Source organism: Sphingomonas cavernae (genome assembly GCF_003590775.1).
Taxonomy (GTDB): domain Bacteria; phylum Pseudomonadota; class Alphaproteobacteria; order Sphingomonadales; family Sphingomonadaceae; genus Sphingobium_A; species Sphingobium_A cavernae.
The window spans coordinates 169,310-394,978 of sequence record NZ_QYUM01000004.1 but is presented as its reverse complement, the minus strand read 5'-3'; the positions used below and the strand labels follow the sequence as shown (position 1 = coordinate 394,978).

Sequence of the window (225,669 nt, the reverse complement as noted above, 5' to 3'; positions counted from 1 at the left end):
GGAGCTTTTCCTCCGGCGTCATCGGCGATTCACCCTTGGGCGTGATCTTGCCGCACAGAATGTCGCCCGGCTCCACTTCGGCGCCGATATAGACGATGCCCGCCTCGTCGAGGTTGCGCAGCGCTTCCTCGCCGACGTTCGGGATGTCGCGCGTGATGTCCTCGGGCCCGAGCTTGGTGTCGCGGGCCATGACCTCGAACTCCTCGATATGGATCGAGGTGAAGACGTCGTCCTTCACGATGCGTTCGGAAATGAGGATCGAGTCCTCATAATTGTAGCCGTTCCACGGCATGAACGCGACGAGGCTGTTGCGGCCGAGCGCGAGCTCGCCCAGCTCGGTCGACGGACCGTCGGCGATGATGTCGCCCTCGTTCACCACGTCGCCCACCTTCACCAGCGGACGCTGGTTGATGCAGGTGTTCTGGTTCGAACGCTGGAACTTCATCAGCGTGTAGATGTCGACGCCCGATTTGCCGGCCTCGACCTCGCCCGTCGCGCGAACGACGATACGCGTCGCGTCGACCTGGTCGACGATGCCCGAACGGCGTGCACCGATCGCAGCGCCCGAATCGCGCGCCACCGTCTCTTCCATGCCGGTGCCGACGAAGGGCGCTTCCGCCTTCACCAGCGGCACGGCCTGACGCTGCATGTTCGAGCCCATGAGCGCGCGGTTCGCGTCGTCGTTCTCGAGGAACGGGATCAGCGAGGCCGCGACCGAAACGAGCTGCTTCGGAGACACGTCCATCAGCGTGATGTGATCGCGCGGCGCCATCAGGAATTCGCCCGCTTCACGCGCGGAGATCAGCTCTTCGGTGAAGCTGCCGTCCTTGTTGAGCTCGGCGTTGGCCTGCGCGATCGTGTGCTTGGCCTCTTCCATCGCCGACAGATAGACGACGTCGCTCGTCACCTTGTTGTCGATGACCTTGCGGTACGGCGTTTCGATGAAGCCATACTTGTTGACGCGGCTGAACGACGCGAGGCTGTTGATCAGACCGATGTTCGGGCCTTCGGGCGTTTCGATCGGGCAGATACGGCCATAGTGCGTCGGGTGGACGTCGCGGACCTCGAAGCCCGCGCGCTCGCGGGTGAGGCCGCCCGGCCCGAGCGCCGAAACGCGGCGCTTGTGGGTGACTTCCGACAGCGGGTTGGTCTGGTCCATGAACTGCGAGAGCTGCGACGAACCGAAGAACTCGCGCACCGCGGCGACCGCGGGCTTGGCGTTGATCAGGTCGTTGGGCATGACGGTCGACACGTCGACCGAGCTCATGCGCTCCTTCACCGCACGTTCCATGCGGAGCAGGCCGATACGGTACTGGTTCTCGAGCAGCTCGCCCACCGAACGGACGCGGCGGTTGCCGAGATTGTCGATGTCGTCGATCTCGCCCTTGCCGTCCTTCAGGTCGACCAGCGTCTTGACGACCGCGAGGATGTCCTCGGTGCGGAGCGTCGTGACGGTGTCCTCGGCGTCGAGGTCGAGGCGCATGTTCAATTTTACACGACCCACGGCCGAAAGGTCATAGCGCTCGGGATCGAAGAACAGGCCGGCGAACAGCGCTTCGGCGGTCTCGCGCGTCGGCGGTTCGCCGGGGCGCATGACGCGGTAGATGTCCGAAAGCGCGTGGTCGCGGTCCTCGGCCTTGTCGGCCTTGAGCGTGTTGCGGATCCAGGGGCCGGTGTTGACGTGATCGATGTCGAGCAGTTCGAGCTTCTCGATGCCCGCCTTGTCGAGCTTTTCGAGATTCTCGGGCGAAACTTCGTCGCCCGCCTCGATATAGATCTCGCCGGTGGCTTCGTTGATCAGGTCATAGGCGGAATAGCGGCCGAAAATCTCTTCGGTCGGGATCAGCAGTTGCTCGAGCCCGTCCTTGGCGGCCTTGTTGGCGGCGCGCGGCGAAATCTTCTGGCCGGCTGGGAAGATGACCTCGCCCGATTTCGCGTCGACGACATCGAACGCGGGCTTCTGGCCGCGCCATTGCTCGGGGTTGAAGGGGATGACCCAGCCGCCTTCGCCACGAACGAAGGTAACCTTGTTGTAGAAGTGGCTGAGGATGTCCTCGGAGTTGAGGCCGAGCGCAAAAAGCAGCGCCGTTACCGGCAGCTTGCGCTTGCGGTCGATGCGGACGTTGACGATGTCCTTGGCGTCGAACTCGAAGTCGAGCCACGAGCCGCGATACGGGATCACGCGCGCGGCGAAGAGATATTTGCCCGAGGCGTGGGTCTTGCCGCGGTCATGGTCGAACAGCACACCCGGCGAACGGTGCATCTGCGAGACGATGACGCGCTCGGTGCCGTTGATGAAGAAGGTGCCGTTCCCGGTCATGAGCGGCATGTCGCCCATGTAGACGTCCTGCTCCTTGATATCGAGGACCGAACGGGTGTCGGTATCCTGGTCCACCTCGAACACGATGAGGCGCAGCGTGACGCGCATCGGGGCGGCGTAGGTGATGCCGCGCTGGCGGCACTCTTCCACGTCGAACTTGGGCTCTTCGAGCTCGTAATGGACGAAGTCGAGTTCGGCGGTGCCCGCGAAATCGCGGATCGGGAACACCGAGCGGAGCGTCTTTTCAAGACCCGAGACATAGCCCGTCTTGGGGTCCGAACGAAGGAACTGTTCGTATGATTCGCGCTGAACCTCGATCAGATTCGGCATCTGCACGACTTCGTGGATGTTGCCGAAGACCTTCCGGATGCGCTTCTTGACGGTCGCCGGTGCTGCCTTGGTCGCCATGTGAATTTTCGCCTCGTATTCAAGAACATAGGCGCGCAAAAACGCCGAAAAGCCGCAGGCCTCCTTTTCGGAAAACCGCAGCTTTCAGCGTCATGTGGAACCCCGGCCGCCCAATTCGTCCGATGCGCTGCGCGACGGCGCATCATTTCCCGAACGGCTGTGGTGATGGGTTGGATATAGGAGTTGGAGCGGAGGGTGTCAAAGGGGGGCAGGCCCAAACGGGTTTCCCATGTGGGCCAGGCCCTCTTCCGTTGCTCGGAAGGGAGCCTGGCCGTGGCTCCGCCTATGTTATTGCCGCGCCATCGCCAGCTTGAGCTTGTCCTCCGCGGTTATCAGATGGTCGTGATCGTCGTCGCCGATGTCGATCTGCACCCAATTGATCTTGCCCGTGAACTTGTTGCCCGTGGGGCCATAATCAGGTGAGCAGGGCGATCCGGTGTCGCCGCCGACGTCGCAGGCCTCGTCGGACGAATAGCCCATGGGTTGGGTCTTATCGACGCGCCCTTTGCCTACCGGTTTGCCGTCATAAAAGAGCGTCAAGTCGCCGCCCTTGGCCAGCCCGCCGCCATCATATTTGAACTCGACCCGCACCTGGTGCGCGCCTGCGGGAATGGCTTGGTCGGCTTCGGCGAAATAATGCTCGATGCCGAAGAAGTTGTAGCAATATTTGAGTTTGCCGTCCTTGGCATAGAACGTCCACCCGCCCATGCTGCCGCCCTGGGTGATGATGACGCCTTCGGCTTTCACGCCTTCGGGCATGTCGATGTCCGCCGTCACCGAATAGGATTTGTTCTTCAGCGTGAGCACGCAGCCTTCGGCCACACGCATTCCGGGGAACAGCAATTGCGAATTGCCCTGGATGAGTTGCGGCCGTCCGGCGATGTCGGGGTTGATCCGCTCGAAGCCGCGATCGTCTATCGGCACGCAATTATATTTGGTCGCCTCGATCAGCCACAATCGCTGAAGCTCGGCGAGTTTCTCCGGGTTCTTCGCGGCGATATTGTTCGCCTGCGTCCAGTCGTCGGGGCCGTACAGTTCCCACACATCATCGTCGAGCGGACATGGCTGGTCCGCCTTCCACGGCGTGCGGTGCCTGGTCGCCGCTGTCCAACCGGCGTGATAGAGGCCGCGATTGCCCATGATTTCGAAATACTGGATGCTGTGCGTCTCTTCCGCCTTCGCATCCTCGAAGGTCGGCACCATACTGTATCCCTCTAGCGGCGCCTGGGCGATGCCGTTGACGGACACCGGCTCGGGCAGGCCGCACACATCCAGGATCGTCTTGGCGACGTCGATCACATGATGGAACTGGGTCCGCGTCTCGCCCCGGGCCTTGATGCCGTTCGGCCAGTGAACGACGGTGCCGTTGCGCGTGCCCCCCCAATGCGATGCAACCTGTTTGGTCCATTGGTAAGGCGCGCATAGCGCATGCGCCCAGCCAACGGCATAATGGTTAAAGGCGTTGGGCGTCCCGAAATCGTCGATCTTGCTCAGCAGGAACTCGGTCGTCTCGATTGCTGGCATGCCGTTCAACGTGGTCATTTCGTTGAAGCAGCCGTTGATCGTCCCTTCCGCCGACGCGCCATTGTCGCCGATGATCAGATAGATCAGCGTGTCGTCGAGGACGCCGAGATCCTCCAGTGAATCGAGCAGCCGGCCCACTTCGTGGTCGGTCTGCTCCATGAACCCGGCGTAGATTTCCATCTGGCGCCGAAGCACCGGCTTCAGATCCTCCGGCATGTCGTCCCACGCCGGTATCTCGTCATGCCGCTCGGTCAGCACCGCGTCCTGGGGGATGACGCCCAGCTTCTTCTGCCGCGCGATCGTTTCCTCACGCAGCTTGTCCCAGCCGCCGTCGAACTTGCCCTTATATTTGTCCGACCATTCCTTGGGCACATGGTGCGGCGCGTGCGTCGCGCCGGGCGCGTAATACATGAAGAAGGGCTTGTCCGGCATCAGCGCCTTTTGCTGGCTGACCCACCGGATCGCGCGATCGGCCAGATCCTCGTTCAGCGTATAGCCTTCTTCCGGCGTTTTCGGCGGCTCCACCGCGGTCGTGCCCTCGTAAAGCCCCGGATAATATTGGTTCGCCTCGCCGCCGACGAAGCCATAGAAATATTCAAAGCCCGATCCGGTCGGCCATTGGGTGAACGGTCCAACAGGGCCGATTTCCCAGATCGGCACTTCATGGCATTTACCGATTTGCGCGGTGGAATAGCCGTTATGCTTCATCGTCTCGGCCAGCGCCGCTTTCTCCTTGGGGCGGATGCTGCTGTTGCCGGGCGCCGAGGTCGCCATCTCGGCGATCGCGCCCATGCCGACGGAATGATGGTTGCGCCCGGTCAGCAGCGCCTGCCGCGTCGGCGAGCACAAGGCGGTGGTGTGGAAGCGGGTATATTTGATCCCGCCCTTCGCCAACTTCTCGAAATTGGGCGTGTGGCACGGCCCGCCGAACGCCGATGACGAGCCGAAACCGGCATCGTCGATCAGCACGATCAGAACGTTCGGCGCGCCCTTGGGTGGCCGCAACGGCTTGATCGGGGGATATTTGGTCGCCGGGTCGCGCGCGTCATAGGCGGTGATGCCGACATGCTTGGGATCGGGCATTGGAAGGATATGGCGAGGTAAATCGTCGCGGGTCACGGGCATGTCGAACGCTCCTGCAGCTCTGAAGGCGCGGTCAGGGTAAGCGTCATGCGGAGCGCGGGATATCGGGGTATGCGCCGAGGTCGTGGCGGGATTTTACCGAGATCAGAAATCGCTGGCGCGGATCACGCGCTCGATGTCGTCGGGCTCATAGACCACCTGCCCGTCGAGGATCAGCATCGCCAGCCCATGCACCAGCGACCAGGCGTGGAGCGCCGCCGCGCGCCGGTCCGCTTCGGGGAGGTGCGGGGGCATCAGCGCGGCGATGTCCTCGCGCAGGCCGCGCATTGCGAGGCCGACCTTGTCGGGTTCAGCGTCGAGCAGGCTGACCGGCGGGGCCGAGGCGAAGATCAGGCGGAACAGCGCGGGGTTCTCTACCGCGAAGCGGACATAGGTGGCGCCCGAGGCGCAGAAACCTTCCGGGCCACCGCCCGCTTTTTCGCTCGCCACGCGCTGGAGGCGGCCGAGTTCCTCCATCCCCTCGGCGGCGAGCGCCGAGAGCAGCGCCTGCTTGTCGGGGAAGTGGCGATAGACCGCGGTGGCGCTCACCCCGACACGCCGCGCTACTTCGCGCAACGAGAGGTCGTCGGCTGAGCGTTTCGCAAGCAATTCGAGCCCCGCCGCGATCAAAGCTGCGCGTAGGTCGCCGTGATGATAGCGCTTCGCCAATTCAATGTTGACACTGTTATCTTTGCTTGTCATGTTTCCACTGTAAACATTGTGAGTCGGATGTGAAGACCCGACTCCCTTAATAAGGAGAAGCCAGGTGGCGAGCAGCGTCGAAAAAGCAATCCGGTCGGCGGTGGGCAAGGGGCTCGATATGGTCGCGTCGCACAATCGCGCCCGGCTGCCCGAGCCCGAGGGTGGCAACCCCTATCTGACGGGCATCCACCGCCCGATGACGAGCGAGGAAACGATCGCCGACCTGGCGGTGACCGGCAGCATCCCCGAAGCGCTCGACGGCCGCTATCTGCGCATCGGACCCAATCCCGTGACCGCGCCCAATCCGGCAGATTATCACTGGTTCACCGGCGACGGCATGGCGCATGGTGTGCGGCTGAAGGGCGGCAAGGCGCTGTGGTATCGCAATCGCTGGATCCGCTCGAACGCGGTGAGCGACGCGCTGGGCGAGCCGCGCGCCCCCGGCAAACGCAGCACGCGTTCGGACAATGCCAATACCAACATCATCAGCCATGCCGGTCGGACCTGGGCGATCGTCGAGGCGGGCGGCAATCCCGTCGAGCTTTCCGAAGCGCTCGACACGATCGCGCACAACCCCTTTGACGGCTCGCTCAGCGTGCCCTTTTCGGCGCACCCGCATCTCGATCCCGCAACCGGTGAGTTGCATGCCATTTGCTATGACGCGCCGACGATGGATACCGTGTGGCACGTCGTCGTCGACAAGGCCGGCCGCGTGGTGCGGCAGGAACCGATTGCGGTGCAGCACGGCCCCAGCATCCATGACTGCGCGATCACCGCGAACTATGTGATCGTGCTCGACCTGCCCGTCACCTTCTCGATGAAGTCGCTGCTCGCCGGGCACCGCTTCCCCTATCAATGGAATCCCGAGCATCGCGCGCGCGTCGGGCTTTGCCCGCGGGGCGGCAGCGGCGCCGACACGATCTGGTGCGATGTCGATCCCTGCTATGTCTTCCATCCCGGCAACGCCTTCGAACTGCCCGACGGGCGCGTGGTGTTGGACGTCGTCGCGCATGAAACGATGTTCGCCGAAAGCGTGCAGGGGCCGGACTCGCGCGCATCACGGCTCGAGCGCTGGACGATCGATGAGGTGGCGCGCACGGTCGAGCGGCATGTGCTCCACGAGCACGGCCAGGAGTTCCCGCGCTATGACGAGCGACTGACGGCGCAGCCCTATCGCTGGCTCTACAGCATGGCGTTGCCGTCAGATGGCAAGGGGCTCTCGATCTCCGATACGCGGTTGTTCAAGCACGATCTGGAGACCGGCACCGTCGCGACCCACGACTTCGGCACCGGCCGCCATCCCGGCGAGTTCGTCTTCGTGCCCCGGCCTGGCGAACTTGCGGAGGATGCGGGCTGGCTGATCGGCCTCGTCGTCGACCTGCCAAATGAGACGACCGAGCTGCAAATTCTCAAGGCCGATGATTTCGGCGGAGATCCGCAGGCGGTGATCCACATTCCGCACCGCATCCCCCCGGGCTTTCACGGCAACTGGGTGGCTGCCGCGGGCTAAAGCCTCGAGCGTAAAATCAGAACCGCTCATCCTGAGGAGGGGCTGAGCCTGGCGAAGCATGTCCTGAGCGCCTGCCTTGGCAGGCAGTCGAAGGGACCCGTCTCGAAGGACCAACTCAGTGCGTCCTTCGAGACGCCGTTTCGCCAAGCTCAACGGCTCCTCAGGATGAGCGGCATAATGACGCACATTTTACGCTCGATGCCCTAATCCTGGCGTGCCGGCGCGTCGATCGTGATCCAGGTCGATAGCGCCGCCGCAAGGAGCGTACCCTGTTCGTCGTGGAGCGCGGTGCCCGCTACATGTTTGCGCCCCTCGCTCGTGATCGGCCAGCCGGTGACGATGAGGGGCGTTTCGCGTGTGATGTCGCGATAGAGGTTCGCACCGATCCGGCCGAGAACCGCGAGCCCAGCCTGCTCCTGCACCGCGAAATAGCCGGGGCAGTCGAGTGCCGCCCACACGAACTCGGGCAGCAGTAACCCTGCATCATCGAACAGGTCCGCATCAGGCATCCAGAGCGCGGCGACCTGCTGCGCGGTGTCGTCCAGCCTGCCGGGAAAAATGCGGAGACCGTCCCCGTCGCCGCGCTCGGGGCCGCAGACGAAACAGCCGGGGAAATTGTGCTGGCAGAATCCCGTGAAGCGCGTGCTGGCATGCCCGGCGGCATCATGTGTCGGCGGAGCTGGCACCGTGATGTCGATCGGCGCGGCGACGGCGGTGGCGATCGGCGCTTCGCCGTACAGAAGATTCGCCTCGGCCGTGCCTGCGTCCAGCCACAAGTCTTCGCCGAGCGGAGGAGGGGCCTTCAATGTGACGACACAGCCAGTCGCTCCCAGTGGTCTTGCGACCAGCCCGGCCACATAGCCGCCATTTCCGCTCGTCGGCGGTCCGCGGAAGCGCGGGTCGATGCGCAACAAGGTCGTGCTCATATCCCGCCGGTCGCACGAATGGCGGGCGTGGGCAATGACAAGTCCACGACAAACAGCTCCGATCAGCGCGCTGCCGAAGCGTTTGATCCGGCAGCGGCAGCGGCTGCCGCGCGGTCCCTCGCTGCCCTTCGCGCCCTCCGCTCGGCGACAAGTTTCGCGGCTTCTGCAGGGGCATAGGTCATCGCGGCGGTGCCCGTTGCGTCGGCTTCGACCAGCAGGCCGTCGGGCGCGATGCGGACGCTGCGGATCTGCGCGTCGCCCATGTCGCCCTTGAACACGAAACCCTCGAAAGGCTGGGCCTGGAGCCATTCGTCCGCCTTGCGCAGGCCATCCAAATAGTCATTGGTGAAATCATATCGGATCGCCTGCACCATGCGGTCGCGGATCGCGGTCTTGTTGATCGCCTCGAGCAACCGGTTGAAGATGCGGCTGTCGGTCTGGCCCGCCAGCTTCAGATTGCGGATGCTGACAATCTTGTTGGGAATGTCGACGACAGGCTCGGCGACAAACCAGACCTTGCCCTTGGCCGAGAGCGCGCCTTCCAGCGTCCTGAGCGATACGTCGAGGCCGACAGCCATGCGATCATCCTGCGCGCCATAGATACTGACATCGTGGAAGATCGCGTCGACGGTGCCGCCGTTCTTGAGCTTGAGCGATTTGTAATCTTTGGAGACCAGCACCGCGCGCGCGGCATCCTCCAGCATCGCATATCGGACCATGACGGGGACATGGACGTTGATGCCGCCGGGCGGCAGTGCACCCATCAGATTGGGCAGCGGGGTGACGGGCGGGTTCTCCGGTCGGCCGCCGACAAGCGTCTGGGTGCGTGCGCGTGCGGAAAAGCCGATGACAAGCTTGTCGCCCTCCACCTTGTAGCCCGAAAAGCCGACCTGTTCGGGGGTGAAGCGCACCCAGATCGGCGGATCGGTCTTGGCGCGCACAGAAGTGAAGCCCTTGGCCCAGATCGGCGCGATCTTTTCGCGGAGCTGAAGTCGCGAAAGGTGGCGGGGAAGGCTGTGTTCCAGCTTGGTCAGCAAGGCCCTGATCTGGGGATCGACCTTGGAGGCGAAGGTGATCCGCCGGCCAAGAAAATCGATGCCGACCTTGTTGGTCCAGGCATAGTCGGCCTCGACCCGTGCAGTCGGGTGCCAGTCCGGTGTCAGCCCGAGCCTGACTTTCGCCCTGACCGTGATAGCCCCGTTCGCGGTTTCCTGCTTGATGATCTTTCCGATGTTGCGCGCGCTGACCGTCGTCCTGATCGGAATGGTCAGCAATAGCGATTCACCCGAACCCGACATGTCGATCGGACCGCGCCGGACCGTGCCGACCAGCCGGCACGAGATATCGGGGAGCAGCTTGCTCTTGGTCTTTACGCATGTCTGTTGCGGCTCGTCGATCGTATAGAGCAGCGTTGGAACCTCGTCGTTGATCGCCTTTTCAAGGTCGCGCAGCGGGAAGCCGACGGGCAGCCGGATCGTCGATGCCTTGTCGCTGAAGCTGACCGGGGTTTCCAGACGCGGTGGCGCAGGATTGGACGCCTGCTCGCTGCACCCGGCAACCGCGAGGCCGGCAATGCCGATGAAAAGCTGTGCAGTGCTCCAGTGTCTCACCGGCCCTCCTTCGAGGCGTTACGGCGTCGAGCTAACACGTCGCCGCGGATCCTGGCAAAGGCAAAAGAAAAGGGCGACCCCTTGCGGAGCCGCCCCTTCCTTTGCTCTGGATCCCCGCCTGCGCGGGGATGATTTCCGCCCCGAAGGGCGAAAATCACTTGAGCTCGACGACCGCGCCGGCTTCCTCGAGCTGCTTCTTCACCTTCTCGGCTTCGTCCTTGTTGACGCCTTCCTTGACGGCCTTGGGAGCCGACTCGACGAGCGTCTTGGCTTCGGTCAGGCCGAGACCGGTGATGGCGCGGACTTCCTTGATGACGTTGATCTTCTTGCCACCGTCGTTGACGAGGACGACGTCGAACTCGGTCTTCTCTTCAGCGGCGGGCGCGCCAGCGCCGGCGCCGGCGGGAGCGGCAACCGCAACCGCAGCAGCGGCCGAAACGCCCCACTTCTCTTCGAGGAGCTTCGAGAGCTCAGCGGCCTCGAGAACGGTGAGCGCCGAAAGGTCTTCAACGATTTTGTTAAGGTCTGCCATGTGTAAATCTCCATTCGGGGCATGCGCCCCATAAAGTCAGGTTGATAATCAGGCGGCGTCCTTGGCCGCGTAAGCACCGAAGACGCGGGCGAGCTGGCCAGCCGGCGCCTGCGTGACGGCAGCGAGCTTCTGCGCGGGAGCCTGAATGAGGCCCACGAGCTTGGCGCGCAGTTCGTCGAGCGACGGCAGCGCAGCGAGCGCCTTCACCCCTTCCGCATCGAGGAGCGTTTCGCCCATCGCGCCGCCCACGATTTCCAACTTGTCGTTGGTCTTCGCGAATTCCACGGCTGCCTTGGCGGCGGCCACGGGGTCGGTCGATGTTGCGAGCGCCGTCGGCCCCGTCAGCAGGTCGCTGATGGGAGCGTAGGCGGTGCCCTCGAGTGCGATCTTGGCAATCCGGTTCTTCGCTACCTTGTAGCTGGCACCGACTTCGCGCATCTTGCCCCTCAGCGCCGTCGACTGGGCGACGGTGAGGCCGAGATTGCGGGTGATAACCACCACGCTGGTCTCGGAGAAGGTGCGGTTCAGTTCGGCGACCAGCTCAGACTTCTGAGCACGATCCATGCCATTCTCCACTTAGAGCGTGCCGAGGCACGCTCAACTTCGATTGCGCGTTTTCCGAGCCGCGAGGCTTGCGCCTCGCTGGAAAACGCTATTCCGGCTCCGCGACCATCGCGAAACCGGCAAACCCGCGGCCCGAACGCGCGCAAGAAACGCACGCGCGAAACGCGGGGCACTTAAGTCCGAGGGGAATGGGCCACCTGCCTGATCGGCAGACCCAAAAGGCAAATGCGCAGGTGCGCGGCCTTCGGGTTCTAAAACTCTTTCCCCGTCTAGGCTGGAAATTAAGAGGACCGAAATGCCCTCACCAACTGTCTCGGACGGCGACCGGACGGCAAGGCCAGCCGGTCAGGGGAGGGCGCATAGCAGATTCAGGGGCGGGGTCAAGCGATCGGCGCTTTTTACGACGACCGCGCCACCCCGCCCGGCGCCTTTCGGCGAGTGGAGCCGGTGGTGCGCGCCTAGTTGCGTTTGAATTTGTCGCCGCCGAGCTCCAGCGTGGCGATCTTTCCATCGGGGGCGAAAGTGAAGCCCACCGGGGTCTGACCGATAATGCTCGTCTGGCCCAGGCTCTTCCACCGCGCCTTGAACATGTCGTTGCGGTCATGGTCGAGCACCGCCGACGCCTCCGGACGCGCGAGTGCCAGCTTGCCGTCGGCCAGCGTGATAGTGACGTCGCCGAGCAGGTCGCTCGAATAGGTGCCGGTATAGCGGTCGAGCGGCAGCCTTGTGGGTGCCACCGTCGCCGGGGTCGGGGTCGCCGCCGCCTTTTCGCGCTTGATCCGGGCCGCGTCGTCGCTCGCCTTCTTCAGGATGGCGCTGTGATCGGTCACGGGGCCGCCAAGAAAGGCGTCCAGCACCCGCAGCTCGACGGCGGCGGTCAGCACGGATGGCATGCTGTTGGTCAGCACGACCACGCCCAGCTTCTTTTCGGGAATCATCGCGACGATGCTCTGCATCCCGTCGATCCCGCCGGAATGCTGGACGACCTTCTGCCCGCGATATTCCTGCACGCCCCAGCCCAGGCCGTATTCGCTGAACTTGAAGGTCGTGCCGGAGCCGCCGCGCGGGACGATCTGGCCGGTATGCATCTCTGCCAGGGTCGCGGCGGCGATCAGCGGCTTGCCCTCGAACGTGCCGCCGCCCAGTTGCAGGCGCACCCACTGCGCCATGTCGCGCGCGCTGGAATTGATCACGCCGGCGCCGCCGACATTGTCGATCATGCGATAATCGATCGGCACCATCTTTCCCTCGACCAGCGCGTGCGGGGTCGCGACATTGGTCAGCCCCTTGAGGTCGGTGATGCTGGTATTGGTGCGGCGCATGCCGAGCGGTTCGAAGATGCGGCTGGCGATGAACCGGTCATAGCTGGTGCCGGCAACCGCGGAGACCACCTCGCCCGCGACAATGAACATCTCGTTCTGATACTGGAACTGGTTGCGGAAGCCGAGCGACTCGGTCTGGAAGCGCAGCCGCCGGATGATTTCCTTGCGATCGAACCCCGACCCATACCAGAGTCCGCCATTGGTGACGACGCCGGTGCGGTGCGACAGCAGGTCGCGCACCGTCGCGTGGCGGGTGACATAGGGATCGTGAAGCTCGAACGACGGCATGTAGCCGTGTACTGCGCCGTCCCAGCCGATCTTCTTTTCATCGACCAGCATGCCGAGCGCCGCCGCCGTGAATGCCTTGGTCGCGGATCCGATCGCGAAGACCGTATCGGCGTCGACCTTGCCCGGCTTGCCTTCCTCGCGGACGCCAAAGCCCTTGGAATAGACGACCTTGTCATCCTTGACGATGACGACGGAGAGGCCCGGCATCTGCCACGTCTGCCGGGCGCTCTCGATATAGGCGTCGAGCCCTTCGAGCGCGGCCGCGGTCGCGGGCGACGCTGTGGGCGCCCGGGTGGGTGCCTCGGCGGCGGCCTGGGCGAAGGCCGGGCTGGCGAGCAGGGCCAATGCCGTGGCGGACAGGATGACATGCTTCATTCGCGCGATCGAGATCATGATTTGGCCCCCGTTTCTGGCGCAGACCATCGGCCAAGTCATGCGAGCTTGCAACCCATTAAGGACAAATTTGTCCTGATCAGGCAATTTTCTCCGTCGTTGTTCAGGTTCGAGTTCCAGAGCGCGTCAACCATCGCCGCGTCCGTTTCTCGCCCGCCAATGGCAGGTTCCGGTAGTCGGCCGTGAGCGTCAGACGCTTCGATCGGGCGCAAAAAAAGGCCGGAGCTTCCGCCCCGGCCTTCCTTGTCTCTAACCGCATCAAAGCATCGCTTTGATGCGAGCGTCCTCAGGCCGCCGCGATTTCCGCGGTGTCGACCTTGACGCCCGGGCCCATCGTCGAGCTCACGGCGATCTTCTTCAGATACTTGCCCTTGGCGCCCGACGGCTTGGCCTTGACGATCGCGTCAACCAGCGCGTCGAAGTTCGCGCGCAGGTCTTCGGCGGGGAACGAGGCCTTGCCGATGCCGGAGTGGATGATGCCGGCCTTTTCGACACGGTATTCCACCTGGCCGCCCTTGGCCGCCTTGACGGCTTCAGCGACGTTGGGGGTCACGGTGCCGAGCTTCGGGTTGGGCATCAGGCCCTTGGGGCCCAGCACCTTGCCGAGGCGGCCGACGAGGCCCATCATGTCCGGGGTCGCGATGCAGCGATCGAAATCCATCTTGCCGCCCTGCACGATCTCGAGCAGGTCTTCTGCGCCGACGATGTCTGCACCCGCAGCCTTAGCTTCCTCGGCCTTGTCGCCCTTGGCGAACACGGCGACGCGGACGTCCTTGCCGGTGCCCTTGGGCAGCGTGACGACGCCGCGGACCATCTGGTCAGCGTGACGCGGATCGACGCCCAGGTTGAGTGCGATTTCGATCGTCTCGTCGAACTTCGATGTCGCGTTGGCCTTCACCAGTGCGATCGCCTCGTCGACGCCGTGCAGCTTCTCGCGGTCGATGGTGGTGGCGAGGGTCTTCGCCTTCTTGCTCAGCTTTGCCATTGGATCAGCCCTCCACCACTTCGAGGCCCATCGCGCGGGCGCTGCCTTCGATGATCTTCGTCGCCGCTTCGATGTCGTTGGCGTTGAGATCGGCCATCTTGGTCTCAGCGATCTGTGCAAGCTGCGAGCGCTTGATCGTGCCGGCCGAGGTCTTGCCCGGCTCCTTCGAGCCCGACTTGATGCCAACGGCCTTCTTGATGAGGAAGGTCGCGGGCGGCGTCTTCGTCACGAACGAGAAGCTGCGATCCGCATAGACGGTGATGATCGTCGGGATCGGCATCGCCTTTTCAAGGTCGCCGGTCGCCGCGTTGAACGCCTTGCAGAATTCCATGATGTTCACGCCGCGCTGACCCAGTGCAGGGCCGATCGGCGGGGAGGGATTTGCGGCGCCCGCGGGCACCTGGAGCTTGATATAGCCCGTTATCTTCTTTGCCATGTTTCACTCTCTTTCAAGTTTAGCGGTTCATGCGGCCTAAAGGCCTCCCGCAATTTTGTGCCCCGGCCGAAGCCGGGGCACTCTGATCCCGGCCGTCGCCGGGACCAAATCCTTATTTCGCGCGCTCGACCTGCTCGAAGTCGAGCTCGACGGGCGTTGCGCGGCCGAAGATCGAGACCGCGACCTTGACCTTGTTCTTCTCGAAGTCGAGCTCCTCGACCAGCCCGTTGAAGCTGGCGAAGGGACCGTCGAGAACCTTGACCTGATCGCCGATCTCGTAATCGACCTTGATCTGATGCTTGGGCGCAGCGGCGGCTTCCTCCTTGGTGTTGAGGATGCGCGCGGCCTCGGCCTCGCTGATCGGCTGCGGCTTGCCGCTCGAACCGAGGAAGCCCGTCACCTTCGGCGTGTTCTTCACCAGGTGATAGACGTCGTCGTTCATCTCGAGCTTGGCGAGGACGTAGCCGGGGAAAAATTTCCGCTCCGACTGGACCTTCTTGCCGCGGCGGACCTCGGTCACCGTTTCGACAGGAACCTCGACCGATTCGACGAGCTGTTCGAGGCCCATGCGCGCGGCTTCCGCCATGATCGCGTCACGAACCTTGTTCTCGAAGCCCGAATAGGCGTGAATGATGTACCAGCGCGACATGTAAGTCCCTAAACCGTGATCAGCCGACGAAGCTGAGCAGAAGCTTCACGATGCGGCTGAACGCCGTATCGACCCCGAAGAAGAACAGCGCGAGGATCGTCGTCATGATGAGCACCATGACGGCGGTCATCATCGTTTCCTTGCTCGACGGCCAGACCACCTTTGCGGTCTCGGCACGCACCTGCCGGATGAACTCGCCCGGATTGACCTTTGCCACGTCTGTTCCGCCTTCAAAAATCATCAAACAACGAAAACGAGGCCCGCAGGCGTCCTTCCGGTCCTATCGACCGGAGCCGCCCAAAGACCTCGATTTCGTATCCCGCCCCCATAAACCGCGCTGCCTTTCAAAGCAAGCATGGCAGGGGCAGAGGGACTCGAACCCACGACCCTCGGTTTTGGAGACCGATGCTCTACCAACTGAGCTATACCCCTAAAGGCGGGAAGAGCGCGGCTATTAGCCCCGGTGGGAGCCGAGCGCAAGGGCGCTGTTGGCCTGAACTTCGGACAAAATTTCGGACACTCGCAGGACGCGGCAATATTCGCCTTCGAGATTGGCGAGGCTGAGCGCATGGACGTCTTCTGCGCTCCATATGCGCCCCGCAAGATCGCGTCTGGCAAAGGTAAAGCACGCATCCTCGGCAAGCAGCGTGTCGAAGCCCATATTGCCCGCCATGCGCACCGTCGCCTCGACCGAGTTGTTGGTGATGACGCCCGCCACCACCAGTCGCGTGATGCCCGCGCGGCGCAGCGCATTTTCGAGCCCTGTGCCGATGAAGGCGCTGTTGACGTGCTTGGGGATCACCGTCTCGTGCGCAAGCGGGATCGCCTCGGCGCGAAAGGCGTGCCCGGGCTGGCCGGGGCGATATGCCGAATCGGGCTCTGTCGAATCGTGGCGAACATGGATGACCGGCCAGTGACTGGCGCGCCAGTTTGCGAGCAGCTCTGCGACGCGCGCCTCGGCTTGCGGGTTATTGCGTGGCCCGGTCTCCGCCCAGCGCGGATCGTCGATCGCGCATTGCAGGTCGATGAGCAGAAGGGCGGTTTCACCGGTCACCGCGGCACCATAGCGCACGCCGCACCGTCGTGCGAGAATCAGGCGGCCGCGCGGCTGCGGCTGGCCTTGGCGAGCAGTTGGCGGGCTTCCTCGGCGGGCATGGGCTTGCCGAACAGATAGCCTTGGACCTTGCGGCAACCGAGCTGACGGATCATCTCGAATTCTTCCTCGGTCTCAGCGCCCTCGGCGGTCGTCGACATGCCGAGGCTGTCGGCCATCGCAACCACCGCGCGAATGATCGCGAGGCTTTCCGCGCTGTTCTTCGCGGCGCCCTGGACGAAGCTGCGGTCGATCTTGATCGTCGAGAACTGCGTCTTCCTGAGATAGCCGAGCGACGAATAGCCCGTGCCGAAATCGTCGAGCGCCAGCCGGACGCCGAGGCCCAGGATCTGGTCGAGCACGTTGATCGCGCCGGTCCCCTCGCGCAGGAAGATGCTTTCGGTGACTTCGAGCTCAAGCCGGTGGGGCGGCAGGCCACTGTGCGACAATGCCGAGATCACCGAGGTGACGAAATTGGGATCGTTGAGTTGCTCGGGCGAAACGTTGACCGCGACCCGCACCGTCGACGGCCAGTTGGCGGCTTCGGCGCAGGCCGCGCGCAGCACCCATTCGCCGATCGGGGCGATCAGGCGCGCATCCTCGGCAACGGGCACGAACTTGTAGGGCGGGATCGAGCCCAGTGTCGGATGCGTCCAGCGCAGCAGTGTCTCGAATGCCTCGATCGTCGTATCCTTGGCCGACACTACGGGCTGGAAGACGAGGTGGAGCTCGCCCTTTTCGAGCGCGCTTCTGAGCGCGATCTCGAGCGTCCGGCGTTCCTCGGCATCGGCATGGAATTGCGGTTCGTAACGATGGTGCGCACCGCCGCCCGCATCCTTGGAGCGATAGAGCGCAAGGTCCGCGCTGCGGATCAGCATCTCGGCGGTGCGCCCGTCCTTGGGACCGACCGCGGTGCCGACGCTTGCGCCGATGTAGAGCGTGTGCTGGTCGACCTCATAGGGGCGCGAGAGCGTTTCGATGATGTTGCGCGCCAACGCCTCGAGCCGGCTCGGATCGCTTGCGTCGCGCACCACGACCGCGAATTCGTCGCCGCCGAGCCGTCCGCAGAGCTCGTTGTCGCTCATCAGCGAGCGCAGTCGTTCTGCGACATGACTGAGCAGGCGGTCGCCCACGGGGTGTCCGAGCGTATCGTTGACGGCTTTGAAGCGGTCGAGATCGATCATCATGAAAGCGCAGCGGCTGCGCCATTGCTCGGCGTCCTGCATCGCGCGCGCGACCGTCTCATTGATCAGCATGCGGTTGGGTAGGCCGGTCAGCGTATCGTAGCGCGCCAGCCGGTTGATCTTGTCCGCCGAATCGCGCTGCTGGGTAACGTCGGATCCTACGCCGCGAAAGCCGAGGAAGGTGCCGCGATCGTCGAGGCGCGGCGATGCGGAAAGCTCCCACCAGCGCGTTTCTCCGTCGATCTTGACGGGCAGGATGAGGTCGGAAAAACTCTCGCGCCGTTTAAGCTTTTCGGCGAGTTCACGCAGCCCGGAAGCGAAATTCCCTGCTTCCCAACTGTCGCCGGCAAGTACCTGGAGGAAGGGTTTGCCTTCGAGCTCGGTAAGATCGAGGCCAAGTGCGGTGGCGAAACGCGGCGAAACATGCGTCAGGCAGCGCCCGGCATCGATTTGCCACAGCCAGTCGGCGCCGCTGTCCTCGAACTCGCGCAGCAACAGGCTGACGACTTCCTTCTTCTCGGCGAGCTGAAGCTCGGCGACGCGGCTGTTTGCAAATTGCCGGCCGTTCAGCGAGGCGGTGACCAGCAGCATCAGCGTGTTGAGCCCCGCGGCGACCGCCAGCACGGGAAGGTCGATCCGCCACATCCATGTGCCGAGCGCACCGCCTACGATCAGCAGAAAACTGACGGTTGCGAGCGGGATGGAGGTGAGCACGAAGGCCGCGCCCGCCATCAGCGCGGTGAGAACCGCCCAAAGTGCGAGCGTTTGCTCGAGCGCACCGGCGGTGGAGAACAGCAGCGCCGGAAAGCCCCAGAGCACGCCGGTCAGTGCGGCTGCAGCGGTTTCCTTGTGAAGTTCCGCGCGGGTTGCCGAACGATCGTTCCAACCGCGCAAACGCCATTTGCCGACCGCGGTGTGGGTCGCGAGCAGCAGCGTCGATATGCCCCAGCCGTATAGCAGCAGCAGGTCGGTGTGATTGCGCAGGACAAGCGTCAACAGCACCACGCCGACGACATTGGCAAGAAAACGGACGCCCGTAGATCCATGGAGCGCCGCGATCTGCGAGGCGCGGATCGCCCCCCCGTCGAGTCCCGCCGAATCGCGAAGACCGAGAATGGCTCCCCAGCTTAACCGCGGCGCGGCGTCGTCATTGTCATACTTCTGGTCCACGCCTCCGCGATTAACCGCAAGTGGTTAGCGATCGGTTAGGAGAGCGAAAGTTTCTGTACGAAAATCTAAAGAATCTGCACGAGCGCGAGCATGGCAACGCGCCGTTCCCGCAAATGCGGAGAACGGCACGTGCGGCGTTCAGGCGGCGAGATCGAAGGGCTGGATCTCGCCCGAGAGATAGAGGTTGCGCGCCTTGGCGCGGCTCAACTTGCCCGAGCTGGTGCGCGGCAGCGTGCGCGGCGGCACGAGTTCGACCACGCAGTGCATGCCCGTGATCGAACGCACCTTGTCGCGAATCTCGTCACGCAGCCGCAGCCGCTCTGCATTGTCCGACACCCGGCAATGGACGAGCACCGCGGGAGTTTCCTCGCCGCCCTGCGTGGTGATCGCAAAGGCCGCGATGTCGCCTTGTTTGAATCCGGGCAACTGCTCAACCGCCCATTCGATATCCTGTGGCCAATGGTTCTTGCCATTGATGATGATCATATCCTTGGCGCGGCCGACGATGTAGATGTAACCGTCTGATATGTAACCCATATCTCCGGTGTCGAGCCAGCCATCCTTCAGGCAGGCGTCGGTCGCGTCCTGGTCACGGAAATAGCCGACCATGACCGACGGGCCCTTGCACCAGACCTTGCCGATCTCCCTTTCGGGAAGCGGTGCGCCGTCCTCGTCGCGGATCTCGATCGCCATATCGCGGCAGGGTTTGCCGCAATTGACGATCGCGCGGTAGCGCTGCGGCCGATCTTCATTGCCTTCGCTGCCCGAAAGCTGGGTTTCCTCGACCAGCTCGACGACGATGCCTTCGCCCGGGGGCATGATCGATACCGCCAGCGTCGCCTCGGCCAGGCCATAGCTGGGCAGGAAGGCGCTCGCTTTGAAGCCCGCCTCGGCAAAGGCGTCGACGAAGCTCTGCATCACGTCGGGGCGGATCATGTCCGCGCCATTGCCCGCAAGCCGCCAGCGCGAGAGGTCGAAGCGCTCAGACGCGCGCGTCTGGCTCGACATGCGGCGCGCGCAGATGTCGTAGCCAAAGGTCGGCGAATAGCTGATCGAGGTGCCCGAATTGCGGCTGATCATGTCGAGCCAGGCGAGCGGACGCCGCGCGAAATCCTCGGTCTTCAGGTAGTCGGCCGAAACCTGATTGGCGATCGGCGAGAGGAGGCAGCCGACCAGCCCCATGTCATGGTACCAGGGCAGCCACGAAATGCAGCGGTCGCTGTCCTGCACTTCCATGCCATGCGAGTGCGCGGCGAGATTGTTCAGCAGCGCATGATGCGTGATGACGACGCCGTGCGGGAAGCGCGTCGATCCGCTTGAATATTGCAGATAAGCAATATCCTCGGGCCCTGCCTTGGGTAGAGCGACGGCGTCGGCGGGACGCTTGGTAAAGCTTTCCCAGTCCAGGCCCTCGACGTTCGACTGGCGCGCGGCTTCGCCCGCCATCGCCTCGAGCTCCTGCGGGAAGAACAGGATGCCGGGATCGGAACTGGCGAGCTGCACCTTCAACTGGTCGATATAGCTGTCCTTGCCGCCGAACGAGGTGGGCAGCGGCAGCGGCACCGGCCAGGCGCCCGCATAGATCGCACCGAAGAACAGCGCCGCGAACTCCGCGCCCGTCTCCGCGACCAACGCGATCCGGTCGCCCGGCTTCACGCCGTGCGCGATCAGGCGATAGGCATTGTCGAGCGCGTCGAGGCGCAACTCGGAAAACGGATAGGGCCGCGCCAGATTGCCGCGGGCATCGTGGAAGTTGAGCCCGCGCTGCCCGCGAGCGGCATAGTCGAGCGCTTCGCCCAGCGTCTCGAAATCGGAGAAGCGCCGCGGAAGTCTGTCCTCCGTCGGCGTGGCGTTCAGAATGTGCATATCGGCGACCTTCATGCCGGGCGCGGTGTCCCTTGCCAGATCGAGCATCGTGCCTGCGTCCCTTTTTGCCAGCTTTGCAGGGGCTTGATCCCAAAATGCCTGCCGGCGCGAATTGTTACAGTTTCGCTGTTTAGCGGTAAAGGCGCGTTCAAATTCCGGCCCGACTGTGGCACAAACGTGGCGGTGAGCACGAACCCCCGAAAATCCCCGCGTCCGCCGCTCGATTCCGCGGCTTTGGAACGTCTCGCGCTCCATTATGTCGAGCGATATGCGACGACGCGTGCAAAGCTGCGTGCGTATCTCGAACGTAAGCTGCGCGAGCGTGGCTGGGACGGGGAGGGCAGCCCGCCCCACGAGGCCCTTGTCGCCCGCTTTGCGGAGCGCGGCTATGTCAACGACCGGCTGTTCGCGGAGTCTCGCGCGGAAGCGCTCGCGCGCCGTGGCTATGGCGCGCGCCGAGTCGATTCGGCGCTGCGAATCGCGGGAATCGAGGACGCCGACGCCGCTGTGGCCCGCGCAGAGGCGCACGAAAGGGGGTGGGATGCCGCGCTCACCTATGCGCGGCGCAAGAAAATCGGTCCGTTTGCTCTCGAACCATCAGAGGAAAACCGGCGACAAAAGCAGCTTGCCGCGATGTTGCGTGCCGGCCATCCATTTGAATTTGCGAAGCTATTGGTAGCGGCATTACCCGGCGAATGCCCCGCCGACCCGAATTGATACACGCTTTATCGCTCGGTTTCGGATTCGAATCGACTGTGCTAAATTCGTTCAGGGCGCATAAATAAGGAGGGGACCGCTCGCGTGCATGAGTCTGGTCGCTTGGATGCTTTGAATCGCGACACTGATCTCCCTGAGACGGGGACCGAGTGCGCAGCCGTGATCGAAGCCGATCCCGAAATTCTGGAGCGTCACGAAGGCGCCATGAAATGGTTCGACGCCACGCGTGGCTTCGGCTTCATGGTCTCGGATGACGGCGCCGGCGACATCCTCGTTCATTTCTCGGTGCTGCGCGAGCATGATCGGCGCAGCCTGCCCGAAGGGACGCGGCTTGTCTGCATGGCGGCGCGACGCAATCGCGGGCTTCAGGCGCGCCAGGTCGTTTCGTTCGACCTGTCGACCGCCATCGGTCCCGATCTCGACAAACAGGCAGGCGATCGCGCGAATCGCATCGATCCCGTCGCGCTGCTCGAAAACGCGGGACCGCTCGAGCCGGTAACCGTCAAATGGTTCAACCGCGTGAAGGGCTATGGTTTTCTGGTGCGCGGCTCGGACGACAGCGATATATTCGTGCATATGGAAACGCTGCGTCGCGCGGGCCTTGCCGATATCGAACCCGGCCAGGCGCTTCAGGCGCGGTGTGTGGCGGGCAATAAGGGTTTGCTCGCCGTCTGTGTCGAAAGGCCCGAGTAACCACATGAAATCGAAAGACCTGCTGGCCGCGCTGGGCGCGGCGATGCTCGTTGCCGGCTGCGGGACCGCATCCAATGCGGTGGCCACCGCCAAGACCGAGGAACAGGCGCTGCTGCCGCTGCGCGTCAAGACCGCGAAGGGCATGGTCAATTTCCGCGTCGAGGTAGCACGGACCGAGGAGGAGCAGGCGCGGGGTTTGATGTATCGTACTTCGCTGCCCGCAGATGGCGGGATGATCTTTCCCTTCTCACCGCCGCGTCCCGCAAGCTTCTGGATGAAGAACACGCTGATCCCGCTCGACATGATCTTCATCCGCCCGGACGGCAGCATCGCGCGTATCGCCGAAGAGACGGTGCCGCAGTCGCTTGAGCCCGTGCAATCGGGTGAACCCGTGGCCGCGGTCTTCGAAATCGCGGGCGGGCGCGCGGCTGCGCTGGGCATCGCCGAGGGCGATCATGTCAGTTGGGAAGGTGGCCCGGCGCTGCCGCAATAGTCGTGTCAACCATCCGAATAGAGCCTGATTCACGCTCTCAGAGCCACCGCGAAGCGCTTCCACCTCAACCGATCAGGCTCTATGCCGAAAAGCGGTTTTCTCGCGCGTCCCTTTGCAGTAACGGAGCCCCCATGGGCGTTTTCAAGAATATCTTCACCTGGTGGGAAGGCGCGACCTTCGGCACCGCGCTGAACACGATGCGCAACGGGCGCAAGGTCGGCGAGGACGATCAGGGCAATCTCTATTATGAGGGCAAGAAGGCCCAGGCCGGCCTCACGCGCCGCTGGGTCATCTACAAGGGCCAGAACGATTCGAGCCGCGTCCCGCCCGAATGGCATAGCTGGCTTCATCATATGATCGACGCGGTGCCCGATCAGGCACTGCCGTCGCCAAGGACCTGGGAGCGCGAGCCGACGCCCAACCTGACGGGCACGGGCGAGGCATATCGTCCCGCGGGTGCGCTCGAAAAGGGCGGCCGGCGTGCGGCCGCCACCGGAGACTATGAGGCATGGACTCCGGGCGCGTGAAGAAAGGCTGGGCGTTCGCCGGAATTGCCGCCATCGGGCTTGGACTGGCGGGCTGGCAGGCGGCAGACGCGCTGCAGAACGAACAGCCTGCAGCGGGCAATGCCAGCGGCGCCGAAGCCAACTCGACGGCCGCCCCCCGTGGACCAGTGCGCGCGGCCGAAGAGACGCGCGGGCCCGCGCCGTCGCGCGGCACGACCACCCCGATGGCCGAGCGTGTCGCGGTGATCGGCGTGCTCAACAAGCGCAACGGTATCGAGCGTGATCTGACGATGAAGCCTGGACAGGCACTTCGCCTCGGCGACGTCATCGTCCGGCTGCGCGCGTGCGAGAAGACCGCGCCGTGGGAGCACGAGCAACTCACCGGCGCCTTTGTTCAGGTCGATGTGCGTTCACCGCAAGACAATTGGGGCCGCATCTTTTCGGGGTGGCTCTACAAGGAATCGCCGTCTCTCAACGTCGTCGAGCACCCGGTCTACGACGTCTGGCCCAAGAGCTGCGCGATGAGTTTCCCTGATATCGGACCGGAGACCGAGACAGTGTCGGGTGGCGAATCGTCTTCGACGCCCGCGGCGGCCAAACGGTCGAGCGCGCCGAAGTCGGGCGAGGCCGAGGCGCCGACGCCGCCCGCCAGCGCCGAATCGAGCAACGCCACATAGTCGTCTCGGTTGATCTCGATCGCGCCCAGCGAGGCGAGATGATCGGTGATGAACTGGCAATCGAGCAGGCTGAACCCGCCGATGCGGAGCCGCGCGACGAGATGCGCGAGCGCGACCTTTGAGGCGTCGGTCGCGCGACTGAACATGCTCTCCCCAAAGAACGCGCCGCCAAGTTTGATGCCATAGAGCCCGCCGACGAGCTGCCCGTCGCGCCAGGTCTCGACCGAATGTGCGTGACCGCGCGCGTGGAGCTGGAGGCAGGCCTGTTCGATCTGCGTGTTGATCCAGGTTCCGGGCCGGTCTGGGGTCGGTGCGGCGCAGCCTCTGATGACCTCCTCGAAGGCCGTATCGACTGTCACCGTGAAGCGGTCCGAGCGCAGTGTCTTCGCGAGCGAATGCGCGAGGTGAAAACCGTCGAGCGGCAGGATGCCGCGCTTTTTGGGTTCTACCCAGAACACCTTTTCAGCCTCGCGGTCGTCCGCCATCGGGAAGACGCCGCAGGCATAGGCGCGAAGCAGCATGGTGGTATCGAGCGGTTGCACCGCTTCAATATGTCGCTTTCAGCGTCTTCGATCAATCTGCGCCGGCATGAGTTGCCGCAGATCATTGCAGGCGTTAGGCCGCTACCGGATGGCGCTGGCGTATTCCAGAAATTCACCGTTCCCCAACCGCGCGCAGCTTAGCGGCCGCGCGATCGCGTTGGCGCTCGCCATCGCGATCCATGTCCTGATGATCGCGGTGCTGCTGTGGCAGTCCTTCACGCCGATGCGTCCGCGGCAGGGCGGCGGTTCGCTCGCCACATTCAACCTCGAGGCTGCACGCGATGCGAGCAAGGACAGTGTCCGGAAATCCGCGGAGCCGGAGTCGGTGCCTCAGCAGGCCGTCGAGCGGCAGAAGCCACCTGAAGTCGATGTGACCAAGGTAGACGACGTGCCCAAGCCGCCATCCTTCCTTGTGCTTACCCGGGAGGATTATGCGGCGGCGGACATCGGCCGGCTGCCCTCGCGCCGTGCGGTGCAGAGCGAGGGAGGCGGCGGCAGCGCGGGCGCTCCCGGCGATGCGCGGGCGGTTGGCGAAGGGCCGGGCGGGGAACGGCTCTATGAAGCCGACTGGTATCGACGGCCGACCCATGCGGAGCTTTCCACATATTTGCCCGCGTCGGCGCCACCGCTTGGATGGGGACTGGTCGCGTGCAGGACGGTGGACCGTTACAGGGTCGAGGATTGCCAGGAACTGGGCGAATCGCCCAGCGGTTCCGGATTGGCGCGCGCGGTGCGTCTGGCGGCATGGCAGTTCCGGGTGCTGCCGCCCCGCATCGGCGGCCGGCCCATGACCGGCACCTGGGTACGGATACGGATCGACTACACCGAAAGGGCAGCGCGATAGCACGCTGCCGGGGATCAGGCTCTGCTCAAACGATCAAGGTCTAGCTCATCGTCGCCAGCTTGCGTTCGACTCCCTGCCACAGCTTCGAGAAGGCCTGACCCGCCGGCGAGACATGCGCGAACTGCCCGAGGGGTGCGCGGCGGGTCGCCATTTGTTCGACCGCGCTCGCCATTGGAATGACGGGCCAGTCGGGGCGCCGATCGACCGCGGCCTTGTGCAGCGCGCGTCGTCTGTCGACCATGGAATAGATCGGCAGGATCGGCGCGTGGCGATTATTTTGCCGGTCGAGAAAGGTCACGACGTCGTCCAGCGCGCGTTCGGAAAGCGGCGAGGGGATGACGGGCGACAGGATCAGGTCGGCGGCGCGCATAACCTGCTCGCTTGTTTCAGTTAGGCCGGGCGGGCAGTCGAGGATGATCCGGTCATAATGTTTGCCGAGCGTTTCGAGCAGCTTCGCCAGCCGCTTCTTTTTGTCGAGCGTGAACAGGAAGCGGTCGAGACCCCGTAGAGATGTGTCGGCTGCGAGCAGGTCGACGCGGTCAACCGTGGAGGGGCGAATCAGTTTTTCGGGCGCGACATCCTTCGCAAATACGGCCTGCGCCGCATCCTTGGAATGCTGTCCGTCACCGATGAGGAAACTCGCGCCCCCTTGTGGGTCGAGATCCCAGAGCAGCGTGCGACGCGACGACAGCACCGCGGAGGACCAGGCGAGATTGACCGCGAGCGTCGTCTTCCCGACGCCGCCTTTCAGGCTGTAGACCGCGATCGTCGCCATTTCCTTGTCATTCCCCATGATTGCTCCATCCTGGGTGCTAGACTCGGTAAATGTGACATGGCTGTTGCAGTCCGGGCAACAGCATTGCGATCAGAGGATCTCGCGCACCTTTTCCTGAGGGCGGCACAGGCGGACGCCCTTCTCGGTCTCAACCAGCGGGCGTTCGATGATGATCGGATCGGCGATCATCGCCTTGAGCACGGCGGTGTCGCTGACATGATCAAGGTCAAGGTCCTGGACCAGCTTCTCCTTGCGACGCAGTCCCTGCTGCGGCGTCATGCCCGCGCGTTCGTAGAGTTCTGCGAGCTTTTCGCGGCTGGGCGGGGTCTTGAGATACTCGATTATCTCGACCTCCACACCCGGCTCGGCCTGGAGAATCTCCAGCGTCTTGCGCGATGTGCCGCATTTTGGGTTGTGCCAGATCGTCGCCTTCACGGGCTGCTCCTCTTGTGCTTCGCCTCAATCAATGCGCGGGACCGTGCCCGCGTTCCGCGTTCAGCCGCGTGCGGGGATCGTCAATCCGCGCTGCACCGCAGGCCGGGCGAGCCCACGCTCGAGCCAGGCGGGAACGTGGCGCAGCGCATCATAGCCGACGAGAGCGCCCGCGTCGTAGAAGCCGACCAGGTTGCGCACCCAGCCCAGCGTCGCGATGTCGGCGATCGTATAGTCCTCGCCCATGATCCAGTCGCGGCCGTTGAGCCGCGTCTCAAGCACGTCCAGCAGGCGCTTCGATTCGTCGACGTAACGCTGGAGCGGGCGCTTATCCTCATATTCGCGGCCTGCGAACTTGTGGAAGAAGCCGACCTGTCCGAACATCGGGCCGATCGCGGCCATCTGGAAAAAGACCCACTGGATCGTCTCATAGCGACGCGCGACATCAGTCGGCATCAGCTTGCCCGTCTTGTCCGCGAGATAGAGCAGGATGGCGCCCGATTCGAACAGCGCCAGCGGTTTGCCGCCGGGCCCGTCGGGATCGAGGATCGCGGGGATCTTCCCGTTGGGATTGAGCGACAGATATTCGGGCGTCTTCTGGTCGTCGGTCGCGAAGTCGATCAGGTGCACCTCATAGGGTAACCCGATCTCCTCCAGCATGATCGAGGCCTTCACGCCGTTGGGCGTGGGCAGCGAATAGAGCTGAAGGCGGTCGGGATGCCGTGCAGGCCAGCGCGACGTGACCGGAAAGTCTGAAAGATCGGACATCGACACGTCTCCCGTCGGCGGCGGCTTCAGCCTTCGTCCTGCCTGGCCAGCCACTCTTCCAGCCACTTGATCGTGTAGTCACCCGACTGGAATTCGGGATCGTCGAGCAGCGCCTGGTGGAGCGGGATCGTGGTCTTCATTCCCTCGATCACGAACTCCTCGAGCGCGCGGCGCAGGCGGCGCAGCGCGCCCTGCCGCGTGGTGCCGTAAACGATCAGCTTGGCGATCATGCTGTCGTAATAGGGTGGCACCTTGTAGCCGGCATAAAGCCCGCTATCGACGCGGACGTGCATGCCGCCCGGCGCGTGGAAGCTCTTTACCAGCCCCGGCGACGGCGCGAAGGTGCGCGGATCCTCGGCGTTGATGCGGCACTCGATGGCATGGCCGCGGAACTGCACGTCCTGCTGGCGCAGGGTGAGTGGATTGCCCTCCGCGATCTTGATCTGCTCGCGCACGAGGTCGAGCCCTGTGATCGCCTCGGTCACCGGATGCTCGACCTGAAGCCGCGTGTTCATCTCGATGAAGTAGAACTCGCCATTCTCGTAGAGAAACTCGATTGTGCCCGCGCCGCGATAGCCCATCTCGGCCATCGCCTTTGCACAGATCATCCCCATCTCGTCGCGCTGTGCATGCGTGATGACGGGGGAAGGCGCTTCCTCGAGCACCTTCTGGTGGCGGCGCTGAAGCGAGCAATCGCGTTCGCCCAGATGGATCGCGTTGCCCTCGCCGTCGCCGAATATCTGGAACTCGATATGGCGCGGATTGCCGAGATATTTTTCCATGTAGACGGTGTCGTCGCCGAACGCCGCCTTGGCCTCGCTCTTGGCCTGGCCCATCAGGCTTTCGAGGCTGTCCGCGTCGGGCACGACCTTCATACCGCGCCCGCCGCCGCCCGATGCGGCCTTGATGATCACCGGATAGCCGATCTTTTCGGCGATGATCTTCGCGCTCTCGATCCCTGTGATCGCGCCGTCAGAGCCCGGCACGAGCGGCAGGCCGAGCTTGCCAGCCGTGCGCTTAGCCTCGACCTTGTCGCCCATCGTGCGGATGTGCTCGGGCTTGGGGCCGACGAAGATGATGTTGTGCGATTCGACGATCTCGGCGAACTGCGCATTCTCCGAGAGGAAGCCGTAGCCCGGATGGATCGCGTCGGCATGGCTGATCTCGGCGGCCGAGATGATGTTGGGGATGTTGAGATAGCTCTCGCCCGCCGGCGGCGGGCCGATGCAGATCGCTTCATCTGCCAGGCGGACGTGCATCGCGTCGGCATCGGCGGTCGAGTGCACCGCGACCGTGCGAATCCCCATCTCGTGCGCCGCGCGGTGAATGCGCAGCGCGATCTCGCCACGATTGGCGATCAGCAGCTTCTCGATTTTCATGATGTGATTACTCGACGACGACGAGCGGCTGGTCGTATTCGACCGGCTGCCCATTGCCCACGAGGATCGCGGTCACCTTGCCTGCCGAAGGGGCGGTGATCGGGTTCATCACCTTCATCGCCTCGACGATCAGCAGCGTGTCGCCCGCCTTCACGGTGCTGCCCACGCTGATGAAGTCATTCGCGCCGGGCTCGGGCGCGAGATAGGCGGTGCCGACCATCGGCGATTTGATCGCGTTGACGTTGGCGGCGGCAGCCGGCGCAGCTTCGGCAGGCGCTGCCGCAGCAGGTGCCGCTGCAGCCATGGGGACAGCGGCAACGGGCGCCGCGGCCGCGACGGTCACATTCCGCGCGACGCGGATGCGCCGTTCGCCGTCCTGGACCTCGATTTCAGTAAGCTGGGTGTCGTCGAGCAGCTCGGCGAGCTGGCGGACCAGCGCGGGATCGACCTGCATGGTGTTGTTCGTTTTCGCAGTGGTCATGCGACCCTCTTATTACCCCTTGTTGCGGGCGCTATTGTCAGAGACGGGCGGCCGCGTCCAGCGCAAGGGCATAGGAGAGCGCGCCGAAGCCCGCAATGGTTCCCTTGGCCGCGCGGCCTACATAGCTGATATGGCGAAAGCTTTCGCGCGCATGCGGGTTGGAAAGATGCACCTCGATCACGGGCACCGTGATGGATTTGATCGCGTCGTGGAGCGCTACCGAAGTGTGCGTATAGCCGCCCGGATTGAGGATCACAGCCTTGACGCCGTCGGCATTGGCCTCGTGAAGCCAGTCGATCAGGTGGCCTTCATGGTTGGACTGGCGCATGTCGATCGACAGCCCCAGTTCCTGCGCCTGATCCTCCAGCCGATCGGCAATGTCGTCGAGCGTGTCGTGCCCGTAGATCTCGGGTTCGCGCAGGCCCAGCAGATTGAGATTGGGGCCGTTGAGCACGAACACGGTCTTTGCATCAGCCATGAAGAGCCTTTCGGTTGCGGCACTGCCAAGGCGCCCCCTATATGGCGCGCGAACGGAACACGCAAAGGTTTGGACTTGATGAGCAGCGACGGCACGATTTCGATCCGGGTGAATGGCGAGCATCGCAGGATCGCGGCCGGGCTGACCTTGGCCGGGCTGGCGGCGGAACTCGGGCTCGATCCCGCCAAGGTTGCGGTGGAGCGCAACCTCGAGGTCGTGCCGCGTTCGACGCTGGCCGCGGTGAAGGTCGAGGATGGCGACGAGCTCGAGATCGTGCATTTCGTCGGCGGCGGGCAGGATGACGACACCTGGACCGTCGCGGGCAGGACCTTTCGTTCGCGGCTGATCGTCGGCACGGGCAAGTATAAGGACTTCGCCGAGAATGCCGCCGCGGTCGAGGCTTCGGGCGCCGAAATCGTGACCGTCGCGGTGCGCCGGGTGAACATTGCCGACCCCAAGGCGCCGATGCTGACCGATTTCATTGACCCGAAGAAGATCACCTATCTCCCCAACACCGCGGGCTGCTTCACCGCCGACGAGGCGATCCGCACGCTTCGGCTGGCGCGCGAGGCGGGGGGCTGGGATCTCGTCAAGCTCGAGGTGTTGGGCGAAGCCAAGACGCTCTATCCCGATATGCGCGAAACGCTGCGCGCCACCGAGACGCTGGCCAATGAAGGCTTCAAGCCGATGGTCTACTGCGTCGACGATCCGATCGCGGCGAAGCAGCTCGAGGATGCGGGCGCGGTCGCGGTCATGCCGCTGGGCGCCCCGATCGGCTCGGGGCTGGGCATTCAGAACCGCGTCACGATCCGGCTGATCGTGGAGGGCGCCAAGGTGCCCGTGCTCGTCGACGCCGGCGTCGGCTCGGCGTCTGACGCGGCGATCGCGATGGAGCTGGGCTGCGACGGGGTGCTGATGAACACCGCCATCGCCGAGGCCAAGCAGCCGATCATGATGGCACGCGCGATGAAGGCCGCGGTCGAGGCCGGGCGCCTGTCCTACCTCGCGGGCCGTATGGGCAAGCGGCGCTACGCCGATCCTTCCAGCCCCTTGGCGGGACTGATCTAAAGGCGCATCCTCACGCATAAGGGCGGCTGAAGGGATGCCCGATGCGCGATTTTCAGGTTGATCGCGATCGCATGGTCGATCGGCAGATCGCGAGCCGCGGTATCACCGATCCGCGGCTGCTCGCCGCGCTGCGCATGGTCCCACGCGAACAATTTGTGTCGGCGGATATGGCCGACTACGCCTATTCTGATCACGCGCTCGCGATCGAGGCGGGACAGACGATCTCGCAGCCCTATATTGTCGCACTGATGATCGCTGAGGCGCGGATCGACGCGAATGCGCGCGTGCTCGAGGTAGGGGCGGGGTCGGGCTACGCAGCAGCGGTGATGAGCCGAATCGCGGACCATGTCTTCACGATCGAGCGCGTGCCGCTGCTCGCCGATCTCGCGGCCATGCGCATGGCAGAGCTCGGCTATGACAATGTCACGGTCCACGCCGGAGACGGGACGCTGGGTTGGCCCGAAGAGGCGCCGTTCGACGCGATCCTCGTCGCAGCGAGCGGGCGGATCATACCCGAGCCGCTCAAGCAGCAGCTCGCGATCGGCGGACGGCTGGTGATCCCGCTAGGCGGCCATGATGACATCCAGACGCTGGTTCGCGTGACGCGCACCGGCGCGGACAGCTTTGCGATTGCTGAACTGTGCGCGGTGCGCTTCGTCCCACTCATCGGAGCGTAGTTTCCCCCGACGATTCGGGCGCGACGCGGTGCTATTGTCCACGGCCATCGCACAGACGCCTGGGAGAGATGGAATGGCGACGATGGCTCCGGAAATCGACGGAACGAAACTCGAGCAACTGATCGGCAAGGTGATCGGCGACGTGGCGGGCGCTATGGGATTGCTGCTCGCCTATATCGGCGACCAGACAGGCACCTATCGCGCGCTCGAGAAGCTTGGGCCTTCGACCGCAGAGGATGTAGCGGGCGAAGCAGGGGTCGATCCGCGTTATGTGCGCGAGTGGCTGTCGGGCAACGCGGCCGCGGGCTATGTGGCCTGGGATCCGGCGAGCGAACGCTTCTCGCTTACGCCCGAACAGGCCGCGGTTTTCGCGCATGAAGGCGAACCTACCTGCATGCAGGGTTTCTTCCAGGCGGTTGTCTCGCAATATATGAGCAACGAGACCGCGATCGACGTGTTCAAGAGCGGGCGTGGGCGCGCCTGGGGCGAGCATAATAATTGCCTGTTCTGCGGCACCGATCGCTTCTTCCGCCCCGGCTATATGGTCAATCTCGTGTCGAGCTGGATCCCTGCGCTCGACGGGGTGGAGGCGACGCTCAAGTCCGGCGGAAAGGTCGCCGACATCGGCTGCGGTCACGGCTCCTCCACGATGCTGATGGCTGAGGCCTATCCGAAGTCGCAGATCCACGGCTATGACTTCCACCAGCCCTCGATCGACTTTGCGCGGCAAAAGGCGGCCGATGGGGGGCCCGCCAATACGCGTTTCGATGCGGTTGCCGCCAAGGAGATCGGCGAGGACGGTTACGACCTCGCCTGCATCTTCGATGCGCTTCACGACATGGGGGATCCGGTGGGCGCGGCGCGGCGCGTGCGCGAAATATTGAAGCCCGGCGGTACCTTCATGGTCGTCGAGCCGCTTGCAGGCGATCGGCTTGAGGACAATTGCCATCCGCTCGGCAACATCTTCTATGGATTCTCGACGGTGGTCTGCGTCCCCTGTTCGCGTGCGCAGGAGGTGGGGCTCGGGCTCGGCGCGCAAGCCGGCGAGAAGCGGCTGACCGACGTGCTCAAGGAAGCGGGCTTCAGCTCGGTGCGCCGCGCCGCCGAGACACCGACCAACATGGTGCTCGAAGCGCGGGTCTGACATCGCGGGGCTATACTGTCACCGTCTGGGCGATCTTCCAGATCGTCAACGCTGTGTTGTGCGCGCTTCAATCACTGATGGCCCGCATCGCGGCGAACAACACCGCCACGCATACAAAGCTCGATGCGCCCTGAGCAGCTCGGCTCAGGGCTGGGCAGGGCAGGCCGGGGTGTCGGGGCGCGACGCATAGATTTTGGAATCAAAGGGGCAGGCCAGCGCGCCCACGGCAATGCGATAAAAGGGCTCTTTTCCCGTGGGATTGATCGCGCCGTTGCCTTGCGCGCTCAGTCGGCAAAGGCATGGGCGTTCGGATATCGGGGTGCCGAGCAGATCCGCCTGAATCTGGCGCGTGATCAGCGGCGAATCCTCGAATCCCGAATGGTTGAGCCGCGACTGGCGTACCGGCCCCACGTCGATCGTGTGGAAGGTAGGCCCGGTGAAGGGCGCACCGTCAAAGTCGCCAAGGGCATAGCCGCCATTGACGCGGCGCGAGACCGACAGCGCTATGTCGTGCGTATTGGCATAAACCGATGTGCGTCTTGCGAACCTCGGCAGCGAATCCATGAAGATCCGCTGGAAGATGAGTGTGTCGAGATCGGGTGCATAGAGTACCAGCGCGGTCAGCGGCACGAAACGCTCCGATCGCTCCACCGACAATTCGCTCAGCGCCTGCAGCGTGATCCGTGTGCCCAAGCTGTGCGCGATAAGATAGAATTCGTCGGGCTTCACCTTGTCGACAATCCCCGCGATCAGTTCCTTGAGCAGTGGCCCCGCGCGCTCGGAATAGGTGCGGTCGCGCGTATATTCGACCAGTGACTGCTGCGTCGGCCAACTGAAGAATACGGGCGCGGCGCGGATTTCGAGGTCATAGGCGAGCTGCGCAGCGTTGCCGGCGGCCTCGTCAAAGGCGTCGTTGAAGCCGTGGACATAGAGGATCACGCGGCGCGCGGGGCGGGTGAGTGCGCCCGCCTCATGGCACGGCGCCGCGGGTGCGGTCGCCAGCCGGTCGACCTCGCGCTCGAGCGCTGAATAGAAATCCCCGCCCGCAAGCGGTGAGAGTGACCGCAGCGGAAAGCGCGGCTTGACTGCACCGGGCACGACCTCCTGCGGCCACCAACCGGGCTCACACGGCCCCAGCGAAGTGGCCCGCCGGGCGATCGTCCCCGTCGCGGCGCCGAAGGACAGCGTGTTGGCGCGATCGAAATAGACCTGCTTGCCATAGGGCTGTGCCAGATACTCGGGGCTGCCCGCAGGCGCGCTGCTGGCGACGCGGTCGGTCGCGAAGAAGACGCGCATTGCAGTGCGTGTTCCGGGCGCGGCGTCAGTGCTGCGCCATAGCGGTAGTCTGGCGGGCGTTACGCACGCCGTCAGCAGCAGAAGCGCCATGACTGCAAGCATTTGGGGACGAAACGTCATCTTGTGCCTCCGCAGGATGCGCCGCCTTGCAGCAATATCATGGCAAGATCGCGGCAGGGGCGATCAACGGATCATCACTTGCTTTGCCACCGCTTGTCGCAAAGCCCGGAACCCCGTTCGGCAAAGCTTGTTGGGCCTTCAACGTCGCCGGGCTCTCCCCTTGCCTGGTGACGCAAAAGGGGAGGCGCGTGCTGAGCGCACGAGAGTTTCCTCCCGGAAAACATGCGAGGCTTTTCGCAGGTCAGCGCTGATTTTCCGAATACCCCCAGAGGGTCGCGGGAGGCCCCGTTCCGCTTTGCCGGAGCGGGGCCTTTCGTTCGGCGTCTCGCCTTCAGCCTTCGCCGCGCGCCTTGCGTCCCGCCGCGCGCACCTTGTCGAGCGTGTTGCCGCCTGCGCCGATATGCTCGACATCGGTTTTCAGATGGAGCAGCCGCACGCCCTTGCGCTGCATCGCTTCGGCGAGCGCGGGCGCAAATTCGTCGGTCTTCTCGACCGTCGCTGCCCAGCAGCCATAGGCGCGCGCCAGCGCCGCGAAGTCAGGATTGACGAGTTCGGTTGCCGAGATCCGCTCAGGATATTCGCGTTCCTGATGCATCCGGATCGTCCCATAGGCGCCGTTGTCGATCACGAGCACGAGCAGATCGCAGCCATAGCGCACCGCGGTCGCCAGTTCCTGCCCGTTCATCAGGAAATCGCCGTCGCCCGCGAGCGCGATCACCTGCCGGTCCGGATTGCGCAAGCATGCGGCGACGGCAGCGGGGACGCCATATCCCATCGCGCCCGCGGTCGGCGCGAGCTGGCTCACGGGGCCGGTATAGCGCCAGTAGCGATGCCACCAGCCCGAAAAATTGCCTGCGCCGTTGCAGATGATCGAATCGGCCGGCAGTTTCTCGCGCATCTCCTTGACGCACATCCCAAGGTCGAGCGCCGCGCCATTGGGGGCGGGCGTGTTCCACGCCTCCCATTCGGCATGCGCTTGCTTTCCGGCGTCGAAATCGAGCAGGTCGTCTTCCCAGAGCGCCGCCTCTTCGGCGAATTCGCGCATGTCCGCACAGATCGCGAGATCCGCGCGATAGACGCGGTTCAGCTCATTCGGATCGGGATGGACGTGGATCAAAATCTGGTCGGGATGGTCGGGGGTGATCAGCGCATAGCCGTCGGTGGTCGCCTCGCCCAACCGCGCGCCGACGGCGAGGATCAGATCGGCGTTGCGCACGCGCTCGACCAGTTTGGGGTTGGGGCCATAGCCCAGATTGCCCGCATAAGCGGCGCTGTCATTGGGGATGGCGTCCTGGCGGCGAAAGCCGACCGCGACGGGAATACCCACGCGCTCCGCCCATTCGCGGAAATAATGCGACGCCCCCTGGCACCAGCCCGCGCCGCCCACGATCGCAACGGGCGCGCAGGCATCTTTCAGCAGGTCTACAAGCGCCATCATCGCCTCGGGATCGACGCTCTGTTCGGGCGGGACGATCTTGGGCCGATCGAGCGCCTCGACCGCGTCGCGCAACATATCCTCGGGCAGCGCGAGCACCACGGGCCCCGGCCGCCCCGACATCGCGGTCGCATAGGCGCGCGCGACATATTCGGGGATGCGCGCCGCGTCGTCGATCCGCGCCGCCCATTTGGCGAGCGGGGTGAACATCGCGGTGAAGTCGACTTCCTGAAATCCCTCGCGGTCCTTGTCGCCGCGTGCGAGGTCACCGATGAACAGGATCATCGGCGTTGAATCCTGCATCGCGACATGCACGCCGATCGAGGCATTGGTCGCACCCGGCCCGCGCGTCACAAAAGCGATCCCCGGCCGGCCGGTCATCGCGCCGTCGGCCTCCGCCATGAAGGTCACGCCGCCTTCCTGCCGGCACACCACCGTTTCGATCTCGGGGCTGTCGTGGAGCGCGTCGAGCACTGCCAGGAAGCTCTCGCCGGGTACGGTGAAAATGCGGTCGCATCCCTGGATCAGAAGCTGGTCTATGAGGATGCGGCCGCCGGTTCTGGCTGTCATTGGCGAAATCTCTCCTGAAAACGTGTCATTGCGTCATGGTCTAGGCTGGGTCGCGGCGTCTGCAAAGCTGGCCCCGGCGATCCTGCCTTTCCTTAACTTCGCAAACTTCGCACAAAACGCCATGTTGATTCGTCCCTGTCGCAACCGCAGCCGAATCGGCTCGCGTCAAAGATGACAGGAACAGAACGTGTAGGACAGGCGAGGAGGGGTGCGATGCAGGCGGTTCGAGAGATTGCGTTGGGACTGCGCTTCCCCGAGGGACCCGTGGCGATGCCTGACGGCTCGATCGTGCTGGTCGAGATTGCCGCCGGGCGCATCACGCGCGTCCGCCCCGACGGGACCAAGGAAACCGTGGCCGAGCCCGGCGGTGGTCCCAACGGCCTCGCGGTCGGGCCCGACGGCATGCTCTATGTCTGCAACAATGGCGGCTTCGGCTGGGTGGAGACGCAGGGGTTGCTCGTCCCTCATGGTACCGCGGCGGATTATGCGGGCGGGTCGATCCAGCGCGTCGACATGGCGACAGGTTCGGTCGAGACGCTCTACACCCATGCGGGCGACGTGGCGCTGCGCGGTCCCAACGATATCGTCTTCGATGCGCATGGCGGCTTCTGGTTCACCGATCACGGCAAGACCGGCGAACGAGCGCGCGACGTCGTCGGCGTGTTCTACGCGAAGGCCGATGGCAGCCATATTGAGGAAGTCATCTTTCCGCTCGAAAACCCGAACGGCATCGGCCTCTCGCCCGATGGCGAGACGCTCTATGTCGCCGAGACCTATACCTGCAAACTCTGGGCCTTCGATCTGACAGGACCGGGCAGTGTGGCCAGGGCGACGGGGCTTTCGGGCGGTGGCGGGCGCTTCCTCTACTCGCCCGCGGGCTACACCTATTTCGACAGCCTTGGTGTCGAGGAAGACGGCAATATCTGTGTTGCGACGATCGGCCAGAGCGGTATCTCCGTGATCTCGCCCGAGGGCCAACTTGTCGACTTTGTGCCCACCCACGATCCCTTCACCACCAATATCTGTTGGGGCGGAGCGGATCGGCGGACGGCATATATCACTCTGTCGGGGACGGGCCGGCTGGTGAGCATGGCGTGGCCGCGCCCGGGGCTCAGGCTCGTCGGTTGAGCCACTCCGCGAGCGCCGCGGCATTGTTGCGCGACACATTCTTCGCTGCATAGAGCAAGGTCACCGGCCCAGCCATCCGCGCCGCGTCGAGTTCGGCAAGCGCGGCCGTAATATCGGGGCCACCGATTTCGAGTTCGTCGACATAAGCCTTGCGGAATGCATCCCATGCAGCATCCGAATCCCCGGTTGCGCCGTGATAGAGTTTGCGTAGCAGGTCGCTCGGCGCCAGCGCGCGCAGCCAGCCGGTGAGCGCCGCCCTTTCCCTGGATATGCCGCGCGGCCAGAGCCGATCGACGAGGAATCGCGCGCCGTCACTCGACTCGGCGGGCTCATGGATGCGCTTGATCCGGAGTGTGGCTGTCACCGCAAGTCCTCGTCCATGACTTGTGCTGTCACGGTTATGCGTCATTCTGCCGCTTGAGCAAGGAGAGGATCTATGAGCGAAGCACGCTGGGCGGTCGACGTCGATCGCGATGAGATCGCAAAGGCTGGTATCGTTGACGAGGGTGCGCGGGAGTTGGGCGATGGCGAGATCGAGGTTCGGCTCGACGAATTCGCGATGACTGCCAACAATGTTACCTATGCCGCGCTCGGCCATCCGGTCGGACTGTTCGGCAACGGCAAGGGTTATTGGGACTTCTTCTCGGGCGATGGCGCGGGGCGGCTTCCCGTGTGGGGCTTTGCCACGGTGACGCGCTCCAGGGTCGAGGGTCTCGATCCCGGCGAACTGCTTTACGGCTATTTCCCGCTCGCCTCGCACGCGGTGCTCACCCCCGACCGCGTCGGGCCCGCCGGCTTTACCGATCAGACCGCGCACCGGCTCGACATGCCCGCGGTCTATAACCAATATCAGCGCGTTGCGGCGCTCGGCGATTATGCCGAAGCGGATCGTGAGTGGTGGCCCGTCTTTCGCCCGCTCTACCTCACCGGCTGGTTGATCGCCGATCAGTTCGAGGATGAGGGCGATTATGGCGCGGAACAGGTGATCGTCGCCAGCGCTTCGGCCAAGACCGCGATCTCCTTCGCGCATGCGATGCGCGAACGTGCGCAGCGGCCGCGCATGATCGGCCTCACGTCAGAGCGCGGCCGGGCGTTCCTCGAAGCCACGGGGCTGTACGACGAACTCGTGCTCTATGATACGATCAGCGACATCGACGCATCGGTGCCGTCCGCCTTTGTCGACGTCGCGGGCAACAGCACGGTGACGGGCGCGGTGCACGAGCATCTGGGCGACGCATTGCGCTTCAGCCTCGTGGTCGGCAAGGCGCACTGGGATGCGACGGGCGAAGGCGGCAAGCGCTGGCCCGCCGTAGGCTTCTTCGCTCCGGGCCGCATCCAGAAGCGCTCGCAGGACTGGGGGGCGGGCGGTTTTCGCGAGCGCGTCGCCGCTGCCTGGACCAACTTCCTCGGCGACGCCCGCAAGCTGTTTCACATCGACAAGCGCATGGGGCCCGACGCCGCGCTTGCCGCCTATCGCGAAGCGGTGGCGGGCAAGGCCGATCCGCGCGCGGGGGTGATTGTCGCGTTGTAGGGCTGGCGTTCAGCGGCTTTTGGCGGCTTTCGCAGTTTCTCACACCGCTGGGGCTGAGCCTGTCGAAGCCCCTTCCTTCTTCCTCCACCAAAAAGAAAAGGGAAGGGCTTCGACAGGCTCAGCCCCAACGGAACGAAGACATTTGCAGAAGTATCGACAATTGCATTTTCTGCAACTGCGATTGCAGCCGAGCCGCGATTGACCGCCCCCCGTGCGCGCGCCTATTCCGCGGCGGAAACTGGATCTCAGGAGGGGACCCGATGAAGAAGCTCTATCCCGATGCGGCAAGCGCGCTCGAGGGGCTGTTGTTCGATGGCATGACGATGTGCGCGGGCGGTTTCGGCCTGTGCGGAATCCCCGAAAGGCTGATCGACGCGATCCGCGATTCAGGGGTGAAGGGTCTCACGATCGCCTCGAACAATGCGGGCATCGACAATGAGGGGCTCGGCAAGCTGCTGCGCACGCGCCAGGTCGCCAAGATGATCTCCTCCTATGTCGGCGAGAACAAGGAGTTCGAGCGGCAATATCTTGCGGGCGAGCTCGAGGTCGAGTTCTGCCCCCAAGGCACGCTCGCCGAGCGCTGCCGCGCGGGCGGCGCGGGCATCCCGGGCTTCTACACCAAGACCGGCGTCGGCACGCTTGTCGCCGAGGGCAAGGAGCACAAGGAGTTCGACGGGGAAACCTATATCCTCGAACGCGGCATCTACGCCGATGTCGCGATCATCAAGGGCTGGAAGGCCGATGAGAGCGGCAACCTGATCTTCCGCAAGACCGCGCGCAACTTCAACCAGCCGATGGCGACCGCCGCGAAGATCTGCGTCGCCGAGGTCGAGGAAGTGGTGCCCGTGGGCTCGCTCGATCCCGACGCGATCCATCTGCCCGGCATCTATGTGAAGCGGATGATCGTGGGGGCGCCCTATGACAAGAAGATCGAATTCGTGACGACGCGCGAGCGGGAGGCGGCGTGAGATAGATTAAGCCCCTCCCTTTCAAGGGAGGGGTAAGGGGGTGGGTGCGAGCGTCTGCGAGCCAAAAGGACTCAAGGCGCTGCTACTTCACCCCAAAGCGAAGCCGGGGCGTCGAGCCCCGCCTTCGCTGACCCACCCCTTGCCCCTCCCTTGAAAGGGAGGGGGATAGATGGAGCAAGAGTGAATGGCTTGGGACAGGAACCAGATGGCCGCACGCGCTGCCAAGGAGCTGCGCGACGGCTATTACGTCAATCTCGGTATCGGCATTCCGACGCTGGTGGCGAACAACATCCCCGAGGGGATGACGGTCACGTTGCAGAGCGAGAACGGCATGCTCGGCATCGGGCCCTTTCCCTATCCCGATGAAGTCGACCCCGACCTGATCAACGCGGGCAAGCAGACGATCTCCGAGCTGCCGTCCTCGGTCTATTTCTCGTCGTCGGACAGCTTCGCGATGATCCGTGGCGGGCATATCGACCTGACCGTGCTTGGCGCGATGGAAGTCGCCGAGAATGGCGACATCGCCAACTGGATGATCCCGGGCAAGATGATCAAGGGCATGGGCGGCGCGATGGACCTCGTCGCGGGCGTAAAGAAGATCATCGTCGTGATGGAGCACAATTCCAAGGCCGGCGATCCCAAGTTCATCCCCGAATGCACGCTGCCGCTCACCGGCAAGAATGTCGTCGACATGATCATTACCGATCTCGCGGTGTTCCAGCGGCCTGATCACGCGAGCCCGTTCAGGCTGATCGAGCTGGCGCCGGGCGTGACCGCTGATGAGGTGGCGGCGAAGACGACGGCGAAATACGTGCAGTGATTCTCTTCGCACCTTCGTCGTCACCCTGAACTTGTTTCAGGGTCCACGCGATTTGTCCGGTTACGCGGGCGCTTCCGAATGGATGCTGAAACAAGTTCAGCATGACGATCGTGGGGTGGGCGGCGCGTGAGGGCGGCGGCCAAGGAGTGTCGAACGGCATGCGAATACTTCTGACAGGTTCTTCGGGCTGGCTCGGACGTCATCTGGCCCCCCGGCTGGGCACGGCGGGGCATCACGTCACCGGGCTGGACGTCGCACCGGGCGCGCACACGCAGATCATCGGGTCGGTCGCCGATCGCGCGACCGTCGATCGCGTCTTTGTCGATCATGGTATCGAGGCGGTGATCCACGCGGGCGCGCTGCACAAGCCCGATATCGCGCGCTATCCCGCGCAGGCCTTCATCGACGTCAACGTCACGGGCACGCTCAACCTGCTCGAGGCCGCGGTGGCGGCGGGCAATGACCGCTTCGTCTTCACCTCGACCACCTCGCTGATGATCTCGGCCGCGATCCGCGCGGGCAAGGCGGGCGGCGCGCGCGAGGCGGCGTGGATCACCGAGGAGCTCGCACCGCTCCAGCCGCGCAACATCTACGGCGTCACCAAGCTCGCCGCCGAGCAGCTCTGCCGCCTCGCGCATCTGGAGCAGGCGCTGCCCGTCACCGTGCTGCGCACCGGGCGTTTCTTCCCCGAGGATGACGACATGGCCGGCGAAATCGACCATGACGGCCCCAACACCAAGGCCAACGAGTTCCTGGGTCGCCGGCTGACCGTCGAGGATGCGGTGGAGGCGCATGTCGCGGCGCTCGATCGTGCGCCCGCGCTCGGTTTCGAGACCTTCATCCTGTCGGCGCCCACGCCCTTCACGCGCGAGGGCTGCGCCGCGCTGATCGAGGATGCGCCGCGCGTGATCGAACATTATTTCCCGGGCGCTGCTGCGCTCTACGCAAAGCGTGGCTGGACGCTGCCCGCGCATATCGATCGTGTGTATGTCGCCGAAAAGGCTGAACGGTTGCTGGGCTTTCGCTGCCGCACCGGATTTGCACAGATCCTCGAAGCGCTCGATCGCGGCGAGGAACCGCCGATCATCCATGATCCCGACTATCTCTCGCCCAAGGAGGTGGTGTGATCCCCTTGATAAGGCCAGCTTATCGATGGAGACGCATTCTTGTTTTGGCCGGAATCGATCGCGCGGCTAGGGGCTGGCGCGGGAGGAACATCGCATGACGTACACGCTGATCACCGCAAACCGGAACTATTCGAGCTGGTCCTTGAGGCCCTGGCTGCTGATGAAGGCGCTGGGCATCGCGTTCGAGGATCGGATCGAGCCCTTCACAACCCACGACAATTACGACGCTTTCCGCGCCTTCTCGCCCAACGGCCAGGTGCCCTGTCTGATCGACGGCGATCGCGCGATCTGGGATTCGCTCGGCATCACCGTCTATCTGGCCGAACGTCATCCTGGCGTCTGGCCCACCGACGAAGCCGCGCGTGCCTGGGCCTATTCGGCGGTTGCTGAAATGCACGGCGGCTTCGGTGCGCTCCGCAACGACTGCACGATGAATGTCGGCGTTCGCGTGAAGCCACGCACCCCGAGCGCCGCGCTCGAAAGAAATGTCGCGCGCATCGCCGAACTGTGGGCGGAGGGGCTCGATCGCTTTGGCGGGCCGTGGCTCGCTGGCGCCGATTTCAGCGCCGTCGATGCCTTTTACGCCCCGGTCGCGTTCCGGGTGCGCACCTACGGACTCGATGTCGGCGCGGCCGGGCAACGCTGGGTCGATCACGTCATCGCGCACCCCGCGATGCAGCAATGGGAAGCCGCCGCGCTGGCCGAGACGTGGCGCGAAGCGAGCCATGAGGCGGAACTGATCGCCGCGGGCGAGATCGTCGCGGATTATCGCAAGGCGGGCTGACGCCGGGGCGGCCGCGGCGTATATCGGCAGGCCATGGCTGTCCGCCCCCATATCGGCGCGCTTCGTCCGCAGGCGCGCGAGGCCGCGCTTGGCGCGCTCGAGGCCGAAGTGCTCAACGAGAAGGTGGAATCGCTCGCGCGCGCCGGTCGGCAGGTGGAGCGCGCGCTTGCGGTGCTACGCGGCTTCGATGGCGAGCGTGGCAGCGCCGCGCATGAGGCGCTGCTCGACGCGGCCGCCGCCAAGGTCTGGGGCTTCATCGTCCAGCGCGAGCTTTGCGGCTTTCGCAACAGCGCGATGATTGTAGAGGATTTCACGATACCGCGCGAGGTGATGGCGCGGCTGGGGATCGTCCGTAAGCGCTAACACCGTCCGACGAGCCTGCGCCGGGATGGAAGTTTCGGTTCCGACATGATATCAGCGGCCACGAAAGTCTCGGGAACTTGTGGGGAGTTCGGGCATGGCAACTGTGGCGGGGCGTCGTCGCCTTTCGGGCGAACGCATTTTCTTTACGAGCATGGCGCTGGCGATCCTCGCCATGGTCGTCATCGGCTTCGCGCCGACCTATTATCTGCGCGGGATCATCGATGCGGGACGGCCGCTGCCCGCGATGACGCCGCTCGTGCATCTGCACGGGCTCGTATTTTCATCCTGGATCCTGCTGTTCGTCACGCAAACCTCGCTGGTTGCGGCCGGGCGCACCGATCTCCATCGCCGGCTCGGCGCGGTGGGCATGGCGCTTGCGGTCGTCATGATCCTGCTCGGAACCGCGGTTGCCCTCTACGGCGTCCACCGGCCGACCAATCCGCCCGGAACGACGCCGCTTAGCTGGCTCGCAATCCCGCTGATCGATGTGCCCGTCTATGGCGGTCTGATCGTCATGGCGCTGCTCAATCGCAGGACGCCGCAGACGCACAAGCGGCTGATGTTGATCGCCATGATCGGGATGCTCTCGCCCGCGATCGGTCGCATGCCGTGGCCGCCGCCGATCGCAGGGCCGATCGCGATCTTCGGGCTGCCCGATCTTTTCCTCATCCCCTTGATCGTCTGGGACCTGAAGACGCTCGGCAAACTGCACCCGGCGACGATCTGGGGCGGGCTGTTCCTGATCGCATCACAGGTCTTCAGGATCGCGATCTGGGAAACCGATGGCTGGCTTGCCTTTGCATCATGGGCATCCGCGATCGTCGCGCGCTGACGTCGAACTCGCGTAAATTACGATGAAACCGCCTCGTTTCGGGACCGGTCGAATCCCTGGCGCTTGGCAACAAATATGAAACAGGCTTAGCCTCAACCCCACAGAAAGGCTTAACAGAGCCTTGGGGGTCGTGAGATAGATATGACATCAACCCGATCGCGTCGTTGGACGTTCGGCTTGCCTGCCGCAATGATGTGCGCTGCAGGGGCCGTTCTTTATGGTTTCGCACAAGCCGGCCCAAGCCAGGCGGCGGGCGACGGCCCGGATGGCTTCGAGCCTGCGAGCAGTGCACTCATCGCCGATCCGATTGCCTTCGATGGCCCCCAGCGGGTCGACTATGGCAGGCTCGACGCGCGCCTTCAGCACCTTATGCGGTCGAAGGATATGGTCGGGCTGGGCGTCGCGGTGATCGAGAACGGCCAGATCCGCTTCGTGAAGGGCTATGGGGTCACCGCCGCCGGCACCGGCGATCCGGTGACGACGGGCACCGTGTTCCGCTGGGCCTCGCTGTCCAAGGGCGTTGCGTCCGCGCTTGTCAACCGCCTTGCAGATGAGGGCAAGCTGTCCCTCGACGCACCCGTCACGCAGTATCAGACCTCGCTGCGGTTGCCGGGTGGAAATGAGGGGCGCGTCACGGTCGCTGACCTGCTCTCGCACCGTACCGGCATCGTCCGTAACGCCTATGACGACAAGCTTGAGGCCGGACAGGACCCGACGCTGATACGCGGCATGCTGGCAGGGCTGTCGCCCTATTGCGCGCCGTCGACCTGCTACACCTATCAAAACGTCGCCTTCGATACTTCGGCAGAGATCGTCCAGCGCGTGACGGGCAAGCCCTATGGTGTGCTGGTACGCGAGAAGATTTTCGGCCCGCTCGGCATGGCGAGCGCGAGCACCGATCGTGCGGGACTTCAGAGCGCGGTGAGCTGGGCGCGGCCGCATGTCGGCCAGCGCACGATCGAGGTCAACGACAACTATTATCGCGTGCCCGCCGCGGGCGGCGTCAACTCGTCGATCTTCGACCTTGCGAAATGGATGCGCGCGCAGATGGGCGGCGCGCCCGGCGTGCTCTCGGCAAAATTGCTCGACCGTGTCCATGCGCCCGTCGTCGCGACGCCGCACGGCGGCGGACGCGTCGATTATGCGCTCAAGAACGCGCATTATGCGATGGGTTGGCGCGATTATAGCTATGCCGGTCACCCGATTGTCGGACATCGCGGGGCGGTCAATGGCTATCGCTCGCTGATCCTGTTCGATCCTGTGAAAAAGGCGGGGATCGCGATGCTGTGGAATTCGCAGAGCAACAAGCCCGTCGGCATCCAGCTTGAGCTGATGGATATGCTTTACCAGCAGCCCTTCACCGATTGGGCGGATCTGGGCAATGTGCCGGCGTCGGGGGCCGGGGGAACGATGACTGCGAGCGCGCGATAGCCGTTCTGGCCGGATGCGCACGAAAATTGCAAACTTCCCGCTTTCCCGGCAATGAGGAATGGGTTTATGGGCGGTCGGGTTATGACTGGACCGCGCACGCTTTACGAAAAGATCTGGGATTCGCACGTTGTCGAGAAACGCGACGACGGCACCTGCCTTATTTATATCGACCGTCACCTCGTTCATGAAGTGACGAGCCCGCAGGCATTCGAGGGCCTCAGGGCGTCGGGCCGCAAGGTGCGTCGCCCCGACCTCACGCTTGCCGTGCCCGATCACAACCTGCCGACCACGCCGCGCGTCGACGCCGCGGGGCACAAGCTGCCGATCGCCGATCCGATGTCTGCGCAGCAACTGGCTGCGCTGGAGAAGAATGCACCCGAATTCGGCATACGCTATATCGGCGCCACCGATCGCGAGCAGGGCATCGTCCATGTCGTCGGCCCTGAACAGGGCTTCACCCTGCCGGGCTGCACGCTGGTGTGCGGAGACAGCCACACCGCGGCGCATGGCGCGCTCGGCGCGCTCGCCTTCGGTATCGGCACGAGCGAGGTCGAGCATGTGCTCGCCACGCAAACGCTGCTCTTGAAGCAATCCAGGACGATGGAAATCCGCGTCGATGGCGAACTCGGCGCGGGCGTCACGCCCAAGGACGTCATTCTGGCGATCATCGGTAAGATCGGCGCCGCAGGCGGCACCGGCTATGTCATCGAATATACCGGCTCGGTCTTCCGCGAGATGTCGGTCGAGGGGCGGCTCACGGTCTCCAACATGTCGATCGAGGGTGGCGCGCGCGCCGGCCTGATCGCGCCCGACGAGAAGACCTTTGCCTATCTCAAGGATCGCCCGATGGCGCCCAAGGGCGCGGAGTGGGACAAGGCCGTCGCCTGGTGGAAGTTGCTCGCGACCGACCCAGGCGCGCAATATGACCGTGTCGTCACGCTCGACGCCGCCGAGATCGTCCCCAATGTCACCTGGGGTACCAGCCCCGAAGACGTAGTGCCGATCACCGGTGTCGTGCCCGATCCGCAGAGCTTTGCCGACGCCTCCAAGCGCGAGGCGGCGCAGAAATCGCTCGACTATATGGGCCTCGCCGCAGGCCAGCGCATGGAAGATGTGACGATCGAGAATATCTTCATCGGGAGTTGCACCAACAGCCGGATCGAGGATCTGCGCGCCGCCGCGGAGATCGTGCGAGGGCGCCATGTCGCGCCGGGCATCAAGCAGGCGCTGGTCGTGCCGGGTTCGGGGCTGGTCAAGTTCCAGGCCGAGCAGGAAGGGCTCGACCGCGTCTTCACCGAGGCGGGCTTCGAATGGCGCGAGCCCGGCTGCTCGATGTGCCTGGGCATGAACCCGGACAAGGTGCCCGCGGGCGAACGCTGCGCCTCTACGTCCAATCGTAATTTCATGGGACGGCAGGGGCCGGGCTCGAGAACCCATCTGCTGTCCCCCGCCATGGCTGCCGCAGCGGCCGTGACGGGCAGGCTGACCGATGTGCGCGAATTGATGGGATAAGGGGGACGCCATGAAAAGGGTAATGGTGCTGCTGTTCGGTGGCGCGCTTCTGAGCGGGATCGCCGCCTGGGCCGCGATGGCGCAGGGCGAGGCGAAGATCACGCTGCAGGCGATTCAGTGCGGCCAGTTGAAGCAGGAGGATCTTGCCTGGTTCTCCGATACGATGCGCTTTAAGGGCGAGAAGCGTGAACTTGTCGCGGGCTGTTTCCTGATCCGTCATCCCAAGGGCGTGCTGCTCTGGGATACCGGGCTGACGGCACAACTTGTCGGCGCCACCAATGGCCCGCCGGGGCTGACCCTCGACAAGAGCCTGACCGACAAGCTCAAGGAAAGCGGCATCCAGCCGGGCGCGATCACTTATGTTGGCATCAGCCATTATCACCCCGATCATACCGGCGGCGCGGCTGAATTTCCGGGTGCCGAACTGCTGATGGGCGAAGGCGACTGGAATGCGGTCAAGGCGATGAAGCCCGAAGATCGCTCGGCGCAGCAGTTGACGCACTGGCTCTCGGGCAAGGGCAAGGTGCGGCCGGTCAAAGGCGATCTTGACGTCTTCGGTGATGGCACGGTCACGATGCTCACCATGCCCGGCCATACGCCGGGGCACAGTGCCTTGCTGGTACGGCTGCCCAAGAGCGGTGCCGTGCTGCTCTCGGGAGATCAGTATCATTTTCGCGAGAACCGCGCGGTGCGCGGCGTGCCCAGCTTCAACACCAACCGCGCCGACACGCTTGCCTCGCACGACCGGTTCGAGGAAATCGCAAAGAACCTGCAGGCGCGCGTGATCATCCAGCACGATCCGCGCGATATGGCGGAACTGCCCGCCTTTCCCGCAGCGCTCAATTGAGGATTTGATGGACAAGGTTTCCGTGATCGATGGCCGCGCCTATCCGCTGGGCCTGAAGAATGTCGATACCGATATGATCATCGCCGCCGACTGGTTGAAGACGATCAGTCGCGCGGGGCTTGGAGCGGGTGCGTTCGAGCGGTTGCGCAAGGATCCGGACAACGTCTTCGATAATCCCGCATATGCGGGCGCGCCGATCGTGATTGCGGGCGACAATTTCGGTTGCGGGTCGAGCCGTGAGCACGCCGCATGGGCGATGCTCGATATGGGCATCACCGCGGTGATCGCGCCGAGCTATTCGGATATTTTTTCGAGCAACGCATTCAAGAACGGCATATTGGCCGTCGTTCTTCCCCAGGAGGCGATCGACCGTTTGATGGAGGTGGCAAAGACCGATCCGATCCATATCGATCTCGAGCATCAAACCGTGACAACGCGGTTCCAGGACCGCTTCACCTTCGAGATCGACCCATTTCGCAAGCACTGCCTGATGGATGGACTGGACGAGATCGGCTTGACGCTCGCCATGGACGCTCAGATCGCGACATTCGAGAAAAAAGCCGCCGGCGAGCGGCCGTGGATGATGGGAGAAGGAAGCGCATGAAGGCATTGCTGTCCAAAGCCGTTGGTGGCCCCGAAACGCTGGTTGTCGACGAGATCGCCGATCCGACGCCCGGAGCCGGCCAGCTTCTCGTCGCGGTCAAGGCGTGTGCGGTCAACTATCCCGACGTGCTGATCATCGAGGACAAATACCAGTTCAAGCCGCCGCGCCCCTTCGCACCCGGCGGCGAGATCGCGGGTGTGGTCGAAGCGGTGGGCGAGGGCGTCACCGACTGGAAGCCCGGCGACCGCGTGATCGCGGTGCCCGGATCGGGCGGCATGGTTGAAAAGATCGTGATTCCTGCGGCTAGCGCGTTTCGCTTGCCCGAGGGACGAAGCTTCACTGAAGGATCGGCGCTGCTGCTGACCTATGCCACGACGATCCACGCGCTCGTCGACCGCGGTCATCTGAAGGAAGGCGAGACGCTGCTCGTCCTCGGCGCGGCGGGTGGCGTTGGCCTGGCGGCGGTCGAGCTTGGCAAGGCATTCGGCGCGCGCGTCGTTGCGGCGGTCTCTTCGGAGGAAAAGGCCGAGGCGGTGCGTGCGGCGGGCGCCGACGAGGTTGTCGTCTATGGGCGCGGGCCCTTTGACAAGGATCAATCCAAGGCGCTTGCAGACGAATTCAAGGCTGCGATCGGCCCCAATGGCGCTGATGTTATCTATGATCCCGTCGGCGGCGACTATTGCGAGCCGGCGCTACGCGCGATCGCCTGGGAGGGGCGTTATCTTGTCGTCGGCTTTCCCGCGGGTATCCCCAGGCTGCCGCTCAACCTGACGCTGCTCAAGAGCTGCGACGTCTGCGGCGTGTTCTGGGGCGCCTTCGCCGCACGCGATCCCAAGGCCAATCAGGCGCATGTCGCGCGGTTGTTCCGCCTTTGGGAAACGGGGCAGATCGCGCCCAAGGTGACCGGGACCTACCCGCTTGAGAAGGGCGGGGACGCGATCGCGCAGATGGCGGCGCGCAAGGTGATCGGCAAGGTGGTCGTCACGATCGGCGATTGATCGACACGGCCCCGTTGCGGAGTAGCGCGCGCGCTCCTATTTCAAGGGCGAAATGCAAAGCCAGCCAAGGGACTGCCATGACCACTTTCGACGACCGCGAGCGCGCCTTCGAGGCGAAATACGCGATGGATCAGGACACGCTCTTCAAGATCATCGCGCGGCGCAACCGGTTGTTCGGCCAGTGGGCGGCGGACAAGATGGGCCTGACCGCCGAAGAGACCGAAGCCTATGCCAAGGCGGTGGTCCAGGCCGATTTCGAGGAAGCCGGCGACGGCGATGTCATCCGCAAGGTGCTGGGTGATCTCACCTCGGCGGGCATCGACATCGACGAAGGCGAGGTGCGCACCGCGCTCGAGGAAAAGACCGTCGAGGCGCGTCGCCAGTTCATCGAGGCGCAGCCCTGATGCCGATGGCGGCAGAAGACATCGAGGCGATGATCGTGGCCGCGATTCCCGACGCGAAGGTGGAGATCACCGATCTGGCGGGCGATGGCGATCATTATGCCGCGCGCGTGGTGAGCGAGACTTTTCGGGGCATGTCCCGGGTGAACCAGCAACGCGCGGTCTATACCGCGCTGGGCGGCCGGATGGGCGGGGTGCTCCACGCGCTGCAACTCACCACCGCGACGCCCGACTAAAAGGAAGTGGAACGCATATGACCGACGATAGCCAGGCCCGTATCGGGCAGATCGTCACCGATAACGACGTGGTTCTGTTCATGAAGGGCACGCCACTCTTTCCCCAGTGCGGCTTTTCGAGTCGCGCAATTGCGATCCTCGACCATCTCGGCGTCGCCTATCAGGGCGTCGACGTGCTTCAGGATCAGTCGATCCGGCAGGGGATCAAGGAATTTTCGGACTGGCCGACCATCCCGCAGCTTTACGTGAAGGGCGAATTTGTCGGTGGTTCGGACATCATGATGGAAATGTACGAGGCGGGCGAGCTTCAGCAGCTTCTTGCCGACAAGGGACTGGTGCCGGCGGGCTGAACCCGAGAAACGAGCCTGTTGCAAAGTTCATTCCAGCCTCTCCGTTCGGGCTGAGTCTGTCGAAGCCCTTTTCTTCTCCTTGAACCGCACGGAAAGAAAAGGGGAGGGCTTCGACAGGCTCAGCCCGAACGGGCCTTTATGTCATGGTGTGGAGTGTGATTACCGCGCCATCGCCGTCGCGCGGCGCATGATCTTCACGCCATGACTTTCAAGCAACGCAAGCACCAGCACCGCGGCGGCCTGTGTGCCGACAAAGGCGGTGCCGATCGCTGTGAGCGTGTCCTGACGCGTCGTCATCACCGCGACGCTCTCTGCGACCCACAGGAAATTGCCGAGGATCGCGACGACGCTGAGCGCGAGCGGCGGTGCAACACGCGTTCCCAGCCAGAGAAAAAGCGCGGCGCAGGGCAGGAGCAGCAGTCCGGCCGTGCGTAGGAACAGCGCGTCCAGGCCGAACAACGGTGCAAGCGGTGTCGCGCCGACGGTGAGCAGTGCGAAACAGGCGAAGCAAGTCAGCGCATCGAGCTTGAAGATGCGGCGGAGGAAAAGGCTGTTGTCCATGGTCTGTCTCCGTTGATGCGATCCCGATGCCGGGAGCCGGATCCGGAAATAGAAGCGTGAGGTAATGACGTCGATTACCTGCCAGGTAATGGTGGCACCGCGCCATCGTGCTACACCGCCTGTCATGAAGCAGATCGATATCGGTTTAGAACTGCGCAAATGGCGCGCGCACCGGCGACAGAGCCAGATGGATCTCGCGCTCGATGCCGAGATTTCGCCGCGTCACCTGAGCTTCGTCGAGACAGGCCGTTCGCGCCCGAGCCGCGAACTGGTGCTAAAGCTCGCCGAATGCCTCGCAGTGCCGCCGCGCGAGCGCAATACCATGCTGGTTTCGGCGGGCTATGCGCCGATCTATCCCGAAAAGCGCTTCGACAGTGCTGACATGGCGTCCGCGCGCACCGCGATCGCGCATGTGCTTGCTGCCTACCAGCCCTATCCCGCGCTTGCGATCGACCGGCACTGGAATATGGTCGATGCCAATGCCACGTTGATGACCCTGATGACGGGGGTCGCGTCTCATCTGCTCGTGCCGCCGATCAATGCGCTCAGGGTCAGCCTTCATCCTGAGGGCGTCGCGGCGCGCATCGTGAATCTCCCCGAATGGCGCTCGGCGCTGTTCCAGCGGCTTCGTGAACAGATTGAGGCAAGCGCCGATCCAGCGCTGGTGGAACTGCTCGACGAATTGCGCGGCTATCCGGGCGGCGAGACCGCGGCGGCAGCGACGGCCTATCCGCTCGCGATCCCGATGATCCTCGAAACACCGCTCGGGCGGCTGTCGATGCTCAGCATGAGCGCGGTGTTCGGATCACCCGTCGACGTCACACTTTCGGAGCTCGCGATCGAATCCTTCCTGCCCGCCGACGCCGAAACGCTCGCGATCTTGCAGAAATTATGAGGAGCGGGGGACGGCGGGTGGTGCGAGACCAGGGAAGCACCAACCCGCCGCTATGAAGTGGAGCATGGCTGGAGACCATGCCCCATCGGGAACACCTCTAATATAGCACGCTATGTGCCAATTCGGTCGAATGGCGAAATTCCTGCGACTCGATGGTTCACAGATGTTAACCAGGCGGGACGTCTGTAAAGCCGACCGACGTTTGCGTCGTGATGCGCCAGATCAGATGCGCCGGCTGTCATAGGCCCACTGCAGCAAGGCTTGGCGCTGCCTGGGGCGACAGAAGGGATCGCCGGGCTCGCAATGCCGCCGCACCTGCGCGGTGTGACGGGCAAAAGCTTTCCATCGACCGATCTGACGCCGGTCTTCGTCGGGCAGCCTTCGCCCCATATAATAGCGACAATACCATTGAAACCAGCCACGGGGGTCGTCCGGATGGATCCAGCCCTTGGCGCGCCATACAGACAAAGCCGTGCTCGCGCTGACTCCGAAATAATTGAGCGCAGGATCGTGGCCCTGGGGTGACAGCTTGGCGTCGCGGAACCAGCTTTCAGGAAATTCGTCGCGGCAATCGGTCATATACTTTCCGCCGAATACGCCGAGCGCGAGCATTTCCTTCGGGGTCAGCTCTGGGCAAAAATCGGGATCGAAATTCCTGCCGGCGCCCGCGCTCAGTTGATAGCTATACCCCTGCTGCATGCGATCATTGACCACGATGCGCCGGCGGGAACTGTCGCTTTCGGTCATTTTCGCATTCATTGCACGTCGACCCGGCTTGTCAAAGCGCGTCGGCATGAATGCGCGTTCATTTGCCGTTCAGCCAATTGATGACTACACTTGTAATCGAAAATCGACTACGGTTGTAATCGGACAAGGGAGCAGGCGCCGATGAGCGAGCGTATCAGCGAAGCCGAACAGGTGGTGATGGATGTGCTGTGGGATGAAGCTCCACTCACCGCCACCGAGGTGCATGAGCGTATCGGTGCCGCGCGCGGCTGGAGCGACCGTACGGTCAAGACCATGTTGTCGCGGCTGCTCGCAAAGAATGTGCTTTCCTACGAGGAGGATGGCCGCCGCTATCTCTATCGGCCTGCCGTCGCGCGCGAGGATTATATCGCGGTTGAGTCGCGCCGACTCGTCGACCGGCTGTTCGGCGGGCGGGTCTCGCCGCTGGTGGCGCATCTCGCCGATCGCGACGAACTCAGCGATGAGGACATCGCCGAGATCGAAGCCCTTCTGAAGGCGCTCAAGTCATGACGGCCTGGATCGTGGAAACGTTCGTGGCGACGACCATCCTCATGGTCCTCGTCCTTCTCGTTCGCGGTCACGTCGCGCGCATGCTCGGCGCGCGCACTGCCTATCTGCTCTGGCTGCTGCCCGCGCTGCGCATGGTGCTGCCGCCGCTGCCCGAATCGGTCGGTCCCGCGCCGATCACGCAATTGCCGGTGATCGTCGACTTCTCGATGATCGAGGTGGTCGAGGCCGCGCCCGTCACGCCTGAAAGCGGCATTGCCTGGGGCACGCTGCTGCTCGCGATCTGGCTGACCGGCGCGATCAGCTATTTCGGATGGCACCTGATTGCCTATCGCCGTTTCGTGGGAACGGCGCTCGCGCGGGCGACGCAGCTTCCCGAATTCGATCGCGGCGGAATCGAGGTCTGCGCGAGCCAGGCGGTCGACGGTCCTTTTGCGACGGGTGTGTTCGTGCCGCGGATCGTGCTGCCTTATGACTATCGCTATCGCTACAGCGCGGATGAACTGCGTCTCGCGCTGACGCATGAATGGGCGCACCACCGGCGCGGCGACCTTTCCTTCAATTATTTCGCGCTGGCGATGCTGTCGCTGCATTGGTTCAATCCCATCGCATACCGTGCCTGGCGTGCGTTCCGCGCCGATCAGGAACTCGCCTGCGACGCGATCGTGCTCGCCGACGCGACACCCGACGAGCGTCATTCCTATGGCTCGGCGCTCGTGAAATCGGCTTGCGTCCGCACCCCCGTCGCGGCGTGCGCGCTCAACCCGCGCAACCAGATCAAGACGCGCCTGCTGATGATGCGCGACGCGCATGAGCGTATCTTGGCGGGCCGTGCGCTCGCCGTGACCATCGTCGTCGGCGGCCTTGCGCTCACCGCGTCGGGCGGGATCGCGGCCGAGACAACGCGTGAGGTCGAAAGCACAGTGCGTAGCGCAGTGGTCGAGAAGACAGCGTTGCTGCAGCCGTCGATCACGCCCATTCCACCCGCCGCACCGGCGGCAATCCCCGATGCGCCAGCGCCGCCGCTGGCCATCGCGCCGCCCATGGCTCCCGCTCCGCCGGCACCGATTGCACCCCTGAATTTGGGGGATTGGCATGAAGAGCTTGAAGCCGCGCAACGCGAGGCCGCGGAGGCTCGGAGTGAGGCATTGGCCGAAGCAGACGAAGCGCGTCGCGAAGCGTTGCGTGAGGCGGCGGAGGCACGCCGCGAGGCGCTGGTCGAAGCGGAGGAGGTTCGCCGCGAAGCGATGGCGGCCGCACGCGCAGCGCAGATCGTCGCCCGCCGCCACATGTCGATGGTTCGTGTCGTTCCCGGCAAGTGCGATGGCAAGAGTGAAATTGTGGAGTCGCGCACCGAGAGTCATGACGGGGTCAGAAAGCAGATCGTCCGCGTCTGTGTCGCGAAGATCGATCACAAGGTGCAAGTGCAGGCGCTTTCGTCGGCACGCGCAGGCATCGCTTCATCACAGGGGCTTTCCGCCGATCAGCGCAGAGATGCGCTCGCCTCGATCGACGGGGAAATCGAAAAGCTGCGCCGCGCGAACGACCAGTAATTACGCGGGAGGAGAATCGGCTATGACGAACAAAAAAGACTATTTGACAGTCGCGTTGACAGCATTGGCGCTGGCAGGGCTTCCGATAGCGGCGCTGGCCCATGAGGGACACGACACCGAGCCCAAAGTCGAAAAACGCGTGACGATCATCAAGCGCGGGGAAGGCGGCGTGGCGGTCGACGATGCGCACCTCAATGCGGCGATGGCAAAGTGCAAGGCTGAAGGGCAGGAGGTCGGCACCGACGTCGAAACCGAGACCGACGGCAAGAAGCAGCGCACGCGCATCATGATCTGCGGCAAGGCTGACGCCGACGCCGTCGCAGCGCTGGAAAAGGCGCGTGGCGAACTGGCGGCGGAAAAGGGGCTGAGCGATGAGCATCGCTCAAGCGCGCTTGCCACGCTGGACGCCGAAATCGCGCGGCTCAAGGCGGATCGCGCCACCAACAAATAAATCCTGCGGGACAATTTGATCGGGTGGAACATTTACAGGCTGTTCCGCCCGATCTTGTTTCTGGGCAGGGACGTGCCACATGTGCGGGATGAACGATTTCCCGACCGGTGAGGCGATGGTGCTGACCCCTTTGGTGCGCCGCGTGCTCGCGCCCAATCCCTCGCCTTATACCTATAGCGGAACCCAGACCTATATCGTGGGTCATGGAAGCGTTGTGGTGATCGACCCCGGTCCCGATGATCAACACCATATCGACGCGATTCTGCGTGCGACCGCTGGCGAGGAGATCGCATATATTTCGTGCACGCACACCCACCGCGACCACAGCCCCGCCACGCGACCGCTCAAGGAGGCTACGGCCGCCCGGATCGTCGGCTGTGCGCCCCTGGTGCTTGATGACAGCGGCCCGCGTGCCGATGAAGCATTCGACCGCGCCTATGCGCCCGATCATGTGCTCGGCGACGGCGAGAGCGTTTCGGGTCCGCGCTGGACGCTCCAGGCGGTTGCGACGCCTGGGCACACCTCCAATCATCTCTGCCTCGCGCTTCTCGAGGAAAAGGCGCTGTTCACGGGCGATCACGTGATGGCGTGGTCGACCAGCGTGGTTTCGCCCCCCGATGGCGACATGGCCGCCTATATGGCCAGCCTCGAGCTGTTGATGGGCCGCGACGACGTTATTTATTATCCGGCGCACGGCGATCCGATCGAGCGGCCGCAGCGTTTCGCGCGCGGGTTGCTCGGCCACCGTAAGCAGCGCGAGGGGCAGATATTGCGGCTGGTCGGGCGGGGTACAGGGGAAATCCCGGTCATGGTCTCGCACATGTACAAGGGGCTCGATCCGCGCCTCACCGGCGCTGCGGGGCGCTCGGTGCTTGCGCATCTGATCGACCTGCGCGACCGCGGTGTGGTCCGCGAACACCAGGATAGCTGGGAGCTGATCGAGACATGAAACCATTGGGCAAGTGGCTGATCGCGATTGCCTTCGCGATCGCGCTGGGGTTGGGCGCGCTGCTTTTGATGCAACGCACCTGGGAAAAGCGCTGGCAGGGGAACGTCGAGACGATCGCCGCGTCGAGCCTGCAGGGTCTGCGCGAGCAGAACCGTCTGTCGGCGTTCGCGGCGCGCTTTGTCGCGGTCGTCACCTCTGAGCAGGGGCGCTTCGGGCTGACCGCCAAAAAGACGCTCATCATGCCCGGGATGGTCCGTTACGAGGTCGACCTCTCGAAGCTGCAACAGCGTGACGTCGCCTGGGACGAGGTTTCCAGGACACTCACCGTCACGCTGCCGCCGATCGAGATTGCCGGGCCGCAAGTGGATATGCGCGCGATCCAGGAGTATGATGGCGGCGGAATCCTGCTGGCGCTGACCGACTCCGAAAAGGTGCTCGACGCCGCCAACCGCAAGGCGGGCCAGGACGAGCTGATGCGGCAGGCGCGCGAGGCGGTGCCGATGAAACTTGCGCGCGATGCCACGCGCCGCGCCATCGCCAACAGTTTTTCTATGCCTTTGAAGGCGGCGGGCGTAGAGGCCACCGTCGTGGCGCGCTTCGGCGATGAATCCGGGAGTTAGGTGAGATGGATGCACGAAATGGTATTGGCGGGAGCCTAACTGGGCTTGATCTCAGGGCTGAGATCGACCGGCTGCGCAAGGAACGCAATGCCGTGATCCTCGCGCATTATTACCAGAAGCCCGAGATTCAGGATCTGGCCGATTTCGTGGGTGACAGCCTCGATCTTTCGCGCAAGGCCGCCGAGACTTCGGCTGATGTCATCGCGTTCTGCGGCGTGCGCTTCATGGCCGAGACCGCGAAGATTCTCAGCCCGCAAAAGACCGTGGTGCTGCCCGACATGGATGCCGGCTGCAGCCTCGAGGATTCGTGCCCGCCCGACAAGTTCAAGGCGTTCCGCGAGGCGCATCCCGACCACATCGCGCTCACCTATATCAATTGCTCGGCTGAGGTGAAGGCGCTCTCCGACATCATCGTCACCAGCTCTTCGGCCGAGAAGATCCTGAGCCAGATCCCCAAGGATCAGAAGATCATCTTTGGCCCTGACAAGCATCTGGGTGGTTACCTTTCGCGCAAGTTTGGGCGCGAGATGCTGCTCTGGCCGGGCGTGTGCATCGTCCATGAGGCGTTCTCGGAAACCGAGCTGCTGAAATTGAAGGCGCAGCATCCCGGCGCTCCCGTTGCGGCGCATCCCGAATGCCCGCCGCATGTGCTCGATCACGCCGATATGGTCGGCTCGACCAGCGCGATCCTCGAATTCGCCAAGACGACCGACGCCGACACCGTGATCGTCGCGACCGAGCCGCATATCATCCACCAGATGGAAAAGGCGGTCCCCGAAAAGACCTTCATCGGCGCGCCCGGAGCGGACGGGAACTGCAACTGCAATATCTGCCCGTACATGGCGCTCAACACGATGGAGAAGCTCTACGTTGCGCTGCGCGATCTCGAACCGCGCATCGAGCTCGACGAAACCGTACGCCTCCAGGCGAAAAAGTCGCTCGACCGCATGCTGGCAATGGCGTCGTCGACCGTCGGCATGGGTGATCTCGGCGCTCGGGTGACGGGGGACTGAAGCTCCCGGCTTTACGAGGGATTTGGCACACTTGGCGCTCCGGGCTTGAACCGGAGCCAATGCCTGAAGCGATGGTGTGCCGACCGATATGGGCTCCTGCTTTCGCAGGAGCGCTGATTCTGACCATGCTCTAAGGGGGGAGGAGCCATGTCCTTCGCATTGCCCGATTTCGATCTCGACGCCTTCGTCGCCGCCACGCTGGCCGAGGACCTTGGCGCGGCGGGTGATATCACCTCCGAAGCCGTCATTCCGGCCGACTCCGTGTTCGATGGCGTGATGGACAGCCGCGAGGCCGTTATCGTAGCGGGCCTTCCGATCGCGGCGGCTTTTTTCCGACGGCTTGATCCCGCGGTCGAGATCGAACTGCTGGTGCAGGATGGCGACCGTGTTTCGGCGGGAAGCGACCTGATGCGATTGAAGGGCAATGCTCGTGCGATGCTTACCGCCGAACGATCGGCGCTCAACACCGTGCAGCATCTGACGGGCGTTGCGACGTTGGCGCGGCAATATGTCGACAAGATCGCTGGCACCGGCGCGACGCTGCTTGATACGCGCAAGACCATACCCGGCCTGCGCGTGCTCGAGAAATATGCGACGCGCATGGGCGGTGCGACCAACCATCGCATGGGCTTGTGGGATGCCGCGATGATCAAGGACAATCATGTCGCGGTCGCGGGCGATGTCGGCGAGGCCGTGCGCCGCGCCAAGGCTGCGGGAATTGCGCGGATCATCGTCGAGGTCGACCGGATCGACCAGATTGAGCCTGCCCTGACCGCGGGTGCGACGCACCTGCTGCTCGACAATATGGATCCAGCCACGCTGCGCGGTGCAGTGCGGCTGGTCGGCGGGCGCGTGCCTACCGAAGCCTCGGGCGGCGTGCGGCTCGATACCATTCGTGCGATCGCGGAGGCCGGCGTCACCTATATTTCGGTCGGGCGACTGACGCAGTCGGCGCCGGCGGCCGATATCGGGCTGGATTTCGCCAATGCGTAAGCCGCTGCTGGCGGTGGCCTCGCTGGCAGTGTTGCTTCCCGGCGTCGCAAGCGCGCAGGCGCTTTCCTGCGCGGTGCCGACCAACCCGCCGCGCCCGAAGCATGACGGCCCGACCGCCGATCAGCCGCAGCGCGACATTCCGATCGGCAGCTACACGCTCGCGCTTACCTGGTCCCCCGAATATTGCAGCGGCAAGCAATCGAGTGCACGCGACGGCTTCCAGTGCGGTAGCGCCAACCGCTTCGGCTTCACGCTGCATGGCCTGTGGCCCGATGGTCATGGCAAGCAATGGCCGCAATATTGCCGCCCTGCGCGGATCCTGTCGCCCAAGGTGATCCGCGACAATCTTTGTGCAACCCCCTCGGCGCAGCTCATCCAGCATGAATGGGCCAAGCACGGCACCTGCATGACGACGCGGCCCCAACGCTATTTCGCCGACGCACGCCGGCTCTATGCGGGCATACGCTATCCCGACATGGCGGTGCTCGCGCGCCGTCCCTCGATCACCGCCGGCCAGTTCGCCAGTGCCTTCGCAGCGGCCAATCGGGGTGTCAGTGCCGACATGATGCGGATCACGGCGACGCGTGGCGGCTATCTCGACGAAGTCTGGCTTTGCCTCGATCAGCGGATGAAGCCGCACGCCTGCCCCGCGCATCAGGGCGGTTTGCCTGCCGGTGCTAAGCTCAGAATCCGGGCAATCGGTTAACCCTCGATGGTCACCGTGCCGGGGTGATGCTTGTCGAGGTGCTTCCTGATGATCTTCAGGTTGCGCGTATTCGAACGGTAGAAGAAGTCGAAAGCGTCGCCGACGAGCGGGATCGCGCCGAGCAATGAGTCGATGCCGACATTGGCCGCCATGCGTGTAAGCTGGAACTTCGACATGCCGAGGTTGCGTGCTTCCCAGACCAGCCAGGCGCCCATCGCCGCCGTAACGACATCGCCCAACACGGGCACGAGACCGACTATGGCATCGAGCCCGATCGGGCGGTTCAGGCCGGGAATGATGAATGCGCGCTCAAGCAATGCTTCCATCATCTCGACACGCTTGCGCACCGATGCGGGGTCGCGGCCCATATCGGGCAACGCGCCGGTGATGTTCTCGAACTGATCGGGTGAAACGCGCATTCCTATCGAGGCTCCTATAGGTCCGGCCTCGAATATGGGGCGTGCTAATCCTTCAACAAGTGGTTGAGTGGATGCACGGCCCGCGCGTTGGGTTTGAACCCCTGCAGTCGCGAACGCACGAGTGACCAGCGCACAGGGCTGGCGATGGGGATGAAGGGCACGTTGACCGCATAGGCCGAATCGGCCTGGCTCAACTTGACTGACCGTTCGGCAAGGCTCGGAGCATCGCGTGACGCCGTGAGCGCCGCGTCGCCGGTCTCCCCGCAGGGTAGCCGACGGGCGCAGGACAGCCGGGTCAAATACCAGGTCGCACTGTCATGAGGCGCCACTTCGTCGATCAGGCGCAGGTCGGCCGCTGCATCGAAGGCGACACGCTCGGCGATTATGCCGATCTGGCCGAGGTCGATGGCGAGGCGCGCGAACAGGATCCTGGACCCTGCCCCTGCAGGTAGCGCGATGCGCAGCCGCGGAAACGCCGCGTTGTTGCCGCGCCACGCCGCAACGCGCGCGCGTGCTATCGCCACGCGCTGTTCGCGGTCGACGGGCAGCCATTCGGGTTGCGCTGGCTCAGCGGCAAGGTCTAGTCGCGCGGGCACGATCGCATTGACGGGGTTCCATCCCGGAATGTCGAATGCGCGGACGATTGCCTGACGGTCAATCGCCATGGACACGGCCTCGCGATTTTCTGCGGTCGCAAGGAATCCCTCCTGGTTGACCACTCCAAGCCCGAAAAGGCCCGGCACCGGGTCGAAGCGGAGCTGGGCGCCGGGTGGGTTGATCACGCGCGCATAGGGCAGGTCGGCATAGCCGCCGCCAAGCACCAGATCGGCCTGCCCACGATCATAGCGCACCACAGCGACCGCAGCGCGGCCCGCGCGCAATCGCACAGGATAGCGGGCCTGGGCGGTTGCCGGGCTTTCCGGATCGGTGATGGGGGCAAGCAGAAAAGCGGTGCCCTGCTGTTCGGCCATCCGGAAAGGACCGCCACCACGCATTGCCGAATGCAGCGTCAATTCAGGTTGCGCCAGCAGCGCCAGAAACTGCGGTCGAGGCTGTTTCAACCGAATTTCGAGGATATCATCGGTCACCGCGATGACCGCGTCGACGGCATGGAACGATCGCGCGAGCCGATGTCCGGCGTTTGGCGAGAGCTTGCGGCGCAGCAGCCGTGCGAGTTCGGCCGCCTTGATGGGGCGGCCTGGCCGCCATTCGGTGTCACGCAGGCGAAAGATGTAGCTCAGGCCGTCATCCGAGACGATCCAGCGTTCCGCCAGCCCCGGTTCGACCTGCCCGCTGGCGTCGAACGCCACCAGTCCCTGCGCAACCGAAAGATCCAGAATGGCCGATGGTGTTGAGGCAGCGTCTCCGTCGGATGCCGCGAGCTTGGGCTGGGGGCCGATCGCAACGACTTCGACAGGGCCGCCCGAATCCCCGCCGCCGCATGCGGTCAGCAGCAGCACGGCCAGAGCGGAGGGCAGGAAAGGGCGGATCGTCACGGCTTGGGTCCAAGTCTTTGGAACCGGTCTAGGTTGGCAGGCCGATCCTGCCAACCCCCGTGACGTTCTCGAAACGGAAGCCGGCTCAGCCGACGAAGGCGCGCTCGATCACATAATGGCCGGGATTGTTGTTCGAACCTTCGCTGAAGCCCCTGTCATCGAGCATCGCCGCGGTTTCCTTGATCATCGCCATGCTGCCGCACAGCATCACGCGGTCATGCTCGGGATCGAAATGCTTGGGACCGGCCAACGGACCTTCGAAGATCTTGCCGTTCTTGATCAGCGCCTCAATGCGGCCGCTGGTGCGGAACTCCTCGCGGGTCACGGTCGGCACATAGCTGAACTGAAGCAGCGCCTGATCCTGCACGAGCGGGTCGCCCGCGAGCTGCGCCTCGAGCTCCTCGCGGAAGGCAAGATCGGAAACGCGGCGGACGCTGTGGACGAGCACGATCTGGTTGAAGCGATCGTAGATTTCGGGATCGCGGATGATGCTGAGGAAGGGCGCAAGCCCCGTGCCCGTCGACAGCAGGAACAGCCGCTTGCCCGGCAACAGTGCATCGGCAACGAGCGTGCCCGTAGGCTTGCGTCCCAGGAAAAGCTGGTCGCCGGGCTGAATGAGCTGGAGCTTCGAGGTCAGCGGACCGTCGGGCACCTTGATCGAAAGGATTTCAAGCTCTTCGGCATAGGCGGGGCTCGCGATCGAATAGGCGCGCAGCAGCGGGCGGCCTTCGGCAGGAAGGCCGAGCATCACGAATTCGCCCGAACGGAAGCGGAAGCTCGCGGGCCGCGTCATCGTGAAACTGAACAGATGCTCGTTCCAGTGACGCACGCTCAGCACTTCCTCGACGGACAGGCTGGCCGAAGGGGCGATCAACTGGGCACCGGCGTTACGGTCGCTCATTCCTCTAACACTCTCAATTGCTCAAAACGTGGCAAAGCCCGGCGCGCCACTGTTTCGACGCCGGGCGGGGTGCCAATGGCGCCGTCGATACAGTCTCCCGGGCAGGGATCAACGTAAGAATTGTTTTGCGCCGCATAGCTTGATCTGCGGCTTCGCACAATCGCTAATGCGATCAATTATCAATAATGTCAATTTTCGTCGGCACGGCGGGCCATGCGCATGAAGCGCCATGCAGCCTCGCGCTCGGCTTGCGTCTTGAATGCTTCGTCGGGCATCGGTGCGACGCCCAGCATCTGCATGAGGGCCCAAAGCGCGAAGCGTCGACCGGGATCGCGCTCGGTGCCGAAATCGATGGAAAGCGCTTCGAGCCCCCGCGCGAGCCCGTCAGCGCCGAGATTCTCGATCTCGGTCGAACCGAAATAGTGCTGGAGCAGTATGTCGAAATCCATGACGGCTCCTAAAGCAACGAACCCATGTCCGCGCTGCCGCGCATCGGCGCCGGCGCGGGATGGTCGATTTCAGGAATGGCCGGCGCGGTGGTCCAGCCCAGATTGGGGAGCGTCAGGGTACGCTTGCCCGAGAGGTCTACGCGCGCGACGAGCAGCCCGCGCGATTCGATATAGCTGAGCATGCGCCGAACCCTTCCGGGCGAACGCGTGCCATAGACTTCGGCAAGCTCGGCGTCGGACGGGCAGGGCATGCCCTCCTTGGCGACGCGCGCGACCATCAGGAACGCGCCGAGCATGTCCTCGGGCAACTGGCCAGCCAGTTCGAGCGCCTCGGCCCAGCTCTCGTCACCCTCATCGAAGATCCCGGCGCGCGCCATGGCGAGCCGCTTGCGGAACTTGGGAAGATCGAGGCCGGGATCGCCCAACTGGCGCATGCGGCAGCGCAGGCCGAAATCCTGATAAAGCACCGCAGCCGTGCGATAGGTGGCGTCGGGATCCGCGACGATCTCGGCGAGCACCGCGGAAATGATTGCGGCGCGCTCGCTTTCTTCCATTTGCGGGCCGGCGGGCGCCGGTGTCGCGGGTTGCAGGATCGGGCGTGCGATGGAGCGGATCAGATCTTCGGAGGTCACGCGTGGCGGGGGAGGCGGCGGGGGCGGGGGAGGCGCTTCGACCGCCGCGAAGAGCAGGCTCTCCAGATCCTCGGGCGCGGCGGTCGGTAACGGGGTCAGCTTGGGCGTGCCGCCGCGTGCACCCGTCTTCACCTCGCCGATCCGGACCGCAATCGGTCGGCGTGAAACCGCAGGGCCAAGTGCGAGGAAGCGACCGCGCTCAAGATCGCGAATCTGCTCGGCCTGGCGACGTTCCATACCGAGCAGGTCGGCGGCGCGTGCCATGTCGATATCGAGGAAGGTGCGCCCCATCAGGAAGTTCGATGCTTCGGCCGCGACGTTCTTTGCAAGCTTGGCGAGGCGCTGAGTCGCGATCACGCCCGCGAGCCCGCGTTTGCGCCCGCGGCACATCAAATTGGTCATCGCGCCCAGCGAAGCGCGACGCGCCTCTTCCGAAAATTCGCCCGCGGCCACGGGGGCGAACATCTGCGCCTCGTCGACCACGACGAGCGCGGGGTACCAGTGATCGCGCGGCGCATCGAACAGCGCAGAGAGAAAGCCGCCCGCGCAGCGCATCTGCGCATCGATGTCGAGCCCTTCGAGACTGAGCACGACCGAGGCGCGATGCTCGCGGATCCGCGTGGCGATGCGATTGATCTCGTGCTCGCTATGCTCGCTCGCGTCGAGGACGACGTGGCCGAACGCCTCGGAAAGCGAGACGAAATCGCCCTCGGGGTCGATCACGACCTGTTGGACGAGCCCCGCACTGCCCTCGAGCAAGCGGCGCAACAGATGCGACTTGCCCGAACCCGAATTGCCCTGGACAAGCAGACGCGTCGCAAGGAGCTCTTCGAGATCCATGAGCACCGGATTGCCGGCGCCGTCCATTCCCATGTCGATTCTGGCGGTCACGAATAAGCCTTTGGACGATGGGCAGGGGGGCGGGCAAGCCCGGCATGGCGCGGGGCTCTCGAAAAAGGCGCGATTTATGCTATGGCATTGAATGAAGGAGATTCCATGCGCCGCTCGATCATAGCCCTGATGTTGCTCGTATTTCCTGCGACGCTGCAGGCGCAGGGTGCCAAGGTCTCGTCACCGGTCGAACTCACTCGTCTCGCGGACGAGCTCAAGCCTGGCCAATGGGTTTGGGCGCCGGAAATCGCGCCCGAAGGGCCGGTGACAATCTATGTCGACCTCTCGGCGCAGCGGGCCACGGTTTATCGCAACGGCGTGCGCATTGCAGTCACCACGATATCCTCAGGCAAACCGGGCCATGAGACGCCCACCGGGGTGTTCACGATCCTGCAGAAGGACGCGAAGCACCATTCGAGCAAATACAACAATGCTGCCATGCCCTATATGGAACGGCTCACCTGGGACGGCGTTGCGCTCCACGCAGGCGGCTTGCCGGGCTATCCCGAAAGCCATGGCTGCGTGCATCTTCCGCTGGACTTTTCGCGCGCACTGTTCGGCATCACGGCGCTTGGCGGAACGGTGGTAGTTGCGGGCTCCGCGGGCAAGCCGATGACGGCGGGCGCGGCCGGCGTGCTTGCGCCCGCGTCCGCAGCCGAGGCCTCGATGGGGCAACTCGCGGACAGCGGCGGCTTCATCTGGCAACCGCAGCGTGCGCCGACCGGCCCGCTCACCATCGTGATATCGCGTACCGATCAGGCTGCGGTGGTGCTGCGCAACGGCGTCGAGATCGGCCGCACGATTGTCCAGATCCCGCGCGACGTGCCCGATACCAGGGTGCTCACGCTCACGCACGAGAAGGACGGTAGCGAACACTGGATCTATATCGGCGTGCCGGGCCACGAGGGGCAGTCGGGCACGGCGCTCGACGCCGCCGTCGCGGCGCAGGTCCGCGTGCCGCGTGGCTTCTATACCGCTGTGAAAAGTTCACTGGTTCCCGGAACCACCATCCTCGTCACCCAGGCCAGTATTGGTCAGGGCTCTGTCGGCCAGAAGGTAACGATCATGGACAGCGTTCCCGCCGAGGTCGCCAAAACTGACTGACGGGACGGGCGGGTGCCGCTCGCGGCGTCTAGCATTTCTCGCCGCTGGTGCGGATGGCGGGACTTGAACCCGCACTCCCTAACGGGAAACGGATTTTAAGTCCGTCGCGTCTACCGATTTCGCCACATCCGCATGTGCGCGCGACAAAGGCGCATAAGGCCCGCCGGGTCAAGCGTCTTGCACGGGCGTTTGATCGCCGAGCCAGTAGCGTGCGCCGGGGCCGAGGCGCGCGGCGCGGTCGCCGGGGTTGGCGAGCGTACAGGATTCGACCGAGAGACAGCCGCAGCCGATGCATCCCGCAAGACCTTCTTTCAGCCGCTGGAGTTCGGCGATACGAGCGTCGATCCGTTCGGACCATGCGCTCGAAAGCCTCGCCCAGTCCTTGCCTTTGGGCGCATGATCGGACGGTAGCCTGGCCAGTTCACCGCCGATTTCCTCAAGGCTCAGCCCCACACGCTGCGCGAAGACGATGAAGGCGACGCGGCGCAGCACCACGCGCGGGTAGCGTCGATGCCCCGAATTGAGCCGTTCGGCCTCGATCAGTCCGCGATCCTCGTAATAGCGCAGCGCCGAAGGCGCGACGCCGCTGCGGCGTGAAACCTCGCCGATGGTCAGATAGTGGAACATGGTTGCAACAAAATCAGAAATTGTTCTTGATCTCAAGTGCGCTTGAACTTGTAGCGGCCCCGGTCGAGGCAGATATCTGCGCATCAATCGGCTAGGAGAGATATATGCGTGCCGCCGATAATCAGAGCACTGACAGCGCCCCGGGCGGGGGCTTTTCGGGGACCGCTCAGGTTCCCGTGATTTCGATTTCCGGGCTGTCCAAGACCTATCAGGGTGGCTTCCAGGCGCTGAAAAGCGTCGACCTCGAAATCCGCAAGGGCGAGATCTTCGCGCTGCTTGGCCCCAATGGCGCGGGCAAGACGACGATGATCAGCATCGTCTGCGGAATCGTGACCCCCAGCACCGGCAAGGTGATCGCCGACGGGCATGATATCCAGCGCGACTATCGCGCGGCGCGGACGAAGATCGGGCTGGTGCCGCAGGAATTGCACACCGACCAGTTCGAACGCGTCATCGACACGGTCAACTTCAGCCGCGGACTGTTCGGCAAGCCGCGCAACCCCGCCTATGTCGAAAAGATCCTGAGGGACCTGACGCTCTGGGAAAAGCGCAACAACAAGATCATGGAACTGTCGGGCGGCATGAAGCGCCGCGTCATGATTGCCAAGGCGCTGAGCCATGAGCCCGACATCCTCTTCCTCGACGAGCCTACCGCCGGGGTCGACGTGGAACTGAGGCGCGACATGTGGGCGCTCGTCCACCAGCTTCGGACAAGCGGCGTCACGATCATCCTGACGACGCATTATATCGAGGAAGCCGAGGAGATGGCCGATCGCGTCGGGGTGATCAACAAGGGCGAACTGATCCTTGTCGAGGAAAAGGCGACCCTGATGAAAAAGCTCGGCAGAAAAACGCTGACGCTGAATCTGGCAGAGCCAATGACCGCAATTCCCGATGGGCTTTCCGACTGGAAGCTCACGATCAAGGCCGATGGCAACGAACTCGAATATGAGTTCGACGCCAATGCGGAGCGCACGGGCGTTCCCTCATTGCTGCGGCGGACGAGCGACCTCGGCATCGCCTTCAAGGACCTGAACACCCGCCAGAGTTCGCTCGAGGAAATATTCGTCGGGCTGGTCAGCGACCGCAAGGGAGAGAAGTGATGGGCTTTAACGCGCGTGGCGTCTGGGCGATCTACAAGTTCGAGCTTCATCGCTTCCGGCGGACGCTCCTGACGGGCTTGCTCACGCCCGTCATCACGACCTCGCTGTATTTCATCGTCTTCGGCTCCGCGATCGGATCTCGCATGACCGAGATTGGCGGGGTGCCCTATGGCGCATTCATCGTGCCCGGGCTGATCATGCTTTCGATGTTCACCGAGAGCATCTTCAACGCCAGCTTCGGCATCTATATGCCCAAATGGTCGGGGACGATTTACGAACTGCTTTCAGCACCCATATCGGCCTTTGAGACGGTGCTCGCCTATGTCGGCGCCGCGGCGACGAAGTCGATGATCGTGGGGCTCGTGATCCTGGTGACCGCGAACTTCTTCGTCGACCTCCAGATTCTGCATCCGTTCTGGACCGCCGCCTTTTTCGTGCTCATCGCCACGACCTTCTGCCTGTTCGGCTTCATCATCGGGATCTGGGCCAAAAGTTTCGAGCAGCTTCAGGTGATCCCGATGCTGATCATCATGCCGCTCACCTTCCTCGGCGGCGCCTTCTACTCGATCGACATGCTGCCCGCCGCGTGGCGTACGGTGACGCTCTTCAATCCGATCGTCTATCTCATCAGCGGCTTCCGCTGGAGTTTTTATGGCAAGGGGGATGTCAGCGTGGAGATCAGCATGGCGGCGACGCTGGGCTTTTTCGGTCTGTGCCTTGCCGTGATCTGGTGGATATTCAGGACCGGATACCGGCTCAAGAGCTGAGCGTCCCGCTACCCACCGCACCGCTCCCGCCCGCTGGGCCGGCGCCGGGCGGTGGGCGCCTCGCAGCTACATGTTGAGACGTTCGCGCATTTCCTTGCCCGGCTTGAAATAGGGCACACGTTTTGCGTCGACTTCAACGGCGGCTCCGGTACGCGGATTCCGGCCCGTGCGGGCCGTCCTCGCACGCGTCGAGAATGCCCCGAAACCCCTGAGTTCGACCCGCCCCCCATTGGCAAGCCGTGCGCAGATTTCGTCGAAGAACACATCGACGATGTGTTCGACATCCTTGACGGAGAGACCCGAGTTTTCCGCAGCGAGCTTCTGGACGAGTTCGGAACGGATCATGGCTATTCCCCATATGGGCTACGTCGGTCCAACGGGACCGTCGAAACACCGGGTTGGGCCCGATTACGCAGGCTTTGTTTTTGATTGACCCAGGCTCCCACTTCCCGCGTCAATACAACGAATGTGTGCCGGATTTCGGTTTATTTGCAAGCCTTTGTCCGGAATTTTGACGGTGGGACGGTCCGTGTGCACGACGCATCCAGGCGCGGCCGTGTCTCAGGCCATTGTAAACACGAAAAAAAACCGCCGCCGACGCAGGGATGCGTCGACGGCGGCACGTAATTTTTCCGTAACTTACTTCTTCTCTTCGGAGCGCGCCTTCAGCGCTTCGCCGAGGATGTCGCCCAGCGACGCGCCCGAGTCGGACGAGCCGTACTGAGCAACCGCCTGCTTCTCTTCGGCGATCTGCATCGCCTTGACCGAGAAGGTGGGCTTTTTCGAACGATCGAAGCCAGTCACCATCGCATCCATCTTCTGGCCGACCTGGAAGCGCTCGGGGCGCTGCTCGTCGCGGTCGCGGCCAAGGTCGGTGCGCTTGACGAAGCCCGTGGCGCCATCCTCGCCGACCTGAACCTCGAGACCACCGTCGCGGACTTCGAGAATGGTGACGGTAACGACCTCGTTCTTGTTGAGACCCGAGGCAGCGGCCACGCCGCCGACGGCGGGCGCACCCTTTTCGAGCTGCTTCATGCCGAGCGAGATGCGCTCCTTCTCGACGTCGATGTCGAGAACAATCGCCTGAACGCTCTCACCCTTGCGGTGCAGGTTGAGCGCGTCCTCGCCCGAGATGCCCCATGCGATGTCCGACATGTGCACCATGCCGTCCACATCGCCGTCGAGGCCGATGAACAGGCCGAACTCGGTGGCATTCTTGACTTCGCCCTCGACGGTCGAGCCAACCGGATGCGAAGCCGCGAAGGCTTCCCACGGGTTGTTGATCGCCTGCTTGAGGCCGAGCGAGATGCGACGCTTGTCCTCGTCGACCTCGAGGATGACGACATCGACTTCCTGGCTGGTCGAAACGATCTTGCCGGGGTGAACGTTCTTCTTGGTCCAGCTCATTTCGGAGACGTGAACGAGGCCTTCGATGCCCGCTTCGAGCTCGACGAACGCACCATATTCGGTGATGTTGGTCACGCGGCCAGTGAGCTTCGCGCCCACGGGGTACTTGGCCGACGCGCCTTCCCACGGATCGCTCTCAAGCTGCTTCATGCCGAGGCTGATGCGCTGCGTCTCGCGGTTGATGCGGATGATCTGGACCTTCACCGTGTCGCCGATGTTGATCATCTCGGACGGGTGGTTGATCCGCTTGTAGCTGAGGTCGGTGACGTGCAGCAGGCCGTCGATGCCGCCCAGGTCGACGAACGCACCGTAATCGGTGATGTTCTTGACGACGCCCTCGATCACCTGGCCTTCGGTCAGGGTCTGGATCAGGCCCGAACGCTGCTCGGCGCGGGTTTCCTCGAGGATCGCACGGCGCGACACCACGATGTTGCCGCGGCGACGGTCCATCTTGAGGATCTGGAAGGGCTGGGGGATGTCCATGAGCGGCGTGACGTCGCGAACGGGACGGATATCGACCTGCGAGCCAGGGAGGAACGCCACGGCGCCGTTGAGGTCGACGGTGAAGCCGCCCTTGACGCGGCCGAAGATGACGCCTTCGACGCGTGCGCTCTCGCTGAACTCGGCTTCGAGCTTGTCCCAGGCGGCTTCGCGGCGCGCACGGTCGCGCGACAGCATGGCCTCGCCATGGACGTTCTCGACGCGGTCGACATAGACTTCGACTTCGTCGCCGACCTTCAGATCGGCCTTCTGGCCCGGCGCTGCGAATTCGCGCAGCGGCACGCGGCCTTCCGACTTCAGACCGACGTCGATGACGGCCATGTCGTTTTCAATTCCGGTAACGGTGCCCTTGACGACGCGGCCTTCGAAGCCTTCGCTCTCGCCACCGAGAGATTCGTTGAGCAGCGCGGCGAAATCGTCGCGCGATGGGTGTGCCGATGAGGCCATGGTTGGTTCCTGTCTTTCTTACATTTTCCGGCCAGCCGGTTGTATCCGGCGGTCTTGACCAGAAGTGCCGCAAGGGCCGCATGCCCAAACGGCATCCCTCGAACGAGAGCGTTGCAGACGTGCGCATCGCGAAAAGCGAAAAGGGCGCGTCAAGAGAACCGGCCTTTCGTGCCGGCACTCTTCGCGCCATGCGTTTCGCAGTCCAGGCTCAGCTCGCGAGCTTGGCCTTGATACGTCCGTCCACAAGCGCAATCGCGCGCTGGACGGCGGCGTCTATAGAGAGATAGCTCGTATCGAGCAAGTACGCATCGGCCGCCTGCGCCAGCGGCGCCGCCTCGCGCATCATGTCGCGTCGGTCGCGTGCCCGGATGTCGGTGAGCACGCGGTCGTAGCTCATCGTGCTGCCCGCCTTCTGCATCTCGGCATGGCGGCGGCGCGCGCGCGTCTGGGGCGTGGCGGTGATGAACAGTTTGGCGTCGGCTTCGGGCGCGATCACGGTGCCGATGTCTCGACCGTCGAGCACGGCCCCGCCCGGCTGCTGCGCAAAGTTTCGCTGGCGCTTGATCAGCGTCGCGCGGACGAGCGGGTGGGCCGAGACGATAGAGGCGACGCGACCGATCTCCTCACCCTTGAGCGCGGGCTCGTCGAGCAGCGAATCCTCAAAGGTGCATGCGGCGAGCGCGTCTGTCTCGCTTTCGGGATCATGGCCTTCCTGTAGCACGCCCCATGCGACCGCGCGGTACAGCAGGCCGGTGTCGAGGTGCGGAAGCTTGTAATGCCTGGCGAGCGCCCGCGCGACGGTGCCCTTGCCCGATGCCGCCGGGCCGTCGACCGCGATGATCATGAAATCTGTGCACCCAGCGAGGTCATCAGCGAGGCGAATTGGGGGAAGCTTGTGGCAACGGGTGTCATGTCGTCGACCATGACGTTCGCCGCTGAAACAAGTCCAGCCACCGCAAAGCTCATTGCGATACGATGATCGAGTTTTGCGGCGACCGGCGCGCCGCCGGGAAGCGGCTCTCCGCCGGTCCCATCGATGATCAGCCCGTCCTCGGCCTCGATGACACGTGCCCCGATAGCGGCAAGCCCCTGAGCCATCAACGCAATCCGGTCGGACTCCTTCACGCGCAACTCCTCGAGCCCGCGGGTGACCGTCCGGCCGTTCGCGAGCGCCGCTGCGACGAAGAGAATCGGGAACTCGTCGATCATCGAGGGCGCGATTGCGGGATCGACCTCGATTCCGTTCAACGGCGAATGGCGGACGTGAAGATCGGCGACGGGTTCACCGCCGACGACGCGCTCGTTAATCAGCGTGATGTCGCCGCCCATTGCCTGCAGCACCTCGATCAGTCCCGCGCGTGTCGGATTGATGCCGACATTTTCTATCACGACGTCAGAACCGGGCACGAGCAGCGCCGCGACCATCGGGAAGGCGGCCGAGGAGGGGTCGCCGGGTACAACGATATCCTGTGGCTTCAGCTCGGCCTCGCCGCGTATCGAGATCACGCGTGCGCCGTCACTGTCGATCTCGACGGTCAGATCGGCGCCGAAACCGGTCAGCATCCGCTCGCTATGGTCGCGTGTCGCGATTGGCTCGATGACGCGCGTGATGCCCGGCGTATTGAGTCCGGCGAGCAGCACCGCCGACTTCACCTGTGCGGAAGCCATCGGCAGCCGATACTCGATCGGCACCGCCGGGCACATCCCGCGCACCATCAGCGGCAGGCGACCTCCCGGACTCGATGTGATATCGGCGCCCATCAGTCCGAGCGGATCGATCACGCGGCCCATCGGCCGGCCCGAAAGCGAAGCGTCGCCCGTGAAGGTGGCGGTGATCGGGTGGCTTGCGACCAGTCCCATCAGCAGCCGTGTCGAGGTACCGCTATTGCCCATATCGAGTGCGGCCTGCGGCTGAAGAAGCCCGCCGACGCCGACGCCGTGGATCGTCCACACGCCATCATCGCCGCGTACGATCGTCGCGCCCATCGCGCGCATGGCGGCGGCGGTAGCCAGAACATCCTCGCCCTCGAGCAACCCCCGGACGGTGCTTCGCCCAACGGCAAGCGCCGACAGCATCAGCGAACGGTGCGAAATCGACTTGTCACCTGGAACGCGCACGCGACCCGTGAGCGGTCCCGATGCGGTGAAGGCGGCGGGCGAGGGTGTCGTTGAAATCATCGGGAAAGCGCGCATTCCGGCTGAGAAGTGGAGCCGGCTTTTGACAGCGGCGTTTCGCTATGGCAAGGCGCGCGGCGTTTGGCGGGGCATCGATCATCCGGTGACCGCTGTTTTCAATTATTCTGGAGGCTGAGGCAGCACATGGTGAAGCCTGAATGGGGCAGCAAGCGGACCTGTCCGAAATGCGGTACCCGCTTTTACGATCTTGCCAAGGACGAGCCCGTGACCTGCATCGAATGCGGGAACAACTGGTATCCTGAGCCCGTGCTGAAATCGAAGCAGCCGCTTCCCTATGATGCGCCCAAGCCGGAAGCCAAGCCCGTCGACGATGTGGCGCTGGCCGACGACGATCTGGATATCGATGTCGATTCCGACGATGCCGATTCGCCTGACGACGATGTCGACCTCGGCGGCGACGACGATCTGGGCGTCGATACGTCCGACGGCGAAGACGATTCGAATAATTGATCTGAACGTCTTGCCAAGCAGGCGCTGCCAGCATAAAGGGCAGCGCCTCAGCGCCGCACTACCCAGGGCGGCGAGGATGGTTTCGGGGCCGTAGCTCAGCTGGGAGAGCGCTACAATGGCATTGTAGAGGTCAGGGGTTCGATCCCCCTCGGCTCCACCATTCCTCCTACACACTTCGCGATTCGGACACAGCCGCAGACAGCGCTAGCTGCGCCCTGCCGCCGATCTACCAAGCCCCTGACATCATCGCGCTACATGATCCTCGTCGCCTGCATGCGCGGCAATGGTGAGATTCGGGTGGGCCTGACGAACATGGCTGCCTGCCGGCACGCTCTGGGTCAGCCATATATTGCCGCCGATCGTCGAACCGCGGCCAATGGTCACGCGGCCCAGTATCGTAGCGCCCGCATAGATCACCACATCGTCCTCCACGATCGGATGCCGTTCTGCACCGCGAGCGATCGCGCCTTCGTCATCCAGCGGGAAGTTGCGCGCGCCAAGCGTCACCGCCTGGTAGAGCTTTACCCTGTCGCCGATGATCGCGGTTTCTCCGATCACCACGCCCGTTCCGTGATCGATGAAAAAGCTGCGGCCGATTTGTGCGCCGGGATGAATGTCGATCCCCGTCCGTGAATGCGCGACCTCGGATATGATTCGCGCGACCAGCGGTGCGCCCAGTCGGTATAGCCGGTGCGCCAGCCGGTGATGGATGACCGCGATCGCGCAGGGGTAGCAGAGAAGCACTTCGTCGACGCTGCGTGCGGCGGGATCGCCCGCATAGGCGGCCTCGATATCGCTGTCGATCAGTCCACGCAGTTCGGGCAGCGCGAGCGAGAAATCGGCTATGATTTTCTGCACCTTGGACTCGATCCGATCCGCCGTGGCGGCAGGGTCGGAATAGTGCAGCTCCAGGCGGATTTGTGCCGCCAGTTGCGACAGTGCCGATTCAAGCGTGGCTTCGACAAAGGCGTCTTCATTGCCGGGATTCAGTTCGGGCGGGCCGAGCCGAAGCGGGAATAGTGCGGCGCACAGCACGCCCATGATCCGGTCGAGCGAGCGCCGTGCAGGGAAGCCGAAGGCGCCATGTTCTGCATGTCGCCAATGCGCGCCGCGCCACGTCTGCCGCGCTTCACGCAATCGCGCGACGACGTTGCCCAGATTGCCGGGGAAAGGTGCCTGGGCGCGTGCGTCAATGTCGTGGAGCATATCGGTCATGGTCTTTCCTGTTGTGTGCTTCTGATTTTGCGCCAAACACATGGAGACGCGCCACAGAGTATTTCTACTAATTGGATAGAAAATATATTGCGCGCGTCAGATCTTCTGCGTTTGCGCACAGAGGCTGGCGCGATAGCCAAAGCCGGCGAGCCATGCTCGCAGTCTTTATCCGTATAACCAGCGACCTGCCGTGACAAAGCGTGCCTTGATCATTCGACACGTTCCTTATGAAGGGATTGCGGGCTTTCGGGATCCGGTCGAAAGCGCGGGATATCGGATCGAGCGGCTGGACGTGTCCGATCCCGATTTCGCCGATGCGGACCTCGTTTCCCCCGATCTGGTGATTCTGATGGGCGGGCCGATGAGCGTGTATGATCGCGATAGCTATCCGTGGATCGCTCATGAGATCGAACGGCTGGGCGTGCGCCTCGCGGCGGATCGGCCGACGCTCGGCGTATGCCTCGGCGCGCAGATGATCGCTGCCGCACTTGGGGCGCGGGTCTATAAAGGCGCTGCCAAGGAAATCGGCTTCCACCGACTGACGCTGAACGCGACTGGTCTGGCGTCGCCACTCGCGCATCTGGCGAACCAACCCGTGCTGCAATGGCATGGCGATACGTTCGATCTGCCCGCGGGGGCCGAGTTGCTGGCCTCCACCCAACTTTATCCGCACCAGGCGTTCCGTCGCGGGCGGCAGGTGCTTGCCTTGCAATGCCATGCCGAAATGGGCGTCGATCCGCGGATAGAGGCTTGGATCGACCAGTCGAATGATTGCTTGGCGGAAGTGGGAATCCAGCCTGACACGCTACGCGCGCAATATGCCGCCATCGGGCCTTTAGCGGTCGCGGCCGGGCAGAAGATGATTCGTCAGTGGCTATGCGCCCTCGATTGAGCGGCGACGACGAGACTGCCCGGATCCATTGAAACTTTTCCCGTAATTGCTTGCGCTTAACGTCATTAGTTTGACATCAAAGCAACTAATCGATCACTGGCCGGTTTTTGACCGGATCGACGCCACTGAAATTGGGTGATCCGATGTCATTCAACATGATGGAAAGCAGGAACATGAAGGGTTCGCACATTCACCTGGCCGCGGTAACTTCGGTATCATTGGTAGCGCTCACGCTGCTTCCGAGCGCCGCCAATGCCGGAGGCTTCTATTTGCAGGAGCAGTCGGTGAAGGCCGCGGGACGCGCCTTTTCAGGCGAAGTGGCCGATGAGGGGGCCGATTCGCTGTGGTGGAACCCGGCCGCCGTTGCCAATATCGAGCAGAACGAGGTCTATATCGGCGTGAGCACGATCCTGCCGAGTGCGAAGGTTCGCGACAACGACACCGTGATCATACGCCCCGGCCAGCCCGCGGCAGCGGTGGGCGGCAATCCGCTCGCCAAGGATCCGATCGAGACCGGAATCCTGCCGAGCGGCGCGGTCGCCATGCGGCTGACCGATCGCCTCGTCGCGGGCCTTGCAGTCAGCGCGCCGTTCAGCTTCACCACCGACTATGATGCCGACAGTTGGGTCCGCTACACCGCCGACAAATCCAAACTGCGGACGATCGATATCCAACCGTCGCTCGCGATCGCGGCAACCGATTGGCTGCGTCTGGGTGTGGCCGCGAATATCGAATATAGCGACGCGACGCTGACCAATGCGCTCCCCAATCTCGCGGCGGCGCTGCCCGATGGCGAACAGCGGCTCGAGGGCAATGGCTGGGATCTCGGATGGAGCGCGGGCGCGCAGGTTCATACCGGCCCCGCGACCCTCGGCGTCAGCTACAAGTCGAGCGTCAAACACACGCTCGCTGGCCGCGTCGAAACAAGCGGCCTGCTCGGCCCGCTCGCGCCGGCGAACGGGACGATCGATGCCGATGCGAGCTTCCGCACGCCCTGGCAGCTCATCATGGGCGGACGCTTCAAGGCCAGCGACAGGCTGACGCTCAACGCACAGGCGGTACGCGTCGGCTGGAACGAGTTCGATGCCATCCGCCTCGGAGATCCGATCAATCAGGCGATCCCCGAAAACTACCGCAACACCTGGAGCTTCGCGGGCGGGCTCGACTATGTCGTCAACCCTGAGTGGACCGTCCGGGCAGGCGTGCAACATGATCAGACGCCGACGCGTGATGGCGAGCGCGATGCGCGCGTTCCCGATTCCGATCGGTGGAACTTCGCGGCGGGTACGTCCTATGACGTGAGCTCGCGTTTCACGATCGACGCGGCGATCAACTATATCAGTTTCGAGGACGCGCCGATCGACCGCGTGACCGCGGCCTATCCTGGCACAGCGGCGCAGACGCCGATCATCGTTGACGGAGTGATCGAGGACACAAGCGCCATAGTGCTCGCGATTGGGGGGCGCTTCCGGTTCTAGAGCCTGATCGTTTGAGGTGGAAGCGCTGTGCGCTTCCGCCGAGAGCGTGAATCAGGCTCTATTCCAATGGTGGAGACCTTGATTCACGTTTCAGGCTGATTCAGCCTGAAACGATCAAGGTCTAAGGCGGCCGGCCAACTGCAAGGCACCGTCCGCACCGCACATTCCGCCGCGTAAACCCGCGAGCGCGCTGGCTTTGCACGCGGGTCAGGCATAGCCAGTACGCATGCAACGCGCGCAATCGCTCAATTTGCGCGCGATAGAGCGGGGCGTAGAGGATCATGCTGAGCTATTCCTACTCGATTTCGGATCGTAGCGAGCACGCTGCGGCCGGCGTTTCCAGAACAGAGCTCGTCACGGGGATGCAGTTGCTGCGTGCGGTCAACATGCAGTCCGTCCGGCTCCAGCTTGCGGTGCTGCGGCGCGACCGCAGGCCCGCGATGGAGTCGCTCGATCACCTTGCGGACATGGACCGTGAGCTCGAACATTTCATCGAGGGCATCGGGCCTGCGGGTGCGGCTGCCCCCGAGCTTCGTGAGATCGCCGAGCTTGTCGCACTCCAGAAGCGCGCGCTCGCCGACGAGAAGATTGCGCTGATGGCGGGCATCTCGGGCGCGAAGCTGGGCGGTGAGACGATTGCCCAGCTTCCCGAGGCAGAGCCCGAAGCCATCACTGATACGCTTGAGCTGACGTCCGAATACCAGCCGTCATCCGCCGCAGCAAAATTGCTTGCGGCAACCGCGGTGTTGGCCGTGATCGGGGTGGCAGTTACGGGCTGGCTGTTCTCGGATGCGATCGCCGCTGCAATGCGATTCTAGAGCCTGATCGGTTAAGGTGGAAGCACTTCGTGCTTCCGCCGATGCCGTGAATCAGGCTCTATTCAAGCAGTTGAGACCTTGATTCACGTTTCAGGTTGATTCAACCTGAAACGATCAAGGTCTGACGCGCCGATATCGCGCGATCAGTCCTTGTCGGGGTAGACCGCGCCAATGTGCGCTTCACCGCGCGCCTCGGCGAGCTTTGTCTGGCGAGCACGCTCCGCATAACCTGCGCGCTGCGCCTCATCGCGTTCTTGATGGCAGGCTGGGCAGCTCACGCCGTCGACGTAGAGCGAAGAGGCTTTGTCCGCGGCGTTCACCGGGCGGCGGCACGCATGGCAGAGATCATGCGTACCCGGCGCCAGCCCATGCCTAACCGAGACGCGCTGGTCGAAGACGAAGCATTCGCCTTCCCACAAGCTTTGCTCGGCGGGGACGTCTTCCAGATATTTCAATATGCCACCCTGGAGGTGATAGACTTCATCCAGCCCCTCGGATTTCAGAAAAGCGGTCGATTTCTCGCAGCGTATCCCGCCGGTGCAGAACATCGCGACCTTGGGCGCCTTGCCTTGCCCGATCAGCGTGTCGCGCTGTTCGCGAAACCATCCGGGGAAATCGCGAAAACTGGGAGTTTTGGGATCGATCGCGCCCTTGAAGCTGCCGATCGCCACTTCATAGTCGTTGCGCGTGTCGATCACGATCGTATCAGGATCGGCGATCAGCGCGTTCCAGTCGGCGGGCGCGACATAGTGGCCGACGCCTTTCAGAGGGTCGATATCGGGTTGCCCCATCGTCACGATCTCGCGCTTCAGTCGCACCTTCATGCGGTGAAAGGGCATGGTTTCCGCACCTGAATATTTTACCTCGAGTGCGGCGCAGTCGGGCAGGGCGGTGCGGATATGGTTGATCACGCGCGCGATGGCCGCTTCCGATCCGGCGATCGTGCCGTTGATGCCTTCGGCGGCAAGCAGCAGCGTCCCCTTCACGCCGCCCTCGTTGCAGCCGGCGAGCAGGGGCTCGCGCAGAGCAGCGATGTCTTCAAGGCGCGTGAAGCGATAGAGCGCGGCGACACGGATGGGCTGGGTCATGCCAGCCGTCCCGCTATGTCGTCGAGCAAGCGCGAGGCGCCGAAGCGGAACAGTTCGGGCTTCAGCCACACGTTGCCCAGTTCCTGCCGGACAAGCGCGATCCACTGGAGCGCCTGATCTGCGGTGGCGATCCCGCCAGCGGGCTTGAAACCTACATGTCGGCCGGTTTGTGCGTGAAAACTGCGGATCGCGCGCATCATCACCGCTCCGGCCGGGAGGGTGGCGTTCACCTTTTCCTGACCCGTCGAGGTTTTGATGAAATCGGCGCCCGCCGCCATGCAGACATAAGAGGCGCGCGCGATCGTGGTGGCGTCGCCCAGCTCGCCCGTCGCCAGGATCGCCTTCATGTGCGCGGAACCGCAGGCAGTGCGAAACGCGGCGACCTCGTCATAAAGCGCCTGCCAATTGCCCTTCAGCGCATGGCCGCGGCGGATGACGATATCGATCTCCTGTGCTCCGGCCGCGACCGAAGCCTCGATCTCGGCAATGCGCGTGGAAAGCGGGGAAAGGCCATGGGGGAAGCCCGCGGAGACCGCAGCCACGGGAATGTCGGTGCCATTCAGAGCCTCGAGCGCGGTGGGCACCATCGCGTGATAGACGCAGACGGCTGCGGTCGTCAGAACGGGATCGTTCGCGAGCGGCGATCGTGCACGGGTGCAGAGCGCGCGGACGCGATCTTCGGTATCGTCGCCCTGCAACGTGGTCAGGTCCATGCAGGAAACGGCAAGCCGCAAATCTGCGTCGATATCTGCGCCGGGGACGATGGCGGCGACGGCATTCTCGATGGCCACCGCATCGACCTGGATCGCTTCGACGGCGTCCGGATCAAGGGGAATGGAGTTCATGCCCGTCCCCCTAGAGCCTGATCGGTTGAAGTGGAAGCGTTACGCGCTTCCACTGAAAGCGTGAATCAGGCTCTATTCGTATGGTTGGGCCTTGATTCACGTTTCAGGCTGAATCAGCCTGAAACGATCAAGGTCCAGATCAGTTTGCCGGGAAAGGGGAGGGACTCAGGGCGCGAGCAGAAGTCCCGCCAGCGCCGCACTCATCAGGTTGGAGAGCGAGCCGGCGATCAGCGCCTTGATGCCGAGCCGGGCGATCACCGGGCGCTGGTTGGGGGCAAGGTTCCCCGTCACCGCCATCTGGATCGCGATCGAGCTGAAATTCGCGAAGCCGCACAGCGCAAAGGTGACGATCGCGACCGTAACCGGCGACAGCGTGCCCTGCACCTTGCCAAGGTCGATGAAGGCCACGAATTCGTTGAGGACCATCTTGGTGCCGAACAGTCCGCCCGCGGTACCGGCCTCGTGCCACGGCACGTTGAGCATGAACATGATCGGCTGGAACAGCCAGCCAAGGATCATCTGGAACGACAGCTCGGGACGGCCGAACCAGCCGCCAATGCCGGCGAGCATGCCGTTGGCGAGCGCGACGAGCGCGACGAAGGCCAGCACCATTGCGCCGACCGCGACCGCCAGCTTCACCCCGGTCTGCGCGCCTTGTGCCGCCGCCATGATGATGTTGGCGGGCTTTTCCTCGTCATGGCTCGCCTCGGCGATCGCGATTGGCTCGATCTCGCCGATATTGGGATCGTCGGGCATCATGATCTTGGACATCAGGATCCCGCCGGGCGCGGACATGAAGCTCGCCGCGAGCAGATAGGGCAGGAGTTGCTCGCCGATCATGCTGGCATAGGCGCCGAGGATCGTCCCCGCGACGCCCGCCATGCCGACGGTCATGATCGTGAAGAGTTGGGAGGGCGTGAGGCTGGCCAGATAGGGGCGGATGACGAGCGGGCTTTCGGACTGGCCAACGAAGATGTTGGCCGCAGCCCCCAGCGACTCCACCTTGGTGATGCCCGTCACGAGCTGGATCGCGCCGCCCACCCATTTGATGATGAGCTGCATGATTCCGAGATAGTAAAGGATCGAGATCAGCGATGCGAAAAAGATGATAACGGGCAGCGCGGCGATCGCGAAGCTGTTGCCGCCAATCGCGGGGCCCGCGATAGGGCCGAAGATGAAGTCGGTGCCCGCCTTGGCATAGCCCAGCAAATTGGAAACGCCGCGCGACATCGCGCCAATGACGTTCTGTCCCCAAGGCGTGCCGAGCACGAGCACGGCCATGCCCGCCTGAAGCGCGAAGGCCGCGCCGACGACGCGCAGCCGGATCCAGCGGCGATTGGAAGACAGCGCGACGGCGATTGCCAGAATAATCACGATGCCGGCAACGCCGATAAGATATCTGTTCATTCGAAGATTATTTCCCCCCTGGACCGTGGGGCAGTTCGATCGCGTGGACCACCGCCCCCGGTGCCGGCTTTTCGGGCGCGACGATACACGCGCGCAGAAATTCTGCCAGCCCCCGTTTTGCGGCCGCTTCGTCCGCGGCATGGACGAATGCGAGGGGGCGATCCGGACCGATCTCGGCACCGATGGGCACGACGTTACTGAAACCCGTGCGCGGATCAATCAGATCGTCGGCCGCCCGCCGTCCGCCGCCCAGATTGATGATCGCATCGCCAATCGCGCGGACATCAACTTCGGCCAGATAGCCGGGCGATTGCACGAAGACGGAAAGAGACACGGGCGCGCTTGGGAGATGCGCATCGGGGCGCTCGATCAGGTCGGCGGGCCCACCAAGCCCCGCCACCATGCGCGCAAAGACCTCTGCAGCCTTTCCACTTGCCAGCGCCGCCCCGGCGCGCCTCTCTGCGTCGGCATGATCCTGCGCCAATCCGCCGATGACGAGCATTTCGGCGGCCAGCGCCATCGTAACCGCATGCAGCCTCCGCTCGCACGCCGCACCGGTCAGATAGTCGATTGCTTCGCGCACTTCGAGCGCATTGCCCGCAGTCGTGCCGAGCACCTGATTCATGTCGGTGATCAGTGCGTGGCAGGTGACGCCAAGCGCTTCGGCTGATCCAATCAGGCTGCGCGCGAGCGCATGGGCCTGTTCGGTGCGCGCCATGAACGCCCCCGAGCCCGTCTTGATGTCCATGACCAGCCCGCGCACCCCGGCCGCGACCTTCTTGGACAGGATCGAGGCGGTGATCAGAGGAAAGGATTCGATCGTCGCAGTGATGTCGCGGATAGCATACATCCGCCGGTCTGCAGGTGCGAGTTCGCCGGTCTGACCGATAATCGCGCAACCATTTTGTTGCACGATGTTCCTGAAGCGATCGAGGCCCGGAAAGGGGTCATAGCCCGGAATGCTCGCCATCTTGTCCAGCGTGCCGCCGGTGTGGCCGAGCCCGCGCCCGGAGATCATCGGCACATAGCCGCCGCAAGCCGCGACGATCGGCGCGAGCATCAGGCTCACCTTGTCGCCCACGCCGCCCGTCGAATGCTTGTCGAGCACCGGGCCGTCGATTGTCTCCCTCCAATCGATCACGCGTCCCGAGCCGACGAAGGCGCTGGTCAACGCGGCGGTTTCGGCGATGTCCATGCCATTCAGAAAGATCGCCATGGCCAGCGCCGCTGCCTGCTCGGCGGGAATTGACTGATCGGCCAGTCCGGTCGCGAAGTGGCTGATTTCCTGCGCGCAGAGTGCCTCGCCATCGCGTTTGCGGCGAATGATCTCGGCCATGTTCGGTGCTGTCGGCATCGCTCCCCTCATATACCGCGTCGCCGCGTGCCGCAGCGGCGGCAACCGTCCCAAAGCGGAACAGCCATAGTTAACCCATTTTAGCCATGGTCGATTTGGTCAACAAAACGTTAACTGATGATCATGCACCACGCTGTCCCCATCAGCGGCCCAGCTTCGCGGCCCGATTCGCCCTCAACGCGTCCGATTCTCGGAGACGATGCGCGACTGTTCCTGACGACCTTCGTCGCCGGCTTTGTCGGATTCTATGCGCTGATCGCCTGACGCGTCAGTCGCACGCAAGGTGCAGCTTCTGCGCCAGCCATGCCGAGACGAGGCACATTGCTGCAACCATCAGCAACTGGTCGACCGCGCTGACGCCTGCGGCGCTGAGCCCCATCGCAAACGCCGCACCAATCACCATCGCACCCGAATTGACGATGTTGTTCGCTGCCACCGTTCGCGCAGTCTCGCTCTTGTCGACGGTCGTGGTGAGGAAGGCATAGAGCGGCACGACGAACATGCCGCCCGAAATCGCGACGAACAGCAATGAGCCGAGGAGGAAGGGCGCGCCCGGGAGGCTGACAAAGCTCCAGAAATCATAGAGCCTGCCGTCGGGCAGCCCATGCCACCCCCGAACCGAGAACCAGAAGGCGATGACGAAGCCGCCCATCGCGATCACCGAAATGGGCGCGAATTTCGCCGACACATGACCCTTGAGCAAGCGGTTGATCGCGATCGAGCCGATCGCAACACCCACTGAGAAGATCGAGAGCAGCAGGCTCGTCACACCCTCGTCGGCGGTGAGTACATTCTTCACGATCGGCGGGAATTCGATGAACAGCACCGATCCGATGGTCCAGAAGAAGCTGATCGAGCAGATCGCGAGGAACAGCCGCGGGATGTGCATCGTGTTGGAAATCAGCCGCCATGACGAGCTGAAGACATTGAGGTCGATCGGATGACGGTCACCGATTGGCGGCGCTGACGGAACCTGTCGGCCCGACAGCCATCCCAGAATCGCAATTGCGAGCACCAGCACTGCAGCGACTTCCCCGGTGCCGCCGATCAGGCCGCCCGTCGCCGGCCCCGTGTAGTGGGCGAAATAGCCGAGTGCGCCGGCCGCGATCGTGCCCGCAAGAATCGCGATATAGGTGCCCGCCTCGACCAGCCCGGTCCCGCCAAGAACTTCGTCCGCCTGCAGATGCTGCGGCAGGATCGCGTATTTGATCGGACCGAAAAATGTCGAGTGAACGCCCATCGCGAGCACCGCCACCAGCATCAGTGGCACGGAAGGAAGCAGCAGACCCGCAGCGCCCACGACCATGATGAATATCTCTGCGGTCTTCACCCAGCGAATGATCTGCGCCTTGTCGCGTGCGTCGGCGAGTTGGCCCGAAAGCGCCGAAAGCAGGAAGAAGGGCAGGATGAACAGGCCGGTGGCGACCGCGTTGAACCATTGTTCCTGCAGCGGATCCGAATAGACCTGATAGGTCACGAACAGGATCATCGCCTGCTTGAACAGATTGTCGTTGAAGGCACCGAGGAGCTGCGTGACGAAAAGCGGCAGAAATCGGCGCCGCGCGAGAAGCCGGAGCGAAGTTTTCATGAGGAGGCGCGGACGCTCCGGTTGTGTATGTTGGCGGCGTCATAGCCGAGCACCTGCCCAAGTCCAATGAAACTCTCCACAGCGCCATTCAAGCGCGCTATGGGTGGGGCGATCATGCTGACGCTGCCCAACATATTGACGCTTTCGCGCATCTTCGCCGTTCCCCTCCTGGTCTTCCTGCTCTGGCCGAATCCGAAGCCCTTCGACTATCTGCTCGCCTTCGCGCTCTACTGTCTGATGGGCATAACCGACTATTTTGACGGTTATCTTGCGCGGGCGAAGGGCGCGGTTTCGCGGCTGGGCGTGTTCCTCGATCCGATCGCGGACAAGGTCATGGTCGCTTCGGTGGTCGTGATGCTGATCTTCATCGACGACATCCGCGGCTATCACATGATCGCCGCACTTATCATCCTGCTGCGCGAGATCATGGTTTCGGGCCTGCGCGAATTCCTGGCGGGACTCAGCGTCTCTGTCCCCGTCAGTCAGCTCGCCAAGTGGAAGACGACCTTTCAGCTCGTCTCGCTGGGCGCGCTGATCTTCGCGGGCGCGGTGCCTCAGTGGCCTTGGGTGATGTCGGTCGGATTGCTCACACTCTGGGGCGCCGCGATCCTCACCCTTGTGACGGGCTGGGACTATCTGCGCGTCGGCCTGAAGCACATGGACTGAGCATGGCCGTGCAACTCCTCTATTTCGCATGGGTGCGTGAGGCGATCGGGCGCGATGGCGAGAGCGTGGAACTGCCCGAAACGATCGTGACCGCCGCTGATCTCGTCGATTGGCTGGCCGCAAGGGGAGGCGGCTATGCACAGGCCTTTGCCAACCCCTCACGATTGCGCGCCGCCATCGACCAGTCCTTCGTCCAGCTCGATGCACCGGTCGCGGGCGCGCGCGAAATTGCGCTCTTTCCTCCGGTCACCGGCGGATGAGGCAAATCCTCGTCGGCGAGGCGGATTTCGATTCCGCTGCATTGCTGGGTGAGCTCGAGAGCCTCGGCGGCGGCGCGGTGGCCAGCTTTATGGGCGTCGTACGCGGCGGCGACGGGCTGACTGCGATGCGGCTCGATCACTATCCGGCAATGACCGAACGCGCGCTTGCCGACATCGCCGTGCGCGCAGAGGCGCGTTGGTCGCTGCTTGGCCTCGTCATCATCCACCGCGTCGGAGAATTGCGGCCGGGCGAACGGATCGTGTTCGTCGGCACCGCTTCCGCGCACCGCGCCGCGGCGCTCGACGCGTGCCATTTCCTGATCGACTGGCTCAAGACCGAGGCGCCATTCTGGAAGAAGGAAAGCTTTGCCGACGGCGAAAGCCGCTGGGTCGCTGCACGCTGCGAAGACGATCAGGCTACGGCGCGCTGGGGCGCGTGAACGGGGCTCACGTCGCGCAGGACGTCGGCAAGTAGCTGGAAGTCCTTTTCACGCGGGCTGCCCTTGCGCCACACGAGCGCGATACGCCGCGCCGGGTTATCGGCGTCGAGCGGCCGGGCCTCGATAGCGGTGCCGTCGAGGATGCCTGCTTTGAGCGCCATTTCGGGAAGCAAGGTTACCCCCAGCCCATTGTCGACCATCTGGACGAGCGTGTGGAGCGAGGTGCCGAGCATCGCCGCCTCGGCCCGCAGCTCCGGGCGATTGCAAGCGGCCAGCGCATGGTCCTTCAGGCAATGTCCGTCCTCGAGCAGCAGCAGGCGGCTCTCGTCGATCGCGTCGGCGCTGACCAGCTCGGGCAGGTCGGTGCGTTCGTTGTGCGGGAAGGCGACGAAGAGTCGGTCCTCGAACAACGCCGCTGCCTCGACGTCGCCGCATGCATAGGGCAGCGCGAGCAATACGCAATCGACCTGTCCATGGTGGAGCGATTCACAGGCCGAGCGGCTGGTCTCTTCACGAAGATAGAGCTTGAGCTCGGGCCAGTCGTTGCGGATGCGCGGCAGGATTCTGGGCAGCAGGAAAGGCGCGATCGTAGGAATAACACCCATGCGCAGCTCGCCCGACAAGGGCTTTCCAGCCGCGCGCGCCATGCCCGAAAGCTCTTCGGCCTCGCGCAGCACGCGGATCGCCTTGTCGGTGATCTTCTCGCCCAGGGGGGTAAAGCGCACGACCCGACGCGTACGCTCGACCAGGGTGATCCCGATGAGCGATTCGAGTTCGCGAAGCCCAGCGGAAAGTGTCGACTGAGTGACGAAGCACGCCTCGGCGGCGCGGCCGAAATGGCCGTACTCACGCAGGGCCACCAGATATTGGAGCTGTTTGAGGGTCGGCAGATAAGTCGACATTAATCACCCTTATCGATCAATAAGGGCGATATAAGCGATGCGGTCGATTTTTCCAGTGTTAGCTGAGCGCGCGATAGACGCTGTAAAGGCTGGTCAGGGTCAGCACGACGCCGACCATCGTCATCAAGGTACGCGCATTGACCCGCTTGGCCAGATAGGCGCCAAAGGGAGCCGCCAGCAGGCCGCCAACCAGTAGTCCTACCGTCACCGTCGTGAACGCGGCGAAGCCGAGCTGCGCTATGAAGGCGATCGAGACCACCGTGGTCAGAAAGAACTCGGCGGTATTGACGGTGCCGATCGTGGTGCGCGGCGAACTGCCTTGGATCAGCAGGTTGGACGTGACCACGGGTCCCCAGCCGCCACCGCCCGCCGCGTCAAGGAAGCCGCCAACCAGCCCCAGCGGCGCGATCACCTTGGGCTGCTTGTGCTCATGCGGCAGATCCCAGGCGCGCCAAAGAAGATACAGGCCGATGCAGGTGAGATAGGCCATGACATAGGGACGCGCGACGTCCGCGTGGATGTTGACCAGCACATAGCTGCCGAGCACGCCGCCGATCATCCCGGGAATCACCAGTTTCGCAAACAGTTTCCAGTCGACATTCTTGTGCAGCACATGGCTGATGCCTGACGCCGCCGTCGTGAAGGTCTCGACCAGATGCACGCCAGCCGACGCGCGCGCGGGCGGGATGCCCATCACACTAACCAACAATGTGTTCGAAATGACGCCAAACGCCATGCCAAGCGCCCCATCGACCATCTGGGCGGCGAAGCCGATCGCTATGAACGGAAGAACCGCATGCCAGTGTTCGCTGATAAGCTCGATCATTCCGCTCTCGTTGCTGCCCCTAGTTGGCGAGGTGCTGCACTAGCACGAATAACAGCACAAGACAGTTTCCCTATCATAAGGGTCGAGAATAGCTATCAGCAGCCCGGAAAACCCGGCAGGACGTTTATCTGGAAATTGTGCGTTACGACCATTAGATTGTCCTGATCGCAATGGAAAGGTCCGGCCGCATGCTGGCAACGCTCAAATCCTATCTCGATTCGATCAAGGCGCGCGACCCTGCGCCGCGGTCGCGATGGGAGATTCTGCTCTATCCCGGCGTGCTCGCGGTCGGCATGCACCGCGTCGCGCACTGGCTGTTCGAGGCGAACCTGTTTTTCCTTGCGCGCTTCGTAAATCACACCGCGCGCTTCCTCACCGCGATCGATATCCATCCCGGCGCGAAGATCGGCCGCAACCTGTTCATCGATCATGGCTTCACTGTCATCGGCGAAACCGCGGAGATTGGCGATAATGTGACCATCTATCAATGTGTCACGCTGGGCGGAACCAATCCCGCCAACGGAATCGCGGGCAAGCGCCACCCGACGCTGGAGGACGGTGTCATCCTGGGGTCGGGTGCACAGGTGCTGGGGCCGATCACTGTCGGCAAGCGCGCGCGCGTCGGCGCCAATGCAGTCGTCACCCGCGATGTACCTGAAGGCGCGGTCATGGTGGGGATCCCCGCCAAGCCGACGCTGGTCGACGTGACCGAATATCAGAAGGGCTTCGTGCCTTACGGCACACCCTGCAGCGACGTTTTTGACCCTGCGACACAGAAGCTCGAACTGATGAAATGCGAGATCGAGACGATGCAGAAGCGCATCGCCGAACTTATGGTCGAGCGCGATGCGGCGCGTGAAGACAGGGAACAGCGCGACCGCGCATGAGCGGGATCGTCACACCCTTTCCGATCGGGCAGCGCGCCGGCGCGCAGACAGGGTTCGAACGCGGGGAGTTGATGCGCATCCTCGATCTTTACGGACGCATGGTGGCCGCTGGCCACTGGCGCGACTATGCGATCGACTTGGGCCGCGATGCGGCCATTTTTTCGGCCTTTCGCCGTGCCGCGGAGCATCCCGAATTCCGGATCGAGAAACGCCCCGCGCTACGGCTGCGTCAGGGGATGTGGGCATTGGTCAACGAATCGGGCGCGACGCTCAAGCGCGGCCACGACCTCTGCTCCGTACTCGCACCCGTGGAGCGCAAGCTGATCAAGCTGGTCGCGGATTGATCGTCGAGTCGTGTGTTGACCGGCGACCTTGCCAGGCACTCAGCTAGGGCAGCACATAGGCCTGCCGCCACAGCGCCTCACAACCAAAGCCGCCCACCGGTCCATCAAAAGGGCCGATGAGTTGCGGCAGCGTGGCGGTATTCTTCGGAATGCCAGTGGCCGGATCGATCTTCCATTTGGCGGGGGACGCCATGGTTCGCTTGGCGTCCTCCGAACATACCCGAAGCGCGTTGACCCGGCGCTTTTCCGCATCGGGCCCGGATCCGTGCGGTTGCAAACCCCTTACATTCTGGATGAACCACGGCTTTCCCTTGAAATCGAAGGGCCCGGCCTGTTGGCATGTGAACCCCGCAATCGGCTGACCGGTGTCGTCCTTGTATTTTCCGTTGAAGTCGAAGAACGGATTGGTGGTTTTCAGCCGCGCACCTGCTGTGATCTGCGGAGATGCAGCCGGTGAGGAGGGTGTTGTCGAAGTAGGTTCCGCAATCGGGCAGGCCAGAACCGCCTTGTCGCGCCCATCCGAGATGGTGTTGAATGTCGTTGTGTCTTGAGCGACGGTTTGTGTTGTGCTCAGCAATGCTATGCAGATTGCTCCAAGGCGTTTCATCATCTGTTGCTCCGACGTTTGTGCCGTCGGCAAAGTATGATGTAGCCCGGAAGCGGTCCTTGATATTTTCGACTCCGCCAGAATGAGCGCGCTGAGCGTTCTTCTGAAGCACATTTGCAGGATGCATCGCGCCTCGCTTTTCGGGCTCCCGAGCACGATGCTGTTGGCATGAAAAAGGCCGCGCGCCTCTGGGAAGGACGCGCGGCCAGTCTGTGTCCGGTAGGTCTCAGGCGGGTCGGGCGAGAGGGGCCGGACGGTCCGATACGGGCAGCTTGTCGCGCCAGCCGCCGGGCAACGTGCCCACCACCATCCGGCGGACGGGGTGCCAGAAGGCGGAGAGCATCAGCAGCGCCGAGCCGATGATAAGCGCGGTGAAGGCAACGCCCAGGCTGACCGCGCCAAAACGTTCGAACAGCGCGCTCATTGCGTAGAGCACATAGGCGAGCGATGAGACGAGCAGCGCGCGACGGTCGACGGCCAGTGAGACGGCCGCGAAGAAGATATACAGCGCGATGACGATCGCGGCCTGCCCGGTGCCGACATAGCCGTCGAGCAAGCCCAGTTGATGGAAGATCGGGTGCGCGATCATCGGTGCGGCGGCGAGGTGGAGCCAGAAGGCGACGTCGGCGCGGCGCGTGTGTCGCGTCCGGTCCGACATATCCCACCACATGGCGGCCGCGAAGAGCGCGATGCCGCCGGCGAGCACGAACCACGGCACCTGATCCTGGAGTCCGGTGTCGATGGCGAGCACCAGCGAGACGAGAACGCCGACCAGTGCCACGGCTCCCGCTGCAACCGTGATCGGCACGTGGAAGCGCCGCCAATGCGCCCAGGCCGCGGTCGCGGTCACCACGCCGAAACCGGCAAGGAGCAGCGCGTTGGTGCGGTCGGAGAATTGCGGATCGAGGTCGACCATCGTACCGACCATCGCCGCTGCGACGCCGCCGGTGAAGGTCAGCAGCAGGACGATGCTGGGCAACGCCATCCGCCGCTTCTTCGTGAAATATTCGGCGAGCAGCCAGCTCGCGCCCGCGACGAGCGCGCCGCCAAGCCCGGGTGACGTATCGCCGCCGATCCACGCCAGCGCGGTCAGCAGCAACGCGATAGCGATCGCGACGAATATGTCGTTGAAGCCGGTGAGAAGGCGAAAGCTCTCCTCATCGACCAGCGACGTCGCGCGGCAGTTGGCGATATGGTTGCGAAAGGCGTCCGCCGCGGCCGGGGTTAGCGCCCCCGCCGCAACTGCGCCCTCAAGATCGGATTCGCTGTACATTGGGCATGATCCTCCTCTGTGGGACGATCATAACATTGGTGTATTAATACAGCAATACGCCTTTTGGTTCTTGAAACGCTTCGAATCAGGCGCCCTGGAGCTTGTTCATGATGATCATCGATTGTTCGGCACCCGATTGCGGGACGATTTCGCCGGCTCGGTCGGTGATCTGCGCCCATGCGGCGGCGACGCCTTCCGGGGTGCGCTGGTCTTCGGGCAGATAGGCGCCCTGCGTCAGCGTGACATAGGCCGCCTGGAACACCCCCGCGCCCGCGCCGACGATCGCGTTGGTCGGCGCATCTTCGGACACGAGGTAGAGAGCGGCGGGCGCCACGTTTTCAGGCGCGAAGGCCGCAAAGGCTTGTTCGGGGAAGATGTCTTCGGTCATCCGGGTGCCTGCGACGGGCGCGAGCGTGTTGACCTTGATGTTGTATTTGGCGCCTTCAAGGTAGAGCGTCTTGGTAAGGCCGGCGAGGCCGAGTTTTGCTGCGCCGTAATTTGCCTGGCCGAAATTGCCGTAAAGCCCGGTCGAAGACGCGGTCATCAGGATGCGGCCGTAATTCTGGTCGCGCATCGTGTCCCAAACCGCCTTGGTGCAGTTGGCCGATCCGAGCAGGTGGACCTTGACGACGAAGTCGAAGTCCTCGGGCTCCATCTTGGCGAAGCTCTTGTCGCGCAGCACGCCCGCATTGTTAATCAGGATGTGGACGCCGCCCCAGGCTTCCTTCGCCTTGGCCACCATCTCGACCATCTGCGCATATTCGGTGACGCTGCCGCCATTGGACATGGCGATGCCGCCCGCCGCCTTGATCTCCTCGACGACCTGAAGGGCCGCATCGGAATGGCCGGTGCCGTCGCGCGAGCCGCCCAGATCATTGACCACCACCTTCGCGCCGCGCTTCGCCAGTTCGAGCGCATAGGCACGGCCAAGGCCGCCGCCAGCGCCCGTCACAATGGCGATGCGATCCTTGAAGTCGATGGTCATGGCGGGAATCTCCTGTCGTTTACGTGAACGTCAGCTAGCGATGGGCGGCCTCCTTGGAAAGGGCAAAAAAGCCCCTCCCATGGGGAGGGGCTTGGATGGGCAGCAGGTTTACACCGGTTACTTGGGACTGCGGCGCTGCTTGCACCCGTCGGTCACGGTCTTCGAGCACCAGGGATATTCGGCCTTCGGTGCCGGAGCCGGGTACTTCTGCTCGACCGTGGGCGGCGTGCCAAACTGTTTGGCCTCTCCCGCGGGCGGTGCGGCGGTAGAAGAATCTGCCGGCGGTGGTGGCGGCATCGGCGTCTGCGTCGGATCAGGTACTGGCGGCGCTTCAGGCATTGGCGTCTGTGCCGCGTCGGGCGCCGGAGGCGGCATTTGCTCGGCCGGCGGCGTTTGCTGGGCAAGGGCGGCACCGCTCATCATGAGCGCCGCAGCGAATATGAGTTTCTTCATCGCAACCTCCACTTGGCGGCCTGACCCGGCCGCTTTGCGTCCACGAGCCGCTGCCGGTTCGCGAAGACACAGGTTCAGAACGATGAAACAACGAAACCGATCCATTTTTCGGTCGAGTCGCCTGGGCAGGTGCGCCCAGACGTCTCAAAACAGGGGCGATCAGGCTGTCGCGTCGGTATCCAGTGCATATCCCGCCGAGCGAACGGTGCGGATGATGTCGGCGCGGTCGCCCTGGTTGATTGCTTTGCGCAGCCGGCGGATATGCACGTCGACGGTGCGCGGCTCGATCTCGCTGTCGCGGCCCCAGACGCTGTCGAGTAGCCGCTCGCGCGAGAACACCCAGCCCGGATGCTCGAGAAAGTGCTTGAGAAGGCGGAATTCGGTCGGGCCCAGTGGCACGACGTCGCCCCCGCGCTTTACCTTGTGACCTACGGTGTCCATCTCGATATCTGCGTAGCTCAGCGTCTCGCCCGCCAGCGCCGGGCGCACGCGGCGTAGCACTGCGCCGACGCGTGCAACGAGCTCGCGGGGAGAGAACGGCTTGGTCACATAGTCGTCGGCGCCGGTTTCGAGTCCGCGGACACGATCCTCTTCTTCTCCGCGTGCCGTCAGCATGATGATCGGCACATTTGCGGTCTCGGGCGCGCGACGCAGGCGGCGGCAGACTTCGATGCCGGACAGGCTTTCGACCATCCAGTCGAGCAGAACGATGTCCGGCGTCGATTCTTGTGCGAGCAGCAGCGCTTCTTCGCCATCGGGTGTGTGGCGGACCGAAAAATCCTCGCGCTGGAAATTGTAGATGAGGAGTTCGGCAAGCGCCGCGTCATCCTCGACGAGCAGCATGTCCGCGCGCGCCATGGACTTAGTTTCCCTGCGGTGCGGCAGGATCTTCGCCGCGTTCGCGGTCGACGAGATATTCGCCTGTGGCAGCATAATAGACCATCTCCGCTACATTGGTGGCATGATCGCCAACGCGTTCGAGGTTCTTTGCAACAAAAAGCAGGTGCGCCGCCTCGCCGATGGTCTGGGGATTTTCCATCATGAAGGTGACAAGCGTCCGGAAGATGCTGTTGTAGAAATCATCGACGATATGGTCCGTATCGACCACCTTGACCGCCTTTGCGGCGTCGCGCGCGGCGTAGGCGTCGAGCACATCATGGACCATTTCGGTCGCGGTGCGCGCCATGGCGGGTATCAGCGACAGCGGTTCGATCTTGCGTTTGCTCTCGATCAACGGAACGCGCTTTGCGATGTTCTTTGCATAGTCGCCGATGCGCTCGATCACGCCGGCGATCTTGATCGCGGCGACGACTTCGCGAAGGTCGTCGGCCATCGGCGCGCGCAGCGCGATGATGCGTACCGCGGCCTTTTCGATCGCGCTTTCGAGTTCGTCGATCCTGCGGTCTTCGGCCACGATACGGCGGGCGGCCTCGTTGTCACGCTTGATGAGCGCATCCATCGCCGCGATGATCGCGCTTTCCGCGCGGCCGCCCATCTCGGAGATGAGCCCGCGCAGTTCGCCGATATCCTCGTCGAAGGCCTTGACGGTATGTTCGGTGCCAGTTCCCATAGTCTCGTCTTTCCTCAGCCGTACCGGCCCGTGATGTAGTCCTTGGTCCGCTCCTGACGCGGATTGGTGAAGATCTCTGACGTTTCACCATATTCCACCAGGTTGCCGAGGTGGAAAAAGGCAGTGCGCTGCGAGACGCGCGCCGCCTGCTGCATGTTATGCGTGACGATGACGATCGCGTACCGCCCGCGCAGCTCGTGGATCAACTCCTCGATCTTGGCGGTGGCGATGGGATCGAGCGCCGAGCAGGGCTCGTCCATCAGGATCACTTCGGGATCGACGGCGATGGCGCGCGCGATGCACAGGCGTTGCTGCTGCCCGCCCGAAAGCGCGGTGCCGCTGTCTGACAGCCGGTCCTTGACCTCGTCCCACAGGCCCGCCTTGCGCAGGCTCTGTTCGACGATGACGTCCATGTCCGCCTTGTTCGAGGCGAGCCCGTGAATGCGCGGGCCATAGGCTACGTTTTCATAGATCGATTTGGGGAACGGGTTGGGCTTCTGGAACACCATGCCGACGCGAGCACGCAGTTGCACAACGTCCATCGAGGATGCGTAGATGTCCTCGCCATCGAGTGTAATCTCGCCCTCGACGCGCGCGGACGCGACAGTGTCGTTCATGCGATTGAGCGTGCGCAGGAAGGTCGATTTGCCGCAGCCCGAGGGGCCGATGAATGCGGTAACATTCTCCATGTCGACGTCGATCGAGACATTGTCGATCGCACGCTTGTCGCCATAGAAGACGCTGACGTTTCGCGCCGTCATTTTCGATTTTTCGGTCATCTGTTCCATTACCAGCGCTGTTCGAATTTGTTGCGAAGATAGATTGCGAGCCCGTTCATCGTCAGCAGGAAGACCAGCAGCACGATGATCGCGGCAGACGTCTTCTCGACGAAGCCGCGGCTCACCTCGTCGGACCAGAGGAAGATCTGGACCGGCAATACGGTGGCGGGGTCTGCGATGCCGCCTGGCGGGGTTGCGATGAAGGCACGCATGCCGATCATCAGCAGCGGTGCGGTCTCGCCGAGCGCGCGCGCCATGCCGATGATCGTACCCGTGAGGATACCGGGCAGCGCAAGCGGCAGGACGTGATGGAATACCACCTGCACGGGGCTTGCGCCGATGCCGAGTGCGGCGTCGCGGATCGAGGGGGGCACCGACTTGATCGCGTTGCGTCCGGCGATGACGATGACGGGCATCGTCATCAGCGCGAGCGTTGTGCCGCCGACCAGTGCAGCCGAGCGGGGCAGGTGCATGAAGTTCAGGAACACCGCGAGCCCCAGCAGGCCGAAGATGATCGAGGGCACCGCTGCGAGATTGTTGATCGACACCTCGATCAGATCCGTCCAGCGATTGCGCGGCGCATATTCCTCGAGATAGATCGCAGCGAGCACGCCGACGGGGAAAGCGAGCAACAGAGTGACGAACATCGTCAGCAGCGAACCCTTGAGCGCCCCCCAGATGCCGACCCGGGTCGGATCGGTCGAATCTGCGGAGGTCAGGAAGGTGGCATTGAAGCCCGTGCTGACGCGACCTTCCACGTTCAGTCTTTTATAGATGGCCTCGGCGGGCGGTTCGCCTTTGCCCTTGGCTGCCAGATCGATGGCCGTCGCCGCCGGAACGTCGATCTCGACCTTCCTGGCGAGGACAGACGGGTCGTCCCTGATCGCGTCGCGCACCTTCAACCACGCGCTATCCGATATATAGTCCGCGCCGGCGGGGCCAAAGGCCGCCACCGCTGCGGCAGTAGTCGCTCCTTCGATATCTGCGGTCGCGAGGGCCACTTCAGCGTGCGGTCCCTTGAGAGCTGCAGGATCGAGGATCATCGCAGCCCGCGGAAAATCCACAGGCAGCCGGATTTCGGTCTGGGTAAAGCCGCGCGCGCCATTGCCGAGCATGGTGATCAGCAGAAAGGCAAGGAAAGCGACCGAAATCAGCACCGCTCCCAGCCCCATCAGCTTGAAGCGGCGTTCGGCGGCATAGCGCCGGGTGATCCGGCGCTGCATCGCGTCGGTCTTCCAGTCGGTTGGCTTGCGCGCAGCCCTGATGGTGGGGAGGGGGGCCTCGACAGTCATGGCCTTACTCATATGCTTCCCGATATTTTTTCACGACACGCAGCGCGACGATGTTGAGCAGCAGCGTGATGACGAACAGCACCAGGCCCAGCGCGAAGGCGGCGAGCGTCTTGGCGCTGTCGAATTCCTGGTCGCCCGTCAGCAACTGGACGATCTGCGTGGTCACGGTGGTCACCGAAGCGAAGGGGTTTGCGGTCATGTTGGCCGCAAGACCCGCGGCCATCACCACGATCATGGTTTCGCCGATCGCGCGGCTCACGGCCAGCAAGACGCCGCCGACGACGCCCGGCAGCGCCGCGGGAAGCAGCACCTTGCGAATCGTTTCCGAGGGTGTCGCGCCCATGGCGAGCGAGCCATCGCGCATAGCCTGCGGGACCGCCGCGATCGAATCATCGGCCATAGAGGATACAAAGGGGATGATCATCACGCCCATCACTATGCCGGCGGCGAGCGCGGATTCGGATGAAGCCCCGCTGATCCCGATCGAGACTGCGAAGTCGCGCAGTGCGGGTGCAACGGTAAGCGCGGCAAAATAGCCGTAGACCACGGTCGGCACGCCCGCGAGGATCTCGAGGATAGGCTTCATCCAGCTTCGCGTTGAGGGCTTGGCGTACTGCGTCAGATAGATCGCGCTCATCAGACCGAGCGGGATCGCGACGAGCATCGCGATGATCGCGCCGATGAAAATCGTACCCCAGAAGAGCGGGATCGCACCGAACGCGCCCGACGACGCCGGCATGTTGGATGCGGGCGGGCTCCATTTTGTGCCGAAGAGGAATTCCACGGGCGAGACCATCGAGAAGAAGCGCACGGATTCGAACAGCAGCGACGCCACGATGCCGACGGTCGTGAGGATCGCGACGAGCGAAGCGACCAGCAGCGCGGCCATCACCAACCGCTCGACGCGGGTGCGCGCCCGGAAATCGGGTTTGATGCGCGTGAACGCATAGGCACCGCCAGCAAAGGCAAGTACCAGCGCCAGGATGGTGCCGATGACGCCATATTTGGTGATCGCCTGCGCATAGGCGGGGGCGAGCGCATTGGCCTGCGGGTTAAACGCCGTCTGGATCGAGCCGTTGGCGAGTGCACGCGCCTCGGACAGAATGGCGGAACGCTCCATGCCGAATGCGGGAAGGTCTGCGGCCGCGGGCGTCGCGAGCACCGCTTGCGTGATCAGGCCCGGCGACACCGTTGCCCAAATCCCCAGGAAGATCAGGGCGGGCAGCGCGGTCCAGAGCCCGACATACCAGCCATGATAGGCGGGAAGCGAGTGCGCGCGGGCGGTTCCCGTGCCGCCAAAACGCGCGGCGCGCATCCGTGCGGTGACCCAGGCGATAAGCCCCAGGCCGAGCACGAGAAACAGGAGTGCAAGCATGGACACTATTGGTCTTGCGCCTTTCGTTGTGTCGCCGTCGAAGCAATATGGCCGGGCGGGGAGGCAAGCGAATGCCTCCTCCGTCCGGGTCATAGGCTTATTTCAGGTCGCTGCCGTTCATGAAGGTCAGCTTGGTTGCGACCTCGGCATTGGCCGCACGCACCGCGTCGGGCGACGCGATCAGACCGCGCTTGGCCAGATAGCCATCGGGGTTCCAGGCCGAAGCATATTCGCCAAGGAACTCCTTGAGGCCCGGAATTGCGTTGAGGTGCGCGCCCTTCACATAAATATAGAGCGCACGCGCGCCGGGATAGGAGAAGTCGGCGATCGTCGCATAGGTCGGCGCGACATTGTTGATCTTGACCCCTGTCACCGAGGCGAGATTTTCCTCGAGGAAGCTGTAGCCGAGCACGCCGATGGCGTTGGGATTGGCGGTCAGCTTCTGGACGATCAAATTGTCGTTCTCACCCGATTCGATATAGGCGCCGTCCTCGCGGACCTTCGTGCAGATATCCTTGTGCTTGTCGGCGTCCTGGCTCTTGAGCGCCTTCATCTCGGGGTTCGCATCACAGCCCTTTTCGAGAATCAGCTCGGCGAGTGAGTCGCGGGTCCCCGAGGTCGAGGGCGGGCCATAGACCTGGATCGCGACCGCGGGGAGCGCGGGGTTCACATCTTTCCAGGTCTTGGCGGTGTTGGGCTTGCCATAGGGATTGGCTGCGATCGCCTTATAGATATCCGCGGTCGTCAGCGCCATCTTGGGGCCATTCTTGGCCTCGATCAGCGCGAGCCCATCAATGCCGATCTGGATCTCGACGATGTCCTTGACGCCGTTCTTCTGACAGTCTTCGAACTCCGACTTTTTAATTCGGCGTGAAGCGTTCTCGATATCGGGATGGTTGGCGCCAACGCCCGCGCAGAACAGCTTCATTCCGGCGCCGGTGCCGGTCGATTCGACCACCGCGGCCTTGAAACGCGGGTTATTGGTCACGAACTTTTCCGCAACCGCCGTCGTGAACGGATAGAGCGTCGACGAACCGACCACCTTGATCTGGTCGCGCGCGCCCGACGCGCCGCTTCCGGCCTCATCGCCACAAGCAGCAAGCGCGAGCGCCGAAACGGCGACGAAAGCGAAATTCTTCAACATCTGGATCTCCCCTGCCGCATGGATCTTGCGGCTCGGCGCCGCCACTAGCAGTGTGTCTTTGGGCTTTTGTTGCAGTTGTGTGTCAGTTTGATGACAGTGCGCCCGGCGCGGTGGGCAGATTGACCGTTACGGTCGTGCCCTTGCCCTGAATGCTTGCGATATCAAGCCGTCCCCGGTGACGCTCGACGATGTGCTTGACGATCGAGAGGCCGAGCCCGGTTCCGCCCATCGCGCGGCTGCGCCCCGAATCGACACGGTAGAATCGCTCGGTGAGTCGCGGCAGATGCTCTGCGGAGATGCCTTCGCCTTCGTCCTCGACCGAAAGTCGCACCATCGAATCGCCGTTGCGCGTCATTGCGATGCGGATTGGCGTTCCGCTGCGCCCATATTTGATCGCGTTGCCGACGATATTGTGGAGGAGCTGCGAAAGCTGGGCTCGGTCTCCCGCCACAGGCGGCACGCCTTCATCGATCACGATCAACAGATCGCGGTCCTCGCCATCGGGGCTGTCCTTGACCACGCGGTTGACGTCGCCGATCAGCGACGCGAGATCGACCGCGTCGTCGGGCGCGCGGTGCTTCTCCGCCTCGATCCTGGAAAGCGAGATGAGGTCGTCGACGAGCGTCTGCATCCGCCGCGCCTCTTTCATCATTACGTCGAGGAAGCGATTGCGCGTACCTTCGTCGCCGCCCGCTTCGGGATCTCCCAGCGTTTCGATGAAGCCAAGGATCGCAGCGAGCGGGGTGCGCAGCTCGTGGCTCGCATTGGCGACGAAGTCGACGCGCATACGCTCGGCGGCATGCGCCAGACTGCGGTCGACGAGGTGTACCAGCCGGCGGCCGTCGCTCATCTCGGCAACGTGCATCAGCCAACGTTGCTCGCGCGCGCCAAGGCCCACCAGTTCGATCCCGCGATCGGTGCCGCCGCGGAAGCTGCGGGCCAGATGCTCGGCTGCTGCCGGATGGCGGATGGCGGTACGAATATCCTCGCCCGCGATATGTTTTCCCAGAAGCGCGATGGCGGCGTTATTGGCGTTGAGCACGCGTCCGTCGCGTACCAGCAGCACGGGATCGGTCAGCGCCTCGAGCACCGCTGTCATGGTGCCAGTTCCATCCTGGCCGGGAGGGTTCACGGGGCGCGACGCGTCGTGGACGTTGGACAGCGGATAGATCGCCAACAGCACTGCCCCGACGCCGCCGAGCAGGAAGACGAGTGTTGCTTCGAAACTTGCGCCGAGCGCGATCCCGACAAGCGCGGCGATGCCGACGATGACGATTGCGGCGACGGTCCACGCAGAATCAATGGCCTTCATGTCGCGCCTCATAACCGATTTCATGACAATGTGATGACAGAATTGCTGCGCGCGCGCCTTGGGGGGGCGGTCGACTGCGGATTGCGCGCGTCACACCGATAGGGGGATTTGTCCCGCCTTGCGCCTCGCAACGCGTTGAAGTTAAAGTCCCTCCCACAAATCGGAACGAGGGGCGCGGGCCTATGATCGATCCGCAGCAATCGCATGCATGGCTGGTCGGCGGCGGGATATCGTCCCTGGCCGCGGCGGTTTTCCTCATTCGCGATGCAGGCGTGCCGGGGCCACATGTGCATATCCTTGAAGAAAGCGAGATCACCGGCGGTGCGCTCGACGGAGCGCTTTCTCCGGCGCAGCGCGGCTATGTCACGCGCGGCGGCCGCATGTTCGAGGAAGAGGCCTATGATTCACTCTGGAATCTGCTCGAGACGATTCCTTCACTCGAAAGCCCTCCGCTCACCGTCCGCGAAGAGATCCTTGCTTTCAACGAACAGGTGAAAACCGAATCGCGCGCCCGGCTGATTTCGCGCGGACCGCATATTGTCCAGGCGCGGGAATATGGCTTCGACCTCCAGGATCGCGTTGCGATGATGCGGCTGATGACCACGCCCGAGCAATTGCTCGGTACGCGCCGGATAGACGAGATATTCTCGGAGCATTTCTTCTGCACCAATTTCTGGCAGATGTGGCGCACCACTTTCGCCTTTCAGAACTGGCACAGCGCAGTGGAACTGCGGCGCTATTTCCTCCGCTTCGCGCGCGAATTCTCACACCTGCACACGCTCTCGGGCGTGCGGCGGACGCGCTACAATCAATATGACTCGATCGTGCGTCCCATTCAGCGCTGGCTGGAGGCGCAGGGCGTGGACGTGCGCTTTGGCACATGCGTGATCGACATCGATTTCACTCAGGACGATACGACGCGCCGAAGGGCGACGCGTTTGCACGTCGAAACAGCACATCGCGCGGCGGTCATCGACGTCCAGGATCAGGATACTGTGTTCGTTACCATCGGCTCGATCATCGCGGATGCATGCTATGCCGGCAATGACAGCGTGCCCGAACTTGTTCGTGACCGGCGCGACGGCTCCTGGCGGCTCTGGGAGACGCTCGCGATGAAGGCGGAAGATTTCGGGCGCCCATCGGTGTTCTTCGGCAATATCGAGGAGAATAAATGGGAGTCATTCACGCTTACCATGCGCGGTGACGCGTTGTTGCGACGGATCGTTGAATTCTCGAACAATCAGCCTGGAACCGGCGCCTTGATGTCGTTCGTGAATTCCGCATGGCTCATGTCGATCGTTGTGCCGCACCAGCCGCATTTTCGCGACATGCCTCCCGATACGTTCACGCTCTGGGGATATGGACTCCACATCGACAAGCCCGGCGACTTCATCAAAAAGCCGATGTCGCAATGTACCGGGCACGAGATACTGGCCGAATTGGTACATCATCTCGGTTTCGAGGATGCGCTCGACGAGATCCGCGCCAGCACCGATGTGACGACCGCAATGCTGCCCTACGCTTCGTCGCTTTTTAGCTGCCGCGCGCTGGGCGATCGGCCGTTGATCGTCCCGCAGGGTGCGGCAAATTTTGCGTTCCTCGGTCAGTTTACCGAGATGCCAGTCGATGTCGTCTTCACCGTCGAATATTCGGTCCACGGTGCTATGCACGCGGTTTACACGCTTTATCGTCCGGGGGATTTGCCGCCGGTTCGGCACGCGCGGCTTGAGCCCGGCGTGGCCTGGAATGCGCTGGAAGCGTTGTTCCTCCGGCGGCAGCGCGCTGTTTGACGCAAGACGTTCCGGCCACATAAATAGTTAACCGCGTCGCTTCGCCCAAGGTTTACGAATATGTAAGCGCAATCGGGCAAAAAGGGCGGGCTATGAGCAAAATCGACAAGCAGGAACGCGATGCGCCAGGCGTCCCGACACGGCGGCAGGCGCTGATGCTGGGCGCAGTTGCCGCCTCCGCGGTTGTCTCGATCCGTCCCGCGCTCGCGCAGGCGACGGGTTCGGTGCTCAATTGCGATATTCCGGTGCCCGAAGCAGGGCGCGCAGGGCATCATATTGCTCCCGACGGGAGCCTCGTTCCGCGTGACACGCCCGGCGCCTTCGCGCCTGCGCCGCGGCCATTCACGGGCGAAGAGGTGAGGGCGGCGCTTGACGGGCGATCGCTTCCTGGCACGACGATGGAACAGAGCCAGGCCTATACCAATTATATCCGGCGCCTTCAGCACGGGATGAGCGGCTTTACCTGCTACGCCTCGCTCCAGAACCCGCGGGGCTGACGCCTTTGTCATGCCCGGTCCTGTATATCGCGCCGAACCCGCCGCGCACCGGCGCCACATCGCGCTCGACACGCTCGACCTGATCTACCATCGCACTTCGGGCATCACGCATGTCGTTGCAGAGCCCGTCCCGCAAATACTCGCCGCACTGGAGCAGGGGCAGGCTGACGTCACCGAAATCGTTCGGCGCCTTGCTGCCACCCACGAACTGAACCGGGGCGAGGCCGAACCTGTCATTGCGGCACGGCTGCTGGAGCTCGAGGTCGCCGGCCTCGTCGCGAGGGCATGAAGCATCATTTTGACGTTCGCATTGGCCCTGTGGGGTTTCGCATCGGTTCGGCCTGGCGCCGGCCCGTGACCGAACTGGCGACGCTCTATGCGGGTTATCCCGGGCCCGACGGCGGTATCGCCGATTTTACCGTGCGGCTCGAACCGGAACGGCCATGGCGGCGCTGGCTGCGCCCCTCGATCGCGATCCGTGGTGATTTCACGTTGCCCGACGCCGCGCCGCTGTCGCTTGCCCATGGGTTGCTCGCCGCAGAAATGGGGATGAACCTGCAAATGGCGCTCGGGCAGCGGCGCTTCCTGCTGCTGCATGCCTCGGCGGTCGAGCGTGACGGCCGAGCGTTGTTGATGACGGGGCATTCGGGCGCGGGCAAGTCGACGCTTGCGGCCTTGCTCGGCGAGCGCGGATGGCGTTTCATGGGGGACGAATTTGCGCTGCTCGAGCCGGATACTGGTCTGCTTCACGCCTTTCCAAGGCTTGTGAGTCTCAAGAACGGCGCAATCGCGCAGATGGAGAGTGAAGCCGCCGCCGAACGTTTCGGGCCGCGCCTCGGTGCGACGCCCAAGGGCGACATCCGGCACATGCGGCCCAATCCGCGCGCGATCGCCGAGATGGGGGTGCCTGCGCGGCCCGCACTGATCCTGTTTCCGCGTTACGGTTTCGAAGCCGCCGATCGCCCGATGGGCGCGAGCGAGGTCTTCGTCAGGCTGACCCAGGCATCGACCAACTATGTGGCGTTAGGGGAGGCCGGGTTCGACGCGCTTTCAACGCTTGTTCGCCGCGTGCCTGCGCGCGCGGTCGATTATCCGGATACCGCGACCGCGCTCGGCATGGTCGAGATGCTCTGGGCGGAGCTTGCCGGGTGAAAGATGCGCTGTCGCTCGCGCGCGCGCTATGCGATCCGGGATCGGTCGGGCGGCTCGACGCGCGCGGCTGGACCGCGCTGATTGCCGCCGCGCGCGCAGAGCAGTTGATCGGAACGCTTGCGTATCGACTGAAAGGACTTGCAATCCCGGACGCCGCGGAACGCGTGCTTGCCGACGCGCGGGCGTCGGCCGAACATTGGCGCCGCTCCGCACTCTGGGAGGCGGAGGCCGCTCGCCGTGCGCTCGGACCGCTCGACTGTTCGGTGATATTGCTCAAGGGCACCGCATTCGCCGCCGCCGGGCTCGACGCGGGCGCCGGGCGCGCCATCGGCGATCTAGACATATTGGTGCCACGCGATCGGCTCGACGATGTCGAACGGGCGCTGCTTGAAGCCGGCTGGGAATGGGTCAAGCCCGACCCCTATGATGATGCCTATTACCGGCGCTGGATGCACGAACTGCCGCCGCTCATCCACCGCGAGCGCGATCGCATGATCGACGTCCATCACACCATCCTGCCGCCGACCGCGCGGATCACGCCCGATGCCGCGGCGCTGATCGAAGACAGCGTGGCGCTTCAAAACGGCCTTCGCGTCCTCTCGCCGCCGGACATGATCTGCCATGCCGTGACCCACCTGTTCGCCGATGGCGACCTTTCGGGTGGTCTCAGGAACCTGTGGGATATCGATCGGTTGCTACGCGAATACCGGAATGATGCCGTAGTCTGGGAAGCATTGCCGCGCCGCGCGGAACGCCACGGCATCGCGCGCGAGTTCGCCCGCGCGATGCGGCTTACCGAAAGGCTGTTCGGTTCGCCGATACCGGTCGTTTCGAAGCGCGGGGCGCTCGATCCGTTTTATGTTCGTCGCCTTGCTGCGCGCGATGGCTGGGGGCGTGAAACGCGCAAGGGGCTGCGGCTCGCTTTCTACGCACGCTCACACTGGCTTCGCATGCCGCCGCTGATGTTGGCCGAGCATTTGTGGAGAAAGGCGCGACGCTGATCCGGGCTAGCGCCCGCGTTCGGACCAGTCGTGGTGCTGCGTCGTGGTCGCGATGCGCAGCGGCTCCGCCGGACTATTAACGCGGTATCCGTGCAGCCATGCGCGTCCCGCAGCGAAGCTCATCACCGGAAAATAATCGGGCACCAAGCTCGATTCACGGACTTCATTCGTCGTGCTGTCCAGCACGTGCAGCCTGCCCTCTGCGCGCACGGCGAGGATGGCGTGGTCGTCGCGCCGCGCTCCGTCGCGCACCAGCACCAGGAACAGGTCCTCCGCGCGAAATCCAAGGCTGGCGAGCAGCGCCATCTTGGCGATCGCATAGTCCTCGCAATCGCCGCGACCGCGCGCGAGCGTCGACGCTGCCGAAGACCAGAGGTCGGGCATGCCATTCAGCACCTGGTCGCTCGTATAGCCAAGGCGATCGTTCACCCAGCGGTTGATGTGCCGCAGTTGATCGAGCCGATCCAACCGCCGCGCCTGCGCGACGGCTGTGGACCATGGACCCATGCTCGTCAGACTTGCAGGCCGAACCTTGCGCAGGCGCGCGTCGAAGGGCGTGCGCTGAACAGGAACCGCAACCGAACCGAAGATCGCGGGTCCGCCTGACGGATCGAAAGCCGCTGCATCGTCATGGTGACGGATAGCAGCCTCGCGCTCACCAGTCGTGCTACAGGGAGGAGTGGCGCTCAGCGTGGCAGATTGCTGCTGCGCTACCATCTCAGTCATGCGACCGCCGCAAGGCGCAGCATTCTGCGGACCTTGCCGGGCAAGTGCCGGGACCAGTAGTGTTATGGCTCCAAGTGATCCGGCGACGAACCATTTGCACCAGCTTACAGCGCGGGCCTTCCCCAACGGATAGTCGGATCGAAAGTCCCTTGGGTTGATTTCGAAGTTGCCTTGTGAGCGGTCCTCGCATCCGGGCCCGTGCAAGCGCTTTTCAGGGGTGCTGTGGACATGCATCGGATGACACTTCCTATAAAATAGGCAGCCCCACCCCGAAAATGCATCAAATATGACTGTTAATCGAAAATCATTACTATTTGGTCACGAGTTGTGCAACAATAATTCTATAGTAATACTTTTAAGTAATTGTTGAAAAATGAATAATAACGTCGTAATGTTCCGGGGGAATGGTTGGCTGTGGCACCACTCTGCGCGGCGGACCTGTTCGGCGCGAGTATCAACCCAGCCGTTCAAGCGTTGCGATCAGCGCGTCATAGTGATCGATGATCGCATCGGCGCCGAGTTCTTCGACGGCCTGGTTGAGGAAGCCAAACGACACCGCGATCGAAGGAATTCCCGCGTTTTTTGCAGCCATCACATCATAGATTGAATCGCCGACAAAGGCTGCGCGGCCGCCGCCCGCACGCGTGATCATCTCGTGGATCGGCGCTGCGCTTGGTTTGGCATTGCCCTTGCCCATGGTGTCGCCGCCGATCACCGCGGCGAAGCGATCGCGAAGATCGAGTTCGGTGAGCAGCTTCTCGGCAAATCGTTCGAACTTGTTGGTGCAGATCGCCAGCTTTACGTTCATCGCGCTCAACCGGTCGAGCGCATCGATCATGCCCGGAAAAGCCACGGTGCCGTTGGACAGGTTCTCCTCGTAAAAGGCCAGTAGCAGACCGTAGAGCCGCTTCGTCTCTTCTTCCGAACAGCCGCCCGTCGCTTCCAGACTGCGTTCGAGCATTTTCTTGGCACCGCCGCCGATCATCGGCTTCACAACGTCGAGCGAGAGCAGCGGGCGGCCCGCCTCGGCGAGCGCGTGATTGACCGCGTCGGTCAGGTCGCGGCTGGTGTCGAGGAGGGTGCCGTCGAGGTCGAAGCCGATCACGGCAAAGGGGAAATCGTGCATCCGACGATCCATGCCGTCTGGGGGATGGCGTTGGCAAGCGGGACGTGGCAATGCGCGCACAGGTTCGACAAGGAGTAAGCATGAGCCAGCCGCCGATCGCCGCCATCATCCTCGCCGCTGGGCAGGGAACGCGGATGAAATCGGATCGGCACAAGGTGCTGCATCCGATCGCGGGCCATCCGATGCTGCACCATCTTTTGACGAGCGTCGATCGGCTGCATCCAGCGGAAAAGGTGGTCGTTGTCGGCGCGGGCCGGGAGCAGGTCGAAGCCTCGCTTGCCGGGCGTGGCGCCAGCATCGCGGTGCAGGCCGAACAACTTGGCACGGGTCATGCGGTGCAGCAGGCCGAGGAGGCCTTGCAGGAATTCTCGGGCGACGTGCTGATCCTTTATGGCGACGTGCCGCTCGTCACCGAGGCGACGATGCAGCGCATGCTCGATCGGCTGAATGCGCCCGACGCACCGGTGGCGGTCGTACTGGGTTTCCGTCCTGCCGATGCCGCCGCTTATGGCCGCATCGTTGCGGATGCGGACGGCGGCATCGCCAGGATGGTCGAGTTCAAGGACGCGACGCCCGAGGAGCGCGCGGTGACGCTGTGCAACTCAGGATTGCTTGCGGTACGTGCCGCCGATCTGTTTGCGCTGCTCGCACGCGTAGGCAACGACAATGCAGCGGGGGAATATTACCTGCCCGATATCATCATGCTCGCCGCTTCGGATGGTCGGAAGAGCGCGGTGATCGAGGCCGATGCCTCGGAAGTGGCGGGGGTTAACAGCCGCGCGGAGCTCGCCGCGGTCGAGGCCGAATGGCAGCGTCGCCGCCGCGCGGAAGCGATGGCCGCGGGTGTCACGCTTGCCGCGCCGGAGACCGTCTGGTTTGCGCATGATACGGTCCTGGGTCGCGACGTGACGATAGCCCCGCACGTGGTCTTCGGTCCGGGCGTGCATATCGCGGACAATGTGACGATCCATGCTTTCAGCCATATCGAGGGCGCGACGGTCGAAAGCGGCGCCGAGGTCGGGCCCTATGCGCGGCTGCGTCCGGGCGCGGTGCTCCGTGAAAAATCCAAGGTCGGCAATTTCGTCGAGGTGAAGAAATCAGAGCTCGGCGTGGGGGCAAAAGCCAATCACCTGACCTATCTGGGCGACGCGACGGTCGGCGCGGGGGCCAATATCGGAGCGGGAACAATCACCTGCAACTATGACGGCTATTTCAAATATCGGACCGAGATCGGCGAGGGGGCTTTTGTCGGCTCCAACAGCGCACTTGTGGCGCCGGTGAAGATCGGCAACGGCGCAATCGTGGGAGCTGGCTCGGTCATCACGCGCGATGTCGAGACGGATGCGCTCGCGCTCGGGCGTGGCGCGCAGGAAGCGAAATCGGGCTGGGCAAGGCGGTTTCGCGACATGATGAAATCAAAGAAGGCGGGTTGAGCGTATATGTGCGGCATTATCGGAATACTGGGGCAGGGCGACGTAGCGGACCGGCTGGTCGATGGCCTCAGGCGGCTCGAATATCGCGGCTATGACTCGGCGGGCGTCTGCACCATCCACGACGGCAAGCTCGATCGCCGCCGTGCCGAGGGCAAGCTCAACAATCTCGCGCGCGAACTCGCCGCGGCGCCGCTTCCCGGGGTGATCGGCATCGCACACACGCGCTGGGCGACGCATGGCGCGCCGACCACCAGCAACGCGCACCCGCACGCGACGGGCGAGGTGGCGCTGGTCCACAACGGGATCATCGAGAATTTCAAGCCGCTGCGTGAGGAGCTTCAGGCACGCGGCCGGACCTTCGCCAGCGACACCGACACCGAAGTCGTCGCGCATCTGGTGAGCGAACTCGTCGAGGCCGGTCAATCGCCCAAGGATGCGGTGCAGGCGGTGCTGCCGCGGCTGCATGGCGCCTTTGCGCTCGCCATCCTCTTCCGCCAGCATCCCGACATGCTGATCGGCGCGCGCCTCGGTTCGCCGCTGGTCGTCGGCTATGGCGAGGGCGAGACCTATCTGGGCTCGGACGCGCTTGCGCTCGCGCCGCTGACGCAGAAGATCGCCTATCTCGAAGAGGGCGACTGGGTCGTTATCACGCGCGAGCGCACGCAGATCTACGATCGCGAGAACAACCCCGTCGAGCGCCCCGTCACCATTTCGGGCGTCACCGGCGCGCTGATCGACAAGGGCAATCACCGCCATTTCATGCAGAAGGAGATCTTCGAGCAGCCGGTGGTGGTGGCGCAGACGCTGCAAAGCTATCTTCGCCCGCTCGAGGAGCAGGTCGCGTTGCCGCAGATGGACTTTGAGTTGGGCGACATCCGCCGGGTGACGATCGTTGCGTGCGGGACGAGCTTCTATGCCGGCATGGTCGCCAAATACTGGTTCGAACAGTTCGCGCGCATGCCCGTGGACCTCGATGTCGCTTCGGAATTCCGCTACCGACAGCCCGTGCTCGAAGAGGGCGGTCTGGCGCTGTTCATTTCGCAATCGGGGGAGACCGCGGACACGCTCGCGGCGCTCCGCCATGCGCGTGCCGAGGGGCAGAAGATCGCGGTCGTGGTCAATGTCCCGACCAGTTCGATGGCGCGCGAGGCCGATCTGCTGCTGCCCACGCACGCCGGGCCGGAGATCGGTGTTGCATCGACCAAGGCGTTCACTTGCCAGCTCGCCGTGCTTGCGGCGCTCGCGGCCAATCTCGCCCGCGCGCGCGGCAAGCTTTCGGCAGACGAAGAGCGCGATATCGTTGGCCATCTCGCCGAAGCGCCCGCCGCGCTCAATGCGGCGCTTGCGCATGACGAGGACATCGAGGCTATGGCGCATCTCGTCGCGCCCGCGCGCGATGTGCTTTATCTGGGCCGTGGCCCCGACTATCCGATGGCGCTGGAGGGTGCGCTCAAGCTGAAGGAAATCAGCTATATCCACGCCGAAGGCTATGCCGCGGGCGAGATGAAGCACGGTCCGATCGCGCTGATCGACGAGAATGTTCCCGTGATCGTGCTCGCGCCTTCGGGACCGCTGTTCGAAAAGACCGTCTCCAACATGCAGGAGGTGCAGGCGCGCGGGGGCAAAGTGATTCTGATCTCCGACGCCGAAGGCATCGCGCAGGCGGGCGAGGGCACGATTGCGACGATCGAGATGCCCAGGGTGCATCCGCTGATCGCGCCGCTGGTCTACGCGGTGCCCGTGCAGTTGCTCGCCTATCACGTCGCGGTCGCCAAGGGCACTGACGTCGATCAGCCGCGCAATCTGGCGAAATCCGTCACGGTCGAATGAGCTAGCCTTGTCATGCACATGAACCACGACGCGGCTGCGCCTGCCACGGATCCCATCACGTTCGATCAGTTTCTCGCCGTCGATATCCGCGTCGGCACCATCGTCGAAGCCGAGCCCTATCCCGAGGCGCGCAAGCCGTCGGTCAAGCTCGTCATCGATTTCGGACCGGCGATCGGACACAAGAAGTCCTCGGCGCAGATCGTTGCCAATTATGCGCTCGACGACCTGGCGGGACGTCAGGTGGCGGCGGTCGTCAACGTCCCGCCGCGCCAGATCGGCAAGTTCATGTCCGAAGTGTTGACGCTCGGCTTTCCGGATGACGCCGGCGAGGTGATGCTCTTCGCGCCTGACAGGCGCGTGCCCGACGGCGGCAGACTGTTCTGAAGCGGCGCGATTGAACACGCCGGCTTGCCGGCAAGCAGATTCCCCTTAATGCTGCGCGTCAAACAGAGATGGAGAGTGGGGGGACTATGGCGAGCGTTGCGGCAGGGCCGGTGCATGAGCCGAGCAAGAAGGAGATCCGGCTGGTTATCGCCGCGTCCTCGCTTGGGACGGTCTTCGAATGGTATGATTTTTTCATCTACGGCACGCTCGCCGCGATCATCGGGCGGACCTTCTTTCCCTCGGGAAACCCCACGCTTGAACTGATTCTTTCGCTGTTCGGTTTTGCGATCGGTTTCGGCTTCCGCCCGCTCGGCGCTGTGCTTTTCGGCTATCTGGGTGACAAGCTCGGCCGCAAATACACCTTCCTCGTCACGATCACGCTGATGGGGCTTGCGACCGCCGCGATCGGCTTCGTGCCGTCGGCGGCGACGATCGGGCTGGCCGCGCCGGTCATCATCCTGTTCCTGCGGGTGCTTCAGGGGCTGGCGCTCGGCGGCGAATATGGCGGCGCCGCGATCTATGTCGCCGAGCATGCCCCCGATGGAAAGCGCGGCTTTTACACCAGCTTCATCCAGGCGAGCGTTGCAGGCGGTTTCATCCTTTCGCTGGGGGTGGTGCTCACCACCCAGGCGATCATCGGGGATGCCGCATGGCAGGAATGGGGCTGGCGCATCCCCTTCATCTTCTCGCTGCTGCTGCTCGCGGTTTCACTGTGGATGCGACTCAAGCTCTCCGAAAGCCCGGTCTTCAAGGCGATGAAGGAAGCGGGCGAGCTCGCCAAGAACCCGCTCAAGGAAACCTTCACCTATCCGGGCAATGGCAAGCGGCTGTTCGTCGCGCTGTTCGGCGTCGCGGCGGGGCTGACCGTCATCTGGTACACCGCGATGTTCCAGGTGCTCTACTTTCTGCAGAATGCGCTCAAGGTCGAGGAATCGACCGCGCAACTGCTCGTTGGCCTCGGCGCGGCCTCGGGGCTTGTCTGGTTCGTGCTCTTCGGCTGGCTGTCGGACAAGGTGGGGCGCAAGAAGCCGATCGTGATCGGCTATGCGCTGACGCTGCTGCTGCTCTTCCCGATCTTCAAGATGATCGGCGGCGCGGCCAATCCTGAGCTGGCGAGCGCGGCGGCGCGCGCGCCCGTTGTCGTGGCGGGCCCTGATTGCGGCTATGATCCCTTCGCCAGGATGCAGGCCGGCGAATGCGGGAAGCTGCTCGACTATTTCTCGAAAAAGGGCGTCAGCTACACCAAGGTCGAGGCCTCCGCAGTTTCGGTCACAATCGGCGGCGAACGCGTGGCTGAGATCGCGCCTGCAGCGCTCGACGCGCGGCTGGCGGAGGCGGGCTATGATCTGGGCAAGGTAAAGCCAAGCAGCGGATCGGTGTTGATCATCCTGCTCGGCGTGCTAGCGCTGTCGGCGCTGTCGGGCATGACCTATGGTCCCGTCGCGGCCTTGCTTTCCGAACTGTTCCCGCCGCGCATCCGCTACAGTTCGATGTCGATCCCCTATCATATCGGCACCGGCTATTTCGGCGGCTTCCTCCCCGTGATCAGCCAGTACATCATCGCGCGCACCGGCGACCCCTATTCGGGACTGTGGTACACCTTTGCGGTGGTGGTGCTGGCGCTGGTGGTCGCGTTGTTCTGGCTGCCGGAGACCGTCGACAGCAAACTCGACGCCGCTGGCTGAGGCGGCTAGACCTTGATCGTTTCAGGTTGAATCAACTGAAACGTGAATCAAGGTCACAACCGCTTGAATAGAGCCTGATTCACGGCATCGGCGGAAGCACAAAGTGCTTCCACCTCAACCGATCAGGCTCTAGGCCGCAGGCGTGAACATCTGCGATTCCCCCCTTCGCCTGCGCCTCGACCGTTCGGCGCTCGTCCATAACTGGCAATGGCTCGATCAGCGCAGCGGTGCGGCGGCGTGCGGCGCGGCGATCAAGGCCGATGGCTACGGTCTGGGTGCAGGCGAGGTGATGCGCCACCTGAGCGGAGCAGGCTGTCGCGATTTCTTTGTAGCCACCTGGGCTGAGGCCAACGCGCTCGGATCCGTTGCCGAGGGACTGTCGCTTTCGGTGTTTCACGGTGTGCGCGCGGAGGACATGGCCGCAGCGCGTGCGGGGCGTGCGCGTCCCGTGCTTAACACGCGCGAACAGGTGCAGCGCTGGAAGGATGGAGGCGGAGGTCTTTGCGACGTCATGGTCGATACCGGCATGAACCGGCTCGGTGTCGCGCCCGTTGACATCGCCGCCGGGCTGCTCGACGGGCTGATGGTGGAGACGTTGCTGAGCCATCTGGCCTGCGCGGACGAGGACGTGCCCATGAACGCAGCGCAGTGCACGGACTTTGCCGCGCTCAAGGGGCGCACGGGCGCGCGGCGGATGAGCCTTGCGAACAGCGCGGGCATCTGCCTTGGCGGTGGATATGCCTTCGATCTGACGCGTCCGGGGCTTGCTCTCTATGGCGGCGTGCCGCGCATGGAGGCCGCGGGGCATATTCGTCAGGTGGCGACGCCCGAGGCGCAGATATTGCAGCGGCGGCGCGTCGGGGCGGGAGGCAAGGTGGGCTATAACGCTACCTTCATCGCTGAACGCGACATGGAACTCGCGATCCTCAACATCGGCTATGCCGACGGCTATCTGCGTGGTTTCTCAGGCAGCGGCCATGCGCTTGCAGGGCAGGTGAAGCTGCCCGTGCTTGGTCGGGTGTCGATGGATCTGCTGATCGTCAATGTCGACGCCGCGCCCGATCTCGGCGAGGGCGACTGGGTCTCGATCGGCTATGACCTGCCTGAGGCGGCGACCGCGTCGGGCCTGTCGCAATATGAGCTGCTGACGGGGCTTGGGCCGCGGTTCAATCGTTATTGGGGTTGATCGCGCTCAGCCGCGCAGACCCCATGGATCGAAGTCGCCTGCCCTGATCCAGCGCGTGCTGATCCATTTCTCGCCGCGCTCCACGGGCCGCCCCGCGTGCCGGCTCTTCTCTTCCACCTGGCCATTGCCGCGCACATTCGCGAAGACGATGGCATCGCCGGCCTTTCCCTTGAATTCGACACCGGTCTCGGGAAAGCATGTGGCGCCACCGGCATAGCCGTCGTTCAGATACACGATCGCCGTAATGATCCGCTGGTTGCGTTCGCCGGGCAGGCAGTCATGATGCAACCGGTATTGCTGACCAGGGCTGTACCGCAAGACCGTCAGGGGTTCGCCTTGCTCGGCCCGGGTTCCAGTCGCAGCAGCAATGCGCCGATTGAGCGCCTCAAGGACCAGATCCTGCTGAATGGGACCCAGAACCGCCCCATCGGAGGTGCGGATCGGGTGCAGCATCGATTTCCCGGTCGTGGAATCCACAACGATAGAGGGTGTCAGCAGGGGCTTGGCAAGTGCGGCCACATGCGCACATTCCGCTGCGGTGAACAGGCCGCGTAGCACGCCAATCCTGGGTTGCAAGGACAGCGGTTCGATTTTCGGCACGTGCGCCGGTGCGCCGACGTTATCCAGGGCCATTGCGTCGAGCAGTTTAGCCTGCTTCGCGGCAACGGGATCCTTCTCGGCGGCCGCGTGCAAAAGCCGAAGAGCTCCGCGCCAGTCGGGCTTCAGGCCGCCTGCCCCGAGCGCGACGAAAACGGCGTGGGTGATAGCGGCTCCGGCATGGCCTGCCTCTCCGGCCCGGCCGAACAAGGTTCGCGCGGCTCCGAAATCGCGGGGCAAGGGCTGGCCGTAGACATGCCAGAGCGCAAGCTGGTGAAGCGCATCGGGATCGCCGCGTTCGGCGGCGGCGGCCACGACCTGCACCGCTTGCTGCACGGCGCCCGCCGCAAGCAGTTTCGCCCCGCGATCTACAGCTTTGGAAGAATGGTCCACGCAACGGGCCTATCGAAAAACCGACGCAAAAAAAAGAGGACGAGGGTTGCCCCTCGTCCTCGCATTAGTAGCGATCGAAATCGATCAGAAGTTTGCCTTGAAGCCCACGTAGAGCTTCCGGCCGAACGCGTCGTAGATCGCCGCATTGCCCGTGCCACGGTCGCCCGCGGTTCCGGTCGTGCCCGTACCCGACATGCCGAACGGCGGATGGGTGTTCAGGACGTTGTCGACGCCGCCATAAAACTTGAACGTCTTGTTGACATCAACTTCCAGGCGCAGGTCGTGATAGAAGGTCGCCGGGAACTTCTCGACGCCAATCACGTCCAGGTTGTTCGGCGGACAGGTCGTCGCGGACGAGCAGGCCGAATCGAGCGCGTTGAAGTTCTCGTAGAGGCTCGTGTACATCTCGCCGATGTAGCGCATGCGATAGCCGAACGTCACCGGACCGGTGCTCAGATCGACGTCCCAACGGAACTCGTTCTCCGGATCGCCGAGCTCGCTGAGGATCCGGTTCTCGAACTTCGGCAGCGCCGGGTTCTCGAAGTTGCTGATCTTCAAGTTGTGCGTGTAGATCAGGTTGGTGCTCAGGATCACGTCGTCGGTCAGGTTGGTGCGATAGGCCATGTTGACGTCGATGCCGCGGCGCTGGCGCGCCGCGAAGTTGACGCCCGCCTGAAGCAGCGTGTTGCCGGCAATCTGACCCGTGACTTCACCGAGCGGTCCGGGGCCCGAGCCCAGGTAACGCTGGAACAGGGTACAGAACACGTTGTCGGTCGTCGGCTGATCGACGCAGTTGTTTGCGATCTGCTGCGCGGTCAGCGAGACGATCACGTTCTTCACCTTGATGTCATAATAATCGACACTCAAGGAAAGACCCGGAATGAAGCGCGGCTGGATCACCGTGCCGAAGGTCCAGGAATCCGAAGTTTCCTCCTTCAGGTCCGGATTGCTGCCCGAAATCACGGCCAGCGACTGCGTGACGTTCGGAATGCCCGCGAGGATCGCCGCGTTTCCGCCGACCTGCGCCAAGCAGTTTGCAGGGCGGTTCGGGTTGCCGGCGAGCGAGTTGGGCGAGCAGGGATCCACGAAGTTGGGCGCGAAGTTCGCGACGGGCGGGAAGAACAGTTCGGACAGGTTCGGAGCACGAACCGACCGGCCGTAGTTGGCGCGGAACCGGATGTCGCGGATCGGGGCCCAGTCGATGCCCGCATTGTAGGCATAGACGGTGCCCGTCGCACCGTTATAGTCCGAAATGCGACCGGCGCCGCTCAGGCTCAGCTCTTCGAAGAAGGGCGTGTCGCTCAAGATCGGGAGCCGCAGTTCGGCGTAGGCCTCCTTCACCGTGAACGCCCGCGGATCGAAGTTGCCGATGACAACGGCATTGGTGTTGGTCTGGGTGGGCACGGCAAGCGAGGGATTCCCCTCGAGGAGGAACGGATCGTCGAAATAGGTACCGTCTTCACGCCGATATTCCGCGCCGATCACGAAGCCGACCGGACCGCCGGGCAGCTCGAACAACTGGCTGGAATCGCCCGAGACGAAAGCGCTTGCAACGAACTGCTCGAGCGACGCCTCGGTATGGGCGTGGCGGGTGAAATAGTTCACCGCAGCCTTGTTGTCGCTGGCGCCGAACGGATTGTAGGGAACGCACGCGGCAATGTCTGCCGCCAGCCTGGCCTGCTGCTGCGCATTTCCGCGCGAACCGGTCGTGCCGGTCTGGAAGGCGCCCCGATCGTATCCGACCGCCGCGGTCGGGTCGAACTGCGCGCGGCACTGGATCTGGCCGGTTACCGGATTGCGGCCAGCGTCCATGGCGAGCATGAAGCGCTGCCGATCGACGAAGCCGTTGGTGTCCACGGTCTGTTTGAACTTGCCGTAGTTGAGCGAGACTTCGTAACTCCAGTCGTCGTTGAACGTGCCGCGCGCGCCGCCGACGATACGATAGGTATCACGCTGGAACACCTCGTCGCGGATGCCGACGTCTTCAAGCGAGCGGGCGATGACGAAGCGATAGGTGCCGGCGTTGATCGCCGCGATATCCGCTGCGTTGAGCGGGCCACTCGTGCCTTGGCCTGCGTTCGTACCTCGCACAGCGAGAGCGCCAGCGGGGGTCGCGCAAGCGAACTGGAGGCTTGTGTTGCACCCAGACGCGATGATGAGATTCGCGATTTCGGTGCGCTGCGCCGTCGTCAGGAACGGGTTGTCGATCCGGGTGCGTTCGCGGAAGTCGAACTGGCCGAACGTACCCTGGATGCCCGTGGGGCTGGCATTGTTGCCGACGGCATCGACGCGATTCCACTTGGCTTCGGCGAACAGTTCAAAGGCCGGGCTGAACTCATAGTGCGCCAGCAGGTTGAGATTGTAGCGCCTCACCTCCGGCTGGATCGAGAGCAGCTTACCCTCACGGCCGGTCTGGCCGTTCCCGCCCAGGATGCCGCCGATGATGCCCGCGTTATAGCGCGAGCCCGTCTGCGGGACGAACGTGCCGTTGGGTTGGAACAGGTAGGTGCAATTGTACGGCACGCCGTTGCCCGAGCCGTTCGCCGCCGCGCCGACCGGGGAGGTCGCGCCATTGCTCTGGCCCGCGCCGATGCCGCACCGCGCGCCGGCACCCGGCGGCTGGGTGATCGGAACCAGGCCGAAGCGGTTGATCGATGCGCTGCGGTTGTCGCGAAGGAAGATCGAATCGGGGAAGCCGTCGCTGCCATTGGGCAGGCCGGCCGGATCGACATCGACCACGCCGAACTGATCGACCGAGCGGAGCCACGGAAGCTCCGAACCGAACACGCGCTCCTGGTTGGAATATTCACCGTGCAGCGTGATGTTGCCGCGGCCGTCGGCGAAGTTCTTGCCGTACATCGCCGAGACATATTGGTTGCCGCCGAAGCCCTTGTCCGAGACGCTGGCCTGGCCGCGGATCTGGAAGCCGTCAAATTCGCGCTTCAGCACGAAGTTCACGACGCCGGCGATAGCGTCCGAACCATAGATGGCCGACTGGCCGCCGGTAACGATATCGACGCGCTCGATCAGGTCGTTCGGGATCGAGTTGATGTCGGGCGAAACAGCGTTGTTCAGAATGTCCGCGGCGACGTGGCGGCGGCCATTGACCAGCACGAGCGTGCGCGAGGTGCCGAGGCCACGAAGGTCGAGGAGGTTAAGGCCGGCGATGCCGATGCCAAGGCCCGGGTTCTGCTGCGCGAAGGTGCTGCGCATTTGCGGCAGCTCGTTCAGCACCTCGGCGATGTTGGAATCGCCCGACGCCAGCAATTGATCGCCCGAGATCGCGGTGATCGGAACGGTCGATTCGAGATCAGGGCGCTTAATGCGCGAGCCGGTGACGACGATGGCGTCGACGGGTGCTTCTTCAGCGGCTGCGGTGTCCGCCGCCTGATCGGGCGTTGCCTGGTCCTGTGCAAAAGCGGGTTGGGCCAGCGCGATGGCGAGGCCAAACGCCGCTGTGCTGGCAAACAAGTGCCGTGATTTCATCTTAATTATCTCCCAGATAGGCGGCCAACTGAGGGTCGCTTGGGGCGAGATGGACCACGAACGTGCACCCGAGAGCAATATTCATGAGGCGTTCAGGCAACTTTCGTCCGCCTGTGGTGCATTTTTGCAACATCATCGGAAAGATGGATTTCACACATCAGATACATGCGGTCGCACATATGATGCGGGCTGTGCACTTCGCATACGAAATTATTTCGGTCTGATTGGGGTCGCTGTAATATTATTGCAAAATTAGCGATCGGGGGCGAGCCGGGATTTGCGGGTCGCGCGATGAAGCCAGAGTTCGTACGCATGGTCTTGCTAGGGACGGTCGCGTGCGTCCGCCCAAGCGAATCACTACATTGTTAGAAAGTGTTGCGCCCTCAGCGCTCGACGCACATCGCGATGCCCATGCCACCGCCGATGCACAGTGTGGCAAGCCCCTTTCGGGCGCCGCGACGCTGCATCTCATAGAGCAGGGTGGTGAGCACGCGCGCGCCCGAGGCACCGATGGGATGACCGATCGCGATCGCCCCGCCATTGACGTTGACCTTGTCCGGATCGAAGCCCAGCTCGCGGCCGACGCATAGTGCCTGTGCCGCAAAAGCCTCATTGGCTTCGATCAGGTCGAGATCGCCGACGCTCCAGCCCGCCTTTTCGAGTGCGCGGCGTGTGGCGGGTACCGGGCCGATGCCCATGATCGAGGGATCCACCCCCGCCGACGCCCAACTGGCGATGCGCGCAAGCACGGGCGCGCCGCGGCGCGCGGCTTCATCCGCGGACATCACGACGAGCGCCGCGGCGCCGTCGTTGAGGCCGCTGGCGTTTGCGGCGGTGACGGTGCCATCCTTTTTGAAGGCGGGGCGGACGCCGGCGATGCTGTCGAGCGTTACGCCCGTCCGGATATATTCGTCCTGGTCGACGATCGTGTCGCCCTTGCGTCCCTTGATCGTGACGGGAATGATCTCGTCGACAAAACGCCCTGCGGCGCGCGCGGCTTCCGCCAGATTTTGCGAGCGGACCGCGAAGCCATCCTGATCCTCGCGCGTAACCTGGTATTGCTCGGCGAGATTCTCGGCAGTGATGCCCATATGGTAGCCGTTGAAGACGTCGGTCAGGCCGTCCTTGATCATCGTGTCGACCAGTTCGAGCGTGCCCATCTTCGTGCCGCTGCGCATCATCTGCGCGTGCGGGCTGAGCGACATGCTTTCCTGACCGCCAGCCACGACAATGGCGGCGTCCCCGGTGGCGATCGCCTGCGCTGCGAGCGCCACCGCGCGCAATCCCGATCCGCAGACCTGGTTGACGCCCCAGGCGGGCACTTCCTTGGGAATGCCCGCGGCCATCGACGCCTGGCGTGCGGGGTTCTGCCCCTGTGCGGCGGTCAGCACCTGGCCAAGGATGACCTCGGACACTTCCTCCCCCGCAACGCCCGCTTGTGCAAGCGCCGCCTCGATCGCGATGCGGCCAAGTTCATGCGCGGGTGTCGATCCGAAAGCGCCGAGAAAGCTGCCAACGGGTGTGCGCTTGGCGGCGGTGATGACGATATCGGACATGGGGCGACTCCGGCTGAAAAATCGGTGCGCGCGCTCTCTACCACTCGTGCTGCAATTGCGAAAGCCAACGGGCCAGAGGCTGCCAGAGCGTTTGTTGTGCGCTGCGGCCAATGACCATGCCAACATGCCCGGCGTCCAGCTCGATGCGATCGGCAAGTCCGGTAGCTGTCGCCGCCGGAACGATCTTGTCCCTCAGCGAGACGATGTCGAGCACGGGACAGGTGATCGTCTCGGGCAAAATCTGTTTGCCTCCCACCAACCATGCGCCCTGACCGGGCGTGTCGCTTCCGAAAAACGCCTCGAACGCCTCTCGTCCCGCGCCGAAGGTGAGCGGAGCGCCGCCATTGGCCCAGTCCTCGAGCGCGACGAAATTGCCCGCAGCATCGCTCGCGGAATCGAGCGCGGCGAATGCCTCATATTTGGCGATCGTGCGCGCAGGGTCGAGCCGCCAGAAGGCCGTCTGGAGCACCTCCATCGGCAGATACCCGATTGCTTCGCAGCCCGGCCTGGCCGTGGCCCAGAGCGCGAGCATGTCGGCGCGGGCTGCCGACGGAAAGCCATTGAAGTTCCATGGGGCCGCAATCAGCGCCAGCCCGGTGACGGGGCGCAGCGCTGCGGCGGCGATCGCCATCGTCCCCCCAAGGCAATAGCCGGCAAGCGCGGGGCGTTCGCCGACCGCGTCGATCAGCGGCAGCAGAAAGCGTTCGATATGTCCGGCGATGTCGAGATCGCGCTCCTCGTCAAGCGGCTCGCCCCAGTCGAGCAGCAGCGGCCGGACTCCCTGGTTGCGCATCCAGCGCAGCATCGAATTGGTTTCGGTCAGATCGAGAATGAAGGGCGGGTTGATGAGCGAGGGCACGAAAATGACCGGCCGGCCGTCACCGCCATAGTCGCGAAGGCACGCGCGGCCCGCGCTTGCCAGCACGGGCATTGGCGCGGGACGTGCCTGCCGTGCGGCGTCCTGATAGGCGCGCAGTCCCGCAAGTGCCATGGTCATGCGCTCGGGCGATGCTGCGGTTTCGCTGTGCAGCAAATCCAGAAACAGCGGGAGCGGACGGGGGCCGTGTTGCGGTGCGGCATCAAATGGTGCAGTGTCGGTCATATTCTTTTGCGGGGTATTCTCTATCATGAAGAAATCTTCGTCAGGGGACGGCACGGTCATCATCAAGAAATATGCGAACCGGCGCCTCTACAACACCGATACCTCAAGCTACATCACGCTCGACCACCTGGCCCAGATGACGCGCGAGGGACGCGAGTTCAAGGTGCTCGACGCCAAGACCGAGGAAGACATCACGCACAATGTGCTGACCCAGATCATCATGGAAGAGGAATCGCGGGGCCAGACGATGCTGCCCGTCAACTTCCTGCGCCAGTTGATCTCGATGTACGGCGATTCGATGCAGGCCGTCGTGCCCGGGTATCTCGAAGCGTCGATGGAAAGCTTCCGTCGCAACCAGGAACAGTTCCGCAGTGCGGTCGAGGGCGCGTTTTCGCACGGGCCCTTCGCCGAGATGGCGAAGCGCAACATGGCCATGTTCGAAGCGGCGACCAGCGCGTTCAAACCGGGCGCGGCCCCCAAGCCTGCCGAAGCCGAGAGCAAGGACGACGAAATAGAGGTGCTCAAAAAGCAGCTCGCCAGCCTTCAGGACAAGATCGACAAGCTAAGCAAATAGGCGGCGCGCGCCTGGCCGGCATAGCGGCCATCCGCTTCGCATCGGCCTTCGCTATTGATAGTCATTCGCGTGTTCATTAAGGGCACCCCTATTCCAGTCTGAATTTGGGGGTCCCGTGCGTCTTTCTGTTGTTTCGACCTTGCTTTCCGGTTTCGTGGCCATATCGGTGCCTGCGCCGCTTCTCGCGCAGGCTGAGAATGCTCCCGCAAACGTCGATGGCGTTCCGGCGGACGCGATCGTCGTCACTGCGGCACGTACGGTGCTGCCCGCGAGCGCGCTTCCCTTGACCGTCGACGTGATCGACGCGGAAAGCCTCGCGCAGCAGGTGTCGATCGCCGGCTCGGTGGTCGATGCGGTTTCGAACCTGTCGCCTTCCTTCTCACCGACGCGGCAGAAGCTGTCGGGGTCGGGCGAAACGCTGCGCGGTCGCTCACCGCTCTATGCAATCAACGGCGTTCCCCAATCGACGCCGATCCGTGACGGTTCGCGCGACGGCTATACGATCGATCCCTTCTTCATCGACCGTGTCGAACTGATCTACGGCTCCAACGCGCTGCAGGGCATTGGCGCGACGGGTGGCGTCGTCAACCAGGTGACGGTGGGACCACCGAGCAAGGACGGGATCAGCGGCCGCGTGCTACTGCAGGGCACCGCCGACAATGATTTTTCGGATGATGGACTTGGCGGCAAGATCGGCGGGTTTGTCAGTTGGCGTGGCGGCGCCTTCGACGCGACCGTGGGCGCTACCTATGAGGCGCGGGGCGCCTTTTACGATGGTGATGGGCGCCGGCTCGGCGTCGACGGCACGCAGGGTGAGGTGCAGGATTCGAAGAGCTGGTCGGTGTTTGGCCGTTTCGGTTGGCAAATCGGAGAGAGCGCGCGGCTCGACCTCATCGCCAATCATTTCGAACTCGAGGGCGATGGCGACTATGTGGTTGTGGCCGGCAACCGGACGACGGGGCTGCCTACGAGCAGCGTGCGCGGCACGCCGCCGGGCACGCCGCCGTCCAACACAGCCGACTCCGTGTCGCTGACGCTGACCGACGACGATCTCGTGGGCGGGCATCTTGTCGCGCAGGTCTTCTACAACAAGACGAACGATGTGTTCGGCGGCCCGGTGCCACGTCGCAACGATACGTTCCAGGATCCGACGATCGCGCCCAACGGAACATTGTTCGACCAGTCGGCGAACAAGTCGCGCAAGATCGGCGGCAAGATCAGCTATGAGCGCGCGATCATCGAAGGGCTGACAGGCACGATCGGCTTCGACGCTATGGTGGACAAGACCGAGCAAGCCCTGATCCAGACCGGGCGCGCATGGGTGCCGCCCACCGAGTTCGTGACGCTCGCACCGTTCGGCCAGCTCAACCTCGCGCTCCTCGACGACAAGGTGCACCTGGCGGGCGGTGTGCGCTGGGAGAATGACAAACTCAAGGTCGACGACTTCCACACGCTTGCCTCCACGACGCTTGCAACGACGGGTGCTTTTGGCGGTGTCGCGGTCTCGGGCGGTTCACGTTCCTTCCAGGATGCGTTGCTCAACGGCGGCGTCGTGATCGAGCCCATCGAGGGTGTGCGCGCGTATGCCTCCTATGCCGAAGGCTACACGATCGCCGATGTCGGCCGCATCCTGCGGGGCATCGGGCAACCCAATGTGGATGTCGACGATTACATCGACCTCGAGCCCGTTGTTTCGAACAACCGGGAGATCGGCGTCGAGCTGAAACGCGGCCCGCTCAACGCCAGCGCGGCCTATTTCTGGTCATCGAGCAAGAAGGGCAGCCTGCTCGTGCTGCAGAACGGCGTGTTCAACGTGCTGCGTCAGCGCATCGAGATCGAAGGGCTTGAACTCAATCTTGCTGTCCAGATGCCGATCCCCGGTCTCGATGTTTCGGCGGGCTACGCGCATCTGACAGGGCGCACAGACAGCAACCAGGACGGCAAGGTCGACATCGACCTGGACGGCGCGAACATATCGCCTGACCGCTTCAACCTCGCAGCCAATTATCGCAGCGGTCCGCTTACCGCTCGAGTGCAGGGCAATTTCTACCTGTCGCGGCGCTTCGATCTGTTCGCCAATGATCCGATGACGCCGGCGCAGATCGCCAACCAGAAGGAGAATGCGTTTGACGGCTATACCGTCGTGGATGCATCGGTCCGTTATGCGACGCGGTTTGGCGGGATTTCGCTCAGCGTGCAAAATCTCTTGAACGAGCAGTATATCACCTACAACAGCGACACCACGCGCGCGGGCGATAACCTGCTTTATTTCGCGGGCCGCGGTCGTACCTTCACCCTGGGCTGGGATTATCGCTTCTGATGATGCGCGCGCTTGACCTGATCCATCGCTGGACCGGCGGGCTGATTGGTCTGCTGCTGGCGGTGCTCGGGTTGAGCGGCGCGATGCTTGTCCACAAGGACGCGTTCCTGCGCGCGGTGGTGCCGCACGCGGCCGACGCCTATCGCGGTGATGCGGCGGCGATCGGCGGCGCTGCGGCGCGATTGTTCGATGCCCCCGATGGCCCGCGCTCGATCGTGCTCGCGACCGATGGCCGCGGGCTGCATCAGCTCAATTTTGGCAAGGGGGCGGGCGGCTATGCCGATCAGGCGGGCAATGTCGTCACGCGCTGGGATACGACCTGGGAGCGGCCCGAGGTCTGGCTGTTCGACCTGCATCATCACCTGCTGACGGGCGACACAGGCGAGACGATCGCGGGTATTGCCGGGTTGATCGGCATCGGTTTCGTCGTCACCGGCATCATCCTGTGGTGGCGCACGCGCAAGACTTTCGAGTTCCGCGTCTGGCCCAAGCGCATGTCGCGGCCCCCTATCGTACGACATCACCGCGATCTGGGTGTCGTCGTGGCACCGCTGCTTTTGCTTTCGATGCTGACTGGCGCGATGCTCGTGTTGAAACCGGTGCGGAACTTCGTGCTCAGCCCCTTTTCCTCGCCCGCCGAGATGCAGGCCGCGCTTGCGCCCCCAAAGGTGGAGGGTGGCGCGCTCGCGCTCAAGGGCCCGGACTGGGTGCGGCTGGTTGCGGTCGCCAAGGCACGCTTTCCGGACGCAGAGCCGCGCGTCATCGCACGCCCCGATGAACCCGGAGAACTCATATCCATGCGTCTGCGTCGTGCCGACGAGTGGCTTACCAATGGCCGTACCTATGTGTGGTTCGATCCGGCCGACGGGCATGTGGTCGACACGCGTGACGGGCTCGCGTTGCCGCTCGGTTCGCGGATCTTCAATCTCGCTTATCCCGTGCACGCGGCAAAAGTGGGTGGCCTGCTTTACCGGCTGGTGATGACCTTGTCCGGCTTGACGCTGGCGATGCTCGGTAGTTTCGCGGTCTTCACCTTCTGGTCGTCACGCGGGCAGCAGCGCACCGCGCGGCGCAAGCAGACGCCGGTTGCTGCGGAATAGTCCCGCGGTTGACAAGCAGCACTGACGCTTTAGCTCCTGTTCCATAACCAGAAACTACGGGGACGGGCATGCGGATTTGGGGTGGAATGACGGCTCTGGCGCTCGCGCTTGCGCCCATGGCGAGTGCGGCGCAGACGGCAGCACCCGCGCAATCGAGCGAAACCTGGGTCCATGCCGGACGATTATTGGATCGTCCGGGCAAGCCGGCGCGCGGTCCTTCGACCATTATCATACGCGGTGGCAGGGTTGCCGAAATTCGCGACGGTCACACCGCACCACCCGCAGGCGCAAAGCTTGTCGATCTGGCAGATCGCTTCGTTCTGCCCGGGCTGATCGACAGTCATGTCCATCTGGATTCGGATGCCGGCGGCGTGCAGGCGCTGGTCGAGAATATCGAATCCGAACCCGCGGTGATCGCTTATCGTACCGCGGTCAATGCGCGGAAAACGCTCGAAGCGGGCTTCACGACGGTGCGTAACCTGGGCGACGGCAGCGGCGCGACGCTGGCGTTGCGCGATGCGGTCGCGGCGGGGACAATGCCGGGACCGCGGATCATCGACGCCGGCCGTTCGATCTCGACGACGAGCGGGCACATGGACGCCACGCTGGGCGTGGCCGAGGAACTCCACAGCGCGATCGCGCAGGACAATTTGTGTGACGGGGTAGAGAGCTGTCGTCGGGCGATCCGCCTGCAGATCCGCCGCGGTGTTGATGTCATCAAGATCGCGACGACAGGCGGCGTCAACAGCCGCATCGGTGCGGGGCTCAATCGTCAGATCTTCGATGATGAAGTGAAGGCGCTGGTCGATACCGCGCATCTCTACAAGAAGAAGATCGCGGTCCATGCGCATGGCGCTGACGGCATCAATGCCGCGCTCGCCGCGGGGGCGGACTCGATCGAGCACGGCACGTTGCTCGACGATGAAAGCGTCAAGCTCTTCAAGCAGGCGGGTGCCTGGTATGTGCCCACGCTTTCGACGGTGAACGGCTATCTGGAGCGGCTTGCCGCCGATCCGAACGCCTATCCGCCCGCGGTTCTGGAAAAGGTGAAGTGGCGCATCGGCATCACCGGCAAGTCGCTCGAAAAGGCGGTGCCTGCGGGGGTGAAGATCGCTTTCGGCACCGATGCGGGCGTGTCCAAGCACGGCCGCAATGCCGATGAGTTCGCGCTGATGGTCAAGCACGGGATGACGGCGGCGCAGGCGATCGAGGCGGCAACGATGAATGCCGCCACGCTGCTGGGCGTCGAGAAGGGCGTCGGCAGCCTCGAACCCGGCAAGGCAGCGGATCTGATCGCGGTTTCGGGTGATCCGGTCGCGGACGTATCGGTACTGACGCGCGTGTCGTTCGTGATGAAGGACGGCCGCATCCATAAGGCGATCGACTGACTTCATCGGAACCCGCGTGCCGCCTCGCTCATTCTGACTCCGTAGCAAAGGAGCAGGAGCACATGGCGGCACGCGCTTACTGGCAGGGCCAGATCCGGCTGGCGCTGGTTTCGATCCCGGTGGAGATTTATTCGGCGACGAAGTCGGGTGCGTCGATTGCCTTTCGCCAGATCCACGAACCTTCGGGCAAGCCGATCCGCTACGAAAAGGTCGTGCCGGGGATTGGCCCCGTCGACAAGGACGAGATCCTCAAGGGTTTCGAATATGAAAAGGGCAGCTACGTGCTGCTCGAGCCCGACGAGATCGAGGCGGTGAAGCTGGAGAGCAAGAAGACGCTCGAACTCACCCAGTTCGTCGACATGCACGAGATCGACGTGCTCTACTACGAGAAACCCTATTATGTGGTGCCCGCGGACGATCTGGCTGAGGAAGCCTATGTCGTGCTGCGCGAGGCGCTGAAGAGGACGAAGAAGGTCGGGCTGGGCCAGCTCGCCATGAGGGGCCGCGAATATGTGGTGAGCCTGAAGCCCTGCGGCCGCGGCATGGTGATCGAGACGCTGCGCTACGCCGATGAGGTCAATCGCGCGGCCAATTATTTCCGCGACATCGGCGATGTGAAGCCCGATCCAGAACTGCTCGAATTGGCCGAGGCGCTGATCGAGAAAAAAGCCGCGCCGTTCAAGGCCAATGAATTTCATGATCGCTATGTCGACGCGCTCAAGAATCTCGTCGAGAAGAAGCGCAAGGCGAAGGGGCGCAAGATCATCGAGGACAAGGGGGAGGAGCGGCCGAGCGGTTCCAACGTTATCGACCTGATGGCCGCGCTCAAAAAGTCGATCGAGAAACCGGCTGCCAGGGCACCGGCAAAGAAGAAGGCGCCCGCAAAAGCGCCGGTCAGAAAAGCCGCGACGCGCAAAAGGGCGTGAGCCGTCATGCGCGCCGAGAATTCTCTAAGCACTTATAACAAAAAGCGTAATTTTGCGAAGACCAGTGAACCGCGCGGTGAGCGCGCGCGCGCCAAGGGCAACAGCTTCATCGTCCAGAAACATGACGCGACACGGCTGCATTATGATTTCCGGCTGGAGCTCGACGGTGTGCTCAAGAGCTGGGCCGTCACGCGGGGGCCGAGCCTCGATCCCGAGGACAAAAGGCTCGCGGTCAGGACCGAGGATCATCCGCTGAGCTATGGCGGCTTCGAAGGGTGCATTCCGAAGGGTGAATATGGCGGCGGCACGGTGATGCTGTGGGACAGCGGCACATGGACCCCCATATCCGGCAAGGACCCCCGCAAAACCTTGAAGGAAGGGCATCTGCACTTCACGCTCGATGGCGAGCGGATGAAGGGCGAATGGCTTCTGGTGCGGATGAAGCCGCGCCCCGGCGAGAAGCGCGAGAACTGGCTGCTCAGGAAGATAGAGGACGAGTATGCGGGCGGCAGCGAGGAACTCGTCGGGCGCGAGCTGACCAGCGTCAAGACGGGGCGGACGATGGCCGAGATCGCGGCGAACGCGCCCGCGACGTCGCTCAAGGGAAAGAGGGGCAAGGCGTTCGATGCCGTTATGGCGAAGGCCGAGCGCGCAGCACCCGCAAGAAAAGCTCCTTCAACGCCCAAGGGCAAGCTGCCGGCCTTCGCCAAGCCGCAACTGGCGACGCTGGTGGATCAGGTGCCCACGGGAAACGCCTGGCTGCACGAGATCAAATATGACGGCTATCGCTGCCTGCTCGCGGTCGGCGGCGGCAAGGCGAAGGTCTATACGCGCAGCGGGCTCGACTGGACCGACCGGTTCGCCGCGATCGCTGAGGCTGCGCTGGCGCTGGATATGCCGCCCGCGCTGATCGACGGCGAGATCGTCAAACTCGACGCGGCGGGCAATCCCGATTTCTCGGAGCTGCAGGCGGCGCTCAAGGCGGGGAAGGGGGGCCTGACGCTCTTTGCCTTCGACCTGCTTTCGCTCGATGGCAAGGACCTGACCGGGCTGCCCAATATCGCGCGCAAGGAGAGGCTCGCCGCGCTGCTTGAAGCGAGCGAGGGACCGATCCGCTATGCCGATCACATCCTGGGTTCAGGCGAAAAGCTGTTCGACGCGCTGTGCGGCGCCGGGCAGGAGGGTATCGTCTCCAAGCGCGCCGATGCGCCCTATCGGCATATCCGTTCGCACAACTGGCTCAAGGTGAAATGCACGTGGCGGCAGGAGTTCGTGATCCTGGGCTGGACGCCAAGCGGCGCCAGCGGTCGCAGCCTGCGTTCGCTGCTGCTGGGCACGCGCGACGATGGCAAGCTGCGCTACGCGGGCAAGGTGGGAACGGGGTTCAACGCGCGCAACACCGAGGAGCTGATGCGGAAGCTCAAGCGGATCGAACGCAAGACTGCGCCCGTCGAAGCGCCGCGCGCCGCAACGCGCGGCGCGCACTGGGTGTCTCCAGCGCTGGTCGCGGAGATCGCCTTTGCAGAGTTCACGGCGGAGGGCGTGGTGCGTCATGCGAGCTTCATTGGCTTGCGCGAGGACAAGGAGGCGGAGCGCGTGCGGATCGAGACCGAGAGCAAGGCGCCCGAACCATCGGACGTGAAGATCAGCAACCCCCACCGCGTCATCTTTCCCGAGGCGAAGGTGACCAAGGGCGAGCTTGCCGAATATTATGAAGCGGTGGGCCCGGTGATGGCCGAATGGACGCTGGCCCGGCCGATCAGCCTCGTCCGCTGCCCGCAGGGGCGCGCAAAGAAATGCTTCTTCCAGAAGCACGATGCGGGCAGCTTTGGCGAACATGTCCGCCATGTCGACATCCGCGAGAAGAACGGCGGGGTAGAACCCTATCTCTATGTCGACGACATCGACGGGATTCTGGCCTGCGTTCAGATGGGCACGATCGAGTTCCACGGCTGGGGATCTTCGGTTGCGGACGTCGAGAAGCCCGACCGGCTGATCTTCGATCTCGATCCTGATGAGGCAGTCACTTTCGAGGACGTCAAAAAGGCTGCGCGCGATCTGCGCACGACGCTCGACGATCTTGGGCTGACGAGCTTCCCGCTGCTTTCTGGCGGCAAGGGGCTGCATGTCGTCGTGCCGCTGATCACCGATGCCGAATGGCCCGAGGTCAAGGATTTCGCGCAGCGTTTCGCGCTGGCGCTTTCCGAGCGCGAGCCCGAGCGCTTCATCGCGACCATGTCCAAGGCGAAGCGCAAGGGACGGATTTTCATCGACTGGCTGCGCAACCAGCGCGGATCGACCGCGATCCTGCCCTATTCAGCGCGCGCGCGTCCCGGCGCGCCGGTGGCGGCGCCGGTTTCGTGGAGCGAGCTTGCGAAGATCGAGGTGCCCTCGCAATTCGGCGTGCGCGACGCGAAGACATTGCTGAAGCGCGCGACCTCCGCAGCCTTGAAAGGCTGGGGAGAAGCCGCGCAGCGGTTGCCGGAGTTTTAAGCGAGGCGTTGCTGGCGTTTGCGAGCTTTGCCTTAAGCCCTCTCCCGCGAAGGCGGGGGGGTATAGCGATAGTTGCGATTTTGTATGTTTGTGACCACAGCGGCAATATCGGCGATGGGTGCAAAGTGAACTCGAACTCAAGTTTACCGCAGTTGAAAGGCCGCAATCATCGGTGCATCGCAACTTTCCAAGCGTATTCTTCCAGATCTCCAAACTTTGCGGCTGCTGCTGAGCGCACTTGCTCGATGCTATATCCATAGGATCGCGCCGTTTCAGCAAGAGCCTGTTCAACCGTTGCTTGTATGACGAGCAGGCTCTCAAAATCGGCAAGCATCTGTGCTCTGTCAACAATCATATTCGCTCCTGTATATCCAAGAATACATCGTATTCTTCCGGCTCAGCATCTGGTTCCTCGCATGGGGTCAATATCGCTCTAGCATCGAATACAAGCTGCTTGTCCGTCCCAGCATCGACCGGCCAAACCAACACTACAGCCGCTTGAATACGTGCATTTGAACCCTCAAAAATGTCTTTGAAATAGCTAGTTGCCGCATCTTCTGGCGACGCGCAGCCGGTAATGATCGAGGGATCAACACCGGCATTTTCATCGAGAATATCGGCGAAAAAATCTCGGTGAGTGCCCACGATCGCAAGGTTTCTTTTGCCCATCAGCAATGCTCTCCCTGTGCAAAATCTCAGCAGCTTCGTCAAAGTGACCGCAACGCCATCGGGCATCGTGCTGTTCAAGCGCAAGGTCCACAAGTAGCTGCTTTCTGCCGATGACGATGCACTTACAGCTTGATAGTGTCTGGCAATGCGCTTCTGACGCGCCGGAGTAATTCGTCAGCCGGCGAACCCATTGCTTCAACAATGGCAATAAATTCCAGCACGTCCAGTCGGCGTTCAAGCTGCTCGATCTTGTTCACGAAGGAAGGTGGCTTGCCTAGCCTGCGGGCCAGTTCTCGTTGCGAAATTCCCGCACGCGTCCGGGCGTCTTTCACGGCGTTGATGACCGCTCGATAGTCGGGTGAAACCACCCATCCCCGCTGCATCAACAAATCCCCGATTCCTGAACCGGGGCTTTAAGTATATGTGAACTGCATCGTCCCCATAATGGGGACACTTGATCGAATTTTCCGGAGGGTGCGGTGTCTTACAGGAAGCTGGTTGTTTCATGCGTTGCCGTCGCCATGCTTGCGGCTTGCTCAAGCGGGTCCGAAAAGTTGGGGAGCTATATTGCATCCGATGATGACGCCGCTTTCATGGTCCAGATCACGACCATCGACGATGGTCGGGTCAATGGTTCGGTGTCGGTGGTGACGTCCGATGAAAATGGAAAGACCAAAGCAGTCACGCGCCCCATGTCGGGCACGATTGAAGGCAATGCCCTCAATCTGTCGGTGGAAAATGGAACCGGTCTGTCACTGGTGACGGGGGCCGTCGAAGGCGACAATTTGCGCCTGACGTTCTTCGCCAACGGGAACTCCACACAACTGAACTTCGCGAAACGAGATGCAGGCAAGTTCGAGGAATTGGCCAACGCCAAGCGCCATCGTGCAGCAGAGAAGCAGCAGGAAATCGAAACCGCCGCCGCCGTGCAGGATCGGGTCGAGCAGAGGGCCAAGATTCAGAAATCCATTGATCGGCTCGCCGACGCCGTTTTCACCAAGGCGCAAGAGGTGCAAGAGAAATCCAGAAAGATGGATGTTGTAATTGCTGGATACCGCACGGCCCATGATCGTGCCGGAAGAATGCAGACCGCGAAGCGGGACATGAATTTGGGATCACCGGAATCGCAATACCGTGTGAGCCAGATCGACTATCAGTTGGACAGCCTCTCCAATGACGTAAAGGGAATGCACGATCAGGTGCGGAACTACATGCAATCGCTGAATGGGTTTATGGCCGATGCCGCATCCCAATCGCCCCAGCTTTTTGCTGAATGTCAGGCCGACGAATTGCTCAATTGTTCTCGCCTGTCCGCAGGGCTGCAAACTCTTCGGACACGACACCAGCAGTTTCAGGCGGAATATCAGCGGGAGAATGCAGCGTTCAGCAGCAAACGATCATAACCAACTCGGCTATATGATGAGCGTTGCCACCATCCGCGCGAGTTGCGGCGAAAGCCTACACACGCCGTCCGGCCGGATCACAAAATCAGCACCTGAAAAGGACCGGCTCTGGATGAAGGCTAGAACGGCGGCATCGACCTTTGGGCGTTCGGGTTCGATCAAATCGAAGATGAAGGCTGGTTTGTCACGTCGTCCATGATGCAGAATGCCCAGAGTTGGGTCGTAGCCATCTGCAACGGCTTGTATCTGCATCTGCGCCAGCTTGACCGTGTAGGCATAATTCAAGATGGCGTTCACCGGGTGCGACGCATTGTAGTTCTTGGGCTTGAGCCCATTGGCAAGCGAGCTGCGGGAACTGAATGCCAGCCAATCGTCTGGGATCGGGTGCCGCGCCATCGCCTTCCAATTCATCGACAACCCCTGCCACGCGGCGAAGTAGGCAGCGGCGCATTCACCTTCCAATGCGCGAACCCCAGCGGCCTCCGTGATCTCCCCTGAGAACAATCGATCTATCGTTGCCTTGACCTTGCTGACTGCCCGTTCATGCGCAGGAGACGGAGCGATGTGCTGTTCCAGCGTCGATATGCTGGCGATCAGCTTTCGGTGAATTAGGTCGACGGCAAAGGCGAGCCGCTTGGCATCGTCCGCACGGGTCGCGTTCTGCCAATCGACCTTTTTGCGATCTGAAGCGAAACCCGCGCCGCTGGCGACGATGGCAACCTCGCCCGTCCATTTCACCCTCGCTAGAGCGACGCCTTGTTCCCCCAGCCATGACAGCACCTCGAAGGACAATGTGCCGCTGCCATCCAGTAACACGATGCGCGGTGGCAATGTGAGGTCGCCCCGAAAGAAGCGATGATTCACCCGTTCTTGGGGATAGTGGGTAAAGCCTTCGCGGATGACCAGCGCGCCATTTTCCACGCGCATTGATACGCCATTGCCGCACAATATAAGCGGATAGGAATTGCGCTCGCGACGCTTGCGCTTTTTTGCCAATTTGGCGACTTCGGAAATCCAATTTTCCGAGCGTTCAGCCCAATCTGATGCGTCGCTATTGCCGGGGTGAATTGGAGAGTGAAGCATTAAAAATACATACTGGAATCGTGGGCTCAATTCACCCGAAATCGCCCAAAATTGAGCGCATTAACCCCTGATTTTTATCGCTTATAGCCGCAGCATTTTTGAGCGTGTGCAGTATTGCCACGAAGGCGGATATTGCCCATTTTCCGGTAGTGATTTGCGGGGTTAATGGAATTAGCGCCGTGCTCAATTCCCGCAATTCTTCGGGCAATTGAGGAAATTGCGAAAATGAAGAATGTCCCCGCACAAATGCGGATCTTCGCTTCAATGCGATACGGGCAATTCTGAAATTGCGCTTTGGCGAATTGCGGATTGTCTCTTCACCTGAATTGGCAATTTCCTCATCGCTACCAAAAAGACCCGGTAGCGCTTGGGTTAATAATTCACTGATTTGAGGTGCTAGGTGGGTGGCATGGGTTGGCGCAATCTGTTGCGCGGCCTGTAAAACCAAAGCGGACATCTGCGAAGCATCACCTTCGCCCGTCCGTATCATATTGAGGGACGTTAGGTAGAGTTCGGGAGATTGCTCGAATTTCGTGCCGACAAAACGCTTATCCAATGGACCGGATTGATGCTGGAGCGCTTTCCGGCGCGTCGCACTGATTGCGGAAAAGTCATCGAAGCGCGTTTCTGAAGTGACCCCCTTCAATAGTTGAGCTGCGCTTCGTCGAAACTCTGCTGCAATTGCCCCGCGCACAAGCTCAAAATCCGAATGCCCCCATTCGAAATAGGCTTGCGCGATCACTGCATACCGGCCGCGCACCCCTAAGGTTCTTAGTTCCGCAAGCCGTCGCGCTCGACGAAGCGCCACAGCGTCGCGATTCCAATCGGGGCGCTTTCCAATGGCGCGCCCTTTAGCGCTGGCCTTTGGCAAAACATCCCAAAGCACCCACTGGCGAATGACATTCACAGTTATCGCTTGCGCCCCTGTCAGGCCCAGTTCGCGATTCAATAAAGCGGCAAGGTCGGCATTGGTCATCCGGTACAACCTAGCCGACGCGCACAGATGCGTCTCGTTTGATGAAATTGGACTCGGCTGCACGGGTCACATCTCGCCCCTGCTTTAACAGCGAGGGTGAGATGCGCCGGATTCGGGACCATAAAAAGGAATACGCCCGGCGCATTGCCAATGCTGCGAAGCGCGGACTTAGCCGTTCGCAAGCGCGGGGTCATGCCCGTTCGGGTGAAGCGTCCATCCGCTCCGCTTCTACGAAAGACGCCGAGCGGCTTGAAGCGGCATACAAAGCGCTCCGTCAGTCGGGCAATCAAAGCGCCGCCGCCAAATCGGCGGGCATAGCGCCGGAACGACTGCGGCGCTTTCTGCGCGAAAACGCGCTTGTCGAACGTCGCGGTCGATCATGGAAATTCACCGATGATCGATTGCGCCAGATGACCGTCATTTCGGAGGGCGAAAGGCGAAGCGTGTCACTTCGCGGCTTCGATCAAGCGTCATTGAACGGGCAGCATTTGGCGGCGGTGCAAGCGTTTCTGACATCAAACGATATCGGCCTGCTGCTCCCATTCGCGGGCCGAGCGGTCATCGACGCCAAGGGCGGCACCCATCCGCTCGAAACCGACCCCAATGCCCTTCATCGTCTCGCCGCTGCCGGAAGCGAGCAATTCCTTGAAATTTACCGGCTCATCCAGTGAAAGGAATGTACCAATGAACAAGGTTGAAATGGCACGCGAGGCGCGAAAGCAGCGCCGTCTGGAGGTGCTTGGCAGCAACGAGCCGTTCTGCGGAATGTGCGGCGAAAACGACTGGCGTTGTATCGAACTGCACCATGTTGCCGATCACGGCCGGGATGACACGACCGTGCGGATTTGCCGGAACTGCCATCGCAAGGTCAGCGACGATCAGAAGGACCATTCCGCGTTCGACCCGAATGCCGAACCAATGCTCGATAGCATCGGCCATTTCCTCATCGGCCTTGCCGACATGCTGCGCATCATTATCGAAAAACTCCATGCCTTCGGGTTGGCATTGATCGAACGTGCCGCGCCGAAAAGCGGAGGGTGCACGGCATGACCGGCTTTCCCATCCCGTCTATCAGCGATCATCTGCCGATCGCCCTTCGCGCCTTTGCGGGTCCGCAATTCAGAGAATTGCGCGATCCAGCGAAACCCAAATCGAAGCGCCAAAAGTCAACGCTTGGCGCGTCGCCTTGGACGCTCATTTTCGACACTGAAACAACAACCGACGCGGGACAGTCGCTGCGCTTCGGCACCTATCAGGTGCGGAATGCTGGCGAGTTGCATGAAGCGGGCATCTTTTTCGAGCCCGACGGTGTGACTGCGAATGAACTCGAAGCGCTGCGCCAACATGCTGACGCCAATGGACTGCGCCTGCGCACTCGTGAGGAATTCAACGACGAGATTTTCTTCGGCATCGGCTATCAGTTCCGGGCGACGATTATCGGCTTCAACCTGCCCTTCGATATTTCCCGCATCGCCATTGCGCATGGCTCAGCCCGAACTGAAATGCGTGGCGGTTTTTCCTTCACCCTGTCCCAGCAAAAGATTTATCCGCATGTGCAGGTGAAGCACCTTTCGCAGCGCATGGCCTTCATCCGCTTTGCCGCGACCATGCGCCAGCCCGAGGGGCGCGGCTTTCGCAAGCGCGGCCAGAAGGTGCCGCATCGCGCGGGCCATTTCGTCGATCTCAAGACCTTGGCCGGTGCGCTTTTCGCCCGCTCGTTCTCGCTCGCGAGCCTGTCCCGCTTCCTGAATATCGAAAATCCCAAGCTGGACTTCGACGATTTCGCCGGTCCCGTGACCGATGACATGGTGCGCTACGCCGTGCGCGACGTGCAAACGACATGGGAATGCTATGTCGAATTGATCGCCCGGTTGAACCGGCTCGGCCTGCCAAATTTGCTCCCTGAAAAGGTCTATAGCGAGGCGAGCATCGGCAAAGGCTATATTCGCGAAATGGGAATTCAGCCGTGGCAGAAAATGCAGCCCGATTTCCCACGCCAGATGCTCGCCAATATCATGGGAAGCTATTTCGGGGGGCGCTCCGAAGTTCATATTCGGCGCGAAATTTGGCAGGTCATCCTGTGCGATTTTCTGTCCATGTATCCCACTGTTTGCACATTGATGGGGCTCTGGCCGTTCATCATCGCCGATGGCATGACATGGCGAGATGCGACGGTTGAAACACGGGCATTGCTCGAAACTGTCGATATCGCAGCGCTTCAAGACCAAGCGCTTTGGAAGCGCTTGTCGGCTATCGTTCAGGTCTTGCCGGAGGGCGACATATTTCCGGTTCGCGCCGCCTATTCCGGCGAAGCACAAACAACCATCGGCGCAAACCATCTCACGTCGGATTGCCCATTGTGGTTCACACTTGCCGACTGCATCGCGGCGAAGCTGCTGACCGGAAAATCGCCCAAAGTGATCGAAGCGGTGGCGTTCGCGCCGGGCCCGGTGCAGCCGGATCTTCGCTCCGTCGATATTAGCGGCAATCCCGACTATCGCGTTGATCCTGCTACCGCCGATTATTTCAAACGCGTCATTGAATTGCGGCAATCGGTCAAGGTGAAGCGCGACGCAGCGACCGGAGATGAACGCGACGCGCTCGATATCGAGCAAAACGCGCTCAAAATTGCGGCAAATGCAACCAGCTATGGCATGTATGCCGAAGTGAATGTTGCAACGCTGGCGAAACGAGTTTCAACGACGGTTCACGGTTCGACATGCGCGCCATTCAGCTTCGCGAGCGACAAGGTGGAAGAGCCGGGGCCGTTCTTTCATCCCGTGGTGGCGGCGCTGATAACCGGCGCGGCCCGATTGATGCTTGCCATCGCTGAACGGCATGTGGTCGATCATGATCTGGAATGGGCGTTTTGCGACACAGATAGTATGGCGATTGCCAAGCCCGCTGAGATGGATTCCGAAGATTTCGCGCGTCACGTTACACACATTGTCGATTGGTTTGCGGCGCTCAATCCCTATGACTTTGGTGGTTCAATCCTGAAAATCGAGGATGAAAATGCGTGCTTGGATACGGGCCTGCCAGCACCGCTTTATTGCTTCGCGGTTTCGTCCAAGCGCTATGCCCTGTTCAATATTGCAGCCGATGGCGCGCCGATCATGCGCAAGGTATCTGCCCACGGGCTTGGGCATTTGTTGCCGCCCTATGGCGATGATGGCGCGCCTGCCTATATCCCGACGCCGCACAAGTCGGTGTTCACCAAGGGTATATTGCGCTGGCACAGTGATCTGTGGTGGCATGTCATTCGCGCCGCCCTTGCGGGCACGCCCGAAATCGTACCGCTCACCTATCACCCCGGACTAAGAGCGCCAGCGATCAGTCGCTACGGTGCCACGACACCCGAATTGCTGCGCTGGTTTTCAGCCTATAATCGCGACCGGAATTATCGCGATCAGGTCAAGCCGTTCGGCTTCCTGCTATCAATGTCGGCAAAGTGGTGCCTGTTTGGCGAGCGCATCGCCGATCGATCGGGTAAGTCGCGCCGTTCTAAAACCAAGGCGGTCAAGCCCATCGCACCGTTTGACCGTGATTTTGGCAAAGCCGTCGCAGTCGCGTTCGATAGAGAAAGCGGTGCCTCCGTGCCAAAAGCGGCGCTCAAATCCTATGCCGACGCGCTCGCACAATATCACCTTCAGCCCGAATCGAAGTTCCTCAATGCTGACTATTTCGACCGTGGCGTGACGCTTCGGCGACACATCAGGATGACTGCTACTCGGCACATCGGGAAGGAATCGAATGATTGGGAGCGGCAGGCAGTGCTGGGGTTTAGTGCCGATACGCAGCCGAACTATGGCATAGCGGAAAATGATCGGACGCAGCTCGTGTATGAATTGACGTCGCTTGTTGCGCAGATCGGCCTCGCGAAAGCAGAGAAGGCGCTTGGCATCACTTCAATGCGGTTGAAAAATATGAATGTAGAGAGCCTGCCGCAACTTGTTGCTGCACGATTGCCCGCTGCTATCCATCTATTTTCAAAGCTGGATCATGCTCGACAGGCCGAATTGTATCAGCTCAGAGCTGCCGTTGAACGTGATGGACTTCGCTTTACAGCACGTCGGCTGGGCGTCGATCCGTCGAATCTACGGAGAAAGATCGCTTATAAAATTTAGAATATTGCATTATATTTCCATAATTCATTTTAAAGCAAATAACGACCAACAATTTATGTATAATAATTTTCTGTTTTTAGTGAATTTTATTGGATACTATATATATTTAATATTTAACTACATTTGATAACATTATACGTTTTTGCTCTTGGCTATTGCTTGGCGTTTCAGCATTTCAAGAGCACCAATCGCCTTGGCGAGAGCTACTTCTGCCGCATGAATGTCTAGGGACAGCAACAATTCCTGTCGTTCGCTCATTCCCAGCATCGCTGCCAATACTGCGTCTGAGTGATGAGCAAGGGCGGCGAGATGATGGCCATTTGGGCCTGTTACGCCATTTATCCAGTTTCTCGCGGTATGATCAGAAGCCCCTGTCCATTTCATGATCGTCTTGGCAGCGGCCCGTGTTGCGCCAAGCTCATCTCGCAATGCTTGACTGATGCGGCCGATATATTCGGCTTCCGTCACATTGTTACGCCCATTTGGAAATACTCTGCCGTTTTCTGGAAGCATGTTTCCGCACCTTCCGATCTAAGGATTGCAACCATCCACTTCCGCCGATTTTCGCTGGGTAACAGCAATGGTAATCAACTGGAACCAATCCAATGGCGATGGAGAACGACCCTCGCCGGGCATACCGGCAGCGGAATATGTCCGCATGTCTACCGAGCACCAGCAATATTCGACCGATAATCAGACAGCCGCCATTCGCCAGTATGCCCAGCAGCACGGTTATGAAATCATTAAGACCTACGCAGACGAGGGAAAAAGCGGTCTAAATATCTCCGGTCGTCCCGGCCTGCGCCAAATTCTCGAAGATGTTGAATCAGGTAATGCACCGTTCGCAGCAATACTCGTTTATGATGTGAGCCGCTTTGGACGTTTTCAGGATGCAGACGAGGCGGCGACTTACGAATTGAGGCTACGGCGCGCGGGTGTTGTAGTTCAATATTGCATCGACCAGTTCGACAATGACGGCAGCGTTCAGTCATCAATCATCAAGAACGTGAAACGCGTAATGGCTGGTGCATACAGCCATGACCTTTCCATCAAGGTATTTGCTGGACAGGCCCATCTTATACGTCTCGGCTATCGCCAAGGAGGAGCTGCCGGCTACGGCCTGCGCCGCATGCTGATTGATCAAACGGGCCAGCCCAAGGGTGAGCTTTCCCGAGGGCAGCACAAAAGCATTGCAACGGACCGGGTTGTGCTGATCGCAGGGCCGGACGAAGAAATAGCCATCGTGCGCGAGGTCTACGATCTATTCGTTAATCAAGGGAAGATGGAGCCGGAAATCGCGGCTCAGCTTAATGGACAGGGTATTTTGACCGACCTTGGAAGACCGTGGACCCGCGGAACTGTGCACCAACTTCTTATCAACGAAAAGTATATCGGAAATAACGTATGGGGCCGCACTTCCTTCAAGCTCAAACAGCAGCATGTCAGAAACGATCCTGCCGAATGGATAAGAGCAGACAACGTTTTTCCAGGAATTGTAGACCGTGAAACATTCGATAAGGCACGTGCGACTATCGACGCGCGAAGTGAACGCCTAAGCGACGAAGAATTGCTCGAAAAACTGAGGACGGTGCTAGGCAGCGCGCACGCCATTTCCGGATTAATCATAGACGAATTCGAAGACGCGCCATCCAGTAGTGCTTATCGATACCGATTCGGCAGTTTGTTGCGTGCCTACTCATTGGTCGGTTTCGTGCCAAATCGCGACTACCGCTATCTTGAGATCAATCGCAAGCTGCGCGAGCTTCATCCTACTGTCGTCACCGAGGTGATAGGCGGTTTGAGATCGCGGGGTGGCATAGTAGATCAAAATCCGGGGACCGATCTGCTTACGATCAACGGAGAGTTCACCGCATCCATTGTTATAATGAGGTGCATCCTTACATCCGCCGGATCATCGCGCTGGAAATTGCGTCTGGATACCGCGTTGAAACCAGACTTCACGGTCGGCGTTCGCATGAACAGTGCAAACGCGAACGTCTATGACTATTATATTCTGCCCCGCCTCGACATGCAGAACGCGATATTACGTCTTTGCGAACACAATGGGCTGTCCTTGGATGCTTATCGCTTCGACACACTCGACACATTCTATGAGTTTGCTCGCCGCCGCGAATTGAGGAGAGTCGGATGACAGAGGCACGTCCCGCCCAGAAGGTCGAATGGATCCCGCTCGATCGCATAACGGTCGTCAATCCTCGCGTCAGAAACAAACGCGTATTCAAAGAGATAGTTGATAACATCGCGCAGATCGGATTGAAACGCCCAATCACTGTCACGCGCCGAATGGAAGCCGAAGGGCCATTCTATGATCTTGTTTGCGGCCAAGGGCGCTTGGAGGCCTATCAGGGGTTGGGACAAAAAGAGGTTCCCGCCTTGGTCGTTTCCGCTGATCCGGAGGATTGTTTAATCGCCAGCCTTGTTGAGAACTGCGCTCGAAGGCAACATAGTGCCATTGATCTTCTTCAGGATATCGGTGGCATGCGGCAGCGCGGCCATTCAATGGCCGATATCGCTCGCAAGACAGGGCTAACCGTTGAGTATGTGAGTGGCGTTGCCAATCTTCTTGAGAGGGGTGAAGATCGACTTTTGCGTTCCGTCGAAGCGCGGGTGATCCCACTAAGTGTGGCGGTTGAGATAGCGGAAGCCGAGGACCACGAGGTTCAGCAAGCGCTTCATGCCGCATATGAGTCCGGGCAGCTTCGAGGGAAGAAGCTGCTTGCAGCCAAACGCCTTGTGGAACTGCGTCGAAAACGACGCCGTGAGGTCACCCGCCCGGCCTACAGCGGCGAAAAAATGTCCTCAGCCACCTTACTTCGCGCCTATGAAGAAGATGTCAGCCGCAAGCGAGATATGATCCGCCGGGCAAATGCGACGAATAGCCGCCTTATGATCATTATCGAAGCGCTGCGCCAACTCAAACGGGACGAAGCCTTCCTCGCCCTGCTGGAACACGAAAATCTATCGACCTTGCCTGAAAAACTGGCGCACCGCATCGAATTGACAGGAGATGTGCAATGAGCATTCGCCGTCCATACATCCCAGTCAAAATCGGCTTTGAGGAAACCAGCCTCAGAATTCCAATTGATGCGATTGTCCCACTTCGACAGATATCGGAAACCACGAGAAAATCTGTGAAGTATGGTCAGATTGCCGCTTCAATTGCAGAAGTTGGCATTATCGAGCCACCTGCTGTCGCTCGGGATGCGGACCAGCGCGACAAATTTCACCTTCTGGACGGACATTTGCGGGTCGATATCCTGCGCGAACGCGGTGAGAATGAGGTGGTGTGTCTCGTAGCTATCGATGACGAGGCTTTCACATACAATAAGCGCATCAGCCGGATCGCCACGATTCAGGAACATAAGATGATTCTAAACGTCATTAAAAAAGGCGTGCCCGAGGAGCGTCTGGCTCGTGCGCTCAACGTCGATATCCAAAATATCAGGCTTAAGCGTAACCTACTGGTGGGCATTTGTCCGGAGGTCGCGGAATTGCTGCGGGACCGTCACGTCCCGGTGAATGCTTTCAGCGAACTGCGACGCCTTAAGCCCTTGCGACAAATAGCAGTGGCTCAAGCCATGATAACCATGAACCGTTACTCGGTCGGTTACGTAAGATCTATGGTGGCGGCAACGCCACAAGATGAATTCGTGGAAGGCCGGAAGCCCCGCAAGCGGGTTGGTGTCAGTAAGGAGCAAATAGAATTGATGGAGAGAGAGTCAGAAATTGTTGGCCGTGAGTTCAATGCAATTGTTAAAATTTATGGTGTCGACAATTTTGATCTTTCTATAGCGGTTGGCTATGTCGGAAATTTGCTCGAAAATGTAGCTGTTGTGCGCCATCTCGCTCAACATCACCGCGATATTTTGTCAGAGTTTCAAAAGATTACAGACTGGCAAAAGGCAGCTTAAATCCCTGCTATAGAGTGTGTCGCTCACAAAACCGTCGATCATCACATAGCTACCTTGCGGTATCCATCCGTGCAGTTGTGGTCATATGTGTGCATTCAAAGCGCTATCACTATACCCCCCCGCGAAGGCGGGAGAGGGCTAAGGGGAGTGCGCTATTTTGCGGGCTTGACGAACTTGAGCGTCATCCGGTCGCTTTCGCCGATCGCGACATAGGTTTCGCGATTGGCGTCGCCTTCGCCGAGCGTGGGAGGCAGCCGCCAGACCTTGCCGTCGGCCTTGTCCTTGGGATTGGCGTTGATCTCCGATTCACCGGCGAGCTTGAAGCCCGCCTTTTGCGCGAGCGCCACGATCGTGCTGCGCTTGGTGTAGCCGCTCGATTTTTCGAGCGCACTGTCGCTGCTTTCGGGGAGGCGGTGGTCGACCACGCCCAGAACGCCGCCTGGCTTCAATGTGCGGAAGAAGCTGGCAAAGGCGCGCTCGGCGAGCGTCGGATCCTTGTCCATGATCCAGTTATGGACGTTGCGGAAGGTTAGCAACACATCCGCGCTGCCATCGGGCACGGTTGCCGCGGTCATCGGGAAATCGGCCCATTTGGCCTTGCCATAGGTTGCGGGGTCGCCCGCGACCTTGGCTTTCAACGAAGTGAGATACCTGCCTTCGGGCTGGGCGAGATAGAGCGTGCCGCCCTTTGCGAGATAGGGCGCGAGAATCTCGGTATACCAGCCACCGCCGCCGGGGCTGACCTCGACCACGGTATCGGTTGGCTTCACGCCGAAAAAGGCGAGTGTTTCGGCGGGGTGGCGATATTTGTCGCGGGCCTTGTTGGCGTCGCTGCGATTGGGCGCAGCGATCGCGGCAGCAAGCTCGGTCGAGGGCGCTGCGGCATGGCCCGCGTGCGCCGAATGGTCGGTCTGCGCGGCGAGCGGCGTGCTCGCAAAAAACAGCGCGGCGGAGGCCACAAGGTACTGGCGCATCGAAACTCCTCTCCTATTTGAAGACGCGGAATAGTGACGGCGCGGAAAGGGTCATGCAAGTGCAGCTTTGGGGATTTGTTGGCGCGTTCGTCGCATTGACCGCCTTTGCCAACTTTGCCGACAGGAAGCGCCAGAACCGCAAGGATCTCGACAAGGTAGGCTTCATGCCCTGGACGCTGATCACGCTGTTTTCAGTGATGGCCGCGCTCGTGCTGACCGCCGTGGCGCTCAAGCTGCATCAATAGGTGTCCGGCAGCGGTCAATGAACCGCAGCCGGACCAAGGCGCGTCAGAACGCCGCGCGCAGCGTCACCTGGAAGAGACGGCCTGCGCGTTCGCGCTCGATCTCATATTCGTCGAGATCGCCCGCTGCGCGCGCGTCGAGCACCTGCTGAAGGCTGTCGCCGTCATATTTGCGGAAGTCCTCTTTCTTCACACGATTGAGGAGGTTCTGCGCCGAGAGACGGAGCACGAAGTTCTTGCCGAAACGCTTTTCGACAAAGGCTTCCAGATCGGGATCGTAGCGCAGCGATATCGTCTCGTCGAAATTGGATTCAAGCGATTTGCTGCGGCCGGAAATGGTCATGCCAAAGCTGGCGTCCACGCTGCGCACCGTCTGGATGAAGCCCGCATTGTAGATATGGTGCGGCTGATTGTTGAAGCGTCGCTTCTCGCCGGTGAAGGGGTCGGTCGTCTCGCTGTCCAGCCAGGTGTAGTTCGCGAAAAGCCCGGTATCGGGCATGCCGAAGACGGTGAGCGGCGCCGAGAAATCGATCTCGATGCCCCAGGTCTGGCCATCGCCGATATTGCGCGGCGTGTAGAGATTGCCATCGCCCAGATCCTCGATCGCGACATGCTCGATCAGATCCTTGATGTCGCGGTAGAAGAAGTTGATGCCGACGATGCCGTTACCGCCGAGGCGACGCTCATAGCCGAGATCGACGCCCCAGGCCTTTTCGTTGCGAAGCTCGGGATTGCCAATGGTGCTGTCATCATCACCCGGCGTTTCGAACTCCTGGATGGGCGAGATCAGGTCATAGTTGGGACGGCGAACCGTGCGTGCCATCGAAAGGCGGAACTGATCGTTCGCGCTCGGCGCATAGCGGAGGTGGAGCGAGGGGTTCAGATCCTCATCGTTGTAGGAGTTGCGGACGGGAAGAATGATCTCGTCGCCATTGTCGTCCTCTACCTGCTGCAAGCCACGCACGTTGCGGCGCGTGATCTCGTAGCGCAGACCAGCGTCGACGGTGATCTCGTCGCTGGGCTTGAAGGTTGCGCGGACATAAGGGGCGTAGCGGTTTTCATCGATCGAGAAGTCGCTTTCGAGGAACGTGCCTGACTGGCCGCCATCGCGCGTTTTCGAGAGCAGATCGAGGCCGGGCTTGATTTCAAGCGGCGTGTCCCTGCCGAAGGTGAGGCTGATCGTGCCCGTAAACTCGTCGTCCTTGATGCTGATCGAATCCTCGTCATCAAGTTCGACATCGGTGAAATCATCGGCATTATCGCCCACGAAGACGGTGACGTCGGTATCCTCGCGGAAGCCGGACCAGCCTGCTGCGAGGCCCAATTCAGCGAAGCCGAGCGGCACGCGGGCATCCATGGTCATCGCGTAGGTCTTCTGGTCAATGTCCTCATGCTGGGTCTCGACCTCGTCGAAGTCCAGATCTTCGCCTTCCAGCGTCACCGAGGTTTCGTCCTCGTCGCGGTCGGTGTTGACGAACAGGCCGCCGATACGGAACTGGCCGCCATCGCCGAACTGCGATGTGAGCTCAATATTGCCCGAGATGTCGGTACCGTCGCGGGTGTCGTCCTGCGCTTCGAAATTGTCGAATTCCGGATCGGTGATGTAGTTGCTCGTGGCGGGATTGCCGGGGAAGCTCTTGTCGCTCGTGGTCGGCTCGCCGCTGAAACGGTAGGAGACCTTCTCCTTGGGATTGCGGCGCTCCTGATAGTTGAAGCCCGCCCAGATGCTCGTCGAATCGCTGAGGCGGCCCGCCCAGGCGATCGCGCCGGAGGGACGCACGCCGCCATCCTCGTTGATCAGCATTCCGCCCTTGATGAAGCCGCCCTCGAACGTGGCTGATTCCTTGGTGATGACGTTGAGCGTTCCGGCGATGCCATCGCTGGGCTGGTCGGCGCGGGGGGCGCGGACCAGCTCGATCCGCTCGACCAGCTCGGCGGGCAGGCGATCGACGAAAAAGGCGCCGTCAGCCTCGCCACCCGGCGCGCGGCGGCCGTTGATCAGAACCTGGGTGAAGCCGGGGGGCAGGCCGCGCATCTGAACGCCGTCATATTCGAGCACATCCGAAGTGAAGGTGACACCGGGCACGCGCTTGAGCATCTCGCCGACCGAAACGGGTTCGAAACGCTGAAAATATTCGAGGTCGTAGGACAGGACGGGGTTCACGTCCTCGGTGCGGTTGCGGAACTCGATCGCGCCATTGACGATAATGTCCGATGCTCGAACCTGCTCATCACTTTCGGCTGAATCAGCCGTTTCGGCCATGACCGGCCCAGCGATAAGCAAAGGAATGAGTGCGCTTCCAAGAAGCAGCAGCTTTTTCTTGTTCATTATTGCCCCTAACCGCAAATAACAGAAAATTGACGCCGGAGATAAACCGTGTATTTCGACCGACGAAAGCGGCCATTAGGGGTGAACCGTGACCTATTCGCGAAAGAATTATTTCAGTTTTATTGCTTCACTTTGCAGTTTTGTGACAATCACCGGATGCGCGACTGAGCCGAGCACCGAGATACTGATCGCCAAGGCAACGCCGGCGGTGTCGGTTCAGGCGCGGGGCGAGACGGCGGCGGTCGCGACCGCCAATGCCGACGCGGCGGACGATCCGGCGATCTGGCGCAATGCTGCCGATCCGCGCGCGAGCCTGATCGTCGGCACCGACAAGAAGGCGGGGTTGCACGTTTATGGCCTCGATGGCGCCGACCGCTTCTTCATCGACGCGGGTGCGGTCAACAATGTCGATCTGCGCGCCGATGTGGCGATCGCGGGGACGCCGGGCATTCTAGTCGCTGCGAGTGACCGCAACGATCTCGCCAATTCGCAGATCGCGCTGTTCCGGCTCGATCCGGCGACCGCGCAGCTTGCGCCGCTCGGCAACGTCGCGTCGGGGGCGGGGGAGGCCTATGGCGTGTGCTTCTATCGCACCACGGCGGCGCTCTATGCCTTCATGGTGGCCAAGGACGGTACAATCAATCAGGTCGAGCTCGACGTCGCCGGCGCCACACCCAGGGGGCGAATCGTCCGCACGCTGAAGCTGGGCACGCAGTCCGAGGGCTGCGTCGCTGATGAGCGTACCGGGCGGCTGTATGTCGCGGAGGAAGATGTCGGCCTGTGGCGTTTCGACGCCAATCCAGCGGGATCGACCGAAGCGACCAGGATCGCGGCCGTCGATGGACGCAACCTCGTCGCCGATGCCGAGGGGCTGGCGATCGCGACCGAGGGCGAGACGGGCGGCTATCTCATCGTCTCGAGCCAGGGCGACAATGCCTATGTGCTCTATCGTCTGGAAGACGACAGCTATGTGGGACGCTTCCGGATCGCCCCGGGCAAGGTTGGCGGCGTGGAGGAGACCGACGGGATCGAGCTGATCCCCGGTGATTTCGGGCCAGACTATCCCGGCGGCCTTTTCGTTGCGCAGGACGGGCACAACCTGCCAAAGGCGCAAAATTTCAAGCTGCTGGCATGGGACGACATCAAGAAGGCGTTTGGTCTGCGCTGATGTGCTAAAGGCGCGATTAATCTGGATTTCGGTAACACCGTCTTCAACGTGTAGAAGGAGTAAACCGATGAAGATCAATCGCGCCACCGGCCTGATACTCGGCGGCCTTGCAGCGCTGCTCGCCGGCTGCGCCCAGCCGGCCAATGGAGGGCCCGCGACCATGAGCCAGCCCGACGCCGCCGCAGCGCTCGGCGCAAGCCACTGGGACCTTGTCGAATGGACGGGCAAGACGGCGCCCGGGGGCAAAAGGTTGCGGCTCGACTTCGATCCTGCAAATCACCGCTTTTCCAGCTCGACCATGTGCAACCGTGTGATGGGCGGCTACCAGGCCGAGGGCAGTTCGCTGAAGATGGGCGCGGGGCGCGGGACGATGGCCTCGACGATGATGGCGTGCCCGGAGCCCGCAATGACGATGGAGCGGGCCTATGTCGATGCGCTGAGCGCGGTGACGGGCTTCAGTCTGAGCGGCGACAGGCTGATCCTCAACAGCGCGAACGGCGTCACGCTGACCTATCAGGCGGCTTACAAACCCGCGGCCAGTGCGCCGCGCAAGTTCATCTATGTTTCGGCCGAAACCAGGCCGTGCACAGGCGTGGCTCCGATGACCTGCCTTCAGATACGCGAGAAAGAAACCGATCGCTGGCAGCTTCACTATGGCCCGATCGGTGATTTCGAGCCCGAGCCGGGAATCGAATACCGGCTGCGGATCATCGAGGAGAAGGTCGACAATCCGCCCGCGGACGCATCCTCGATCCGCTGGACGCTCGATCAGGTGATCGAACAGCGCGTGGTCAGTCCCGCGCGCTGAACGACGATCAGAGGCACGCCTCGAGATAGGGCTGGTCGAAGCCGAACTGCTTGGCCTTTTCGAGCGTGTAAGGGCGCAGGCCCATTGCGCGATATTCGCCGATGATCTTCCCGTCGGGGCTCTCGTCGAGATATTCGAACTTGAAGAGTTCCTGCGTGACGATCACGTCGCCTTCCATCCCGATCACCTCGGTGATGTTGGTGGTACGGCGCGAACCGTCGCGCAGGCGCTTCACCTGGACGATGAGGTCGACCGAGTCCGCGATCTGACGCGAGATCGCTTCCTTGGGCACCTTGATGTCCGACATCATCACCATGTTCTCCATACGCGCCAGTGCTTCGCGTGGGGAGTTGGAGTGAAGCGTACACATCGAGCCATCGTGACCGGTGTTCATGGCGGCGAGCATGTCGAAGCACTCGCTGCCGCGAATTTCGCCGAGGATGATGCGATCGGGACGCATACGCAGCGCGTTGATCACCAGATCGCGGATGCTGATCGCGCCCTGACCTTCAAGGTTCGCGGGGCGGGTTTCGAGCGGCAGCCAGTGCGGCTGCTGCAGGCGAAGTTCTGCGGCGTCCTCGATCGTCAGCACGCGTTCGCCGGGGTCGATCATCTTGGACAGCGCGTTGAGCATCGTCGTCTTGCCCGAGCCGGTGCCGCCGGAGATGACGATGTTGAAGCGGCAGGCGCCCGCGATCTTGAGCGCGGTCGCCATCTTGGGGCTCATCGATCCGAAGCCCGCCATCATGTCGAGCGTGATCGGCTTGTCCGAAAACTTACGAATCGAGATCGCGGTGCCGCGCAAGGACAGCGGCGGCACGATCACGTTAACGCGGCTGCCGTCCTTCAGGCGGGCGTCGGCAAGCGGGGTGGTCTGGTCGACGCGGCGGCCGACCGAGTTGCAGATGCGCTGCGCGATCTGGAGCAGATGCTCCTCGTCGCGGAACTGGATCTGCGCGATCTCGAGCTTGCCCTTGCGTTCGATGTAAGTCTGCTCGGGACCGTTGACCATGATGTCGGAAATGTTGGGATCGGAGAGCAGCTCTTCGAGTGGCCCGAGGCCCAGCAATTCGTCGACGAGCACCTTTTCGAGTGCGAACTGTTCGCGGCGGTTGAGCGTCAGCTTCAGTTCGGCGAGCACCTCGCCGATGATCGGACGAAATTCCTCGGCCAGCTCGTCCTTGTTGAGCGTGGCGGCCGCCTCGGGGTCGACGCGTTCGAGCAGGCGCGGCAGCACCTGTTCCTTGATCTTGTGGACCGAGGCCTCGAAGCCTTCGACCTTGCTCGAATGCGTGTGAACGTCGTTCATGCGGCTGTCGAGCCGGTTCATCGCATCGCTTTGGGTTACCGGCGATGCCGCCATGTCTTCGGACGCGATCGCGCCGGGATCGAGTGGCGGAAATTGCGCGCCGCCGAGTGGTTCGCTTGGTCCCTTGGGCGGAATGCCGCCGCCCTGCATCGGGCGCGCCACACCGAAGGACGGCCGACTGTTCGCGCCGCCACCGATTCCACCCCGTTTTCCGAATGCGCTCATGCCTGCCTGCAATCCCTTGTCCGGCCCCCAACGGGCATTGATGGAAAAGGTGAATAGGGCGGAAACTTTGACAATTGCCTAATTTCGGCGATTCTCGAGCCGATGTGTCAAAAGCGCGCAGGATTGAGGAAGGATGGTCAAATGGCGGTGCGACATTTTCTGATCGCGGTGGCTGCGTCGACGATGTTGATGGGCGCGGCGGAAAAGGAGCCCGCCTTGCCGGGCTGGATGGCCGGCTGCTGGGAGCAGAATGCCGGTGATCGCTGGACCGAGGAATGCTGGACGGGCGCGCGGGGCGGCATGATGCTGGGGAGCAGCCGGAGCGGCAAGGGCGAGAGTGTGGACCTGTGGGAGGCAATGCAGATCATCGCCGCTCCGTCGGGCGACGGTATGACCTTCTGGGCGTCGCCCAATGGCGTGAAGCGGACTCCCTTTGCGTGGCGTGCGGATGCGACGTCCGGCGTCACCTTCCACAACCGCGAGAACGACTATCCCCAGCGCGTCCGCTACTGGCGCGAGGGCGATCTGCTGATCGGTGAAATCGCAATGGCCGACGGCAGCAGGGCGGTGCGCTGGGAGTATAAGCGGAAGTAGATCTCCCCCTCGGTGTCATTCCCGCGAAAGCGGGAATGACACGATGTTTTTCTATGGCATCCAGCGTAAATCAGAACCGCTCATCCTGAGGAGGGGCTGAGCTTGGCGAAGACCCGTCTCGAAGGATCAGCTCAGTGCGTCCTTCGAGACGCCGTTTCGGCTTCGCTCAACGGCTCCTCAGGATGAGCGGCATCATGATGCACATTTTACGCTCGATGCTTTAGTTTCGGGCTGGTGCTGAAACAGAAAAGGGCGGCGCTTTCGCACCGCCCCTTCAAAAGCGCATTGGGAGGCGATCAGACTTCCGCCTTCTCCGCCAGCACCGTCAGGCCCTTTTCGTTGACCTCGGCAAAGCCGCCCTCGATGCGGATCTTTACCGGCTCGGCATTCTCACTCTTATAGATCGCGAGATCGCCGTCCTTGATCGTCGACATGAAGGGCGCGTGGCCGGCGAGCACGCCGAATTCGCCCTCGGTGCCGGGGACGACCACCATGTGGACTTCCTCCGAGCGGACGAGCTTTTCGGGGGTGACGAGTTCGAAGTGGAGGCTTGCCATTCGTTTTTCTCACTCCCCTCCCGCTTGCGGGAGGGGTCGGGGGTGGGAATGGGCAGGCCTCAAAACAGGCCCACCCGGTTTCAAAAACGAACATGCTGGAGCATGTCCGTTTTTTGGAACCCCCCTCCCGCGAGCGGGAGGGGAACTCGGTTACGCCGCTTCCGCAGCCAGCTTCTGCGCCTTGGTGACCGCCTCGTCGATGCCGCCGACCATGTAGAAGGCCGCTTCGGGCAGGTGGTCATACTCGCCGTCGACAACCGCCTTGAACGACTTGATGGTGTCTTCGATCGCCACGAACTTGCCGGGGATGTTGGTGAACACCTCGGCGACGTGGAAGGGCTGCGACAGGAAGCGCTGGATCTTGCGGGCGCGCTGGACGGTCAGCTTGTCCTCTTCGGAGAGCTCGTCCATGCCGAGGATCGCGATGATGTCCTGAAGCGACTTGTACTTCTGGAGCAGCGACTGAACCGCACGCGCGGTCTCATAATGCTCCTGACCGACGACGCGCGGCTCGAGAACGCGGCTGGTCGAGTCCAGCGGATCCACCGCGGGGTAGATGCCGAGCTCGGAGATCGCGCGGCTAAGCACGGTCGTCGCGTCAAGGTGGGCGAACGAGGTTGCGGGAGCAGGGTCGGTAAGATCGTCCGCGGGGACGTACACGGCCTGCACCGAGGTGATCGAGCCCTTGTTGGTCGAGGTGATGCGTTCCTGCAGTGCGCCCATGTCGGTCGACAGGGTCGGCTGATAGCCCACCGCTGAAGGAATACGGCCGAGAAGCGCAGACACCTCTGCGCCCGCCTGCGTGAAGCGGAAGATGTTGTCGACGAAGAAGAGCACGTCCTGGCCTTCCTGGTCGCGGAAATATTCGGCGATCGTCAGGCCCGAGAGAGCGACGCGCGCACGAGCTCCCGGCGGCTCGTTCATCTGGCCGAACACCAGCGCCACCTTCGAACCTTCGGAGATCGCGTTGCCGTCGGCGTCCTTGGCGATAACGCCAGCGTCGAGGAACTCGTGGTAAAGGTCGTTGCCCTCGCGGGTACGTTCACCGACGCCCGCGAACACCGAGGTGCCGCCATGGCCCTTGGCGATGTTGTTGATCAGTTCCTGAATGAGCACGGTCTTGCCGACGCCCGCGCCGCCGAACAGGCCGATCTTGCCGCCCTTCGCATAGGGGGCGAGAAGATCGATGACCTTGATGCCGGTGACGAGGATCGAGCTGTCGGTCGACTGGTCGACGAATTCGGGGGCCTTGGCGTGGATCGGCGCGCGCATGTCGGTGCCGACGGGGCCGCGCTCGTCGATCGGTTCGCCGATGACGTTGAGGATGCGGCCGAGTGTCGCGGGGCCAACGGGCACCTGGATCTGGCTGCCGGTGTCGGCGACGGCCTGACCGCGCGTCAGACCCTCGGTCGAGTCCATCGCGATCGTGCGAACCGTGTTCTCGCCGAGATGCTGAGCAACCTCGAGGACGAGGCGGTTGCCGTTATTGTCGGTTTCAAGCGCCGAAAGGATCGCGGGAAGGCGACCCTCAAAGGTCACGTCGACGACCGCGCCGATGACCTGGCTGATGCGGCCGGTGGCGCCGGATACGGCGGCCCCCTCGGCCCCGCTCGGGACAGGCTTGGGCGCGGTGGTCTTCGCCGCAGCCTTGGGGGCAGCGGCCTTGGGCGCCGCAGCCTTTTTGGCGGCGGGTGCCTTGGTGGTCTTGGGTGCGGTAGCCATGACGGTTTTCCTTGCCTGTAATTCTTAGAGCGCTTCGGCGCCGGAGATGATTTCGACGAGTTCGGTGGTGATCGCGGCCTGGCGCGTCCGGTTATACTGGATGCTGAGCCGGTTGATCATGTCGCCCGCGTTGCGCGTGGCGTTGTCCATCGCGTTCATGCGGCTGCCCTGTTCGGACGCGGCATTTTCGAGGAGCGCGCGGAAGATCTGGATCGCGACGTTACGCGGAAGCAGGTCGGCGAGGATCGATTCCTCGTCGGGCTCATATTCCACGGCCGCACCCGAACCCGTATCGGCGCTGCTCTCGGGAAGCGGCACGGGGATGATCTGCTGGCCCGTCGGGATCTGGACGAGCGCCGACTGGAACTTCGCGTAGAACAGGTGCGCGACGTCGAACTCGCCCGCCTCGTAGCGGCGGATGACATCCTCGGCGAGCGCCTGCGCATCGGTGAACGCGACGTTCTTGATGTGGCCCATCTCATGATCGGCGAGGATCTGCTTGGCGTGGAAGCGCTTGATCACCGCGCGACCCTTCTTGCCGGCGATGTAGAACTTCACGGTCTTGCCGGCTGCGACCAGCTCGTCGGCCTTTTTGCGTGCGGCGCGGACAATGTTGGTGTTGAACGCGCCCGCAAGGCCGCGCTCCGAGGTCGCGACGATGATCAGGTGAACCTGATCGCTGCCGGTGCCCGCTAGGAGCTTGGGGCTCGATGCGCTGATGGTCACCTTGGAGGCAAGGCTGCCCATCACCTTTTCGAGGCGCTCGGCATAGGGACGACCGGCGACCGCCGCTTCCTGCGCGCGGCGCAGCTTGGCGGCGGCGACCATCTTCATCGCCTTGGTGATCTTCTGCGTCGACTTCACCGAGCCGATACGGATCTTGAGGGCCTTGAGGCTAGCCATGTGTCCCTACATTCGTCCCTTTTAGCACCCCGGCGAAGGCCGGGGTCCAGTCTGGGTCCCGGCCTTCGCCGGGACACACGGTTTCTTACGCGAAGGTCTTCGCGAACGCGTCGAGAGCAGCCTTGAGCTTGCCCTTGACCTCGTCGCCCAGATCCTTGGTCTCGCGGATCGTCTTGAGCACGCCGGCGTGATTGGCGCGCAGATCGGCCAGCATCGCTGCCTCGTAACGCGTCACCGCCTCGACCGGGATAGTGTCGAGATAGCCGTTGGTGCCCGCGAAGATCGACGCCGTCTGCTCCTCGAAGGGCATCGGGTTGAACTGCGGCTGCTTGAGCAGCTCGGTCAGGCGCGCGCCGCGGTTGAGCAGCTTCTGGGTCGAAGCGTCGAGGTCCGAGCCGAACTGCGCGAAGGCAGCCATTTCGCGGTACTGCGCGAGCTCGAGCTTGATCGAGCCCGACACCTTCTTCATCGCCTTGGTCTGCGCGGCCGAGCCGACGCGCGACACCGACAGACCCACGTTGATGGCAGGGCGGATGCCCGCGAAGAACAGATCGGTCTCGAGGAAGATCTGGCCGTCGGTGATCGAGATCACGTTGGTCGGGATGTACGCCGAAACGTCGCCCGCCTGGGTCTCGATGATCGGCAGCGCGGTCAGCGAGCCATTGCCGTTGTCGTCGTTGAGCTTCGCAGCGCGCTCGAGCAGGCGGCTGTGGAGATAGAAGACGTCGCCGGGATAGGCTTCGCGGCCCGGCGGGCGGCGCAGCAGCAGCGACATCTGACGATAGGCGACGGCCTGCTTGGAAAGGTCGTCATAGACGATCACGGCGTGCATGCCGTTATCGCGGAAATACTCGCCCATCGTCACGCCGGTGTAGGGCGCGAGATACTGGAGGGGGGCCGGCTCCGAAGCGGTCGCGGCGACGACGATCGAATATTCCATCGCGCCATTTTCTTCGAGCTGCTTGACGATCTGCGCAACCGTCGAGCGCTTCTGGCCGACCGCGACATAGATGCAATAGAGCTTCTGGCTCTCGTCGTCGCCCGCGTTGGCCGCCTTCTGATTGATGAAGGTGTCGATCGCGACGGCGGTCTTGCCGGTCTGACGGTCGCCGATGATCAGCTCGCGCTGGCCGCGGCCGACGGGGACGAGCGCGTCGAGCGCCTTGAGGCCGGTCTGCACGGGCTCGTGCACCGACTTGCGCGGGATGATGCCCGGCGCCTTGACTTCAACGCGCTTGCGCTCGGTGTACTTGATCGGGCCCTTGCCATCGATCGGGTTGCCGAGGCCGTCGACGACGCGGCCGAGCAGGCCCTTGCCGATGGGGACGTCCACGATGGTGCCCGTGCGCTTGACGGTGTCGCCCTCGCGGATCTCGCTGTCGGTGCCGAAGATCACGACGCCGACATTGTCGGCTTCGAGGTTGAGCGCCATGCCCTGGATGCCGTTGGCGAACTCGACCATCTCACCGGCCTGGACGTTGTCCAGCCCGTGGATGCGGGCGATGCCGTCACCGACCGAAAGCACGGTTCCGGTTTCGGAAACCTGGGCTTCGGTGCCGAAATTGGCGATCTGGTCCTTGATGACCTTCGAGATTTCTGCGGCGCGGATATCCATGTTCAGCCTTTCATCGCGTGCGCGAGGGAATTGAGACGGGTCTTGATCGAGCTGTCGATCATCTGCGAGCCGATCTTGACGACGAGGCCGCCGAGAATGGCGGGGTCGACGGAAAGATCGACGGAAACGTCGCGGCCGACGCGGGTCTTGAGCTGCGTCTTGAGCTCGGTGACCTGTGCGGCGGTAAGCGGGTGCGCCGAAGTGACCTCGGCGGTCATCTCGCCGCGATGGTTCGCGGCAAGCGTGGTGAAGGCGCGGATCACGTTGCCGAGTTCGCCGAGGCGGCGGTTGCCCGCGAGCACGCCGAGGAAGTTGGCGGTCAGCGGATCGAGCTTCAGTGCCTTGGCCGATGCGGCAACACCCTTGCCCGCGTCGGCGCGCGAAAGCAGCGGGCTCGTGGTGAGCTGGCGGAAGTCATCCGAGTCGGACAGCGCGGCCTTGAGCGTGGCGAGGCTCTTTTCAACAGCCTCGATCTTGTTCGATTCGCGCGCCAGCTCGAAAAGAGCAGTGGCGTATCGCCCTGCTAAGCTGGCCTGAATGCCGCCGGAAGTCTCCACGCGCCTTGTGTCCCCTAAGAACAAACGGAATTGGCCCCATGCGAAAAGGGGGCGGCAACCGCGCCCCTATCTGGGTCGGGCGGCTGCTAGCATCGGTTGTGCTGCGATGCAAGATGCGTAACCGCCGTCGATCGGGGCCGATCAAGAACGATCGCAGACGCAGACGGAGGACGCCCGCTGTCATTGAAGTGTAACACAAAATTAACCCTGCTTTCAGCATTCGCTGCGAGAGGCGGTGCCGGGGCAAATCGAAACCGGGTCGCAATTACGATGAAAATGGAATCTGGCTTCGCGCGCGTCCGTCGCACCGCGGTGCGGTTTGGGCTCGACGGGTCGATCAAGGGGCGGCTTAAGCTGATCCTGAGCGCGCTGCTCGCGATTCAGGCGGTGCTGGTGCTTTCGCTGGTGGCAAGTACGGTCGCGACGCAGAGTGCAGTCTCGACGCTGCTCGACGATCGCATCCAGCCGATGAGCGACGTCCAGGCGGTCTCGAACGGCTATGCCGAGGCGCTGGCGATCGCGAACAAGGTGCGCAGCGGCAACATGTCCGCGGCAAGCGGGGTCGGCGCGGTGCAGGCGGCGACCGCCGAGGCCGACGCCGCGTGGCAGAGGTTTCGCTCCAGCGATCTCGGCACGCGCCGCGCCGGCGATATCGCGCGAATCGAACTGGCGCGCGCCGAGGCCGAGCGCACGACCGCAAGGCTGGTGGCGATGCTGCGCTCAGGGCGCATCGAGAATCTCGACTTCTTCGTCAGCGGCCCGCTCTACGCGGCCGTCGATCCGTTGATGGCGAGCAGCCGCGATCTCGTAGGGGAACTGCGCGCCGACGCGGCGCATGAGGGGCGATTGCTGAAATGGGGCTTCCTGTTCGCCTGGGCCATCGCGCTGTTGCTGACGCTCATCGCGCTCTGGATCGGTTTCTGGGGCGTCAAAACGGCGACCAGCGAGATCAACGGGCCGCTTGAGGATATCGCGGCGGCGACGAGGCAGATCGGGCTGACCGGGGGGAGCGTAGCCATTCCGGGGCTCGAGCGTCGCGACGAGATCGGTGACATCGCCCGTGCGTTGCTGTTCGCGCGTGAGCGCGCGGGCGAGGCGCGGCGGCTCGAGCAGGAAGCGCTCAGGATCGAGAGCGAGTTGCGCGCGAACGACGCCGAGATGCTGCGCAGCAAGGATCGCCGTGCCGCCGAACTCGACGCGCTGTTCGCGCGCTTCGAACAGGATATTGCGCGAATCGTCGCCAATCTGGTGCAGGCGGGCGGCGACATGCGCGCGGCCGCCTCGGCGGTGTCGAGCGAGGCGGGGGTGTCCGAAGCCTATGCGCTATCGGCGGCCACGCTCGCAGACCAGACCGCGACGACGGTGCGCGTTGTTTCCGATAGCGGGCAGGCGCTGGCCGAAGCGATCGCGCGCATCCGCGACCATGCCGATGAAGCCCGCGCAAATGCGCGGACGGTGCGCGACCAGGCGGCGAACAGCAAGCACCGCGCGACCCGGCTCGGCGATCTGGTTTCCGAGATCACCGACGTGCTCACGCTGATCACGGGGATCGCCAAGCAGACCAACCTGCTCGCGCTCAATGCGTCGATCGAGGCGTCGCGCGCGGGGCAGGCGGGGGCGGGCTTCGCGGTCGTCGCCGATGAAGTGAAAGGGCTGGCGCGTCAGACGCAGGCGGCGGCCGCTACGATCGGCGAGCGCCTGGGCACGATCGGTGCGACCGCGAGCGACGCGATGCAGAGCTTTCACCAGATCGATTCGCTGGTCACCGGGCTCGAACAATCGGCCGAAGTCATCGCGCACGCGGTCGAGCAGCAGAGCAACGCGAGCCGCGAGATCGTCGGCTCGATAGCGCTCGTCGATTCGGGCAGCCGTGAGACCGCCAGTTCCATGATCGGGCTGCGGGGGCGCGCAGAGGCCGCGCGCCGCATGGCCGCCAATCTCAGCGCGACTGCTGACGATATTGCGCACCAGACCGAGTATCTGCGTGGTGAGATCGCACGGATGGTGGAGGGCGTGAAGGCCGTCTAGGGTGCGCTACGAGATTGATTCAGTTGCGTCACCCTGAACTTGATTCAGGGTCCATGAACACTGACGACGCAAGACCTGATGATGCGGTGTTCATGGATGCTGAAACAAGTTCAGCATGACGATACAATTCAATCGAGGCCCTTTCGTTTACGCGCGCAACGAGGAGTTCGAGAAAGCCGGATGACCGAAATGGATGGACCCCGCCTGACGCACGACCGGATCAGCACATGTTTCGGCGAGCTGGTGTTGGTGAGTGACGAGGAGGGTGTGCTCCGCGCATTGTCGCTGCCGGGTCGGGATAGCTGGCTCGAGGGATCGCTGCGCCGGCAATATGGCACAAACGTCAGCCGCGAAGGCAAGGCACCCGCGGCGATCAAGGCGGCGCTGGCCGATTATTGCGACGGGGACATGAGCGCTTTGTCCCGCATCCGCTGGACGACGCGCGGCACGGCGTTGCAGCAGCGCGTATGGGACGCGCTCTACGCCATCCCGGTCGGCGAGACGACGAGCTATGCCGCGCTCGCCGCCAGCATCGGCAGCCCCGATGCGGTGCGCGCGGTGGGGGCAGCCAATGGCGCCAATCCCGTGGCGATCGTGGTGCCGTGCCACCGCGTCGTGGGAAGCGACGGCTCGCTCACCGGCTTTGGCGGAGGTCTGCCGATGAAGATGGCGCTGCTGCGCCACGAAGGCGCAAACGTCGCCGAACTGCGAACGCGCGACCTGTTCGACTGATCAGAGAACGCGGTTCGAATCGAACAGCCGCGTGAGGCCGAGCAGCGCGTCCATATAGGGCGTCGCGATTCCGACGCGCTGGCCGATCGCTCGCGGCGCGGCGAGCAGCGCGTCGAGCTCGATGGGACGCCCTGCCTCGACATCCTGCAGCATCGACGTCTTGAACGCCCCCAGCTTGCGCGTGACCAGCATCCGATCCTCGCCGCTCTCCGCGATCGGACAGCCGATCGCTGCCCCGATTTTGGCGGCCTCGGCCATGATCTGGAGCGCGAAGGCGGACACGAGGTCGTCATCAAGAATGCGGTCGGCGGTGGCGCGCGTGAGCGCGGAGATGGGGTTCATCGTCATGTTGCCCCAGAGCTTGTACCAGATGTCCTGCTGGATCCGGTCGCTCGTCGTGATGTCGAGCCCGGCTTCGCGGAACAGCGTAGCGACGCGTTCGAGCCGATCGGTCATCGCGCCCGAAGGCTCACCGAGGATCAGCCCCTTGCCGAAATGGCGGTGGACGACGCCGGGTTCGGGGGAGGCGCAGGAGGCGTGGACGACGCAGCCGATCAACTGATCGCCGGGCAGCACCGCCCCGATCGCGCCATCGGGATCGAGCGATTCGGGACGCAGCGCGGGTTTGTCGCCGAGGAACCACCAGGGCACGCCGTTGAGCATCGGAACGATCACCGTGCGCGCGTCGATCAAAGGTCTTATCGCCTCGGCCGCTGCGCGCAGCGCGGGCGCCTTGACCGCGATGACGAGCAGGTCCTGCGGGCCGAGGTCCGTGCTGTTGTCGGATACCGCGACCGGCGCCGCGATGCTGCCCCCGTCCTCGTGCAGCAGGAGGCCGTTCGCGCGGATCGCGGCGAGCGTCGCCCCGCGCGCCAGCACCGAAACGGGCGATCCCGTGTCCGCCAGCTTTGCACCGATCCATCCGCCGATCGCGCCGGCACCGACTATTCCGACCTTCATGCGGCACGCCTCGCCACAGTTTCGCTTTGAACGCAAGGTGCGGGATGATCGCGGCGCGGCCATGCACTAGATAGGACGCATGAGCACCGAAACCCTCATCGACGCCGATCTGGCATGGGCCGCCTTTGAGCGCCGCGACCGCAGCTTTGACGGCAAGTTCGTTGGCGCCGTTAAGACCACGGGCATCTATTGCAAGCCGAGCTGCCCCGCGCGCCATCCCAAGCGCGCGCATGTCAGCTTCTTTCGCGACGGCGAGGCGGCGCGGGCGGCGGGCTACCGCGCCTGCCTGCGCTGCAAGCCCGATGAGGTGGGACGCGAACGCGTTGCGGTCGCGCACGCGATCGAACTGCTCGAGGCGGCCGAGGAGCCGGTCTCGCTCGACGAACTTGCCATGCGGGTCGGCTATGCCCCGCACCATTTCCACCGCCTGTTCAAGCGCGCCACCGGCGTGACCCCCGCCGCCTATGCGCGGGGATTGCGCGCCGGCAAGGCCGCAGAGGCGCTATCGACGGAGGACAGAGTGACCGATGCGATCTATGAAGCGGGCTATTCAGGGCCCAGCCGTTTCTACGCCGAGGCGGGAAAGCGCCTTGGCATGACGCCGAGCGCGTGGAAGCGCGGCGGCGCGGGCGTGACGATTCGCTGGGCCGTCGCCAGAACAAGCCTTGGCCCGCTGCTGATCGCGGCGACCGACAAGGGGCTGTGCCGCGTGTCGTTCGAGGAGGGCGAGGAGGCGCTGAAGGCGCGTTTCCCCAATGCCGACATCCAGTCGGGCGGCAAGGCGCTCGCCGAACTGGCGGAGAAGGTCGTCGCCGAGGTCGAGCATCCCGAACGCCATCATGACCTGCCGCTCGACGTGCAGGGCACCGCGTTCCAGGAAGCTGTCTGGCAGGCTCTGCGCGCGATCCCGGCGGGCGAGACGCGCAGCTATGCCGATCTGGCGGCGGTTGCGGGCAATCCGCGAGCGGTTCGCGCGGCGGGAACCGCGTGCGGTGCGAACCACCTTGCCGTCGTCATCCCCTGCCACCGCGTGCATCGCAGCGACGGCAGCATGGGCGGCTATGCCTATGGCATCGAGCGCAAGGTCGAACTGCTCAAGCGCGAGGGCGTGGAATGAGCGGCTATGCGATCACCGGGCTCGACCCCGCACCCTTCGCGCCGCTTTACGGGCTCGACGACGCGGCGCTGGCCGAACGCGGCGTGATCCGGATGCGATCGGACGCGGAGGTGGGCTTTCCCTGTCGCGTGACGCTTGAGGACGTGCCGCCCGGTGGCGCCGTGCTGCTGCTCAACCATGAGCATCTGCCCGTCGATACGCCCTATCGCTCGCGCCATGCGATCTTCGTCCGCGAAGGCGCGCGCGAGGCGGCCCACTACGAGAATGCGGTGCCGAAGCAATTGGCCGTCCGGCTGCTCTCGGTCCGCGCCTTCGATGCGCGGGACATGATGGTCAATGCCGATGTTGTCGACGGTGTTGATCTGGAGCCGCTGATCGACCGGATGTTCGGCGATCCCTCGGTCAGCTATATCCATGTGCACAATGCCAAGCGCGGCTGCTTCGCAGCGCGCGTGGACCGCGCCTGATCCAGGTTGTGAACGCATGAGCCGGGATGGCTGCTGACGCCCAATTTCAGATATACCGTCCGAGCCCTCTCCCGCCTTCGCGGGAGAGGGCTCAAGCCGATGACTGCAAACCACCACATAGCGGGCACCGGCCCTCTTAGAACAAGCTCAACTGATCCCCCTGCGGCGGGCGGAACAGGTCGTGTCTTAGCGGTGGGCGTTCGTTCTGATTGAGGCCGTTCTTGCGACAGGCAAGCTTGAAGCGGGTCCGCAGCAGTTCCGCCCACGCGCCCTGGCCGCGCATGCGGCTGTTGAAATCGGGGTCATTGTCGCGCCCGCCGCGGATTGACCGGATGATCGACATCACCTTGCCCGCGCGCTCGGGGAAATGTTCGTCGAGCCATGCCTTGAAGAGCGGGGCGACCTCGAAAGGGAGCCGGACGGGAATATAGGCCGCATGCGACGCGCCGGCCTCGGCGGCGGCCTCAAGCAGATGCTCCACCTCATGATCGGTGATGGCGGGAATGACAGGCGAGAGCGAGACGGTCACCGGAATGCCCGCGTCGCTCAGCCCCTTCACCGCCGCCAGTCGTTTCGGCGGACGCGGCGCGCGCGGCTCCAGCGTCATCGCGATCTTCGGGTCGAGCGAGGTGATCGACACCATGACCGAAACCAGACCCTTTTCCGCCATCGGCGTCAGCAGATCGAGGTCGCCCAGCACACGATCCGATTTGGTGGTGATCAGCAGCGGGTGGCTGGTTTCCGCCAGCACCTCGATGCATTGCCGCGTCACATGCCATTCGCGCTCGATCGGCTGATAGGGATCGGTATTGGTGCCCATCGCGATCGGGGCCACGACATAGCCCGGCTTCATCAGTTCCTTGCGCAGCAGCGTCGCGGCATCGGGCTTCACGAACAGCTTCGTCTCGAAATCGAGGCCGGGTGACAGGTCGTGAAAAGCGTGCGTCGGCCGCGCGAAACAATAGATGCAGCCATGCTCGCAGCCGCGATAGGCGTTGATCGAGCGGTCGAACACGACGTCGGGCGAGTTGTTGCGCGTGATGATCGTTTTTGGATGTTCCACGGTCACCGTGGTGCGCAGCGGGGGCGGGGCGCCGTCGAGCGCTTCGCGATCGTCGAGCCAGTCGCCATCGACCACACGCTCGGGCAGGTTGAAACGGCCGCTCTCGCGGTTGAGCGTGGCGCCGCGCGCAGGGCGAAGCTTCGAGTCCATTGATTCATGATGCGCCCAGACGTGGAACATATCAAGAACAATTCCCCGTCTGTCATTCCCGCGAACGCGGGAATCCATACAGTGTCTGACACCACTGGAGACTTTTCCGGCATCGCATGGATTCCCGCGTTCGCGGGAATGACAGCGGGAGGGGCGGTCTGCCTACCGCTCCATGAGCCGCGGCATCAGCTCGACGAAGTTGCAGGGCTTGTGGCGGCTGTCGAGCTGGCTGGCGAGAATGCCGTCCCAGCCGTCCTTCACGGCGCCCGTCGAGCCCGGCAGCGCGAAGATATAGGTGCCGCGCACCACGCACGCGCAGGCGCGCGACTGGATCGTCGAGGTGCCGATCGTCTGATAGCTGAGCCAGCGGAACAGCTCGCCGAAACCGGGAATATCCTTGCCGCCCAATCGCGCCAGCGCTTCGGGTGTGACGTCGCGGCCGGTGACGCCCGTGCCGCCGGTGGTCAGGATGCAGTCGATGGCTGGATCGTCGATCCATCCGTGGAGTCGCGCGACGATGGTGTCGATATCGTCGCGCACGATCGCGCGGTCGGCGAGCACGTGGCCTGCGCTTGTCAGCCGCTCGACCAGCAGGTCGCCCGACGTGTCCTCCTCGGGCCCGCGCGTGTCGGAGATCGTCATCACCGCGATATGGACCGGGCGGAACGCCCGGCCTTCGTCAATCGGCACTTTGCGTCCTGTTCGCCGCGTCCATGCGCACTGCTGTCGCGCCGCGAAGCCCCGGGAAGCGCGGCCACATGCCCTGCGCCATCGCCGTCAGGCTGGCGGATTTGTCGCCCGCATTGCGCTGGTACATCCAGTAGTTGCGCAGCACGATCGTGACATAGCCGCGCGTCTCCCAATAAGGGAGCGACTCGATATAGAGCAGCGGATCGCCGCGATCGATATTGCGGTAATTCCAGTCGCGCACGGGCGCGGGCCCTGCGTTATAGGCCGCAATCACCTTGGGCAGCAGCCCCTGCGTCCCGTCGAAATCGCGCAGATATTCAAGGTAGCGCTGGCCGAACTCGATATTGGTCGAGGGGTTGCTCAGCGCCTCGCGCGAGAAATCGCCGCCCCGGTCGCGCGCCATGTGCCGCGCCGCGGCGGGCATCACCTGCATCAGGCCGTAAGCGCCCGCGGGGCTTACGACGTCGCGGCGGAAGTTCGATTCCTGGAGCGCGTGCGCGAACACCAGCGACTTGTCGACACGCCAGCCGCCATCGGGCGTCCAGTCGGGCGCGGGGTAGCGCGCGGTCACGGTCGGCTGAGCGCCGCTCGGGCCGTTATGCGCGAGCCAGATCTGCGTCTCGGGCAGGTTGAGCCGCGCGGCGAGATTGCAGAGCGCGGCGTGATCGGCGCGCGTTCCGATGCGCGCCTGATGCCGAAGCGTCTCGTCGGCCAGCTTGTATTCGCCGATCTCGCTCAGCGCGATCGCCGCGCGAACATTGTCGAGCCGGGACAGGCGCTTCCAGTCCGCGCTCAGCATATCGCGCGCGTCATCGTGCGGATCCGCGCCCAGCGCCTGCGCGGCAAGCAGGCCGTAAAAGGTTTCGTCGTTGCGCGCCGCGCTGCGCAGCAGCGGCTGGACCTTTTCGGGCTCGCCATTGGCCATATAGGCGCGCGCCGCCCAGAACTGGCCCGCCGCGCGGAATTCGCTGTCGGGCCCGCGCGATGCAACGGCCTGGAAGGCAGCGGCGGCCGCCTGGAAATCCTGCGCGCGCCAGCTTGCCAGACCGACCACCCAATCGGCATGCGCGGCCCATTCGCCCGCACCGCGCTGCGCCTTCGCGGCGAGTTGCCGCGCGGCCTGATCGTTGCCGATGATGTAGTAGGACCAGGCGATACGCTGTTGCCATTCGGTGAGCGCCTGCGGGCTGAGCTGGCCTTCGACCTCGGCAAGCAGCGCCTCTGCGGTCGCCGGGTTATTGTCCTTGATGAGCGGCAGGACCCTTACGCTGAGCGCGTCGGAAACGGGATCGCCCTTCGTCGCGGATGCGCGCCCGCGCAGCGGCTTGCCGCCGAGCCAGACGAGGCGCTGGCCCTGCGCTATGTCGGGCAGTGTGGTCGCGCCGCGCGTGCTCGCCAGCCGACCGATCTGCGCGGCCTTGGGCATGTCCGGCGCCTGTGCGACCAGCGCCAGCAACGGATCGAGCTCGACCTTGGGAGAGCCCTTGGAGAGATAGAGTTCGGAGCGAACTATCGGCGTCAGCAGCCCGTCCTTCGCTGCATCGAGCCGGGCGGCGGCCTCGGGCCAACGGCTGGCGCGAATGTCGGCAAGGGCGGCGCGATAGAGCTCGCGCTCGGAGGGCGAGAGCTGGCGGGGCAGGGCTTCGCGTACCGTCTTGCGCGCCGAAACCTGCACGCCCTCATTCGCGGCGATCGCGGGATGCGCTGACAGCAGCAGCACGGCGCTGGCAAATATGGGTGTCAGCTTCATTCGATACCCTCAATAAGCAACCGCAGATCCCGCCAGCTATCCGCCTTTCGCTGCGGATTGCGGAGCAGAAAGCGCGGCGCGAACGTTGCAACTGCCTCCATATTGACGCCGTCATGGTTAACGGCGTGTAAGCTTCCGCGCGCCGCTACGAGATCCATCCCGAGAACCGCACGGCTGGCCGCCTGTCCCATCAGCAATAATCTGCGCGGACGGACGAGCGCGACATGATGTTTCGCAAATGCACCGATCGCTTCGGCGCACTGGGCATCGATCCCGCCGCCTGCGGGCCGCGTGAGGGTGAGCGAGGCCAGCCAGATCGAATCGCGGCTCCGCCCGATCGCGGCGAGCATTCGGTCGAACAACCGGCCCGCGTCATCCGAAAGCAGGGCGCCGGCGTCGGAATCGCCCGGCTCGGGCATGTCGACGAGCACCATCAGCGCCGATGAAACATCGCCGGAGGGAAAAATTCTGCGCCCCTTGGGCGAGCCGTCGGGCAACGCCTCGGCCTCTTCTAGCCATGCGCGAAAGGCCGGCATCGTTCGGGGCGTCACCGGGGCGGGTGCTGATTGCGGGATTTCTGCCGACGCTACGGCAGGGGCGCGCGGTTCCGCGAGCCAGTTGCGCGGTGCCTCGTCGACAAACATGTCGACGCCGGCATCTTGCCACCAACCCAACAGGCTCTGCGCAGATAGCGCGTCCATGATTTCGGCCCCCGCTTCCATCACAAACACTAGAGTCAGAGGTTGACGGCGGGGTCAATCTAATTGCACGGGCGTTGATGACAAAGCGTTGTCCGGACGCGATGACAGGAATCCTGCGCGCCGGCCTTAGAGGGAAGCGGAAGATGAGCGAACGGGAATCGATGCCCTATGACGTCGTGATCGTGGGCGCGGGGCCGGCGGGTCTGGCGGCGGCGATCCGGCTGAAACAGCTTGCAAATGAGAAGGGCAGCGAGCTGTCGGTCTGCGTGCTCGAAAAGGGCTCGGAAGTCGGCGCGCACATCCTCTCGGGCGCGGTGGTCGACCCCAAGGGGCTCGACGAGTTGCTGCCCGAATGGCGCACCATGGGCTGCCCGATGGCAGAGGTTCCCGTTACCGAGAACCATCACTGGGTGCTGACCGCGACGGGCAAGTTCGAGATGCCCCACGTCATGATGCCTCCCTTCATGAACAACAAGGGAACCTATACGGGCTCGCTCGGTAATCTCTGTCGCTGGCTCGCCGAACAGGCCGAGGGGCTGGGCGTCGAGATCTTCCCAGGCTTTGCGGCTGCAGAAGTGCTCTTCAACGAGGACGGTTCGGTCAAGGGCGTGGCGACGGGCGACATGGGCGTGGCGCGCGATGGCACGCACAAGCCCGACTACCAGCCGGGCCTCGAACTCCACGCCAAATACACCTTTTTCGCGGAAGGGGTGCGTGGGCACTTGACCAAGGAATTGAAGCGCATCTTCGATCTCGAGGCAGACTGCGAACCGCAAGTCTATGGCATCGGGCTGAAAGAGCTGTGGGACATCGATCCCGCCAAGCATGTGCCCGGCCGCGTGATCCACAGCCAGGGCTGGCCGCTCGACGACGCATGGGGCGGCGGATTCCTCTATCATCAGGCGAACGGCCAAGTCGCGCTCGGCTTCGTCGTCGCGCTCTCCTATTCCAACCCGAACCTCTATCCCTTCGCGGAATTCCAGCGCTGGAAGACGCATCCCGAGATCCGCAAGATTCTCGAGGGCGGAAAACGCGTCTCCTATGGCGCGCGCGCGATCAACGAGGGCGGCTGGCAATCGGTGCCCAAGCTCGTTTTCCCCGGCGGTGCGCTGATCGGTTGCTCCGCGGGCTTCGTCAACGTGCCGCGCATCAAGGGCAGCCATACCGCGATGAAATCGGGCATGCTCGCGGCCGAAGCGGCGTTCGAGGCGATTGCAGCCGATCGTGCGGCCGACGAACTGTCGACCTATCCCGACGCGCTCAACGCAAGCTGGGTGGCGAAAGAGCTCAAGATGGTTCGCAATGTCGAGCCTTCGGTTTCCAAGTTCGGCGGCTTTTTCGGCACACTCTTCGCCGGCATCGACATGTGGATGCGCTATCTGAAGATCGGTCTGCCCTTCACCTTCGGGCACAAGCCCGATCATACGAAGCTGCACCGTGCGGATCATGCGAAGAAGATCGATTATCCCAAGCCCGACGGCGTGTTCAGCTTCGACCGGCTGTCCTCGGTGTTCCTGTCGAACACCAATCACGAGGAAGATCAGCCCTGCCACCTGACGCTGAAGGACCCCGAGGTTCCGATCAGCTACAATCTGCCGCTTTATGACGAGCCCGCGCAGCGTTACTGCCCGGCGGGCGTCTATGAGGTCGTCGGTCAGGACGAGGGCAATCCGCGCTTCCAGATCAACGCGCAGAACTGCGTCCACTGCAAGACCTGCGACATCAAGGATCCGACGCAGAACATCAACTGGGTGGTGCCCGAAGGCGGCGGAGGCCCCAACTACCCCAATATGTGAATAAAAAAGCTCGGCCGGCGCGAAGCGGGCCGAGCTTCAGAACTTCGGCGTGCGGTTTACCGCCCGCCGATGTCTTTCAGTTAACCGCAGCCGGCAACGGTTCCACCATCGCGGCCGGCCTGACCTCGGCAACCGGGGCGGGCGTTGCGACCACGGGCTGTACGACCGGGGCTGCTGCTGCGGCCCGGAGGACCACCGGCAGAGCCTCGCGCGTGTGTGCCTTGAGCTCACGCCCCTGCGGGATGCGCGCGCTCTTGCCCGTGATGAAGACCGCGAAGACGCCGACCGCAACGACGCCCGCGACCGTGGCGACCGTGTTGCCTTCGCCTTCCTGGCGGTATTTGCCCTCGATCGGCACGCGGCGGCCGTTCAGGTCGAGATAGCGAAGCTCGATATCCATCTTGCCCGACTTGCCGAAGGCACCCTTGCCCGTCCTCCAGGTGACCTCACCGACGCCGCGCGTTCCCTTCGGGATCACCACATAGTCGCCCAGGCGAACATCGTGCGCGACCGTCATCGAGAAATTATGCCCTTCCTCGACCTTCTTGCTCGTCAGCTCCTCGTTCATGCTGAGCAGCAATTCGGTATTGGCGGGCAATTCCAGCGCGGGCGCCGCGATTACCGACGGCGTCACCATGACGGCCGGAACGGCTTCGGGTGCGGCGGGTGCCGGGATGGGCGCCTGAGCCCAAACAGTCGAATTTATGAGCGCGACACTCAGCGTCGCGCACAGCGTGCGTGCTTTCATGATTCCCCCCTTTTACGCCCTCGAATCCCCCGTGGGCGGTGCGACACCGTGGCTAAGGTCCTCCTCATTATCAATTGATTAATCCCGGTTGAGGCGAAGTATTGCAGCGCCGCGTGCGCGCTGCAGGGAACCCGCCGGCGGTTCGCCGGTTTCCTTGTCTGCGCCGGCAGCTTCCGGCGAAGTCGACGGAGAAACTCATGCGTGCATCGGTCCTTCAAGGCGTAATCGCCGCGTCGCTCGTGACGACGCCCGCAATGGTTCAGGCGCAGACCACGACCCCACCTGGCGCGGCCGTCCAAAGGCTTTCGCTTGCGCAGTCTCCCGCGGTACGCGCGGGCGCGCCTGCAACACGACAGAGCAATGCGGAAGGCAACAACTGGGGCTGGATCATCGGTGCGGTCGGGCTGGTCGCCGGCGTGGCATATGCGCTCATCGAGGGCGATGACGACGACGACGATCTGCCGGCGAGCCCCTGACACGGATTGCTGAGAATGGCGCACAGCGTCCTTGCGCGCTGTGATGCCGGTTTGGACGAACGTGAGGCCCCTGAACGCGCTTCGGCATAGGCGGCTGGCCGACGCAGCTTGACGTGCGCGCTGTCGGCGGTCGCAGGGCCAGCCTCTGCATTCTAATCGATGTCTATGTCGCTGATGATAGGTGAGGGCTCAAGCGCGCAGCAAGTTGGCAACAGGGGGCCCCTACACCCGGGTCGCAAAGGAGATTGGAGCCCCCCGCTGCCAATCCGGCCGGGTCACCTAGCCGGTGGATGATTAATGACAGGCTTGTGGCCGATTGAAAAGAAACATTCATGCATTTGATCAAATTTTCTTAGTATTGACACTCGTGTAAGAAATTCAGTCAAACGAAATCTCTTCGCGCGGCCTAATACTGAAAAAGCATCTTCTCGAATTCATTGTATAATCCATTTCGGCGCGACGGGGTATACGATTCGGGAAAGCAACGTTTCCGGCGCGACGCCCAGAGATGCGCCCCTTGCTAATCTTGCTCCGGCTACCGGTGTCAGTTGCTCATCCTGCGCGCGGAGCATAGCTGACGATCTCAAATTCGATTCTGTCATGGTCGAGGAAGTAGAAGCGCCGGCCCGGTGCATAGTCGGCATGCGCGAAGGGAGTGAGGCCAGCCGCCTTTACCTTGGGCGCCGGTGCAACGATGTGACGCGGCGCTTGCCTGCACAGGGCTGCCATGGTGTATGCTGGTGGCGGCCCGCGGTCCGCGGTTGCCGCGTCGGAGTGCCCCACTGGATGTTCGCCCGGTTATTCGCCACGTCGAAATACGTTGTCGCACCCGCGTTGATCGCGGCGGTCGCGTTGTCGTCGCCCGCGGCGGCGAACCGGCCCGATGCGGAGGCGATGGCGCATTATGTCCGTGCACGGCTAGCCGACAATGCGGGCGAACCGATCGCGGCTGCATCGGGCTATGCCGCGCTGCTCGTCGCCGATCCCGGCGACCTCACCATGGCGCTGCGCACCTATCGCGGGGCGCTGGCGGCGGGCGATTCGGCGCTCGCGCTCGACGCGGCGCGGATACTGGACGCTCGCGGGGCGCTTCCACCAGACGGGCGGTTGTTGCTGTTCGCCGATGCGCTGTCCGCCGGCGACTGGACCGCTGCGCGCAGCGCGATCGCGGCCATGGAGAAGGAGGAAATTTTCGCCTTTCTGACGCCGATGCTGCGCGCCTGGACCAATTTTGCGGCGCGCGACGGCGCAACCATCGATTTGCTCAGGACGCGGACGACAAGCGCGCTCACCTCTGCATATAAAGGCGAGCAGGAGGCGCTGCTGCTGCTGGCGCAGCGCAAGGGCGATGAGGGTGCCACAAGCTACAAGGCGTTGACCACGATCGGCGCGGGCGCGACCGAAGTGGCGGTGCGCATTGCTGTGGCCAGCCGGCTCTCTGCGCTCGGCGAACGGCGGGCCGCGCTGGACCTGCTTGGCGGCAACGACGCAACGATCGAGGCAGCCCATGCGCTGCTCGCTAAACGCAAGAAGCTGCCCGGCGGCGCGGCCACCGCGAGCAAGGGCGTTTCCCTGCTCTTCGCGCGGCTGGCGGAAGATATCGGGCGGCAGGACCGCCCCACGCCGATCGCGCTTTCGATCGCGCGGATTGCGCTGCAGCTCGATCCGACAAGCGATGTCGCGCTGCTGCTCGTTGCCGAGATGATTGGCGCCAAGGGCAACCCCGACATCGCGTTGCCGCTGCTCGACCGGATCAATCCCAAGGGGCCGTGGACCGGAGCGGCGCGCGACGCGCGCGTGCGCATTCTTGTCGATGCCGGCGAACCGCAGCGCGCGCTCGAGACCGCCACCGCCGCGACGCTCGCGCGCGGTGCAACCATCGGCGATTTCACGCGGCTTGGCGAACGCTATGCCGAACTCAAGCGCCATACAGAGGCAGCGGCAGCTTATGATCGGGCGCTGGCCATGGCGGAAAAAAGCGAAGACGGCGCGGGCTGGGCGCTTTGGCTGCTGAAGGGCAGCGCGCATTACGAGGCGGGCGACTGGCCGCAGGCGAAGGCTGCGTTGACGCGGGCGGCCGAACTTGGCCCCGATCAGGCCGTCGTGCTCAACTATCTTGGCTATGCGAAGCTCGAATATCGTGAGGATCTGGAAGAGGCCGAGCGCCTGATTCAGCGCGCCAGCCAGCTTGCGCCGCAGGATCCTGCGATCGCGGATTCGCTCGGCTGGGCCTATTTCATTCGCGGCAATGTTCCAAAGGCGCTGGAGGCGCTGGAGCGCGCGGCAGCGGCGGTGCCCGACGAGCCCACCATCAGCGAACATCTGGGCGACGCCTATTGGACGGCGGGGCGCAGGATCGATGCGCGCTATGCGTGGACCGCGGCGTTGGTCAATGCCGATGGTCATGTTGCCGAACGCATCAGAGCCAAGCTTGATATCGGGCTGAAGCCCGAAAACGCCGCGCCCTGACGCACGCGATGCTGATTGAAACCGCCTGGGCCAAGGTCAACCTGGCGCTCCATGTCCGCATGCGGCGCGCTGACGGGTATCATGACATCGAAAGCCTCTTCGCCTTTGCCGAGGATGGCGACGTGTTGAGTGCCGAGCCTGCGGACGCGCTCTCGCTCGCAATCCAGGGCCCCTTCGCGGAGGCGCTAGAGCCTTTCCCGGCAAGGCGAAATCGCCTTGCCGGACAAGAAAGGCTCTCGATCCAACATCTTGAGCACTTCCCGACCGAAAAACCGGTTTCCACTTTTTCGGGAAGTGCTCTAGCGGACGAGGCCGCCGACAATCTCGTGCTGCGCGCCGCGCGGGCGCTCGCAACGACATTCTCGATCGATGCCGGTGCGCGTCTGGTGCTTGACAAGCGCGTTCCGGTGGCGGCGGGTCTGGGGGGCGGCTCGGCTGACGCTGCGGCGGCGCTGAGGCTGCTCGCGCGCCTGTGGCGCATCGACGCGAACGATCCTCGCGTCGGGGCTATTGCGGCCGAACTTGGCGCTGACGTCCCCGCATGCTTCGCGAGCCGGACGTTGCGGGGAGAGTCGCGCGGGGACGTGCTGCTGGCGGCAGACGGCGTCGCGCTTTCTGGCATGCCGCTGCTGCTCGCCAATCCGCGGATTCCGCTCCCTACTGGCCCAGTGTTCAAGGGCTGGGACGGTGTCGATCGCGGCCCGCTGGGGCAGGGGGACCCGCTCAAGGCGGCGCTTGAGGGGCGCAATGATCTGCAGCCGCCCGCGATTGCGCTGGTGCCCGAGATCGGGCCGCTGGTGACGATGCTGGGTTCGTTGCCCGGAGCCGTGCTCGCACGGATGTCGGGGTCGGGCGCAAGTTGTTTCGCGCTGTTCGATACGCCCGCGGCGCGTGCGGCTGCAGCCGGCGCGCTGCGTGCGCGGTGGCCCGATTACTGGTGTCTCGAAACCGCACTGAAATGACCCGGGCGTCCCGGTTCGGGACGGAGGTGCAAGACCTATCTCGCGCGAATTTCCGGTTTTCGCGGCTGGCACGGCGCTTGCGGCGCGTCCTCGCGAACGGATCGGGCGCGCGGCGCCCCGTCCGCGGATGATCCACGCCCCGCGCGGCGTGCATCATGGTCGGGGCGGCGAGCCTTGGGGCTGCCGCCCCGATGCCTTCGAGCCTGATCGGTTGAAGTGGAAGCGCTACGCGCTTCCGATGAAGGCGTGAATCAGGCTCCATTCAAATAGTCCAGGACACGTGACAAATCGCGGAGCGCGCGTCACTAAGGACGACATGTTCGACCTTGCGCTTGATGAGCCCGTCGCCCGGCTCAGCCTCAACCGGCCCGAAGCCCATAACGCCATCCCGCAGGCCGGTTGGGCCGAGCTTGAGAGAGTGCTGGACAAACTCGCGGTGATACGGCCGCGCGTACTGCTCCTCCATTCGCACGATCCCGGGCAGTTCTGCGCGGGCGCCGATCTGGGGGACCTTGCCGAACTGGCCGGCAACGCCGAGGCGCGGCGTGACATGCGCGCCACCATGCGCGCCGCGCTCGACCGGCTGGCAAGCCTGCCATTCCCCGTCATCGCCGCGATCGACGGTGCGTGCTTCGGCGCGGGGGTTGCGCTCGCGCTCGCCTGCGATGTCCGCGTCGCCGGGCATGGCGCGCGCTTCTCGATCCCGCCCGCGCGGCTGGGCATCGGCTATCCGCACGAGGATGTCGCGCGGCTGGTCGGGCTGATCGGCTGGGGGCAGGCATCGCGCATGCTGTTCACCGCGACCCCCTATGATTCGACGCAGGCGCTTGCCATGGGGTTGGTGGAGATGGCCGATGGCAGCGCCTGGGCAGCCGCCAACGAACTTGCAACGACGATTGCGGGCAACGCGTCGGGCAGCATGGCGATGCTCAAGCGGTCGATCGCGCTCGCCGCGGCCGGAACATCGACGAGCACGGAGATGGACGAGGCTTTCGAAGCGAGCTTCGCAAGCGACGAATTTGCCGAGCGGATGGCGGTGTTGCACGCCCGCCGTTCTCCGGGCGGTGGGCGATGACACCGCATCATGTCGCGGGCAACCACGACTCGGGCTTGCTCATCATCGTCGACCACGCTTCCAATCATGTGCCCGAAGACGTCGATCTGGGTATCCCTGCTGAGCTGCTCGGCGAGCATATGGCGATCGACATCGGCACCTGGGATCTGTGTCACAGGCTGGCCGAGCGTCTGTCTGCACCCGCGCTGCTCGCGACGGTTTCGCGGCTCGTGGTCGATCTCAACCGCGAGGCCGATCACAACACGATCATTCCGCTGCGCAGCGACGGGCACGAGATTCCGGGCAATATCGGTCTGAACGATGATGAGCGGCATGCGCGTATCGCGCGCTTCTGGCATCCCTATCACGACGATATCGCGCGCCGCATAACCGACTACGCGCCGGCCATGCTCGTCTCGCTTCACAGTTTCACCCCGTCGCTCAGAAGCGATCCGGATCAGAAGCGACCATGGCAGATCGGCGTGCTTTACAACGGGGATGACCGCGCCGCGCGGATCGCGATCCCGGCCTTCGAGGCGGCGGGGGTCGTGACTGGCGACAATCTTCCCTATTCAGGCAAGGTGTTGAACGCGACGATGAACCGCCACGCAGAGGGGAACCATATGCCATATCTCGGCATTGAGGTGCGGCAGGATCTGATCTCCGATCCGGCGGGGGTCGAACGCTGGGCCGACATAATCGCGCCGATCATCGCTGAAACGCGCAACGGGGTTGCGTCAGGACGGGCTTTCGGGACATAGGCGTGCGCTCAAAGGAGCCCCCATGACGCATAGTTTCGACAAGTCCCGCCTTCCCAGCCGCCATGTTTCGGTCGGCCCCGAGCGCGCCCCGCACCGCAGCTATTATTATGCGATGGGCCTGACCGAGGAAGAGATTGCGCGGCCTTTCGTTGGGATCGCGTCGGCGGGCAATGACAGCGCGCCGTGCAACACCACGCTCGACTTCCAGGCCGATTTCTGCCGCCAGGGCGTGAACGAAGCGGGCGGCATGCCGCGCCGTTTCAACACCATCACCGTCACCGACGGTATCGCGATGGGCCATCAGGGGATGAAGAGCTCGCTCGCGAGCCGCGAGGTCATTGCGGACTCTGTCGAGCTGTCGGTACGCGGTCACTGCTATGACGCGCTCGTCACCTTTGCGGGCTGCGACAAGTCGCTGCCCGGCATGATGATGGCGATGCTCCGCCTCAACGTGCCGTCGATCTTCGTCTATGGCGGGTCGATTTTGCCCGGACGCTATCAGGACCGCGACGTCACCGTGGTCGACGTGTTCGAGGTGGTCGGCAAATATGCCGCCGGCGCCTGTCCGCTCAAGGACGTGATCGCGCTCGAAAAGGTCGCATGCCCCGGCCATGGCGCGTGCGGCGGGCAATATACAGCCAACACGATGGCATGCGTCGGTGAGGCGATCGGATTGTCGTTGCCCAACAGCAATATGGCACCTGCTCCCTACAAGAGCCGTGAGGAAATCGCGGTCAGCGCGGGCCGCCAGGTGATGGAGCTGCTGGCGAAGAATATCCGTCCGCGCGACATCTGCACGCGCGAGGCGTTCGAGAATGCCGCGCGCATCGTGGCAGCGACGGGCGGCTCCACCAACGGCGCGCTGCATCTGCCCGCGATGGCGAACGAGTGCGGCATCGACTTCGACCTGTTCGACGTCGCCGAGATCTTCAAGAGCACGCCCTATATCGCCGACCTCAAGCCCGGCGGGAAATATGTCGCCAAGGACATGTATGAGGCGGGTGGCATTTACATGCTGATGAAGACGCTGCTCGATAACGGCCTGCTCCACGGCAATCCGTTGACCGTGACGGGCAAGACGATCGCCGAAAACATCGAAGAGGTGACGTGGAACCCCGACCAGAAGGTGATCTACGACGTGAAGTCGCCGATCACGCCGACCGGAGGCGTCGTGGGGCTCAAGGGGACGTTGGCACCCAACGGTGCGATCGTGAAGGTCGCGGGCATGCACCGCCTGCAGTTCGAGGGGCCCGCGCGCGTATTCGAATGCGAGGAGGAAGCCTTCGAGGCGGTCGAGCATCGCAAGATCCAGGAAGGCGAGGTCGTCATCATCCGCAATGAAGGGCCCAAGGGCGGCCCCGGCATGCGCGAAATGCTGTCGACGACCGCGGCGCTCTATGGCCTTGGCATGGGTGAAAAGGTTGCGCTCATCACCGACGGGCGCTTCTCGGGCGCGACGCGCGGCTTCTGCATCGGCCATGTCGGGCCCGAGGCGGCCGAGGGCGGCCCGATCGCGCTCGTCGAGAATGGCGACATCATCGCCATCGACGCGGAAGCGGGCACGATCGATCTCAAGGTCGACGAGGCGGTGCTCGCCGAGCGCGGCAAGGCGTGGACGCCACGGACCAACGATTATCAGTCGGGCGCGCTGTGGCGCTATGCGCAGAATGTCGGTCCTGCCTATAAGGGGGCGGTGACGCATCCTGGGGCAAAGGCCGAAACGCATGTCTATGCGGATATTTGAGGACGCCATCCACGGAGTACCCCGGCGCAGGCCGGCTTCCAGGAGTCGCATGCTGCGAGCCCGTCACACTGGACCCCGGCGTGCGCCGGGGTACTTGGGAGCTTGCCTCCTCCTCACCGCGTGTGGCGGGCAGGGGGCCGGCGAGGACGCGGGCGCCGCGGACGCCGGGCGGATCGAATGTGCGGCGGCGGGCGAAAGCGCGTTCCGCAGCGACTGCACGGTGGAGCGCAGCAAGGACGATGCGGGTGCGCTGATCCTGACCGTCAGCCACCCCGACGGGGCATTCCGCCGGCTGCGCGTCGTCGATGATGGCCGCGGCGTAGTTGCCGCCGACGGCGCTGAGGAGGCGCAGGTCTCGGTGATCGCGGGCGGCGGGATCGAGGTGAGCCTCGCAGGCGAACGCTATCGCCTGCCCGCGACGATCAAGGGACAATGAGGCAAACACCCCGGCCGATCCTGACGGCAGCGCAGATGCGCGCGGCGGAAGAACGTGCGATCGATGCGGGCACCAGCGTTGACGAGCTTATGGATCGCGCAGGGCAAGCGGTCGCCGAGGCCGCATGGCGCTTCGGCGGCACGCGTCCCGTGCTGATCCTGTGCGGACCGGGCAACAATGGTGGCGATGGCTATGTGGCCGCGCGCTATCTGAAGCAGCGCGGCGCCAGGGTGCGCGTCGCGGCGACGGGCGAACCGGGAACGGCCGCGGCGATCAACGCGCGGCGCGGCTGGGACGGCCCCGTCGAGGCGCTCGATGCGGCCGAACCCGCACCGACGCTGATCGATTCGCTGTTCGGTACGGGGCTTAGTCGCCCGCTCGACGATGCCGTGGCCGCACCGCTCGCGCGGCTGGTGGCGGCGGCGCATTTCGCGATCGCCGTTGATGTCCCGAGCGGACTCGCCACCGATGATGGCGCGCTCCTTGCGCCGGTGCCGCATTTCGGGCTCACATTGGCGCTTGGGTCGCTCAAGCCGGCGCACCGGCTGCAACCCGCGGCCAGCCATTGCGGCAAGGTGATCGTCGGGGATATCGGCATCGTCACGTCGGGCGACTGCCATGAACTTGGGCAACCGGCACTGCGTGTACCGGGTGCGGAGGATCACAAATATAGCCGCGGGCTCGTCGCAGTGATCGCGGGCTCTCTGCCCGGAGCAGCGCGGTTGTCGGCGACTGCAGCGATCCGTGCCGGCGCGGGCTATGTCCGACTGCATGGTGCGACGGGCGGACCCGACGCGCTTGTGCATCTGGCGACCGACAATCTCGACACCGCGCTCGACGATGCGCGGATCGGCGCGGTGCTGATCGGCCCGGGGCTCGGGCGCGACGCTGAGGCGAAGCGGCGGCTGGCGGCTGCGCTCGCATCGGGCAAGCCACTCATCCTCGATGCCGATGCGCTGCATCTACTCGGCAAGGTTGGGCTCAAGCGCCTGGCGAAGCTTGATACACCCGCGATCCTGACCCCGCATAGCGGCGAGTTCGCGGCGCTGTTCGGCAAAGCGGAGGGCAGCAAGGTCGACCGCACCGTGGACGCGGCGCGCCGAACGGGAGCGATCATCGTCCATAAGGGCGCGGACACCGTCATCGCGGCGCCCGATGGCACAGCAATCGTCGCACCGCCCGCCTCGTCCTGGCTTTCGACCGCGGGAACGGGCGATGTGCTCGCGGGCGTGATCGCTGCGATGCGCGCGCGCGGCATGGAGGCGACGGAGGCAGCGGGTGCGGGTGTCTGGCTTCAGGCCGACGCTGCACGGCGTGCGGGCCCGGCATTTGTCGCGGACGACCTTGCAAGCTATCTGCCGGGCGCTATTGCAGCTTCTCTATAACGCATGAGCACATTTTCCCGCTCATCCGGAGTAGGGACTGAGCCTGGCGAAGCATACGCCATTTCGGCTTCGCCGGAGGCGAAGTTTATGCTGAGCGTCGCCGCAGGCGGCGTCGAAGGGCTCAATAGCTACTCAGGATGAGCGGATTGATTGAAAGCGAGCGATTCAAGCGGCAATGACCGACACCTCCGAAATCCTTCGCATCGCCGCGCGCGGCGACGGCGTGACCGCCGACGGCCGCTATTTCCCGCTGACCGCGCCGGGCGACCGCGTCGCCGTGGATGGCAGCATCATCCCCGGTCCGCATCACGCCCCGCCCGCCTGTTCGCACTATCCCGAATGCGGTGGCTGTCAGCTCCAGCATCTCGACGAGGAGAGCTTCGCCCGCTTCGTCACCGAGCGCGTCGTCAACGCGCTTTCGGGGCAGCAGCTTGCATTGCCCGAGGTCATGCCCGCGCATATCTCGCCGCCCAACAGCCGCCGCCGCGCAAGCTTGCGCGCTGAACGCCGCGGCAAGAAGGTGCTGATCGGCTTCAACGCCGGGCAAAGCCACCGGATCGTCGACATGGCCGATTGCGCGATCCTTCATCCGGCGCTGTTCGCGTTGATCGCGCCGCTGCGCCGGCTGCTCGGCCCGATGCTGCGCGAAAAGCGCGCGGGGGGCGTGAAGATGACGCTCACCGATCAGGGCGTCGACCTGCTGCTCGACGGCATCGAGGCCGATGGTCTGGCGGCCGCGGAGAGCCTGTCGCGTTTCGCCGAGGATCACGGCCTTGCGCGGCTCTCGCTCGATGATGGCTATGGCCCGCAGACGCGCTGGGAGCCCGAGCCGGTGACCGTCACGCTGGGCGGCGTCGCGGTGAGCGTGCCGCACGATGCGTTCCTGCAGGCGACGCAGGACGGCGAGGCCGCGCTCATCGCGGCGGTTCGCGATGCGATTGGCGATGCGCCGACCGCCGCCGATCTGTTTTCGGGGCTTGGTACGTTCGCGCTGTCGGTCGTCGAGGGCCAGGGCCGCAAGGTTTATGCCGCAGAGGCTGCACGCGATGCTGCTTTCGCGCTCAAGGGCGCTGTGGGACGCGTTCAGGCGCTGGTATTTGTCGAGCACCGCGACCTGTATCGACGACCGCTCACCACCGCCGAGCTCGACCGCTTCGGCGCGATCATCCTCGACCCGCCGCGCGCGGGTGCCGAGGAACAGGTGAAGGCGCTCAGCAGCTCAAAGGCGCCGCGCATTGCCTATGTCTCGTGTAACCCCGCAACCTTCGCGCGCGATGCCAAGACGCTGATTGCGGGCGGCTATCGGCTCGATTGGGTAAGGCCCGTCGGCCAGTTCCGCTGGTCCACGCATGTGGAACTGGCGGCGGCGTTTACGCGGTAGAACCGGATCAAATATTAACTCCGCTCATCCTGAGTAGGGACTGAGCTTGGCGAAGCATGTCCTGAGCGCCTGCCTTGGCAGGCAGTCGAAGGGGCCCGTATCGAAGGGGCCGGCTCGCTGCGTCCTTCGATACGCCGTTTCGACAAGCTCAACGGCTACTCAGGATGAGCGGAATTTGGGAGTGTTCAATGCCCCCACACCGCCATCGCCGCATGCAGCGTCAGCGCGATCAGGCACAGCGTCGACAGCACGAAGACGGAGAAGCGCACCATGATGTTGTTCACAAGTGCCTGCACAAGGCTGTGGATAATCCTGAGGACAACGTAGCCCCAGGCGATCGTGGCGGTGAGCCCGTCGCCTGCGCCAACGATCGCAAGCGTCAGCGCGATTGCGTAGAACAGCGTCGGCTGTTCCATCAGGTGGTTGTAGTTATCGGCCTTCCAGCGGACAGTGGCGGGAAGGCCTTCGGTGAGCGCCTTGGGCGGGAGCGTCGGGTCGAGCACGACCTTCGCCTTCTGCATCGCGGGCAGGCGCGTGGCGTACATCCACAGCCACATGACGAGCGACCAGCCGACGAGCGCCACCACGGCGCCAAGGATCGGACTATGCTGCATTTCCATTCCTCCCCATTCAGAGCGTGGCGCGCAGCGCGTTGACGGCGAGCACTAACAGGACCAGCGTCGACAGGACGAAGACCGGAAAGCGGATCGCGATGCGGTTGACCGTCGCCTGAACGAAGCTGTGGATCACGCGCAGGCCGACATAGGCCCAGGCGAGAGCGACATCGAATTGCGTTGCAGCACCCGCGATCGCGAGGATCGCGACGGTCGCGTAGAAGATCGTCGGTTGCTCGACCAGATGCGCGTAATTGTGCGCCTTCCAGTTCACATTGGCGGGGAGCACGCCTTCGAGATCGGCGCCGCGGCCACCCACGGCCTTGCTCATGTCGATGCCGGCGCTCTTGAGCGCGGGTAGTCGCGTCATCCCCACCCAGACGAGCATCGCGATCGTCCACAGCACCAGCACCGCGGCTGGCGTCAGAATTCCGTTGGCCATGAAGAAAAACCCCCTCCCTCGATTTTCGAAGGAGAGGGTGGTTCAGATTGTTTCAGTGGTCAAACGAAACTTAAAGCCGCTTGATCGACACCACAGTGCCGGGCTTGCGAACGGGCGCCTCGGCTTCGTCCTCGAGATAGAGGCTTGCCATTGGCTCGTCCTCGACGATCGAGACCTCGGTTTCGCCGAAGCCGTTGAAGCCGGTGCGCATTGCGCAGCCATAGGCGCCGAGCATGCCGATCTCGATATAGTCGCCGGCCTGCGTGTCGGCGGGCAGCATGAACGGGCCCGCCATGTGATCGAGATCGTCGCAGGTGGGGCCGTAGAAGCTGAACGCCATGTCGCGCGTCTCGCTCTCATCCTCGCGGATGAGGTTGACAGGGAAGCGCCAGCCGACATGCGCCGCATCGAACAGCGCGCCATAGGCGCCGTCGTTGATGTAGAGCTCGTCGCCGCGGCGCCGCTCGACGCGGACCAGCAGGCTCGCATATTCGGCGCACAGCGCGCGACCCGGCTCGCACCAGAGTTCGGCCGAATAGCTGATCGGCAGGCTCTCGAACGCGTCGTGGATCGCGCTGAAATAGGCTTCGAGCGCGGGCGGCTCCATCCCCGGATAGATCGAGGGGAAGCCGCCGCCGACGTCCACCAGATCCACGGTGACCGCCGCCTGGACAATCGCCTGGCGCACGCGCTCCATCGCCTCGACATAGGCCTGCGGCGTCATCGCCTGCGAACCCACATGGAAGCAGATGCCGAGCGTGTCCGCGGCCTGACGTGCGGCGAACAGAAGCTGCGAAACCTCCGCGGGATCGGCACCGAACTTGGCGGCGAGGCTGAGCTTGGAATGATCCGAGGACACGCGCAGCCGCACCGCGAGCGTGAGATCGCTGGCGTGGCGCGTCGCGCGCTGGATCTTCTCCAGCTCTTCCATCGTGTCGAGCGAGAAGGTCTTCACGCCGTGCGTGAAATAGGCCTCCGCGATTGCCTCCTCGGCCTTGACCGGATGCATGAAGCACAGCTCGGCCTCGGGCAGCGTGCGTGCGACAAGGCGCACCTCGGCGATCGACGCCACGTCATAATGCGTGATGCCGCTGTCCCAGAGGATCTGGAGCAGGTCGGGCGACGGATTCGCCTTCACGGCATAGAGCGACCGTCCCGGAAACTTTTCGACGAAGAAACGGGCGGCACGCTGTGCGGCGTGCGGACGAAGGAGCGTGACCGGCTGAACCGGACGAAGGGCGGTAGCTAGCCCCAGCGCGCTATGATGCTTGTGCAACTCAAGGGACCTCCAGTGGGTAGTTTCCAACAAAGCTGCCTTGCGGTGGAAGTCCCATGGGGCAGCGGAGGCGCGATATATGTATCGGGGGGGCGGGTGTAAAGACCGTTTGAAAGATTCGTTCTCACGCCCGCAACAACGTGGCTTTTTCTGCGGCGAACGGGGTTTTGATCAGGACAGGCGATCGCGGAAATCGCTATAGTCGAACTGCCTGATAAGCCTCAGCGAATCGGTCTCGCTGTTCCACAAGGCAATCGCGGGAAGCGGCACCCCGTTGAAGGTGTTGGTCTTCACCATCGAATAGTGGCCCTGGTCGAGAAACGCGATGCGCGTGCCCGGAGTCGGGGGCGAGGTGAAGGTGTAGTCGCCGATCACATCGCCCGCGAGGCAGGAGGGGCCGCCGAGGCGCAGCGTGACGCCTTGCGGGGCCTCATGGAGCATCGCGGGGCGATAGGGCGCCTCTATCACGTCGGGCATGTGGCAGGTCGCCGAAATGTCGGTGATGCCGATCGGGAGCGCATTCTCGAAGGTGTCGAGGATCTCGCCGACAAGGATGCCCGCATCGAGCGCGACCGCCTCACCGGGTTCGAGATAGATGGTGAGCCCTGTCCGCTCGCGAACGTCCTTGAGAAACGCTACCAGTTTGTCGCGCTGATAGTCCGCACGCGTGATATGGTGGCCGCCGCCGAAATTGAGCCATTTCAATTGCTTGAAATATGGCGCGATCTTGGGTTCGAGCGATTCCCATGTCCGGCGTAGCGGCTCGAAATCCTGCTCGCACAGCGTGTGGAAATGGAGGCCGTCGATGCCCTCCATGTGCTCGGGGCGGAGCTGCGAAACCGGGAAGCCCAGCCGCGAGCCGGGCTGTGCCGGATCATATTTGGGCACCTCGCCCTCGCTATGCTCGGGGTTGAGCCGCAGGCCGAGATCAAATTGTTCGCCTGCCGCGCGCGCGGCTGCGATCTCGCCCGAAAAGCGCGCATGCTGGGCGGGCGTGTTGAAGACGATGGTGTCCGAAAGCCGAAAGATCTCGGGCAGGTCCTCCGCCTTGTAGGCGGCCGAATAGGTCTCGACGATGCCGTGATAATGCTCGCGCCCGAGGCGCGCTTCCCACAGGCCGGACGCGCAGACTCCGTCGAGATATTCGCCGACGACGTCGCCCAGCGACCACATCGAAAAGGCCTTGAGCGCGAGCAGAACCTTCACACCCGCGCGATCGCGGACGTCCTTCAATACCGCAAGATTGCGCCGAACCGCTGCCTCGTCGACGACGAAGCATGGGCTCGGCACGCGGCCAAGGTCGAAATGCGCAAAGGCGCCCGGATCGCCGGCTTTGGTTTCCATGATCTTCTCCCTCTCCCCTTGGGGGAGAGGGCCGGGGAGAGGGGAAGTGTCCGCCCGGCCCAACGTCGAAGTTTAGCGAGGGATGGGACTGCCCCTCTCCCTAACCCTCTCCCCCGAGGGGAGAGGGGATTTTAGAACGCCAGCGGCGCGTCGAGTTCCTTCACCTGCCAGGGCAGGCCATGCTTGTTGAGCATATCCATGAAGGGATCGGGATCGAACTGCTCCATGTTGAACACGCCTTCGCCCTTCCACTTGCCCTGCAGCATCAGCGCGGCACCGATCATGGCCGGTACACCGGTCGTGTAGCTCACCGCCTGATTGCCCGTCTCGGCATAGGCGTCCTCATGGTCGCAGATATTGTAGACGTAGAAGGTCTTCTGCTCTCCGTCCTTCTCGCCCGTCGCGATCGTGCCGATATTGGTCTTGCCGTGCGTCGTCGGCCCAAGCGAGGCGGGTTCGGGCAGGACGGCCTTGAGGAACTGGAGCGGGATGATCTCCTTGCCCTCGTAGATCACGGGATCGATCCGCGTCATGCCAACATTCTGCAGCACTTCGAGGTGCTTGAGATAGGCGTCGCCGAAGGTCATCCAGAAACGGATGCGCTTGATCTCGGGATAGTGTTTCGCGAGCGATTCCAGCTCCTCATGGTACATGAGGTACATGTTCTTCGGACCGACCTGCTCGAAATCGAAGCTCTGCTTGTGGCTGAGCGCGGGCCCTTCGACCCACTCGCCATTCGCCCAGTGCCGCGAGGGTGCGGTCACTTCGCGGATGTTGATCTCGGGGTTGAAGTTGGTCGCGAAATGCTGGCCGTGATCGCCGCCATTGCAGTCGAGGATGTCGAGCGTGTCGATCCGGTCGAGCAGGTGCTTCTTCGTGTAGCTGGTGAAGACCGAGGTCACGCCCGGATCAAAGCCCGAACCGAGCAGCGCCATCAGGCCGGCCTGCTTGAAGCGATCCTGATAGGCCCATTGCCAGCTATATTCGAACTTCGCCTCGTCGCGCGGCTCATAGTTCGCGGTGTCGAGATAGTTCACGCCCGCAGCAAGGCACGCGTCCATGATCGCGAGGTCCTGATAGGGCAGCGCGAGGTTCACGACGAGGTCGGGCCTGATCTTCTCAAGCAGCGCAGTGGTCGCCGCGACATCATCGGCGTCGATCTCGGCGGTGCCGATCGTGACGCCCGTGCGTTCCTTCACCGATTCGGCCACCGCGTCGCATTTGAACTTGCGGCGGCTCGCGAGCGTAATGCTCGAGAAAATCTCGGTGTTCATCGCCATCTTGTGGACTGCGACCGACCCGACGCCGCCCGCGCCGATGACAAGGACCTTGCTCAATTCTGTCTCCATTTGCCGGAAATTTTGGGGGCTATATAGGGACGTACCATGACGGGTCAAAGTATGCCGTTATTGTCGCCCCAGCGCAGGCTGGCCCCCAGACGATGTTGACTAGGCGGCGTGGACGAATTTGATCCAAAGCCGGATGGCAGCGAGATGGACCATGCCGAGGAAACTTGAGGGCGTTTGATCGTAGCGGGTGGCGACGGCACGATTGATTTTCAGCTTGCCGAACATTCGCTCAATGCCGTTTCGCTGCCTGTAGAGCTGCCGATCGTGCTCGATCCTTTCTCGGCGATTGGAGCGCGCCGGGATGACAGCCTGTATGCTGCGGCTCGCGAGATCGGCGCGAATGGCGTTGGTGTCGTAGCCTTTGTCGGCCAGCAGAGCCGCCGGAGCGCGGTCCGGCAGGCGGATCAGCGTGTCATAGGCCGTGCAGTCGGCGGCTTCACCACCAGTCAGGTGGAAGGCGACGGGGCGTCCTCGGGCATCAGCCAGACAGTGAAGCTTACTGGTGAACCCGCCCCGCGAGCGGCCAAGAGCGCGTCGACAAGTCCCCCTTTTCCGCCCGCTGCCGAGACATGGGCGCGAAGGGTGGTGCTGTCGATGCTGTAGTGTCCGGTGTCGGCCATGATCTCGGCAAGCGTCACCGACACGGCCTCCCAGACCCCGGCCTCGCTCCAACGACGGAACCGCCGGTAGATCGTGTTCCAATTGCCGTATTTTGGCGGGACATCGCGCCAAGCAGTCCCACAGCGCAGCCGCCAGAGTATGCCGTTGACTATCGAGAGATTCTGCTCAGGCCTGCGGCCGCGCCCTCGGTTCTCTGGCTCGATCGGCAGCAGACCCTTCAGAACGCGCCATTCTGCTTCGCTCAGATCGCCCCGGCTCAAACCTGCCTCCAAAAGGCAGCCTTGAATCAACCCACACCGTCCACGTCAACCAATTCGTCCACGCCGCCTAGCCCATTAAGCTTTGACGCCTTGCACAAATATCGTCTGGGCCCCAGCCTGCGCTGGGGCGACAGGAGGGGGCGATCAAGCAGGGCTGGGTTTACATCATGACCAACGCTCCCTTCGGTACGCTGTATATCGGCGTCACCAGCGACCTTGCCACGCGCATCTGGCAGCACAAGAATAGCCACGGTTCCGAATTCTGCCGCGAGCACGGCCTCACGCGTCTCGTCTATTGGGAGCATCACGACCATATCGACGCCGCCATCGCCCGCGAAAAGGCAATGAAAGCGTGGAAGCGCGTGTGGAAAACCCGCTTGATCGAACAGCATAATCCGGCTTGGGATGATCTCTATGAGCAGATCAATTATTGATCGTCGCCCCAGCGCAGGCTGGGGCCCAGACGATATCGGGGCGAACCTGGGTTTTCCAGTGAGGACACTGGCATCGTCTGGGCCCCAGCCTGCGCTGGGGCGACTGTGATGCGGGTTCCGACGCGCGAGGGCGTGCTCAGGGCTGCCGCAAAGGTGGCGGAGATCGTTCCCGAAACCCCGCTGTTGCCGCTCCACGTCGACGGCAAGACATTGTGGTGCAAGGCCGAATGCCTCCAGCCGATGGGCGCGTTCAAGCTGCGCGGCGCGTGGCACAGGCTCACCGATATCGACGCGTCCGACTGGGGGGCGGGCGTTGTCGCTTTTTCCTCGGGCAACCACGCGCAGGGCGTGGCGTGGGCCGCGCGCCGGCTGGGGATGGAGGCGACGATCGTGATGCCCTCCGACGCGCCAACCAAGAAGCTCGAGGCCACAAAAGCGCTCGGTGCGGCGGTGGTGCTCTATAACCGGATGACCGAGAGCCGTGAGGAAATTGCGAGCGCGCTCGCCGCCGAGCGCGGCGCGGTGCTGGTGCCGAGCTTCGACGATCCCTGGGTGATCGAGGGGCAGGGCAGCGTCGGCATCGAGATCGCGGCGCAGATGGAGCGGCTCGTCGGCGCCGCGCCTGAACGGATCGTGATTCCCTGCGGCGGCGGGGGGCTCTCGGCGGGGATCGCGCTTGCGTGTCCCGAGGCGGATATCCGTATCGCCGAACCCGAGGGATGGGACGATATGGCGCGCTCGCTCGTGGCGGGCGAGATCGTGCCCGTGGCGCCCAATCCGCCCTTCACCTCGTGCGACGCGCTCCAGACGCTGCGCGTCTCGCCGCTGACCTTCGGGCCGCTCGCGGCCGCTGGCGCGAAGGGTGTCGCGGTCACCGAGGCGGAGATTGCCGAGGCTATGCGCGTCGCCTTCGGGCAGCTTCGGCTTGTCGTCGAACCCGGTGGTGCCGTGGCGCTCGCCGCGGTGCTCGCGGGCAAGGTTCCGATCGCCGAGCGCACCGCAGTGGTGCTGTCGGGCGGCAATGTCGATCCCGCCGCGTTCGCTCGGGTGCTTGAGGGCGCGCGCTGATGGAATCGGTTTTCGCAACACTCGCGCATTTCTCGATTTCGGTGGGACCGGCGCTGCTCATGTTCGCCGCATTTGCGCTGGTTTTCGGCGGTCTTCGCCTGATCCGAACGGGCGGGGACAGGAAAAAGGGCGTGCTGATGCTGGTCTGCGCGGCAGTGTTCGTCGCCAATGTCATGATCTGGACGCTCTGAGCATGGCGCGCGTGTTCGACTTCGATTCCGCCATCGTGCGCGTCCCCGCGCCGAGCGTGGTGAACGGTCTCAGCGCATCGGGTGGCGAGATGCCGTCCTATGAGGGCGTGCTGGCCGAGCACCGCGCCTATGTCGCCGCGCTCGAGGCTGCGGGCGTGGTGGTGGACGTATTGCCCGCGCTCGATGCCTATCCCGATGCGATCTTCGTCGAGGATCCCGCGTTCGTGCTCCCCGAAGGCGCGATCCTGCTGCGGCCCGGCGCACCGACGCGGATGGGCGAGGTCGCTGAGATCGAGCCGGCATTGAAGCGCCATTTCGATGAGGTCCTGACGCTGCCCGACGGCTTTGCCGATGGCGGCGACATCCTGATCACGCCCGCCGAAATCCTGATCGGCCTGTCCGCGCGCACCGACCTTGCGGGCGCCGAAGCCTTTGTCGCGCAGGTCGAAAGACTCGGCCGCCGCGCGCGGATCGTCGACACTCCGCCGGGCACGCTCCATTTCAAGACAGCCTCGTCGCTGCTTACCGAAGACTGCGTCGTCGCAACCCCCGCGCTTGCGGCGACGGGCGTCTTCGCCGGGCTCGACGTTCTGGTGACGCCCGAGGGCGAGGAGGCGGCTGCAAATCTGCTGCGCGTGAACGATACGGTGCTCGTAGGCACTGCCTATCCACGCATTGCGGACCTGATTGCTGAGCGCGGGCTCAATGTGATTGTGCTGGATGTCTCAGAAATCGCGAAGATCGACGCGGGACTGTCCTGCATGTCGCTGAGGTGGCGCCATCCATGACTCGCGAACCGGCAAGATATGCGGGGAGCTGTCATTGCGGCGTGGTGCAATTTTCGATTGAGACGGATTTTCCTGAGCTGACGACGTGCGACTGCTCCATCTGCGCAAGAAAGAACGCGCTCATGGTGAAGGTGCATGAGAGCAAGTTCGAACTGTTGTCAGGCGCTGACAATCTCGCCGAATATCAGTTTCATACGCGGACGGCGCGCCATTATTTCTGCCGGACGTGCGGCATCTACCCGTTTCACCGGAAACGGGTGACCCCTGATTACCTTGGGATAAACGTCTTCTGCCTCGACGGATTTGATCCGTCGGGCATTCCGGTAAGGGCAACTGTCGGCAAGGGCATGCCCTGACCTGGCTTCCCGGGACTACCCACGGACGCTGGCGGACATCCTCAGACGCCCGCCAGCGTCACCTCACTTGATCGGGCAGTTCGGATCGAGCCGCATGTCGAGATAATTGTCCACCGAGCGCATCAGATCGGCGAGTTCATGCTCGAAGAAATGGTTGGCGCGCGGGATCTCGTCGTGGTGGATCGTGATGTGCTTCTGCGTACGCAGCTTGTCGACCAGCTTCTGCACCGCGCTGGGCGTCACCACCTCGTCGGCGGCGCCCTGCACGATGATGCCCGATGCGGGGCAGGGCGCGAGGAAGGTGAAGTCATACATGTTCGCAGGCGGCGCGACCGAGATGAAGCCGCGGATCTCGGGGCGGCGCATCAGCAACTGCATGCCGATCCACGCGCCGAAGCTGAATCCCGCGATCCACGTGGTCTGCGCTTCCGGGTGGAAGCTCTGCACCCAGTCGAGCGCGGCCGCGGCGTCGGACAGCTCTCCAATGCCGTTGTCGAACGTGCCCTGGCTCTTGCCGACGCCGCGGAAGTTGAAGCGCAGCGTCGCGAAGCCGCGGCGCTGGAAGGTCTTGTAGAGCGCCTGCGTGATCCGGTCGTTCATCGTGCCACCGCCCTGAGGGTGCGGGTGCAGGATCATTGCAACGGGAGCGCGCGGACGCGGCGGGGGGCTGAAACGGCCTTCGAGACGGCCTTCGGGGCCGGGAATAATGACTTCGGGCATGGCACCTACGGTCGAAAAGATGGGTGAGCGAACAGCAAAGGCTGTGCACGGACGTGCAAGCCTATATAGAAGCGGGTCAGGGTTTCGCAATCAAAACGGGTGATCCGGTGTCAGACCGTCTCTATCTGGATCATGCGGCGACGACGCCGGTGCTGCCACAGGTGCGGCAGGCAATGGCCGATGCGCTTGCGCGCTGGGCCAATCCGTCCTCTCCCCATGCTGAGGGACGCGCGGCGCGCGCGGCGCTCGAGGATGCGCGCGAACGTATAAAAAAGGCGCTCGGCTGGGAAGATGATCTGATCTTCACCAGCGGCGCCACCGAGGCGATCGGCATCGCGCTCGGCCGTTCCAACGCCGACGCGCACATCGTTTCGGCGGTCGAGCATGACGCAGTGCACCGCACCGTCCCAAAGGCGTTTTTCCTTCCTGTGCAGGGCGATGGCACTGTGTCGCGCGATGCGCTCGCCGGGCGGCTCGGCGCGCTCGGCGCTGCCCGTCCCGTTGTCGCGATCCAGTCGGTCAACAACGAGACCGGCGTGATCCAGCCGCTCGACGAACTCGTTCCGGTTGTGCAGCGCGCGGGCGGGATCGCCTTTGCCGATTGCTCGCAGTCGGCGGGCAAGATGCCGCTGCCTGAGGCCGACCTCATCGCGCTTTCGGCGCACAAGCTGGGCGGACCGCCGGGGATCGGCGCGTTGCTGGTGCGCGATCTGCGCGATATCGAGCCCGATGGCGGGCAGGAAAAGGGCTATCGCGGGGGCACCGAGAATCTGCCCGCGATCCTCGGTTTCGCCGCCGCGCTCGAGGCGTCGAACGCATGGGTGCGCCGCGCCGAGGATCTGCGCGCGCATCTTGACGGCGCGCTTGAGGCTTCGGGCGGGATCATTGCCGCGCGCAAGACGCCGCGCCTCGCGACGATTGCGACCTACCGCATGCCGGGCATGGCCTCGGCCGCGCAGCTTATCCAGTTCGACATGGCGGGGATCGCGGTCTCGGCGGGATCGGCGTGCTCGTCGGGGACGCTCAAGACCAGCCATGTGCTTGCGGCGATGGGGTGGGACGAAAAGGAAGCGGGCGAGGTGGTCCGCGTGAGCTTCGGCCCCGATACGACGCGCGCCGATGTCTACCGTTTTGTCGAGCAGTGGCAGCGGCTGGCGAAAGAGGCAAAGGCCCGCGCTGCATGACCACCCCAATCTATCTGGACTATCAGGCGACCACTCCGCTCGCGCCCGAGGCGCGCGAGGCGATGTTGCCCTGGCTGGGTGACAGGTTCGCCAACCCCCATTCGCCGCACAAGCCGGGACGCGAGGCCGCTGCCACGGTCGAGGCCGCGCGCGATTCGGTGATGGACGCCTTGATTGAGACTTCCCGTTCGTCCCGAGCGAAGTCGAGGGACGTGGGCGCTGAGCCGCGTGTCTCGACTTCGCTCGACACAAACGGTTCCGTTGCCGGCCGTCTGCTCTTCACGGGCGGCGCGACCGAAGCCGCGAATATCGCGATCCAGGGCGCGGCCATGAAAGCCGCCCCCAGGCGCCGCAAAATTGTGACGGTCGCCACCGAACATGCCTGTGTCCGCGATACCGCGCTATGGCTCGGCGCGCATGGGCATGACTGCGTGCTGCTGCCCGTTCATGCCGACGGGATCCTCGATCTCGACGCCGCGGCGGAGGCGATCGACGAGGATACCGCGCTCGTCGCGGCGATGCTCGTCAACAACGAGATCGGCGTGATCCAGCCGATAGCGGCGCTTTCGGCGCTGGCGCGGGCTAAGGGCGCGCTGTTCTTTTGCGATGCGGTGCAAGGCTTTGGCCGCGTGCCGCTCCCCGTCGAGGCCTGCGACATGATCGCGCTCTCGGCGCACAAGATCCATGGCCCCAAGGGTATTGGGGCGCTCTGGCTGCGCGATGGCGTCGCGATCGAGCCGGTCATGCACGGTGGCGGTCAGGAAGGCGGGCTGCGCTCGGGCACGCTGTCGCCAGCGCTTTGCGCGGGTTTCGGCGCGGCGGCGGAGCTTTTGCGCGCGTGCGAGGCGCAGGATGCGGTGCACGTCGCCGAACTCGCCGCGCTGGCAATGCGGCGCCTGGGTGCGTGGGAGGTCAATGGCTCGGTGACCGAGCGCTATCGCGGCAACCTCAACATCCGCATGCACGGCATCGACGCTGCACGCATGATCTCGGAGATACGCCAGGTCGCCTTTTCGGCAGGTTCGGCGTGCGCGAGCGGATCAGGGCGCCCGAGCCATGTTCTCTCAGCGCTCGGGCTGACCGAGGCCGAGGCCCGCGCCAGCATCCGTCTGGGCTTTGGGCGCTATACGACGCTCGACGAACTCGACCGCGCGCTGATGCTGATCGTCGAGGCCGCCGAGCGGCAGGGTGCGATCGCCGCATGACGCTGATTCGCTTCATCAGTGCAGACGGGAATACGGTCCGCGAGGTCACGGGTGCGCCGGGCGACAATCTGCTGACGCTCGCGCAGAATGACGGCCAGCCACTCGAGGGCACGTGCGAGGGGCAGATGGCCTGCTCGACCTGCCATGTCGTCGTCGACGCCGCTGATTTCGCGAAGCTCCCGCCCGCCTCCGAAATGGAGGAGGACATGCTCGATCTCGCCGCGGGCGCGACGCGCAACAGTCGGCTTTCCTGCCAGATCTGGCTCGACGAAAGCCTCGAAAACCTGACCGTCCGCATTCCCGGCGAAGTCCGCAACATGCAGGGGCGTTGATTCCTCCGCCGACTTCCCCCATATGGCCCCCGGGAGTCGGGCGGGCGCAGCACTCGCCAACCCGGTCAGGTCCGGAAGGAAGCAGCCGTAACGAATTCGTTGCGGGTCGTCCCGGCTCCCACCCTTCCACAGCCCACCTAACCGTCATCCCAGCGAAAGCTGGGATCTCTCGTCGGTTGAAGCGCGATTTCGTCAGCAGATGCCAGCCTTCGCTGGCATGACGGCGGCGGAATGGGCTAGGTTCCTTTCCATGTCCGAATCTCCCCAGCCCTACCGCGTCCTCGCGCGCAAATACCGGCCGCAGAACTTCTCCGAGCTGATCGGCCAGGATGCGATGGTCACCACGCTTGGCAACGCGATCAAGCGCGACCGGCTGGCGCATGCCTTTCTGCTGACCGGCGTGCGCGGCGTGGGCAAGACCTCGACCGCGCGGCTGATCGCAAAGGCGCTCAACTGCATCGGTCCCGACGGGCAGGGCGGGCCGACGATCGCGCCGTGCGGAGTCTGCGAGCCCTGCGTCGCGATCGCCGAAGGACGGCATATCGACGTGGTCGAGATGGACGCCGCGAGCCACACCGGTGTCGACGACGTCCGCGAGATCATTGAGGCGGTGCGCTACGCCGCGGTCTCGGCGCGCTACAAGGTCTACATCATCGACGAAGTTCACATGCTCTCCAAGAACGCGTTCAACGCGCTTCTGAAGACGCTCGAGGAACCGCCCGCGCATGTGAAGTTCCTGTTCGCCACCACCGAGGTGAACAAGGTCCCCGTGACGGTGCTCTCGCGCTGCCAGCGCTTCGATCTGCGTCGCATCCCCGCCGAGAAGCTCGCCGCGCATTTCGGCAATGTCGCCACCGCCGAGGGCGTCCAGGCCGAGCCCGAGGCGCTGGCGCTGATCGCGCGCGCCGCCGAAGGATCGGCGCGCGACGGGCTCTCGATCCTCGATCAGGCGATCGCGCATGCCGATATGGAAGGCAGTCATGGCGTCAAGGCTGCGCAAGTACGTGAAATGCTTGGACTTTCCGATCGCGGAGCGATCCGCCGGCTGTTCGGCGATCTGCTGACCGGCGACGCGCAGACCGTGCTGCGCGGGCTGCGCGACCAGCATGATCTGGGGGTCGATCCTGTCGCGATCCTGCGTGCATTGCTTGAAACCGTCCACGGCGTCACACTCGCAAAGGTCGGCAGCAGCGACGATCCGGCGCTCTCAAACGAGGAACGCGAAGCGCTGGCCGACTGGGCTGGCCGGCTGTCCTTCGCCGCGCTCCACCGGCTCTGGCAGTTGCTGCTCAAGGGGCATGACGAGGTCGTCCGCGCATCGATGCCGATCGAGGCTGCCGAAATGGCGCTGCTTCGCGTTATCCACGCAGCCCAACTCCCCGATCCGGGCGACCTGATCAGGAAGCTGTCGAGTGGCGAGGGTGTGGCGTTGTCCTCGCCCTCCGCGCCGGCAAGCGCCCCCACGCACGAGACGGTGCAGCAGCGTTTCCCCGAGAGCTTTCCGGCGATGATCGACCTGCTCGCCAATGGCGGCAAGGCGCATGTCGCGCAGCAACTCCACGACTATATCGGGCTGATCCGCTATGCGCCGCCCGCGCTCGATATCCGCCCGGCAAAGCCGATGCCCAGCGAGTTCAACCGCGATCTTGGCGCTGCGCTCAAGGCGCTGACTGGAGAGACCTGGGAAATTGCCTCGCCCGACGGACCGGCCGAGCCTACGTTGCTCGAACAGGATCAGGCGCGCGAAATGGCTGCGCGCGACGCGATTCTGGCTACCCCGATCGTGAAGGCTGCGTTCGACGCCTTCCCAGAAGCCGAATTGCTGGAATACAAGGCGGCGGTGCGCGGCTGACTCGCTTGGCCAGATTTTCAAAATAGGGTTTAATTCAATGAAAAATCTCGATGAAATCCTGAACATGGCAAAGAATGTCCAGGACGAGCTGCAAAAGGCGCAGGCCAATCTCGACACGATCGAGGTCGAAGGCGTCTCGGGCGGCGGGCTGGTCAAGGTCAAGGCCAGCGCCAAGGGCCGGATCATCGGCGTGTCGATCGACGACAGCCTGCTCAATCCTTCGGAAAAGCAGATACTCGAGGATCTCATCGCAGCCGCGCTTAACGATGCGCGCGCCAAGGCGGACGCTGCATCGAACGCAGAGATGAGCAAGATGACGAGCGGCCTGCCGCTCCCTCCGGGCTTCAAGCTGCCCTTCTGAGGCCGTTCAGCGGTTCCGGACGAGGAACGCCGGCGATCCCCCACGCGTTTGTCAGTCAATGACAATCAGGAAGGTCGCCTCATGTCCGAAGAGCGCATCACCGAACGCACCGACGCCACCGGCAACGTGACCGAGCGCGTCATAGAGCGTGGCAATCCGTCCACAGTGGTCGAACGGCGAGGGTCGGGCGGTCTGGTCATCGCCTTTATCCTGCTTATCGCGGTCGCCCTTGTGGGCTTCTATCTCGTGAGCATGAACAACCAGGAAACGCGCCAGACCGACGCGATCTCGCGTGCTGCTGACAGCGTAGGCGAGGGTGCGAGGAAGGCTGGCGACGCTGCCGACCGCGCCGCCGACAAATATACCGGCGATAACAAGTAGCCGCGGCAATAGCTGGCCGCGGCATTGACGGGGCCATCATGTCAGCGCAGGCAGCTATCCAGCCCGTCGCGCCGGACTACCCCCACCCAGCGCGCCAGCCGGTTGCCATGCCGGCGCGTGAAGCCGCCAGGCGAGATCGCCTCGCGCTTTTTCGGAAGCGGCAGCACCGCTGCGATGCGACCCGCCTCCATCGGCGTCAGACGGCTCGCGTCATGCCCGAAATAACGCTGCGCACCGGCATTGGCGCCATAGGTGCCGATGCCCGTCTCGGCGATATTGAGATACACCTCCATGATCCGCGGCTTGCCCCAGATCAACTCGATCAGCACGGTGAAATAGGCTTCCAGCCCCTTGCGGAAAAAGCCGCCGCCCTGCCACAGAAACGCGTTCTTGGCGGTCTGCTGGCTGATCGTCGATCCGCCGCGGATGCGGCCACCCTTGGCATTGCGCCGCATCGCATCCTCGATCGCCTCGGCATCGAATCCGTGGTGCGAACAGAACTTGCCGTCTTCGCCCGCGATCGCGGCGCGCGCCATGTTGGGATCCATCCGCGAAAGGCTCATCCAGTCCTTGGTGAGCCCACGGCCGCCAATGACGTCGGCGATCATCGTCGCGGTGATCGGCGGCGGCACGAACTTGTAGAACACCACCCAGGCGACTGAAACGCCCAAAAATATAAGGATCGCGCGGATGATCCACCAAGTGATGCGGGAGGGAAGCGAACGGGATTTCGACCTGGCCATGCCGGGCTGTTAGCAAAGGAAAACGGGGTTCGTCATCCTCCGTTGCGAGAAGAGTGTGGCGTGACGATCATGGCCGATGTTCGGCCGTTCGACGCATTGGCTTTGACCTGGAGGTCCAGGCGTGTCGAGACGATCCACAGGTCAAGGTGGAGGAGCGGCTATGGGGCGCCATCGCAATCCGTGCGTGCTTATAGCGGCAATTGCTTCATTGACGGCGGGCGTCATGCAGCCGGCGCAGGCCGGAGAGGTGCTGCGGATCGGCGTTGTCGGACAGATTTCCGGCACGCACCCGAACATCACCGCGAGCGGCAACACGCTTATGCTCAGCGGTCTCGCCGCGCGCGGGCTCACTTATTTCGACGGCGATGTCTCGATGGCATGCCTGCTGTGCGAGACGCTGCCCACCGTGGAAAATGGTCTGGTGCGCGATGATGTCGATCCCGATGGGAAGCCCGGCCAGCGGGTGATGTTCCGGCTCAAGCCTGGGCTGAAATGGGATGACGGCAAGCCTATCACCGCCAGCGATTTCGTGCGCGCATGGCGCGTGGGGCGCGAGCCTGAGAATGACTATGCGTGGCAAAGCCGCCTGGCGGAGGAAATCTGGGCCGCCGTGGCGCTCGACGAGCGGACTTTCGAGGTCCGCAGGCGAGGACGAAGCTGCGCTCCCTCCGACTTCCGCTTCATGCCCGTGCGCGGCGACGGGGGCGCAGCCGATCACAATCCGAAGAGCTACCGCGCACAAAGCCCGCACATGACCTCGCCCCTCGTGCGTGGATTATATGTCGGCCCCTATCGCGTGACGGACTACCGGCCCGATCCCGAGAACCAGGTCGTCACGCTCGATCGAAACACCCACTGGTCGGGGGGGCGACCGCGCTTTGACCGTATCGAGCTCGTCTACCGTCCCACACCGCAGGCCATGCAGCAGGCGGTTGCGGAAGGGCTGGTGGATCTCGTTACCGATACCCGGCCGGCCATCGCCGAAGCGGGCATGCGGCTGGCGCCCGATCGCTTTGTCGACTTCCAGCGGGCCGGCCGCACGCTCATGCAAGTCACGCTCAATCTCGACGATCCCGCGCTTTCCGATGTGCGCGTCCGCCGGGCCTTGCTGCTCGCGCTGGACCGAAACGCGCTGGCGGGGCTGGTATCCGGCAAGGCGGCTCCCGCGCGGTCGTTCTTGTCGGAGAACTTTCCCGCCTATCTGCCGAGCCTTGCCGAAGGCGGCCTTGCGGCGATGTCCGAGGCCGCCAAGCTGCTCGAGACATCCGGCTGGCGCGCCGGAGCGGATGGCGTTCGCCGCGACTCAAGCGATCGTCCGCTTGCTTTTCGGCTGGCCGTGGCCCGCGCGCTGCTGGATGGTCCGCTCGTGCAATCGATTGTCGAATCCTGGCGAGGCGTGGGTGTCCGGGTCGATGTTGAGCCATGGGGCGGCATTGCCCAGCTAACGGGCGCCAACCCGCCATCCATGGCGCTGTTCGGCTATACGATAGAGGGCGGCGCGAACATCGACTTCCACATCTTCGCCAGCCACTCGATCCCGAAGCCGGGAGAGGCGCGTAACGGTCTCAACATCTTCCGCTACCGGAGCGCCGCCGTCGACGCCATCGTCGCGCAGCTCCGCGAAGGGTGCGCGCCGGAGCGCCTGACGCCCGGCTTCCGCGACCTCCAGCGCCACATAGGGCAGGATCTGCCGCTATTGCCGCTTTTTTTCATGCCCGAGGCGCACCTGCTTCCGCGCGCACTTGCTTTGCCCGATGCGCAGCGCGTGCAACTGCTGCTGACGCAAGAGATCGAAAACTGGCAGATTCGCGATTGATCGAGGGGACTGGGGCTTGAACCATGCCCGCTGGCGCCGCGTCAATTCTGCGTTCATGCGTGAAAGTCAGCCGTTCGCCGATCGGCTTTTGACGATGGCCGCGTCGCGCGCAATGGCGGGCGGAAAGATGGAGGGACATATGAAGTTGCTGATCGCTGCGGCGCTGCTCGCGGCGCCTTGTGTGGCTCAGGCGAGCGACACCGAAGCCAACGCGGTCTATGAGCGCATGATCGCGGCCTATGCGAAGCTCGATCCCGCATTGATCGAGAGCGTCTACGCGCCGGGCGCGACCTATCTGCCGCAGGGCAGCACTGCGCGGATCGACACGCGCGAGACGATCATCCGCGGCGTGCTAGGCTTTCAGGAACAGTTGCGCGCCTCCGGCGGCAGCCTTTCGATGAAGATGCGAATCGTCGATCGCAAGCGCTTCGACGGTGTGTATGTCGACAATGGCTATGTCCGCACCACCGTGATCCCTGCCAGCGGCGCCGCGCCGCGCGTCACCACGAGCAAGTTCGCGACGGTGGTTGCACGTCAGGCCAATGGCCGCTGGGCGATCGTGACCGACGCAGCGTCGGCCACGCCCGCCGAGGCTTTCGATCAGGCGGTTGCTATTTCGGGCGCGAAGTTCGACGAATAACAGTCAATGCCAGGCCGGCGCATTATGCGCCGGCCCTTTCAGCTTTTACGCCATCGACGGCAGCAGGCGGCGTTCGCCCGCGATCCGCATCATCGCCTTTTGCAGCTTTTCGAAGGCGCGGACCTCGATCTGGCGGACGCGCTCGCGCGACACGCCATAGACCTGGCTCAGCTCCTCAAGCGTCTTGGGTTCCTCGGCGAGGCGACGCTCGGCGAGAATGTGCTTCTCGCGGTCGTTAAGGTCTTCCATCGCCGCAACGAGCATTTCGTGGCGAACGTCCTTCTCCTCGGCGTCGGCAATGCGCTCGTCCTGCAGCGGATCGGTATCCTGCAGCCAGTCCTGCCACTGGCCGTCGCCGTCCTCGCGCATTGGCACGTTGAGCGACGTGTCGCCGCCCATCGCCATGCGGCGGTTCATGCTGATGACGTCTTCATTGCTCACGCCGAGATCGGTCGCGATCTTCTGGACGTCGTCGGGATGCAGGTCGCCGTCCTCGAACGCGTCGAGCTTGTTCTTCATCCGGCGAAGGTTGAAGAACAGCTTCTTCTGCGCGGCGGTGGTCCCCATCTTCACGAGGCTCCACGAACGCAGGATATATTCCTGGATCGACGCGCGAATCCACCACATCGCATAGGTGGCGAGACGGAATCCCCGATCGGGCTCGAATTTCTTCACGCCCTGCATCAGGCCGATATTGCCTTCGGAGATCAGCTCCGACGTCGGCAGGCCATAGCCGCGATAACCCATCGCGATCTTCGCGACGAGGCGAAGGTGCGAGGTGACGAGCTGTGCGGCCGCTTCGGGATCCTGATGCTCCTGATAGCGCTTGGCGAGCATATATTCCTGCTCGGGCGCCAGAATCGGGAACTTCTTGATTTCCGACAGATAACGGTTGAGGCTCTGCTCACCACCCAAAGCGGGGATCGTCGCGGGGACGTTGGTGTTGGCAGCCATGACTTCACATACTCCCTGAATCAGTGCCCCCATTGGGAGGCTACTGTGCTTATACTCTTATACACGTAATGCCCTGAACAGTTCCTGCATATCGTCAGGAATTTCGCTATCGAAGGCTAAAGCGATACTACTGATTGGGTGGATGAACCCGAGATGCGCTGCATGCAGCGCCTGCCGTTGAAATCCGAGCTCGCGCAAGACCGCCTTATGTACCGGCTTGGGGCGGCCATAAACGGGATCGCCCAGCAGGCTATGCCCGATCGAGGCCATATGGACGCGCACCTGATGCGTACGGCCCGTTTCCAGCCGGCATTCGACCAGCGCTGCGTCTTTCAGCATCTCCACCGTGCGATAATGCGTCACCGCGCGCCTTCCCGACTGGACGATCGCAACCTTCTTGCGATTGACGGGCGAGCGCGCGAGCGGCGCGTCGACCGTGCCGGATGCGGGGTTTGGGCGTCCCCCGACAATCGCACGATAGCGCCGTTCGATACTGTGCGCAGCGAACTGCCTGGCGAGGCCCTCATGCGCCCGGTCGGTCTTGGCCGCGATCATCAGCCCCGATGTGTCCTTGTCGATGCGGTGGACGATTCCAGGCCGCGCCACGCCGCCAATCCCCGAAAGGCTGCCGCCGCAATGGTGGAGCAGCGCGTTGACGAGCGTTCCGTCGGGATTACCCGCGGCCGGGTGGACGACGAGCCCCGCGGGCTTGTCGACGACGATCAGATGCTCGTCTTCATAGGCGATGACGAGCGGGATCTCCTGCGCCTCGTTGTGCGCGGGCGTGGGCAGGGGGATGTCGAGTGCAAATTCGGCGCCCGCAGCCGCCTTGACCGCGGGGTCGCGCACCGCGACGCCATGCTCGTTGCGGACATTGCCGCTCGAAATCAAAGCCTTGATGCGTTCGCGCGAAAGCGTGGGAACGGCCTGGGCGAGTGCGCGATCCAGCCGCCATCCCCCCGCGTCCGCGGAAATACGAGCCTCGACAGTGCAAATCCCCCGATCCATTGCTAGCTATGTGGGTATGGCGGTGCGCATATCAAGATCGTTGCTCGACTGGATTCTTGCCGAAGCTGCGGCGATGCCCGCGCGCGAGGTGTGCGGCCTGCTGCTTGGCACAAAGGGTGAAATCATCGACGTGCGCCCAGCGCACAACATTTCGAAACGAGCGGGAGATCGCTTCGAGATCGACCCGCAATTGCTGTTCGATCAGGCGCGCGCGGAACGCGCCGGCGGCACACCGCGGATCGGGCATTATCACAGTCACCCCAATGGCCGCGCCGAACCCTCGCGTACCGATGCACAAGCTGCCGCGCTCGAGCCGGCGCAGCTCTGGATGATTGTTGCGGGGGGTGAGGCCACGCTGTGGCGCGCGGATTCGCAGGGCGGGCTTCACGGCCGCTTCGAACGCGTCGATCTGGCCGTTGGATAGCTCCGCCGGTTGCAACATCGTGCCGCGTCGGCCAGAAGGGCAAAAAATTTCTTACTTTTCCCAAGGGTCATCGGATGTCTTCGATCAACGCGGTGGATTTTGCGAGCCTGCTCTGCTCACGCCTGTGCCATGACCTTCTGAGCCCGGTCGGTGCGCTCAACAACGGCCTCGAGCTGCTTGCCGACGAACACGACCCCGAGATGCGGCAGCGTTGTCTTGATCTCCTCGCCGAAAGCGCGCGGACCTCGGCCAACAAGCTCAAATTCTTCCGGCTTGCCTTCGGGGCTGCCGGCGGCTTTGGCGAAGAGGTCGATGCGCGTGAGGCCAAGGGGGCGATCGAAGGCCTGTTCGGCGCTGATGGCCGGATCGAACTCGGCTGGATGGTGGGCGAGGCCGCGCTCAGCAAGACCGCGATCAAGGTGCTCCTGAACCTCGCGCTCATCGCGGGTGATGCGCTGGTGCGCGGCGGCCGGCTCGACGTCGGGGCGGAGCGCAGTGACCGTGGCACCGAGATCGTGGTGCGCGCCGAAGGACCGCGACTGGTGCTCGATCCCGAACTGCGCAAGGCGCTGCTCGGTGAGGTCGCCGACGACGCATTGACGCCGCGTGCCGCAGCCGCGTGGCTCGCGCACAGGATCGTCACCGAAACCGGGGGCTCGATCCAGGTTTCGGCACCCGAGGATCCGTTCCTGCTTTTCGGCGCGGTGATCGCAGGGCGTTAGCTTTCACTAAAAATGGGATAACGGCCGTCGGATCAGATTACGGCCGCCCTTATTGCGCGCGCCTTGCGCCGAGCAGCAAGGCTAACGCCTTTTTAACCAGCCCTGCCGCAATACGGCGCCTCGATACGCGCCGGAGCGAATGGGGCATGGACGACATTCTCGCTGAATTTATCGCGGAGACGCGCGAGACGCTTGAGGCTGTCGCGGGCGAACTTGTCGCCTGGGAGGCCAATCCCGACGACCGCGACCGGCTGGATACGATTTTCCGTTTCGTCCACACGGTCAAGGGAAGCTGCGGCTTTCTCGATCTGCCGCGCCTCGAAAAGCTCAGCCACGCGGCGGAGGATGTGCTGTCCGAGGTGCGCGACGGCAAGCGCGCAGCCGACACCCGTCTGGTGAGCGCCGTACTCGCGGTGATCGACCGCATCGGCGAACTCGCAGAAGCGATCGACACGGGCGAGGCGGTGCCGGACGGCGATGACCTGCTCATCGCCGCGCTACGCGTCGAACACCCCGTCGAACCCGTCGAGATCGAAGCGCAGTCCGTGCCCGTGATGCGCGGCAACATCCGCAGCATCCGCATTTCGCTCGATCTGCTCGACCGGATGATGAGCGGCGTTTCCGACCTTGTGCTGGCGCGCAACGAATTGTCGCGGCGGCTGCAGGACACCGGCGTCGATCCGTCAATCGAGGGATCGTTCGAGCGGCTGTCGGCCTGTGTCGGCGACATGCGCGACACGATCACGCGCACGCGGATGCAGCGGATCGAAAAGCTGTTCAGCTCGATCCCGCGCATGGTCCGCGACATCGCTGGCGAACTCGGCAAGAGCGTCGACCTTCAGATCGACGGCGGCGACGTCGAACTCGACCGCGAGATGATCGAGATCATCCGCGATCCGCTGACCCACATCATCCGTAACGCGCTCGATCACGGCATCGAGTCACCCGCGCTACGCGAAAAGGCGGGCAAATCCGCCACTGGACGGCTGCGTGTCTCGGCGCGCCAGTCGGGCAACCAGATCGTCATAGAGGTTGGCGACGACGGACGCGGCATCGACACCGAACGGCTGGTCGCAAAGGCGGTCGCCGCGGGTGTCGTGACTTTCGAGCGCGCTGACAAGCTTTCCAAGGAAGCCCAACTCGCCTTGATCTTCGAGCCGGGTCTTTCGACGGCCAAGAGCGTGACCGCAATTTCGGGGCGCGGCGTCGGCATGGATGTGGTCCGCTCCAATATCGAACGTATCGGCGGCGTGGTCGACCTCGACAATGCGCCGGGCAAGGGCCTCGCCATCTCGATCCGCGTGCCGCTCACGCTCACCATCATCCCCGCGCTCACCGTCAGCGCGGCGGGGCAAAGCTTTGCAATCCCGCGCTCCGCGATCCAGGAGATCGTGCGCGAAAACAGCGCCTCGGTCTCACTCGAGCGCGTCGGTACCGCGATGGTCGCGCGCATTCGCGATCAGCGTATTCCGCTCATATCGCTTGAAGCGGTGCTTGGCTTGCCCGAAGAGGCGGAGCAGGGCGTCCGGTCGCTCGTGGTGCTCAATCCGACGGGCGGCGCGAACTATGCGATCAGCGTCGCCGCACTCCATGATCATCAGGAGCTTGTGATCCGGCCCTCCTGTCCTGCGATCATGGCGACGGGCGTTTATGCGGGCATGACACTGCCCGATACCGGGCGCCCGATGCTGCTGCTCGACCCTGCGGGCATTGCCGAAACCTCGGGAATCCTCGCGATCACTTTCGACGACGATACAGTGATCGAGGCTGTGCGTGAGGCCGATGCCGACGAGCGCGTCTCGATGCTGTTGTTCCGCGATCTTGATGGCGCCGAGCGCGCCGTGCGCCTGGCTGTGGTCGAACGGATCGAGGAGGTCGCCAGTGCGCAGATCCGCTTCGCCGCGGGCCGACTGCGTCTTTCCATAGATGGCCGGATCATTCCTCTGGTCAGCTTTGACACGCTCGCCGAGCGTGACAGCGTGGGCGTGCTGCGGCTCAATGACGGTGCCGTGGAACTGGCCTATGCGATCGACGAGGTAATCGACATCGTCGCGCTGCCGAGCGAGATCGTGCGCGCCAAGGCCGATGGGATTGTTGCGGGCGTCGCGCTTATCGACGGCCGCCAGATCGAGATCCTGGACCCCTACTGGCTGTTTGCAGAGGCTACGGGCGGCGGCCCGACTAGCAGCGAAAAGCCCGTCTGCCTGCTCTCCAGCAGCGAAGATCCCTGGACGCGCGAGGTGTTGCGCCCGCTCGTCGAGGCCGCGGGCTACCGCGTCGCCTTTGCCGGCGATCTTGAACCTGCGGATGCCGACATCGTGATCGCCAGCGACGCCGAGCCGCTCGAAACCGAACTCCCGCCGGGACGACTGCTCAGGCTGCGCAACGACATCGGCGCGCGCGATGGCGATCCCTCGAGCGTCTACCGTTATGATCGCGCGGGATTGATGACCGCGCTCCAGGCTGGTCGCGCAGGGGGGCATAGGCCATGAACGATCTCTACCTGATCGCGCACATCGCCGGGCAGCGCGTCGCGCTCGCAACCGAGGCGATCGACTCGGTCGTACACGTCACCCACACGACATCGGTGCCGCTCGCACCGCCGCACCTGATGGGCCTCGCCGCATTGCGAAGCCGCGTCATCACAATGATCGACACGCGTATCGCGCTGGGGCTCGATCCCGCCGAACCGAGGGCCACGCTTACGACGGTTGTGGTCAATCTTGACGGCCATCAATACGGCCTCGTCGTCGATATGGTGGAGGATGTCTGCGCGATTGCCGGCGTGCCCGCGCCGGTCCGCTCACGTCTCGGCGCTGGCTGGGCGCGGGCTTCTCTCGGCCTGCTCGATCATGACGGCGCCTCGCTGCTGCTGATCGATCCCGCAATGCTTGCCGCCGGCAATCTCGCGCTCGCTGCGTGAGCGTATCTTAACCCGGCGCTTACGCTTTCGCGCTATCCAGTCATCAGGCTTCTGGTCGCAGGTCTAAAAGGGCAGGAACAATGTCGAAGAAGTGTCTGGTCGTCGACGATTCGAAGGTGATCCGCAAGGTCGCCCGTCATATTCTCGAAACGCTCGACTTCACCGTCGACGAGGCGGTCGATGGCCGCGATGCGCTCGATCAATGCCTTCAAACTCCGCCCGACGTCGTCCTGCTCGACTGGAACATGCCGGTCATGAGCGGCATGGAATTTCTGCGTGCACTTCGCCAGAGCGACCTGCCCGTCCGGCCAAAGGTCGTCTTCTGCACCACCGAGAACGGCATGGGACATATCCGCGCCGCGATCGAGGCGGGCGCCGACGAATATGTCATGAAGCCGTTCGACCGGGAAACGCTCGAGAGCAAGCTCCAGATCGTCGGCCTTGCCTGAGCGGGGCATTTGTGGCGAGCCAGCCCCTATTTACTGGACCGGGACCGGATACCGAGGCTGAGGCGCGCAAGATCCGGCTGATGATCGTCGACGATTCGGCGGTCGCCCGCGCGGTTCTGGCGCGGATGATTTCCGGCAATCCGGCCTTCGAGATCGTCGACCAGGTCGCGGGCGCACAGGAGGCGCTCGACAGCCTCGCGCGCGTCAGCGTCGACGTTATTCTCCTCGATATCGAGATGCCCGGCCGCAATGGCATTGCCGCGCTGCCCGAACTGATCGAAAAAAGTCAGGGTGCGCGCATTCTGATTGTCTCGGCGCTCGCCGAGGAAGGCGCCGCGACCACGGTCGAGGCACTGACGCTCGGCGCTGCCGATACGCTGGCCAAGCCGGGGCGCAACGCCTTTGGCGGGCGTTTCTCCGAAATCCTGTGCGAACGGCTGATGCGTCTGGGGACCGCCGGCGCTGCGGTGGCGCCAGGAATGCCGCGGCAGCCGCAGCCGCTTGAGGCGCTCGTCCCCGTCAGCGAGCCGCGCTCCGATCTCGGACCGATCCAATGCGTCGCGATTGGCGCCTCGACGGGCGGGTTGCACGCGATCACCGAATTCTTTCGCGCGCTCCCGGACAGTTTCGACGCGCCCATCCTCATCACCCAGCATCTGCCCGAAGTGTTCATGCCCTTTTTCGCGCAGCAGCTTCGGGGCTCCACGGGCCGCAAGGCCGTGGTCGCGCGAGAGGGGATGACGATCGAGCGCGGCGTGCTGCACATCGCGCCGGGCAATGCGCATCTCTGCGTCGAGCGTCACGGCGCGCGCGTTGTTGTCCGGCTGAGCCGTCAGCGTGTCGAATCGCGCTGCCTGCCGTCGGTGGATCCGATGTTCGATTCGGTTGCCGAAGTTTATGGCGACGCGGCGGTCGGTATCGTGTTGAGTGGCATGGGCCGTGATGGCTGTATCGGCGCCGACAAATTGGCCGCGACCGGCGCAGAGCTGCTTGTCCAGAACATCGATTCGTCGGTGGTGTGGGGTATGCCGGGCAGCATCGCCAAGGCGGGGATCGCAACCGCGGTGCTGCCGCCTGCTGCCATCGCGACACATCTCGGCAAAAGGCGTGCCTCCCGGTGAGCGAGGTCAATTCCGCCGCCATCCGGACACTTGCGGCGATGCTCGAGGCACGCACCGGCCAGCAGCTTGTGACGAGCCGCGTGTGGCGCATAGAAACCTCGTTGAAACCGCTGTTGCGCGAACGCGGCATGACCTCGACCGACCAGCTTGTCGCGGCGATGCTGAAGGGCAGCGAGCACGGCCTTGCCGATCGCGTGATCGAGGCGCTGCTGAACAACGAGACCTTCTTCTTTCGCGACCACGGCGTCTTTCAACTTCTGAACGGCGAGGCGCTGGAGGTGCTGCGCGCCGCGCGCGCTGCGCGCCGGCGGCTCCGCATCTGGTGCGCGGGCTGCTCGACGGGGCAGGAAGCCTATTCGATCGCGATGATGATCGCCGACGCGCCCGAGCGCTGGCAGGGCTGGACGATCGACATTCTCGGCACCGACATCTCATCGGGCGCGGTCGAGCGTGCGCAAACGGGCATCTTCTCGCAGTTTGAAATCCAGCGCGGGCTGCCGATCATGATGATGATGCGGTGGTTCGATCAGGAGGGAGAGAACTGGTATGCCAGCGCGGAGCTGAAGCGCCGCGTCCAGTTCCGCCGTCACAACGTACTCGAACAGCCGCCAATGCCGGGACGTTTCGATCTCATCCTGTGCCGCAACGTCCTGCTCTATTTCCCGTCCGCCGTCCGCACCGCCGCCTTTGACCGGCTGGCCTCTGCCATCGAGCCCGATGGCGTGCTGATGCTCGGCGCCGGAGAAACGGTCCTCGGCCAGACCGCGAAGTTCGTTTCCGAACGCGAACTGCGTGGGCTTTATCGTCCGGCGGTGCTGGGGGAAGCGAGCAAGGCCGCCTGAACGCGGCCACACACGCCTCAGGCGACCACTTCGGCCAGAATTCGGTCGAGCACGGGCATTCCGGTGTCAGTCACACGGAGATGGCTACCTGACTGCTCGACAAATCCCTGGCGCTGGAGCAACGCGACGGCGTGCGGTTTGGTAAGGTCTGCAATATTGACCCCGCTCATGCGCGCGATGCGATCCAGATCGACGCCTTCCGCCAGCCTCAGCCCCATGAGCAGCGCCTCGGTTGCGCGGTCCACGTGCGCGAGCGGTGTCTCTTCCTCGATTCCTTGGCCGTTGCGAGCGATCGCCGTCATCCAGTTTTCGGGCTTCTTGCGGCGGAAGGTGGCGAGGCCGCCGCGCCGGCCGTGCGCGCCCGGACCGACGCCGACATAGTCGCCATAGCGCCAATAGGTGAGGTTGTGGCGGCTCTCCTCGCCCGCGCGGGCGTGGTTGGAGATTTCATAGGCAGGAAGGCCTGCTTGCGCTGTCTGCGTGCGGGTTTGTTCGAACAGGTCGGCGCCGTGGTCGGGATCGACCACGGGAAGCTTGCCCTGCGCAACCAGCGTCGCGAAGCGCGTGCCGGGTTCGATGGTGAGCTGGTAGAGCGAGAGATGCGACGTACCGAAGGAGAGGGCACGGGCGAGTTCGGCGTCCCAATCGGCGAGCGACTGGCCGGGACGCGCGTAGATGAGGTCGAAGCTGACGCGCCCGAACGCATTTTGCGCGGTGTCGAGCGCGCCAAGCCCTTCGGCCACGTCATGCGCGCGGCCGAGGAAATGGAGCGCCTGATCGTCGAGCGCCTGCAATCCCAGCGAGACGCGGTTGACGCCGGCGGATGCGATATCGGCAAAGCGCGCTGCCTCGACCGAGGAGGGATTGGCCTCGAGCGTGATCTCGATATCGGGCGCGAAACCCCAGTGACGCTCGGCCGAATCCAGCAGCGCTGCGACGGTTTCGGGCGGCATCAGCGAGGGCGTGCCGCCGCCGAAGAAGATCGAGCCGAGCTGGCGTCTCGAGGTTAGCGCCGCTTCATGCGCAAGATCGGCGAGGAGCGCGTCGCGCCACGCCTGCTGGTCCACGCTCTCGCGAACATGGCTGTTGAAGTCGCAATACGGGCATTTGGAGACGCAGAACGGCCAGTGGATGTAGAGCGCGAGGGGATCCAGGGTCTGTTTCATTGAAATTGAATCTCGGTGTCGCCCCAGCGAAAGCTGGGGCCCAGACGATATTGATGTCGTGCGTCAAGCCTTGGCAATATTTCCGATCATCGCTTGGGCCCCAGCTTTCGCTGGGGCGACAGCTTATAGTTCGATGCAAATCGGAAACAGCCTAAAGCACTGCCGCCACGAGTTGCGCGAAGGCATCGGCGCGGTGGCTCATGCGGTGCTTGGCCTCGGGGTCCATCTCGCCGAAGGTGATGTCGAAGCCATTGGGCTTGAACATCGGATCATAGCCGAAGCCCCGGTCTCCGCGCGGAGGCCAGACCAGTACGCCGTCGACACGGCCTTCGAAGCTTTCAATATGGCCGTCGGGCCAGGCGAGCGAGAGCGCGCAGATGAAGTGCGCGTCGCGCCCGATATCGGGGCCGACACGCTCCAGATTCTGTTCGACGAGGCGCATCGCGTCGCGGAAATCCTTATTGGGGCCCGCCCAGCGCGCCGAGAAAATGCCGGGCTCTCCACCCAGCGCATCGACGCACAGCCCGCTATCATCCGCAAGCGCCGGAAAGCCCGAAAGATCGGCGGCTGCCCGCGCTTTCAGCTCGGCATTGGCGATGAAGGTCGTGCCCGTCTCGTCGGGTTCGGGCAGGCCGAGTTCGGCCGCAGACAGCACGTCGAGCCCGTGCGGGCCGAGAAGCGCTGCGATTTCGCGCACCTTGCCCGGATTGTGGCTCGCAATCACGAGCTTGCCGGGTTCCAGTTTGCGGATCGCCTGGCGGCCGATCTCTTCATTCATCTTAGGATCCTCAGCGTCCGGTGGCGGCGGCCTGTGCCGCGAAGATGTCGGTGCAGCCCATCCGTGCGAGGCGGAGCAGACGGAGCAGCGCCTCCTCGTCATAGGTCTCGCCCTCGGCGGTCGCCTGCGCCTCGGCGATGTTGCCGTCCTCGGTCAGCACGAAATTGGCGTCGGCGCCCGCATTCGAATCCTCGTCATAGTCGAGGTCGAGCACCGGCGTGCCTTTGTAGATGCCGCACGAGACTGCCGCGACCTTCTGCTTGATCGGGTCGACGGTCAGCAGCTTCTTTTCGATGAGCGTGTCGACCGCGAGGCGCAGCGCGACCCACGCGCCGGAGATCGAAGCGGTGCGCGTGCCGCCATCGGCCTGGATCACGTCGCAGTCGAGAACGATCTGGCGCTCGCCCAATGCCTTCATATCCACCACCGCGCGCAGCGAGCGGCCGATCAGGCGCTGGATTTCCTGCGTGCGCCCCGATTGCTTGCCCTTGGCGGCCTCGCGATTGCCGCGCGTGTGCGTGGCGCGGGGCAGCATGCCATATTCGGCCGTAACCCAGCCTTCGCCTTTGCCGCGCAGGAAAGGGGGCACGCGTTCCTCGATCGAGGCGGTGACGAGCACCTTGGTCTCGCCGAAGCCGATCAGGCACGAGCCCTCGGCATGTTTGGTGAAACGTGATTCGATGCTGATGGTACGCATCTGGTCGGGGGTGCGGCCGGAAGGGCGCATTGAGTTCTCCTTTGGATTTGCGCGCGCTTTAACCCTAGTGCGCCGGGCGTGCCAGCCATTCCTGTATCCTTCGGTGTCATTCCCGCGAAAGCGGGAATCCAGGCGATGTTGAAGGACCACACGGTTCTGGCCGAGCTTCCCTGGATTCCCGCTTTCGCGGGAATGACACTATAAGGCGGTAGCTTTGGTGGGCAGAGGCGACCATGAAGATCCTCAAGACCATATTGATCGCTTTCGGCATCCTCGCTTTTGTGATGGGCATGCTCTGGATGGGGCAGGGCACGGGTTATATTCGCTGGCCGGCGAACAGCTTCATGATCGACATGTCCGAATGGACGATCCGCGGCGCCGGACTGGCGGTCGCCGGGCTGATCGCGATCCTTGTCGCACGGCGGTTGCGCTAGCGCGGGTCGAGCCCCTACATCGGATGCCATGAACTCTCCGCCCGTAACCGAGCTTAGCGATCGTGCGCGCGATATCTTTCGGCTGGTCGTCGAAAGCTATATCGACAGCGGTCAGCCCGTCGGTTCGCGCACAATCTCCAAATTGTCGGTGCTCAATCTCTCGCCCGCCTCGATCCGCAACGTGATGCAGGATCTGGAGGAAGCGGGGTTGCTGAGCAGCCCGCACACCTCGGCGGGCCGGATGCCCACCGAAACGGGCCTGCGCCTTTTCGTCGACGGGATGATGCAGGTCGCCGAGCCCAGCGCTGCCGAGCGCGCCGCGATCGAATCGCGCCTGTCCGCGACGGGACCAATCGAGGAGGCACTGACCGCCGCGACCGCGGCGCTCTCCGGGTTGTCAGCCTGTGCCGGGCTAGTGCTCGTGCCCAAGCGCGAGCCTGTGCTGCGCCAGTTCGGCTTTGTGCCGCTGTCGGAACGTCAGGCGCTCGCGGTGCTCGTCGGAGCTGACGGGTCGGTGGAGAATCGCGTTGTCGAACTCCCGCGCGGGATGACGCCCGCCGCGCTGAACGAGGCGGCCAATTACATGAGCGCGGTGTTGACGGGGCAGACGCTGTCCGAGGCGCGCGTCACGGTCGAGCGCGAAATCACGCAGGGGCGGGCGGCGCTTGACGCCGCGTCGGGCGAGCTGATTGCGCGCGGGCTGGCGCTCTGGTCCGAAGATGGCGCGCAGCGCCCGGTGCTGATCGTGCGCGGTCAGGCGAACCTGATCGACGCCAATGCCGCCGAGGATCTCGAACGCGTTCGCCAGTTACTCGACGAACTCGAGGGCAAGGAAGAAATCGCGCGCCTGCTCGATAGCGCGCGTTCCGGCGCGGCGACGCGAATTTTCATCGGATCCGAAAACAAGCTCTTTTCGTTATCGGGGTCGTCGGTCATAGCGGCGCCCTATCGCGGGCAGGACGGGCGCGTGGTCGGCGTGGTCGGTGTGATCGGCCCGACGCGCTTGAACTACGCCCGCGTGGTTCCCATGGTGGATTTCACCGCACAGACATTATCGAGATTGATCGGATGAACGACGAACAGAAAGTGGACGAAACCCCCAGGCAGGAAACCGCTGAGGTTGGGCCAGAGAACAACGGGCTGGACCGGCTTGGCGAGCTAGAGACCGATCTGGCCGAGGCCAAGCAGGCGGTGCTCTATGCGCAGGCGGAGGTCCAGAATGTCCGGCGCCGTCTCGAAAAGGATGCGCAGGACGCGCGCGCCTATGCCGCAACCGGTTTCGCACGCGACATCCTTTCGGTCGCAGACAATCTGGGCCGCGCACTGGAAGCGGTTCCCGCGGAGCTGCGCCAGGACGAAAAGCTGAAAGGGCTGCTGACGGGCATCGAGGCAACGTCAAAGGAACTGGCCAGCGTGTTCGAGCGCAACGGCATCAAGCGCATCGCAGCGCTGGGCGAGGCGCTCGATCCCAACCGTCACCAGGCGATGGTCGAGATTCCGAGCGCGGAGGCGGAGCCCGGCACGATCGTGCAGGAGATGCAGGCGGGCTACATGATCAAGGACCGGCTGCTGCGCCCGGCGCTGGTGGGCGTCGCGAAGAAGCCGGATTGAGCGTGGCCGGGCCAAGGCTGCCCCAACAGGGATCCTGACCCGATGATCATCGATATTCCGCACAGGCTTGAACGCGACGAGGTCAAGCGCCGGCTGCAATCGCGGATCGGCGAACTCCCCGAGCATATTCCCGGCGGGATTGCGGAAGTGTCGTCATCCTGGCCAGCGCCTGACCGCATGGCGATCGCGGTCGGTGCGCTTGGCCAGCAGGTGACGGGCACGCTCGACGTGCATGAACATTTCGTCCGGCTGACCGTGACGTTGCCGGCGGCGTTGTCGTTCATGGGCCCCTTGATCGAAGCCGCGATCCGACAAAAGGGCGAGAAGCTGCTGCTTGAGGACGCTCGTTAGAGCATCGAGCATAAAATCAGAACCGCTCATCCTGAGGAGGGGCTGAGCTTGGCGAAGCATGTCCTGAGCGCCTGCCTTGGCAGGCAGTCGAAGGGACCCGTCTCGAAGGACCAGTTCAGTGCGTCCTTCGAGATGCCGTTTCGACAAGCTCAACGGCTCCTCAGGATGAGCGGCGTAATGATGCACATTTTTCGCTCGATGTTTTAGCGCCGTACGAAAGGCAGCACGCTTTCATATTGCTTCAAGGGCGGCGCGCCGCGCACCATCGCGCCCTGGCGCAGCAAAAATGCGTGCTTCACGATCTCGGCCTGCTGCTCGATGCCATAGCGTTCGAGCGGCCAGCCGGGCTTGAGCGCATAGTCGTACCGGCAGAAGGGGTGGCGCGCGAGCGGCAGGAAGATGCCCTTTTGCCGCTGCCAGACATGCGTCATCTCGTGGATGAACAACGCCTGCGCGGTGAGACCGCGGTCGTAAAAATCGTCGCAGTAGAGCCCGCCCTTGGGGTGGAACCAGATATGTCCGTCGGGCGCCATCGTCACGCGCCTTGGCTGAAACCACCACCATTTGCGCTGATGGATCGTGACCGCGTCATAGTCGATCGCATCGCCGAAGACGCTCGCGGCGAGGTTGCGCTCGGCCTGGGTCAGCGGGCGTCCGCTCAATGCGCGTTGTGCTCCTCGCCGCCCGGTGCGGGCGCTCCGGCTGCCTGAAGGGGAGCATCGATATAGATCTGTTCACCGCTCGCGAAGGTGAAGTCGAGGCGGATCGTCTCGCCGGCCTTGAGGTTGCGGCGCAGGTCGAACAGCATGACATGCTTGCCACCGGCCTTGAACTCGACCTTGCCCTTGGCGGGAATCGGCACCGACTGGAGCGGCACCATTTTGGTGACGCCATTCTCCGTTACGACATCGTGCATCTCTGTCTTGATCGCGACGTCGGAACTGACGCGGATCAGCGTATCGTCCGTGAGCCCGCCATGAACCGTAAAATAGGCCGCGCCCGGATTGGTCATCACCGCGGGCAAGCGCACCCAGCCCTTGTCGACATAGAGAACCGGATCCTGCCCGCAGCTTCCAAGCGCGAGCGCGGCGGCTGCAAGAACCGGGGCAAGGGCAAGGCGCAAACGCATGATTCTGGCTCCTGAGGAGAGTGTGATGCTTAACTAGAGCACTTCCCGAAAAAGTGGGAGCCGGTTTTTCGGCTGGGAAGCATCGGGAATGAATATGCCACCGCCATGTCCATTCCCGATGCTCTCCAACGCTTGAATCACGTGCCTTTCTCGTCCGACAGGGCAATTTTGCGCCGCCGGGAAAGGCTCCGTGCGCACGCCCCGCTTGCGACAAGAAAAAGCCCACCTATATCGCCGACGTAACTTCGGCCTTCGGGACACCGCGGGCCGCGTAATCATTCTGGGGTAATGAGGGATATATGGGCAAGGTTATCGGTATCGATCTTGGCACCACCAATAGCTGCGTTTCCGTGATGGAAGGTGGCAAGCCGAAAGTCATCGAGAACGCAGAGGGCGCGCGCACCACGCCGTCGATCGTCGCATTCGCCAAGGACGGCGAGCGGCTGGTCGGCCAGCCGGCGAAGCGCCAGGCGGTGACCAATGGTGACAACACGATTTTTGCGGTGAAGCGCCTTATCGGCCGCCGCTTCGACGATCCGATCACCAAGAAGGATACCGAACTGGTTCCCTACACGATCGTGAAGGGCCCCAATGGCGACGCTTGGGTGCAGGCGGGCGGCGAGGATTATTCGCCTTCGCAGATCTCGGCTTTCATCCTGCAGAAGATGAAGGAAACCGCCGAAAGCTATCTGGGCGAGACCGTCGAGCAGGCTGTCATCACCGTTCCCGCCTACTTCAACGACGCGCAGCGCCAGGCGACCAAGGACGCGGGGAAGATCGCGGGCCTCGAGGTTCTGCGCATCATCAACGAACCGACCGCGGCCGCGCTCGCCTATGGCCTCGACAAGCAGGACGGCAAGACCATTGCGGTCTATGACCTTGGCGGCGGCACCTTCGACATCTCGATCCTCGAGATCGGCGACGGCGTGTTTGAGGTGAAGGCAACCAACGGCGACACTTTCCTCGGCGGCGAGGATTTCGACGCCAAGATCGTCCAGTATCTGGCTGACGAGTTCAAGAAGGCCGAGGGCATCGACCTCACCAAGGACAAGCTGGCGCTGCAGCGCCTGAAGGAAGCTGCGGAAAAGGCGAAGATCGAGCTGAGTTCGGCGCAGTCCACCGAGGTCAACCTGCCCTTCATCACTGCCGACGCCACCGGGCCGAAGCATCTGGTGAAGTCGATCACGCGTACCGATCTGGAAAAGCTGGTCGAAGACCTCATCAAGCGCACGCTCGATCCCTGCAAGAAGGCGCTCGCTGATGCGGGCGTCAAGGCCGACGACATCGCCGAGGTGGTGCTTGTCGGCGGCATGACGCGCATGCCCAAGGTGCGTGACATCGTGAAGGGCTTTTTCGGCAAGGAACCGCACACGGGCGTCAACCCCGATGAGGTCGTCGCGATGGGCGCAGCGATCCAGGCGGGCGTGCTTCAGGGCGACGTCAAGGACGTGTTGCTGCTCGACGTGACGCCGCTGTCGCTGGGCATCGAGACGCTGGGCGGCGTGTTCACGCGCATGATCGACCGCAACACGACGATCCCGACCAAGAAGAGCCAGGTCTATTCGACTGCCGACGACAATCAGCAGGCGGTGACGATCCGCGTCTTCCAGGGTGAGCGTGAGATGGCGGCGGACAACAAGATCCTCGGCCAGTTCGATCTGGTCGGCATCCCGCCCGCGCCGCGCGGCGTGCCGCAGATCGAGGTCACCTTCGACATCGACGCCAATGGCATTGTCCACGTCACCGCGAAGGACAAGGGCACGGGCAAGGAGCAGCAGATCAAGATTCAGGCCTCTGGCGGTCTCTCGGATTCGGACATCGACCAGATGGTCCGCGATGCCGAACAGTTCGCCGAAGAGGACAAGAAGCGTCGTGAGGCGGCCGAGGCGAAGAACAACGCCGAAAGCCTGATCCACACTACCGAGAAGCAGCTCGAGGAGCATGGCGACAAGGTGGACGCTGCGCTCAAGTCCGAGATCGAAGCCGCGGTGGCCGACGCCAAGGCTGCGGTCGAGAGCGGCGATCCGGCGGCAATGACCGAAAAGGCACAGGCGCTGGCCCAGGCGGCGATGAAGCTCGGCCAGGCGATCTACGAGAAGGAGCAGGCCGCGGCCGCGTCTCCGGGCGCCGAGCAGCCCGCCGCGGCGAAGGCTGATGACGATGTCGTCGACGCCGAATTTTCCGAAGTCGACGAAAACAAGGGTTGAGGCATGGACCGCCCCGTCATTCTGCGGCAGCGTGAAGGACGGGGCGGAACGCCGGGGGCGGCATGAACATCGAAGCTGACTATTACGAGTTGCTGGAAATCGAGCGCGGCGCGGACGATCGGACGATCAAGTCCGCCTATCGCAAGCTCGCGATGCAGTATCATCCCGACAAGAACGGTGGCTGCACCGATTCCGAATCGAAGTTCAAGGCGATCAGCGAAGCCTATGAATGCCTGAAGGATCCGCAGAAACGCGCGGCTTATGACCGTTTCGGCAAGGACGCCTTCCAGAATGGCGGGTTCGGCAATGGCGGCGGTGCCGGCGGCGGCTTCGAAGGCTTCAGCGACATTTTCGAGACCATCTTCGGCGCGGGCTTTGGCGGCGGAGGTCAGCGTCAGGCCGCGCGGCGCGGCGCCGATCTGCGCTACGACATGGAAATCACGCTCGAAGAGGCGTTTCACGGCAAGCAGACGTCGATAGCAGTCGACGTCTCGGCGCGCTGCGAGCCGTGCGACGCCACGGGCGCCAAGCCTGGCACCTCGGCCAAGACCTGCCATAGCTGCGGTGGCCGTGGCCAGGTGCGTGCGCAGCAGGGCTTCTTTGTCGTCGAGCGGACCTGCCCGGCCTGTCACGGCGCTGGTCAGGTGATCGCGGATCCCTGCGGATCATGCCATGGCGAAGGCCGCGTCGACCGCGAGAAGAAGCTCGACGTCAACATTCCCGCGGGCGTCGACGAAGGCACGCGCATCAGGCTGTCAGGCGAAGGCGAGGCAGGCGCACGCGGCGCACCGCCGGGCGATCTCTACATCTTCCTCCACGTAAAGCGGCATCCGATCTTCGAGCGCGAGGGGACGACGCTGTTCTGTCGCGCACCGATCAGCTTCACGACTGCGGCGCTGGGCGGCTGCATCACCGTGCCCGGACTCGACAAGGTGGAGCACGAGATCCGCATTCCCGCAGGCATCCAGTCGGGCAAGCAGATCCGCCAGCGCGGCGCGGGCATGCCCGTGCTCCAGGGGCGCGGGGAGGGCGATATGGTCGTCGAGATCGAGGTCGAGACCCCGACCCGATTGTCCGCGCGCCAGAAGGAGCTGCTCGAACAGTTCCGCGATACCGAGACGGGCGAGGAATGCCCGGCATCGAGCGGCTTCTTCTCGAAGCTCAAGACGATGTGGGACGATCTGACCGACTGATCCCGGCGCGGGGCCGCCCGGCCTGACCCGATTCTCCTCCGTAATGAAGCATGTGGGCGTTGCCCGCATGCTTTTTCGTGGCCGCCTCCATCCCGATACCAGCCAAACCACGCGCAGGCGCGCACCGGGCTCAAGCATGCCGGGAAATCAGCTCTGTCGGTGACGATTAGAACGAAAAACCCCGCCGGACTAAAGGGATGTCCGGCGGGGTTTCGAGTGTTGCGATCAGGGTCGGGAGGAGATTACCCCGATCGCGAGCGCTCGACCTTGATCGTTTCAGGCTGGATCAGCCTGAAACGTGAATCAAGGTCTCAACCATTCGAATAGAGCCTGATTCACGCTTTCGGCGGAAGCGCAGAGCGCTTCCACCTCAAACGATCAGGCTCTAAGCGGTTGCGGCGCAGGGAGTGCCGCGAATCGCCAGGAGGAGCGCTGTCTCGGAAGTTCCGCGGCAGGGTGCGACCCCAAGCCCGCGCTGGAACATTCGATGCATTTTATGTAATATAATTATCACATGGCGCAATTTTAATTTTGAGCATCGCGCATGCAGAAATCGCAATCGTATGTGCTATGGGCAAAAGAAAACCCCGCCGGGCCATATGCCTGGGCGGGGTTTCTAGGCGGCGTCAGGCGACCAGAACGGTCCCGAACGCAAGCGCCTGCGTGGCGAACAACAGCACGAGGCTGGTCGCCGTCTCAAACAGCTTCATTGTTTTTCTCCAAGATGCGGGCGATCCTGCCCGCGCCCGCACTCTATTGTGCGATGCAGCATAAATAGGGAATTCACATTCCATCGCAATTTCAAAACGCGCTATCGCAGTTGCAGTTATTGCAATCGCGTTGCTCTATTCGGTAATGCCGCTGGGAAAACGCTAGAAATCGGCCCTGACCGTGTCGGGCCGGTTACGATCGCTGCATCAGGTGCAGCGATCGCACCATCGCATCATTCGCCGAAGACGCGCGCGAAGATCGTGTCGACATTCTTGAAATGGTAGCCGAGATCGAAGCGATCCTCGATCTCCTCGGCAGACAGCGCCGCGCTGACTTCGGGATCGGCCTTCAGGAGTTCCAGCAATGAAAGCTGGCCGTCGGATTCCCAAACCTTCATCGCGTTGCGCTGGACCAGGCGGTACGCGTCCTCGCGGCTGACGCCCGCCTGGGTGAGCGCCAGCAGCACGCGCTGCGAATGGACGAGGCCACCCATCTTGTCCAAATTCTTCTGCATCCGCTCGGGATAGATGACGAGCTTGTCCATCACGCCGGTGAGGCGCGCGAGCGCGAAATCGAGTGTGATCGTGGCGTCGGGGCCGATATAACGCTCAACCGAGGAGTGTGAGATGTCGCGCTCATGCCACAGAGCCACGTTTTCGAGCGCGGGCGTGACATAGCCGCGCACCATGCGCGCAAGGCCTGTCAGATTCTCGGTGAGCACGGGATTGCGCTTGTGCGGCATCGCCGATGAACCCTTCTGGCCGGGCGAGAAATATTCCTCAGCCTCCAGAACCTCGGTGCGTTGGAGATGGCGGATCTCGGTGGCGAGCCGCTCGATCGACGATGCGATGACCCCCAGCGTCGCGAAATACATCGCATGACGATCGCGCGGGATCACCTGCGTCGACGTCGGTTCGACCGAAAGGCCGAGCTTTTCCGCGACATGTTCCTCGACGCGCGGATCGATATTGGCGAAGGTGCCGACCGCGCCCGAAATCGCGCAGGTCGCGACATCCTTGCGCGCCGCGACCAGGCGTTCGCGGTTGCGCGCGAATTCGGCATAGGCTTGCGCCAGCTTGAGCCCGAAAGTGACGGGTTCGGCATGGATGCCGTGGCTGCGGCCGATCGTGGGGGTCAGCTTGTGCTCATAGGCGCGGCGCTTGAGCACCTCGAGCAGTTTGTCGAGATCCTCGATCAAAATATCCGATGCGCGCGCTAGCTGGACCGCAAGGCAGGTGTCGAGCACGTCGCTCGAGGTCATGCCCTGATGCATGAAGCGGGCTTCGTCGCCGACATGCTCTGCGACGTTAGTGAGGAAGGCGATGACGTCGTGCTTCACCTCGGCTTCGATCGCGTCGATGCGCTCGACCTCGAACGCGCCGCGCTCCCAGATCGCCCTGGCGGCTTCCTTTGGCACGACGCCGAGTTCGGCGAGTGCGTCGGTGGCGTGCGCCTCGATCTCGAACCAGATGCGGAATTTCGATTCGGGTTCCCAGATCGCGGTCATTGCTGGGCGGGCATAACGGGGGACCATGGGGAGCCTTTCTGAAGTCGGGTGGCCGCATTTCCGGCACGGAATCGGTCGGGCCGCGCGATAGCAGGGGCGGGGCGCGGCTTCAATTGTGGCCATTGTCATGGCCAGGCAACATGCTCTGCCAATCGGAGCTTGCGACTGAGGAGCAGAGAAATGTTGCGCATCCTGAGCATCGCCGGCGGGCTCGCGCTCGCCGTGCCCGTTGTCGCGCAGGAGCCGCCGCCCGCGCCCGAAAAGGAACTGGATGCTGCGGTTGCGGCGGACTGGCCGCGTTTTGACCATGGCGGCAAGGGGCATCTGACGCACGACGAGTTCTCGACGTGGCTCATCACGCTGCGTTCGCAATCCAATGGAGCAGGTGAGGATCCCGCCAAGCTAAAGGCTTGGGCTGAAACATCTTTTGTCAGCGCGGACGGCGATTCCGACAAACGCGTTTCACCCGAAGAATTCACCGCGTTTCTGAGATCGAAGATCAAGAAATAATCGAGAAGTACCATCAAAATCGTCGCAGATCGTGAACGCCTCATCCACGAGTCGAAGTCATGCGGCGATGAAGCGCGTCACGGCGCAGGCCTGTTCAGGAACCTGACAGCCCATCATGCAGTTTATCGAGGCGTGGTTGGAAGAATGATTGGAAAAATCGTTGCGCCACAAAAACAGTTTTTAGGAATTCAGGAGTTTATTCGATGATTCGTACGGTTATTTTTGCCAGCGCGATTGCGCTTTCTGCTCCGGTGATCGCTCAGGAAACGCAGACGCCGCCTGCGGCCCCGAGCGAGACGACTGCGACGCAGGCGCCCTCAGAGGCAGCGCCCGCCGCGCCGGCGCAAGAAGCCGCCCCGGCTGCGCAGGCACAGCCTGCCGGCGCTTCGCAGGTGGCGCAGGTCGTGGACGCTGATTTTCCGGCCTATGACAAGGATAGCAATGGCGAGTTGAGCCAGACCGAATTTTCGGCCTGGATGCTCAAGCTGCGTCAGGCGGGCGGCGATGCGACCCCGGAAACGGAACTGACGGCATGGGCAGGTGCTGCGTTCGCTCAGGCTGATGCCGACAAGAACAAGACGGTCAGCAAGGGCGAACTTACCAGGTTCCTCGCCGGCTGATTTCAACGTCAGTCTGCGCGTGACGGGCGGTCCGAGAGGGCCGCCCGTTCTTGTTTTAGGACGGTCTCACAACAGCCCCAGTGCGCGCATGCTCGAATGGCCTTGTGCGCCGATGATGATGTGGTCGTGCACCGCAATCCCCAGTCTCTTGCCGGCCTCGGCGATATCGCGCGTCAGCGCGATGTCCTGCCGGCTGGGCGACGGGTCGCCGCTGGGGTGGTTGTGGACGAGGATCAGCGCCGCGGATCCCAGGTCGATCGCGCGGCGCACGACCTCGCGCGCGTAGATTGCGGCCTGGTCGATCGAGCCCTCGCTCATCAGTTCGTCGCGGATCAGCAGGTTGCGTGTGTTGAGGTGGAGCACGCGCACGCGCTCGACCGTGATGTGCGCCATGTCGGCGCGCAAATAATCGAGTAGCGCCTGCCAGCTTCCCAGTACGGGGCGTTCGCTCACCTCGGCGCGCAGAAGCCGGAGCGCGGTGGCCTGCGCGATCTTGATCGCCGCGACGGCGCCTTCGCCCACGCCCTTCACGCGCGCAAGCGCCGCCGCATCCGCCGAGAAAACGCCCGCAATGCCGCCGAATTCGGCAAGCAGCGCCTTGGCGATGGGTTTGGTGTCGATGCGCGGGATCGCGGTGGCGAGGAGATATTCGATCAGCTCGTGATCGAGCAGCGCGTCACCGCCGCCTTCGATCAGCCGCTTGCGCAGCCGCGCGCGGTGGCCGGCGCTGTCGTGGCCAGGATCTCGTGGGCCCTTGCCGTCCTGTTCATCCCCGCTCATTGTTGGAAGAACTATAAGCGCTTGAACGCAACCGCAATGATCCTCGGACGTTTGGGTTGCGAAATGAACGAGCGGCGGTAACGGTTGTGCGGGCGCGTTGGCCGGGAGGCAGGGTGAGCAAGGACGAAAGCCTGGTCGACGAGGTGGTCGAGGAGATCGAGGAGACCGTCGGCACAGAGTGGCCGCCGCGCCCTCGCCGAGTCGCCCGGATCGCGGCGGGTGTAACCGCGGTCGTAACGCTCGCATTGTTCGCGACCTGGACGCAGCGCGAACCCATCGCGCGCAATATTGTCGGCGACATGCTCGAAGATCGCGGCGTTCAGGCGAGCTACGACATAGAAAGGATCGGCTTTCGCACCCAGCGGATCGAGAATCTGGTCATTGGCGATCCCGGGAAGCCGGATCTGACCGCGGAATGGGCCGAGGTCATCACGCAGTTCGGGTTTGGCGGCGCGAAGGTCAGCGGAATTCGAGCACATGGCGTTCGGCTGCGGGGCCGCCTGATCGATGGCACATTTTCCTTCGGAGCGGTCGACAAGCTGTTGCCCGAGCCGACGGGCGAGCCCTTCGCTCTCCCCGATCTCAATGTCGAGTTGAGCGACGCACGGCTGCGGCTCGATTTGCCCAACGGGGCGGTCGGCGCGAAGCTCGAAGGCCGTGGTAACCTTTCGGACGGGTTCAAGGGCAAGCTGGCGGCGGTCGCGCCCGCGCTCATTGTGGGCGATTGCACATTGTCGGAGACGACCGCGTGGCTCGATCTGGCCATTTCCGACAAGCGGCCCAAGGTGACGGGCCCCGTCCGCGCTGCCCGCTTTGGCTGCAAGGGACAGGATGTCGCACTCGATCGACCACAGGCCGTTGTTGATGCCGGGTTCAGCGAAGCGCTCAACCGCTGGCAGGGATCGGCGGGTGTCGATGTGCGCGAAATGCGAATGGGCGCGACCCGGCTCGGGGGCGTCATCGGCACGATCGGCTTTGACGGGCGCAGCAGCCAGACGCGCGGCGACGTCAAGATTGCGGCGCAGAACGTCACGACAGCGGGGATCACGGGGCAGGGCGTCTCGCTGAAGGGGGGCTATGAGCTTGGCCGCAAGCCCGAGGGTCTGGCCGCTGCGTTCAACGGTCGCGCCGAGATCGAGCACAGCGCGCTTGACCGTACTCAGCTTGCCCGCATCGCCAGTTTCGGCGCATCGGGGCAGGGGACGCCCGTGGGGCCGATCGCGCGCGCCCTTGCCGACGCGATCGCGCGCGCTGGACGCGATGCCGCGCTAAGCGCCGATTTCACCGTCGCGCATGTCGGCAGCGCGGGATCGTTGCGCATCGGCTCGCTTGCCGCAATCAGCCGCAGCGGCGCGCGCCTCAGCCTTTCGGACGGGCACGGCGTACGATTCGGCTGGCCGGGAACGGGCGAGGCGCTGGTCGATGGCCGGCTGACCTTGGGGGGTGGCGGTTTTCCGGGAGCGGTGGTGCAGTTGAGCCAGCGCGAACCCGGCGCGTCGATCACGGGCAATGCGGTTTTCGCGCCCTATGCCGTGGACGGAGCGCGACTCGCGCTCACGCCTGTGCGTTTTACCGCTTCGCCGGGCGGAGCGACCCGCTTCGAGACGCAGACAACGCTCGACGGTCCGCTCGGCGACGGACGCGTGACGGGACTGACGCTGCCGATCGACGGTCGGCTCGCGCGCGGTGGCGCGATGCTGATCAATCCCGCCTGTGTGCCGCTGGCCTTTACGTCGCTGAACGTCGCAGGCCTTGCGCTCGCCCCCAATCGCGTGACCTTGTGCCCCAATCAAGGCCCCGCGCTGTTCGCGATGAATGCCGCAGGACAGACGAGCGGCGGCGCCCGGCTGGCTGCAACACGCCTGAAGGGCAGGCTTGGTGACAGCCCGGTTTCGATGGCCGTGGCCAGCGCCGAGATCGGTTTTGCACGACAGGGTTTCAGCGCACGTGATGTGGCATTGAGGCTGGGCCAGGGCGATCGCGTCACGAGGCTCGACATCGCACAGCTCTCGGGCGGCTTTCGCGGCGGCGCGGTCAGCGGCGATTTTGCCGGGACGGGTGGGCAGATCGCCAATGTTCCGCTCGTGATGTCCGAAGCCGCGGGCAAATGGTCGTTGAAGGGCGGAGCGCTCGCGCTCGATGGCGGGCTGCGCGTTGCCGATGCGGAAACACTGCCGCGCTTCAATCCGCTGGTCAGCGATAATTTCAAGCTGTTCCTCAAGGACAGCCGTATCACCGCCACCGGCAAGCTCCGCGATCCCGGGAGCAAGACGGGCGTGATGGATGTCGACATCGCGCACAATCTCGGACCAGGCACCGGCAAGGCGGTGCTTGACGTCGCGGGCCTCAATTTCGGCGAGGGCTTTCAGCCCGACACGCTGACTAGGCTCGCGCTGGGCGTCGTCGCCAATGTCCGCGGGAGCGTCATCGGGCGCGGCGAGATCCGCTGGTCGCCGGACAGCGTCACCAGCGACGGTGTTTTCCGCACGCAAAATACCGATCTTGCCGCCGCCTTCGGCCCCGTCACCGCGGCCACGGGCGAATTGCGCTTCACCGATCTGCTGGGGCTGGTCAGCGCGCCAAATCAGCGCCTCTATCTGGGCGAGGTCAATCCCGGCATCGCAGTGCTCAACGGCTATATCGACTATCAGTTGATTGCTGACCAGAAAGTGCAGATCGAGGGCGGGCGCTGGCCCTTTGCGGGGGGCGAGCTAATCCTCGAACCCACCGTGCTCGACTTCGGCGTGGACAAGGAACGCCGGCTCACCTTCCGCGTCGTCGGCCTCGATGCCGCGCAGTTCATCAACCAGTTCGAACTCAAGGACATCAACGTCACCGGCATCTTCGATGGCACCATTCCGATGATCTTCGACGAGACCGGCGGCCGGATCGAGGGCGGGCGGCTCGTGGTGCGTGAGCAAGGAGGCACGCTGGCCTATGTCGGACAGGTCTCCAACGAGGATTTGGGGACTTTCGGTTCGATGGCCTTCGATGCGCTCAAGTCCATAAAATACAGTCGGCTGGCGATCGATCTCAACGGGCCGCTCGACGCGGAGATGGTCACGCAAGTCCGCTTCACCGGCACCAACCAGGGCACCGTTGATGTCGCGCCGTCCAGTCTCACCGGCCAGTTCATCGGACTGCCCTTCATCTTCAACATCACCATCCGCGCGCCGTTCCGGGGCTTGCTCAACACCGCGCGCAGCTTCACCGATCCAAGCCTGCTGATTCGCCAGCACGTTCCCGGATTCGAGGCGGCCGACGCGCCGCAAAAACCCGTTCAGCCTGAGGAAAGCGAGAAAATGCAATGAAGAGCGCTAAGTTGACGAGGGACGCTCGCGATGCGGTGCGTGCCGGTCCGCCCGGGATGTTGGCCCTGTTGGGGCTATCCGCTATTCTTGGCGGGTGCATTCAGGTCAAGGCACCGGACAAGCCGATCGAGATCAATCTCAACGTCAATGTCCGGCAGGAAGTGGTTGTTCGCCTCCAGCAGGACGCGCAACAGTTGATTCAGGAAAACCCGGAGTTGTTCCCGCAATGACCAAGAACCGCAAAATCATCATCGGCCTGGGCTTCGCGCTCGTGCTGGCCGCAGGCGTTGCGGGTGTTGCCCGTGCACAGTCCGGCGCGGTTTCGGCCGCGCTCGCCAGCGGCGATGTCGGCGAGCAGGCCGATGGCTATCTGGGCTTCCGCAATCCGCCCTCCGCAGCGCTCAAATCCGAAGTCGACGCGATCAACATCAAGCGCCGCGCGGCCTATACCGATCTTGCCGCCAAGCGCGGGGTAAGCGTCTCGGACATGGCCGCCGCGACCGGCTGCCAGACACTGACCAGCAAGGTCGGCCCCGGCCGCGCATATCGCCTCACCGATGGCGTGTGGCGCGTGCGCGAAGGCGGCGCACCTGTGCCCAAGCCCGACTATTGCCCGAGCGTGGGTTGAAGCACCGAGTACCCCGGCGAAGGCCGGGGTCCAGAAATGGCCAGCCCCAGTGTCCGTGACTCCTGGACCCCGGCCTTCGCCGGGGGACTCGGAGGCGCACTAGGCTCAGCGCGTTATGCGCTAGGCTGCAACCAGCACGATATCCCATTCGAGCGCGAGTATGTCGGCGGTCCCGGGCGGCGGCTGCAGTTTGCGCGCGATCAGCGTATCGGGCGCCTCTGAGGCCTTGAGCAGGAAATCGGACGCATTGAGCGGCTCGCCGGGAACGAACATCTGGGAGACGATTCGACTGGTGCGCCCCTGCACGTCGAAATGAATGTGTGGCGTACGCACGCGTCCATCGGGGATGCGATATGCGCCGGGCTTCACAGTACGGAAGCGATAGCGCCCCTCCGCGTCGGCCAACTGAACGCCAAAGCCCTGAAAGCCGGGATCGAGCGGTACGCCGGACATGTCGGCGGGGTGCGCATAGCGGCCCGCGGCATTGGCCTGCCAGATCTCAACGCGAGCCCCTGCGGCGGGCGTCCCGTCGGGCTTCAACACGCGGCCGGCAAGATCGACTATCTGGCCCCTGGCGCCGGTCGCGATACCGTTGACGACGGTGAGGTCACCATCCTGGTCGAGTGGCCGCAATACGGGGTAGAACGGGCCGATCGTCATCGTGTCGGTCGGGGTTGCCGCCCAGGCCGCGCGGCTGACCAGCCCTCCGCCCAGCAGGGCGATGCCTCCGGCCGTCCATCCGATCAATTCCCGGCGTGTCTGGCGATACGCACTGCAACTGTTACGCATGACGCTTCGATTTCTCGAGTCGACGATATCCATGCTGTTGCTCCCCTGTCGCAGGCTGGGCACGCTGCCTAGCACGGCGCGGGCACCCGCCAAAGCGCGGACCCAAGCGAATCCGGCCGGATTGGCGAAACCTGTCGACGGCAATCGGGCAATACTTCTACAGAGTCGCGGAAATCCTCGGCCTTTTCCGCAGTGCACCACCGCGGTTGACTTAACCGGCATCGCTTCCTAAACGGGCCGCGCCTTGGCGGGCTCGCTCGTCGGTTATGCTGCGCCCTGTCTTCGGCACGAGGAAAGGGAAAGCATGGCGGAAAGCGAACCCGGGCAGGACCCCATCGAAGAGGATGCTCGGCTCTCGTCGCTCCAGCAGCGGTTGAGGCAAGCGCATCACAAAGAGAAGGTCAGGAAGGGCGCGCCGCAGGACGGCCATGACGATAACTATCGTCTGGGCAACCGGGTGCTTGCCGAACTGATCGGGGGGATTGCCGGCGGTGCGTTGGTCGGCTGGGTGATTGATCGCCTGGCGGGCACCTCGCCCTGGGCCCTGCTGGTGATGCTGTTCTTCGGAATCATCGTCGCCTTCAGGAATATCATCAGGATTTCAAACCGGCGCTCGAAGTGATTTTCGGGCGCTTTGGTTGCAGAAGCATTTTCTAGCCGGCCGGAACGTCCGGCGACTCGGAAAATGCGTAAAACGAAGGAAAGAGGACGGATTTCGATCCGACGGATCGAAAGCTGGCCTCGTTATTTGGGGTTTTATTGGTGGCAGCCGAGTCTGGTAAAATCGATCCGATGCATCAGTTCACGATCGAGCCGTTGTTCGGCACCGATCATCTGAGCATTGCCGGTTACAACATCGCGTTCACCAATTCTTCGCTGTGGATGGTGATCACCGCGGTCGTGCTCTGGGTGTTCATGCTCGGTGGCATGAAGCGTCAGCTCGTCCCCGGCCGCTGGCAGGCCGCGGTCGAGAGCATGACGGGCTTCATCTCGAACCTGCTCGTCCAGAATGTCGGTGAAGCGGGGCGCAAATACATGCCCTATGTCTTCTCGCTGTTCATGTTCATCCTCTTCGCCAACCTCCTCGGGCTGCTGCCCATCGGCCTGTTCGGCGCGCATCCCTTCACCTTTACGAGCCATCTGACCGTTACCGGCGTGCTCGCGATCATGTCCTTCGCGATCGTGCTTATCGTCGGTTTCTGGAAGCACGGTCTCCACTTCTTCTCGCTGTTCGTGCCGCACGCCACGCCGCTACCGATGATCCCGATCATCGCGCCGATCGAGTTCGTCTCGTTCATGGTGCGTCCCTTCAGCCTCGGTCTGCGACTCTTCGTCGCGATGACCGCCGGTCACGTGCTGCTGAAGGTGCTTGCGGGCTTCGTCATCAACAGCACCAATGCGGGCCTCGGCTTCGGCGCGATGGTGGGGATTCCCAGCTTCGTGCTCATGATCGGCATCAGCGCGCTCGAGCTGCTGGTCGCGGGCATCCAGGCCTATGTGTTTGCGCTCCTCACGTCGCTTTACATCAATGACGCTGAGCATCTTCACTGAGTTTTCAACCACTTGTTTCTAAGATTTAAAAAAGGAGTTATTAAAATGGACGCAGAAGCAGCAAAGCTGATCGGTGCAGGTCTCGCAGCCATCGGCGCTGGCATGGCCGCCATCGGCGTGGGTAACGTTTTCGGCTCGTTCCTCGAGAGCGCGCTGCGCAATCCCGCGGCCGCCGACGGCCAGCAGGGCCGCCTCTTCATCGGCTTCGCGGCCGCCGAGCTTCTCGGCCTGCTCGCGTTCGTCGTTGCGATGATCCTGATCTTCGTCGCGTAACAACGAACTGAAACCTCCGCCCGGGATGCGAGTTCCGGGCGGCAGGATACGGATACAGGTGAAATGCCCCAGATTGCCCAGATAGCCGCAACCTATGCGTCGCAGATCTTCTGGCTGCTGCTGACGTTCGGCCTCGTCTTCTTCGTGATCGGCCTCGGCATGGTGCCGAAGATCCAGGGGACGGTGGACCTTCGCGACAAGCAGATTGCCGATGACCTCGCCGCTGCCGAACGTGCCCGTGCGGAAGCCGATGCGCGTGAGGAAGCCTATCGGGCGAAGGCCGAGGCCAATCGCGCCGAGGCGCTCAAGATCACGCAGGGCGCAAAAGCCAAGGCCACGGCCGAGTCCGAAAAGACGCTCGCCAAGGCCGACGCCGAAACCGCCGAGCAGATCGGCGCCGCCGAGGCGCGGATCAAGGCCGCGACCGTGAAGGCGCTGTCGGATATCGAGGCCGTGGCCGTCGACGCCGCGCAGGATATGGTCGCCAAGCTTTCGGGCGCCAAGGTAACCCAGGCCCAGGCGGCCAATGCAGTGAAGGCGGCGCTCGCAAATGTCTGAGACGGCAGCACACGGATCGGCTGAAGTGGCCGCCAACCTCACCGCGGCCGAGCATGGCCAGGGCGAGGGTCTCGAACATAGCGCGACCACCGAAGCGCATGGCGGCGCGGCAGCGCACGCCGAGCCCCAGGCGGTCGGCATGGACGCTACCGGCTGGGTGTCGCTCGCCATGGCAGTGTTCCTCGGCATCCTGATCTGGAAGAAAGTGCCCGGCATCATCGGGTCGGCGCTCGACAAGAAGATTGCGGGCATCCGCCAGCATCTCGACGAGGCCAAGCAGCTCCGCGCCGAGGCCGAGGCGCTTCGCGCAGAGTACGAAGCCAAGGTGAAGTCCGCCGAGGCCGAAGCCGTCACCATGCGCGAGCATGCCGAGGCCGAGGCCAGGCAGATCCTCGTCGATGCGAAAGCTCAAGCCAAGGACCTGACCGCACGCCGCGCCAAGATGGCCGAGGACAAGATCGAGGCGGCCGAGCGCGCCGCGATCGCCGAGGTCCGCGCCAAGGCTGCCGAAGCCGCTGCCAACGCCGCGGCGGCGCTGATTGCCGACGGCCACGGTGCCGCGCAGGACAAAGCGCTGGTAGATCAGACCATCGCGGGGCTCGGCAAACGCCTCAACTAGGCCGGAAGGTCATCGCAAGACACGAAGCGGGCAGCCTCTGGCTGCCCGTTTTCGTTTGCGTCCTTCCACCTTTTGTCGTCATCCCAGCGAAAGCTGGGATCCCCTTATCTTTGCAGATCGTCCCACAGATCGAGCCATCGGGGATTGGCAGCCTGGATCAACTCAATCTTCCATGAACGCTTCCATGCCTTGAGCGCCTTTTCCCGCGCAATTGCTTCACCGATTGTCGCATGCGGCTCGGCCAGCACAAGGCGCGTTAGCAGATAGCGTCGGCAGAAATCCGAGCCGGTGCCATTGCGATGCTGCCAAATCCGGCTCGAGAGTTCCGCCGTCACGCCGATGTAGAGAGCGCCAAACGGCCGGTTTGTCATGATGTAGGTCCAGCCGCCGCGCTCCACGTTTCAAGCTTGGGGCAAAAGGCACTGAGATGCCAGCTTTCGCTGGCACGACGAGAGAAAGACCGCGCTGTGGCGGCCCAACATTTCGTTCACCTCACCCCGGCTTGCGGAAGCGATAGATAAACTGGTCGGTCTTGCCCTTGATCGAGGCATCGAACACGTTGGTCGTGTGCGGGTCGGCCGGGTTGCGCAGCACGTTCAGCTCGGCATCGAACTTGAAGCCGGCCTTTTCGATTTCGGCGCGCGCCGCTGCGGGGTCGATGCGGTGGAGCTTGTCGGGCACCGCGAAATTCGGATCGGCCGCGGCGACATGATCGACCACCAGCAGCACACCGCCGGGCTTGAGCGCTGCATAGAGCCGCTTGGCGACGGTGTCGGCAAAGCCCTTTGGCGCAAAGGCGAGATGGAGGTCGTGATAGTTCTGCACCGTGACGATCGCATCGAGCGGCTCGGGGAAGGTGAAGCTCGTCAGTGAATCGCTGCTCGGCGTGACGTTGCTGTAACCCGCGACCGCGGCCTTCTGCTCATCGGCATAGGCCGGGCGATAGTCGATGAATTGCTTCGCCTGATAGGCATAGACATGGCCCTTGTCGCCAACCGCCTTGGCGAGGATGCGCGTCCAATAGCCGCCGCCCATCAGGAAATCGGCGACCTTGTCGCCCGGCTTGATGCCCGCAAAGGCAAGGACCTGGCCGGGATGCCGTGCGGCGTCGCGCGCCTTGTCGGTCGCGGGACGGCCCGGATCGGCGAGTGCCGCCTGTATCGGCGGCGGAACGCTCTGGGCGCTCGCGGCGATGGGGCCCGCAAGGGCGAGGGCGGCGATGATGGGAACGATCATGAGCTTCATGGCGAATCCTCCCTGATGTGCTTGCAAAAATAGCCGGCAATGCATGTTCAGTCGATCGTGGCATCCTCGGCCGGCTAGCGTGGCGTCCGAGTGATTGGCGCGGCGTTCCTGCGGGCGGCATCGCGGTCGAGCATCGCGATCAATTCCTCGAGAGCGCGCTGGGGCACGTTGACCGTGCCGGAATGCGGGCGGTCGATATCCAGGATCAGCAGCATCGAGACGGCGAACAGTGCGACCAGGATCATCGCAGCCTGTCGGCGGCCGCGGCTTTCTTCGGCCACCAGATATCCAAGCACCACGGAAGCCGCCACAAGATAGAGGAGCAGAATGTTAAGGATTCGCGTAGGGACGTGCGCGCGTCCTGCGAGTTCCCGTCGAATGCCGACATTGAGCGTCTCGTTCATCGCCTCGACGAAATAGGATGCGAGTTCGGTCTCGCGAACGGGATAGACCGCCGCGTGCGTGGCATCCCAGAGACGGTCCCGCAGGGCGCGGGCGTTCTCCACCTTTGCGTCCATCTGCTTGTTCCACAGACCTTCCGGCGCGATGCGCGATCGCGCATATGTGTGAAGCAGCGTCTGAAGTTGCGCACGATGCGGCTCGTCGAACAGGCTGGCACGCAGATAGGCGGTGCTGATGGCGTTGGCCTCCTCCGCGACCAGCCCGCGTCTGGTGTCAAAGCGATCGAGGGCAATCGAAAATGTCAGGCCCGTAAGAAAAGCCAGAAGGGCGAAGATGGCGGCGATGATATAACCATCGGCATCGGACTTGCCGGCGTCTGGCGTTTCCGTTCCCCGCCGCGACGCGCGTATATGCAGCAGCTTACCGGCCTGCAGCGCCAGCAAGCATGCTGCAACGAGGACAAGCCCGACAAGCCACAGCGGGAATGTGAAGAGCAACGTGTCGAGAAAACTACCGGAATCGCTTTGCATAGCCGGCCTCAATGCGGGGCGTTGGCGGGGGGCTTGTGGCAGCGGGGCGAGGCGATGCCGTCACTGCCCCGCCGCACAAGACCGCGGTAATATGTCAAGGGCCCCCTATTGCCGCGCCATCGCGACCCGGACCACCTCCTCAGGGTCGACCATGTGATCGGCCTCCTCGGCAGCCTTGTTCAGCGCGATTTCCACGCCCAGCACCTTGCCGGTGAAGCCATTGCCGTGAGGCGTGTAATCCTCGGCCACCGGAGCACCGGTATCCTTGCCGACATCAAGCCCGTCGTCCGCGGAGAAGACCATCGGAGCCGTGGCATCGACACGGCCTTTGCCTACGGATTTGCCGTCGACATAGAGTGTGACGTCACCGCCCTTGGCGAGACCGCCGCCATCATAGGCGAATTCCATGCGAACCTGATGTTTACCCTCGGGAAGCGCCCGATCGGACTCGGCATAGAAATACTTCACGCCCAGCAGATTGTAGCAATATTTGAGCTTGCCGTTCTTCGCATAAAGCGCCCAGCCGCCGATATTGCCGCCCTGGGCGATGATCACGCCCTCGGCGCCGGAAGCCGGAATATCGAGCTCGGCCGTCACGGCATGTGACTTGTTCTTGACGTTCACGACCGAATTTTCGGAAAGCCGTCCCATGCTGCCGAACAGGAGCTGGCGTTCGCCCTTGATCAGGACCGGGCGGCCCGCCAGATCTGCATTCAACCGATTGGCAACGTCGTCATCGAGCGGAAGAACATTGTACCGGGTCGCCTCGATCAGCCAGAGCCGCTGCAGTTCGTGCAGCTTCTCGGGCATCTTCTTCGACAGATCGTTGGCCTGCGACCAGTCCTTGTTCGTGTCGTACAATTCCCACACGTCATCGTCGAAGGCGGGCACCTTCTCGCCGACGAGAAGCCAGGGCGTCTTGTGACGGGTCACCGCGGTCCAGCCCTTGTGGTAGATGCCGCGATTGCCGAACATCTCGAAATACTGTGTCTCGTGCCGGTCGGGCGCCTTCTCCTTGTTGAATG

At 63.5% G+C, this 225,669-nt stretch carries 228 protein-coding genes, 3 tRNA genes, 1 other RNA gene and 2 pseudogenes (2 of these 234 only partly in view); 126 read left to right on the top strand and 108 right to left on the bottom strand.

What is annotated here, in order from left to right:
* The 3 genes from rpoB to D3876_RS17210 all read right to left on the bottom strand — a co-directional run.
* Positions 1–2,728, bottom strand: the 5' portion of a protein-coding gene (rpoB, locus tag D3876_RS17220) for a DNA-directed RNA polymerase subunit beta (protein ID WP_119765627.1). Its footprint begins 1,421 nt before the window's first position; 2,728 of the gene's 4,149 nt are visible here — the first part of the coding sequence; it begins with the start codon at positions 2,726–2,728; its stop codon lies off the left edge, out of view.
* Between the two features lie 288 nt (positions 2,729–3,016).
* Positions 3,017–5,377: an arylsulfatase gene (locus D3876_RS17215; RefSeq protein WP_119764594.1), complete on the bottom strand. Its 2,361-nt coding sequence runs from the start codon at positions 5,375–5,377 to the stop codon at positions 3,017–3,019.
* Between the two features lie 102 nt (positions 5,378–5,479).
* Positions 5,480–6,076, bottom strand: a complete 597-nt coding sequence (locus tag D3876_RS17210) for a TetR/AcrR family transcriptional regulator (RefSeq protein ID WP_119764592.1) — start codon at positions 6,074–6,076, stop codon at positions 5,480–5,482.
* A 64-nt stretch (positions 6,077–6,140) separates the two neighbouring features.
* On the opposite strand from D3876_RS17210, the gene D3876_RS17205 reads away from it, so the two are divergent.
* Positions 6,141–7,586, top strand: coding sequence for an 8'-apo-carotenoid 13,14-cleaving dioxygenase (locus tag D3876_RS17205; protein WP_119764590.1), 1,446 nt, complete (start codon positions 6,141–6,143; stop codon positions 7,584–7,586).
* Between the two features lie 203 nt (positions 7,587–7,789).
* Here the strand turns inward: D3876_RS17205 and D3876_RS17200 are convergent, their stop codons facing one another.
* From D3876_RS17200 to D3876_RS17140, 13 genes are all read right to left on the bottom strand, one after another.
* Positions 7,790–8,512 (bottom strand): hypothetical protein, encoded by a 723-nt coding sequence (locus tag D3876_RS17200; protein WP_119764588.1) that lies wholly within the window; start codon positions 8,510–8,512, stop codon positions 7,790–7,792.
* Positions 8,513–8,574: 62 nt separating this feature from the next.
* Positions 8,575–10,122: a DUF4403 family protein gene (locus tag D3876_RS17195; protein WP_119764586.1), complete on the bottom strand. Its 1,548-nt coding sequence runs from the start codon at positions 10,120–10,122 to the stop codon at positions 8,575–8,577.
* 154 nt (positions 10,123–10,276) lie between these two features.
* Complete coding sequence (gene rplL / locus D3876_RS17190; protein WP_119764584.1) at positions 10,277–10,654, bottom strand: 50S ribosomal protein L7/L12; 378 nt, start codon at positions 10,652–10,654, stop codon at positions 10,277–10,279.
* Positions 10,655–10,702: 48 nt separating this feature from the next.
* A complete protein-coding gene (gene rplJ / locus D3876_RS17185; protein ID WP_119764582.1) occupies positions 10,703–11,218 on the bottom strand; it encodes a 50S ribosomal protein L10 in 516 nt (171 codons plus the stop codon).
* A gap of 458 nt (positions 11,219–11,676) precedes the next feature.
* Positions 11,677–13,221, bottom strand: a complete 1,545-nt coding sequence (locus D3876_RS17180) for a serine hydrolase (RefSeq protein ID WP_119764580.1) — start codon at positions 13,219–13,221, stop codon at positions 11,677–11,679.
* 286 nt (positions 13,222–13,507) lie between these two features.
* A complete protein-coding gene (rplA, locus tag D3876_RS17175) occupies positions 13,508–14,206 on the bottom strand; it encodes a 50S ribosomal protein L1 (RefSeq protein ID WP_119764578.1) in 699 nt (232 codons plus the stop codon).
* Positions 14,207–14,210: 4 nt separating this feature from the next.
* A complete protein-coding gene (gene rplK, locus D3876_RS17170) occupies positions 14,211–14,642 on the bottom strand; it encodes a 50S ribosomal protein L11 (protein WP_119764576.1) in 432 nt (143 codons plus the stop codon).
* 112 nt (positions 14,643–14,754) lie between these two features.
* The gene (gene nusG, locus D3876_RS17165; RefSeq protein WP_119764574.1) at positions 14,755–15,291 is read right to left on the bottom strand and encodes a transcription termination/antitermination protein NusG; all 537 of its coding nucleotides are present in this window, start codon (positions 15,289–15,291) and stop codon (positions 14,755–14,757) included.
* Between the two features lie 19 nt (positions 15,292–15,310).
* Positions 15,311–15,508, bottom strand: coding sequence for a preprotein translocase subunit SecE (secE, locus tag D3876_RS17160; protein WP_119765625.1), 198 nt, complete (start codon positions 15,506–15,508; stop codon positions 15,311–15,313).
* Between the two features lie 139 nt (positions 15,509–15,647).
* Positions 15,648–15,723 (bottom strand) — tRNA-Trp (locus D3876_RS17155).
* 22 nt (positions 15,724–15,745) lie between these two features.
* A complete protein-coding gene (locus tag D3876_RS17150; protein WP_119765623.1) occupies positions 15,746–16,345 on the bottom strand; it encodes a cysteine hydrolase family protein in 600 nt (199 codons plus the stop codon).
* Between the two features lie 38 nt (positions 16,346–16,383).
* On the bottom strand, positions 16,384–18,738 hold the full coding sequence (locus D3876_RS17145; RefSeq protein WP_119764572.1) for a putative bifunctional diguanylate cyclase/phosphodiesterase: 2,355 nt from the start codon (positions 18,736–18,738) through the stop codon (positions 16,384–16,386).
* 138 nt (positions 18,739–18,876) lie between these two features.
* Positions 18,877–20,604, bottom strand: coding sequence for a fatty acyl-AMP ligase (locus tag D3876_RS17140; RefSeq protein ID WP_119765621.1), 1,728 nt, complete (start codon positions 20,602–20,604; stop codon positions 18,877–18,879).
* A 183-nt stretch (positions 20,605–20,787) separates the two neighbouring features.
* Between D3876_RS17140 and D3876_RS17135 the strand changes: the two genes are divergently transcribed.
* The 5 genes and pseudogenes from D3876_RS17135 to D3876_RS21140 all read left to right on the top strand — a co-directional run.
* Complete coding sequence (locus tag D3876_RS17135; RefSeq protein WP_182912089.1) at positions 20,788–21,321, top strand: regulatory protein RecX; 534 nt, start codon at positions 20,788–20,790, stop codon at positions 21,319–21,321.
* A gap of 159 nt (positions 21,322–21,480) precedes the next feature.
* Positions 21,481–22,014 carry a cold-shock protein gene (locus tag D3876_RS17130; RefSeq protein ID WP_420801973.1) on the top strand — a complete coding sequence of 178 codons (534 nt, stop codon included), beginning with the start codon at positions 21,481–21,483 and terminating at the stop codon, positions 22,012–22,014.
* A gap of 4 nt (positions 22,015–22,018) precedes the next feature.
* Positions 22,019–22,507 (top strand): DUF192 domain-containing protein, encoded by a 489-nt coding sequence (locus D3876_RS17125; protein ID WP_119764568.1) that lies wholly within the window; start codon positions 22,019–22,021, stop codon positions 22,505–22,507.
* A gap of 131 nt (positions 22,508–22,638) precedes the next feature.
* Positions 22,639–23,034 (top strand): NADH:ubiquinone oxidoreductase subunit NDUFA12, encoded by a 396-nt coding sequence (locus D3876_RS17120; RefSeq protein ID WP_119764566.1) that lies wholly within the window; start codon positions 22,639–22,641, stop codon positions 23,032–23,034.
* Positions 23,016–23,471, top strand: a pseudogene (locus tag D3876_RS21140) (DUF2155 domain-containing protein); the annotation flags it as partial. The gene D3876_RS17120 and the pseudogene D3876_RS21140, both read left to right, overlap by 19 nt.
* A 35-nt stretch (positions 23,472–23,506) precedes the next feature.
* Here D3876_RS21140 and aat read toward each other — a convergent pair.
* Entirely contained in the window at positions 23,507–24,232 is a 726-nt protein-coding gene (gene aat / locus D3876_RS17110; RefSeq protein WP_119764564.1) for a leucyl/phenylalanyl-tRNA--protein transferase, read from the bottom strand.
* Between the two features lie 88 nt (positions 24,233–24,320).
* Here aat and D3876_RS17105 point away from each other — a divergent pair, with 88 nt between their 5' ends.
* The gene (locus D3876_RS17105) at positions 24,321–25,076 is read left to right on the top strand and encodes a hypothetical protein (protein ID WP_182912049.1); all 756 of its coding nucleotides are present in this window, start codon (positions 24,321–24,323) and stop codon (positions 25,074–25,076) included.
* 40 nt (positions 25,077–25,116) lie between these two features.
* Here D3876_RS17105 and D3876_RS17100 read toward each other — a convergent pair whose 3' ends face one another.
* From D3876_RS17100 to aroQ, 6 genes are all read right to left on the bottom strand, one after another.
* Positions 25,117–25,869 (bottom strand): ParA family protein, encoded by a 753-nt coding sequence (locus tag D3876_RS17100; RefSeq protein ID WP_238475426.1) that lies wholly within the window; start codon positions 25,867–25,869, stop codon positions 25,117–25,119.
* Positions 25,870–25,941: 72 nt separating this feature from the next.
* A complete protein-coding gene (arsC, locus tag D3876_RS17095; RefSeq protein ID WP_119764562.1) occupies positions 25,942–26,286 on the bottom strand; it encodes an arsenate reductase (glutaredoxin) in 345 nt (114 codons plus the stop codon).
* Positions 26,287–26,346: 60 nt separating this feature from the next.
* Entirely contained in the window at positions 26,347–27,051 is a 705-nt protein-coding gene (locus D3876_RS17090; protein WP_119765613.1) for a glutathione S-transferase N-terminal domain-containing protein, read from the bottom strand.
* Positions 27,052–27,077: 26 nt separating this feature from the next.
* Positions 27,078–28,430, bottom strand: a complete 1,353-nt coding sequence (accC, locus tag D3876_RS17085; protein ID WP_182912048.1) for an acetyl-CoA carboxylase biotin carboxylase subunit — start codon at positions 28,428–28,430, stop codon at positions 27,078–27,080.
* A gap of 7 nt (positions 28,431–28,437) precedes the next feature.
* Complete coding sequence (accB, locus tag D3876_RS17080; protein ID WP_420801972.1) at positions 28,438–28,911, bottom strand: acetyl-CoA carboxylase biotin carboxyl carrier protein; 474 nt, start codon at positions 28,909–28,911, stop codon at positions 28,438–28,440.
* Between the two features lie 37 nt (positions 28,912–28,948).
* The gene (gene aroQ, locus D3876_RS17075; RefSeq protein ID WP_119764560.1) at positions 28,949–29,389 is read right to left on the bottom strand and encodes a type II 3-dehydroquinate dehydratase; all 441 of its coding nucleotides are present in this window, start codon (positions 29,387–29,389) and stop codon (positions 28,949–28,951) included.
* A 78-nt stretch (positions 29,390–29,467) separates the two neighbouring features.
* On the opposite strand from aroQ, the gene thiS reads away from it, so the two are divergent.
* The 3 genes from thiS (at position 29,468) to D3876_RS17060 (ending at position 32,278) form a co-directional block, all read left to right on the top strand.
* On the top strand, positions 29,468–30,457 hold the full coding sequence (gene thiS / locus D3876_RS17070) for a sulfur carrier protein ThiS (protein ID WP_119764558.1): 990 nt from the start codon (positions 29,468–29,470) through the stop codon (positions 30,455–30,457).
* Between the two features lie 41 nt (positions 30,458–30,498).
* Entirely contained in the window at positions 30,499–31,134 is a 636-nt protein-coding gene (locus D3876_RS17065) for a protein-L-isoaspartate(D-aspartate) O-methyltransferase (protein WP_119764556.1), read from the top strand.
* Positions 31,135–31,207: 73 nt separating this feature from the next.
* The gene (locus tag D3876_RS17060; RefSeq protein ID WP_119764554.1) at positions 31,208–32,278 is read left to right on the top strand and encodes a class I SAM-dependent methyltransferase; all 1,071 of its coding nucleotides are present in this window, start codon (positions 31,208–31,210) and stop codon (positions 32,276–32,278) included.
* A gap of 144 nt (positions 32,279–32,422) precedes the next feature.
* On the opposite strand, the gene D3876_RS17055 is transcribed toward D3876_RS17060, so the two are convergent.
* Together D3876_RS17055 and D3876_RS17050 are read right to left on the bottom strand one after the other, a co-directional pair.
* Positions 32,423–33,694 (bottom strand): alpha/beta hydrolase, encoded by a 1,272-nt coding sequence (locus tag D3876_RS17055; RefSeq protein ID WP_119764552.1) that lies wholly within the window; start codon positions 33,692–33,694, stop codon positions 32,423–32,425.
* 331 nt (positions 33,695–34,025) lie between these two features.
* The gene (locus D3876_RS17050) at positions 34,026–35,699 is read right to left on the bottom strand and encodes a thiamine pyrophosphate-binding protein (protein ID WP_182912047.1); all 1,674 of its coding nucleotides are present in this window, start codon (positions 35,697–35,699) and stop codon (positions 34,026–34,028) included.
* Between the two features lie 213 nt (positions 35,700–35,912).
* Here D3876_RS17050 and D3876_RS17045 point away from each other — a divergent pair, with 213 nt between their 5' ends.
* On the top strand, positions 35,913–36,827 hold the full coding sequence (locus D3876_RS17045; protein ID WP_119764548.1) for an SMP-30/gluconolactonase/LRE family protein: 915 nt from the start codon (positions 35,913–35,915) through the stop codon (positions 36,825–36,827).
* On the opposite strand, the gene D3876_RS17040 is transcribed toward D3876_RS17045, so the two are convergent.
* Positions 36,811–37,191 carry a DUF488 domain-containing protein gene (locus tag D3876_RS17040; protein ID WP_220475481.1) on the bottom strand — a complete coding sequence of 127 codons (381 nt, stop codon included), beginning with the start codon at positions 37,189–37,191 and terminating at the stop codon, positions 36,811–36,813. The genes D3876_RS17045 and D3876_RS17040 overlap by 17 nt on opposite strands.
* A gap of 72 nt (positions 37,192–37,263) precedes the next feature.
* Between D3876_RS17040 and D3876_RS17035 the strand changes: the two genes are divergently transcribed.
* From D3876_RS17035 to grxD, 15 genes are all read left to right on the top strand, one after another.
* On the top strand, positions 37,264–38,358 hold the full coding sequence (locus D3876_RS17035) for a DUF2855 family protein (RefSeq protein ID WP_119764544.1): 1,095 nt from the start codon (positions 37,264–37,266) through the stop codon (positions 38,356–38,358).
* Positions 38,359–38,618: 260 nt separating this feature from the next.
* Complete coding sequence (locus tag D3876_RS17030; protein WP_119764542.1) at positions 38,619–39,326, top strand: CoA transferase subunit A; 708 nt, start codon at positions 38,619–38,621, stop codon at positions 39,324–39,326.
* Between the two features lie 184 nt (positions 39,327–39,510).
* Positions 39,511–40,146 carry a 3-oxoacid CoA-transferase subunit B gene (locus D3876_RS17025; protein WP_119764540.1) on the top strand — a complete coding sequence of 212 codons (636 nt, stop codon included), beginning with the start codon at positions 39,511–39,513 and terminating at the stop codon, positions 40,144–40,146.
* A gap of 158 nt (positions 40,147–40,304) precedes the next feature.
* On the top strand, positions 40,305–41,273 hold the full coding sequence (locus tag D3876_RS17020) for an NAD-dependent epimerase/dehydratase family protein (RefSeq protein ID WP_119765607.1): 969 nt from the start codon (positions 40,305–40,307) through the stop codon (positions 41,271–41,273).
* Between the two features lie 94 nt (positions 41,274–41,367).
* Complete coding sequence (locus D3876_RS17015; protein WP_119764538.1) at positions 41,368–42,057, top strand: glutathione S-transferase family protein; 690 nt, start codon at positions 41,368–41,370, stop codon at positions 42,055–42,057.
* A gap of 33 nt (positions 42,058–42,090) precedes the next feature.
* On the top strand, positions 42,091–42,420 hold the full coding sequence (locus tag D3876_RS17010) for a DUF6665 family protein (RefSeq protein WP_220475480.1): 330 nt from the start codon (positions 42,091–42,093) through the stop codon (positions 42,418–42,420).
* Positions 42,421–42,514: 94 nt separating this feature from the next.
* Entirely contained in the window at positions 42,515–43,252 is a 738-nt protein-coding gene (locus D3876_RS17005) for a hypothetical protein (protein WP_119764536.1), read from the top strand.
* Positions 43,253–43,393: 141 nt separating this feature from the next.
* Positions 43,394–44,683, top strand: coding sequence for a serine hydrolase domain-containing protein (locus D3876_RS17000; RefSeq protein ID WP_119764534.1), 1,290 nt, complete (start codon positions 43,394–43,396; stop codon positions 44,681–44,683).
* Positions 44,684–44,764: 81 nt separating this feature from the next.
* Positions 44,765–46,195, top strand: coding sequence for a 3-isopropylmalate dehydratase large subunit (gene leuC / locus D3876_RS16995; RefSeq protein WP_119764532.1), 1,431 nt, complete (start codon positions 44,765–44,767; stop codon positions 46,193–46,195).
* A 10-nt stretch (positions 46,196–46,205) separates the two neighbouring features.
* A complete protein-coding gene (locus D3876_RS16990) occupies positions 46,206–47,042 on the top strand; it encodes an N-acyl homoserine lactonase family protein (RefSeq protein ID WP_238475425.1) in 837 nt (278 codons plus the stop codon).
* Positions 47,043–47,049: 7 nt separating this feature from the next.
* Entirely contained in the window at positions 47,050–47,646 is a 597-nt protein-coding gene (gene leuD, locus D3876_RS16985; RefSeq protein ID WP_119764528.1) for a 3-isopropylmalate dehydratase small subunit, read from the top strand.
* Positions 47,643–48,644, top strand: coding sequence for an NADPH:quinone oxidoreductase family protein (locus tag D3876_RS16980; RefSeq protein WP_182912046.1), 1,002 nt, complete (start codon positions 47,643–47,645; stop codon positions 48,642–48,644). Before leuD ends, D3876_RS16980 begins: the two co-directional genes overlap by 4 nt.
* A 77-nt stretch (positions 48,645–48,721) precedes the next feature.
* Entirely contained in the window at positions 48,722–49,048 is a 327-nt protein-coding gene (locus tag D3876_RS16975) for a DUF1476 domain-containing protein (RefSeq protein WP_119764526.1), read from the top strand.
* On the top strand, positions 49,048–49,281 hold the full coding sequence (locus D3876_RS16970; protein WP_119764524.1) for a BolA family protein: 234 nt from the start codon (positions 49,048–49,050) through the stop codon (positions 49,279–49,281). The genes D3876_RS16975 and D3876_RS16970 overlap by 1 nt, the downstream gene beginning before the upstream one ends.
* A gap of 17 nt (positions 49,282–49,298) precedes the next feature.
* On the top strand, positions 49,299–49,631 hold the full coding sequence (grxD, locus tag D3876_RS16965; RefSeq protein ID WP_119764522.1) for a Grx4 family monothiol glutaredoxin: 333 nt from the start codon (positions 49,299–49,301) through the stop codon (positions 49,629–49,631).
* Positions 49,632–49,790: 159 nt separating this feature from the next.
* On the opposite strand, the gene D3876_RS16960 is transcribed toward grxD, so the two are convergent.
* On the bottom strand, positions 49,791–50,192 hold the full coding sequence (locus D3876_RS16960; protein ID WP_119764520.1) for a hypothetical protein: 402 nt from the start codon (positions 50,190–50,192) through the stop codon (positions 49,791–49,793).
* A gap of 124 nt (positions 50,193–50,316) precedes the next feature.
* Here D3876_RS16960 and D3876_RS16955 point away from each other — a divergent pair, with 124 nt between their 5' ends.
* Positions 50,317–51,087, top strand: coding sequence for a helix-turn-helix domain-containing protein (locus D3876_RS16955; RefSeq protein WP_119764518.1), 771 nt, complete (start codon positions 50,317–50,319; stop codon positions 51,085–51,087).
* A 222-nt stretch (positions 51,088–51,309) separates the two neighbouring features.
* On the opposite strand, the gene D3876_RS16950 is transcribed toward D3876_RS16955, so the two are convergent.
* Positions 51,310–51,834 (bottom strand): hypothetical protein, encoded by a 525-nt coding sequence (locus D3876_RS16950; RefSeq protein ID WP_220475479.1) that lies wholly within the window; start codon positions 51,832–51,834, stop codon positions 51,310–51,312.
* Positions 51,835–51,975: 141 nt separating this feature from the next.
* On the opposite strand from D3876_RS16950, the gene D3876_RS16945 reads away from it, so the two are divergent.
* The 8 genes from D3876_RS16945 (at position 51,976) to D3876_RS16910 (ending at position 58,626) form a co-directional block, all read left to right on the top strand.
* Complete coding sequence (locus D3876_RS16945) at positions 51,976–52,344, top strand: BlaI/MecI/CopY family transcriptional regulator (protein WP_119764516.1); 369 nt, start codon at positions 51,976–51,978, stop codon at positions 52,342–52,344.
* A complete protein-coding gene (locus D3876_RS16940) occupies positions 52,341–53,894 on the top strand; it encodes a M56 family metallopeptidase (RefSeq protein WP_119764514.1) in 1,554 nt (517 codons plus the stop codon). Before D3876_RS16945 ends, D3876_RS16940 begins: the two co-directional genes overlap by 4 nt.
* A 22-nt stretch (positions 53,895–53,916) precedes the next feature.
* Positions 53,917–54,345: a hypothetical protein gene (locus D3876_RS16935; protein ID WP_119764512.1), complete on the top strand. Its 429-nt coding sequence runs from the start codon at positions 53,917–53,919 to the stop codon at positions 54,343–54,345.
* Positions 54,346–54,424: 79 nt separating this feature from the next.
* Positions 54,425–55,294, top strand: a complete 870-nt coding sequence (locus D3876_RS16930; protein ID WP_119764510.1) for an MBL fold metallo-hydrolase — start codon at positions 54,425–54,427, stop codon at positions 55,292–55,294.
* The gene (locus D3876_RS16925) at positions 55,291–55,914 is read left to right on the top strand and encodes a DUF4230 domain-containing protein (RefSeq protein WP_119764508.1); all 624 of its coding nucleotides are present in this window, start codon (positions 55,291–55,293) and stop codon (positions 55,912–55,914) included. The genes D3876_RS16930 and D3876_RS16925 overlap by 4 nt, the downstream gene beginning before the upstream one ends.
* 5 nt (positions 55,915–55,919) lie before the next feature.
* Complete coding sequence (gene nadA, locus D3876_RS16920; RefSeq protein ID WP_119764506.1) at positions 55,920–56,927, top strand: quinolinate synthase NadA; 1,008 nt, start codon at positions 55,920–55,922, stop codon at positions 56,925–56,927.
* A gap of 147 nt (positions 56,928–57,074) precedes the next feature.
* Complete coding sequence (gene nadC / locus D3876_RS16915) at positions 57,075–57,920, top strand: carboxylating nicotinate-nucleotide diphosphorylase (RefSeq protein WP_119764504.1); 846 nt, start codon at positions 57,075–57,077, stop codon at positions 57,918–57,920.
* Complete coding sequence (locus D3876_RS16910; RefSeq protein ID WP_119764502.1) at positions 57,913–58,626, top strand: ribonuclease T2 family protein; 714 nt, start codon at positions 57,913–57,915, stop codon at positions 58,624–58,626. The genes nadC and D3876_RS16910 overlap by 8 nt, the downstream gene beginning before the upstream one ends.
* Here D3876_RS16910 and D3876_RS16905 read toward each other — a convergent pair.
* The 5 genes from D3876_RS16905 to D3876_RS16885 form a co-directional block, all read right to left on the bottom strand.
* Positions 58,623–59,045, bottom strand: coding sequence for a DUF4112 domain-containing protein (locus D3876_RS16905; RefSeq protein WP_119764500.1), 423 nt, complete (start codon positions 59,043–59,045; stop codon positions 58,623–58,625). The two genes, D3876_RS16910 and D3876_RS16905, sit on opposite strands and share 4 nt — an antisense overlap.
* 44 nt (positions 59,046–59,089) lie before the next feature.
* Positions 59,090–60,541, bottom strand: coding sequence for an ABC transporter substrate-binding protein (locus D3876_RS16900; RefSeq protein WP_182912045.1), 1,452 nt, complete (start codon positions 60,539–60,541; stop codon positions 59,090–59,092).
* 85 nt (positions 60,542–60,626) lie between these two features.
* Positions 60,627–61,442, bottom strand: a complete 816-nt coding sequence (locus tag D3876_RS16895; protein WP_119764496.1) for a ferredoxin--NADP reductase — start codon at positions 61,440–61,442, stop codon at positions 60,627–60,629.
* Positions 61,443–61,630: 188 nt separating this feature from the next.
* Positions 61,631–61,891, bottom strand: a complete 261-nt coding sequence (locus tag D3876_RS16890) for a hypothetical protein (protein WP_119764494.1) — start codon at positions 61,889–61,891, stop codon at positions 61,631–61,633.
* An 8-nt stretch (positions 61,892–61,899) separates the two neighbouring features.
* Positions 61,900–63,414 carry a helicase HerA domain-containing protein gene (locus tag D3876_RS16885; protein WP_119764492.1) on the bottom strand — a complete coding sequence of 505 codons (1,515 nt, stop codon included), beginning with the start codon at positions 63,412–63,414 and terminating at the stop codon, positions 61,900–61,902.
* Positions 63,415–63,519: 105 nt separating this feature from the next.
* On the opposite strand from D3876_RS16885, the gene D3876_RS16880 reads away from it, so the two are divergent.
* Positions 63,520–64,518 carry a L,D-transpeptidase family protein gene (locus D3876_RS16880; RefSeq protein WP_119764490.1) on the top strand — a complete coding sequence of 333 codons (999 nt, stop codon included), beginning with the start codon at positions 63,520–63,522 and terminating at the stop codon, positions 64,516–64,518.
* Between the two features lie 45 nt (positions 64,519–64,563).
* On the opposite strand, the gene D3876_RS16875 is transcribed toward D3876_RS16880, so the two are convergent.
* Positions 64,564–64,650 (bottom strand) — tRNA-Leu (locus tag D3876_RS16875).
* Between the two features lie 36 nt (positions 64,651–64,686).
* Positions 64,687–65,145: a redox-sensitive transcriptional activator SoxR gene (soxR, locus tag D3876_RS16870; RefSeq protein WP_119764488.1), complete on the bottom strand. Its 459-nt coding sequence runs from the start codon at positions 65,143–65,145 to the stop codon at positions 64,687–64,689.
* Between the two features lie 104 nt (positions 65,146–65,249).
* Here soxR and D3876_RS16865 point away from each other — a divergent pair, with 104 nt between their 5' ends.
* Both D3876_RS16865 and D3876_RS16860 read left to right on the top strand, forming a co-directional pair.
* Positions 65,250–66,248, top strand: coding sequence for an ABC transporter ATP-binding protein (locus D3876_RS16865; RefSeq protein ID WP_119764486.1), 999 nt, complete (start codon positions 65,250–65,252; stop codon positions 66,246–66,248).
* Positions 66,245–67,015: an ABC transporter permease gene (locus D3876_RS16860; protein WP_119764484.1), complete on the top strand. Its 771-nt coding sequence runs from the start codon at positions 66,245–66,247 to the stop codon at positions 67,013–67,015. Before D3876_RS16865 ends, D3876_RS16860 begins: the two co-directional genes overlap by 4 nt.
* 66 nt (positions 67,016–67,081) lie before the next feature.
* On the opposite strand, the gene D3876_RS16855 is transcribed toward D3876_RS16860, so the two are convergent.
* The 4 genes from D3876_RS16855 to aroA all read right to left on the bottom strand — a co-directional run bounded on the left by D3876_RS16855 (position 67,082) and on the right by aroA (position 71,548).
* Positions 67,082–67,360: an integration host factor subunit beta gene (locus tag D3876_RS16855; RefSeq protein WP_119764482.1), complete on the bottom strand. Its 279-nt coding sequence runs from the start codon at positions 67,358–67,360 to the stop codon at positions 67,082–67,084.
* Positions 67,361–67,654: 294 nt separating this feature from the next.
* On the bottom strand, positions 67,655–69,370 hold the full coding sequence (gene rpsA, locus D3876_RS16850) for a 30S ribosomal protein S1 (protein WP_119764480.1): 1,716 nt from the start codon (positions 69,368–69,370) through the stop codon (positions 67,655–67,657).
* A 208-nt stretch (positions 69,371–69,578) separates the two neighbouring features.
* Positions 69,579–70,214, bottom strand: coding sequence for a (d)CMP kinase (gene cmk / locus D3876_RS16845; protein ID WP_119764478.1), 636 nt, complete (start codon positions 70,212–70,214; stop codon positions 69,579–69,581).
* The gene (gene aroA / locus D3876_RS16840; RefSeq protein WP_119765599.1) at positions 70,211–71,548 is read right to left on the bottom strand and encodes a 3-phosphoshikimate 1-carboxyvinyltransferase; all 1,338 of its coding nucleotides are present in this window, start codon (positions 71,546–71,548) and stop codon (positions 70,211–70,213) included. The genes cmk and aroA overlap by 4 nt, the downstream gene beginning before the upstream one ends.
* Positions 71,549–71,689: 141 nt before the next feature.
* Between aroA and D3876_RS16835 the strand changes: the two genes are divergently transcribed.
* Entirely contained in the window at positions 71,690–72,016 is a 327-nt protein-coding gene (locus D3876_RS16835; RefSeq protein WP_119764476.1) for a TIGR02300 family protein, read from the top strand.
* 84 nt (positions 72,017–72,100) lie between these two features.
* Positions 72,101–72,176 (top strand) — tRNA-Ala (locus tag D3876_RS16830).
* 83 nt (positions 72,177–72,259) lie between these two features.
* Here D3876_RS16830 and epsC (D3876_RS16825) read toward each other — a convergent pair.
* Entirely contained in the window at positions 72,260–73,231 is a 972-nt protein-coding gene (gene epsC / locus D3876_RS16825; protein WP_238475424.1) for a serine O-acetyltransferase EpsC, read from the bottom strand.
* Between the two features lie 205 nt (positions 73,232–73,436).
* Between epsC (D3876_RS16825) and D3876_RS16820 the strand changes: the two genes are divergently transcribed.
* The 3 genes from D3876_RS16820 to D3876_RS16810 all read left to right on the top strand — a co-directional run bounded on the left by D3876_RS16820 (position 73,437) and on the right by D3876_RS16810 (position 76,419).
* Positions 73,437–74,123 carry a glutamine amidotransferase gene (locus D3876_RS16820; protein WP_238475423.1) on the top strand — a complete coding sequence of 229 codons (687 nt, stop codon included), beginning with the start codon at positions 73,437–73,439 and terminating at the stop codon, positions 74,121–74,123.
* Positions 74,124–74,296: 173 nt separating this feature from the next.
* The gene (locus tag D3876_RS16815; protein ID WP_119765595.1) at positions 74,297–75,601 is read left to right on the top strand and encodes an OmpP1/FadL family transporter; all 1,305 of its coding nucleotides are present in this window, start codon (positions 74,297–74,299) and stop codon (positions 75,599–75,601) included.
* 281 nt (positions 75,602–75,882) lie between these two features.
* Entirely contained in the window at positions 75,883–76,419 is a 537-nt protein-coding gene (locus D3876_RS16810; RefSeq protein ID WP_119764472.1) for a hypothetical protein, read from the top strand.
* A 143-nt stretch (positions 76,420–76,562) separates the two neighbouring features.
* Here the strand turns inward: D3876_RS16810 and trhO are convergent, their stop codons facing one another.
* The 5 genes from trhO to D3876_RS16785 all read right to left on the bottom strand — a co-directional run bounded on the left by trhO (position 76,563) and on the right by D3876_RS16785 (position 82,701).
* Positions 76,563–77,507 carry an oxygen-dependent tRNA uridine(34) hydroxylase TrhO gene (gene trhO, locus D3876_RS16805; protein ID WP_119764470.1) on the bottom strand — a complete coding sequence of 315 codons (945 nt, stop codon included), beginning with the start codon at positions 77,505–77,507 and terminating at the stop codon, positions 76,563–76,565.
* On the bottom strand, positions 77,504–78,352 hold the full coding sequence (gene deoC, locus D3876_RS16800; RefSeq protein WP_119764468.1) for a deoxyribose-phosphate aldolase: 849 nt from the start codon (positions 78,350–78,352) through the stop codon (positions 77,504–77,506). The genes trhO and deoC overlap by 4 nt, the downstream gene beginning before the upstream one ends.
* 165 nt (positions 78,353–78,517) lie before the next feature.
* Complete coding sequence (locus D3876_RS16795) at positions 78,518–79,759, bottom strand: NupC/NupG family nucleoside CNT transporter (RefSeq protein WP_119764466.1); 1,242 nt, start codon at positions 79,757–79,759, stop codon at positions 78,518–78,520.
* A gap of 7 nt (positions 79,760–79,766) precedes the next feature.
* Entirely contained in the window at positions 79,767–81,113 is a 1,347-nt protein-coding gene (gene deoA, locus D3876_RS16790; protein WP_119764464.1) for a thymidine phosphorylase, read from the bottom strand.
* A 268-nt stretch (positions 81,114–81,381) separates the two neighbouring features.
* Positions 81,382–82,701 carry an MFS transporter gene (locus D3876_RS16785; protein ID WP_119764462.1) on the bottom strand — a complete coding sequence of 440 codons (1,320 nt, stop codon included), beginning with the start codon at positions 82,699–82,701 and terminating at the stop codon, positions 81,382–81,384.
* A gap of 114 nt (positions 82,702–82,815) precedes the next feature.
* Between D3876_RS16785 and pgsA the strand changes: the two genes are divergently transcribed.
* From pgsA to D3876_RS16770, 3 genes are read left to right on the top strand one after another with little or no spacing between them, the layout of a single operon-like run.
* Positions 82,816–83,367, top strand: a complete 552-nt coding sequence (gene pgsA / locus D3876_RS16780; RefSeq protein ID WP_119765593.1) for a CDP-diacylglycerol--glycerol-3-phosphate 3-phosphatidyltransferase — start codon at positions 82,816–82,818, stop codon at positions 83,365–83,367.
* A 2-nt stretch (positions 83,368–83,369) separates the two neighbouring features.
* Positions 83,370–83,627 (top strand): molybdopterin converting factor subunit 1, encoded by a 258-nt coding sequence (gene moaD, locus D3876_RS16775; RefSeq protein ID WP_119764460.1) that lies wholly within the window; start codon positions 83,370–83,372, stop codon positions 83,625–83,627.
* A complete protein-coding gene (locus D3876_RS16770; protein WP_119764458.1) occupies positions 83,624–84,067 on the top strand; it encodes a molybdenum cofactor biosynthesis protein MoaE in 444 nt (147 codons plus the stop codon). The genes moaD and D3876_RS16770 overlap by 4 nt, the downstream gene beginning before the upstream one ends.
* Here the strand turns inward: D3876_RS16770 and D3876_RS16765 are convergent.
* Complete coding sequence (locus D3876_RS16765) at positions 84,040–84,969, bottom strand: hydrogen peroxide-inducible genes activator (RefSeq protein ID WP_119764456.1); 930 nt, start codon at positions 84,967–84,969, stop codon at positions 84,040–84,042. The two genes, D3876_RS16770 and D3876_RS16765, sit on opposite strands and share 28 nt — an antisense overlap.
* 58 nt (positions 84,970–85,027) lie before the next feature.
* Positions 85,028–85,795, bottom strand: a complete 768-nt coding sequence (locus tag D3876_RS16760; RefSeq protein ID WP_119764454.1) for a sulfite exporter TauE/SafE family protein — start codon at positions 85,793–85,795, stop codon at positions 85,028–85,030.
* Between the two features lie 188 nt (positions 85,796–85,983).
* Here D3876_RS16760 and epsC (D3876_RS16755) point away from each other — a divergent pair, with 188 nt between their 5' ends.
* The gene (epsC, locus tag D3876_RS16755) at positions 85,984–86,682 is read left to right on the top strand and encodes a serine O-acetyltransferase EpsC (protein WP_119765591.1); all 699 of its coding nucleotides are present in this window, start codon (positions 85,984–85,986) and stop codon (positions 86,680–86,682) included.
* Positions 86,679–87,026, top strand: coding sequence for a DUF2794 domain-containing protein (locus tag D3876_RS16750; RefSeq protein ID WP_119764452.1), 348 nt, complete (start codon positions 86,679–86,681; stop codon positions 87,024–87,026). The genes epsC (D3876_RS16755) and D3876_RS16750 overlap by 4 nt, the downstream gene beginning before the upstream one ends.
* A 43-nt stretch (positions 87,027–87,069) precedes the next feature.
* Here the strand turns inward: D3876_RS16750 and D3876_RS16745 are convergent, their stop codons facing one another.
* The 11 genes from D3876_RS16745 to D3876_RS16700 form a co-directional block, all read right to left on the bottom strand.
* Positions 87,070–87,636 carry a hypothetical protein gene (locus D3876_RS16745; RefSeq protein WP_147417684.1) on the bottom strand — a complete coding sequence of 189 codons (567 nt, stop codon included), beginning with the start codon at positions 87,634–87,636 and terminating at the stop codon, positions 87,070–87,072.
* 223 nt (positions 87,637–87,859) lie between these two features.
* The gene (locus tag D3876_RS16740; protein ID WP_119764448.1) at positions 87,860–88,906 is read right to left on the bottom strand and encodes a hypothetical protein; all 1,047 of its coding nucleotides are present in this window, start codon (positions 88,904–88,906) and stop codon (positions 87,860–87,862) included.
* An 85-nt stretch (positions 88,907–88,991) separates the two neighbouring features.
* On the bottom strand, positions 88,992–89,891 hold the full coding sequence (locus D3876_RS16735) for an SDR family NAD(P)-dependent oxidoreductase (RefSeq protein ID WP_119764446.1): 900 nt from the start codon (positions 89,889–89,891) through the stop codon (positions 88,992–88,994).
* Positions 89,892–90,008: 117 nt separating this feature from the next.
* Positions 90,009–90,344 carry a hypothetical protein gene (locus tag D3876_RS20290; RefSeq protein WP_147417683.1) on the bottom strand — a complete coding sequence of 112 codons (336 nt, stop codon included), beginning with the start codon at positions 90,342–90,344 and terminating at the stop codon, positions 90,009–90,011.
* 159 nt (positions 90,345–90,503) lie between these two features.
* Positions 90,504–91,202 carry a phosphate regulon transcriptional regulator PhoB gene (gene phoB, locus D3876_RS16730; protein ID WP_119764444.1) on the bottom strand — a complete coding sequence of 233 codons (699 nt, stop codon included), beginning with the start codon at positions 91,200–91,202 and terminating at the stop codon, positions 90,504–90,506.
* Positions 91,203–91,206: 4 nt separating this feature from the next.
* Complete coding sequence (phoU, locus tag D3876_RS16725; protein WP_119764442.1) at positions 91,207–91,914, bottom strand: phosphate signaling complex protein PhoU; 708 nt, start codon at positions 91,912–91,914, stop codon at positions 91,207–91,209.
* Between the two features lie 14 nt (positions 91,915–91,928).
* Positions 91,929–92,702, bottom strand: coding sequence for a phosphate ABC transporter ATP-binding protein PstB (pstB, locus tag D3876_RS16720; protein ID WP_119764440.1), 774 nt, complete (start codon positions 92,700–92,702; stop codon positions 91,929–91,931).
* A complete protein-coding gene (gene pstA / locus D3876_RS16715) occupies positions 92,702–93,985 on the bottom strand; it encodes a phosphate ABC transporter permease PstA (protein ID WP_420801971.1) in 1,284 nt (427 codons plus the stop codon). The genes pstB and pstA overlap by 1 nt, the downstream gene beginning before the upstream one ends.
* A gap of 4 nt (positions 93,986–93,989) precedes the next feature.
* Positions 93,990–95,360 (bottom strand): phosphate ABC transporter permease subunit PstC, encoded by a 1,371-nt coding sequence (gene pstC / locus D3876_RS16710; protein WP_420801984.1) that lies wholly within the window; start codon positions 95,358–95,360, stop codon positions 93,990–93,992.
* Between the two features lie 97 nt (positions 95,361–95,457).
* Positions 95,458–96,504 (bottom strand): substrate-binding domain-containing protein, encoded by a 1,047-nt coding sequence (locus D3876_RS16705; protein ID WP_119764436.1) that lies wholly within the window; start codon positions 96,502–96,504, stop codon positions 95,458–95,460.
* Positions 96,505–96,586: 82 nt separating this feature from the next.
* Positions 96,587–97,816 (bottom strand): ATP-binding protein, encoded by a 1,230-nt coding sequence (locus tag D3876_RS16700; RefSeq protein ID WP_119765587.1) that lies wholly within the window; start codon positions 97,814–97,816, stop codon positions 96,587–96,589.
* Between the two features lie 182 nt (positions 97,817–97,998).
* Between D3876_RS16700 and D3876_RS16695 the strand changes: the two genes are divergently transcribed.
* The 5 genes from D3876_RS16695 to D3876_RS16675 all read left to right on the top strand — a co-directional run bounded on the left by D3876_RS16695 (position 97,999) and on the right by D3876_RS16675 (position 102,256).
* Positions 97,999–99,606 carry an oleate hydratase gene (locus tag D3876_RS16695; RefSeq protein WP_119764434.1) on the top strand — a complete coding sequence of 536 codons (1,608 nt, stop codon included), beginning with the start codon at positions 97,999–98,001 and terminating at the stop codon, positions 99,604–99,606.
* 92 nt (positions 99,607–99,698) lie between these two features.
* The gene (locus D3876_RS16690; RefSeq protein ID WP_119764432.1) at positions 99,699–100,103 is read left to right on the top strand and encodes a hypothetical protein; all 405 of its coding nucleotides are present in this window, start codon (positions 99,699–99,701) and stop codon (positions 100,101–100,103) included.
* 10 nt (positions 100,104–100,113) lie between these two features.
* Positions 100,114–100,392 carry an HPr-rel-A system PqqD family peptide chaperone gene (locus D3876_RS16685; protein ID WP_119764430.1) on the top strand — a complete coding sequence of 93 codons (279 nt, stop codon included), beginning with the start codon at positions 100,114–100,116 and terminating at the stop codon, positions 100,390–100,392.
* A complete protein-coding gene (locus D3876_RS16680; protein ID WP_119764428.1) occupies positions 100,389–101,255 on the top strand; it encodes an HprK-related kinase A in 867 nt (288 codons plus the stop codon). Before D3876_RS16685 ends, D3876_RS16680 begins: the two co-directional genes overlap by 4 nt.
* A complete protein-coding gene (locus tag D3876_RS16675; protein ID WP_119764426.1) occupies positions 101,252–102,256 on the top strand; it encodes a nucleotidyltransferase domain-containing protein in 1,005 nt (334 codons plus the stop codon). Before D3876_RS16680 ends, D3876_RS16675 begins: the two co-directional genes overlap by 4 nt.
* Before the next feature lie 6 nt (positions 102,257–102,262).
* Here the strand turns inward: D3876_RS16675 and D3876_RS16670 are convergent, their stop codons facing one another.
* Both D3876_RS16670 and D3876_RS16665 read right to left on the bottom strand, forming a co-directional pair.
* The gene (locus D3876_RS16670) at positions 102,263–102,982 is read right to left on the bottom strand and encodes a transglutaminase-like cysteine peptidase (RefSeq protein WP_182912042.1); all 720 of its coding nucleotides are present in this window, start codon (positions 102,980–102,982) and stop codon (positions 102,263–102,265) included.
* A 454-nt stretch (positions 102,983–103,436) separates the two neighbouring features.
* Complete coding sequence (locus tag D3876_RS16665) at positions 103,437–104,108, bottom strand: HAD-IA family hydrolase (protein ID WP_119765585.1); 672 nt, start codon at positions 104,106–104,108, stop codon at positions 103,437–103,439.
* Positions 104,109–104,188: 80 nt separating this feature from the next.
* Here D3876_RS16665 and glmU point away from each other — a divergent pair, with 80 nt between their 5' ends.
* The 5 genes from glmU (at position 104,189) to alr (ending at position 110,626) form a co-directional block, all read left to right on the top strand.
* Positions 104,189–105,541, top strand: a complete 1,353-nt coding sequence (gene glmU / locus D3876_RS16660) for a bifunctional UDP-N-acetylglucosamine diphosphorylase/glucosamine-1-phosphate N-acetyltransferase GlmU (protein ID WP_119764422.1) — start codon at positions 104,189–104,191, stop codon at positions 105,539–105,541.
* A gap of 6 nt (positions 105,542–105,547) precedes the next feature.
* Positions 105,548–107,371, top strand: a complete 1,824-nt coding sequence (glmS, locus tag D3876_RS16655) for a glutamine--fructose-6-phosphate transaminase (isomerizing) (RefSeq protein ID WP_119764420.1) — start codon at positions 105,548–105,550, stop codon at positions 107,369–107,371.
* A gap of 12 nt (positions 107,372–107,383) precedes the next feature.
* Positions 107,384–107,755, top strand: a complete 372-nt coding sequence (locus tag D3876_RS16650) for a tRNA-binding protein (RefSeq protein WP_119764418.1) — start codon at positions 107,384–107,386, stop codon at positions 107,753–107,755.
* A gap of 86 nt (positions 107,756–107,841) precedes the next feature.
* On the top strand, positions 107,842–109,440 hold the full coding sequence (locus D3876_RS16645) for an MFS transporter (protein ID WP_119764416.1): 1,599 nt from the start codon (positions 107,842–107,844) through the stop codon (positions 109,438–109,440).
* A 148-nt stretch (positions 109,441–109,588) separates the two neighbouring features.
* Positions 109,589–110,626, top strand: coding sequence for an alanine racemase (alr, locus tag D3876_RS16640; protein WP_119765583.1), 1,038 nt, complete (start codon positions 109,589–109,591; stop codon positions 110,624–110,626).
* 6 nt (positions 110,627–110,632) lie between these two features.
* Here alr and D3876_RS16635 read toward each other — a convergent pair whose 3' ends face one another.
* The 4 genes from D3876_RS16635 to D3876_RS16620 form a co-directional block, all read right to left on the bottom strand.
* Positions 110,633–111,616, bottom strand: coding sequence for a 2OG-Fe(II) oxygenase (locus tag D3876_RS16635; protein WP_119764414.1), 984 nt, complete (start codon positions 111,614–111,616; stop codon positions 110,633–110,635).
* A gap of 84 nt (positions 111,617–111,700) precedes the next feature.
* Positions 111,701–115,102, bottom strand: coding sequence for a TonB-dependent receptor domain-containing protein (locus tag D3876_RS16630; protein ID WP_119764412.1), 3,402 nt, complete (start codon positions 115,100–115,102; stop codon positions 111,701–111,703).
* Positions 115,103–115,485: 383 nt separating this feature from the next.
* Positions 115,486–116,658: an acetyl-CoA C-acetyltransferase gene (locus tag D3876_RS16625; RefSeq protein WP_119764410.1), complete on the bottom strand. Its 1,173-nt coding sequence runs from the start codon at positions 116,656–116,658 to the stop codon at positions 115,486–115,488.
* A gap of 37 nt (positions 116,659–116,695) precedes the next feature.
* Complete coding sequence (locus tag D3876_RS16620) at positions 116,696–117,760, bottom strand: alpha/beta fold hydrolase (protein ID WP_119764408.1); 1,065 nt, start codon at positions 117,758–117,760, stop codon at positions 116,696–116,698.
* A 25-nt stretch (positions 117,761–117,785) separates the two neighbouring features.
* Between D3876_RS16620 and phaR the strand changes: the two genes are divergently transcribed.
* From phaR to ligD, 6 genes are all read left to right on the top strand, one after another.
* The gene (gene phaR / locus D3876_RS16615) at positions 117,786–118,334 is read left to right on the top strand and encodes a polyhydroxyalkanoate synthesis repressor PhaR (protein WP_119764406.1); all 549 of its coding nucleotides are present in this window, start codon (positions 117,786–117,788) and stop codon (positions 118,332–118,334) included.
* 115 nt (positions 118,335–118,449) lie between these two features.
* The gene (locus D3876_RS16610; protein ID WP_238475422.1) at positions 118,450–120,654 is read left to right on the top strand and encodes a TonB-dependent receptor; all 2,205 of its coding nucleotides are present in this window, start codon (positions 118,450–118,452) and stop codon (positions 120,652–120,654) included.
* Positions 120,654–121,754, top strand: a complete 1,101-nt coding sequence (locus tag D3876_RS16605) for a PepSY-associated TM helix domain-containing protein (protein ID WP_338014340.1) — start codon at positions 120,654–120,656, stop codon at positions 121,752–121,754. The genes D3876_RS16610 and D3876_RS16605 overlap by 1 nt, the downstream gene beginning before the upstream one ends.
* A gap of 68 nt (positions 121,755–121,822) precedes the next feature.
* Positions 121,823–123,142, top strand: a complete 1,320-nt coding sequence (locus D3876_RS16600; RefSeq protein WP_238475421.1) for a metal-dependent hydrolase family protein — start codon at positions 121,823–121,825, stop codon at positions 123,140–123,142.
* Between the two features lie 62 nt (positions 123,143–123,204).
* On the top strand, positions 123,205–124,068 hold the full coding sequence (gene ku / locus D3876_RS16595) for a non-homologous end joining protein Ku (protein ID WP_119764400.1): 864 nt from the start codon (positions 123,205–123,207) through the stop codon (positions 124,066–124,068).
* A 6-nt stretch (positions 124,069–124,074) separates the two neighbouring features.
* Positions 124,075–126,561, top strand: coding sequence for a DNA ligase D (gene ligD, locus D3876_RS16590; protein ID WP_119764398.1), 2,487 nt, complete (start codon positions 124,075–124,077; stop codon positions 126,559–126,561).
* Between the two features lie 166 nt (positions 126,562–126,727).
* Here the strand turns inward: ligD and D3876_RS20285 are convergent, their stop codons facing one another.
* The 3 genes from D3876_RS20285 to D3876_RS16585 are packed head-to-tail and all read right to left on the bottom strand — an operon-like array spanning position 126,728 to position 127,613.
* Entirely contained in the window at positions 126,728–126,916 is a 189-nt protein-coding gene (locus tag D3876_RS20285; RefSeq protein ID WP_147417682.1) for a hypothetical protein, read from the bottom strand.
* Positions 126,913–127,308: a hypothetical protein gene (locus D3876_RS20280; protein ID WP_147417681.1), complete on the bottom strand. Its 396-nt coding sequence runs from the start codon at positions 127,306–127,308 to the stop codon at positions 126,913–126,915. Before D3876_RS20280 ends, D3876_RS20285 begins: the two co-directional genes overlap by 4 nt.
* Positions 127,309–127,352: 44 nt before the next feature.
* Complete coding sequence (locus D3876_RS16585) at positions 127,353–127,613, bottom strand: helix-turn-helix domain-containing protein (RefSeq protein WP_119764396.1); 261 nt, start codon at positions 127,611–127,613, stop codon at positions 127,353–127,355.
* Between the two features lie 96 nt (positions 127,614–127,709).
* Between D3876_RS16585 and D3876_RS16580 the strand changes: the two genes are divergently transcribed.
* The gene (locus D3876_RS16580) at positions 127,710–128,633 is read left to right on the top strand and encodes a hypothetical protein (RefSeq protein WP_147417680.1); all 924 of its coding nucleotides are present in this window, start codon (positions 127,710–127,712) and stop codon (positions 128,631–128,633) included.
* Between the two features lie 9 nt (positions 128,634–128,642).
* Here D3876_RS16580 and cas1 read toward each other — a convergent pair whose 3' ends face one another.
* Complete coding sequence (gene cas1, locus D3876_RS16575; RefSeq protein WP_119764392.1) at positions 128,643–129,716, bottom strand: CRISPR-associated endonuclease Cas1; 1,074 nt, start codon at positions 129,714–129,716, stop codon at positions 128,643–128,645.
* A 31-nt stretch (positions 129,717–129,747) separates the two neighbouring features.
* On the bottom strand, positions 129,748–130,692 hold the full coding sequence (locus tag D3876_RS20275; protein ID WP_147417678.1) for a hypothetical protein: 945 nt from the start codon (positions 130,690–130,692) through the stop codon (positions 129,748–129,750).
* A gap of 41 nt (positions 130,693–130,733) precedes the next feature.
* On the opposite strand from D3876_RS20275, the gene D3876_RS16570 reads away from it, so the two are divergent.
* Genes D3876_RS16570 through D3876_RS16560 form a run of 3 tightly spaced genes read left to right on the top strand, consistent with a single transcriptional unit; the run spans position 130,734 to position 134,819 of the window.
* Positions 130,734–131,363, top strand: coding sequence for a hypothetical protein (locus tag D3876_RS16570; protein ID WP_147417677.1), 630 nt, complete (start codon positions 130,734–130,736; stop codon positions 131,361–131,363).
* A 13-nt stretch (positions 131,364–131,376) separates the two neighbouring features.
* Positions 131,377–131,742 carry a hypothetical protein gene (locus D3876_RS16565; RefSeq protein WP_119764388.1) on the top strand — a complete coding sequence of 122 codons (366 nt, stop codon included), beginning with the start codon at positions 131,377–131,379 and terminating at the stop codon, positions 131,740–131,742.
* Positions 131,739–134,819 carry a hypothetical protein gene (locus D3876_RS16560; protein ID WP_147417676.1) on the top strand — a complete coding sequence of 1,027 codons (3,081 nt, stop codon included), beginning with the start codon at positions 131,739–131,741 and terminating at the stop codon, positions 134,817–134,819. Before D3876_RS16565 ends, D3876_RS16560 begins: the two co-directional genes overlap by 4 nt.
* A 132-nt stretch (positions 134,820–134,951) precedes the next feature.
* Here the strand turns inward: D3876_RS16560 and D3876_RS20270 are convergent, their stop codons facing one another.
* Positions 134,952–135,332, bottom strand: a complete 381-nt coding sequence (locus D3876_RS20270) for a hypothetical protein (RefSeq protein ID WP_147417675.1) — start codon at positions 135,330–135,332, stop codon at positions 134,952–134,954.
* A 67-nt stretch (positions 135,333–135,399) separates the two neighbouring features.
* Here D3876_RS20270 and D3876_RS16555 point away from each other — a divergent pair, with 67 nt between their 5' ends.
* The 3 genes from D3876_RS16555 to D3876_RS16545 are packed head-to-tail and all read left to right on the top strand — an operon-like array spanning position 135,400 to position 138,751.
* Positions 135,400–136,971 carry a recombinase family protein gene (locus tag D3876_RS16555; RefSeq protein ID WP_119764384.1) on the top strand — a complete coding sequence of 524 codons (1,572 nt, stop codon included), beginning with the start codon at positions 135,400–135,402 and terminating at the stop codon, positions 136,969–136,971.
* Positions 136,968–137,858 (top strand): plasmid partitioning protein RepB C-terminal domain-containing protein, encoded by an 891-nt coding sequence (locus D3876_RS16550; protein WP_119764382.1) that lies wholly within the window; start codon positions 136,968–136,970, stop codon positions 137,856–137,858. The genes D3876_RS16555 and D3876_RS16550 overlap by 4 nt, the downstream gene beginning before the upstream one ends.
* Positions 137,855–138,751 carry a plasmid partitioning protein RepB C-terminal domain-containing protein gene (locus tag D3876_RS16545; protein WP_119764380.1) on the top strand — a complete coding sequence of 299 codons (897 nt, stop codon included), beginning with the start codon at positions 137,855–137,857 and terminating at the stop codon, positions 138,749–138,751. Before D3876_RS16550 ends, D3876_RS16545 begins: the two co-directional genes overlap by 4 nt.
* Positions 138,752–138,903: 152 nt before the next feature.
* Here D3876_RS16545 and D3876_RS16540 read toward each other — a convergent pair whose 3' ends face one another.
* Entirely contained in the window at positions 138,904–139,725 is an 822-nt protein-coding gene (locus D3876_RS16540) for a class I SAM-dependent methyltransferase (protein ID WP_119764378.1), read from the bottom strand.
* A gap of 53 nt (positions 139,726–139,778) precedes the next feature.
* Between D3876_RS16540 and D3876_RS16535 the strand changes: the two genes are divergently transcribed.
* Positions 139,779–139,970 carry a hypothetical protein gene (locus D3876_RS16535; RefSeq protein ID WP_119764376.1) on the top strand — a complete coding sequence of 64 codons (192 nt, stop codon included), beginning with the start codon at positions 139,779–139,781 and terminating at the stop codon, positions 139,968–139,970.
* 43 nt (positions 139,971–140,013) lie between these two features.
* Here D3876_RS16535 and D3876_RS16530 read toward each other — a convergent pair whose 3' ends face one another.
* Entirely contained in the window at positions 140,014–142,296 is a 2,283-nt protein-coding gene (locus D3876_RS16530; RefSeq protein WP_119764374.1) for a TonB-dependent receptor plug domain-containing protein, read from the bottom strand.
* Positions 142,297–142,438: 142 nt separating this feature from the next.
* On the opposite strand from D3876_RS16530, the gene D3876_RS16525 reads away from it, so the two are divergent.
* Entirely contained in the window at positions 142,439–143,464 is a 1,026-nt protein-coding gene (locus D3876_RS16525; RefSeq protein WP_238475466.1) for a phytase, read from the top strand.
* Between the two features lie 67 nt (positions 143,465–143,531).
* Positions 143,532–144,272, top strand: coding sequence for an META and DUF4377 domain-containing protein (locus D3876_RS16520; protein ID WP_238475420.1), 741 nt, complete (start codon positions 143,532–143,534; stop codon positions 144,270–144,272).
* 7 nt (positions 144,273–144,279) lie between these two features.
* On the opposite strand, the gene D3876_RS16515 is transcribed toward D3876_RS16520, so the two are convergent.
* Complete coding sequence (locus tag D3876_RS16515; protein ID WP_119764372.1) at positions 144,280–145,806, bottom strand: TadA family conjugal transfer-associated ATPase; 1,527 nt, start codon at positions 145,804–145,806, stop codon at positions 144,280–144,282.
* Positions 145,807–145,947: 141 nt separating this feature from the next.
* Here D3876_RS16515 and D3876_RS16510 point away from each other — a divergent pair, with 141 nt between their 5' ends.
* Entirely contained in the window at positions 145,948–146,400 is a 453-nt protein-coding gene (locus D3876_RS16510; protein WP_119764370.1) for a DUF6265 family protein, read from the top strand.
* Between the two features lie 296 nt (positions 146,401–146,696).
* On the opposite strand, the gene D3876_RS16505 is transcribed toward D3876_RS16510, so the two are convergent.
* The 5 genes from D3876_RS16505 to D3876_RS16485 form a co-directional block, all read right to left on the bottom strand.
* A complete protein-coding gene (locus tag D3876_RS16505; protein WP_119764368.1) occupies positions 146,697–146,957 on the bottom strand; it encodes an ATP synthase F1 subunit epsilon in 261 nt (86 codons plus the stop codon).
* Between the two features lie 150 nt (positions 146,958–147,107).
* Entirely contained in the window at positions 147,108–148,679 is a 1,572-nt protein-coding gene (gene atpD / locus D3876_RS16500; RefSeq protein WP_238475419.1) for a F0F1 ATP synthase subunit beta, read from the bottom strand.
* A 24-nt stretch (positions 148,680–148,703) separates the two neighbouring features.
* On the bottom strand, positions 148,704–149,582 hold the full coding sequence (locus D3876_RS16495; protein WP_119764366.1) for a F0F1 ATP synthase subunit gamma: 879 nt from the start codon (positions 149,580–149,582) through the stop codon (positions 148,704–148,706).
* 85 nt (positions 149,583–149,667) lie between these two features.
* Positions 149,668–151,197, bottom strand: a complete 1,530-nt coding sequence (atpA, locus tag D3876_RS16490; RefSeq protein ID WP_119764364.1) for a F0F1 ATP synthase subunit alpha — start codon at positions 151,195–151,197, stop codon at positions 149,668–149,670.
* A 2-nt stretch (positions 151,198–151,199) separates the two neighbouring features.
* The gene (locus D3876_RS16485) at positions 151,200–151,754 is read right to left on the bottom strand and encodes a F0F1 ATP synthase subunit delta (RefSeq protein WP_119764362.1); all 555 of its coding nucleotides are present in this window, start codon (positions 151,752–151,754) and stop codon (positions 151,200–151,202) included.
* Between the two features lie 270 nt (positions 151,755–152,024).
* Here D3876_RS16485 and D3876_RS16480 point away from each other — a divergent pair, with 270 nt between their 5' ends.
* Positions 152,025–153,782, top strand: a complete 1,758-nt coding sequence (locus D3876_RS16480) for a methyl-accepting chemotaxis protein (RefSeq protein ID WP_119764360.1) — start codon at positions 152,025–152,027, stop codon at positions 153,780–153,782.
* A gap of 189 nt (positions 153,783–153,971) precedes the next feature.
* Entirely contained in the window at positions 153,972–154,514 is a 543-nt protein-coding gene (locus D3876_RS21075; RefSeq protein WP_119765573.1) for a methylated-DNA--[protein]-cysteine S-methyltransferase, read from the top strand.
* On the opposite strand, the gene D3876_RS16470 is transcribed toward D3876_RS21075, so the two are convergent.
* A complete protein-coding gene (locus D3876_RS16470) occupies positions 154,515–155,474 on the bottom strand; it encodes a 2-dehydropantoate 2-reductase (RefSeq protein WP_119764358.1) in 960 nt (319 codons plus the stop codon).
* A gap of 79 nt (positions 155,475–155,553) precedes the next feature.
* Here D3876_RS16470 and ada point away from each other — a divergent pair, with 79 nt between their 5' ends.
* Together ada and D3876_RS16460 are read left to right on the top strand one after the other, a co-directional pair.
* Positions 155,554–156,591, top strand: a complete 1,038-nt coding sequence (gene ada / locus D3876_RS16465) for a bifunctional DNA-binding transcriptional regulator/O6-methylguanine-DNA methyltransferase Ada (RefSeq protein WP_119764356.1) — start codon at positions 155,554–155,556, stop codon at positions 156,589–156,591.
* Positions 156,588–157,058, top strand: coding sequence for a DUF1203 domain-containing protein (locus D3876_RS16460; protein ID WP_119764354.1), 471 nt, complete (start codon positions 156,588–156,590; stop codon positions 157,056–157,058). Before ada ends, D3876_RS16460 begins: the two co-directional genes overlap by 4 nt.
* 136 nt (positions 157,059–157,194) lie before the next feature.
* On the opposite strand, the gene D3876_RS16455 is transcribed toward D3876_RS16460, so the two are convergent.
* From D3876_RS16455 to D3876_RS16440, 4 genes are all read right to left on the bottom strand, one after another.
* On the bottom strand, positions 157,195–158,271 hold the full coding sequence (locus D3876_RS16455; RefSeq protein ID WP_119765571.1) for a PA0069 family radical SAM protein: 1,077 nt from the start codon (positions 158,269–158,271) through the stop codon (positions 157,195–157,197).
* Between the two features lie 162 nt (positions 158,272–158,433).
* Entirely contained in the window at positions 158,434–158,961 is a 528-nt protein-coding gene (gene moaB, locus D3876_RS16450; RefSeq protein WP_119764352.1) for a molybdenum cofactor biosynthesis protein B, read from the bottom strand.
* Positions 158,951–160,711 carry a lytic transglycosylase domain-containing protein gene (locus D3876_RS16445; protein WP_119764350.1) on the bottom strand — a complete coding sequence of 587 codons (1,761 nt, stop codon included), beginning with the start codon at positions 160,709–160,711 and terminating at the stop codon, positions 158,951–158,953. Before D3876_RS16445 ends, moaB begins: the two co-directional genes overlap by 11 nt.
* Positions 160,708–161,412 carry a uracil-DNA glycosylase family protein gene (locus D3876_RS16440; RefSeq protein WP_119765569.1) on the bottom strand — a complete coding sequence of 235 codons (705 nt, stop codon included), beginning with the start codon at positions 161,410–161,412 and terminating at the stop codon, positions 160,708–160,710. The genes D3876_RS16445 and D3876_RS16440 overlap by 4 nt, the downstream gene beginning before the upstream one ends.
* A gap of 143 nt (positions 161,413–161,555) precedes the next feature.
* Between D3876_RS16440 and D3876_RS16435 the strand changes: the two genes are divergently transcribed.
* A complete protein-coding gene (locus D3876_RS16435; protein WP_119764348.1) occupies positions 161,556–163,208 on the top strand; it encodes an electron transfer flavoprotein-ubiquinone oxidoreductase in 1,653 nt (550 codons plus the stop codon).
* A gap of 76 nt (positions 163,209–163,284) precedes the next feature.
* Here the strand turns inward: D3876_RS16435 and D3876_RS16430 are convergent, their stop codons facing one another.
* Positions 163,285–163,956 (bottom strand): hypothetical protein, encoded by a 672-nt coding sequence (locus tag D3876_RS16430; RefSeq protein ID WP_119764346.1) that lies wholly within the window; start codon positions 163,954–163,956, stop codon positions 163,285–163,287.
* Between the two features lie 197 nt (positions 163,957–164,153).
* Here D3876_RS16430 and D3876_RS16425 point away from each other — a divergent pair, with 197 nt between their 5' ends.
* On the top strand, positions 164,154–164,432 hold the full coding sequence (locus D3876_RS16425; RefSeq protein ID WP_119764344.1) for a hypothetical protein: 279 nt from the start codon (positions 164,154–164,156) through the stop codon (positions 164,430–164,432).
* A gap of 552 nt (positions 164,433–164,984) precedes the next feature.
* On the opposite strand, the gene D3876_RS16420 is transcribed toward D3876_RS16425, so the two are convergent.
* Positions 164,985–165,161 (bottom strand): hypothetical protein, encoded by a 177-nt coding sequence (locus D3876_RS16420; protein ID WP_420801970.1) that lies wholly within the window; start codon positions 165,159–165,161, stop codon positions 164,985–164,987.
* Positions 165,162–165,218: 57 nt separating this feature from the next.
* On the opposite strand from D3876_RS16420, the gene D3876_RS16415 reads away from it, so the two are divergent.
* The 8 genes from D3876_RS16415 (at position 165,219) to D3876_RS16380 (ending at position 174,624) form a co-directional block, all read left to right on the top strand.
* Entirely contained in the window at positions 165,219–166,901 is a 1,683-nt protein-coding gene (locus D3876_RS16415; RefSeq protein ID WP_182912041.1) for a tetratricopeptide repeat protein, read from the top strand.
* A gap of 8 nt (positions 166,902–166,909) precedes the next feature.
* The gene (locus tag D3876_RS16410; RefSeq protein WP_119764340.1) at positions 166,910–167,863 is read left to right on the top strand and encodes a 4-(cytidine 5'-diphospho)-2-C-methyl-D-erythritol kinase; all 954 of its coding nucleotides are present in this window, start codon (positions 166,910–166,912) and stop codon (positions 167,861–167,863) included.
* 280 nt (positions 167,864–168,143) lie between these two features.
* Positions 168,144–168,938 (top strand): enoyl-CoA hydratase/isomerase family protein, encoded by a 795-nt coding sequence (locus tag D3876_RS16405; protein WP_238475418.1) that lies wholly within the window; start codon positions 168,144–168,146, stop codon positions 168,936–168,938.
* The gene (locus D3876_RS16400) at positions 168,935–169,678 is read left to right on the top strand and encodes an N-formylglutamate amidohydrolase (RefSeq protein ID WP_119764336.1); all 744 of its coding nucleotides are present in this window, start codon (positions 168,935–168,937) and stop codon (positions 169,676–169,678) included. The genes D3876_RS16405 and D3876_RS16400 overlap by 4 nt, the downstream gene beginning before the upstream one ends.
* A gap of 22 nt (positions 169,679–169,700) precedes the next feature.
* Positions 169,701–171,422, top strand: a complete 1,722-nt coding sequence (gene ilvD, locus D3876_RS16395; protein ID WP_119764334.1) for a dihydroxy-acid dehydratase — start codon at positions 169,701–169,703, stop codon at positions 171,420–171,422.
* A gap of 94 nt (positions 171,423–171,516) precedes the next feature.
* Positions 171,517–171,858, top strand: a complete 342-nt coding sequence (locus tag D3876_RS16390) for a hypothetical protein (protein WP_238475417.1) — start codon at positions 171,517–171,519, stop codon at positions 171,856–171,858.
* Positions 171,855–173,243 (top strand): NAD(P)H-hydrate dehydratase, encoded by a 1,389-nt coding sequence (locus D3876_RS16385; protein WP_119764330.1) that lies wholly within the window; start codon positions 171,855–171,857, stop codon positions 173,241–173,243. The genes D3876_RS16390 and D3876_RS16385 overlap by 4 nt, the downstream gene beginning before the upstream one ends.
* 175 nt (positions 173,244–173,418) lie before the next feature.
* Positions 173,419–174,624: a class I SAM-dependent RNA methyltransferase gene (locus tag D3876_RS16380; protein WP_119764328.1), complete on the top strand. Its 1,206-nt coding sequence runs from the start codon at positions 173,419–173,421 to the stop codon at positions 174,622–174,624.
* A 185-nt stretch (positions 174,625–174,809) separates the two neighbouring features.
* Here D3876_RS16380 and D3876_RS16375 read toward each other — a convergent pair whose 3' ends face one another.
* The 7 genes and pseudogenes from D3876_RS16375 to D3876_RS20930 all read right to left on the bottom strand — a co-directional run.
* Positions 174,810–175,238, bottom strand: coding sequence for an MAPEG family protein (locus D3876_RS16375; RefSeq protein ID WP_119764326.1), 429 nt, complete (start codon positions 175,236–175,238; stop codon positions 174,810–174,812).
* Between the two features lie 16 nt (positions 175,239–175,254).
* Positions 175,255–175,680 carry an MAPEG family protein gene (locus tag D3876_RS16370; protein WP_119764324.1) on the bottom strand — a complete coding sequence of 142 codons (426 nt, stop codon included), beginning with the start codon at positions 175,678–175,680 and terminating at the stop codon, positions 175,255–175,257.
* 70 nt (positions 175,681–175,750) lie between these two features.
* Positions 175,751–176,956, bottom strand: coding sequence for a type III PLP-dependent enzyme (locus tag D3876_RS16365; protein WP_119764322.1), 1,206 nt, complete (start codon positions 176,954–176,956; stop codon positions 175,751–175,753).
* A 171-nt stretch (positions 176,957–177,127) separates the two neighbouring features.
* Positions 177,128–178,300, bottom strand: coding sequence for a carboxynorspermidine decarboxylase (locus D3876_RS16360; protein WP_119764320.1), 1,173 nt, complete (start codon positions 178,298–178,300; stop codon positions 177,128–177,130).
* 131 nt (positions 178,301–178,431) lie between these two features.
* The gene (locus D3876_RS16355; RefSeq protein ID WP_119765567.1) at positions 178,432–179,637 is read right to left on the bottom strand and encodes a saccharopine dehydrogenase family protein; all 1,206 of its coding nucleotides are present in this window, start codon (positions 179,635–179,637) and stop codon (positions 178,432–178,434) included.
* Between the two features lie 111 nt (positions 179,638–179,748).
* Positions 179,749–180,321 carry an IS5 family transposase gene (locus tag D3876_RS16350; RefSeq protein ID WP_238475177.1) on the bottom strand — a complete coding sequence of 191 codons (573 nt, stop codon included), beginning with the start codon at positions 180,319–180,321 and terminating at the stop codon, positions 179,749–179,751.
* Positions 180,322–180,350: 29 nt separating this feature from the next.
* A pseudogene (locus tag D3876_RS20930) lies at positions 180,351–180,530 on the bottom strand (transposase); the annotation flags it as partial.
* A gap of 143 nt (positions 180,531–180,673) precedes the next feature.
* Between D3876_RS20930 and D3876_RS16345 the strand changes: the two are divergent.
* The 5 genes from D3876_RS16345 to D3876_RS16325 all read left to right on the top strand — a co-directional run bounded on the left by D3876_RS16345 (position 180,674) and on the right by D3876_RS16325 (position 183,367).
* Positions 180,674–180,964, top strand: coding sequence for a GIY-YIG nuclease family protein (locus tag D3876_RS16345; RefSeq protein WP_119764318.1), 291 nt, complete (start codon positions 180,674–180,676; stop codon positions 180,962–180,964).
* 108 nt (positions 180,965–181,072) lie between these two features.
* Positions 181,073–182,032: a threonine ammonia-lyase gene (locus tag D3876_RS16340; RefSeq protein ID WP_119764316.1), complete on the top strand. Its 960-nt coding sequence runs from the start codon at positions 181,073–181,075 to the stop codon at positions 182,030–182,032.
* Complete coding sequence (locus D3876_RS16335) at positions 182,032–182,223, top strand: hypothetical protein (RefSeq protein ID WP_119764314.1); 192 nt, start codon at positions 182,032–182,034, stop codon at positions 182,221–182,223. Before D3876_RS16340 ends, D3876_RS16335 begins: the two co-directional genes overlap by 1 nt.
* A 2-nt stretch (positions 182,224–182,225) precedes the next feature.
* Positions 182,226–183,011 carry a dimethylarginine dimethylaminohydrolase family protein gene (locus tag D3876_RS16330; protein WP_119764312.1) on the top strand — a complete coding sequence of 262 codons (786 nt, stop codon included), beginning with the start codon at positions 182,226–182,228 and terminating at the stop codon, positions 183,009–183,011.
* A complete protein-coding gene (locus D3876_RS16325) occupies positions 183,008–183,367 on the top strand; it encodes a GFA family protein (protein ID WP_119764310.1) in 360 nt (119 codons plus the stop codon). Before D3876_RS16330 ends, D3876_RS16325 begins: the two co-directional genes overlap by 4 nt.
* A 63-nt stretch (positions 183,368–183,430) precedes the next feature.
* Here the strand turns inward: D3876_RS16325 and D3876_RS16320 are convergent, their stop codons facing one another.
* Positions 183,431–184,087 (bottom strand): alpha/beta hydrolase, encoded by a 657-nt coding sequence (locus D3876_RS16320; protein ID WP_119764308.1) that lies wholly within the window; start codon positions 184,085–184,087, stop codon positions 183,431–183,433.
* 107 nt (positions 184,088–184,194) lie between these two features.
* Here D3876_RS16320 and D3876_RS16315 point away from each other — a divergent pair, with 107 nt between their 5' ends.
* From D3876_RS16315 to D3876_RS16285, 7 genes are all read left to right on the top strand, one after another.
* A complete protein-coding gene (locus D3876_RS16315) occupies positions 184,195–185,271 on the top strand; it encodes a cysteine desulfurase family protein (RefSeq protein ID WP_119765565.1) in 1,077 nt (358 codons plus the stop codon).
* On the top strand, positions 185,268–186,476 hold the full coding sequence (locus tag D3876_RS16310) for a cysteine desulfurase family protein (RefSeq protein ID WP_119765563.1): 1,209 nt from the start codon (positions 185,268–185,270) through the stop codon (positions 186,474–186,476). Before D3876_RS16315 ends, D3876_RS16310 begins: the two co-directional genes overlap by 4 nt.
* The gene (locus D3876_RS16305) at positions 186,473–186,808 is read left to right on the top strand and encodes a 2Fe-2S iron-sulfur cluster-binding protein (protein WP_119764306.1); all 336 of its coding nucleotides are present in this window, start codon (positions 186,473–186,475) and stop codon (positions 186,806–186,808) included. The genes D3876_RS16310 and D3876_RS16305 overlap by 4 nt, the downstream gene beginning before the upstream one ends.
* 28 nt (positions 186,809–186,836) lie before the next feature.
* An RNA gene (gene ffs / locus D3876_RS16300) (signal recognition particle sRNA small type) lies at positions 186,837–186,934 on the top strand.
* A 124-nt stretch (positions 186,935–187,058) separates the two neighbouring features.
* The gene (locus D3876_RS16295) at positions 187,059–188,660 is read left to right on the top strand and encodes a DNA polymerase III subunit gamma/tau (RefSeq protein WP_119764304.1); all 1,602 of its coding nucleotides are present in this window, start codon (positions 187,059–187,061) and stop codon (positions 188,658–188,660) included.
* Between the two features lie 37 nt (positions 188,661–188,697).
* The gene (locus tag D3876_RS16290) at positions 188,698–189,021 is read left to right on the top strand and encodes a YbaB/EbfC family nucleoid-associated protein (protein WP_119764302.1); all 324 of its coding nucleotides are present in this window, start codon (positions 188,698–188,700) and stop codon (positions 189,019–189,021) included.
* 81 nt (positions 189,022–189,102) lie between these two features.
* Positions 189,103–189,402: a hypothetical protein gene (locus tag D3876_RS16285; protein ID WP_119764300.1), complete on the top strand. Its 300-nt coding sequence runs from the start codon at positions 189,103–189,105 to the stop codon at positions 189,400–189,402.
* 41 nt (positions 189,403–189,443) lie between these two features.
* On the opposite strand, the gene mtgA is transcribed toward D3876_RS16285, so the two are convergent.
* Positions 189,444–190,145 (bottom strand): monofunctional biosynthetic peptidoglycan transglycosylase, encoded by a 702-nt coding sequence (gene mtgA / locus D3876_RS16280; protein WP_119764298.1) that lies wholly within the window; start codon positions 190,143–190,145, stop codon positions 189,444–189,446.
* Between the two features lie 223 nt (positions 190,146–190,368).
* On the opposite strand from mtgA, the gene D3876_RS16275 reads away from it, so the two are divergent.
* Both D3876_RS16275 and D3876_RS16270 read left to right on the top strand, forming a co-directional pair.
* The gene (locus D3876_RS16275) at positions 190,369–191,961 is read left to right on the top strand and encodes an ABC transporter substrate-binding protein (protein ID WP_182912039.1); all 1,593 of its coding nucleotides are present in this window, start codon (positions 190,369–190,371) and stop codon (positions 191,959–191,961) included.
* 139 nt (positions 191,962–192,100) lie between these two features.
* Positions 192,101–192,601: a YybH family protein gene (locus D3876_RS16270; RefSeq protein WP_147417674.1), complete on the top strand. Its 501-nt coding sequence runs from the start codon at positions 192,101–192,103 to the stop codon at positions 192,599–192,601.
* Between the two features lie 45 nt (positions 192,602–192,646).
* On the opposite strand, the gene rpoH is transcribed toward D3876_RS16270, so the two are convergent.
* The gene (gene rpoH / locus D3876_RS16265) at positions 192,647–193,555 is read right to left on the bottom strand and encodes an RNA polymerase sigma factor RpoH (RefSeq protein WP_119764292.1); all 909 of its coding nucleotides are present in this window, start codon (positions 193,553–193,555) and stop codon (positions 192,647–192,649) included.
* A 57-nt stretch (positions 193,556–193,612) separates the two neighbouring features.
* Positions 193,613–194,563: an RluA family pseudouridine synthase gene (locus D3876_RS16260; RefSeq protein ID WP_119764290.1), complete on the bottom strand. Its 951-nt coding sequence runs from the start codon at positions 194,561–194,563 to the stop codon at positions 193,613–193,615.
* Between the two features lie 16 nt (positions 194,564–194,579).
* Between D3876_RS16260 and D3876_RS16255 the strand changes: the two genes are divergently transcribed.
* From D3876_RS16255 to D3876_RS16225, 7 genes are all read left to right on the top strand, one after another.
* Positions 194,580–194,987, top strand: coding sequence for a M67 family metallopeptidase (locus tag D3876_RS16255; RefSeq protein WP_119764288.1), 408 nt, complete (start codon positions 194,580–194,582; stop codon positions 194,985–194,987).
* Between the two features lie 74 nt (positions 194,988–195,061).
* A complete protein-coding gene (locus D3876_RS16250) occupies positions 195,062–195,709 on the top strand; it encodes a histidine phosphotransferase family protein (RefSeq protein WP_119764286.1) in 648 nt (215 codons plus the stop codon).
* Positions 195,710–195,855: 146 nt separating this feature from the next.
* The gene (locus D3876_RS16245) at positions 195,856–198,201 is read left to right on the top strand and encodes a chemotaxis protein CheA (RefSeq protein ID WP_119764284.1); all 2,346 of its coding nucleotides are present in this window, start codon (positions 195,856–195,858) and stop codon (positions 198,199–198,201) included.
* Positions 198,198–198,632, top strand: a complete 435-nt coding sequence (locus D3876_RS16240; protein WP_119764282.1) for a chemotaxis protein CheW — start codon at positions 198,198–198,200, stop codon at positions 198,630–198,632. The genes D3876_RS16245 and D3876_RS16240 overlap by 4 nt, the downstream gene beginning before the upstream one ends.
* A gap of 80 nt (positions 198,633–198,712) precedes the next feature.
* Positions 198,713–199,081 (top strand): response regulator, encoded by a 369-nt coding sequence (locus tag D3876_RS16235; RefSeq protein ID WP_119764280.1) that lies wholly within the window; start codon positions 198,713–198,715, stop codon positions 199,079–199,081.
* An 11-nt stretch (positions 199,082–199,092) separates the two neighbouring features.
* Positions 199,093–200,202 (top strand): chemotaxis-specific protein-glutamate methyltransferase CheB, encoded by a 1,110-nt coding sequence (gene cheB / locus D3876_RS16230; protein ID WP_274378991.1) that lies wholly within the window; start codon positions 199,093–199,095, stop codon positions 200,200–200,202.
* Positions 200,199–201,044 carry a CheR family methyltransferase gene (locus D3876_RS16225; protein ID WP_238475416.1) on the top strand — a complete coding sequence of 282 codons (846 nt, stop codon included), beginning with the start codon at positions 200,199–200,201 and terminating at the stop codon, positions 201,042–201,044. The genes cheB and D3876_RS16225 overlap by 4 nt, the downstream gene beginning before the upstream one ends.
* A 17-nt stretch (positions 201,045–201,061) precedes the next feature.
* Here D3876_RS16225 and hemW read toward each other — a convergent pair whose 3' ends face one another.
* The 3 genes from hemW to rph all read right to left on the bottom strand — a co-directional run bounded on the left by hemW (position 201,062) and on the right by rph (position 203,715).
* A complete protein-coding gene (gene hemW, locus D3876_RS16220; RefSeq protein WP_119764276.1) occupies positions 201,062–202,210 on the bottom strand; it encodes a radical SAM family heme chaperone HemW in 1,149 nt (382 codons plus the stop codon).
* Between the two features lie 151 nt (positions 202,211–202,361).
* Positions 202,362–202,988, bottom strand: coding sequence for an RdgB/HAM1 family non-canonical purine NTP pyrophosphatase (gene rdgB, locus D3876_RS16215; RefSeq protein WP_119764274.1), 627 nt, complete (start codon positions 202,986–202,988; stop codon positions 202,362–202,364).
* A gap of 10 nt (positions 202,989–202,998) precedes the next feature.
* Positions 202,999–203,715: a ribonuclease PH gene (gene rph / locus D3876_RS16210; RefSeq protein ID WP_119764272.1), complete on the bottom strand. Its 717-nt coding sequence runs from the start codon at positions 203,713–203,715 to the stop codon at positions 202,999–203,001.
* Positions 203,716–203,918: 203 nt separating this feature from the next.
* Here rph and D3876_RS16205 point away from each other — a divergent pair, with 203 nt between their 5' ends.
* The 4 genes from D3876_RS16205 to D3876_RS16190 are packed head-to-tail and all read left to right on the top strand — an operon-like array spanning position 203,919 to position 206,081.
* The gene (locus tag D3876_RS16205) at positions 203,919–204,119 is read left to right on the top strand and encodes a hypothetical protein (RefSeq protein WP_119764270.1); all 201 of its coding nucleotides are present in this window, start codon (positions 203,919–203,921) and stop codon (positions 204,117–204,119) included.
* A 28-nt stretch (positions 204,120–204,147) separates the two neighbouring features.
* Positions 204,148–205,191, top strand: coding sequence for a heat-inducible transcriptional repressor HrcA (gene hrcA, locus D3876_RS16200; protein WP_119764268.1), 1,044 nt, complete (start codon positions 204,148–204,150; stop codon positions 205,189–205,191).
* Positions 205,188–205,730 (top strand): nucleotide exchange factor GrpE, encoded by a 543-nt coding sequence (gene grpE / locus D3876_RS16195; RefSeq protein ID WP_119764266.1) that lies wholly within the window; start codon positions 205,188–205,190, stop codon positions 205,728–205,730. Before hrcA ends, grpE begins: the two co-directional genes overlap by 4 nt.
* Positions 205,731–205,772: 42 nt before the next feature.
* Positions 205,773–206,081 (top strand): polyhydroxyalkanoic acid system family protein, encoded by a 309-nt coding sequence (locus D3876_RS16190; protein WP_119764264.1) that lies wholly within the window; start codon positions 205,773–205,775, stop codon positions 206,079–206,081.
* 203 nt (positions 206,082–206,284) lie between these two features.
* Here D3876_RS16190 and D3876_RS16185 read toward each other — a convergent pair whose 3' ends face one another.
* Positions 206,285–206,743, bottom strand: coding sequence for a vgr related protein (locus D3876_RS16185; protein WP_119764262.1), 459 nt, complete (start codon positions 206,741–206,743; stop codon positions 206,285–206,287).
* A complete protein-coding gene (locus tag D3876_RS16180; RefSeq protein ID WP_119764260.1) occupies positions 206,740–207,210 on the bottom strand; it encodes a copper chaperone PCu(A)C in 471 nt (156 codons plus the stop codon). Before D3876_RS16180 ends, D3876_RS16185 begins: the two co-directional genes overlap by 4 nt.
* Positions 207,211–207,509: 299 nt before the next feature.
* Here D3876_RS16180 and dnaK point away from each other — a divergent pair, with 299 nt between their 5' ends.
* Complete coding sequence (gene dnaK, locus D3876_RS16175; protein ID WP_119764258.1) at positions 207,510–209,417, top strand: molecular chaperone DnaK; 1,908 nt, start codon at positions 207,510–207,512, stop codon at positions 209,415–209,417.
* A 62-nt stretch (positions 209,418–209,479) separates the two neighbouring features.
* Complete coding sequence (dnaJ, locus tag D3876_RS16170; RefSeq protein WP_119764256.1) at positions 209,480–210,610, top strand: molecular chaperone DnaJ; 1,131 nt, start codon at positions 209,480–209,482, stop codon at positions 210,608–210,610.
* 943 nt (positions 210,611–211,553) lie between these two features.
* Here dnaJ and purB read toward each other — a convergent pair.
* The gene (purB, locus tag D3876_RS16165; RefSeq protein ID WP_119764254.1) at positions 211,554–212,855 is read right to left on the bottom strand and encodes an adenylosuccinate lyase; all 1,302 of its coding nucleotides are present in this window, start codon (positions 212,853–212,855) and stop codon (positions 211,554–211,556) included.
* A 153-nt stretch (positions 212,856–213,008) separates the two neighbouring features.
* Between purB and D3876_RS16160 the strand changes: the two genes are divergently transcribed.
* Entirely contained in the window at positions 213,009–213,338 is a 330-nt protein-coding gene (locus tag D3876_RS16160; protein ID WP_119764252.1) for an EF-hand domain-containing protein, read from the top strand.
* 203 nt (positions 213,339–213,541) lie between these two features.
* Complete coding sequence (locus D3876_RS16155; RefSeq protein ID WP_119764250.1) at positions 213,542–213,958, top strand: EF-hand domain-containing protein; 417 nt, start codon at positions 213,542–213,544, stop codon at positions 213,956–213,958.
* 66 nt (positions 213,959–214,024) lie between these two features.
* On the opposite strand, the gene radC is transcribed toward D3876_RS16155, so the two are convergent.
* Positions 214,025–214,738 carry a RadC family protein gene (radC, locus tag D3876_RS16150; protein ID WP_119764248.1) on the bottom strand — a complete coding sequence of 238 codons (714 nt, stop codon included), beginning with the start codon at positions 214,736–214,738 and terminating at the stop codon, positions 214,025–214,027.
* Between the two features lie 113 nt (positions 214,739–214,851).
* On the opposite strand from radC, the gene D3876_RS16145 reads away from it, so the two are divergent.
* From D3876_RS16145 to D3876_RS16135, 3 genes are read left to right on the top strand one after another with little or no spacing between them, the layout of a single operon-like run.
* Positions 214,852–218,049, top strand: a complete 3,198-nt coding sequence (locus tag D3876_RS16145; protein ID WP_119764246.1) for an intermembrane phospholipid transport YdbH family protein — start codon at positions 214,852–214,854, stop codon at positions 218,047–218,049.
* Between the two features lie 56 nt (positions 218,050–218,105).
* Positions 218,106–218,279, top strand: coding sequence for a YnbE family lipoprotein (locus tag D3876_RS16140; RefSeq protein WP_119765559.1), 174 nt, complete (start codon positions 218,106–218,108; stop codon positions 218,277–218,279).
* Positions 218,276–218,677 (top strand): YdbL family probable chaperone protein, encoded by a 402-nt coding sequence (locus D3876_RS16135; protein WP_119764244.1) that lies wholly within the window; start codon positions 218,276–218,278, stop codon positions 218,675–218,677. Before D3876_RS16140 ends, D3876_RS16135 begins: the two co-directional genes overlap by 4 nt.
* A 120-nt stretch (positions 218,678–218,797) precedes the next feature.
* Here D3876_RS16135 and D3876_RS16130 read toward each other — a convergent pair whose 3' ends face one another.
* Positions 218,798–219,499, bottom strand: a complete 702-nt coding sequence (locus D3876_RS16130) for a dioxygenase family protein (RefSeq protein WP_220475477.1) — start codon at positions 219,497–219,499, stop codon at positions 218,798–218,800.
* Positions 219,500–219,770: 271 nt separating this feature from the next.
* Between D3876_RS16130 and D3876_RS16125 the strand changes: the two genes are divergently transcribed.
* The 5 genes from D3876_RS16125 (at position 219,771) to D3876_RS16105 (ending at position 222,467) form a co-directional block, all read left to right on the top strand.
* Complete coding sequence (locus D3876_RS16125; protein WP_119765555.1) at positions 219,771–220,088, top strand: AtpZ/AtpI family protein; 318 nt, start codon at positions 219,771–219,773, stop codon at positions 220,086–220,088.
* A 170-nt stretch (positions 220,089–220,258) separates the two neighbouring features.
* Entirely contained in the window at positions 220,259–221,017 is a 759-nt protein-coding gene (locus D3876_RS16120; protein ID WP_119764242.1) for a F0F1 ATP synthase subunit A, read from the top strand.
* Between the two features lie 45 nt (positions 221,018–221,062).
* Positions 221,063–221,290: a F0F1 ATP synthase subunit C gene (locus D3876_RS16115; protein WP_017670380.1), complete on the top strand. Its 228-nt coding sequence runs from the start codon at positions 221,063–221,065 to the stop codon at positions 221,288–221,290.
* A gap of 63 nt (positions 221,291–221,353) precedes the next feature.
* Positions 221,354–221,848 (top strand): F0F1 ATP synthase subunit B family protein, encoded by a 495-nt coding sequence (locus D3876_RS16110; protein WP_119764240.1) that lies wholly within the window; start codon positions 221,354–221,356, stop codon positions 221,846–221,848.
* A complete protein-coding gene (locus D3876_RS16105; RefSeq protein WP_119764238.1) occupies positions 221,841–222,467 on the top strand; it encodes a F0F1 ATP synthase subunit B family protein in 627 nt (208 codons plus the stop codon). Before D3876_RS16110 ends, D3876_RS16105 begins: the two co-directional genes overlap by 8 nt.
* A gap of 104 nt (positions 222,468–222,571) precedes the next feature.
* Here D3876_RS16105 and D3876_RS16100 read toward each other — a convergent pair whose 3' ends face one another.
* The 4 genes from D3876_RS16100 to D3876_RS16085 form a co-directional block, all read right to left on the bottom strand.
* Positions 222,572–222,838, bottom strand: coding sequence for a GIY-YIG nuclease family protein (locus tag D3876_RS16100; protein WP_119765553.1), 267 nt, complete (start codon positions 222,836–222,838; stop codon positions 222,572–222,574).
* A gap of 121 nt (positions 222,839–222,959) precedes the next feature.
* A complete protein-coding gene (locus D3876_RS16095) occupies positions 222,960–223,712 on the bottom strand; it encodes a class I SAM-dependent methyltransferase (RefSeq protein ID WP_119764236.1) in 753 nt (250 codons plus the stop codon).
* A gap of 74 nt (positions 223,713–223,786) precedes the next feature.
* Positions 223,787–224,557 carry a bestrophin-like domain gene (locus D3876_RS16090; RefSeq protein ID WP_182912038.1) on the bottom strand — a complete coding sequence of 257 codons (771 nt, stop codon included), beginning with the start codon at positions 224,555–224,557 and terminating at the stop codon, positions 223,787–223,789.
* A gap of 192 nt (positions 224,558–224,749) precedes the next feature.
* Positions 224,750–225,669: the final stretch of an arylsulfatase gene (locus D3876_RS16085; RefSeq protein ID WP_119764232.1), read on the bottom strand. Its footprint extends 1,453 nt past the window's final position; the window shows 920 of its 2,373 coding nt (coding positions 1,454–2,373); its start codon lies beyond the right edge, outside the window — the gene reads right to left on this strand; it ends in the stop codon at positions 224,750–224,752.

Coding starts and splice junctions, on each gene's coding strand:
- D3876_RS17215 (WP_119764594.1), bottom strand. CDS start 5,377: ATGCCCGTGACCCGCGACGATTTACCTCGCCATATCCTTCCAATGCCC.
- D3876_RS17210 (WP_119764592.1), bottom strand. CDS start 6,076: ATGACAAGCAAAGATAACAGTGTCAACATTGAATTGGCGAAGCGCTAT.
- D3876_RS17200 (WP_119764588.1), bottom strand. CDS start 8,512: ATGAGCACGACCTTGTTGCGCATCGACCCGCGCTTCCGCGGACCGCCG.
- rplL (WP_119764584.1), bottom strand. CDS start 10,654: ATGGCAGACCTTAACAAAATCGTTGAAGACCTTTCGGCGCTCACCGTT.
- rplJ (WP_119764582.1), bottom strand. CDS start 11,218: ATGGATCGTGCTCAGAAGTCTGAGCTGGTCGCCGAACTGAACCGCACC.
- D3876_RS17180 (WP_119764580.1), bottom strand. CDS start 13,221: ATGATCTCGATCGCGCGAATGAAGCATGTCATCCTGTCCGCCACGGCA.
- rplA (WP_119764578.1), bottom strand. CDS start 14,206: ATGGCAAAGCTGAGCAAGAAGGCGAAGACCCTCGCCACCACCATCGAC.
- rplK (WP_119764576.1), bottom strand. CDS start 14,642: ATGGCAAAGAAGATAACGGGCTATATCAAGCTCCAGGTGCCCGCGGGC.
- nusG (WP_119764574.1), bottom strand. CDS start 15,291: ATGTCGCGCTGGTACATCATTCACGCCTATTCGGGCTTCGAGAACAAG.
- D3876_RS17140 (WP_119765621.1), bottom strand. CDS start 20,604: ATGCACATTCTGAACGCCACGCCGACGGAGGACAGACTTCCGCGGCGC.
- D3876_RS17125 (WP_119764568.1), top strand. CDS start 22,019: ATGAAATCGAAAGACCTGCTGGCCGCGCTGGGCGCGGCGATGCTCGTT.
- D3876_RS17120 (WP_119764566.1), top strand. CDS start 22,639: ATGGGCGTTTTCAAGAATATCTTCACCTGGTGGGAAGGCGCGACCTTC.
- D3876_RS17105 (WP_182912049.1), top strand. CDS start 24,321: ATGGCGCTGGCGTATTCCAGAAATTCACCGTTCCCCAACCGCGCGCAG.
- D3876_RS17100 (WP_238475426.1), bottom strand. CDS start 25,869: ATGGGGAATGACAAGGAAATGGCGACGATCGCGGTCTACAGCCTGAAA.
- D3876_RS17090 (WP_119765613.1), bottom strand. CDS start 27,051: ATGTCCGATCTTTCAGACTTTCCGGTCACGTCGCGCTGGCCTGCACGG.
- accC (WP_182912048.1), bottom strand. CDS start 28,430: ATGAAAATCGAGAAGCTGCTGATCGCCAATCGTGGCGAGATCGCGCTG.
- accB (WP_420801972.1), bottom strand. CDS start 28,911: ATGACCACTGCGAAAACGAACAACACCATGCAGGTCGATCCCGCGCTG.
- aroQ (WP_119764560.1), bottom strand. CDS start 29,389: ATGGCTGATGCAAAGACCGTGTTCGTGCTCAACGGCCCCAATCTCAAT.
- thiS (WP_119764558.1), top strand. CDS start 29,468: ATGAGCAGCGACGGCACGATTTCGATCCGGGTGAATGGCGAGCATCGC.
- D3876_RS17065 (WP_119764556.1), top strand. CDS start 30,499: ATGCGCGATTTTCAGGTTGATCGCGATCGCATGGTCGATCGGCAGATC.
- D3876_RS17060 (WP_119764554.1), top strand. CDS start 31,208: ATGGCGACGATGGCTCCGGAAATCGACGGAACGAAACTCGAGCAACTG.
- D3876_RS17055 (WP_119764552.1), bottom strand. CDS start 33,694: ATGACGTTTCGTCCCCAAATGCTTGCAGTCATGGCGCTTCTGCTGCTG.
- D3876_RS17050 (WP_182912047.1), bottom strand. CDS start 35,699: ATGACAGCCAGAACCGGCGGCCGCATCCTCATAGACCAGCTTCTGATC.
- D3876_RS17045 (WP_119764548.1), top strand. CDS start 35,913: ATGCAGGCGGTTCGAGAGATTGCGTTGGGACTGCGCTTCCCCGAGGGA.
- D3876_RS17035 (WP_119764544.1), top strand. CDS start 37,264: ATGAGCGAAGCACGCTGGGCGGTCGACGTCGATCGCGATGAGATCGCA.
- D3876_RS17030 (WP_119764542.1), top strand. CDS start 38,619: ATGAAGAAGCTCTATCCCGATGCGGCAAGCGCGCTCGAGGGGCTGTTG.
- D3876_RS17025 (WP_119764540.1), top strand. CDS start 39,511: ATGGCTTGGGACAGGAACCAGATGGCCGCACGCGCTGCCAAGGAGCTG.
- D3876_RS17020 (WP_119765607.1), top strand. CDS start 40,305: ATGCGAATACTTCTGACAGGTTCTTCGGGCTGGCTCGGACGTCATCTG.
- D3876_RS17015 (WP_119764538.1), top strand. CDS start 41,368: ATGACGTACACGCTGATCACCGCAAACCGGAACTATTCGAGCTGGTCC.
- D3876_RS17010 (WP_220475480.1), top strand. CDS start 42,091: ATGGCTGTCCGCCCCCATATCGGCGCGCTTCGTCCGCAGGCGCGCGAG.
- D3876_RS17005 (WP_119764536.1), top strand. CDS start 42,515: ATGGCAACTGTGGCGGGGCGTCGTCGCCTTTCGGGCGAACGCATTTTC.
- D3876_RS17000 (WP_119764534.1), top strand. CDS start 43,394: ATGACATCAACCCGATCGCGTCGTTGGACGTTCGGCTTGCCTGCCGCA.
- leuC (WP_119764532.1), top strand. CDS start 44,765: ATGACTGGACCGCGCACGCTTTACGAAAAGATCTGGGATTCGCACGTT.
- D3876_RS16990 (WP_238475425.1), top strand. CDS start 46,206: ATGAAAAGGGTAATGGTGCTGCTGTTCGGTGGCGCGCTTCTGAGCGGG.
- leuD (WP_119764528.1), top strand. CDS start 47,050: ATGGACAAGGTTTCCGTGATCGATGGCCGCGCCTATCCGCTGGGCCTG.
- D3876_RS16980 (WP_182912046.1), top strand. CDS start 47,643: ATGAAGGCATTGCTGTCCAAAGCCGTTGGTGGCCCCGAAACGCTGGTT.
- D3876_RS16975 (WP_119764526.1), top strand. CDS start 48,722: ATGACCACTTTCGACGACCGCGAGCGCGCCTTCGAGGCGAAATACGCG.
- D3876_RS16970 (WP_119764524.1), top strand. CDS start 49,048: ATGCCGATGGCGGCAGAAGACATCGAGGCGATGATCGTGGCCGCGATT.
- grxD (WP_119764522.1), top strand. CDS start 49,299: ATGACCGACGATAGCCAGGCCCGTATCGGGCAGATCGTCACCGATAAC.
- D3876_RS16960 (WP_119764520.1), bottom strand. CDS start 50,192: ATGGACAACAGCCTTTTCCTCCGCCGCATCTTCAAGCTCGATGCGCTG.
- D3876_RS16955 (WP_119764518.1), top strand. CDS start 50,317: ATGAAGCAGATCGATATCGGTTTAGAACTGCGCAAATGGCGCGCGCAC.
- D3876_RS16950 (WP_220475479.1), bottom strand. CDS start 51,834: ATGACCGAAAGCGACAGTTCCCGCCGGCGCATCGTGGTCAATGATCGC.
- D3876_RS16945 (WP_119764516.1), top strand. CDS start 51,976: ATGAGCGAGCGTATCAGCGAAGCCGAACAGGTGGTGATGGATGTGCTG.
- D3876_RS16940 (WP_119764514.1), top strand. CDS start 52,341: ATGACGGCCTGGATCGTGGAAACGTTCGTGGCGACGACCATCCTCATG.
- D3876_RS16935 (WP_119764512.1), top strand. CDS start 53,917: ATGACGAACAAAAAAGACTATTTGACAGTCGCGTTGACAGCATTGGCG.
- D3876_RS16930 (WP_119764510.1), top strand. CDS start 54,425: ATGTGCGGGATGAACGATTTCCCGACCGGTGAGGCGATGGTGCTGACC.
- D3876_RS16925 (WP_119764508.1), top strand. CDS start 55,291: ATGAAACCATTGGGCAAGTGGCTGATCGCGATTGCCTTCGCGATCGCG.
- nadA (WP_119764506.1), top strand. CDS start 55,920: ATGGATGCACGAAATGGTATTGGCGGGAGCCTAACTGGGCTTGATCTC.
- nadC (WP_119764504.1), top strand. CDS start 57,075: ATGTCCTTCGCATTGCCCGATTTCGATCTCGACGCCTTCGTCGCCGCC.
- D3876_RS16910 (WP_119764502.1), top strand. CDS start 57,913: ATGCGTAAGCCGCTGCTGGCGGTGGCCTCGCTGGCAGTGTTGCTTCCC.
- D3876_RS16905 (WP_119764500.1), bottom strand. CDS start 59,045: ATGCGCGTTTCACCCGATCAGTTCGAGAACATCACCGGCGCGTTGCCC.
- D3876_RS16895 (WP_119764496.1), bottom strand. CDS start 61,442: ATGAGCGACCGTAACGCCGGTGCCCAGTTGATCGCCCCTTCGGCCAGC.
- D3876_RS16890 (WP_119764494.1), bottom strand. CDS start 61,891: ATGGATTTCGACATACTGCTCCAGCACTATTTCGGTTCGACCGAGATC.
- D3876_RS16880 (WP_119764490.1), top strand. CDS start 63,520: ATGCGCCGCTCGATCATAGCCCTGATGTTGCTCGTATTTCCTGCGACG.
- soxR (WP_119764488.1), bottom strand. CDS start 65,145: ATGTTCCACTATCTGACCATCGGCGAGGTTTCACGCCGCAGCGGCGTC.
- D3876_RS16865 (WP_119764486.1), top strand. CDS start 65,250: ATGCGTGCCGCCGATAATCAGAGCACTGACAGCGCCCCGGGCGGGGGC.
- D3876_RS16855 (WP_119764482.1), bottom strand. CDS start 67,360: ATGATCCGTTCCGAACTCGTCCAGAAGCTCGCTGCGGAAAACTCGGGT.
- rpsA (WP_119764480.1), bottom strand. CDS start 69,370: ATGGCCTCATCGGCACACCCATCGCGCGACGATTTCGCCGCGCTGCTC.
- cmk (WP_119764478.1), bottom strand. CDS start 70,214: ATGATCATCGCGGTCGACGGCCCGGCGGCATCGGGCAAGGGCACCGTC.
- aroA (WP_119765599.1), bottom strand. CDS start 71,548: ATGATTTCAACGACACCCTCGCCCGCCGCCTTCACCGCATCGGGACCG.
- D3876_RS16835 (WP_119764476.1), top strand. CDS start 71,690: ATGGTGAAGCCTGAATGGGGCAGCAAGCGGACCTGTCCGAAATGCGGT.
- epsC (WP_238475424.1), bottom strand. CDS start 73,231: ATGACCGATATGCTCCACGACATTGACGCACGCGCCCAGGCACCTTTC.
- D3876_RS16815 (WP_119765595.1), top strand. CDS start 74,297: ATGAAGGGTTCGCACATTCACCTGGCCGCGGTAACTTCGGTATCATTG.
- D3876_RS16810 (WP_119764472.1), top strand. CDS start 75,883: ATGCTGAGCTATTCCTACTCGATTTCGGATCGTAGCGAGCACGCTGCG.
- trhO (WP_119764470.1), bottom strand. CDS start 77,507: ATGACCCAGCCCATCCGTGTCGCCGCGCTCTATCGCTTCACGCGCCTT.
- deoC (WP_119764468.1), bottom strand. CDS start 78,352: ATGAACTCCATTCCCCTTGATCCGGACGCCGTCGAAGCGATCCAGGTC.
- D3876_RS16795 (WP_119764466.1), bottom strand. CDS start 79,759: ATGAACAGATATCTTATCGGCGTTGCCGGCATCGTGATTATTCTGGCA.
- deoA (WP_119764464.1), bottom strand. CDS start 81,113: ATGCCGACAGCACCGAACATGGCCGAGATCATTCGCCGCAAACGCGAT.
- D3876_RS16785 (WP_119764462.1), bottom strand. CDS start 82,701: ATGAAAACTTCGCTCCGGCTTCTCGCGCGGCGCCGATTTCTGCCGCTT.
- pgsA (WP_119765593.1), top strand. CDS start 82,816: ATGCTGACGCTGCCCAACATATTGACGCTTTCGCGCATCTTCGCCGTT.
- moaD (WP_119764460.1), top strand. CDS start 83,370: ATGGCCGTGCAACTCCTCTATTTCGCATGGGTGCGTGAGGCGATCGGG.
- D3876_RS16770 (WP_119764458.1), top strand. CDS start 83,624: ATGAGGCAAATCCTCGTCGGCGAGGCGGATTTCGATTCCGCTGCATTG.
- D3876_RS16765 (WP_119764456.1), bottom strand. CDS start 84,969: ATGTCGACTTATCTGCCGACCCTCAAACAGCTCCAATATCTGGTGGCC.
- D3876_RS16760 (WP_119764454.1), bottom strand. CDS start 85,795: ATGATCGAGCTTATCAGCGAACACTGGCATGCGGTTCTTCCGTTCATA.
- epsC (WP_119765591.1), top strand. CDS start 85,984: ATGCTGGCAACGCTCAAATCCTATCTCGATTCGATCAAGGCGCGCGAC.
- D3876_RS16750 (WP_119764452.1), top strand. CDS start 86,679: ATGAGCGGGATCGTCACACCCTTTCCGATCGGGCAGCGCGCCGGCGCG.
- D3876_RS16745 (WP_147417684.1), bottom strand. CDS start 87,636: ATGATGAAACGCCTTGGAGCAATCTGCATAGCATTGCTGAGCACAACA.
- D3876_RS16740 (WP_119764448.1), bottom strand. CDS start 88,906: ATGTACAGCGAATCCGATCTTGAGGGCGCAGTTGCGGCGGGGGCGCTA.
- D3876_RS16735 (WP_119764446.1), bottom strand. CDS start 89,891: ATGACCATCGACTTCAAGGATCGCATCGCCATTGTGACGGGCGCTGGC.
- D3876_RS20290 (WP_147417683.1), bottom strand. CDS start 90,344: ATGAAGAAACTCATATTCGCTGCGGCGCTCATGATGAGCGGTGCCGCC.
- phoB (WP_119764444.1), bottom strand. CDS start 91,202: ATGGCGCGCGCGGACATGCTGCTCGTCGAGGATGACGCGGCGCTTGCC.
- phoU (WP_119764442.1), bottom strand. CDS start 91,914: ATGGGAACTGGCACCGAACATACCGTCAAGGCCTTCGACGAGGATATC.
- pstB (WP_119764440.1), bottom strand. CDS start 92,702: ATGGAACAGATGACCGAAAAATCGAAAATGACGGCGCGAAACGTCAGC.
- pstA (WP_420801971.1), bottom strand. CDS start 93,985: ATGACTGTCGAGGCCCCCCTCCCCACCATCAGGGCTGCGCGCAAGCCA.
- pstC (WP_420801984.1), bottom strand. CDS start 95,360: ATGCTTGCACTCCTGTTTCTCGTGCTCGGCCTGGGGCTTATCGCCTGG.
- D3876_RS16705 (WP_119764436.1), bottom strand. CDS start 96,504: ATGTTGAAGAATTTCGCTTTCGTCGCCGTTTCGGCGCTCGCGCTTGCT.
- D3876_RS16700 (WP_119765587.1), bottom strand. CDS start 97,816: ATGAAGGCCATTGATTCTGCGTGGACCGTCGCCGCAATCGTCATCGTC.
- D3876_RS16695 (WP_119764434.1), top strand. CDS start 97,999: ATGATCGATCCGCAGCAATCGCATGCATGGCTGGTCGGCGGCGGGATA.
- D3876_RS16690 (WP_119764432.1), top strand. CDS start 99,699: ATGAGCAAAATCGACAAGCAGGAACGCGATGCGCCAGGCGTCCCGACA.
- D3876_RS16685 (WP_119764430.1), top strand. CDS start 100,114: ATGCCCGGTCCTGTATATCGCGCCGAACCCGCCGCGCACCGGCGCCAC.
- D3876_RS16680 (WP_119764428.1), top strand. CDS start 100,389: ATGAAGCATCATTTTGACGTTCGCATTGGCCCTGTGGGGTTTCGCATC.
- D3876_RS16670 (WP_182912042.1), bottom strand. CDS start 102,982: ATGACTGAGATGGTAGCGCAGCAGCAATCTGCCACGCTGAGCGCCACT.
- D3876_RS16665 (WP_119765585.1), bottom strand. CDS start 104,108: ATGCACGATTTCCCCTTTGCCGTGATCGGCTTCGACCTCGACGGCACC.
- glmU (WP_119764422.1), top strand. CDS start 104,189: ATGAGCCAGCCGCCGATCGCCGCCATCATCCTCGCCGCTGGGCAGGGA.
- glmS (WP_119764420.1), top strand. CDS start 105,548: ATGTGCGGCATTATCGGAATACTGGGGCAGGGCGACGTAGCGGACCGG.
- D3876_RS16650 (WP_119764418.1), top strand. CDS start 107,384: ATGCACATGAACCACGACGCGGCTGCGCCTGCCACGGATCCCATCACG.
- D3876_RS16645 (WP_119764416.1), top strand. CDS start 107,842: ATGGCGAGCGTTGCGGCAGGGCCGGTGCATGAGCCGAGCAAGAAGGAG.
- D3876_RS16630 (WP_119764412.1), bottom strand. CDS start 115,102: ATGAAATCACGGCACTTGTTTGCCAGCACAGCGGCGTTTGGCCTCGCC.
- D3876_RS16625 (WP_119764410.1), bottom strand. CDS start 116,658: ATGTCCGATATCGTCATCACCGCCGCCAAGCGCACACCCGTTGGCAGC.
- D3876_RS16620 (WP_119764408.1), bottom strand. CDS start 117,760: ATGACCGACACTGCACCATTTGATGCCGCACCGCAACACGGCCCCCGT.
- phaR (WP_119764406.1), top strand. CDS start 117,786: ATGAAGAAATCTTCGTCAGGGGACGGCACGGTCATCATCAAGAAATAT.
- D3876_RS16605 (WP_338014340.1), top strand. CDS start 120,654: ATGATGCGCGCGCTTGACCTGATCCATCGCTGGACCGGCGGGCTGATT.
- D3876_RS16600 (WP_238475421.1), top strand. CDS start 121,823: ATGCGGATTTGGGGTGGAATGACGGCTCTGGCGCTCGCGCTTGCGCCC.
- ku (WP_119764400.1), top strand. CDS start 123,205: ATGGCGGCACGCGCTTACTGGCAGGGCCAGATCCGGCTGGCGCTGGTT.
- ligD (WP_119764398.1), top strand. CDS start 124,075: ATGCGCGCCGAGAATTCTCTAAGCACTTATAACAAAAAGCGTAATTTT.
- D3876_RS20285 (WP_147417682.1), bottom strand. CDS start 126,916: ATGATTGTTGACAGAGCACAGATGCTTGCCGATTTTGAGAGCCTGCTC.
- D3876_RS16585 (WP_119764396.1), bottom strand. CDS start 127,613: ATGCAGCGGGGATGGGTGGTTTCACCCGACTATCGAGCGGTCATCAAC.
- cas1 (WP_119764392.1), bottom strand. CDS start 129,716: ATGCTTCACTCTCCAATTCACCCCGGCAATAGCGACGCATCAGATTGG.
- D3876_RS20275 (WP_147417678.1), bottom strand. CDS start 130,692: ATGACCAATGCCGACCTTGCCGCTTTATTGAATCGCGAACTGGGCCTG.
- D3876_RS16570 (WP_147417677.1), top strand. CDS start 130,734: ATGAAATTGGACTCGGCTGCACGGGTCACATCTCGCCCCTGCTTTAAC.
- D3876_RS16565 (WP_119764388.1), top strand. CDS start 131,377: ATGAACAAGGTTGAAATGGCACGCGAGGCGCGAAAGCAGCGCCGTCTG.
- D3876_RS16560 (WP_147417676.1), top strand. CDS start 131,739: ATGACCGGCTTTCCCATCCCGTCTATCAGCGATCATCTGCCGATCGCC.
- D3876_RS20270 (WP_147417675.1), bottom strand. CDS start 135,332: ATGCTTCCAGAAAACGGCAGAGTATTTCCAAATGGGCGTAACAATGTG.
- D3876_RS16555 (WP_119764384.1), top strand. CDS start 135,400: ATGGTAATCAACTGGAACCAATCCAATGGCGATGGAGAACGACCCTCG.
- D3876_RS16550 (WP_119764382.1), top strand. CDS start 136,968: ATGACAGAGGCACGTCCCGCCCAGAAGGTCGAATGGATCCCGCTCGAT.
- D3876_RS16545 (WP_119764380.1), top strand. CDS start 137,855: ATGAGCATTCGCCGTCCATACATCCCAGTCAAAATCGGCTTTGAGGAA.
- D3876_RS16540 (WP_119764378.1), bottom strand. CDS start 139,725: ATGCGCCAGTACCTTGTGGCCTCCGCCGCGCTGTTTTTTGCGAGCACG.
- D3876_RS16535 (WP_119764376.1), top strand. CDS start 139,779: ATGCAAGTGCAGCTTTGGGGATTTGTTGGCGCGTTCGTCGCATTGACC.
- D3876_RS16530 (WP_119764374.1), bottom strand. CDS start 142,296: ATGAACAAGAAAAAGCTGCTGCTTCTTGGAAGCGCACTCATTCCTTTG.
- D3876_RS16520 (WP_238475420.1), top strand. CDS start 143,532: ATGAAGATCAATCGCGCCACCGGCCTGATACTCGGCGGCCTTGCAGCG.
- D3876_RS16515 (WP_119764372.1), bottom strand. CDS start 145,806: ATGAGCGCATTCGGAAAACGGGGTGGAATCGGTGGCGGCGCGAACAGT.
- D3876_RS16510 (WP_119764370.1), top strand. CDS start 145,948: ATGGCGGTGCGACATTTTCTGATCGCGGTGGCTGCGTCGACGATGTTG.
- D3876_RS16505 (WP_119764368.1), bottom strand. CDS start 146,957: ATGGCAAGCCTCCACTTCGAACTCGTCACCCCCGAAAAGCTCGTCCGC.
- atpD (WP_238475419.1), bottom strand. CDS start 148,679: ATGGCTACCGCACCCAAGACCACCAAGGCACCCGCCGCCAAAAAGGCT.
- D3876_RS16495 (WP_119764366.1), bottom strand. CDS start 149,582: ATGGCTAGCCTCAAGGCCCTCAAGATCCGTATCGGCTCGGTGAAGTCG.
- atpA (WP_119764364.1), bottom strand. CDS start 151,197: ATGGATATCCGCGCCGCAGAAATCTCGAAGGTCATCAAGGACCAGATC.
- D3876_RS16480 (WP_119764360.1), top strand. CDS start 152,025: ATGAAAATGGAATCTGGCTTCGCGCGCGTCCGTCGCACCGCGGTGCGG.
- D3876_RS21075 (WP_119765573.1), top strand. CDS start 153,972: ATGGATGGACCCCGCCTGACGCACGACCGGATCAGCACATGTTTCGGC.
- D3876_RS16470 (WP_119764358.1), bottom strand. CDS start 155,474: ATGAAGGTCGGAATAGTCGGTGCCGGCGCGATCGGCGGATGGATCGGT.
- ada (WP_119764356.1), top strand. CDS start 155,554: ATGAGCACCGAAACCCTCATCGACGCCGATCTGGCATGGGCCGCCTTT.
- D3876_RS16460 (WP_119764354.1), top strand. CDS start 156,588: ATGAGCGGCTATGCGATCACCGGGCTCGACCCCGCACCCTTCGCGCCG.
- D3876_RS16455 (WP_119765571.1), bottom strand. CDS start 158,271: ATGGACTCGAAGCTTCGCCCTGCGCGCGGCGCCACGCTCAACCGCGAG.
- D3876_RS16445 (WP_119764350.1), bottom strand. CDS start 160,711: ATGAAGCTGACACCCATATTTGCCAGCGCCGTGCTGCTGCTGTCAGCG.
- D3876_RS16440 (WP_119765569.1), bottom strand. CDS start 161,412: ATGGACGCGCTATCTGCGCAGAGCCTGTTGGGTTGGTGGCAAGATGCC.
- D3876_RS16435 (WP_119764348.1), top strand. CDS start 161,556: ATGAGCGAACGGGAATCGATGCCCTATGACGTCGTGATCGTGGGCGCG.
- D3876_RS16430 (WP_119764346.1), bottom strand. CDS start 163,956: ATGAAAGCACGCACGCTGTGCGCGACGCTGAGTGTCGCGCTCATAAAT.
- D3876_RS16425 (WP_119764344.1), top strand. CDS start 164,154: ATGCGTGCATCGGTCCTTCAAGGCGTAATCGCCGCGTCGCTCGTGACG.
- D3876_RS16420 (WP_420801970.1), bottom strand. CDS start 165,161: ATGGCAGCCCTGTGCAGGCAAGCGCCGCGTCACATCGTTGCACCGGCG.
- D3876_RS16415 (WP_182912041.1), top strand. CDS start 165,219: ATGTTCGCCCGGTTATTCGCCACGTCGAAATACGTTGTCGCACCCGCG.
- D3876_RS16410 (WP_119764340.1), top strand. CDS start 166,910: ATGCTGATTGAAACCGCCTGGGCCAAGGTCAACCTGGCGCTCCATGTC.
- D3876_RS16400 (WP_119764336.1), top strand. CDS start 168,935: ATGACACCGCATCATGTCGCGGGCAACCACGACTCGGGCTTGCTCATC.
- ilvD (WP_119764334.1), top strand. CDS start 169,701: ATGACGCATAGTTTCGACAAGTCCCGCCTTCCCAGCCGCCATGTTTCG.
- D3876_RS16385 (WP_119764330.1), top strand. CDS start 171,855: ATGAGGCAAACACCCCGGCCGATCCTGACGGCAGCGCAGATGCGCGCG.
- D3876_RS16380 (WP_119764328.1), top strand. CDS start 173,419: ATGACCGACACCTCCGAAATCCTTCGCATCGCCGCGCGCGGCGACGGC.
- D3876_RS16375 (WP_119764326.1), bottom strand. CDS start 175,238: ATGCAGCATAGTCCGATCCTTGGCGCCGTGGTGGCGCTCGTCGGCTGG.
- D3876_RS16370 (WP_119764324.1), bottom strand. CDS start 175,680: ATGGCCAACGGAATTCTGACGCCAGCCGCGGTGCTGGTGCTGTGGACG.
- D3876_RS16360 (WP_119764320.1), bottom strand. CDS start 178,300: ATGGAAACCAAAGCCGGCGATCCGGGCGCCTTTGCGCATTTCGACCTT.
- D3876_RS16340 (WP_119764316.1), top strand. CDS start 181,073: ATGCGGGTTCCGACGCGCGAGGGCGTGCTCAGGGCTGCCGCAAAGGTG.
- D3876_RS16335 (WP_119764314.1), top strand. CDS start 182,032: ATGGAATCGGTTTTCGCAACACTCGCGCATTTCTCGATTTCGGTGGGA.
- D3876_RS16330 (WP_119764312.1), top strand. CDS start 182,226: ATGGCGCGCGTGTTCGACTTCGATTCCGCCATCGTGCGCGTCCCCGCG.
- D3876_RS16325 (WP_119764310.1), top strand. CDS start 183,008: ATGACTCGCGAACCGGCAAGATATGCGGGGAGCTGTCATTGCGGCGTG.
- D3876_RS16320 (WP_119764308.1), bottom strand. CDS start 184,087: ATGCCCGAAGTCATTATTCCCGGCCCCGAAGGCCGTCTCGAAGGCCGT.
- D3876_RS16310 (WP_119765563.1), top strand. CDS start 185,268: ATGACCACCCCAATCTATCTGGACTATCAGGCGACCACTCCGCTCGCG.
- D3876_RS16305 (WP_119764306.1), top strand. CDS start 186,473: ATGACGCTGATTCGCTTCATCAGTGCAGACGGGAATACGGTCCGCGAG.
- D3876_RS16295 (WP_119764304.1), top strand. CDS start 187,059: ATGTCCGAATCTCCCCAGCCCTACCGCGTCCTCGCGCGCAAATACCGG.
- D3876_RS16290 (WP_119764302.1), top strand. CDS start 188,698: ATGAAAAATCTCGATGAAATCCTGAACATGGCAAAGAATGTCCAGGAC.
- D3876_RS16285 (WP_119764300.1), top strand. CDS start 189,103: ATGTCCGAAGAGCGCATCACCGAACGCACCGACGCCACCGGCAACGTG.
- mtgA (WP_119764298.1), bottom strand. CDS start 190,145: ATGGCCAGGTCGAAATCCCGTTCGCTTCCCTCCCGCATCACTTGGTGG.
- D3876_RS16275 (WP_182912039.1), top strand. CDS start 190,369: ATGCAGCCGGCGCAGGCCGGAGAGGTGCTGCGGATCGGCGTTGTCGGA.
- D3876_RS16270 (WP_147417674.1), top strand. CDS start 192,101: ATGAAGTTGCTGATCGCTGCGGCGCTGCTCGCGGCGCCTTGTGTGGCT.
- rpoH (WP_119764292.1), bottom strand. CDS start 193,555: ATGGCTGCCAACACCAACGTCCCCGCGACGATCCCCGCTTTGGGTGGT.
- D3876_RS16260 (WP_119764290.1), bottom strand. CDS start 194,563: ATGGATCGGGGGATTTGCACTGTCGAGGCTCGTATTTCCGCGGACGCG.
- D3876_RS16255 (WP_119764288.1), top strand. CDS start 194,580: ATGGCGGTGCGCATATCAAGATCGTTGCTCGACTGGATTCTTGCCGAA.
- D3876_RS16250 (WP_119764286.1), top strand. CDS start 195,062: ATGTCTTCGATCAACGCGGTGGATTTTGCGAGCCTGCTCTGCTCACGC.
- D3876_RS16245 (WP_119764284.1), top strand. CDS start 195,856: ATGGACGACATTCTCGCTGAATTTATCGCGGAGACGCGCGAGACGCTT.
- D3876_RS16240 (WP_119764282.1), top strand. CDS start 198,198: ATGAACGATCTCTACCTGATCGCGCACATCGCCGGGCAGCGCGTCGCG.
- D3876_RS16235 (WP_119764280.1), top strand. CDS start 198,713: ATGTCGAAGAAGTGTCTGGTCGTCGACGATTCGAAGGTGATCCGCAAG.
- hemW (WP_119764276.1), bottom strand. CDS start 202,210: ATGAAACAGACCCTGGATCCCCTCGCGCTCTACATCCACTGGCCGTTC.
- rdgB (WP_119764274.1), bottom strand. CDS start 202,988: ATGAATGAAGAGATCGGCCGCCAGGCGATCCGCAAACTGGAACCCGGC.
- rph (WP_119764272.1), bottom strand. CDS start 203,715: ATGCGCCCTTCCGGCCGCACCCCCGACCAGATGCGTACCATCAGCATC.
- D3876_RS16205 (WP_119764270.1), top strand. CDS start 203,919: ATGAAGATCCTCAAGACCATATTGATCGCTTTCGGCATCCTCGCTTTT.
- hrcA (WP_119764268.1), top strand. CDS start 204,148: ATGAACTCTCCGCCCGTAACCGAGCTTAGCGATCGTGCGCGCGATATC.
- grpE (WP_119764266.1), top strand. CDS start 205,188: ATGAACGACGAACAGAAAGTGGACGAAACCCCCAGGCAGGAAACCGCT.
- D3876_RS16190 (WP_119764264.1), top strand. CDS start 205,773: ATGATCATCGATATTCCGCACAGGCTTGAACGCGACGAGGTCAAGCGC.
- D3876_RS16180 (WP_119764260.1), bottom strand. CDS start 207,210: ATGCGTTTGCGCCTTGCCCTTGCCCCGGTTCTTGCAGCCGCCGCGCTC.
- dnaK (WP_119764258.1), top strand. CDS start 207,510: ATGGGCAAGGTTATCGGTATCGATCTTGGCACCACCAATAGCTGCGTT.
- dnaJ (WP_119764256.1), top strand. CDS start 209,480: ATGAACATCGAAGCTGACTATTACGAGTTGCTGGAAATCGAGCGCGGC.
- purB (WP_119764254.1), bottom strand. CDS start 212,855: ATGGTCCCCCGTTATGCCCGCCCAGCAATGACCGCGATCTGGGAACCC.
- D3876_RS16160 (WP_119764252.1), top strand. CDS start 213,009: ATGTTGCGCATCCTGAGCATCGCCGGCGGGCTCGCGCTCGCCGTGCCC.
- D3876_RS16155 (WP_119764250.1), top strand. CDS start 213,542: ATGATTCGTACGGTTATTTTTGCCAGCGCGATTGCGCTTTCTGCTCCG.
- radC (WP_119764248.1), bottom strand. CDS start 214,738: ATGAGCGGGGATGAACAGGACGGCAAGGGCCCACGAGATCCTGGCCAC.
- D3876_RS16140 (WP_119765559.1), top strand. CDS start 218,106: ATGTTGGCCCTGTTGGGGCTATCCGCTATTCTTGGCGGGTGCATTCAG.
- D3876_RS16135 (WP_119764244.1), top strand. CDS start 218,276: ATGACCAAGAACCGCAAAATCATCATCGGCCTGGGCTTCGCGCTCGTG.
- D3876_RS16130 (WP_220475477.1), bottom strand. CDS start 219,499: ATGGATATCGTCGACTCGAGAAATCGAAGCGTCATGCGTAACAGTTGC.
- D3876_RS16125 (WP_119765555.1), top strand. CDS start 219,771: ATGGCGGAAAGCGAACCCGGGCAGGACCCCATCGAAGAGGATGCTCGG.
- D3876_RS16120 (WP_119764242.1), top strand. CDS start 220,259: ATGCATCAGTTCACGATCGAGCCGTTGTTCGGCACCGATCATCTGAGC.
- D3876_RS16115 (WP_017670380.1), top strand. CDS start 221,063: ATGGACGCAGAAGCAGCAAAGCTGATCGGTGCAGGTCTCGCAGCCATC.
- D3876_RS16110 (WP_119764240.1), top strand. CDS start 221,354: ATGCCCCAGATTGCCCAGATAGCCGCAACCTATGCGTCGCAGATCTTC.
- D3876_RS16105 (WP_119764238.1), top strand. CDS start 221,841: ATGTCTGAGACGGCAGCACACGGATCGGCTGAAGTGGCCGCCAACCTC.
- D3876_RS16100 (WP_119765553.1), bottom strand. CDS start 222,838: ATGACAAACCGGCCGTTTGGCGCTCTCTACATCGGCGTGACGGCGGAA.
- D3876_RS16095 (WP_119764236.1), bottom strand. CDS start 223,712: ATGAAGCTCATGATCGTTCCCATCATCGCCGCCCTCGCCCTTGCGGGC.